The 230,686-nt window shown below is 32.1% G+C and carries 223 protein-coding genes and 3 tRNA genes (1 of these 226 cut by a window edge); 172 read left to right on the top strand and 54 right to left on the bottom strand.

Features of this window, described 5'->3' with window-relative positions; translation table 11 throughout:
* Positions 1–400 precede the first annotated feature (400 nt).
* The 8 genes from ACHRVX_RS16365 (at position 401) to ACHRVX_RS16400 (ending at position 5,778) form a co-directional block, all read left to right on the top strand.
* Complete coding sequence (locus ACHRVX_RS16365) at positions 401–964, top strand: Crp/Fnr family transcriptional regulator (protein WP_395334101.1); 564 nt, start codon at positions 401–403, stop codon at positions 962–964.
* A 63-nt stretch (positions 965–1,027) separates the two neighbouring features.
* Complete coding sequence (lpxA, locus tag ACHRVX_RS16370; protein WP_395334103.1) at positions 1,028–1,801, top strand: acyl-ACP--UDP-N-acetylglucosamine O-acyltransferase; 774 nt, start codon at positions 1,028–1,030, stop codon at positions 1,799–1,801.
* A 103-nt stretch (positions 1,802–1,904) separates the two neighbouring features.
* Positions 1,905–2,708 carry an SDR family oxidoreductase gene (locus tag ACHRVX_RS16375; protein WP_395334105.1) on the top strand — a complete coding sequence of 268 codons (804 nt, stop codon included), beginning with the start codon at positions 1,905–1,907 and terminating at the stop codon, positions 2,706–2,708.
* A 12-nt stretch (positions 2,709–2,720) separates the two neighbouring features.
* Positions 2,721–3,026 carry a hypothetical protein gene (locus ACHRVX_RS16380; RefSeq protein ID WP_395334107.1) on the top strand — a complete coding sequence of 102 codons (306 nt, stop codon included), beginning with the start codon at positions 2,721–2,723 and terminating at the stop codon, positions 3,024–3,026.
* A 34-nt stretch (positions 3,027–3,060) separates the two neighbouring features.
* Positions 3,061–3,975, top strand: a complete 915-nt coding sequence (locus tag ACHRVX_RS16385) for a helix-turn-helix domain-containing protein (protein WP_395334109.1) — start codon at positions 3,061–3,063, stop codon at positions 3,973–3,975.
* Positions 3,976–3,978: 3 nt separating this feature from the next.
* Positions 3,979–4,305: a MazG-like protein gene (locus ACHRVX_RS16390; RefSeq protein WP_395334111.1), complete on the top strand. Its 327-nt coding sequence runs from the start codon at positions 3,979–3,981 to the stop codon at positions 4,303–4,305.
* 88 nt (positions 4,306–4,393) lie between these two features.
* Complete coding sequence (locus ACHRVX_RS16395) at positions 4,394–4,963, top strand: Crp/Fnr family transcriptional regulator (RefSeq protein WP_395334113.1); 570 nt, start codon at positions 4,394–4,396, stop codon at positions 4,961–4,963.
* Between the two features lie 77 nt (positions 4,964–5,040).
* Complete coding sequence (locus ACHRVX_RS16400) at positions 5,041–5,778, top strand: SDR family NAD(P)-dependent oxidoreductase (RefSeq protein ID WP_395334115.1); 738 nt, start codon at positions 5,041–5,043, stop codon at positions 5,776–5,778.
* A 78-nt stretch (positions 5,779–5,856) separates the two neighbouring features.
* Here ACHRVX_RS16400 and ACHRVX_RS16405 read toward each other — a convergent pair whose 3' ends face one another.
* The 3 genes from ACHRVX_RS16405 to ACHRVX_RS16415 form a co-directional block, all read right to left on the bottom strand.
* Positions 5,857–6,267: a helix-turn-helix domain-containing protein gene (locus ACHRVX_RS16405; RefSeq protein WP_395334117.1), complete on the bottom strand. Its 411-nt coding sequence runs from the start codon at positions 6,265–6,267 to the stop codon at positions 5,857–5,859.
* A gap of 160 nt (positions 6,268–6,427) precedes the next feature.
* Positions 6,428–6,505 (bottom strand) — tRNA-Val (locus tag ACHRVX_RS16410).
* 178 nt (positions 6,506–6,683) lie between these two features.
* On the bottom strand, positions 6,684–7,910 hold the full coding sequence (locus tag ACHRVX_RS16415) for a bifunctional folylpolyglutamate synthase/dihydrofolate synthase (RefSeq protein WP_395334119.1): 1,227 nt from the start codon (positions 7,908–7,910) through the stop codon (positions 6,684–6,686).
* Positions 7,911–8,041: 131 nt separating this feature from the next.
* Between ACHRVX_RS16415 and ACHRVX_RS16420 the strand changes: the two genes are divergently transcribed.
* Positions 8,042–8,737 (top strand): MotA/TolQ/ExbB proton channel family protein, encoded by a 696-nt coding sequence (locus ACHRVX_RS16420; RefSeq protein WP_395334121.1) that lies wholly within the window; start codon positions 8,042–8,044, stop codon positions 8,735–8,737.
* A gap of 3 nt (positions 8,738–8,740) precedes the next feature.
* A complete protein-coding gene (locus ACHRVX_RS16425) occupies positions 8,741–9,136 on the top strand; it encodes a biopolymer transporter ExbD (protein ID WP_026983008.1) in 396 nt (131 codons plus the stop codon).
* A 504-nt stretch (positions 9,137–9,640) separates the two neighbouring features.
* On the opposite strand, the gene ACHRVX_RS16430 is transcribed toward ACHRVX_RS16425, so the two are convergent.
* From ACHRVX_RS16430 to ACHRVX_RS16440, 3 genes are all read right to left on the bottom strand, one after another.
* Complete coding sequence (locus tag ACHRVX_RS16430) at positions 9,641–10,543, bottom strand: energy transducer TonB (protein WP_395334123.1); 903 nt, start codon at positions 10,541–10,543, stop codon at positions 9,641–9,643.
* A 404-nt stretch (positions 10,544–10,947) separates the two neighbouring features.
* Complete coding sequence (locus ACHRVX_RS16435) at positions 10,948–12,174, bottom strand: Glu/Leu/Phe/Val dehydrogenase dimerization domain-containing protein (RefSeq protein ID WP_395334125.1); 1,227 nt, start codon at positions 12,172–12,174, stop codon at positions 10,948–10,950.
* A gap of 143 nt (positions 12,175–12,317) precedes the next feature.
* A complete protein-coding gene (locus ACHRVX_RS16440) occupies positions 12,318–12,893 on the bottom strand; it encodes a chalcone isomerase family protein (protein ID WP_395334127.1) in 576 nt (191 codons plus the stop codon).
* A gap of 483 nt (positions 12,894–13,376) precedes the next feature.
* Here ACHRVX_RS16440 and ACHRVX_RS16445 point away from each other — a divergent pair, with 483 nt between their 5' ends.
* The 5 genes from ACHRVX_RS16445 to ACHRVX_RS16465 all read left to right on the top strand — a co-directional run bounded on the left by ACHRVX_RS16445 (position 13,377) and on the right by ACHRVX_RS16465 (position 17,999).
* Positions 13,377–14,519, top strand: a complete 1,143-nt coding sequence (locus ACHRVX_RS16445; RefSeq protein ID WP_395334129.1) for an acyl-CoA dehydrogenase — start codon at positions 13,377–13,379, stop codon at positions 14,517–14,519.
* Between the two features lie 279 nt (positions 14,520–14,798).
* The gene (locus ACHRVX_RS16450; protein ID WP_395334131.1) at positions 14,799–15,275 is read left to right on the top strand and encodes a DinB family protein; all 477 of its coding nucleotides are present in this window, start codon (positions 14,799–14,801) and stop codon (positions 15,273–15,275) included.
* Positions 15,276–15,626: 351 nt separating this feature from the next.
* Entirely contained in the window at positions 15,627–16,601 is a 975-nt protein-coding gene (locus tag ACHRVX_RS16455) for a M20/M25/M40 family metallo-hydrolase (RefSeq protein WP_395334133.1), read from the top strand.
* 35 nt (positions 16,602–16,636) lie between these two features.
* On the top strand, positions 16,637–17,314 hold the full coding sequence (locus ACHRVX_RS16460) for an SDR family NAD(P)-dependent oxidoreductase (RefSeq protein ID WP_395334135.1): 678 nt from the start codon (positions 16,637–16,639) through the stop codon (positions 17,312–17,314).
* 76 nt (positions 17,315–17,390) lie between these two features.
* Positions 17,391–17,999, top strand: a complete 609-nt coding sequence (locus tag ACHRVX_RS16465; protein WP_395334137.1) for a SprT-like domain-containing protein — start codon at positions 17,391–17,393, stop codon at positions 17,997–17,999.
* 115 nt (positions 18,000–18,114) lie between these two features.
* On the opposite strand, the gene ACHRVX_RS16470 is transcribed toward ACHRVX_RS16465, so the two are convergent.
* The 6 genes from ACHRVX_RS16470 to gcvP all read right to left on the bottom strand — a co-directional run bounded on the left by ACHRVX_RS16470 (position 18,115) and on the right by gcvP (position 25,575).
* Complete coding sequence (locus ACHRVX_RS16470) at positions 18,115–18,876, bottom strand: ABC transporter ATP-binding protein (protein WP_395334139.1); 762 nt, start codon at positions 18,874–18,876, stop codon at positions 18,115–18,117.
* Positions 18,876–19,622, bottom strand: coding sequence for an MlaE family ABC transporter permease (locus ACHRVX_RS16475; RefSeq protein ID WP_395334141.1), 747 nt, complete (start codon positions 19,620–19,622; stop codon positions 18,876–18,878). The genes ACHRVX_RS16470 and ACHRVX_RS16475 overlap by 1 nt, the downstream gene beginning before the upstream one ends.
* A gap of 80 nt (positions 19,623–19,702) precedes the next feature.
* Positions 19,703–20,551, bottom strand: a complete 849-nt coding sequence (locus ACHRVX_RS16480; protein ID WP_395334143.1) for a glycosyltransferase — start codon at positions 20,549–20,551, stop codon at positions 19,703–19,705.
* A 127-nt stretch (positions 20,552–20,678) separates the two neighbouring features.
* A complete protein-coding gene (locus ACHRVX_RS16485; RefSeq protein ID WP_395334145.1) occupies positions 20,679–21,206 on the bottom strand; it encodes a methyltransferase in 528 nt (175 codons plus the stop codon).
* Positions 21,207–21,338: 132 nt separating this feature from the next.
* Entirely contained in the window at positions 21,339–22,400 is a 1,062-nt protein-coding gene (locus ACHRVX_RS16490) for a 3-oxoacyl-ACP synthase III family protein (protein ID WP_395334872.1), read from the bottom strand.
* Between the two features lie 325 nt (positions 22,401–22,725).
* Positions 22,726–25,575 (bottom strand): aminomethyl-transferring glycine dehydrogenase, encoded by a 2,850-nt coding sequence (gcvP, locus tag ACHRVX_RS16495; protein WP_395334147.1) that lies wholly within the window; start codon positions 25,573–25,575, stop codon positions 22,726–22,728.
* A gap of 220 nt (positions 25,576–25,795) precedes the next feature.
* Between gcvP and ACHRVX_RS16500 the strand changes: the two genes are divergently transcribed.
* Positions 25,796–26,602 (top strand): hypothetical protein, encoded by an 807-nt coding sequence (locus ACHRVX_RS16500; protein WP_395334149.1) that lies wholly within the window; start codon positions 25,796–25,798, stop codon positions 26,600–26,602.
* 355 nt (positions 26,603–26,957) lie between these two features.
* On the opposite strand, the gene ACHRVX_RS16505 is transcribed toward ACHRVX_RS16500, so the two are convergent.
* The 7 genes from ACHRVX_RS16505 to ACHRVX_RS16535 form a co-directional block, all read right to left on the bottom strand.
* Positions 26,958–27,356, bottom strand: a complete 399-nt coding sequence (locus ACHRVX_RS16505; protein ID WP_395334151.1) for a DUF1090 family protein — start codon at positions 27,354–27,356, stop codon at positions 26,958–26,960.
* Between the two features lie 46 nt (positions 27,357–27,402).
* Positions 27,403–27,864, bottom strand: coding sequence for an SRPBCC family protein (locus tag ACHRVX_RS16510; protein ID WP_395334153.1), 462 nt, complete (start codon positions 27,862–27,864; stop codon positions 27,403–27,405).
* An 11-nt stretch (positions 27,865–27,875) separates the two neighbouring features.
* The gene (locus ACHRVX_RS16515; protein WP_395334155.1) at positions 27,876–28,787 is read right to left on the bottom strand and encodes a TIGR01777 family oxidoreductase; all 912 of its coding nucleotides are present in this window, start codon (positions 28,785–28,787) and stop codon (positions 27,876–27,878) included.
* 67 nt (positions 28,788–28,854) lie between these two features.
* On the bottom strand, positions 28,855–29,673 hold the full coding sequence (locus ACHRVX_RS16520; protein WP_395334157.1) for a hypothetical protein: 819 nt from the start codon (positions 29,671–29,673) through the stop codon (positions 28,855–28,857).
* A gap of 38 nt (positions 29,674–29,711) precedes the next feature.
* Entirely contained in the window at positions 29,712–30,461 is a 750-nt protein-coding gene (locus ACHRVX_RS16525; RefSeq protein WP_395334159.1) for a YqjF family protein, read from the bottom strand.
* Complete coding sequence (locus ACHRVX_RS16530) at positions 30,458–30,796, bottom strand: hypothetical protein (protein WP_395334161.1); 339 nt, start codon at positions 30,794–30,796, stop codon at positions 30,458–30,460. The genes ACHRVX_RS16525 and ACHRVX_RS16530 overlap by 4 nt, the downstream gene beginning before the upstream one ends.
* Positions 30,797–30,850: 54 nt before the next feature.
* Positions 30,851–31,354 (bottom strand): GbsR/MarR family transcriptional regulator, encoded by a 504-nt coding sequence (locus ACHRVX_RS16535; protein WP_395334163.1) that lies wholly within the window; start codon positions 31,352–31,354, stop codon positions 30,851–30,853.
* A gap of 355 nt (positions 31,355–31,709) precedes the next feature.
* Here ACHRVX_RS16535 and ACHRVX_RS16540 point away from each other — a divergent pair, with 355 nt between their 5' ends.
* Together ACHRVX_RS16540 and ACHRVX_RS16545 are read left to right on the top strand one after the other, a co-directional pair.
* Positions 31,710–32,123: a DUF1842 domain-containing protein gene (locus tag ACHRVX_RS16540; protein ID WP_395334165.1), complete on the top strand. Its 414-nt coding sequence runs from the start codon at positions 31,710–31,712 to the stop codon at positions 32,121–32,123.
* Positions 32,124–32,448: 325 nt separating this feature from the next.
* The gene (locus ACHRVX_RS16545) at positions 32,449–33,711 is read left to right on the top strand and encodes a cation:proton antiporter (protein WP_395334167.1); all 1,263 of its coding nucleotides are present in this window, start codon (positions 32,449–32,451) and stop codon (positions 33,709–33,711) included.
* Between the two features lie 158 nt (positions 33,712–33,869).
* Here ACHRVX_RS16545 and ACHRVX_RS16550 read toward each other — a convergent pair whose 3' ends face one another.
* Both ACHRVX_RS16550 and ACHRVX_RS16555 read right to left on the bottom strand, forming a co-directional pair.
* Positions 33,870–34,529, bottom strand: a complete 660-nt coding sequence (locus ACHRVX_RS16550) for a vancomycin high temperature exclusion protein (RefSeq protein WP_395334169.1) — start codon at positions 34,527–34,529, stop codon at positions 33,870–33,872.
* Positions 34,530–34,682: 153 nt separating this feature from the next.
* Positions 34,683–36,710 carry a M3 family metallopeptidase gene (locus tag ACHRVX_RS16555; RefSeq protein ID WP_395334171.1) on the bottom strand — a complete coding sequence of 676 codons (2,028 nt, stop codon included), beginning with the start codon at positions 36,708–36,710 and terminating at the stop codon, positions 34,683–34,685.
* 227 nt (positions 36,711–36,937) lie between these two features.
* On the opposite strand from ACHRVX_RS16555, the gene ACHRVX_RS16560 reads away from it, so the two are divergent.
* Complete coding sequence (locus tag ACHRVX_RS16560; protein WP_395334173.1) at positions 36,938–37,606, top strand: hypothetical protein; 669 nt, start codon at positions 36,938–36,940, stop codon at positions 37,604–37,606.
* A 140-nt stretch (positions 37,607–37,746) separates the two neighbouring features.
* Here ACHRVX_RS16560 and purE read toward each other — a convergent pair whose 3' ends face one another.
* On the bottom strand, positions 37,747–38,232 hold the full coding sequence (purE, locus tag ACHRVX_RS16565; RefSeq protein WP_395334175.1) for a 5-(carboxyamino)imidazole ribonucleotide mutase: 486 nt from the start codon (positions 38,230–38,232) through the stop codon (positions 37,747–37,749).
* A gap of 120 nt (positions 38,233–38,352) precedes the next feature.
* The gene (locus tag ACHRVX_RS16570; protein ID WP_395334177.1) at positions 38,353–39,507 is read right to left on the bottom strand and encodes a 5-(carboxyamino)imidazole ribonucleotide synthase; all 1,155 of its coding nucleotides are present in this window, start codon (positions 39,505–39,507) and stop codon (positions 38,353–38,355) included.
* A 211-nt stretch (positions 39,508–39,718) separates the two neighbouring features.
* Here ACHRVX_RS16570 and ACHRVX_RS16575 point away from each other — a divergent pair, with 211 nt between their 5' ends.
* From ACHRVX_RS16575 to ACHRVX_RS16590, 4 genes are all read left to right on the top strand, one after another.
* Positions 39,719–40,777 carry a helix-turn-helix domain-containing protein gene (locus tag ACHRVX_RS16575; RefSeq protein ID WP_395334179.1) on the top strand — a complete coding sequence of 353 codons (1,059 nt, stop codon included), beginning with the start codon at positions 39,719–39,721 and terminating at the stop codon, positions 40,775–40,777.
* 17 nt (positions 40,778–40,794) lie between these two features.
* Positions 40,795–41,856 carry a helix-turn-helix domain-containing protein gene (locus ACHRVX_RS16580; RefSeq protein ID WP_395334181.1) on the top strand — a complete coding sequence of 354 codons (1,062 nt, stop codon included), beginning with the start codon at positions 40,795–40,797 and terminating at the stop codon, positions 41,854–41,856.
* Between the two features lie 261 nt (positions 41,857–42,117).
* The gene (locus ACHRVX_RS16585; RefSeq protein ID WP_395334183.1) at positions 42,118–45,957 is read left to right on the top strand and encodes an HYR domain-containing protein; all 3,840 of its coding nucleotides are present in this window, start codon (positions 42,118–42,120) and stop codon (positions 45,955–45,957) included.
* A 23-nt stretch (positions 45,958–45,980) separates the two neighbouring features.
* A complete protein-coding gene (locus tag ACHRVX_RS16590) occupies positions 45,981–46,868 on the top strand; it encodes a type IX secretion system membrane protein PorP/SprF (protein ID WP_395334185.1) in 888 nt (295 codons plus the stop codon).
* Positions 46,869–46,978: 110 nt separating this feature from the next.
* Here ACHRVX_RS16590 and ACHRVX_RS16595 read toward each other — a convergent pair whose 3' ends face one another.
* The 3 genes from ACHRVX_RS16595 to ACHRVX_RS16605 all read right to left on the bottom strand — a co-directional run bounded on the left by ACHRVX_RS16595 (position 46,979) and on the right by ACHRVX_RS16605 (position 51,147).
* On the bottom strand, positions 46,979–47,533 hold the full coding sequence (locus ACHRVX_RS16595) for a hypothetical protein (protein WP_395334187.1): 555 nt from the start codon (positions 47,531–47,533) through the stop codon (positions 46,979–46,981).
* Positions 47,534–47,554: 21 nt separating this feature from the next.
* Positions 47,555–49,651: a TonB-dependent receptor gene (locus ACHRVX_RS16600; protein ID WP_395334189.1), complete on the bottom strand. Its 2,097-nt coding sequence runs from the start codon at positions 49,649–49,651 to the stop codon at positions 47,555–47,557.
* Between the two features lie 221 nt (positions 49,652–49,872).
* On the bottom strand, positions 49,873–51,147 hold the full coding sequence (locus ACHRVX_RS16605; protein ID WP_395334191.1) for a PQQ-dependent sugar dehydrogenase: 1,275 nt from the start codon (positions 51,145–51,147) through the stop codon (positions 49,873–49,875).
* Between the two features lie 184 nt (positions 51,148–51,331).
* Between ACHRVX_RS16605 and hpt the strand changes: the two genes are divergently transcribed.
* The 4 genes from hpt to obgE all read left to right on the top strand — a co-directional run bounded on the left by hpt (position 51,332) and on the right by obgE (position 55,060).
* Complete coding sequence (gene hpt, locus ACHRVX_RS16610; RefSeq protein WP_395334193.1) at positions 51,332–51,862, top strand: hypoxanthine phosphoribosyltransferase; 531 nt, start codon at positions 51,332–51,334, stop codon at positions 51,860–51,862.
* A 74-nt stretch (positions 51,863–51,936) separates the two neighbouring features.
* Positions 51,937–52,509, top strand: a complete 573-nt coding sequence (locus ACHRVX_RS16615; protein ID WP_395334195.1) for an adenylate kinase — start codon at positions 51,937–51,939, stop codon at positions 52,507–52,509.
* Positions 52,510–52,604: 95 nt separating this feature from the next.
* Positions 52,605–53,879: a hemolysin family protein gene (locus tag ACHRVX_RS16620; RefSeq protein WP_395334197.1), complete on the top strand. Its 1,275-nt coding sequence runs from the start codon at positions 52,605–52,607 to the stop codon at positions 53,877–53,879.
* 179 nt (positions 53,880–54,058) lie between these two features.
* Positions 54,059–55,060 carry a GTPase ObgE gene (obgE, locus tag ACHRVX_RS16625; RefSeq protein ID WP_395334200.1) on the top strand — a complete coding sequence of 334 codons (1,002 nt, stop codon included), beginning with the start codon at positions 54,059–54,061 and terminating at the stop codon, positions 55,058–55,060.
* Positions 55,061–55,172: 112 nt separating this feature from the next.
* Here obgE and ACHRVX_RS16630 read toward each other — a convergent pair whose 3' ends face one another.
* Entirely contained in the window at positions 55,173–55,703 is a 531-nt protein-coding gene (locus ACHRVX_RS16630) for a porin family protein (protein WP_395334202.1), read from the bottom strand.
* Between the two features lie 311 nt (positions 55,704–56,014).
* Here ACHRVX_RS16630 and ACHRVX_RS16635 point away from each other — a divergent pair, with 311 nt between their 5' ends.
* The 3 genes from ACHRVX_RS16635 (at position 56,015) to murC (ending at position 60,346) form a co-directional block, all read left to right on the top strand.
* Positions 56,015–58,159 (top strand): S46 family peptidase, encoded by a 2,145-nt coding sequence (locus ACHRVX_RS16635; protein WP_395334204.1) that lies wholly within the window; start codon positions 56,015–56,017, stop codon positions 58,157–58,159.
* Between the two features lie 79 nt (positions 58,160–58,238).
* On the top strand, positions 58,239–58,925 hold the full coding sequence (locus ACHRVX_RS16640; RefSeq protein ID WP_395334206.1) for a tetratricopeptide repeat protein: 687 nt from the start codon (positions 58,239–58,241) through the stop codon (positions 58,923–58,925).
* A 65-nt stretch (positions 58,926–58,990) separates the two neighbouring features.
* Positions 58,991–60,346, top strand: coding sequence for a UDP-N-acetylmuramate--L-alanine ligase (gene murC / locus ACHRVX_RS16645; protein WP_395334208.1), 1,356 nt, complete (start codon positions 58,991–58,993; stop codon positions 60,344–60,346).
* Between the two features lie 124 nt (positions 60,347–60,470).
* Here the strand turns inward: murC and ACHRVX_RS16650 are convergent, their stop codons facing one another.
* The gene (locus ACHRVX_RS16650) at positions 60,471–61,097 is read right to left on the bottom strand and encodes a DUF1287 domain-containing protein (protein ID WP_395334210.1); all 627 of its coding nucleotides are present in this window, start codon (positions 61,095–61,097) and stop codon (positions 60,471–60,473) included.
* 123 nt (positions 61,098–61,220) lie between these two features.
* On the opposite strand from ACHRVX_RS16650, the gene ACHRVX_RS16655 reads away from it, so the two are divergent.
* Genes ACHRVX_RS16655 through ACHRVX_RS16670 form a run of 4 tightly spaced genes read left to right on the top strand, consistent with a single transcriptional unit; the run spans position 61,221 to position 63,822 of the window.
* Entirely contained in the window at positions 61,221–61,691 is a 471-nt protein-coding gene (locus tag ACHRVX_RS16655; RefSeq protein ID WP_395334212.1) for a GNAT family N-acetyltransferase, read from the top strand.
* Positions 61,691–62,380, top strand: coding sequence for a DNA repair protein RadC (radC, locus tag ACHRVX_RS16660; RefSeq protein WP_395334214.1), 690 nt, complete (start codon positions 61,691–61,693; stop codon positions 62,378–62,380). Before ACHRVX_RS16655 ends, radC begins: the two co-directional genes overlap by 1 nt.
* A 3-nt stretch (positions 62,381–62,383) precedes the next feature.
* A complete protein-coding gene (locus ACHRVX_RS16665; RefSeq protein WP_395334216.1) occupies positions 62,384–63,070 on the top strand; it encodes a YjjG family noncanonical pyrimidine nucleotidase in 687 nt (228 codons plus the stop codon).
* Positions 63,071–63,072: 2 nt separating this feature from the next.
* A complete protein-coding gene (locus ACHRVX_RS16670; RefSeq protein ID WP_395334218.1) occupies positions 63,073–63,822 on the top strand; it encodes a hypothetical protein in 750 nt (249 codons plus the stop codon).
* Between the two features lie 15 nt (positions 63,823–63,837).
* Here the strand turns inward: ACHRVX_RS16670 and ACHRVX_RS16675 are convergent, their stop codons facing one another.
* Positions 63,838–65,115 carry a replication-associated recombination protein A gene (locus ACHRVX_RS16675; protein ID WP_395334221.1) on the bottom strand — a complete coding sequence of 426 codons (1,278 nt, stop codon included), beginning with the start codon at positions 65,113–65,115 and terminating at the stop codon, positions 63,838–63,840.
* Positions 65,116–65,333: 218 nt separating this feature from the next.
* On the opposite strand from ACHRVX_RS16675, the gene ACHRVX_RS16680 reads away from it, so the two are divergent.
* Positions 65,334–66,098, top strand: a complete 765-nt coding sequence (locus ACHRVX_RS16680; protein WP_395334224.1) for a rhomboid family intramembrane serine protease — start codon at positions 65,334–65,336, stop codon at positions 66,096–66,098.
* Between the two features lie 68 nt (positions 66,099–66,166).
* On the top strand, positions 66,167–66,673 hold the full coding sequence (locus ACHRVX_RS16685) for a hypothetical protein (RefSeq protein WP_395334226.1): 507 nt from the start codon (positions 66,167–66,169) through the stop codon (positions 66,671–66,673).
* Between the two features lie 2 nt (positions 66,674–66,675).
* Here the strand turns inward: ACHRVX_RS16685 and ACHRVX_RS16690 are convergent, their stop codons facing one another.
* From ACHRVX_RS16690 to ACHRVX_RS16720, 7 genes are all read right to left on the bottom strand, one after another.
* Entirely contained in the window at positions 66,676–67,479 is an 804-nt protein-coding gene (locus ACHRVX_RS16690; RefSeq protein WP_395334228.1) for a DUF2490 domain-containing protein, read from the bottom strand.
* 46 nt (positions 67,480–67,525) lie between these two features.
* A complete protein-coding gene (rlmB, locus tag ACHRVX_RS16695; RefSeq protein ID WP_395334230.1) occupies positions 67,526–68,260 on the bottom strand; it encodes a 23S rRNA (guanosine(2251)-2'-O)-methyltransferase RlmB in 735 nt (244 codons plus the stop codon).
* Between the two features lie 85 nt (positions 68,261–68,345).
* Positions 68,346–69,719, bottom strand: coding sequence for a SusD/RagB family nutrient-binding outer membrane lipoprotein (locus tag ACHRVX_RS16700; protein WP_395334232.1), 1,374 nt, complete (start codon positions 69,717–69,719; stop codon positions 68,346–68,348).
* Between the two features lie 4 nt (positions 69,720–69,723).
* Complete coding sequence (locus tag ACHRVX_RS16705; protein WP_395334234.1) at positions 69,724–72,828, bottom strand: SusC/RagA family TonB-linked outer membrane protein; 3,105 nt, start codon at positions 72,826–72,828, stop codon at positions 69,724–69,726.
* 306 nt (positions 72,829–73,134) lie between these two features.
* Positions 73,135–74,637 (bottom strand): SusD/RagB family nutrient-binding outer membrane lipoprotein, encoded by a 1,503-nt coding sequence (locus ACHRVX_RS16710; RefSeq protein WP_395334236.1) that lies wholly within the window; start codon positions 74,635–74,637, stop codon positions 73,135–73,137.
* Positions 74,638–74,647: 10 nt separating this feature from the next.
* Complete coding sequence (locus ACHRVX_RS16715; protein ID WP_395334238.1) at positions 74,648–77,863, bottom strand: SusC/RagA family TonB-linked outer membrane protein; 3,216 nt, start codon at positions 77,861–77,863, stop codon at positions 74,648–74,650.
* Positions 77,864–77,950: 87 nt separating this feature from the next.
* A complete protein-coding gene (locus tag ACHRVX_RS16720; RefSeq protein ID WP_395334240.1) occupies positions 77,951–79,651 on the bottom strand; it encodes a hypothetical protein in 1,701 nt (566 codons plus the stop codon).
* A 182-nt stretch (positions 79,652–79,833) separates the two neighbouring features.
* On the opposite strand from ACHRVX_RS16720, the gene rpsL reads away from it, so the two are divergent.
* From rpsL to ctlX, 37 genes are all read left to right on the top strand, one after another.
* Positions 79,834–80,217, top strand: coding sequence for a 30S ribosomal protein S12 (gene rpsL / locus ACHRVX_RS16725; RefSeq protein WP_007136570.1), 384 nt, complete (start codon positions 79,834–79,836; stop codon positions 80,215–80,217).
* Between the two features lie 118 nt (positions 80,218–80,335).
* A complete protein-coding gene (gene rpsG / locus ACHRVX_RS16730) occupies positions 80,336–80,812 on the top strand; it encodes a 30S ribosomal protein S7 (protein ID WP_007803600.1) in 477 nt (158 codons plus the stop codon).
* Positions 80,813–80,822: 10 nt separating this feature from the next.
* Entirely contained in the window at positions 80,823–82,979 is a 2,157-nt protein-coding gene (gene fusA, locus ACHRVX_RS16735; RefSeq protein WP_395334243.1) for an elongation factor G, read from the top strand.
* Positions 82,980–82,990: 11 nt separating this feature from the next.
* Positions 82,991–83,296 (top strand): 30S ribosomal protein S10, encoded by a 306-nt coding sequence (gene rpsJ / locus ACHRVX_RS16740; protein ID WP_007803605.1) that lies wholly within the window; start codon positions 82,991–82,993, stop codon positions 83,294–83,296.
* Between the two features lie 406 nt (positions 83,297–83,702).
* Complete coding sequence (rplC, locus tag ACHRVX_RS16745; protein ID WP_213300757.1) at positions 83,703–84,320, top strand: 50S ribosomal protein L3; 618 nt, start codon at positions 83,703–83,705, stop codon at positions 84,318–84,320.
* Entirely contained in the window at positions 84,320–84,949 is a 630-nt protein-coding gene (gene rplD, locus ACHRVX_RS16750) for a 50S ribosomal protein L4 (RefSeq protein ID WP_395334246.1), read from the top strand. Before rplC ends, rplD begins: the two co-directional genes overlap by 1 nt.
* Before the next feature lie 7 nt (positions 84,950–84,956).
* Entirely contained in the window at positions 84,957–85,247 is a 291-nt protein-coding gene (gene rplW / locus ACHRVX_RS16755; protein ID WP_007803621.1) for a 50S ribosomal protein L23, read from the top strand.
* A gap of 9 nt (positions 85,248–85,256) precedes the next feature.
* Positions 85,257–86,081, top strand: a complete 825-nt coding sequence (gene rplB / locus ACHRVX_RS16760) for a 50S ribosomal protein L2 (RefSeq protein WP_059114053.1) — start codon at positions 85,257–85,259, stop codon at positions 86,079–86,081.
* Between the two features lie 6 nt (positions 86,082–86,087).
* Positions 86,088–86,366, top strand: coding sequence for a 30S ribosomal protein S19 (gene rpsS, locus ACHRVX_RS16765; RefSeq protein WP_012022488.1), 279 nt, complete (start codon positions 86,088–86,090; stop codon positions 86,364–86,366).
* Between the two features lie 6 nt (positions 86,367–86,372).
* A complete protein-coding gene (gene rplV / locus ACHRVX_RS16770) occupies positions 86,373–86,786 on the top strand; it encodes a 50S ribosomal protein L22 (protein WP_007803631.1) in 414 nt (137 codons plus the stop codon).
* Positions 86,787–86,791: 5 nt separating this feature from the next.
* Positions 86,792–87,553, top strand: a complete 762-nt coding sequence (gene rpsC / locus ACHRVX_RS16775) for a 30S ribosomal protein S3 (RefSeq protein WP_007803635.1) — start codon at positions 86,792–86,794, stop codon at positions 87,551–87,553.
* 19 nt (positions 87,554–87,572) lie between these two features.
* A complete protein-coding gene (rplP, locus tag ACHRVX_RS16780; RefSeq protein ID WP_007803637.1) occupies positions 87,573–87,998 on the top strand; it encodes a 50S ribosomal protein L16 in 426 nt (141 codons plus the stop codon).
* A 13-nt stretch (positions 87,999–88,011) separates the two neighbouring features.
* Complete coding sequence (rpmC, locus tag ACHRVX_RS16785) at positions 88,012–88,203, top strand: 50S ribosomal protein L29 (RefSeq protein ID WP_007803639.1); 192 nt, start codon at positions 88,012–88,014, stop codon at positions 88,201–88,203.
* A gap of 17 nt (positions 88,204–88,220) precedes the next feature.
* Complete coding sequence (gene rpsQ, locus ACHRVX_RS16790; RefSeq protein ID WP_007803646.1) at positions 88,221–88,481, top strand: 30S ribosomal protein S17; 261 nt, start codon at positions 88,221–88,223, stop codon at positions 88,479–88,481.
* 2 nt (positions 88,482–88,483) lie between these two features.
* Entirely contained in the window at positions 88,484–88,852 is a 369-nt protein-coding gene (gene rplN / locus ACHRVX_RS16795) for a 50S ribosomal protein L14 (RefSeq protein ID WP_007803649.1), read from the top strand.
* Between the two features lie 11 nt (positions 88,853–88,863).
* Entirely contained in the window at positions 88,864–89,178 is a 315-nt protein-coding gene (gene rplX, locus ACHRVX_RS16800; RefSeq protein WP_007803650.1) for a 50S ribosomal protein L24, read from the top strand.
* A gap of 2 nt (positions 89,179–89,180) precedes the next feature.
* The gene (rplE, locus tag ACHRVX_RS16805) at positions 89,181–89,732 is read left to right on the top strand and encodes a 50S ribosomal protein L5 (RefSeq protein ID WP_083694052.1); all 552 of its coding nucleotides are present in this window, start codon (positions 89,181–89,183) and stop codon (positions 89,730–89,732) included.
* A gap of 3 nt (positions 89,733–89,735) precedes the next feature.
* Positions 89,736–90,005 (top strand): 30S ribosomal protein S14, encoded by a 270-nt coding sequence (gene rpsN, locus ACHRVX_RS16810; protein ID WP_007803655.1) that lies wholly within the window; start codon positions 89,736–89,738, stop codon positions 90,003–90,005.
* Between the two features lie 104 nt (positions 90,006–90,109).
* Positions 90,110–90,508, top strand: a complete 399-nt coding sequence (gene rpsH / locus ACHRVX_RS16815) for a 30S ribosomal protein S8 (RefSeq protein WP_017495014.1) — start codon at positions 90,110–90,112, stop codon at positions 90,506–90,508.
* An 18-nt stretch (positions 90,509–90,526) separates the two neighbouring features.
* Positions 90,527–91,069: a 50S ribosomal protein L6 gene (rplF, locus tag ACHRVX_RS16820; RefSeq protein WP_042565877.1), complete on the top strand. Its 543-nt coding sequence runs from the start codon at positions 90,527–90,529 to the stop codon at positions 91,067–91,069.
* An 11-nt stretch (positions 91,070–91,080) separates the two neighbouring features.
* Positions 91,081–91,431, top strand: coding sequence for a 50S ribosomal protein L18 (gene rplR, locus ACHRVX_RS16825; RefSeq protein ID WP_213300742.1), 351 nt, complete (start codon positions 91,081–91,083; stop codon positions 91,429–91,431).
* 3 nt (positions 91,432–91,434) lie between these two features.
* Positions 91,435–91,959 carry a 30S ribosomal protein S5 gene (gene rpsE / locus ACHRVX_RS16830; RefSeq protein ID WP_085950926.1) on the top strand — a complete coding sequence of 175 codons (525 nt, stop codon included), beginning with the start codon at positions 91,435–91,437 and terminating at the stop codon, positions 91,957–91,959.
* A gap of 12 nt (positions 91,960–91,971) precedes the next feature.
* Positions 91,972–92,154 (top strand): 50S ribosomal protein L30, encoded by a 183-nt coding sequence (rpmD, locus tag ACHRVX_RS16835; protein WP_017495010.1) that lies wholly within the window; start codon positions 91,972–91,974, stop codon positions 92,152–92,154.
* Positions 92,155–92,165: 11 nt separating this feature from the next.
* Positions 92,166–92,618 carry a 50S ribosomal protein L15 gene (gene rplO / locus ACHRVX_RS16840; protein WP_017495009.1) on the top strand — a complete coding sequence of 151 codons (453 nt, stop codon included), beginning with the start codon at positions 92,166–92,168 and terminating at the stop codon, positions 92,616–92,618.
* A 13-nt stretch (positions 92,619–92,631) separates the two neighbouring features.
* Complete coding sequence (gene secY, locus ACHRVX_RS16845; protein ID WP_065450858.1) at positions 92,632–93,978, top strand: preprotein translocase subunit SecY; 1,347 nt, start codon at positions 92,632–92,634, stop codon at positions 93,976–93,978.
* A gap of 7 nt (positions 93,979–93,985) precedes the next feature.
* Positions 93,986–94,201 (top strand): translation initiation factor IF-1, encoded by a 216-nt coding sequence (gene infA / locus ACHRVX_RS16850; RefSeq protein WP_007136545.1) that lies wholly within the window; start codon positions 93,986–93,988, stop codon positions 94,199–94,201.
* 12 nt (positions 94,202–94,213) lie between these two features.
* Positions 94,214–94,330 (top strand): type B 50S ribosomal protein L36, encoded by a 117-nt coding sequence (ykgO, locus tag ACHRVX_RS16855; protein WP_072945378.1) that lies wholly within the window; start codon positions 94,214–94,216, stop codon positions 94,328–94,330.
* 2 nt (positions 94,331–94,332) lie between these two features.
* Positions 94,333–94,707 (top strand): 30S ribosomal protein S13, encoded by a 375-nt coding sequence (gene rpsM / locus ACHRVX_RS16860; RefSeq protein ID WP_072960635.1) that lies wholly within the window; start codon positions 94,333–94,335, stop codon positions 94,705–94,707.
* Positions 94,708–94,715: 8 nt separating this feature from the next.
* Positions 94,716–95,099 (top strand): 30S ribosomal protein S11, encoded by a 384-nt coding sequence (gene rpsK / locus ACHRVX_RS16865; RefSeq protein ID WP_007803677.1) that lies wholly within the window; start codon positions 94,716–94,718, stop codon positions 95,097–95,099.
* Positions 95,100–95,191: 92 nt separating this feature from the next.
* Positions 95,192–95,797, top strand: coding sequence for a 30S ribosomal protein S4 (gene rpsD, locus ACHRVX_RS16870; protein ID WP_026982953.1), 606 nt, complete (start codon positions 95,192–95,194; stop codon positions 95,795–95,797).
* 21 nt (positions 95,798–95,818) lie between these two features.
* Positions 95,819–96,811 carry a DNA-directed RNA polymerase subunit alpha gene (locus ACHRVX_RS16875; protein WP_026109818.1) on the top strand — a complete coding sequence of 331 codons (993 nt, stop codon included), beginning with the start codon at positions 95,819–95,821 and terminating at the stop codon, positions 96,809–96,811.
* Positions 96,812–96,847: 36 nt separating this feature from the next.
* Positions 96,848–97,336: a 50S ribosomal protein L17 gene (gene rplQ, locus ACHRVX_RS16880; protein ID WP_395334255.1), complete on the top strand. Its 489-nt coding sequence runs from the start codon at positions 96,848–96,850 to the stop codon at positions 97,334–97,336.
* A 249-nt stretch (positions 97,337–97,585) separates the two neighbouring features.
* Positions 97,586–98,704 carry a glutamine-hydrolyzing carbamoyl-phosphate synthase small subunit gene (gene carA, locus ACHRVX_RS16885; protein WP_395334256.1) on the top strand — a complete coding sequence of 373 codons (1,119 nt, stop codon included), beginning with the start codon at positions 97,586–97,588 and terminating at the stop codon, positions 98,702–98,704.
* 102 nt (positions 98,705–98,806) lie between these two features.
* Positions 98,807–100,099, top strand: a complete 1,293-nt coding sequence (gene eno / locus ACHRVX_RS16890; protein WP_395334258.1) for a phosphopyruvate hydratase — start codon at positions 98,807–98,809, stop codon at positions 100,097–100,099.
* A 155-nt stretch (positions 100,100–100,254) separates the two neighbouring features.
* The gene (locus ACHRVX_RS16895; protein ID WP_213300721.1) at positions 100,255–101,532 is read left to right on the top strand and encodes a citrate synthase; all 1,278 of its coding nucleotides are present in this window, start codon (positions 100,255–100,257) and stop codon (positions 101,530–101,532) included.
* 64 nt (positions 101,533–101,596) lie between these two features.
* Positions 101,597–102,511 carry a dimethylarginine dimethylaminohydrolase family protein gene (locus ACHRVX_RS16900; protein WP_395334259.1) on the top strand — a complete coding sequence of 305 codons (915 nt, stop codon included), beginning with the start codon at positions 101,597–101,599 and terminating at the stop codon, positions 102,509–102,511.
* Positions 102,512–102,623: 112 nt separating this feature from the next.
* A complete protein-coding gene (ctlX, locus tag ACHRVX_RS16905; RefSeq protein WP_395334260.1) occupies positions 102,624–103,559 on the top strand; it encodes a citrulline utilization hydrolase CtlX in 936 nt (311 codons plus the stop codon).
* Positions 103,560–103,633: 74 nt separating this feature from the next.
* Here ctlX and ACHRVX_RS16910 read toward each other — a convergent pair whose 3' ends face one another.
* Complete coding sequence (locus ACHRVX_RS16910; RefSeq protein WP_083694060.1) at positions 103,634–104,263, bottom strand: MarC family NAAT transporter; 630 nt, start codon at positions 104,261–104,263, stop codon at positions 103,634–103,636.
* Positions 104,264–104,414: 151 nt separating this feature from the next.
* Here ACHRVX_RS16910 and ACHRVX_RS16915 point away from each other — a divergent pair, with 151 nt between their 5' ends.
* The 72 genes from ACHRVX_RS16915 to ACHRVX_RS17270 all read left to right on the top strand — a co-directional run bounded on the left by ACHRVX_RS16915 (position 104,415) and on the right by ACHRVX_RS17270 (position 181,548).
* Positions 104,415–104,780 (top strand): CoA-binding protein, encoded by a 366-nt coding sequence (locus ACHRVX_RS16915; RefSeq protein ID WP_395334261.1) that lies wholly within the window; start codon positions 104,415–104,417, stop codon positions 104,778–104,780.
* 182 nt (positions 104,781–104,962) lie between these two features.
* A complete protein-coding gene (recR, locus tag ACHRVX_RS16920) occupies positions 104,963–105,583 on the top strand; it encodes a recombination mediator RecR (RefSeq protein WP_395334262.1) in 621 nt (206 codons plus the stop codon).
* Between the two features lie 70 nt (positions 105,584–105,653).
* A complete protein-coding gene (locus tag ACHRVX_RS16925; RefSeq protein WP_395334263.1) occupies positions 105,654–106,442 on the top strand; it encodes a polysaccharide biosynthesis/export family protein in 789 nt (262 codons plus the stop codon).
* Positions 106,443–106,457: 15 nt separating this feature from the next.
* Positions 106,458–108,908 carry a polysaccharide biosynthesis tyrosine autokinase gene (locus tag ACHRVX_RS16930; protein WP_395334264.1) on the top strand — a complete coding sequence of 817 codons (2,451 nt, stop codon included), beginning with the start codon at positions 106,458–106,460 and terminating at the stop codon, positions 108,906–108,908.
* An 8-nt stretch (positions 108,909–108,916) separates the two neighbouring features.
* Positions 108,917–109,900 carry an SDR family oxidoreductase gene (locus ACHRVX_RS16935; protein WP_395334266.1) on the top strand — a complete coding sequence of 328 codons (984 nt, stop codon included), beginning with the start codon at positions 108,917–108,919 and terminating at the stop codon, positions 109,898–109,900.
* Between the two features lie 28 nt (positions 109,901–109,928).
* Entirely contained in the window at positions 109,929–111,320 is a 1,392-nt protein-coding gene (locus ACHRVX_RS16940; RefSeq protein WP_395334267.1) for a UDP-glucose 6-dehydrogenase, read from the top strand.
* An 85-nt stretch (positions 111,321–111,405) separates the two neighbouring features.
* Entirely contained in the window at positions 111,406–111,873 is a 468-nt protein-coding gene (locus ACHRVX_RS16945; RefSeq protein WP_395334268.1) for a UpxY family transcription antiterminator, read from the top strand.
* A gap of 271 nt (positions 111,874–112,144) precedes the next feature.
* Positions 112,145–113,458 (top strand): nucleotide sugar dehydrogenase, encoded by a 1,314-nt coding sequence (locus ACHRVX_RS16950; RefSeq protein WP_395334269.1) that lies wholly within the window; start codon positions 112,145–112,147, stop codon positions 113,456–113,458.
* A 28-nt stretch (positions 113,459–113,486) separates the two neighbouring features.
* Positions 113,487–114,494, top strand: a complete 1,008-nt coding sequence (locus ACHRVX_RS16955) for a mannose-1-phosphate guanylyltransferase (protein WP_395334271.1) — start codon at positions 113,487–113,489, stop codon at positions 114,492–114,494.
* Positions 114,495–114,507: 13 nt separating this feature from the next.
* The gene (gene rfbB / locus ACHRVX_RS16960) at positions 114,508–115,554 is read left to right on the top strand and encodes a dTDP-glucose 4,6-dehydratase (protein WP_395334273.1); all 1,047 of its coding nucleotides are present in this window, start codon (positions 114,508–114,510) and stop codon (positions 115,552–115,554) included.
* A 42-nt stretch (positions 115,555–115,596) separates the two neighbouring features.
* Positions 115,597–118,095 (top strand): SLBB domain-containing protein, encoded by a 2,499-nt coding sequence (locus ACHRVX_RS16965; RefSeq protein WP_395334275.1) that lies wholly within the window; start codon positions 115,597–115,599, stop codon positions 118,093–118,095.
* 7 nt (positions 118,096–118,102) lie between these two features.
* Complete coding sequence (locus ACHRVX_RS16970) at positions 118,103–119,188, top strand: lipopolysaccharide biosynthesis protein (protein ID WP_395334277.1); 1,086 nt, start codon at positions 118,103–118,105, stop codon at positions 119,186–119,188.
* A 13-nt stretch (positions 119,189–119,201) separates the two neighbouring features.
* Positions 119,202–120,209, top strand: a complete 1,008-nt coding sequence (gene pseB / locus ACHRVX_RS16975; protein ID WP_395334279.1) for a UDP-N-acetylglucosamine 4,6-dehydratase (inverting) — start codon at positions 119,202–119,204, stop codon at positions 120,207–120,209.
* 3 nt (positions 120,210–120,212) lie between these two features.
* The gene (gene pseC, locus ACHRVX_RS16980) at positions 120,213–121,412 is read left to right on the top strand and encodes a UDP-4-amino-4,6-dideoxy-N-acetyl-beta-L-altrosamine transaminase (RefSeq protein ID WP_395334281.1); all 1,200 of its coding nucleotides are present in this window, start codon (positions 120,213–120,215) and stop codon (positions 121,410–121,412) included.
* Positions 121,413–121,424: 12 nt separating this feature from the next.
* Positions 121,425–122,294, top strand: a complete 870-nt coding sequence (locus tag ACHRVX_RS16985) for an aldo/keto reductase (RefSeq protein ID WP_395334284.1) — start codon at positions 121,425–121,427, stop codon at positions 122,292–122,294.
* Positions 122,285–123,046 carry a cytidylyltransferase domain-containing protein gene (locus ACHRVX_RS16990; RefSeq protein WP_395334287.1) on the top strand — a complete coding sequence of 254 codons (762 nt, stop codon included), beginning with the start codon at positions 122,285–122,287 and terminating at the stop codon, positions 123,044–123,046. The genes ACHRVX_RS16985 and ACHRVX_RS16990 overlap by 10 nt, the downstream gene beginning before the upstream one ends.
* Before the next feature lies 1 nt (position 123,047).
* Positions 123,048–124,355, top strand: coding sequence for an aminotransferase class III-fold pyridoxal phosphate-dependent enzyme (locus ACHRVX_RS16995; RefSeq protein WP_395334289.1), 1,308 nt, complete (start codon positions 123,048–123,050; stop codon positions 124,353–124,355).
* A gap of 5 nt (positions 124,356–124,360) precedes the next feature.
* Entirely contained in the window at positions 124,361–124,921 is a 561-nt protein-coding gene (locus ACHRVX_RS17000; RefSeq protein ID WP_395334291.1) for a GNAT family N-acetyltransferase, read from the top strand.
* Positions 124,915–125,394 carry a GNAT family N-acetyltransferase gene (locus tag ACHRVX_RS17005; protein ID WP_395334293.1) on the top strand — a complete coding sequence of 160 codons (480 nt, stop codon included), beginning with the start codon at positions 124,915–124,917 and terminating at the stop codon, positions 125,392–125,394. The genes ACHRVX_RS17000 and ACHRVX_RS17005 overlap by 7 nt, the downstream gene beginning before the upstream one ends.
* Entirely contained in the window at positions 125,381–126,418 is a 1,038-nt protein-coding gene (gene pseI, locus ACHRVX_RS17010) for a pseudaminic acid synthase (protein ID WP_395334296.1), read from the top strand. The genes ACHRVX_RS17005 and pseI overlap by 14 nt, the downstream gene beginning before the upstream one ends.
* Positions 126,415–127,689: a hypothetical protein gene (locus ACHRVX_RS17015; protein ID WP_395334298.1), complete on the top strand. Its 1,275-nt coding sequence runs from the start codon at positions 126,415–126,417 to the stop codon at positions 127,687–127,689. Before pseI ends, ACHRVX_RS17015 begins: the two co-directional genes overlap by 4 nt.
* 156 nt (positions 127,690–127,845) lie before the next feature.
* Positions 127,846–129,303: a polysaccharide biosynthesis protein gene (locus ACHRVX_RS17020; protein ID WP_395334301.1), complete on the top strand. Its 1,458-nt coding sequence runs from the start codon at positions 127,846–127,848 to the stop codon at positions 129,301–129,303.
* A 59-nt stretch (positions 129,304–129,362) separates the two neighbouring features.
* Positions 129,363–130,619, top strand: coding sequence for a glycosyltransferase family 4 protein (locus ACHRVX_RS17025; protein WP_395334303.1), 1,257 nt, complete (start codon positions 129,363–129,365; stop codon positions 130,617–130,619).
* A complete protein-coding gene (locus tag ACHRVX_RS17030; RefSeq protein WP_395334306.1) occupies positions 130,609–131,547 on the top strand; it encodes an NAD-dependent epimerase/dehydratase family protein in 939 nt (312 codons plus the stop codon). Before ACHRVX_RS17025 ends, ACHRVX_RS17030 begins: the two co-directional genes overlap by 11 nt.
* A gap of 22 nt (positions 131,548–131,569) precedes the next feature.
* Positions 131,570–132,757, top strand: a complete 1,188-nt coding sequence (locus ACHRVX_RS17035) for a hypothetical protein (RefSeq protein ID WP_395334309.1) — start codon at positions 131,570–131,572, stop codon at positions 132,755–132,757.
* A gap of 46 nt (positions 132,758–132,803) precedes the next feature.
* Positions 132,804–133,592, top strand: a complete 789-nt coding sequence (gene rfbF, locus ACHRVX_RS17040) for a glucose-1-phosphate cytidylyltransferase (protein ID WP_395334311.1) — start codon at positions 132,804–132,806, stop codon at positions 133,590–133,592.
* The gene (gene rfbG / locus ACHRVX_RS17045) at positions 133,586–134,701 is read left to right on the top strand and encodes a CDP-glucose 4,6-dehydratase (RefSeq protein ID WP_395334314.1); all 1,116 of its coding nucleotides are present in this window, start codon (positions 133,586–133,588) and stop codon (positions 134,699–134,701) included. The genes rfbF and rfbG overlap by 7 nt, the downstream gene beginning before the upstream one ends.
* A complete protein-coding gene (locus tag ACHRVX_RS17050) occupies positions 134,689–135,132 on the top strand; it encodes a dTDP-4-dehydrorhamnose 3,5-epimerase (RefSeq protein ID WP_395334317.1) in 444 nt (147 codons plus the stop codon). The genes rfbG and ACHRVX_RS17050 overlap by 13 nt, the downstream gene beginning before the upstream one ends.
* On the top strand, positions 135,126–136,100 hold the full coding sequence (locus ACHRVX_RS17055; protein WP_395334319.1) for an NAD-dependent epimerase/dehydratase family protein: 975 nt from the start codon (positions 135,126–135,128) through the stop codon (positions 136,098–136,100). Before ACHRVX_RS17050 ends, ACHRVX_RS17055 begins: the two co-directional genes overlap by 7 nt.
* Before the next feature lie 23 nt (positions 136,101–136,123).
* Positions 136,124–137,023, top strand: a complete 900-nt coding sequence (locus ACHRVX_RS17060) for a glycosyltransferase family 2 protein (RefSeq protein WP_395334322.1) — start codon at positions 136,124–136,126, stop codon at positions 137,021–137,023.
* A gap of 28 nt (positions 137,024–137,051) precedes the next feature.
* Complete coding sequence (locus tag ACHRVX_RS17065) at positions 137,052–138,107, top strand: glycosyltransferase family 4 protein (protein ID WP_395334324.1); 1,056 nt, start codon at positions 137,052–137,054, stop codon at positions 138,105–138,107.
* Between the two features lie 2 nt (positions 138,108–138,109).
* The gene (locus ACHRVX_RS17070; protein ID WP_395334326.1) at positions 138,110–138,931 is read left to right on the top strand and encodes a glycosyltransferase; all 822 of its coding nucleotides are present in this window, start codon (positions 138,110–138,112) and stop codon (positions 138,929–138,931) included.
* Entirely contained in the window at positions 138,932–139,828 is an 897-nt protein-coding gene (locus ACHRVX_RS17075; RefSeq protein WP_395334328.1) for an NAD-dependent epimerase/dehydratase family protein, read from the top strand.
* Between the two features lie 124 nt (positions 139,829–139,952).
* Complete coding sequence (locus ACHRVX_RS17080; RefSeq protein ID WP_395334331.1) at positions 139,953–141,011, top strand: EpsG family protein; 1,059 nt, start codon at positions 139,953–139,955, stop codon at positions 141,009–141,011.
* 73 nt (positions 141,012–141,084) lie between these two features.
* Positions 141,085–142,050 (top strand): glycosyltransferase family 4 protein, encoded by a 966-nt coding sequence (locus tag ACHRVX_RS17085; protein WP_395334333.1) that lies wholly within the window; start codon positions 141,085–141,087, stop codon positions 142,048–142,050.
* Positions 142,047–142,472: a WxcM-like domain-containing protein gene (locus ACHRVX_RS17090; RefSeq protein ID WP_395334335.1), complete on the top strand. Its 426-nt coding sequence runs from the start codon at positions 142,047–142,049 to the stop codon at positions 142,470–142,472. The genes ACHRVX_RS17085 and ACHRVX_RS17090 overlap by 4 nt, the downstream gene beginning before the upstream one ends.
* Positions 142,465–143,601 (top strand): DegT/DnrJ/EryC1/StrS family aminotransferase, encoded by a 1,137-nt coding sequence (locus ACHRVX_RS17095; RefSeq protein WP_395334337.1) that lies wholly within the window; start codon positions 142,465–142,467, stop codon positions 143,599–143,601. The genes ACHRVX_RS17090 and ACHRVX_RS17095 overlap by 8 nt, the downstream gene beginning before the upstream one ends.
* Before the next feature lie 28 nt (positions 143,602–143,629).
* Positions 143,630–144,178 (top strand): dTDP-4-dehydrorhamnose 3,5-epimerase, encoded by a 549-nt coding sequence (rfbC, locus tag ACHRVX_RS17100; protein ID WP_395334339.1) that lies wholly within the window; start codon positions 143,630–143,632, stop codon positions 144,176–144,178.
* Entirely contained in the window at positions 144,178–145,023 is an 846-nt protein-coding gene (rfbD, locus tag ACHRVX_RS17105) for a dTDP-4-dehydrorhamnose reductase (RefSeq protein ID WP_395334341.1), read from the top strand. The genes rfbC and rfbD overlap by 1 nt, the downstream gene beginning before the upstream one ends.
* A gap of 68 nt (positions 145,024–145,091) precedes the next feature.
* Positions 145,092–145,976 (top strand): glucose-1-phosphate thymidylyltransferase RfbA, encoded by an 885-nt coding sequence (gene rfbA, locus ACHRVX_RS17110; protein WP_395334343.1) that lies wholly within the window; start codon positions 145,092–145,094, stop codon positions 145,974–145,976.
* Between the two features lie 84 nt (positions 145,977–146,060).
* On the top strand, positions 146,061–148,028 hold the full coding sequence (locus tag ACHRVX_RS17115; RefSeq protein ID WP_395334345.1) for a polysaccharide biosynthesis protein: 1,968 nt from the start codon (positions 146,061–146,063) through the stop codon (positions 148,026–148,028).
* A gap of 190 nt (positions 148,029–148,218) precedes the next feature.
* Complete coding sequence (locus ACHRVX_RS17120) at positions 148,219–149,085, top strand: ABC transporter permease (RefSeq protein WP_395334347.1); 867 nt, start codon at positions 148,219–148,221, stop codon at positions 149,083–149,085.
* A gap of 65 nt (positions 149,086–149,150) precedes the next feature.
* Entirely contained in the window at positions 149,151–150,434 is a 1,284-nt protein-coding gene (locus tag ACHRVX_RS17125; protein ID WP_395334349.1) for an ABC transporter ATP-binding protein, read from the top strand.
* Between the two features lie 3 nt (positions 150,435–150,437).
* Entirely contained in the window at positions 150,438–151,421 is a 984-nt protein-coding gene (locus ACHRVX_RS17130) for a glycosyltransferase family 10 domain-containing protein (RefSeq protein WP_395334351.1), read from the top strand.
* A gap of 10 nt (positions 151,422–151,431) precedes the next feature.
* Positions 151,432–152,115, top strand: a complete 684-nt coding sequence (locus tag ACHRVX_RS17135) for an FkbM family methyltransferase (RefSeq protein ID WP_395334353.1) — start codon at positions 151,432–151,434, stop codon at positions 152,113–152,115.
* On the top strand, positions 152,091–153,038 hold the full coding sequence (locus ACHRVX_RS17140) for a GDP-L-fucose synthase family protein (RefSeq protein ID WP_395334355.1): 948 nt from the start codon (positions 152,091–152,093) through the stop codon (positions 153,036–153,038). The genes ACHRVX_RS17135 and ACHRVX_RS17140 overlap by 25 nt, the downstream gene beginning before the upstream one ends.
* Positions 153,038–154,216, top strand: a complete 1,179-nt coding sequence (locus ACHRVX_RS17145; RefSeq protein WP_395334357.1) for a DegT/DnrJ/EryC1/StrS family aminotransferase — start codon at positions 153,038–153,040, stop codon at positions 154,214–154,216. Before ACHRVX_RS17140 ends, ACHRVX_RS17145 begins: the two co-directional genes overlap by 1 nt.
* Positions 154,213–155,031 (top strand): alpha-1,2-fucosyltransferase, encoded by an 819-nt coding sequence (locus ACHRVX_RS17150; protein ID WP_395334359.1) that lies wholly within the window; start codon positions 154,213–154,215, stop codon positions 155,029–155,031. Before ACHRVX_RS17145 ends, ACHRVX_RS17150 begins: the two co-directional genes overlap by 4 nt.
* A gap of 3 nt (positions 155,032–155,034) precedes the next feature.
* Entirely contained in the window at positions 155,035–156,108 is a 1,074-nt protein-coding gene (gene gmd / locus ACHRVX_RS17155; RefSeq protein ID WP_395334361.1) for a GDP-mannose 4,6-dehydratase, read from the top strand.
* Positions 156,108–157,136, top strand: coding sequence for a glycosyltransferase family 2 protein (locus ACHRVX_RS17160; protein ID WP_395334363.1), 1,029 nt, complete (start codon positions 156,108–156,110; stop codon positions 157,134–157,136). The genes gmd and ACHRVX_RS17160 overlap by 1 nt, the downstream gene beginning before the upstream one ends.
* Positions 157,133–157,969 (top strand): glycosyltransferase family 2 protein, encoded by an 837-nt coding sequence (locus ACHRVX_RS17165; protein WP_395334365.1) that lies wholly within the window; start codon positions 157,133–157,135, stop codon positions 157,967–157,969. The genes ACHRVX_RS17160 and ACHRVX_RS17165 overlap by 4 nt, the downstream gene beginning before the upstream one ends.
* Before the next feature lies 1 nt (position 157,970).
* Positions 157,971–158,933: a glycosyltransferase family 2 protein gene (locus ACHRVX_RS17170; protein ID WP_395334367.1), complete on the top strand. Its 963-nt coding sequence runs from the start codon at positions 157,971–157,973 to the stop codon at positions 158,931–158,933.
* Positions 158,930–159,784 carry a glycosyltransferase family 2 protein gene (locus tag ACHRVX_RS17175; RefSeq protein ID WP_395334369.1) on the top strand — a complete coding sequence of 285 codons (855 nt, stop codon included), beginning with the start codon at positions 158,930–158,932 and terminating at the stop codon, positions 159,782–159,784. The genes ACHRVX_RS17170 and ACHRVX_RS17175 overlap by 4 nt, the downstream gene beginning before the upstream one ends.
* An 18-nt stretch (positions 159,785–159,802) precedes the next feature.
* Positions 159,803–160,717 (top strand): glycosyltransferase family 2 protein, encoded by a 915-nt coding sequence (locus ACHRVX_RS17180; RefSeq protein ID WP_395334371.1) that lies wholly within the window; start codon positions 159,803–159,805, stop codon positions 160,715–160,717.
* Between the two features lie 21 nt (positions 160,718–160,738).
* Positions 160,739–161,404 (top strand): cytidylyltransferase domain-containing protein, encoded by a 666-nt coding sequence (locus ACHRVX_RS17185; protein WP_395334373.1) that lies wholly within the window; start codon positions 160,739–160,741, stop codon positions 161,402–161,404.
* Positions 161,401–162,048 carry a hypothetical protein gene (locus ACHRVX_RS17190; RefSeq protein WP_395334375.1) on the top strand — a complete coding sequence of 216 codons (648 nt, stop codon included), beginning with the start codon at positions 161,401–161,403 and terminating at the stop codon, positions 162,046–162,048. Before ACHRVX_RS17185 ends, ACHRVX_RS17190 begins: the two co-directional genes overlap by 4 nt.
* Positions 162,045–163,085, top strand: a complete 1,041-nt coding sequence (locus ACHRVX_RS17195) for an N-acetylneuraminate synthase family protein (RefSeq protein ID WP_395334377.1) — start codon at positions 162,045–162,047, stop codon at positions 163,083–163,085. Before ACHRVX_RS17190 ends, ACHRVX_RS17195 begins: the two co-directional genes overlap by 4 nt.
* A gap of 10 nt (positions 163,086–163,095) precedes the next feature.
* Positions 163,096–164,217 (top strand): UDP-N-acetylglucosamine 2-epimerase, encoded by a 1,122-nt coding sequence (neuC, locus tag ACHRVX_RS17200; protein ID WP_395334379.1) that lies wholly within the window; start codon positions 163,096–163,098, stop codon positions 164,215–164,217.
* Complete coding sequence (locus tag ACHRVX_RS17205; RefSeq protein WP_395334381.1) at positions 164,217–165,611, top strand: UDP-glycosyltransferase; 1,395 nt, start codon at positions 164,217–164,219, stop codon at positions 165,609–165,611. The genes neuC and ACHRVX_RS17205 overlap by 1 nt, the downstream gene beginning before the upstream one ends.
* 48 nt (positions 165,612–165,659) lie before the next feature.
* Positions 165,660–167,093 (top strand): MBOAT family O-acyltransferase, encoded by a 1,434-nt coding sequence (locus ACHRVX_RS17210; protein ID WP_395334383.1) that lies wholly within the window; start codon positions 165,660–165,662, stop codon positions 167,091–167,093.
* Entirely contained in the window at positions 167,094–167,975 is an 882-nt protein-coding gene (locus ACHRVX_RS17215) for a hypothetical protein (protein WP_395334385.1), read from the top strand.
* A gap of 25 nt (positions 167,976–168,000) precedes the next feature.
* On the top strand, positions 168,001–169,326 hold the full coding sequence (locus ACHRVX_RS17220) for an alpha-1,2-fucosyltransferase (RefSeq protein WP_395334387.1): 1,326 nt from the start codon (positions 168,001–168,003) through the stop codon (positions 169,324–169,326).
* Positions 169,316–170,488, top strand: coding sequence for a glycosyltransferase family 4 protein (locus tag ACHRVX_RS17225; protein ID WP_395334389.1), 1,173 nt, complete (start codon positions 169,316–169,318; stop codon positions 170,486–170,488). The genes ACHRVX_RS17220 and ACHRVX_RS17225 overlap by 11 nt, the downstream gene beginning before the upstream one ends.
* A complete protein-coding gene (locus ACHRVX_RS17230; protein ID WP_395334390.1) occupies positions 170,488–172,032 on the top strand; it encodes a glycosyltransferase family 2 protein in 1,545 nt (514 codons plus the stop codon). Before ACHRVX_RS17225 ends, ACHRVX_RS17230 begins: the two co-directional genes overlap by 1 nt.
* A 2-nt stretch (positions 172,033–172,034) precedes the next feature.
* Positions 172,035–173,654 (top strand): hypothetical protein, encoded by a 1,620-nt coding sequence (locus ACHRVX_RS17235; protein ID WP_395334392.1) that lies wholly within the window; start codon positions 172,035–172,037, stop codon positions 173,652–173,654.
* A gap of 6 nt (positions 173,655–173,660) precedes the next feature.
* Positions 173,661–174,530 carry a hypothetical protein gene (locus ACHRVX_RS17240; RefSeq protein WP_395334394.1) on the top strand — a complete coding sequence of 290 codons (870 nt, stop codon included), beginning with the start codon at positions 173,661–173,663 and terminating at the stop codon, positions 174,528–174,530.
* Positions 174,531–174,536: 6 nt separating this feature from the next.
* A complete protein-coding gene (locus tag ACHRVX_RS17245) occupies positions 174,537–175,550 on the top strand; it encodes a glycosyltransferase family 2 protein (protein ID WP_395334396.1) in 1,014 nt (337 codons plus the stop codon).
* Entirely contained in the window at positions 175,547–176,527 is a 981-nt protein-coding gene (locus ACHRVX_RS17250; protein WP_395334398.1) for a hypothetical protein, read from the top strand. The genes ACHRVX_RS17245 and ACHRVX_RS17250 overlap by 4 nt, the downstream gene beginning before the upstream one ends.
* On the top strand, positions 176,528–177,646 hold the full coding sequence (locus tag ACHRVX_RS17255) for a glycosyltransferase (RefSeq protein ID WP_395334400.1): 1,119 nt from the start codon (positions 176,528–176,530) through the stop codon (positions 177,644–177,646). It abuts the gene before it with no gap.
* Positions 177,643–178,731 (top strand): glycosyltransferase, encoded by a 1,089-nt coding sequence (locus tag ACHRVX_RS17260; RefSeq protein ID WP_395334402.1) that lies wholly within the window; start codon positions 177,643–177,645, stop codon positions 178,729–178,731. The genes ACHRVX_RS17255 and ACHRVX_RS17260 overlap by 4 nt, the downstream gene beginning before the upstream one ends.
* Before the next feature lie 15 nt (positions 178,732–178,746).
* Positions 178,747–180,096: an O-antigen ligase family protein gene (locus ACHRVX_RS17265; RefSeq protein WP_395334404.1), complete on the top strand. Its 1,350-nt coding sequence runs from the start codon at positions 178,747–178,749 to the stop codon at positions 180,094–180,096.
* A 57-nt stretch (positions 180,097–180,153) separates the two neighbouring features.
* Entirely contained in the window at positions 180,154–181,548 is a 1,395-nt protein-coding gene (locus ACHRVX_RS17270) for a sugar transferase (RefSeq protein WP_395334406.1), read from the top strand.
* On the opposite strand, the gene ACHRVX_RS17275 is transcribed toward ACHRVX_RS17270, so the two are convergent.
* Positions 181,549–182,685 (bottom strand): DUF4105 domain-containing protein, encoded by a 1,137-nt coding sequence (locus ACHRVX_RS17275; protein WP_395334408.1) that lies wholly within the window; start codon positions 182,683–182,685, stop codon positions 181,549–181,551.
* A 36-nt stretch (positions 182,686–182,721) separates the two neighbouring features.
* Positions 182,722–183,705: a PorV/PorQ family protein gene (locus tag ACHRVX_RS17280; RefSeq protein WP_213300917.1), complete on the bottom strand. Its 984-nt coding sequence runs from the start codon at positions 183,703–183,705 to the stop codon at positions 182,722–182,724.
* A gap of 341 nt (positions 183,706–184,046) precedes the next feature.
* Here ACHRVX_RS17280 and ACHRVX_RS17285 point away from each other — a divergent pair, with 341 nt between their 5' ends.
* Positions 184,047–184,778, top strand: a complete 732-nt coding sequence (locus ACHRVX_RS17285) for a CDP-alcohol phosphatidyltransferase family protein (protein WP_395334411.1) — start codon at positions 184,047–184,049, stop codon at positions 184,776–184,778.
* Between the two features lie 10 nt (positions 184,779–184,788).
* Entirely contained in the window at positions 184,789–185,646 is an 858-nt protein-coding gene (locus ACHRVX_RS17290) for a glycoside hydrolase family 25 protein (protein WP_395334412.1), read from the top strand.
* A 96-nt stretch (positions 185,647–185,742) separates the two neighbouring features.
* Here the strand turns inward: ACHRVX_RS17290 and lptB are convergent, their stop codons facing one another.
* From lptB to ACHRVX_RS17310, 4 genes are all read right to left on the bottom strand, one after another.
* Entirely contained in the window at positions 185,743–186,483 is a 741-nt protein-coding gene (lptB, locus tag ACHRVX_RS17295) for an LPS export ABC transporter ATP-binding protein (RefSeq protein WP_095952286.1), read from the bottom strand.
* A gap of 87 nt (positions 186,484–186,570) precedes the next feature.
* Entirely contained in the window at positions 186,571–186,924 is a 354-nt protein-coding gene (locus tag ACHRVX_RS17300) for a carboxymuconolactone decarboxylase family protein (RefSeq protein WP_394775060.1), read from the bottom strand.
* Positions 186,917–187,738, bottom strand: coding sequence for a twin-arginine translocase subunit TatC (tatC, locus tag ACHRVX_RS17305; RefSeq protein WP_395334415.1), 822 nt, complete (start codon positions 187,736–187,738; stop codon positions 186,917–186,919). Before tatC ends, ACHRVX_RS17300 begins: the two co-directional genes overlap by 8 nt.
* Positions 187,738–188,703: an SIS domain-containing protein gene (locus ACHRVX_RS17310; protein WP_395334417.1), complete on the bottom strand. Its 966-nt coding sequence runs from the start codon at positions 188,701–188,703 to the stop codon at positions 187,738–187,740. The genes tatC and ACHRVX_RS17310 overlap by 1 nt, the downstream gene beginning before the upstream one ends.
* An 86-nt stretch (positions 188,704–188,789) precedes the next feature.
* Here ACHRVX_RS17310 and recQ point away from each other — a divergent pair, with 86 nt between their 5' ends.
* Positions 188,790–190,985 (top strand): DNA helicase RecQ, encoded by a 2,196-nt coding sequence (recQ, locus tag ACHRVX_RS17315; RefSeq protein WP_395334419.1) that lies wholly within the window; start codon positions 188,790–188,792, stop codon positions 190,983–190,985.
* Positions 190,986–191,053: 68 nt separating this feature from the next.
* Here recQ and ACHRVX_RS17320 read toward each other — a convergent pair whose 3' ends face one another.
* Positions 191,054–191,293 carry a hypothetical protein gene (locus ACHRVX_RS17320; protein ID WP_395334421.1) on the bottom strand — a complete coding sequence of 80 codons (240 nt, stop codon included), beginning with the start codon at positions 191,291–191,293 and terminating at the stop codon, positions 191,054–191,056.
* A gap of 429 nt (positions 191,294–191,722) precedes the next feature.
* Between ACHRVX_RS17320 and ACHRVX_RS17325 the strand changes: the two genes are divergently transcribed.
* Positions 191,723–193,282, top strand: coding sequence for an NAD(P)/FAD-dependent oxidoreductase (locus ACHRVX_RS17325; protein ID WP_395334423.1), 1,560 nt, complete (start codon positions 191,723–191,725; stop codon positions 193,280–193,282).
* Positions 193,283–193,289: 7 nt separating this feature from the next.
* Positions 193,290–194,378, top strand: coding sequence for a hypothetical protein (locus ACHRVX_RS17330; RefSeq protein ID WP_395334425.1), 1,089 nt, complete (start codon positions 193,290–193,292; stop codon positions 194,376–194,378).
* Positions 194,379–194,610: 232 nt separating this feature from the next.
* On the opposite strand, the gene ACHRVX_RS17335 is transcribed toward ACHRVX_RS17330, so the two are convergent.
* The 5 genes from ACHRVX_RS17335 to msrB all read right to left on the bottom strand — a co-directional run bounded on the left by ACHRVX_RS17335 (position 194,611) and on the right by msrB (position 199,242).
* Positions 194,611–195,570: a quinone oxidoreductase family protein gene (locus tag ACHRVX_RS17335; RefSeq protein WP_395334427.1), complete on the bottom strand. Its 960-nt coding sequence runs from the start codon at positions 195,568–195,570 to the stop codon at positions 194,611–194,613.
* Between the two features lie 122 nt (positions 195,571–195,692).
* Positions 195,693–196,361 (bottom strand): hypothetical protein, encoded by a 669-nt coding sequence (locus ACHRVX_RS17340; RefSeq protein WP_395334429.1) that lies wholly within the window; start codon positions 196,359–196,361, stop codon positions 195,693–195,695.
* A gap of 58 nt (positions 196,362–196,419) precedes the next feature.
* Complete coding sequence (locus tag ACHRVX_RS17345; RefSeq protein ID WP_395334431.1) at positions 196,420–197,823, bottom strand: aminopeptidase P N-terminal domain-containing protein; 1,404 nt, start codon at positions 197,821–197,823, stop codon at positions 196,420–196,422.
* Between the two features lie 230 nt (positions 197,824–198,053).
* Entirely contained in the window at positions 198,054–198,671 is a 618-nt protein-coding gene (gene msrA, locus ACHRVX_RS17350; protein WP_395334433.1) for a peptide-methionine (S)-S-oxide reductase MsrA, read from the bottom strand.
* 16 nt (positions 198,672–198,687) lie between these two features.
* A complete protein-coding gene (gene msrB / locus ACHRVX_RS17355) occupies positions 198,688–199,242 on the bottom strand; it encodes a peptide-methionine (R)-S-oxide reductase MsrB (protein WP_213300252.1) in 555 nt (184 codons plus the stop codon).
* Between the two features lie 296 nt (positions 199,243–199,538).
* Here msrB and idi point away from each other — a divergent pair, with 296 nt between their 5' ends.
* The 9 genes from idi (at position 199,539) to ACHRVX_RS17400 (ending at position 204,463) form a co-directional block, all read left to right on the top strand.
* Positions 199,539–200,066 (top strand): isopentenyl-diphosphate Delta-isomerase, encoded by a 528-nt coding sequence (idi, locus tag ACHRVX_RS17360; protein ID WP_395334436.1) that lies wholly within the window; start codon positions 199,539–199,541, stop codon positions 200,064–200,066.
* Positions 200,067–200,089: 23 nt separating this feature from the next.
* A complete protein-coding gene (locus tag ACHRVX_RS17365; RefSeq protein ID WP_213300231.1) occupies positions 200,090–200,500 on the top strand; it encodes a 6-carboxytetrahydropterin synthase in 411 nt (136 codons plus the stop codon).
* A 3-nt stretch (positions 200,501–200,503) separates the two neighbouring features.
* Positions 200,504–200,962, top strand: coding sequence for a peroxiredoxin (locus ACHRVX_RS17370; RefSeq protein WP_395334439.1), 459 nt, complete (start codon positions 200,504–200,506; stop codon positions 200,960–200,962).
* Positions 200,963–201,020: 58 nt separating this feature from the next.
* Positions 201,021–201,989, top strand: coding sequence for a type I phosphomannose isomerase catalytic subunit (locus tag ACHRVX_RS17375; protein WP_395334441.1), 969 nt, complete (start codon positions 201,021–201,023; stop codon positions 201,987–201,989).
* A 57-nt stretch (positions 201,990–202,046) separates the two neighbouring features.
* Positions 202,047–202,313 carry a hypothetical protein gene (locus ACHRVX_RS17380; protein ID WP_213300209.1) on the top strand — a complete coding sequence of 89 codons (267 nt, stop codon included), beginning with the start codon at positions 202,047–202,049 and terminating at the stop codon, positions 202,311–202,313.
* Between the two features lie 78 nt (positions 202,314–202,391).
* Positions 202,392–202,465 (top strand) — tRNA-Thr (locus ACHRVX_RS17385).
* Positions 202,466–202,570: 105 nt separating this feature from the next.
* Positions 202,571–202,644: transfer RNA gene (locus ACHRVX_RS17390), tRNA-Thr, on the top strand.
* A 726-nt stretch (positions 202,645–203,370) separates the two neighbouring features.
* Positions 203,371–203,769: a helix-turn-helix domain-containing protein gene (locus ACHRVX_RS17395; protein WP_395334443.1), complete on the top strand. Its 399-nt coding sequence runs from the start codon at positions 203,371–203,373 to the stop codon at positions 203,767–203,769.
* Positions 203,770–204,004: 235 nt separating this feature from the next.
* Complete coding sequence (locus ACHRVX_RS17400; protein WP_395334445.1) at positions 204,005–204,463, top strand: DUF5362 family protein; 459 nt, start codon at positions 204,005–204,007, stop codon at positions 204,461–204,463.
* A gap of 113 nt (positions 204,464–204,576) precedes the next feature.
* On the opposite strand, the gene ACHRVX_RS17405 is transcribed toward ACHRVX_RS17400, so the two are convergent.
* Together ACHRVX_RS17405 and htpG are read right to left on the bottom strand one after the other, a co-directional pair.
* On the bottom strand, positions 204,577–205,293 hold the full coding sequence (locus ACHRVX_RS17405; protein ID WP_395334447.1) for a DUF4369 domain-containing protein: 717 nt from the start codon (positions 205,291–205,293) through the stop codon (positions 204,577–204,579).
* A gap of 245 nt (positions 205,294–205,538) precedes the next feature.
* Complete coding sequence (gene htpG, locus ACHRVX_RS17410; RefSeq protein ID WP_395334449.1) at positions 205,539–207,437, bottom strand: molecular chaperone HtpG; 1,899 nt, start codon at positions 207,435–207,437, stop codon at positions 205,539–205,541.
* Positions 207,438–207,640: 203 nt separating this feature from the next.
* On the opposite strand from htpG, the gene ACHRVX_RS17415 reads away from it, so the two are divergent.
* The 3 genes from ACHRVX_RS17415 (at position 207,641) to ACHRVX_RS17425 (ending at position 209,911) form a co-directional block, all read left to right on the top strand.
* On the top strand, positions 207,641–208,141 hold the full coding sequence (locus ACHRVX_RS17415; protein WP_395334451.1) for a lipocalin family protein: 501 nt from the start codon (positions 207,641–207,643) through the stop codon (positions 208,139–208,141).
* An 18-nt stretch (positions 208,142–208,159) separates the two neighbouring features.
* A complete protein-coding gene (locus ACHRVX_RS17420; protein ID WP_213308126.1) occupies positions 208,160–208,855 on the top strand; it encodes an OmpA family protein in 696 nt (231 codons plus the stop codon).
* Positions 208,856–208,960: 105 nt separating this feature from the next.
* Positions 208,961–209,911 (top strand): ABC transporter ATP-binding protein, encoded by a 951-nt coding sequence (locus tag ACHRVX_RS17425; protein ID WP_395334453.1) that lies wholly within the window; start codon positions 208,961–208,963, stop codon positions 209,909–209,911.
* 104 nt (positions 209,912–210,015) lie between these two features.
* Here ACHRVX_RS17425 and ACHRVX_RS17430 read toward each other — a convergent pair whose 3' ends face one another.
* Positions 210,016–212,427, bottom strand: a complete 2,412-nt coding sequence (locus ACHRVX_RS17430; protein WP_395334455.1) for a prolyl oligopeptidase family serine peptidase — start codon at positions 212,425–212,427, stop codon at positions 210,016–210,018.
* A 263-nt stretch (positions 212,428–212,690) separates the two neighbouring features.
* Here ACHRVX_RS17430 and ACHRVX_RS17435 point away from each other — a divergent pair, with 263 nt between their 5' ends.
* Together ACHRVX_RS17435 and ACHRVX_RS17440 are read left to right on the top strand one after the other, a co-directional pair.
* Positions 212,691–213,698: a 3-oxoacyl-ACP synthase III family protein gene (locus tag ACHRVX_RS17435; protein ID WP_395334457.1), complete on the top strand. Its 1,008-nt coding sequence runs from the start codon at positions 212,691–212,693 to the stop codon at positions 213,696–213,698.
* A 109-nt stretch (positions 213,699–213,807) separates the two neighbouring features.
* A complete protein-coding gene (locus ACHRVX_RS17440) occupies positions 213,808–214,479 on the top strand; it encodes a copper homeostasis protein CutC (RefSeq protein WP_395334459.1) in 672 nt (223 codons plus the stop codon).
* 90 nt (positions 214,480–214,569) lie between these two features.
* On the opposite strand, the gene ACHRVX_RS17445 is transcribed toward ACHRVX_RS17440, so the two are convergent.
* Positions 214,570–216,984: a TonB-dependent receptor domain-containing protein gene (locus tag ACHRVX_RS17445; RefSeq protein ID WP_395334461.1), complete on the bottom strand. Its 2,415-nt coding sequence runs from the start codon at positions 216,982–216,984 to the stop codon at positions 214,570–214,572.
* Between the two features lie 320 nt (positions 216,985–217,304).
* Between ACHRVX_RS17445 and argS the strand changes: the two genes are divergently transcribed.
* Positions 217,305–219,083 (top strand): arginine--tRNA ligase, encoded by a 1,779-nt coding sequence (gene argS / locus ACHRVX_RS17450; protein ID WP_395334463.1) that lies wholly within the window; start codon positions 217,305–217,307, stop codon positions 219,081–219,083.
* Between the two features lie 71 nt (positions 219,084–219,154).
* Here argS and ACHRVX_RS17455 read toward each other — a convergent pair whose 3' ends face one another.
* Entirely contained in the window at positions 219,155–220,057 is a 903-nt protein-coding gene (locus ACHRVX_RS17455; RefSeq protein ID WP_395334465.1) for a DUF6607 family protein, read from the bottom strand.
* 107 nt (positions 220,058–220,164) lie between these two features.
* Between ACHRVX_RS17455 and ACHRVX_RS17460 the strand changes: the two genes are divergently transcribed.
* The 7 genes from ACHRVX_RS17460 to ACHRVX_RS17490 all read left to right on the top strand — a co-directional run.
* Positions 220,165–222,312, top strand: a complete 2,148-nt coding sequence (locus ACHRVX_RS17460) for a TonB-dependent receptor plug domain-containing protein (RefSeq protein WP_395334467.1) — start codon at positions 220,165–220,167, stop codon at positions 222,310–222,312.
* A gap of 12 nt (positions 222,313–222,324) precedes the next feature.
* A complete protein-coding gene (locus ACHRVX_RS17465) occupies positions 222,325–223,737 on the top strand; it encodes an HmuY family protein (protein ID WP_395334469.1) in 1,413 nt (470 codons plus the stop codon).
* 275 nt (positions 223,738–224,012) lie between these two features.
* Positions 224,013–225,494, top strand: a complete 1,482-nt coding sequence (locus tag ACHRVX_RS17470) for an SGNH/GDSL hydrolase family protein (protein WP_395334472.1) — start codon at positions 224,013–224,015, stop codon at positions 225,492–225,494.
* Positions 225,487–226,908 carry a GDSL-type esterase/lipase family protein gene (locus ACHRVX_RS17475; RefSeq protein WP_395334474.1) on the top strand — a complete coding sequence of 474 codons (1,422 nt, stop codon included), beginning with the start codon at positions 225,487–225,489 and terminating at the stop codon, positions 226,906–226,908. Before ACHRVX_RS17470 ends, ACHRVX_RS17475 begins: the two co-directional genes overlap by 8 nt.
* 1 nt (position 226,909) lies before the next feature.
* Positions 226,910–228,595, top strand: a complete 1,686-nt coding sequence (locus tag ACHRVX_RS17480) for an MBOAT family O-acyltransferase (RefSeq protein WP_395334476.1) — start codon at positions 226,910–226,912, stop codon at positions 228,593–228,595.
* Between the two features lie 278 nt (positions 228,596–228,873).
* Positions 228,874–230,226: a signal recognition particle protein gene (ffh, locus tag ACHRVX_RS17485; protein ID WP_395334478.1), complete on the top strand. Its 1,353-nt coding sequence runs from the start codon at positions 228,874–228,876 to the stop codon at positions 230,224–230,226.
* A gap of 136 nt (positions 230,227–230,362) precedes the next feature.
* Positions 230,363–230,686, top strand: partial view of a bifunctional 5,10-methylenetetrahydrofolate dehydrogenase/5,10-methenyltetrahydrofolate cyclohydrolase gene (locus ACHRVX_RS17490; RefSeq protein WP_395334480.1) — the beginning only. 561 nt of this gene lie beyond the right edge of the window; 324 of the gene's 885 nt are visible here — the first part of the coding sequence; the start codon lies at positions 230,363–230,365; its stop codon lies off the right edge, out of view.

Below are 230,686 nucleotides of genomic sequence, written 5' to 3' on the forward strand. Positions count from 1 at the left end.
AAGTGGTCGACTAAAAAATCAGGAAGCATAAATTTTAAAAGCTCTATAGGATCCATCTTAAATTCTTAGAGTACAAATCTCTTATTTTATTTTGACATTTCCTCCCCAAGATTTGTTCTTGATCCAATCAGGATCAACACGAAAACCTGTGGAGCGATAAAATTTAAGCATAAATTGTTAGTTAGTCTAAAAAGGAAAAATTCTACATTCGTTACACCTGTGAATTGCGATCTAAAAGCTTTTATTTTTGCATTAAAAAATTCTGTCGATGCATTTTGAAGTTAAACGGCGTCATTCATATTAAAAGTTTTACTCTGTTTCAAATCTTTACTATTCAAAATTTAACATAGATTCTTTTAGATTATTTATTAATAAATTTGTTTTTCGAACCATTTGAATTATGACTGAGTTAATTAATGTAATAAATAGTTTTCAGGAGCTAGACCTGGAGACAGAGAATGCTATAAAGTATTATTTTGTTGAAGAGAAGTTTAAGAAGGATGAATTGATTATTCAAGAAGGTAAAATATGTAATAAAATATATTTTATCAAATCTGGGACTGTTCGTAGATTCTGTATAGAAAATGGATTAGAAGTTACGAGATGGATTTACACGGATGACCAATTTGTCACATCATTAAGTAGTTTTTTTGAACAAAAACCTTCATTTGAGAATTTTCAAGCATGTGAAGAAACTATTGTTTATTCATTGTCTTATACAGACGAACAGATTCTATTGCAATATCCTTTATTTTCCAAATTTCATATTTTCCAACTTCGTTTTTATTTATCTAAAATTAACGAGTTTCATCATTTGTTTAGAGTTATGAATGCTCAAGAAAAATACAACTATCTACTTAATTCATTTCCAAAAATCATTATTAATTCTAAATTAAAGTATATTGCTTCACTCATTGGTGTTAGCCAGGAAACTTTAAGCCGAATACGTGCATCAATTTCTTGATGTAAGGTCAAGAAATGGCTTGTAATTTTTTCTAATATTTGTGATTCATTAAATATAGAAATATTGAAAAATAGTATAATAGATAAAAAGGCGATAATTGGAAAAAATGTTCATATTGGAAATTTTACAACTATCGAAAATGATGTCGTAATTGGAGATGATACTTGGATTGGTAATAATGTAAATATTTTGAGTGGTACAAGAATTAGTGAAAGATGTAAAATACATGCGGGAGCTATTTTAGGTGGAATTCCACAAGATTTAAAATATAAAGGTGAATATACTTTACTGCAGATTGGTAATAATACTGTCATTAGGGAATTTGTCACTATAAACCTAGGAACTGCTTCAAAAGGTAAAACTATAATTGGGAATGAAAATTTAATTATGGCAAATACTCATATCGGGCATGATTGTTTTATAGGTAATAATTGTGTTATTGGATTTAATGTTGGTATGTCTGGAGAAGTTTGCATTGGTGATTGCGTTACTATTAGTGGTTTAACAGCCATCCATCAATTCTCACATATTGGTGAGAATTCTATGATAAGCGGAATGAGTCGTATTGTAAAAGATGTTCCTCCTTATGTTTTAGCTGCTCGTGAACCGCTATCTTATTGTGGTTTGAATTTGGTTGGTTTAAAGAGAAGGGATTTTGAAAAGGAGAAAATGCTTGAATTAAAAGATATCTATCGAATTGTTTTTCAGGAAAAGCGAAATATTACTCAGGCCTTAAAAATAATTGAACATGATTTTGAGTCTACTGTAGAACGGGATAAAATCATAGCCTTTATTAAAGAATCAACGAGAGGCATTATAAAAGGAAATTTTCAATAGGATCTAAAGCGCGTGTCATTTTGGCTAATATAAACTTCAAAATGGCTACATTCTGTGATTATTATCTGTAGATTTTTGTATTATAATTTTTAAATATAAAAAAATGCACAAGACAATTTTTATCACAGGAGCTTCATCGGGTTTAGGGAAATCAACTGCAAAATTATTTCAGAGTAAAGGCTGGTTAGTAATTGCAAGTATGCGTAATCCTGAAAAAGAAACCGAATTAAATAAACTTAAAAATGTTATTATACTTCCTTTGGATGTAACCGACCCAGAACAAATTATTTCAACTGTCGAAGAAGTTACCAGTTTATATTCTGTTGATGTTGTAATGAATAATGCGGGATATGGTTTAATTGGTGTTTTGGAATCCTTAAATGATGAGCAAATTCATCGTCAGATTATAACTAATTTGCTTAGCGTAATTAGGGTTTCTAAAGCCTTTACACCTCACTTTCGTGAAAAGACGAGCGGTACATTTATAAATATTACTTCTACTTTTGGATTGTTGGGATTTCCGACTTGTTCAATTTACAGTGCTACTAAATTTGCAATTGATGGGTTTTCTGAAAGTATGGCATACGAATTAGCTCAATTTGGAATACAAGTAAAAATTATTGCTCCGGGAGGAATGCAAACTGATTTTGCTGTTCGATCTATGGAATTAGGAAAACACGATGCTTATGAAAAGTTAACCGCAGAAGTAAGTAAAGGTTATAGTGCGGAGAAAATTAGTAATTATTCTAAAGTAGAAGATATTGCTGAAATTGTATATCAAGCGGCTACAGATAATAAAAATCAATTGCGATATATTGCAGGAATTGATGCTAATCAATTGTATAACGAAAGAATGTTAGGAATTGAAACACAAGTTCGGAATATTAAAACGATGTTTACTTTTTAATTTAAATCAAAGATGAAAAATCAAGCTATAGAACTAACTACCTTTAGATTAAATAACAGTACGATTGAACAATTTATTACTGCTAACGCAGATATTGATACATTTTTGAAAAGGCAAAAAGGATTTGTATCCAGAAGCATTTTTGAACTAAAAAAAGATATTGTTTATGATTTATTGGTATGGGAAACGGCTAAAGATGGTACAGCTGCCATGCATAAGCTAATGACCGAGTTAAGTGATTCTGTTGTTCATGATCTAATTGATCAAAGCAGTGTAAGTTGGAATATTGCACCAATAGAGCATTTTATAAAATTTTAAGAAGCGGGTCATTAAATTTAATTAAAGTAATATCATGAAAAATCAGCCTAAAATATTCAATACAATATCTGAGCTTCATTCTGCTATGAATCAAGCTAAGCCAGTTCATCCACTTATAAGTATTATAAATTATGGAGAAGCTATTTTTGACCCTAAAGATTTTGAACAAGGAATTATTTTGGATTTTTATAAAATATCCTTCAAAACTCATTTTACAGGAAAACTTCGATACGGTCAAGGTTTTTATGACTTTGAAGAAGGAGGAATGTCGTTTGTTTCACCTGGACAAATTTTGAAAATGCAGGATGAAGAGGCTGATTATACCGGAATGTCATTGAATATTCATCCTGATTTTATCCGTCCGTATTCTTTAAATAGTAATATAAAAAATTATGGTTTCTTTAATTATTCGGCTGCTGAAGCTTTGTATTTGTCAGAGAAGGAAAAGGAAACTATTTTGAATGTTTTTGCATCTATCCAAAATGAATTGAATGAACGTATAGATAATTTTAGTCAGGATGTAATTATATCGCAAATTGAATTGTTGCTAAATTATAGTAATCGGTTTTATAACCGACAGTTTATTACCCGAAAAGCAGGTAATCACGATGTGCTTGTCAAATTAGAAGCTGAAATAAATGATTATTTTGATACTGAAAAAACATTGTTAAATGGCGTGTTAACTGTTCAGTTTTTAGCAGATCAATTGAATCTTTCCCCAAGATATCTGAGCGATTTATTGCGTAATCTTTGTGGTCAAAACACACAGCAATTTATTCATGATAAATTAATTGAAAAAGCAAAAGAATATATTGCAAACGGAACCTATTCGGTTTCGGAAATTGGATATAAATTAGGATTTGAACATCCGCAATCCTTTAATAAATTATTCAAGAAAAAAACAAACTTAAGTCCTATTGCATTCAAAGAATCCTTTAATAAAAATTAGATTATGTCATCAATAAATTTTGAACAACTAAAAGAACGCTCTTTAGCAATTAGAAAATGTTATCATGAACTGGAACAAATACATCATGGAAGTGTGTGGACTGTGGAAGAAGATGCATTGGCCTTTTTAACAGATGCCGGTTTAGTTGGACGTCACGTAATGTCGCAACAAGGAAGATGGCCAAAAGAAAATACAGAAGAAGAACTTAAACATAAAATAGGTGAATGTATTTGGTGGCTTACTATTTTGGCTGACAGAATGGATATTAATATTGGAGATGCCACAGAATCGTTTTTGACTAGAACCGAAACATTATTTGAAAAAAAGTAAAAATGCTGGTGAAATCGTTTGAAAAATATTGTTTTGTTTTTTGTCAAATGACAAATTTTTCAAAAATAACTTTGACTAACTTGCAACTATGAAAGAGTTTATAGATTATATTTTACAGTTTGGAACTTTAAATCAGCATCAAACTGATTTGATTTTAACCAAAGCCACTGAATTAGAGTTTAAGAAAGATGAATATTTTTCTGAAGCTGGAAAGGTTTCACAACAAGTTGGATTTGTTTTAGACGGTATTGTTCGTGTTTGTTATTACAATAACAAAGGAGAAGAAATTACCAAATATTTCATTGAAGAAAATAATCTTGTGGTAGATCTGGAAAGTTTTGATAACGAAATTCCATCAACAGCTTATGTGCAAGCTACTACAGATTGTAAATTACTGGTTTTTTCCAGAAAGGACTGGAAAGAACTTTTAGATACAATAATTCCCTGGGAAGCAATCGTGCATAAAATTATCTCAAAAGCATTAAGACAAAAAGTAGAACGAAGAAGTCCTTTAGTTGCAGAAGACGCTACAACACGTTATTTAATGTTTTTAGATATCTATCCAAATGTTATCAATCGTGTTCCGCTTTCTTATGTTGCATCTTATCTGGGTATTACACAATCATCATTAAGCCGGATTCGAAAAAATATACGCTAAATCGTTTTTTGCCAAATGGCAAATGATATAGTTTTTAAACAGCTGATCTTTGCTGTATTAATTTAAAAACGTAAAAGATGAAAACAGTATTAATTACAGGAGCAAATAGAAGTATTGGTTTAGAACTGGTAAAAGAATTTTCTAAAAAAGGATTATTTGTTTATTTAGGAACTCGTGATCTTGAAAAAGGACAAGCAGTAGTAAAAGAATTAAGTGAAAATGGATTTCAAAATATCAAAGCAATTCAAATTGATGTAACAAAACCGGATACAATTTTGGCTGCGGCAAATAGTGTAGAAGCTGAACAGGGCAAATTGGACATTCTGATAAACAATGCAGGAATTAGCGGAGCATTGCCTCAAAGTGCTTTTGATACCTCAATTAATGATATTCAAAATGTATTTGATACAAACTTTTTTGGAGTTATTAGTGTTACGCAAGCCTTTTTAGAATTACTTAAAAAGTCTGAAAGTGCCAGAATAAGCAATATTACTTCAGGTCTTGGATCATTGGCATTACATAGTGATCCTAATTGGAAATATTATAATTTTAAAGCAACAAGTTATGTTACGTCAAAGGCAGCGTTGAATGCGTACACAATCGTTTTGGCTTATGAGTTAAGAGATTTACCATTTAAAGTAAATGTAATAGATCCCGGTTATACAGCTACAGATTTTAATCATCATAGCGGACCAGGATCAATAGAAAGTGCAGCTGCTTTTATTATCAAACATACGCTTACAGATGAAAACGGACCTACCGGAAAATTCTTTAGTAATGATATTGAAGATGAATCCGGAATAAGTCCGTGGTAAAATAAAATTTGATTTTCGGAAATCCTAAAAAACAAAAAAGAGACGTACGTCTCTTTTTTTTGTATCTTAAATTTAGATTTATTTTTTAAAAAGTTTTTCTAAATATTCAATTTTATCTTTTTCTGCCTGAAGTAAACGTTCGTATAGTTTTTTATTTTCTTCGTAAGCATCAACTAGCTTATCCAATGGATTAAATGTGCAATAATGATTATGATTTCCGACAGATCCCTGACTGTTATCGTAAAAATTATTAAAATAACTAATTGCAGCTTCGTCTGAGAAATTTTTAAGCGCTTCGATACTTACTCCTAAAGCTTTTGCTACGGCAATCAGTTTGTCATCATCGATAGTTTCACTGTTTTCCAAAGCAGATATCGTTTGCTGACTCATACCCAAAGCTTGTGCCAATGCTTCCTGTTTCATATCTCGAAGTTCACGAATACGGCTAATTTTTCGCCCTATGTGATTTGATTTTGTAATTGTGCTCATAATTCAAAGATATTTAAAATTTCTCAGAAATTTCCCATTTGGTAAAAAACAAGCATTCTTTTGTTTGATACAAATTTCGTGATTATAAAAATCTGATTTTTCAAATTGATCGTGTAAAAAATAGCCATAAAAAAACTCCTTAATTTCTTAAGGAGTTTCTTGGTGGGCGATGAGGGGTTCGAACCCCCGACCCCCTCGGTGTAAACGAGGTGCTCTGAACCAGCTGAGCTAATCGCCCTATTTTACTAGGTTGCTATCGTTTGTGATTGCGAGTGCAAATATAAGCCACTTTTTCAGTTCTGCAAACAAAATACGCTAAAAATTTAAAGTTTTTTTAAAGTTTTTTCTATCTAGTTGTAATTGAATTTATTATAACACAAGTTATTTTAGTCTTTTTCATACAATTTTAAATTCCGTTAGTTTAATGGTAATTCGGCAACAACAAAAGTACTTCCGCCAACATAGATAAAATCGTTTTTTGAGGCATTTTGCTTTGCTTCGGCGAAAGCCAACTCAACAGAATCGTATTTTTTACCACTTAAGTTATATTTCTGAGCAGCTTCTTTTAATATCTCGGTATCTAAACCTCTTGAAGAGTCTGGTCTGCAAAAATAATATTGTGCTTTTTTAGGAAACAATGGCAAAATAGAATCCAGGTCTTTATCATTTACTACTCCTAAAACAATGTGTAAGTTTTCAAAAGTCTCTTTCTGAATCTGATTCATCACAACTGCTAATCCGTGTTTGTTGTGTGCCGTGTCGCAAATAATTTTAGGATTTTCGCCCAATTGCTGCCATCTTCCTTGTAAGCCCGTATTTTTTACCACTTTCGATAAACCAGATTTTAAATTTTCATCAGAAACCTTAAATTCATTTTGAGAGTTTAAAACCGCAATAGTTTGCTGAACCGTTTTCTTATTATGAAATTGATAATCCCCAATTAAATCAGATGGAAAAACTTCTGAAATTAAATCCGAAGCAAAAAATATTCGTGCTTTGTTTTCTTCGGCTTTAGCCAAAAATACAGGCTGGGTTTCATTTGTATATTCTCCAATAATAACAGGAACATTTGGTTTAATAATTCCTGCTTTTTCACCTGCAATTGCTGCCGGAGTGTTTCCTAAAAATTGTGTATGATCTAAATCGATGTTGGTTATAACCGAAATTACAGGTGTAATAATATTCGTAGCGTCCAATCTTCCGCCAAGACCCACTTCGATAATAGCAATATCTGTTTTCTCAGAAGCAAAATAATCAAAAGCTAAACCAACAGACATTTCGAAAAAACTCATATCGTTGGCTTCAAAAAAATCTTTATGTTTTGCCACAAATTCACAAACAAAATCTTCTGAAATTTCTTCACCATTGATTTTAATTCTTTCCCTGAAATCTTTTAAATGTGGCGAAGTATACAATCCAACTTTATATCCCGCTTCTTGCAAAACCGAGGCCAACATGTGCGAAGTTGAACCTTTGCCGTTTGTTCCCGCGACATGAATACACTTTAACTGCTTTTCAGGATGATCAAGATGTGCTGCCAATACTTTAATATTAGTCAAATCTTCCTTATATGCCGAAGCGCCTTGAAGTTGATACATCGGGAGTTGATTAAACATCCAATTTGTAGTTTCCTGATAGTTCATGTATTTTGGATAAAATAGTTGCTGTTTGAAATAATTTTCGATTTTTTTAGTTTTATATTAGAGCGAAAATTATCTTTATTGCAAATTTCAAATATTTTTTAGAATTAATTATTAAAAACAAGAATTAATATATGTTTAGTTTCATTCAATTACAAACAGATACCATTGCAAACGCCGCATCTAACGTAGTTATCGAAAAAATTGCACCAAATACAGAGATCTCAGTTCTAGGGTTTATCCTAAAGGGAGGTTTTTTCCTGATTCCAATCGCCATCTTATTATTCTATACTTTTTATGTCATTATAGAACGTTATTTATATATTAGTAAAGCATCTAAAATTGATGCCAGGTTAATGCAGGATATTGCAGATAAACTGAACGCAGGGAATATTGAATTAGCAAGAACAATTGTTGAAAGAAGTAATACTGCAGCAGGAAATATTTTAAAAGAAGGAGTTTTAGTAATAGGGCGACCAATTGCAGAAATTGAATCGAATATGGACCGTGCTGCCGATATTGAAATTGGTGAAATGGAAAGACATCTGGGACATCTTGGACTTATTGCCGGTATTGCACCAACGCTTGGTTTTATTGGTACAATTTCCGGAGTTATCAAGATTTTTTACAGCATATCAGTTACAGAAAATATTAGTATTGGAAATATTTCCGGAGGATTATATGAAAAAATGATTAGTTCAGGTTCCGGACTTATTGTAGGTATTGTTGCCTATAGTGCTTACCACTTATTGAACGGAAAAATTGATGATTTTGCTTTAAAAATCCAAAAACAAATATTAGAGTTTGTCAATATAATTCAAAGAGCATAAGGTATGTCTATTAAAAGAAAGAGAAGATTTCATGCCGAAGTGGCGACTTCATCATTAAGTGATATTATGTTTTTCCTGCTGTTGTTTTTTCTTATTATTTCAACACTTGCAAATCCTAATGTTATCAAAATGACTTTGCCCAAAGCGAAATCAAATGAAAAAACCAATAAACAATTAATCAGTTTATCAGTTACCGAAGATAAAAAATTCTACATCGACAAAGAACCCGTAGATTTCGAAAATCTGGAAACGAGTTTGATGTCTAAAATTGGAGCAGATAAAGAGCAAACTGTTGTTGTTCGAATTCCGTTTAATTTACAGGTTCAGGATCTAGTAGATGTTTTACAAATAGGGGTAAAGAACAATTTGAAGTTTGTAATTGCAACAAGTCCGAAGTAAAATTACTTGGGCGTGACCACAATAAAAAAATGGGCCAATCAGCATAACGTTGATTCGCCCATTTTTTTATTCCGGTCGGGCTATACGCGCTACTTCGGTAGCCAGCTTCTATCCCTCACGCGGAGAGGATAGAAGAAAGAGTATAGAAGAAAGAGTATAGAAGAAAGAGTATAGAAGAAAGAGTATAGAAGAAAGAGCAAAGAGGAAAGAAGATAGAGTAGATAGAAAAAGTAGCGATAGAATTTGTCAGTGCGAGGAATGATGCAATCTCACTATATCGTACTAGTAGCTTAACAAAGATGTTCGACACAGATTGTGGAATTACTTTTCAGAGTTTCGTTTGGGATTCTTCCTCGGTCAGGATGAAAAAATTGTGGTTACTTTGAGGATTTCTCCTGCGTCGAAATTGAAAAAAAAGCGCATAAAAAAGGCTTTCTGATTATTTCAAAAAGCCTTTTTTATGTTTGTTACAATTTTTGTAAATCAGTACAATTCGTGTTTCTCTTAATCTAAACTAAAATTATAAATAATTTTCCCCACTTGTTTTGCAGGAGCATTATCATCAGCATCCCATTTTGTATTCATGGCAGCAATCTTAGCTTGATCGAGCAAACATCTGGCTGTATTTGTTGTTCCTTTTATTCCGGCAGTTGCGCTTATTGTTTTTCCATTTTGATCAACTGTAACTTCAACTACTACTTTTCCTTCTTCATTACACGTATATTTTGGGGCAGGCTTGGAGAGTGCTTTTCTGTTTCCTAAAGCATACCCAGATCCACCGCCAGAACCTCCGCCACTTCCGGCTCCGTAACCGCTTCCTGTGCCAATTCCGTTTCCTGTGCCATTTCCTCCTCCAGTTCCGCCACCAGAACCTCCAGTTCCATAATATCCTCCGGAACTTAAACTTCCGCCTGCTTTTCCTTTGTTTCCAGCCGCTTTATCATCTCCGTCTCCGCCTTTTTTTGATCCTTTTAAAATACTGGATAAAGCATCGTTCGTAGAATTTGAAACTTTTGGTTTCTCAGGAACAGGTTTTGCTTCCGGTTTTACAATTGGTGTTGGTTTTTTAGGTTTTTCTTTTACAGGAATAATTACGTCTTCTGCCGTAGTTGCTGTATTTTCCTGAGTTATTATAGCTTCATCCGGAGTTGCTTTTGCAGGAGCTTGTTTAGTTTCATTTTTTACATTTAAAACTTCACTCTTGTAATTTTCCCCGGAACCTAAATCACTATCTCCAAAATTTACTGTAACGCCGCCACCGCCACCGCCTGCAGCAAGTGCCGAATTGTTTTCGGGATTGTAAGGAGGCCAAAAGCGAATGAAAAATAAAAGCAATAACAGAACAGCATAAATAGCTGTAGATATTAATAGTGATTTCCTTTTATCTGAAGAATCGGTCGAAGTCATTGTAGATTCTGAATTTTGTAATAGTATTTAATAAAAACGTTTAAAAGTAGTAAAAATTGTTTAGAATCAAAGGGAGAATTTAACTGCAGAGTTCGCAAAGGTTTACGCAAAGTTCACAAAGCTCGTTGAGTTGTTTTTAGCATGCAGATTTGGCATATTGAGCAGATTTTTTCTTTTGAAGAATTAATAAAATAGTATAATTTTAAAAATAGATCTGCTCAATATGCCAAATCTGCGTGAAAATTTTATTGCAAAGTTTTTTTATCTGTTTAAATCCGTGTTAATCTGTGGGCAAAATTTCACCACAAAGGTTTGGAAATCTTTTTAATCCTTTTAATCTGCGGGAAAGAAAACGGACCAAATAAAAGTATTTGATCCGTTTAAATTAAAAGTATAAAAAAGAATTACACTAATTGTTTCAATGCAATTTCAAAAGCAGTTGCACTAATATTTGTTTTTGACGGATTTAAAGCATGAGCTTTTACAATCGCATTTTTTATAATTTCAGAAGTATCATTGAAAATTGCCTCATCTGTCATTTGAACTTTTTTCTCCATGAAATAAGCAAAAACCCTTGCCATTCCGCAATTTGAGATAAAATCAGGAATCAAACTCACTTTATGATCTACTTCTTCCATAATAGAACCGAAGAAAATTTCTTTGTCAGCAAAAGGAACATTCGCTCCACAAGAAATTACTTCTAATCCGTTTGCAATTAAACTATCGATTTGAGTTTGTTGTACCAATCTTGATGCGGCACAAGGCGTGAAAATTTCAGCACCAATAGTCCATATTTTTGAGTTGATTTCTTCAAACGGAATCATATTATCTGCGACTAATTTATTTCCGTCTTTATTTAAAAATAAAGTTTTAATTTCATCAAATGAAAAACCTTCTTCATTAATTAATCCGCCATCGCGATCAATAATTCCAATAACTTTTGCTCCCATTTCTGCAAGGTAAAAAGCAGCTGCAGAGCCTACGTTTCCAAAACCTTGTACAATGGCTTTTTTACCTTTTATGTCTCCGCCGTATGTTGCATAAAAATGACGAACTGCTTCTGCTACGCCATATCCTGTAATCATATCGGCAACAGTATATTTTCTGGTTACATCCGGAGAAAATTTTGGGTTTTCGATTACCTTAATTACACCTTGACGTAATTGACCAATTCTATTAATTTTATCAGCTTCTGTGGGTTTAAAATGTCCGTTAAAAACGCCTTCCTGCGGATGCCAGACACCACATTCTTCCGTCATAGGAATCACTTCGTGAATTTCATCTACATTTAAATCTCCGCCAGTTCCGTAATAACTTTTTAATAAAGGCGAAACTGCTTTGTACCAGCGTTGCAAAACCCCTTTTTTACGAGGATCATTCGGGTCAAAATTAATTCCGGATTTTGCGCCTCCAATTGCAGGTCCGGAAACTGAAAATTTAACCTCCATAGTTTTGGCTAACGACAAAACTTCATTCATATCTAAGCCTTTTCTCATTCTTGTTCCTCCACCAGCAGCTCCTCCGCGAAGTGAATTAATAACAGTCCAACCTTCGGCTTCTGTTTCAGAATCTTTCCAGTTAAAAACAATTTCAGGTGGTTTATTTTCAAATTGTTGTAATAAATCTTTCATTTTGTTGAGATATGTTTAGTTTGCGTAAAAGTATAAAATAGAATAATGCGAATAATGTATTTGACCTCAATTTTTATGAAACAAAAACAGAAAGCCGAAAACATTACGTTTTCGGCTTTCTAAATATTCTTATAATTTAAGAATTATATTCCAAGCAAGTGTTTTTTCAAAGTATCATCAACCGGTTTATCAGAAAGCCAGATTCCAAATAATGCTTTTTTGAAATCAAATCCGGAAACTTTTCCTTTTAAAACCTCATTTTTATAAACATTCACAGTTTGATCAAGTGGATTATAACCTAAAACAAAAACGTCTTTCTCAGTAATAGCATCACTTAGCAGGGTTTTAAATTGTTCTATTCTTGGTCTTAATTCTTCAAGATTGCTTCCGGCAGATTTTTCGAAACCACTATTCATTGCTTTTGTCAGTTTGCCTGACGAAACCATTGAAGATGTAATTTCAATTCTGATCGCCATTTCAGTATCGCTGTCAATTATAAATTTTGGATCCTGACTTAATTGAGATAGATACAATGCCTGCACATAAACTTCAAGCCACATTTTTGATCTTCCGCCAGCGCCATTAAGTTGTAAAGTCTTACCTTGAAATTCAATTTTTCTGGGTACTGTAACTCCGTTTACCTCTAATTGAGTTTGCGCAGAAACGGTCGAAAATTGTATGCTTAATAAGAGTGTAAGTACAAGTAAAATCTTTTTCATATTCATCAATTTTATAATTTTTGGGTAAAAATAATGCTAATTTATCAATTATACGCCGTTTTTTATAAAGTTTTTTTTGTGACGGATTTAATGTTTTTAATCCTATTTGATTAGTAATCAAATTAGTAAGAGTAATTTTACGTAGTTTTACGCATTTTAAGGTTTGTTTAATCTTTAGTAGATTAACTTTTGTAAAATCTGCTGTATTTTAGATGTTTTTGCGGGTATTAAATTCGTAAAATTTAAAGAAAACGTTGCTAACTTAGTACCTGTATTACTAAATTTTATAATTATTACGAAAACGATATCGTAATTTACTGTCGATATATTAAATTTATATGCGTGCATTGTTAATTCAACATTTAAAATTTATCTTTGGGAGCCTTTTTTTTAGGAAATAAAACATTCAAAAAACAAAACTAACCATCAGCTAAACAAAATATTTGAAATTTGGTTTAGATGAAACAATAAAAAAATACAATTATGGATTTCAATCTTACCGAAGAACATTTAATGATTCAACAAGCTGCGAGAGATTTTGCTCAAAACGAATTGTTGGCTGGAGTTATTGAACGTGACGAAAAACAAATTTTTCCGACCGAGCAAGTAAAAAAAATGGGACAATTAGGATTCATGGGAATGATGGTTGATCCTAAATACGGAGGAAGCGGTTTAGATACTATTTCATATGTAATTGCTATGGAAGAAATATCTAAAGTTGATGCATCAGCTTCGGTAGTAATGTCAGTAAACAACTCATTAGTTTGTTGGGGTTTACAAGAATTTGGAACCGAAGAACAAAAACAAAAATATTTACCGGGTTTAGCATCGGGTGAAATTCACGGAGCATTTTGCTTAAGTGAACCGGAAGCAGGAAGTGATGCAACTTCGCAAAAAACGACTGCCGTAGATATGGGAGATCACTACATTGTAAACGGAACTAAAAACTGGATTACAAACGGAAATACAGCATCCGTTTATTTAGTAATTGCTCAAACGCATCCGGAATTAAAACACAAAGGAATTAATGCGTTGATCATGACTAAAGATATGCCGGGATTTTCTATTGGTCCTAAAGAACAAAAAATGGGAATTCGTGGTTCTGATACACATTCTTTAATGTTTAGTGATGTAAAAGTTCCTAAAGAAAACAGAATTGGTGAAGATGGTTTCGGATTCAAATTTGCGATGAAAACTCTTGCCGGCGGACGTATCGGTATTGCATCTCAAGCTTTAGGAATCGCTTCCGGAGCTTATGAGTTGGCTTTAAAATATTCTAAAGAACGTAAAGCCTTTGGAACTGAAATTTGCAATCACCAGGCAATTGCGTTTAAATTAGCAGATATGGCGGTTAATATCGAAGCAGCGCGTCATTTATGTATGAAAGCAGCGTGGGATAAAGACCAGCATAAAAACTATGATGTAAGTGGGGCAATGGCAAAATTATTTGCTTCGCAAGTAGCTATGGATACGGCTGTTGAAGCAGTTCAGATTCACGGAGGAAATGGTTATGTAAAAGAATATCATGTAGAACGTTTTATGCGTGATGCAAAAATTACTCAAATTTATGAAGGAACTTCCGAAATTCAGAAAATAGTGATTTCAAGATCAGTTATCGCAGGATAATTTATTTAAATATAAAGAATCAAACCCTTTCAGACTTAGTGTCTGAAAGGGTTTTTTATTTGGAAAATATTGAAAATGATAAATTAAAATGTATTTCTGATTGTAAGAGTGAATTTAAAATGGTAGTTGACATTTTTTGAAATTCGAGGGAAACTATAAATCAATAATGATCGTATATTATAATAGACGCAAGATTCGGTTTGTAGCCTATTTCGTTTATGTTTTAGATTGCCTTAAATTATAAAAAACAATTGTTTAACTTTCTAAATTTAAATAGCCATGTTATTAAAATCAATACGTTACAGTTTAGATGAATTAATTTATCTGTTAAATCAATTGTCAGATAAAGGATATTCTAAATCTTGTGAATCTTTAGGGAATGAAACAATTGGTGAACACACAAGACACATTATCGAAATGTTTCAATGTCTTGAAAATAGTTATGATTTAGGTATTTTGAATTATGGCAATCGAGAAAGAAATGATCAAATTGAAACAGAAATTGAATTTGCGAAGCAATGCGTTGTTGAAATAAGAACGGGATTAAAAAGTGAAAATAAAATTCTTTATCTTGAGCATGTTATTGGTGGACTTGCAATCAGAATTCAAAGTAGTTATTATCGTGAATTACTTTATAATCTGGAAAATTGTATCCATCATCAGACTTTGATAAAAGTAGCAGTTTTAAAATTTCAGAATATTGCTGTCATTGAAAATTCTGGGATTGCTGATTCTACCAGTGAATATAGAAACTAGTAGTTTCCATTGTCTAAGTTGCTATTGTCGAAAAGACAGCCAGAATATGACTATTATATGTTCAAACAATCGAAAATCTCCGTTAATGATTTAAAGTTTATCATTACTTAAATTTACAATAGATAGAAAGTTAAAATATTATTATATTGCAGGAACTTTGATGTCTGTTTTTAAGAACATTGAGTTTGATTTTACAAATTCTTTTGGTAAAGAATTTGTTTTAAAATTTATAATCCTCGTTTTATTTCGGTACCCATTTTAAGGAATCGTTCAGGCTTACAAAGTGTATAAAAAATATTTTAAATTATCTGCTTTAGAAATTTAATTCTGAAGTCAAAAACATTTCAGTTTATGAAAAAACTATATTTTCTTCTTCCGTTTGTTTTATTAGCATGCAAATCAATTCAGTCAACAAGTGAAAAGACTTCAAAAGAAAATTCAAAACCTATTGAAGTCGCTTATAAAGTTAATGAAGCAGAAGTTTCAGAATTCCTTAAGTATCTTTCTTCAGATGAATTAGAAGGCCGTGAAACCGGAACAAAAGGAATAGAGAAAGCTGCGGTTTTTTTAGAAGATTTCTTTAAAAAAAACAATGTAAAACCATATTTTTCTTCTTATCGCGATACAATTACAAATTTTAAAGCTGCCGCTTTTAATATTGTTGGAGTTTTAGAAGGAACTGATCCGGTTCTCAAAAAAGAGTTTATAGTTCTAAGCGCACATTATGACCATATTGGATTAGAGAAAAAGAAACAAGCTGACATTGTTTTTAATGGAGCTAATGATGATGCATCAGGAGTTACAGCTGTTGCGCAAATGGCGAAATATTTTAGTGAGACAAAATCAAATAAACGAAGTATTCTTTTTGTGTTTTTTACCGGAGAAGAAAAAGGGTTGTTAGGTTCTAAAAGTTTAGTGCAAAAACTTAAAAAGCAAGATTTTAATTTATACACACAATTAAATATCGAAATGATTGGCGTTCCTATGAAACGTGATTATCTGGCGTATGTTACCGGTTTTGACAAATCCAACATGGCGGAAAAAATCAATGAATATACAGGCAAAAAAACAATTGGCTTTTTACCAAAAGAAGCTGAATATGAATTATTTTACAGATCAGACAATTATTCTTTTTATGATGTTTTCAAGAAACCATGTCAATCAATAAGTACTTTTGATTTTGAGAATTTTGATTTTTATCACCATGTCTCAGATGAATTCAAAGTAATGGATATTCCGCATATGACATCTTTTATACAAGAATTTTTGCCAGCTGTAACTATAATTGCAACTTCGCCAACACAAGAAATTACAATGAATAAATAATCGGTCTTTCTATCTGATTTGCTTATTTTTGCTTTATGAAAAATATTATTGTTACCGGAACCAGTCGAGGAATTGGTTACGAATTAGCTTTACAATTTGCTAATGCCGGAAATCAGGTTTTAGCCATTTCCAGAAAAATACCTCAAACGCTTTTAGAACATCAAAATATTACTTGCCTTTCAGTTGATCTGGCAGATGAAACTGCTTTGCAGGAAGTAGAAAATTTTCTTTCATCTACCTGGGAAAAAGTGGATGCAGTAGTTCACAATGCCGGAGCTTTATTATTAAAACCTTTCGCTGAAACCACTCAGGCTGATTTTGAAAGTATTTATAAAGTAAATGTTTTTGCAGTGGCGAATCTTACCAGAATTTGTTTGCCCTATCTTCAAAAAGGAAGTCATGTTGTAACCATCAGTTCTATTGGCGGAGTAAGAGGAAGTCTTAAATTTGCAGGATTAGCTGCTTATAGTTCCAGTAAAGGAGCTGTAATTACATTAAGCGAGTTATTAGCAGAAGAATATAAGGAGCAAGGAATCTCATTTAATGTTTTAGCTCTGGGTTCAGTTCAGACAGAAATGCTTCAGGAGGCTTTTCCAGGTTATCAGGCGCCAATTTCTGCCGAAGGAATGGCAAATTATATTTATGATTTTACTCTTAACGGAAATAAATATTTTAACGGAAAAGTTTTAGAAGTTTCTTCAACAAATCCTTAAATTTTTTAAATTCCAAAAAATAAATTCCAAATTCCAATTTTTAAAACATCTAACGAATAACATTTAACTTAAAACATTGAACGAAACTCTAGCAAGATATATACCCGAACACGCTGTAAAGCCTGTCTTTGATTTGATTGTTAATAATCAGGTTCATCTAAAAATCGTAAATGAACGCCAGACGCGTCATGGAGATTACAGGAGAGGACCAAGTGGTAAACATGAGATTACGGTAAATTCGAGTTTAAATAAATATCGTTTTTTGATTACGCTTATCCATGAGATTTCTCATTTAGTGGCATTTGAAAAATTCGGAAGAAATATAAAACCTCACGGAAATGAATGGAAGCATACTTTTCAGCGTATGATGATTCCTTTTATTCGTCCCGAGATCTTTCCTGGTGGTTTATTGCCGTTATTAGCACGACATTTTAAAAATCCATCTGCAAGTAGCGACACAGATACAACTTTGTCTCTGGCATTAAAACAATACGATGCGGGAAATGATAAAAACTATGTTTTTGAAATTCCGTATGGAAGTGTTTTCAGAATTAAAAACGGAAAAATATTTAAGAAGTTAGCTGTTCGAACCAAACGTTTTGAATGTATAGAAATAAGTTCCGGAAAGACCTATCTTTTTAATCCAAATGCCGAGGTTGAATTAATAAATTCGAATCAAAGTTAAATTCCAAATAAAAGAAAAATTCCAAATTCCAAACTGTAGCAGTTGGAATTTGGAATTTTTTATTAAGTTTTTCCAAGAGAATTGGAATTTTTACTTTTACAATTTAAAAAAGTTTTTAGCCTTTTAAATAAGCTTCTCGAACTTTTTTAAACAGGTTTGAAGAGTAAACAAACTTGACAATATCTTTATTATCAGTTCTAAAAATCTCTTCTTTAGTTCCCTGCCATGCTTTTATTCCTTTTTTTAGAAAGACAATATTTTCTCCAATTTCCATTACTGAGTTCATATCGTGCGTATTGATAACGGTTGTGATATTATATTCTTCGGTAATTTCTTTAATAAGATTATCGATCAAAGTAGATGTATTTGGATCTAAACCTGAGTTAGGCTCATCGCAGAATAAGTATTTTGGATTATTTACAATAGCACGTGCAATTGCCACACGCTTCTGCATTCCTCCTGAAATCTCCGAAGGTAATTTTTGGTGTGCATCGACTAAGTTTACTCTTTCTAAAACAAAATCAACACGCTCTTTGATTTTGGCTTTGTTATCATTGGTAAACATTTTTAAAGGGAAAGCTACATTTTCTGCAACAGTCATCGAATCAAATAAAGCACTTCCTTGAAAAACCATTCCAATTTCAGTTCTTAATTCTCTTTTTTCATCTGGATTTAATTCAGAATAAATGCGTCCGTCAAATTCAATAGTTCCTGAATCAGGTGTATGAATTCCTAATAACGTTTTTAATAAAACTGTTTTTCCGGATCCACTTTGCCCAATAATTAAGTTGGTTTTTCCAGATTCAAAAACTGTTGAAACACCTTTTAAAACTTTACTGTCACCAAATGATTTTTCTATGTTTTTTACTTCTATCATTATCCTAATAATAATTGAGTTAATATATAATTAAAGAGAATAATACAAACCGATGTCCATACAAATGAAACTGTACTTGCTTTACCAACTTCAAGTGCACCACCTTTCATGTAATATCCATGAAAAGAAGGAATTGTCGCTAATAACATTGCAAATATTAAGGTTTTGATAAATGCATATGTAATGTGAAAAGGGATAAATTCCATTTGAGCACCCTGAATAAAATCCTCACTGGTTGAAAATCCACCGTAGGCACAAGCAAGCCATCCGCCAAAAACACCAAGGAACATACTGATTCCAATCACAAAAGGATACATTAGCAGGGCTATTATTTTTGGAAATACAAGATAGTTTAATGAGTTAACACCCATAACCTCTAAAGCATCAATTTGTTCAGTAACACGCATCGTTCCAATACTTGAAGTAATATATGAACCCATTTTACCTGCCATAATAACAGATATAAAAGTAGGAGCAAACTCCAGAATTACAGATTGACGTGTGGCAAAACCAATTAAATATTTTGGAATTAAAGGATTAGTTAAATTCAGCGCAGTTTGAATCGCAACAACTCCTCCAATAAAGAAGGAAATAAAGCAAACGATTCCAAGGGAATCAATAATTAAATCATCGATTTCTTTTAAAATCAAACTTTTCATAACAGGCCATTTGGTCTGTTTATTGAAAATTTCTTTCAGCATTAAAAAATATCTCCCTATCTGGGATAAATAACGAATTAGCATCATAGTTTTACAAATATTGGCTAAGGTAAAAAGAAGTTACGAGTTTTGGGTTATGAGTTAAGGAATTTCGGTTATTTTCCGAGTCAAATTAACTTTTGTTTCATTTTCTTCAAACGGTAATTTCTAATAAATTTAGCTTGTTCGGGAGTAACTAATAAAGGAGTTTTTGCTTTTTTTGCTTTCCAAAACCCTCTGACATAGTCAAAAAATAAAAATGGTTTTTTCTTCATCATCGCCAGTTTTGCTGATGCAATTGCCGTGATTGTAAAACCATATCCTAATGTATAAAAAGCTTCGCCTTGTTTATAACGTGCTGTTTTGTTGTAGTTTGCGCCTGTTGGCTTAAGGTGTTTTACATGTAAAGATTCATCGGTAACTATTTTCCAGTCATAATATTTACACAGTAATTCGTCAACAGTATCCCAACCCATAGAAGGTTTTAAGCCTCCAATTTGCTGATACGTTTCCTTTCTGTACGCTTTCAATGCACCTCGAATATGGTCTTTATCGGTTAGGTTTTCTAAGATCCAGTCTCCATTTTTTTCTATGTAACAAAAACCTCCAGCCATTCCAATTTTTGGATCAGATTGAAAATGTTTAATAATAGTTTCGAAATAGTTAACTGGAAAAATTAAATCGCCGTCTATTTTTACAATAATATCATAATCTGAATCCAACGTTTCAAAACCTTTCTGGAAAGCCTGAATTACTTTGCTCCCCGGCATATGAATTGCATCCGAAGTTTTGTTTACTACAGAAATAAATGGATATTCTTTTGCATATCCCAACACAATTTCTTCTGTTTTATCTGTAGAATTGTCATTTACAACAACAACTTTTGAGGGTAAAACAGTTTGAGAAACTAAAGAATCTAAGGTCAAACCAATAAGGTCTTGCTCGTTGTGCGCGGGAATAACGATATAATACTTCATTTTAAATTCCAATTTTTTAAATTCCAAATTCCAACATTATAAAAATAAATTCCAATTTTCTAAAATTCCAAATTCCAATTTAAAGCTGGTTCAAATTGGAATTTGGAATTTATTTTTTGGAATTTGTTTAAGCTTTTATTTTCTCCGCTACAACAATATAATATCTTGGAGTGAAATATCTTAATAATGGTCTGAAACCAAGCTTTTTTACCGGATGCGTGAATTTTTGTCTGTCGGTAATTTTCCAGCCTGTTTTTTCTAAAAGCCAGTCTAATTGCCAATCTTCAAATTCATGGTAATGTCTGTCCCACATGTCGGTTTTAGAACGATATGCCGGTGAAAACCACAAACGTAACGGAATTGAAATTAGTAATTTATCACATTTCACGTTTTCTAAAATTGTGTATGGATTTAGAAGATGTTCGAAAATTTCAAATGCGGTAAAAACGGTGTAATCTTCAGTTTGTAAAGCAGTCTGATCGTTGTCTAGATCTTCACCTTTTGTGTTTTTTACGGTATAGCCATTTTCTTCCATTATTTTAGAAAATGGATTTGGCACACCAAAATCAAAAATGGTTTCTGATGTTTTAACGTGTTTTTGTAAAAACTCTAAAGTAAGTTTGAATCTTTTATTCGGAAACGTTTTTTCGTACATTTTTTATTTTTTATCGGCAAAGGCGCAAATATACTAAAAAGTCCGCATTTTAAGGTGCGGACTTTTTTTAGTTTTGAGATTCAGTCTCAGTAATCAGTTCAGCAGACTGTGACTGAATACTGCGACTGTAAACTAGTATCGGTAAACAAAAGCATTAACGTTCATTCCTGCTCCAACCGAAGCAAAAATTACAACATCACCTTTGTTGATTTCGTGATTTTCTAATTTCCCCTGAATTAATAAGTCATATAAAGTAGGAACTGTTGCAACGCTTGAGTTTCCTAAATCGTGAATGCTCATTGGCATAATGTTTTCGGGTGCCGTTCTGTCGTATAATTTGTAGAAACGAGCAATAATCGCTTCATCCATTTTTTCATTGGCCTGGTGAATCAGGATTTTCTTTACGTCGTCAATTCCAATTCCGCTTTTGTCAAGACAGCTTTTCATAGCACATGGAACCTGGCTTAAAGCAAATTCGTAAATTTTACGGCCATACATTTTAATATACTTAATATCCGGATCTAAATCTGGATTGTATGATTTCCCAAAGTATAAAAAGTTAGCTTCATCATTTGCGTATGTAGCACTTTCATAGGATAACAAACCAGTTTCTTCATCATCAGAAGCTTCTAAAATTGAAGCACCTGCACCATCAGAATAGATCATTGAATCACGATCATGATCGTCAACAACTCTTGATAACGTTTCTGCACCAATGACCAAAACTCTTTTTGCCATTCCGGATTTGATAAATGCATTTGCCTGTAAAACGCCCTCAATCCATCCCGGACATCCAAAAAGAATATCATAAGCGACACATTTTGGGTTTTTAATATCTAATTTGTTTTTTACACGAGTTGCTAAACTTGGTAAAATATCAGATTGATTTGTTCCTGATTTTACATCTCCAAAATTATGTGCAAATATTATATAGTCTAAAGTTTCACGATCGATTTTAGCATTTTCAATTGCTCTTTCGGCAGCAAAAAAAGCGAGATCAGATGAGGTATGATGATCTTCGGCATAACGGCGATTTTCGATTCCCGTAATACCTTTAAATTTTTTAATTACAACTTCGTTTGGGTAAGCAAAAGGAGTTCCGTCTTCATTCAAAAAAACATGATCACCAAAATCAGTATTGCTCACTTCTTTGTTTGGAATATAACTTCCTATGCCTATTATTTTTATTTTCATTATTCCTGAATTATCCGGTAAATTTATCGCTAAATTATAAATAAATTTATGATAACTATCATAAAAAATACTATGCATGCATATAATTATGAAATAATAATTATTTATCGGATTTATTGTTTATTTTTTAATGATTTTTGAGTTTAACCGAGATTTCAAACGTTTGAGATTTTCGGTATAGTTATTTTTTGTTGCTTCAGGTTTGAGGTTTCAGGGTTACGTCTGGATTTGAAACGTTAAACCTGAAACAAAAATAACTAAAAGAAAACCCGACAAGTTTAAAAATCTGTCGGGCTTAATAATTTATAATAAAGAGAACTATTTCTTAGTTTTCCATATAAGCTTCAATAGGAGCACAGCTACAAATTAAATTTCTATCTCCAAAAGCATCATCTGCTCTTCGAACTGAAGGCCAGAATTTGTTATCGGCAATATATTCTAATGGAAAAGCAGCTTGTTCTCTTGTGTATGGAAATTCCCAGGTTTCAGCAGTTAACATTGCTAAAGTATGAGGGGAATTTTTCAATACATTATTGCTGTCTTCGATTGTAGCCGCTTCAATTTCTTTTCTGATTGAAATCATAGCGTCACAAAAACGATCTAATTCTTCTAAGTTTTCACTTTCAGTTGGTTCGATCATTAAAGTTCCTGCAACCGGAAAAGAAACTGTTGGTGCGTGGAAACCGTAATCCATCAAACGTTTTGCGATATCTGTTACTTCGATTCCTTTTTGTTTGAAAGGACGACATTCTAAGATCATCTCGTGAGCTGCACGACCCATTTCTCCAGAATATAAAGTATCGTAATGTCCGTTTAATTTTTCTTTGATATAGTTGGCATTTAAAATCGCATGTTCAGTAGCACTTTTTAAACCTTCGGCACCAAGCATTGAAATATATCCGTAAGAAATCAAACAAACTAATGCAGATCCCCAAGGAGCAGCAGAAATAGCTGTAATTGCAGTTTCTCCTCCTGTTGGAATTACCGGATTTCCTGGTAAAAAAGGAACTAATTGTGGCGCCACACAAATAGGACCAACACCTGGACCTCCACCACCGTGAGGAATCGCGAATGTTTTGTGTAAGTTCAAGTGACAAACATCAGCACCAATTGTAGCCGGATTTGTTAACCCTACTTGCGCGTTCATATTTGCACCGTCCATATAAACTTGTCCACCATTATCGTGGATTAATTTTGTAATTTCCTGAATTGCACTTTCAAAAACTCCGTGAGTTGATGGATACGTTACCATCAAACAAGAAAGATTGTCTTTATGAAGAATTGCTTTTTCACGTAAATCTTCCACGTCGATATTTCCGTTTTCAAGCGTTTTAGTAACCACAACTTTCATTCCTGCCATAGCAGCCGAAGCAGGGTTTGTACCGTGAGCCGATGAAGGTATCAAAGCAATATTTCTATGATCGTCTCCACGAGATTGGTGGTACGCACGAATAACCATAAGTCCTGCGTATTCTCCTTGTGCACCAGAATTTGGCTGTAAAGTAGTTCCGGCAAAACCTGTAATTACATTTAACTGCTGTTCTAATTTTTTCAACATTTCCTGATATCCCTGAGCTTGGTCAAGCGGAGCAAAAGGGTGAATGTTATTCCAGTTTGGGTTACTTAACGGAAGCATTTCTGCAGCAGCGTTCAATTTCATGGTACAAGAACCTAGCGAAATCATCGAGTGATTCAATGCTAAATCTTTACGCTCTAACATTTTGATGTAACGCATTAGCGCCGTTTCAGAATGGTATTTATTGAAAACATCATGTGTCAGGAAACTAGAAGTTCTGTTTACTGAATCAGGATAATGATTTGTTTCTGTAAAGTCAGAAATTGTAGTGGGTTGTAACGAAAGTGCTTCAGCAAAAATAGTGATGATATCGTTTACGTCAGAAACACTTGTAGTTTCGTTTAACGAAATAGAGATTGTGTTTTCATCAACATAGTAAAAGTTTACTTCTTTTGCTTCTGCAACTGCTTTTACTTTTTTAGCATCAGCTTTTACTAAAATGGTATCAAAGAAAGCTGAGTTCAATTGTTCTACACCTAAAGTTTTCAATTCGTTTGCTAAAGTTGCTGCCGCAGCGTGTACTTTATTAGCGATATATTGTAAACCTTTTGGTCCGTGATACACTGCATACATTCCTGCCATTACAGATAATAAAACCTGAGCCGTACAAATGTTTGAAGTTGCTTTATCACGTTTGATATGTTGTTCACGGGTTTGCAATGCCATACGTAAAGCGCGGTTTCCGTTTGTATCAACAGTAACCCCAATAATACGTCCGGGCATGCTTCGTTTGTATTCATTTTTTGTTGCAAAGTACGCAGCGTGAGGACCACCGTAACCTAACGGAATTCCGAAACGTTGTGTTGTTCCTACCACAACTGCAGCTCCCATTTCTCCCGGAGGTGTTAATTTTGCTAAACTTAAAATATCAGCAGCAACGGCTACTTTAATTTCGCTTGCAGCCGCTTTTTCAATAAAAGCAGTATAATCGTAAACTTGTCCGTATTTTCCAGGATATTGTAAAATAGCTCCGAAAAATTCTGTAGAAAAATCAAAAGTTTCATGGTTGCCAATTACTAATTCAACTCCAATAGGTGTTGCACGAGTTTGCAAAACAGAAAGTGTCTGAGGAAGAATTTCTTCTGAAACGAAAAATTTATTTACGTTGTTTTTCTTTTGATCGCGAGAACGAACGTCCAGCAATAATGCCATAGCTTCGGCAGCAGCAGTTCCTTCATCAAGTAAAGATGCATTTGCAATTTCCATTCCTGTTAATTCAATAACAGTAGTCTGAAAATTTAAAATTGCTTCAAGACGACCTTGTGCAATTTCGGCCTGATACGGAGTATAAGCCGTGTACCATCCCGGGTTTTCAAAAACATTACGTTGAATCACAGCCGGAACAATTGCCTGATTGTAACCTAAACCAATGTACGTTTTAAAGATTTTATTTTTATTACCCAATTGCTGAATATGGTTCGAAAACTCATATTCTGTCATAGCTGGATCTAAGTTTAAAGGTGCTTTTAAACGAATATCATCCGGAAGCGTTTCGTAAACAAGTTGTTCGATCGATTCAACTCCAATGGTTTGTAACATGTGTTGAAGATCTGTTTCTCTTGGGCCAATGTGTCTTAAAGCAAAAGCATCTGTTTTCATTTGTAGCTATCTATTTTTTTAGGGCAATGTAATATTCAATGTGTTGTCTTTGATTTAATCAGGTGTTACACAACGTTTATTACATTTTATAGTAAATGTGTTGTTTTTTTGTCGCGCAAAATTAAGTATTATTAATAATTTAATAGGTATTTTTAACTTCAATTTTTATGAAATTTACAACTAAAGAGTTGATTTGTTAATAATTGATTAGAATTAGGAAATGAAACTATTAAAACACATATTCGATTTTTACCTCAACAGCAGTATTCATGTGGCTTTATCCTGTTATGCTCTGGTCCGAATTACGTTTCATGTGTTTCATATTCAGTATGATGAGCCAATGGGTTTGTTCGTTTTTTTTGGAACAATTGTGGGGTATAATTTTGTTAAATATGATGCATTGGTTCGCGTGAAGAAAAAACCAATAGGAAATCAATTAAAAATTATTGCTGTTTTAAGTTTTATATCCCTGATTTTAGTCGGCTATTATTTTTTTCATTTAAAGCGAATTACTCAAATAGTTTCCTTCGGCATTTTTGCCATAACAGCACTTTATACACTTCCGTTTTTCCCGAATCGCAAAAATGCCAGAAATTGGGCCGGCGTAAAAATTTACATCGTTGCACTTTGTTGGGTAGGTGCTACATTGGTTTTACCTTATATAAATGCAGAAATTCCTTTTGTACCTAATTTTTATATCAAATGCATTCAGCGATTTGTCTTGGTTTTTGTGCTGATTTTGGTTTTCGAAATTTTGGATTTAGCAAATGACGATCCGCATTTAAAAACCGTTCCGCAAACAATAGGAGTGAAGCGTACTAAAATTTTAGGATTTTCATTATTGGTTCCGTTTTGGATCGTTGGTCTATGGACTTTTAGTATTCATGAACTCATAATAAATCTTATTATGGTCATCATGTTAATGTTGTTTATTTTGTTTGCAAACCAAAAGCGATCGAAATATTACACTTCTTTTTGGGTCGAAAGTGTTCCAATTTTCTGGTGGCTTATGATTGTTTTTCTGTAGAATAAATTTAATTCTTTGGGCGTGTTCGCTGAAAAAAGCGAACCGGGCTATCCGCTACAAGTCCTCGCTCTTCCTTCGTCAGGCTGTGGGCTTTCCACTTCTATCCCTCGCGCAAACCGTAAAACGATAAATATTGTTTTCAAAAGAGATATTTTTCTTTTGAATAGACTCCAGCTTTAGCTTAAGGTAAAAATAAATCATCAGTATGGCTTTAGCCGAATAATAAAATTTGGCTAAAGCCAGAAATACTCTATAAAGTTTACCTCTAGCTAAAGCTGGAGGCAAGTCAATTTATTATATTAAAATCTGCCTAATCTGCATCCCGATAGCTATCGGGACTGCGAGAGAAAAAAAACTATTTCGTTTTCTGTTCCGCCAAAGCTTTATTCAAATCAGCTTTTGCTTCATTTAATTTTTTCTTTTTCTTGTCGATTTTTTCTTTGCTTTCGTTGTCTTTGATAGCTTTGTTTAGATCAGCCGTTTTCTCGTTTACTTTTTGCTGTTTCTCTTTAACTTTTTTATCAAGATCATTGTTAACTGTTTTCGTGGTACAATTTTTCTTAGTACTAGAAATAGCATCTTCAACTCCCTTTATTTGGTTTTGATTCCCGGCTTTTTTAGCAGCAACTAATTTGGTGTTTAATTCACATAACTTTCTTTCACAACCTTTAAAAGTTGTACAATTGCTTTGTGCAAATCCAATAATAGAAAACGCAAAAAATGTAATTGATAAAATTTTAGTTTTTAGTGTCATAAGTTTGGTTTTAGATTAGATTACTTTCTTAAAAGTAAGAAAAAAATTATATTAAATTTATTTCTTCACAGACTTTTTTCAGAGTTTTATTTCTTTCTAAAAGAAAATGGGTCAGATGATTTTCTAAAAATAAAACATCAAACCATTTTCCGAAAATCCCAGCGGGAGTTTCATATTGCATTTTATCTTTCATAATTGTAACACCATTTTCTTCTTCAAAAAAATGTTCATGTTTAAAAAATTTGAATTTTCCTTCTTCCATTTCATCAACAAAATAATTGTTGAAATTCATTGCCGTAATTCGGCTTTTATGAGTGAGATAAAATCCAAAATGTTTTCCCCGCCAGGTTACTGTTTCATTTAAATTTATTAATCCTGATGTAACTCCTGCAATTGCCACTTCGTTTGATTTGCTGGCAGATTGTTGGTGAATATCAATATTTCTGGATGCATCAAAAACTATTTTTTGTGATGCTTTTATTTTTGTTGTGAGGTTTATGGTTGTCATTGTTTCTAATTTTAATTGCCTAATAAATTTTCAAAAGACTTATCAATATCTCCAAACTTAAAATTAAAATCATTTTCTAATAGTCGTTTCGGAATCACATTTCTGCTTTTTAAAACCAATTCAGTTTCTGTTCGAATGAAAAAGGATCCAATTTCTAGCAAGAATGCGTTCACTGGAATTCCGAAAGGAAAACCAATTGATTTTCTAAGTTTTTCCATAAAATCTACATTGCGAACTGGTTTAGGAGAAACAATATTAATAACTCCGGTAATTTCTTTTTGAATGATAAAATCAATTGCATTTGCAAAATCCTCTTCGTGAATCCAACTGATAAACTGATTTCCTTTTCCTTGTTTTCCTCCAAATCCTATTTTGGACAAAGTTTTTAACGGAATAAAAGCACCTCCATTTTTTCCTAAAACTATGGAGGTTCGCAAAGCAGTTTTTAATGTATTTGGTGCTTGGGTTTTAAAGAATGCTTTCTCCCATGAAAGTGCCACATTAATCGAAAAATCATTACCTATTTCACCATTGATTTCATCCATTTCTTTATCTAATGAAAAGCGATAGATTGTTGAGGTTGATGAATTCAGCCAGTGTTTTGGTGGATTTTTACAATTTAAAACAGCTTTATTTAAAATCTTCGTACTTTCAATTCGTGATAAAAGAATCTCTTTTTTGTTTTTTTTGGTGTAACGGCAATCAACAGATTTTCCTGCAAGATTAATTAAAACCGTTGCATTTTCTAACTCATTTTCCCAGCCTGAAAAAGTTCGGGCATTCCAGTTTATATATTTGATCCCGTTAATAGTTTGAGATTTTCCTCTGGTCAAAATTACAATTTCTTCAAATTTATTCTTGAAATGATTTACTAATACTTGTCCTAAAAATCCTGTTCCGGCTGCGATAATGAGTTTTTTCATGTTTTGATTTTTTAGCCACATTTAAAAATTTGTGGGAATTTGTGTAATTCGTGGCAAACTTTTTTAATTAGTTTAAAATTAAAAGTAAAGCAAGAATTCGATAGAGAACCCAAGTGTAAGAGAGATAAAAAGGAAGTTTTAAAAGTTTGATTCTTCTAAAATGCTCTTTAAACATTATTAAAACTGTTATGGCAAACCAGCTTAAAACTAATATTTGAGGGATATTTATAAATTGATTTAGAAGTAAAATCGGAATCAAAATTAAAGACCCCATTAAAGATACGGTCATTAAATTGCCCGCATAATTCATAATTGTTTTTTTATCTGCTTTTAAAAGAAATAAACCCTGAAAAACAATTTGCCCAAACGCTAAAATAAGTTCTCTAAAAATAGTTGATTTGGGTAAATTTAAAATTAGATTAGAATATCTAAACAATACGAAACTTGTTATGGTTAAGGCAAATCCAATAAAAAGAAAACGGTATTTATAGCTAAAATCCGGAGTACATTGTAATTTGTTTTCTTCGTTGATAGGTCCCGGAATTATTACTTTTCGATTATAAGAAACAAAAGAATATAACTTTCTTAAAAGGAAATGAATTGGTTTTATTTTTCCTGTTTTTTCAATAAAAGGAAATGAAAATCCAACCACTTTCAATAAGCTATCAATGCCGTAAGTTACCGTTTTTGTATTATTATCAATCAAAGCGATTTCGTTTGGCGCACGTTTTAAGTCTACAAAATTTTGTTCCTCTTCAGATAATTGACAATATGATTTTCGACCATTTTTGTCTAACATTCCGCTTTTTACAAAGCCGGTCGTGTATAAACTGCAAAGTGGACAATCTTCATCATAAAGCAAGGTTTGGTTTTCTAAAGTTTTCATGATTTCTGGTTTTATAGAGTCTTAATTGATGCAAAATTTTAATTGTATTCTTCTTCTTTTTCTTCTAAAACTAATTCTGATTCCAGCTTTCGTTTATTTCTAACACTGATTTTTGAACCTTTGGCCAGGAAAACCGAAGCAGGATTTGCGGTTTGTAAAAACTCAAAATCATTACCATAGGTTTTTTTAAAATCGATGTCTACATTATAATTTATGACTTCATATTGTTCCCATCTCGGGTGTCTGACTTCATATTCATATGTGGTGTTTTGATCAATTTTAGTATATCCGAAATAATGTTCTGTAATAAATTCAGCTTCAGAATCGATCTGGATTTCAACCGGATCTTTTTTAGTTTCTATTTGAATCGTATTCCAGTTTTCTTCTTTTTTCCATTGATAAATAAAAGAGTTTGAGTTTGAATTTTCAATGATTTTATGTTGCATTTTTTGAGTTTCATAATGCTCCTGATACAAATTGTTGGCGATAAAAGTGATGGCTTTTTTAGGAACAATTTCTTTAATAAAAACAACACCGCGTTTCCATTCGCCATTCTCGAAACGCTTTACATAAAATCTGAGATTTATTTCTTCAAAATCAATATGAAAAGGCACTTTAATACCTAGAACTTTCGTGTTTTTAAACATGAAACCAACAAGACTCACATAACATTTGTTGTTCCATATATCTATTTGAGTGCCAGACGGAACATATTTTTCTAGTATTTTAGCATCAACTTCATAATTGAAAAGGGCTAAGTTTTTCCATTCTGCTTTTAAGAAGTTCATAGTTTTGCTTTTTTGTAGATTATTATTGAAAGATAAATGGCCAAAACTGCAGGCATAGTGAGTAATATAATTCTTAAACTTTCACTATAGTAAATTACGATCTGAATGAAACATAACAGAAAAAACATCATTACGCCCCCAATATAAATTTGAATAAATCTATTATGCGGCTCTTCAAATATCAATTTGATTCCTAATAGAACTTGAATAAAGCCTGTTATAACAGTTGAGAGCATGGCATAAAAAAATGCGCCTTCTTTTGCAATTGGATAGGTGAGTAAAATTAAGAGCGGAAGCCCGATAGCAAAAGTATTAAGTTGTAATATTGTTTTCATAGTTATTTTTGTTTTAAACTTTCAGAAAAAAATGAAAGTTTTAATTAAATTTTTTTATTTCATGATTTTCAAGACCAAACGTCCTAACCAGTTATCATTGAATTCCGTCATTTTGTCTAACATATTATCTGCTTTTAAAACAAAATCATACAATTTAGAAGTTTGATCTACAAAGTGTTTTTCTTCAGCTGAACTACTTGCGTCAATTGTCGAAACTTCTTTTAAAATTTTAAGAGCTGGTTTGATTTCTCTTTTACTTCTTTCTCTTGCAATTTTTACTGCTAATTCGTCTAAATCTTTTTCGGCAGTAAAAAATTCTCTTCTTTCTCCGGCTTTGTATTCTTTATAAACAATTCCCCAATCCATTAGAGCTTTTAGATTCATGCTCGTATTGCCTCTGGAAATTTGCAATTCGTCCATAATATCTTCCATTGAAACAGGTTCATTAGAGATCATTAATAAAGCATGTATTTGTGCCATGGTTTTATTAATTCCCCATTGAGAACCTAATGCTCCCCAAGTCTGTACAAACTTATTTTTTGCTTCTTTGAATTCCATGAAGCAAATGTATACAAAAGTTTTTAAACTTTCAAAAATAAATGAAAGTTTATTTTCTACAAGTAACTTTTTTCAGATTTATACAAAATCAGGTGTTTATACGCATCAAATTTTTCTGTGCCATTTATTACCTAAGTTCATGTCTAATTAATTCCATTTTGTAGCATTTTATCAAAAACACCTCATTATATACTATAGTTTTGAATAAAAATAAACCCATAAATGCATTGTTTAAAATGGTTTAACTGTTTAATACAATGTGATTTGCAAATAAAATACGTGGAGCAGAACCCACTAAAAAAAACGAGGCGTCACCGAAAAGCCTTATGAGTAGGAAACCCAAAAACAAAAAGTTATGTCAGATTTATTATTAGGTGCTTATTTAGCAAAAGGCACAATAGGAAATGTAGGAACACCAGGTGCTCCAATCGCTTCATTTAGTTTAGTAGTTGTACCATCACAAAATTCTGTATCTGGTACAGTTGTAATTACACAGGCAATACCAGGTCCTGATAGTCATATTGTTGTTCAGGTAAAAGGAAAAATACATGCAACAGGATTTGGAGAATTTACTAAAGTAGTGAGTCTTCAAGGTCAATATGTTCATTCTTTCCCTCCTCCTGCAATTGGTGCTTTTTTAGCTGATTTTGATGCTCATTTGTCGATCAATGATGCCTGGAACGGAACTGGAGGTTTTTCATACTATAAACATCAAGTTGAAAAAGTACCAGTAGCTTCAGCGAAAAACTTAAAAGAAGAATTGGTTTAGATTTAAATTTCTCCAAAAAAGTAATATAATAGTGAAATTTCCTGATTCTATCCGGAGTTGTGATTTAAAGATCGCCTTGTGAGGCGGTCTTTTTTTATATCATATTTTTTATATTAATTAATAAACCTGACAAATGAAAAAAAATATAGTTATAAGTGTGTTCATTATTTTAGCAGCAATTGGAGTTTGGTTATTTCTTTTTAATAAAGTTTTAAGCGTTGAATAATGACTAAAAGCTGTTTTTAATAATTATAAAGTTATGTTAATTCAGGACATGAAATTTTGTATTAGATAATGGAAGGATATTTTTGTAAAAATCAAATTTATGGAATTATACTACACCTTTTCAATACTAATTGTATTGGCTTCTTTCTTCGCCTATTTAAACCTAAGATTTTTAAAACTTCCCGGAACTATTGGAATCATGATTATTGCCATGTTAGTTTCAGTAGGAATTCGTTTGTTGGGCGATTCTTATTTTCCCACTACTGCAAAGCATTTTTTTGCATTGATAAAAGATTTTGACTTCAATGAAATTTTGATGGGAGCAATGTTAAACTTTCTGCTTTTTGCAGGGGCACTTCATGTAAATATGTCTGATCTTAAAGAGCAAAAAGTTCCTATTATAATTTATTCTACGGTTAGTGTCGTATTATCTGCACTAATTATTTCTTTGCTGCTTTTTTATACTGCACCAATTTTAGGAATAAAAATTCCTTATATATTTTGTTTGGTTTTTGGAACATTGATTTCGCCAACGGATCCAATTGTTGTGCTCGGTGTTTTAAAACAAGCAAAAGTTCCCAAAAGAATAGAAACCAAAATTGTTGGTGAATCTTTGTTTAATGACGGAGTAGCGGTTGTTATGTTTGCAGTAGTTTTAAAAATGGCAACTGACCCAACATTTGATATGAGCTTTAGTTCTATTGCCTGGTTATTTGCAAAAGAAGGTATAGGCGGACTTTTACTGGGAGCTGTTTTAGGATATACGGCCTCAAGGGTAATGAAGAAAATTGATGACTATAAAGTTTCCGTTTTAATAACTCTTTCTATCGTAATGGGTGGATTTTTGATTGCCCAAAGTTTACACGTTTCCAGTCCATTAGCAATGGTAGTTGCCGGATTAATAATTGGTAATTATGGTAAGAAAGTTGCAATGAGCGAAGAAACAAAAGATTATTTAGGTAAATTCTGGGAACTTATTGATGAGATTCTAAATGCTATTTTATTTTTATTTATTGGCTTTGAATTATTATTGCTTCCCAATTTAAATAAACAATTGGCAATAGGTTTTGCAGCTATTTTTATAGTGCTGTTTTCCAGAATTGCATCGATAGTTTTACCGTGGAAATTCTTTGATATATTTAAGTTTTTCGGCATTAAATCTGCCTATAATAAAGGATCATTGATGGTGCTGGTTTGGGGAGGGATTCGAGGAGGAGTTTCTATTGCATTAGTGCTTTCTATGCCGGAAGGTGAATACAAAAACCTATTGTTAGAAGTAACTTATATTGTAGTTTTATTTTCAATTGTTGTACAAGGTTTAACGGTAGGGAAACTGGCAAATAGAGTTTTGGAAAAAGAGTAAGAAAAATATAATAAAGAAATAGAACAAAGAAAATAGAACAAAGAGAATATAATCAAGATGATTGAATAAAAATAATTAAATAAAACATAAAAATTTTTTATCTTTAAATTATTTGAATGCGAAAAAAAAGCCTGCAAAAATATTTTTGCAGGCTTTTTTTATCGTTTGTCTTCTTTTGAATAGTTTGAAGGACCATTTGTGTCAATTTGATCTCCTAAAAATTTGGATTCTCTATTTCTCAAAACGTCAAAAAATGATTTGAAAATAGAAAGATATTCCCTCATGGTAACATAAGTATATCCCGGATATTCGCCTTTGTTCGCTGAATACCCAACTGACTTTATACCAAGTTTTTGTCCAATATAAAGTGCTCGGTTTAAGTGATATTCCTGAGTGATTAAAGTTGCTTTTTTGATTTTAAAGATATGTTTAGCGCGATACATCGTTGAATAAGTATCGAAACCTGCATAATCAATAAATATCTTGTTAGTATCGACTCCGTTTCTATAACAGTAATTTTTCATTACCGTTAATTCATCATAATTATTACTGCCATTATCTCCCGAAAGTAATATTTTATTAATTCGGTTTGATTTGTATAATAAGATTCCGGCATCAAGTCGGTCTTTTAAAAATTTACCTGGCTGATCTCCAGTAATTCCGGCACCAAAAATAATTCCGATATCATTTTTCGGAAACTTCTTCATGGAATAATAAATATGTTTTTTGGTTGTAGATTTTACATACGTATGTACAGATACAATTGCAATTAATCCAATAATTGCGAGGTAAAGGAAAATTTTGAAATATTTTTTCACTATATTTTTTTGTAAGATTAATATTTAAAAATTGCTAAGATAATTAAATTTATTATTAGATAAAATCCAAATTAAAAAACCGAAATATTTCTACTTCGGTTTTAAAATATATAATAATCTAATCCAGAAATTTAGGGTTAATAATCTGGATATCTATAAAAGTCCCGCTCTTTTCAATAAAGCTTCCGGTTTTGGTTCCTGGCCTCTAAAACGTTTGTATAAAATCATAGGATGTTCTGTTCCTCCTTTTGAAAGTACGTTTTCTTTAAATTTTGTAGCTACTTCATGATCGAAAATTCCTTTCTCCTGAAAATATTCAAAAGCATCTGCATCCAGAACCTCAGCCCATTTATAGCTGTAATATCCGGAAGAATATCCACCTTGAAAAATATGAGAAAAAGCAGTACTCATGGCATTTTCTTTTACATCAGGATATAGTTGTGTATTGGCAAATTGTTCTGTTTCGAAAGTTTTTAAATCGTGAATATTGGTTGGATCTTGTCCATGCCACGCCATATCTAATAATCCAAAACTCAACTGACGTAAAGTCGCCAAACCTTCCTGAAAACTCGCACTTTCTTTGATTTTATTAACATATTCGATCGGAATAATTTCTCCGGTTTCATAATGATTAGCGAACAAAGCCAAAGCTTCCGGCTCGTAACACCAGTTCTCCATAATCTGACTTGGTAATTCTACGAAATCCCAAAATACAGAAGTTCCGGATAAACTTGGGTAAACTGTATTTGCCAACATACCGTGTAAACCGTGACCAAATTCATGGAATAAAGTTGTTACTTCATTAAAAGTCAATAATGAAGGTTTTGTTTCTGTAGGTTTTGTAAAATTGCAAACGTTCGAAATATGTGGTCTTTCGTTAACGCCGTCTTTTTTATATTGATGTTTATACGAAGTCATCCAGGCACCGTTTCGTTTTCCTTTTCGTGGAAAAAAATCAGCGTAGAAAATTGCAACTAGATTATTCTCATTATCTGTTACTTCAAAAGTAGTAACTTCTTCATGGTATTTATCAATATCAAAAACTTCGGTAAAAGTTAAGCCGTATAATTTTTTAGCAACAGTAAAAGCGCCGTTTAATACTTTTTCTAATTGAAAATAAGGTTTCAGTTTTTCGTCATCTAAATTAAAAAGCTGTTGTTTTAATTTTTCAGAATAATAAGCACCATCCCATTTTTCAAGTTGTTCAATTCCGTCCAGTTCTTTTGCGAAAGCAGTTAATTCTGCAAATTCTTTTTGAGCTGCAGGTTTTGCTTTTGCTAATAAATCATTCAAAAAAGAGAAAACTTTTTCAGGATTTTGAGCCATTCTTTCTTCCAGAACAAAATGAGCGTGCGTTTTGTAACCTAATAAATTAGCTCTTTCAAAACGTAATTTTGCAATTTTCAGAACATTTTCCTGATTGTCAAATTCATTATTCTGAAAAGATCTTGCTCCAAAAGCAATCGCCATTTTTTTACGCAATTCACGATTGTCTGCATAAGTCAAAAACGGAAGATAACTTGGATGATCTAAAGTAAAAATCCAGCCTTCTTTTTCCTGTTTTTTTGCTAATAACCTTGCTGCTTCAATAGTTCCTTCGGGTAAACCTGCTAAATCATTGTAATCAGTCAAATGCAATTCGAAAGCATTGGTTTCTGCCAACACATTTTCTTCAAATTGTAATTTAAGTTTTGACAATTCCTTATCTATTTCGCGTAATTTGTCTTTTTTGTCTTCTGCTAAATTTGCTCCGTTTCTGGAAAAACTTTTATATTTTTTGTCTAAAAGGGTCGTTTGTTCCGGATTTAGATTCAAGTTTTCTTTTTGATTGTAAACCGTTTTTATTTTAGCAAATAAAGCAGCATTCAAAGTGATGTCGTTCCCAAATTCAGATAATAAAGGCGAAACTTCCTGAGCAATTTTCTGCATTTCTTCATTCGTTTCTGCCGAATTCAAATTGAAGAAAACACTTGAAAGACGATCTAAAATATCACCCGAAAAATCCATAGCCACCACAGTGTTTTCAAATGTTGGATCTTCAGGATTGTTTACGATCGCATCAATTTCGGCTTTAGCCAAAGCAATTCCTTCCTGAAAAGCAGGGAAATAATCTTCGGTTTTTATTTGTGAAAAAGGAGCAGTATTATGTTTTGTAGTAAATTTTGAAAGTAAAATATTCATTATTATATAATTATTTTATGAGTTGAAGTCGACATTATGAATTCCAAAGATAACGATTTATAAAAATCTATTCACCTAAACTAAACGGATTCTCGGTATAAAAAGCTCAAGCAATTATGTTATTAATATGTTATTTATTGCTGGAGCAGATTTAAAAATCTTAAATTGTAAAAAACAGGATTAGGATTATAAAATGCTAACGAGAAATAATTGTAAATAAAAATAAGATGAATTATCAAATTGTAATAAAGAATATAGATACGGTTAATGAAGTAGAAGGATACTGGACTAATGAAGATTTTGTTCAGTTATTAGAAAAATTCAATTATCCTGATGGAGCAACAGCAGACAAGTCGAGTTTACCGGAATTGTTAGAAATGGCTATTTCTGATTATGAACCCAACGAAGCAGCTGAAATCGTCTTGAAATATAAATTTGATGACGAGTTGAATGACGGGCAAATTGAGCAAATATCACACAATATGCTGATTGATAAAGTATGTGAAGAATATCCGGAAATACACATGCAGGGAACTTTGTTTCATGTCAATCAATTACTTTTTAAAGCATACAACGGGAAATTCCCTAATGCAAAAGCATCTGTTGTTCATTTTTCTATGACACCAACAAATGGTGAAGCACAAAAATTGACAGCCGAAAATGTGTTGAAATTATTGAACAGTGGTTTGTCTGATAGAAACCTTATTAAAAGATTGTTCGAAACTCAAATTTCCGGAAATACTCCGTTTCCTGAAGCTGAAGGTATTGTTTGGGAATTGACAACAGAAGATGATGTAAATTATAATTTAGTTACTTCAGAGAATTGGATAAATAAAGAAGATATAACAGATTCTGAATTTGAAGCTGTTCTTGAGGACATTGAAGAGGAAGCGTAATTTGAGATTATAAAAAAGTTTTTGTTTCACAAATACTCGCGAAGAAAAGACGCAGAGATTCACAAAGTTTTCTTCACTAAAATGTGAAAAAGCTCGGTGAATCTCTGCGTCTTTTCTTTGTGCATCTCTGCGGAATAATCTTATTCTTTCAATCCTTCAGCGGCTTTGTTAACCGCTGCTTTCAATTCTTCTTTGTAAGCAATAATAGTATCAAGTACTTTTTTATCGTGACTTCCTATTATCTGTGCTGCTAAAATTCCCGCATTTTTTGCTCCGTTTAGCGCTACAGTTGCTACTGGAACTCCGCCCGGCATTTGCAAAATAGATAAAACCGAATCCCAACCATCAATAGAATTACTTGATTTTACAGGAACTCCAATTACAGGAAGCGGCGACATTGAAGCAACCATTCCAGGTAAATGTGCAGCTCCTCCCGCTCCGGCAATAATTACCGAAATTCCGCGGATATGTGCGTTTTTACTAAAGTCAAATAATTTTTCCGGCGTTCTGTGTGCCGAAACGATATCTACTTCAGTTTCAATATTAAATTGTTTTAGTATGTCAATGGCATCCTGCATGACCGGCATGTCTGAGATGCTTCCCATTATAATGGCTACTTTGCTCATAGGTTTTTTGTTTGAAAAACTGTTTGTTTTGTTTCAAGTTTCAGGTTGTTAACTGGGACTGAAAATTGAGACTGTATAATAATTTATTTATTGTTTTTGTTCGTATGCCAAGACTGAAAACTATTCACTAATTACCTTGATCGTATTCTTCACTTGCTCAGCAATTTTTCTTGCTTCGCCCATGTCTTCGTTTACGATGGTAACGTGACCCATTTTTCTAAAAGGGCGAGTTTGTTTTTTACCGTAAATATGTGGTGTAACGCCATTCCACCCTAAAATGGTTTCGATATTTTCGTAAACTACATCTCCGGAAAATCCTTCGGCACCTACTAAATTCACCATTACTCCGGCAACTTTACTATCCGTATTTCCTAACGGAAGATCTAAAATAGCACGTAAATGGTTTTCGAATTGGGATGTATAACTCGCTTCTATAGAATAATGACCTGAATTGTGTGGGCGAGGAGCGACTTCGTTTACCAGGATTTCATCTTCATTGGTTTGGAACATTTCAACGGCCAGAAGACCAACATGATTGAATTTTTCAGAAACATTCAAAGCAATTGCTCTGGCTTTTTCGGCAATTTTTTCATCTATTCTCGCAGGGCAAATTACATATTCTACCTGATTTGCTTCGGGATGAAACTCCATTTCAACAACAGGATAGGTTTTGATTTCGCCTGACGGATTTCTGCACACGATAACTGCCAATTCATTTTTGAACGGAACCATAGTTTCTGCAATACATTCAACATTTGGTAAATCATCAAGGTCAGAAATCTGACGAATCACTTTTACGCCATTTCCGTCGTAACCAAACTCGGTACATTTCCAGACAAAGGGAATTGTAATTTCACTATTTCCAACCGATTTTTGCAAATGATCATGACTGTCAAATCTTAAATAAGCAGCTGTAGGGATATTATTTTTAATGTAAAAATCTTTTTGAATTCCTTTATTCTGAATTCCTTTTAAGGTTTTTGGAGAGGGATATACTTTTAGACCTTCGTTTTCAAGTTGAGTTAAAGCTTCAAGATTGACCAATTCGATTTCGAAAGTCAATACATCAACTTGTTTTCCAAAATTATAAACCGTTTCATAATCCATCAAATCGCCTTTGAAGAATTTATTGCAGGCAATTTTACTCGGTGCTTCGTCGCTTGGATCTAAAACATAAGTTTGTATGTCAAATTTTCGAGTGTCAAACAGTAACATTTTGCCTAATTGTCCGCCACCTAATATTCCTAATTTAAAATCAGAAGAAAAATAATTCATTGTAGTTGTGTTTCTGCAAAGATAATTGATAAAATAGAAATGCCAATTTATTGTACGTTGAATTGCTATTTTTTCCTATTAATTGTATTAAAAAAAATGATCATTGAAAATGTTAATTTTTTTTAGAATATCTGGTTTCAAAATTTTGTTTTGTGGATATGAATTCCGTAGGTTTGACCTGATTTTAAACCGCCATAGATTACTAAATTACATGACCACAAACGATTGGGCAAAGCATATTCATAAATATCTTTTTCTTTTAAAAGATGACTTTTTCGAATTACCATACTTGTCAAATTCTCCTCAGGTGATGTTAGACAGTTTTATAAAACTGCCCATAATTAAGCATAATCCTTTAAAACAAATAATCACTACAAATAATGCTTTTTGCAAAGGGGAAATACGTTATCAAAAGATCGAGGAGGGGTTTTGGATTTTAGAAAATAATATCACACTTAAAGAAAATATACTTGCGAAAGCCATATATACAAAGGATCATCTAAAAGATTATTATATTTTATCGTTTTCAGTTTTCGAATATAAATTTCCTTTTAAAGATGCTGAAGATATAATATTATTGAGTACCTGTTGGACTTTTTATAAACCGGAAACTGAAATTGCGACTTATTTTTATAAAGGAACCGAAGGCAAATTTTTTAATATTGCCATGAAGAAACAATGGGTTGATCAGCATATTAAATCCGGTAAATTTTGCGAAAAAGGTGTTTTGGAAAGTTTTTTTAATACTCAAAAAGGCTTTTACACCTGGTTAGATATTGCTCCAAAAGCGCACATTTTGTCTAAAAAAATATCGAAAATATTAGATGCCGAAGACAAAATAAATTTAAACACACAGGAATTGCGTAAGTCTTGTATGAAGTTGATTACAGAGTTTTTTAAAAATTCTTTTGAAGATAGTCGTATTGCAGATAATATTTCGCTCAGCAATTTAGATTACTATAATGTGGCTAAAGCCGAGAAAATGATTTTGCACAATTTGCAATCTAATTTTTTAGGAATTGATAAAATAGCATCCGAGGTAAATACATCTCCAACGAAATTAAAGGCTGATTTTAAAATTGTATTTGGATTCTCAATGCTTCAATATCATAAAGAAAAAAATATGCTTCTTGCAAAACAGCTGCTTCAAAACTCTACAGTCGAAATTCAAATGATTTCTGCGATTACAGGTTATGAAAGTGCCAGTAAATTTACATCAGCATTCAAGAAAAGATTTGGGATATTACCATCAGTTTTTAGAGAAAATTAAAATTTGAGCATTAGTATATGAACGTAGGAAAGTGGGTTAAATTTATAAAAGACAATATCAACTTTTATAGAGACGGTTTTTTTGAATTGCCCTATTTATCAAATTCCCCTCAGGTCATTGTACAAAGTATTGTCAATTCTCCATCGGTTAGACATGATCTGGAAGAACAAGCTGTGTACAGAAACAATCCTTTCTCTCATGGAGTAATGCGTTATCGTGAAATCGAAGAAGGTTTCTGGATCATTGTGACAAGCATTACTTTTAAGAAAAACGTGATGCTTAAAGCGATTTATGATGAAGAATTTCCCATCGATTATTATACGCTTACATTTTCGGTTTTTGAAAGCGAAGTAAAACTCCAAAACACATTTGCAGATAAAACTCCTTTTTCGAGCAAATATTGGGGTTTTAAAAAACCCGGAACTCCCGTTGGCGCTTATTTTTATAAAGGTTCTGAATGTGAATTTTATTTGTATGCTTTTAATAAGGAATGGGCAGAACGTAATTTTGGTTTTGCAACACTTCCAGAAGACAATCATATTAAAAAATTTCTTAATTCAGATAACGGTTTTATTACCTATCAAAATATTGTTCCGAATGCAGCAGAATTATCAAAGGAAATTTTGACCAATTTAGAAAACAACAAACGTGATTTATTTAGTAAATCAATTTTAAAAACACAGGCGTTTCAGCTCGTTTCCACTTTTTTTAAAAATGCATTTTTAGATCAGCGGGAAGGCAATTATTTACCAATTGATACTCCGGATTATCGAAAAATTGCTAAAGCCGAAAAACTAATTCTGGACACTGTTACAAATCCCTTTTTAGGAGTAGAATATATTGCTCAAAAAGTAGGCTTGTCGCCAACAAAACTCAAATTAACATTCAAATCTGTTCACGGAGTTTCGATGATGCAATATCATAAAGATAAGAAATTACTTCTAGCCATGCAGATGATTCAGAATACTGATATGCAGATCAAAAATATTGCTTTGGCAACGGGATATAAAAGTTCCAGCAAGTTTACGGCAAACTTCAAAAAACGTTTTGGAAAAATGCCTTCTGAAATTCGGTTTTAATCGATGTAAAATTCTTTCTTTTCTCCATTTTTACCTTTCTCATTAATAATTTTTTATGATTTTGTTAACATTGAAAAATTAAATTTAAAATTCCATTTAGCTGTTTTTCAATCTGTTGAAATTGTAATAATAAGTATTTATTTACACTTGTTTTTTTAGTAAAAAGTGTTGGTCGTTTCGGGCTATTGATGTGTCCGAATGGGCTATTCGGCGATTTTATTTCAATATATTTTTGCTCATAAATAATCTAAACAAACCAGTATGAAAATAAAATTACTCTTTTTAGTGAGTATCATATTTCTTTTTTGCAATATGATACATGCTCAAAATCCCCCTACTGCTTTAGCAAAAAACATTACCGTAAAGCTTGATGCTAACGGAAATGTAACTGTGAATGCAGCAGATCTGGATAATGGATCTGCAGATAATGTAGGAATAGCCAGTTATATGTTAACAACTGCTGCTGTAGGTACTTCTTGCGCAACAGTAAATGAAAATCAAACATTAACTCTTACCGCTCCGGCGGGTGCTGTATTTTCTGCAATAAATTTTGCGAGTTTTGGTACACCAAACGGAAGCTGTGGTAATTTTACTTTAGGGTGTCATTCACCAAACAGTAAAAATGTAGTGTCAAATAATTTACTGAATCAAAACTCGGGAAGTATTTTGGCAGACAACGGCGTTTTTATTTCTGATCCATGTCCTAATACTCCAAAACGACTTTATGTTGAAGCATTTTATCAGCCTTCAGCCGCTGTAATTCAACCTTCAATGAGTTTTAGCTGTACGGAAATTGGAGATCATATTGTCAATTTAATTGTAACCGATACAGAAGGAAATAAAAGATCTGCAACGGCAACTATTACGGTTGTAGATGATCTTGCTCCCGTAATGGTATGTAGTACTAATATTGAAGTCAATAATGACCCGGGAATTTGTGGCGCGGTAGTAACTTTTACAGCGCCTGCAGTTACTGATAACTGTACTAGTAGTGTTCCAGTTGTTGCAACATTTACAAATGCGGGTGCAATAGGAAGATTTGGACCAACACAAGCTCAAGTTGATGCTGCTTATGGAGCTGGAGTTGTTACTATAAATACTCAGGGAATTCAGGAATGGAAAGTTCCTAAAACAGGAAAATATAGTATTCAGGCTTTGGGAGCTTCTGGTGGAAATGCACCTGCTTCTAATTTTATAGGGGGAAATGGAGCCAATATAAGTGGCGAAGTTGATCTTACTGCAGGAGAAATTATTAAAATTGTTGTAGGACAACAAGGTCAGGCCACAAGTGATAATTACGGTGCTGGTGGTGGCGGTGGATCATTTGTTACTACTTTCACGAATACTGCTATTGTAGTTGCAGGCGGTGGTGGTGGTGCAGGTCTGGAGGATGACGCTTCTAAGGAAGCTTCTATAACTACGACAGCTAATAATGGGGAAAATGGAGGAAATGGTGGAACAGCCTTAAATGGAGGAAATGTAGGATCTGGAAACTATATTGCCGGTGCCGGTGGTGGTGGTTTTAATACTAACGGTTCAGATGGACTTGAGCGACCATCTAAAGGAGGTATTTCGTTTTTGAACGGTGCTGTCGGTGGTTTAAATCAAGACGGTTCTAATGGAGGTGGTTTCGGCGGCGGCGGCGGCGGCGCTGATAATTGTGGTTACGGCGGCGGCGGCGGTGGTTATTCCGGTGGTGGACCTGCTGGATATGACGGTGGTTGCGGTGGAAATGGTGGTGGAGCAGGATCTTTTAATTCTGGTGCAAACCAAAATAATACTGGAGGTTCAAATTCAGGAATGGGTAAAGTAGTTATTACTTTATTATCTGCTCCAATTGTGCCATCACAAACGGATGTTACAGGTTTAACATCAGGTTCAGTTTTTCCGGTAGGAACAACCACTTTAAAATATACTGCAACAGATAAAAGTGGTAATTCAAGCTCTTGCTCATTTGATATTACAGTAAAAGATATTGAGAAACCAGTAATTACATGTGCAGCAAATCAAACACAAACTGCAGATGCAGGAGTTTGTTCAGCAGTTGTTACGGTTACGGCTCCAACTGCGACAGATAATTGTGCAGTTGTATCTTTAGCAAATGATTTTAATGGTACACCAGATGCTTCCGGAACTTATCCTGTAGGTACTACAACTGTAAAGTGGACTGCAACTGATGCAGCAGGAAACTTTTCTGAATGTACACAACAAATTATTGTTAATGACACTGAATTGCCAATCGTTATAACAAAAAACTTCACAGCTCAACTTGATGCTTTAGGAAATGCAACAATTCAGGTTGCTGATATTGATGATAATTCAACAGATAATTGTGGAATCGCTACAATAGAATTAGATGTAACTTCATTTACTTGTGCAAATGTTGGGGTAAATACAGTTCAGTTAAAAGTTACAGATATTCATACTAATTATTCTATAGCTACGGCTACGGTAACTGTCGAAGATAAAATTGTACCAATTGTTGTAGTAAAAAATATTACTGTTCAACTTGATGCTACAGGAAATGCAACAATTGTTGCTGCTGATATTGATGATAACTCTACAGATAATTGCGGAATAGCTAAAAGTGAATTGAATATAACTTCATTTACTTGTGCGAATATCGGACCAAATACGGTTCAGTTAAAAGTTACGGACAACAGTGGTAATTTTGATATGAAAGATGCAATTGTAACTGTTGAAGATAAAATTGCTCCAACTATTTTAACAAAAAATATCATAGTTCAACTTGATGCTTCGGGTGTTGTAACCATTCAGGCTGCAGATCTAGATAACGGATCAAGTGATATTTGCGGAACTCCAACTTTGACTGTTTCTCAGGATACATTTACATGTGCTAATATTGGTAACAATACAGTTACACTTACTGCTACAGATGCAAGCGGAAATACTTCTTCTCAAACTGCAACAGTAAAAGTTGAAAACAATATTGTACCAAATGTATTGACTAAAAATATTACAGTTCAGCTTAATGCAACAGGAAATGTTTCTATAGTTGCTGCAGATATTGATAACGGGTCAACTTATGCCTGCGGAAATCCAACGTTGACAGTTTCTCCTAACACCTTTACATGTGCTAATGTAGGAGCGAATCTTGTGACGCTGACTGCAACAGATGCTTACGGAAATGTTTCCAGCAAAACTGCAACAGTAACAATCCAGGATAAAATTTCTGCAACTGCTTTAGCTAAAGATGTAACAATTCAGCTTGATGCAACTGGAAATGCTACTATTACAGCAGCTCAAATTGACAACGGAAGTACGGACCTATGCGGAATAGCTTCGGTTACTGTAACTCCAAATACTTTTAGCTGTAATAATGTTGGACCAAATTTAGTAACTCTGACAGTGACGGATGTAAACGGAAATAAATCTTCGGCTACAGCCACTGTAACGGTTCAGGATATTATTCTTCCAATTGCAAAAACTAAAGATTTAACTGTAGAACTTGACGATGCAGGAAATGTATCCATTACAGCAAATCAAATCAATAATGCAAGTTCAGATAATTGTAGCATTGCTACAGTAACGGTTGATAAGCTTACTTTTAATTGTACAAATGTTGGTGTTAATACGGTTGTTTTAACTGTAAAAGACAAAGCGGGAAATACTGCTACAGCTACAGCAAAAGTGACAGTTGTGAATAAAGCAGGTGATAATGATAATGACGGAATTCCTGATAATTGTGATAATGATGATGACAATGACGGAGTTTCAGACACATCTGATAATTGCCCAATTACTGCAAATCCACATCAGGAAGATCGCAACAATAATGGTATTGGCGATGCTTGCGATAAAGATCAACTGAATATTTCCCAGGCTTTTACTCCTAACGGAGATGGTATAAATGATACATGGGTAATTTCGAATATTGAAAATCATCCTAACTCAGTTGTACGTGTTTTTAATCGTTGGGGAACAGAAGTATTTACTTCAAGAAATTACCAAAATGATTGGGATGGACATTACAAAGGAAATTCCAGCTCTTTACCGGAATCAAGTTCTTATTACTATCAAATTGATTTAGATGGTGATGGTTCTATTGACAAAGAAGGTTGGATCTACATTAACAGGTAATTGTAAAAAATAAAATTTTAGAAATGAAAATAATTAAAAATATAATGGCGGGAGCATTACTACTTTTTAGTAGTATGCTTTTTGCCCAACAAGAAAGTCTTTTCACTACATATCGTTATCATATGAATGTTGTGAATCCGGCTTATGCAGGTGTTGACGGAGAAACTGTTTTGATGAGTACAATTCGCCAGCAATGGACAGGAATTAAAGATGCTCCGCAAACACAAGCTGTTTCCTTTGGTACATCTGTTGGGAGTAATCTTGGATTAGGTGTTTCTATGGTTTATGATAAAACATTTATCGAAAAACAAACCCAACTGGGAATTGATTTCTCTTATAAACTTCAGGTAGGAGCTCTTACAGATTTATATTTAGGAATAAAAGCCGGAGGTAATTTCTATAATGTAAATACCTCAGGACTTGAAACCTATTCACCACAATCAGATCCTGCTTTGGCTAGCATAAATCAGTTTAACCCAAACGTTGGTATCGGAGCCTTATTAAAGAATGACAAATTTTTCGTATCCCTTTCTGTTCCAAGAATCTTAAATACGGAACGTGCAAAAAATAAAGATGGTTATACGGCTGTTGCTACAGACAGACCTCATGTTTATTTAAGCGGTGGTTATGATTATGATTTTGAAACAGCTACGGCTTTAGTTTTAAAACCTTCATTTATGATGCGTTATGTTAATGGTTCGCCACTTTCTGTAGATATTAATGTGATGCTTCAAATCGAGAAGTTTCTGGAAATTGGCGGAAGCTACAGAGTTGATAAAGCTTATGCAGCAATTGCAGGTTTAAATATTAGTGATCACATGACATTAGGTTATGCATACGAAACCAATACTGGTAATATTGTGGCAAGTGCCAAAAACTCAAATGAATTTTTTCTTCGCTTTAAATTTTAATAATCCCCAATTATATAAAATTTAAGCAAAGTTGGTTTTATTTTTGACTAGTGAAAAAGAGGATATCTGTACAGATATCCTCTTTGGATTTTATAGGGTTTGGTAATCACCTAAAGGCTTATCTTTTTTAAAACTTCTTTCGCAACAGCTTTATAAGCAGCAGAATGATTTGCGTAATCTTTATTCAGGATAATTTGCAATTCAGAATGAATCCAGTCGTAATGATTTCCTAAAATGTATAAAGTTCGTATCGAATACGCTTTTGTTGCCACTTTTACATCATTAATCAGCCAGTCAAAAGAAACTTCTATACAATCCTGGAGATTTTCTTCAGAAAGTAATATGCAATTTTCGTTTTTCTTGTAATGTGATTTAATTAAAAGCTGAACCACTTTTGCAATGGGTCGAATGGAACTTTCATCTTTTAAAACCTTTAAATTGGAACAGAAAAAATCAAGATGAGGTTGTAACCAAATTAATTCTTCATAAGATACAAATTCTAAAATCCAACACGCTTTATGATTGTTTTTATCCGATGGAGAAAAGCAAATCGAAATCAATTCATCAAATAAAAACTGATTTTCCAGAACATCTTGCGCCGCCATCAGTCGGTTTTCTCTGTAGGCATTTACGTAATCAAGTTTTGTTTGTAAATCAGACACCATTTTTTTCGGTTTAAGACAGATTTAAAATAAATAATTTAATGAAACTGTTCCGTAATAATTCACAGGAAGTCCGGGATAATAATACCGTGGAGATGAAGTTCCAACTGGCAACGCATTAGGCAAAATCAACGAAGCATATTTTTCATCCGTAACATTATTTATACCAAACGCAAAATTGGTGTTTAAATTTTGAAGAATCTCAAAACGATAACCTGTTTTTAAATTGATTATTTTATAAGAATCCGAATAAGCAGAATTGGCATCGTTCAACGGAATTTTATCTGTAAACTGAAAATCGGCAGAAAAATAAAGACCTAAACTTGTATTTAAAATTATTCCTGCGTTTACTTTATTAGCCGCCACACCGGTTAATTTATTTCCAGAATAATCGGTTCCATTATCTACGAAATCTTTAAACTCATATTTTCCTAAAGAAGCGCCAATAAATGAATTCAAAGTAAAAAAAGGATTAATCATCCAATTGTGTTTTGCTAAAATTTCAATTCCTTCATGAAACGTTTTACCTGCATTAACACCTTCATATTGATCGTCGCCAATTCGTTTTGCAACCAATAAATCTTTTATTTCCATTCGGTAAACCGCAAATTCCGTATACAGGTTTTTATTGAAGAAATAGAATTTCCCTCCAGCTTCAAAATTATATCCGCTTTCTGGTTTTATATCCGGATTGATATTTCCAGTACTCGTAAGTGTTTCTTCTGTTGCCGGTAAGGAAAATCCCCGACTTGCCGAAAAGTATAAAGTACGTTCCTCATTCGGTTTAAACAAAAAAGATAATTGGGGCGAAAATATTCCGTCATAACTATATTTTTCCGTTGAGGTTTTATTCGGAAGAAAATTAGTGAGTTCAAAATGAGTTTCATTATAATTTAATCCCGCCTGAATTTCGAATTGATCAGAAAGTAACGATCTGATTTGCGCAAAAATATTATAAAAATGCCTTTTCTGATCTGTTTCAGTAAGTTGATTTCCTTGTAAACTTCCTTGTCCGTTATTGTTTTTGTATAAATTTTCAAAAGTATTTCCGTTATAATTGTCGGTAAAATATTCAATTCCGGCAATAAATTGGTTTTCAGTTTTTGCAATTTTAAAGTTTCCTGAAAACTGAGTTCTTCCTCCGGTTCCAAAAGTATATTGGCGTAAAACATCAAAAGGGCGAGGTTCATTACTATCCTTGTAATTAACAAAAATTGAAGTCGAATTATTCAGATGATCATTAATTTTAAAATCATAAGCCAATCCCGCCAAAGTCGATTTGTATTCCTTAAATCCTTTTGACGCCACCCAGGTTGGAGCGCCTAATGTGGGATTACTATCAAAAACTTCTTTACTGATCGAACTCGGAATAAAAGCTTTTAAATGAGTATAATTGGAAAAATAAGTAAGTTTATTGTTTTTTTTCCTGAACAATTCTCCGGCAAGTGTAATTCCTTCCCGATTGTATGCGCTATTTTCTCGCCATCCATCGGTTTTGAGATTGTGATAGCTAATATTCAGACTTGAACTTTTTTTATTTAAAGAATAATTCAGACTGTTTTTTAGTAATCCAAACGAACCAAAAACACTGCTTATACTCGCATTTTGTCCATTTGTTTTAGAAAGTTGAGGTGAAATTAAAATCGCACCGCCCAAACCTGCACCATAAATACTTGAAAGCGGTCCTTTGATAACTTCGATCTGACCAATGTTTTCCAGATCAATATCGTCAATCACCGTTTCACTATTTCCGGATGTCAACGGAATACTGCCATAAAAAGCCCTGATTTTATTAGTTCCATAAGGCGTTCTTGCGCCAATACCACGAATCGAAATTCGGGTTGTAGTAAAATTTGAAGATTGCATAAATACTCCCGGAATCGTATTAATTACCGTTGTAATATCTGTAGCATTATTTTGAAGAAGGTCTTTTTTAGATAAAATCCCTATAGAAGCCGGCGTGTTTTGCAATCTATTGTTAATATGAAACGGACTAATAACAACTTCGTCTAGTTTTTGGGTTTTTACAGAATCAATGGTTTTGCTTTCTTTTTCTTGTGCTTTACTATTATGAAAAATGAAAAACACAAAAAGTAGAAAACAATATTTTTTTAAAATCATAAAAGAGTTTTGATCAGTTTTTGCGCATAATTTTAAACACATAGAAACATAGATTTTGATGACGTAAAAAAGGCGTTTCACTTAGCATTAATTCACATAGCTATGTGAAAGAAATGTGTTTCTTTTCAATGACCTTTCGCAAAATAAAACCTATGTTTCTATGTGTTTAAAATTATTCGCGTAAAGTTTGGAATTTGGAATTTAAAAAATTGGAATTTAAATTATTTATTAACAGTAACCTTCCAAATCGTATTTCCACTATCATCATTCACCAAAAGTGATCCGTCTTTCATAACAGTTACTGCAACCGGACGTCCGTAAACTTCGGCTTTTTCAGCATTAGAAATAAAACCGGTTAAAAAATCCTCAGGTTTTCCAGAAGGTTTTCCGTTTGCAAAAGGAACAAATACTACTTTATAACCCGATATTTTAGCACGATTCCAAGATCCGTGTTGTCCCACGAAAGCACCGTTTTGATATTTTGAAGGAAAAGCAGTTTTATTATAAAAAGCCAATCCTAAAGATGCCGTGTGAGCACCAACCGGAACATCAGGAATAATAGATTTGGCAGCAAGATCTTTGCGTTCGCCTTTCATTCTTGGGTCAGGGTTATTTCCATAATAAGAATAAGGCCAGCCATAAAAGCCATCTCTTTTTACACTTGTAATATAATCAGGAACTAAATCATCACCTAATTCATCACGCTCGTTAACAGCAGTCCAGAGTTCCTTGTTCACAGGATTCCAATCCATTCCAACAGGATTTCTAAGTCCCGCAGCATAAATTTTTTCTCCCGTTCCGTCAGGATTAATTTCTAAAATATCCGCACGGCGTACTTCCTTGTCCATTCCGTTTTCTCCAACATTACTTCCGGAACCTACAGAAACATATATTTTAGATCCGTCCTGATTCGCAATTATATTTCTCGTCCAGTGATTGTTATATCCGCCAGCCGGAAGTTCAAGAATTTTAGTTCCTTGTGTCTCTAATTTTAGCGGATTATTTTTATAAGGATATCGGTATAAACCATCTGTATTTGCCACATAAAAGAAGTCTTTTAGAACTAGCATTCCAAAAGGTTTATTAAGGTCTTTTAGAAAAACTTCACGAGTTTCAAATTTCCCGTCCTTGTCCTTATCACGAAAAACTGTAATTTGGTTTTTACTCGTTCTTGTTCCGCTTTCAACAACAAAAATATCATTGTTTGGAGCAATATAAGTCCAGCGTGGATTTTCAAGGCCATCTGCAAATTTTGTAACTGTAAATCCTTCAGGCGCTGTAGGCATTTTTCCTTCTGGCCATTTAATAACTTTACTATTATTGGTTTTAGATTCTGATGCATAAGGAGGAGGTAAAGTCAGATCGCCAATAGCCGTTTTTACAGTAACATTGGGTTGTTTTGCCAGAGCTTCTTTGTCTTCTTTCTTCACCTGTCCGTTACAGGCGGTCATGATAGCTAATAAGGATAGTGAAAATATTTGCGCGGTAGTTTTCATTTATATTTTATGTTAAATATTTATAGAACAACAATTTAGTAAATTATAAAAACTTTTTTGGAAAAAATTTGTAAATATTAAGTGATATTTAACATTCTTAAAAAAATACGTGTCATGGCTATTTTCATACTTACAGTTTGGTTGTAATTCTGTATCTTTGCCCATTATTTTAAACATAAAAATAATGATACAACTTCACGATAAACAATTTGTTCCGTTTATTTCGGCTAAAGAAATTGATTTCGCTTTAACTAAAATGGTTGCACAAGTAGAGGATGATTTTGGAGATGATACTCCAATTTTTATTGGCGTTTTGAATGGGGCGTTTATGGTAGTTGCTGATTTTTTGAAAAAATATAAAAATCCTTGTGAGGTTTCATTTATCAAAATGGCATCTTACGAAGGAACTGAGTCAACAAATACCGTAAAAGAATTAATAGGTATTAATCAGGATTTGTCTGGTAGAACCGTAATTATAATTGAAGATATTATTGATACCGGAAATACACTTGAAGAATTAAAACATATGTTTAAAGAACAAAATGTAAAACATTTCAAAGTAGCTACTTTGTTTTTTAAACCGGATGCTTATAAAAAAGATATTAAAATAGATTACATCGGAATCAGGATTCCAAATAAATTCATCGTTGGTTACGGATTAGACTACGATGGTTTAGGAAGAAATTTGCCCGAAGTTTATAAATTAGCAGAATAATACAAACACACACAACTATATATTCATTTAAAAACTTCTTATAAAAAACAGAAGTAACAACACTCACTCATATTATGATTAATATTGTTTTATTTGGAAAGCCGGGAGCAGGAAAAGGAACTCAGGCAGAATTTTTAAAAGAAAAATACAAATTAACTCATCTTTCAACAGGAGATATTTTTCGTTTTAATTTAAAAAATGATACAGATTTAGGTAAAAAAGCAAGAGTTTTTATGGACAATGGAGAGTTGGTTCCTTGCGAAGTTACAACAGCAATGTTAATAGACGAGGTAAACAAACATCCTGATACAGATGGTTTTTTGTTTGACGGATATCCAAGAACTTTAGATCAGGCAGAAGCTCTGGATAAATTTTTACCAACAATTGGGTCAAGTGTTACAGCAACAATCGCATTAGAAGCTGATGATGAAATTTTAGTAGCGCGTTTGTTAGAAAGAGGAAAAACAAGTGGAAGAGTAGATGATCAGGACGAAGAAAAAATTCGTGTGAGATATCAGGAATACAATGAAAAAACGGCTCCATTAATTGGATATTATAAAGAACAAAATAAGTTTCATGCCGTAAATGGTATCGGAACAATAGAAGAAATTACAGAGCGATTAACGTCAGTTATTGATAATTTGTAATAAATCTGTTTGAAGTTAAAAGTTAAATGTGAGATGGAAATTTGATATAAATTGTCCAAACATTTAACTTTTAACATTTAACTTTTAACTTAAAAATGGAAATACTAATAATATTTTTTCTAATACTTTTAAATGGAGTTTTCTCCATGTCTGAAATTGCCCTTATTTCAGCAAGAAAAAACAGACTTGAAACTGCTGCAAAAAAAGGAAATAAAAGTGCAAAAATTGCGCTGGACCTAGCTAATTCACCAAACAAGTTTTTATCAACAGTACAAATCGGAATTACCTTAATTGGAATTTTGACAGGTATTTATAGTGGTGATAAAATTACGGTAGATGTAGAAATATTTGTTAGCGGATTTGCAGTTTTAAAACCTTATGCACATTCAGTTGCAGTTGGGATTGTAGTTGTAATTCTAACATTCTTTTCCTTAGTTTTAGGAGAATTATTGCCTAAACGAATTGGTTTAAATTATCCGGAAGCCATTGCAAAAGCGGTTGCTTTACCAATGAAAGTTGTTTCGATTATCACCGCGCCATTTATTTGGCTGCTTACAACATCAACAGATTTTTTATTGAATGTTTTGCAAATAAAACCTTCTGCTGATGGTAAAGTTACCGAAGAAGAAATTAAAGCAATCATTAAAGAAGGAACCGAAGGCGGAGAAGTTCAGGAAATTGAACAGGATATCGTGGAGCGTGTTTTTCATATTGGTGATAGAAAAGTTAATTCATTAATGACTCACCGTAAATCTGTAGACATGTTGCCTTTTAATGCTGATAAAGCTAAAATAAAGGAACTTGTTTTAATGGATTTGCATACCGTTTATCCGGTTTACAGAGACAATTACGATGATATAGTTGGAATCGTAACCCTGAAAAATATATTTGCAAACATCGAAAGTGATCATTTTGATCTGGGCGCAATAATGATAGAAGCTCCTTATTTAATGGAGCAGACAACAGCTTACAAAGCACTTGAAAATTTCAAGAAAACAGGCATTCATTATGCATTAGTATCTGATGAATATGGGGTTTTTCAAGGAATTATTACCTTAAATGATATTCTCGAAGCATTAGTTGGTGATGCATCTGATTTTTATAAAGATGAATTTAAATTAGTAGAGAGAGAAGATGGTACGTGGCTTGTTGACGGACATTATTCATTACACGATTTCCTAACTTATTTTGAGTTAGATGAACTGACAAATGATTATGAAGTGAATACAGTAAGCGGAATGATTATGACTGAACTTTCTCATATCCCGAAAGAAGGTGAAAAATTAATCTGGCAAAAATTTGTGTTAGAAGTCATCGATATGGATGGCGTAAAGATTGATAAAGTGCTTGTAAAAGCGCTCAAAGAGTAAAAATAAATAGTTTTTAGTCTCAGTTTTTTAGTCGCATTTTGTGCTGAAAACTAAGACTGCGACTGAGAATAAAAATTTGTTTCAGGTTTTATTATGTTTCAGGTTTCAGGTTAAGTGCGTTGCGCGAACTTTGAAACCTGAAACTTTAAACTTTAAACTATACATAAACAAAAAAGAAAATGACAGAAGGAAATTTTGTAGATTATGTTAAGATATATGTTTCTTCCGGAAAGGGAGGAAAAGGATCTACACATTTACATAGAGAGAAATTTATTGAAAAAGGAGGCCCGGACGGAGGTGATGGTGGTCGAGGTGGACACGTATATTTAGTTGGAAATAAAGGACTTTGGACACTGTTTCATTTAAAGTTTGCACGACATATTAAAGCAGGTCACGGTGGTGACGGAGGTGGAGATCGTAGTACAGGAGCTGATGGAGATGATAAATTTATCGAAGTGCCTTTAGGAACTGTTGTAAAAGACAAAGAGACCGGAGAAACCTTATTCGAAATTACCGAAGATGGTGAAAAACAAATTCTTTCAAGAGGAGGAAAAGGCGGATTAGGAAACTGGCATTTTAGAAGTTCAACCAATCAAACACCAAGATACGCACAACCAGGTTTGCCAGGAGTAGAAATGGATGTTATTTTGGAATTGAAAGTTTTGGCAGATGTTGGTTTAGTAGGTTTTCCTAATGCTGGGAAATCAACTTTGCTTTCCGTATTGACTTCGGCAAAACCAAAAATTGCTGATTATCCTTTTACAACCTTAAAACCCAACTTAGGAATTGTTGCTTACAGAGATTTCCAATCATTTGTAATTGCAGATATTCCGGGGATAATTGAAGGTGCCGCAGAAGGAAAAGGTCTTGGACATTATTTCCTGCGTCATATTGAACGTAACTCCACATTATTGTTTTTAGTTCCTGTTGATACTCCGGACATTAAAGGAGAATATGATATTTTAGTTAACGAGTTAACAAAATACAATCCTGAAATGCTGGATAAAGAACGTTTATTAGTCATCTCTAAATGTGATATGCTTGATGATGAACTTAAAGCTGAATTAAAAGTAGAACTTGATGTTGCCTTCAAGGATATTCCATATATGTTTATTTCATCAGTTGCCCAACAAGGATTAACTGATCTGAAAGATAAACTTTGGAAAATGTTGAACGATTAAGAAAACAATATTTCATGATAGAAAACCCGACAATTTTTAAATTGTCGGGTTTTTGTTTTTATACGAAAAAAAAACAAATTATTCCAGATTTAATTTTAGTTAGAACTAAAGATTATAGTCCGAAATTTTTAGAAACTCCAATGTTGAATGTTTTTCCAAAATCAAAGCCAATACGTTCTTGTCTCGGATCATTTTTTCCATCAAGATTATCGTAGTTGATTCCGCCAATAGAAAAGTTTAGACCAAATCCTCGTTTCATATTAATGAATAGTGCCGGAGTAAGATTTACATACATTCCTTTTGCATTGTTTAGAGAAGTGTTTTGATAACCCGCTCCTAAATCTGTGTAAAAGGCAAATGTTTCAGAAAGTGGCGTTGAATAACGTACAAAACCTCCAATTTTATAATTTTCAGTTTTTTCAAATCCCTTTACATCTATTGTACCAATAGCTCCTTCAACTCCAGCTGTCCAGTTGTCTGAGAATTGGTAACCTACTTTTGGAGAAAATTCAAAACTAGTCGATTTCGAATCTCCAATTTTTTCTGAAGCAAATCCCACATTTCCACCTAATAATATCGACCCTTTTTGAGCATTTGTAATAGTTGCTACCAGCAATATTACACCTAGTAATAATTTTTTCATTTCTTTAAATTAAATAGTTAGGACAAACATATATAATTTATTTTGTAAGAAATGATTTATTTTAAAAATTAATTCATGAAAGTTTATTTTTACAATTTAACCACTTTATTAGTAAGAATATTTAGTTTTATTTTTAATTTTAAGAGTTTTATAAAGTAAGAAATTGCGCAGATACTTACTATCTGTTCTATTAGAAATTATGAATTTCGTAAAATTGTATTAAAATTAGTTATGTATCTTTTGGTTTTGATGATTTGAGTTGTTTGTTGTTGCGAAAATGAATTATATTCGCGTCACTTAAACAAAATAACATGAAAAAAGTAGTTTTATTCTTGACCATGTGCCTGATGGCTTTTCCTGTAAAAGCTGATGAAGGAATGTGGTTCTTGATGTTTATCGAAAGATTAAACCATAGAGATATGGAAAAAATGGGCTTGCAATTAACAGCCGAAGAAATTTACAGTATTAACCATCATAGTTTAAAAGATGCAATTGTACAATTTAACGGAGGTTGTACTGCTGAAATCGTTTCAAAAGACGGATTGGTTTTAACGAATCACCACTGTGGATACAATGCAATTGCAGAACTTTCTACAGCCGAAAAAAATTATTTAAAAGATGGTTTTTGGGCAAAAGAAAGAACTGCCGAAATGAAACCAAAATCATTATATGTACGTTTCTTTGTTCGTATGGACGATGTTTCTAAAAGAATTTTATCAAAAGTAAATGATACAATGACTGAAACAGAAAGAAATGCAGTTATTCAGCAAGAAATCAATTTGATTGAAAAAGAAAATAACGAAGGTGGAAAATACACCGTTTCTGTTCGTCCTTTCTTTCAGGGAAATGAATATTATTATTTCGTTTATCAGGATTATACAGACGTTCGTTTAGTAGGAACGCCACCAGAAAGTGTTGGTAAATTTGGTGGAGATACAGATAACTGGGAGTGGCCTCGTCAAACAGGAGATTTTTCTATGTTTAGAGTTTACGCAGATAAAGCAGGAAATCCTGCAACATATTCTAAAGATAATGTGCCTTTACAGCCTAAACATTACTTGCCTGTAAGTATTAAAGGAGTAAAAGAAAATGATTTTGCGATGATTTTAGGATATCCTGGAAGAACAAACCGTTGGATGCCGGCTGGAGGAATTGAGCAAAACATAAAATATGCTTATCCTGCGTGGGTTGAAGGTGCTAAAACCGGAATGGATGTAATGAAAAAGTATATGGATAAAGATGCAACAGTTCGTTTGCAATATGCATCTAAATATGCTTCGACAGCAAATTACTGGAAAAACCGTCAGGGAATGATTGATGCTTTAACAAAAGCAGGAACGGTTGATGTTAAAGCAGAACAGGAAGACAAATTCTATGAATGGGCAAATAAACCGGCTAATAAAGAGAAGTATGAAAATGTAATTCCTACTATTAATGATTATTACAGATCGACGAATTTAAAAGCAACTCACGATAATTACTTAAGCCAGCTTTTGCGTACTTCGGCATATGCGTCAGGAACAGCAAATTTAGGAAATGCATTAATTGCTTACTACAAAGAAAATGATGCTAAAAAAGCAGAAATGTTACCTAAGATCAATGCATTAATTGATAATATTTACGGTGAATTTTATGCGCCGCTTGAAAAAGATGTTCTTACAGCACAATTGAATTTATACGCTGCAAAAGGAGCTGAATATGGTTTAGCTACACAAATTGCTAAAATGAAATCAGCAAATAATGGTGATTTTACTGCGGATGTTACAAAAGCAACTGAAACAAGTTATTTTACGACAAAAGAAAAAGTGTTAGCATTTATGGCTGACCCAAAACCATTGGCAATTGTTCATGATCCTTTGTATATTATCTCAAATGATTTAACGACAAAATATCGTTTTAAAACAGATGATCAATTGAAATCTGATGATGGTTTTGCAACTGCTTACCGTGAATTAGTAGAAGGTTTAAGAGAGTCAAAATTAAATACGATCAAATATCCGGATGCAAACTCAACGTTGAGACTTTCTTACGGAAAAGTTCGCGCTTTGCCTGCTGATACACGTAACGATGCTAAAATAAACAACTATACAACCATGGAAAGTATGGTGAAAAAATATAAAGCAGGAGATCAGGAATTTGATTTACCAGCTCGTTTATTAGAGTTAAACAAAGCTAAGGATTATGGTCAGTATGCAGATAAGGACGGTTATATGCCAATAAATTTCTTAACTGATAATGATATTACAGGAGGGAATTCAGGTTCACCGGTTCTTAACGGAAAAGGAGAATTAATAGGTATTGCTTTTGATGGAAATATCGAAGCTATGGCGGGAGATGTTATTTTTGATCCTAAATTACAAAGAACAATTAACGTGGATATTCGTTACGTACTTTGGATTATTGACAAATATGCAGGAGCTAAAAATATCATTGATGAATTGACTATTGTAAAATAATTCAATTTGTACTTATAGTTTAACCCGACAGGTTTTAAAATCTGTCGGGTTTCTTGTTTTTAATTCTTATTTTTGAGATATGAAAAAACTGCTGTTTCTGTTTTTATTTGTTCCAATTTGTATTTGGGCACAATCGAATTTTGAAAAAGGCGAAAAATTATTTCATGCAAAAAAGTATGATGAAGCTAAAGTTGTTTTTGAAAATGTTTTAAAAACAAAACCTTCGGACATAAAAACAATTGAATATTTAGGAGAAATTGCTGCCATTCATAAATCGTGGGTAAAAGGAGCTGAATATTTTAAAAAGCTAAAAGAATTAAAACCTACCGAAGCTGAATATTTTTATAAATATGGCGGTTGTTTGGGAATGAGGGCGATGGAAGTAAATAAGTTTAAAGCTTTTGGAATGGTTGATGATATGAAACAAGCATTTGAAAAAGCAATTGCTTTAAATCCAAAACACATCCAGGCAAGATGGGCATTGATAGAATTATATTTGTTATTGCCTGGGATTTTAGGCGGAAGTGAGTCGAAAGCACTTTCATATTCAAATGAATTAGCACAATTTTCACCCGTTGATGGTTATTTGTCAAAAGGGAGAATTGACGAATATTTTAAAAGATATGCATTGGCAGAAAAAAATTATATGAAAGCAAACGAAATTGGTAAATCAAAAATTACATTTCAAAAATTATATAATTTATATTTGAACAAATTAAAAGAAGCTAAAAAGGCACAAGAATTGAAAAGAAAGTTTGAAGCTTAATAAAGGGCTTCAAAATTGAATTCCGACAAAAATTGGAATTTGGAACTTAAAAATTGGAATTTTAAATGAAAACACATTTCATCGCCATAGGCGGAAGTGCAATGCACAACTTAGCATTAGCATTACATAATAAAGGATATCAGGTAACAGGTAGTGATGATGCTATTTTTGAGCCATCAAAATCAAGATTAGAAAAAAAGGGAATTTTACCGGCTGAATTAGGTTGGTTTCCTGAAAAAATTACCGCTGATATTGATGCCATAATTCTGGGAATGCATGCAAAAGCAGATAATCCTGAATTGCTGAAAGCGCAGGAATTGGGTTTGACCATTTATTCATATCCGGAATTTTTATACGAGCAATCTAAAAACAAAACACGTGTTGTAATTGGAGGTTCTCATGGAAAAACAACCATTACTTCGATGATTTTGCACGTTATGCATTATCATAATATTGAAGTTGATTATATGGTTGGCGCACAATTAGAAGGTTTTGATACAATGGTGCACCTTACTGAAGATAATGATTTTATGGTTCTTGAAGGTGATGAATATTTATCTTCACCGATAGACAGACGTCCTAAATTTCATTTATATCAGCCTAATATTGCGTTAATTTCAGGTATTGCGTGGGATCATATCAATGTGTTTCCAACTTATGAAAATTACGTGGAGCAATTTGAGATTTTCATTGCTAAAATTACAAATGGCGGAATCTTAGTTTACAACGAAGATGATGCAGAAGTAAAACGTGTTGCGGAAGCTGCGACAAACCCAATTCGTAAACTGGCATATTCTACTCCTAAATATAGCGTAAGCGATGGCATAACTTTATTAGAAACTCCGGAAGGCGATATGCCAATTGAAGTTTTTGGGGCGCATAATTTAAATAATTTAGCCGGCGCAAAATGGATTTGCCAAAACATGGGCGTTGACGAAGCCGATTTTTACGAAGCAATTGCCAGTTTTAAAGGCGCATCTAAACGATTAGAGAAAATTGCTGAAGGAAAAGGAAAAGTGGCCTACAAAGATTTTGCACATTCCCCAAGTAAAGTGGCTGCAACTACAAAAGCGGTGAAAGAACAATATCCAAACAGAACTTTAGTAGCTTGCTTAGAATTACACACTTATAGCAGTTTAAATGCTGAATTCCTGAAAGAATATGAAGGAGCGCTTGAATATGCAGATGTTGCCGTTGTGTTTTATTCGCCGGATGCTGTAAAAATTAAACAATTAGAGGAAGTTACTTACGAGCAAATTGCTACGGCTTTTAATCGTAAAGATTTAATAATTTACACCAATCCAACTGAATTTAAGGAATATTTATTCAATTTGAACCTTGACAATTCTGCATTACTATTAATGAGTTCAGGAAATTACGGAGGATTAAACTTTGATGAAGTAAAAGGTTTAATTAATTAGTACATAAGATAATTTAAGAATCAAGATAATGTGCCAATTGCAGTTTTGTAATTGGCATTTTTTTAATTTTATCTTAAAGTTTCAATTGGAATTTGGGTTTTTAAAATTTGGAATTTATTTAATTTTATTCCCAATATCTATAATGTCCCGTAATTTTATAATCGAATAAACAATCTTGCAAAACTTGTCCGTTACCAACATTGTGTACGATTAGATTTCGTTTTCCATCTGATGATTTTTTGTGAGTTACAATTCCAATATGCGGGAGTTTATCGTTAATCATCCAGGTTACAATTTCTCCAGTTTTGTAATCGTTTGGGTTTTTAGTTATTTTTAGTTTTTCTCCTTTTCTTTCAAAAAAAATTTCAAGATTTGGTACTCTTCTGTGATCGATATTTGTATCGGTTTTTGTCATTCCCCATTTTTCAAAATTATGATATTCTGAAAAATGTTTAAGCATATCTTCATGAACTTCTTTTTGTAAATCGATACCTAATTTTCGATAAGATCGAATAATTACATCTGTGCAAACGCCTTTAGTTTTTGGTACATCACCGTTTGGATATTCGATAGAAAAATAAGCCGGATCATAATCTATCGAGGGATCAATTATAGAAATAGCAGCATTTGAAAGCTTTTCTGCAAAAGTGTTTGTTTTTAAAGCAGTGCTTTCGGTAAAAAACTTCTCTTTATCTTTTTGGTTACAAGAAATAAGTAAAAAGAAGATTGCTATTTTATGTATAGATTTCATTTAGATAAAGATATAAGATTGGTTGATAGTCTTTTCGCTTTTTAAAATTAATTATAAAATAATAAGAACTAAATGAGTGATTTTTCTTATTTTTAAATATATTAGCCTTTTAGATATAGCAAAATGAATTTAAAAATAAAAGTTGTAAAAACAACAAGCGAAAATCCTGATTTTGTATCGTTAATAAAGATATTCGATACTTTTTTATGGGAACGTTATCCGGAGCTTAAAACAGAATATTGGGGAAATAATTTAATTGAATTTAACCCAAATGTAATTCTGATATATTTAAACGAAAAACCAGTTGCAAGTGGATGTTTTAAAAAATATAATGAAAGTACGGTCGAATTAAAACGCATGTTTGTTTTGCCGGAAGCAAGAGGTTTGGGATTGGCTCAACTTATAATAAAAGAACTTGAAATAGAGGCACAAAATCATGGTTTTCAATCTATGATTTTAGAAACATTGTACAAACAAATTGAAGCCATAAGTCTATATCAAAAAGTGGGATTCGAAATTATTGATAATTATGAACCTTATGTAGGTTTGACGAATAGTATTTGCATGAGCAAAACAATTAATGCTGTACAATAATGGATACTCCTTATTATCCAATTTCTAAATGGTCAGAAGAAGACCGTCCTCGCGAAAAATTAATGCAAAAAGGCAAGGAGTCCTTGACTAATGCTGAACTGATTGCTATTTTAATTGGTTCCGGAAGCCGAAATGAGACATCAGTAGCTCTTAGTAACAGAATTTTGATCCATGCAAAAAACTTGAATGCTTTAGGGAAAATGTCTATTGTACAATTAACTAAATTTAAAGGAATAGGAGAGGCAAAGGCTGTTGCAATTGTTGCGGCTTTAGAATTAGGGCGTAGGAGAAGGTCAGAAGACGCTGCTAAAATGGAAATGATTACCTCTAGCAAAATAGTTTTTGATATTATGCAGCCGATTATTGGGGAATTGTTGCATGAAGAATTTTGGGTGCTTTTTCTGAATAATTCTAACAAAGTAATTTCGAAATCTCAATTAAGCAAAGGGGGAATTACGGGCACGATTGTCGATGTGCGTCTTGTTTTTAAATTAGCATTCGAATGTAGTGCTACAAGCTTGATTTTGTGTCACAATCATCCGTCAGGTAATTTGAAACCAAGTGATGCAGACAAACAAATTACAAAAAAAATAAAAACTGCAGGAGATAGTTTAGATGTTAAAGTTTTAGATCATTTGATTATAACTGAAACAAAATATTATAGTTTTGTAGATGAAGGAATTTTTTAACTTATGAATACCACAATTACCGATGTTTTTTTTGATTTAGATCACACGCTTTGGGATTTTGATAAAAACTCAGAAATGGCTTTTGACAGAATTTTTAAAAGCAGATTTCCTGAAATCAAAATACAGGATTTTATAACCCATTATGTTCCAATAAATCAGGAATGCTGGAAGTTGTATCAACACGACAAAATTACTCACGTCGAGTTACGCTACAACAGATTAAAGTTTTCATTTGATGCGTTAAATTTTGCAATTTCAGATGAAAATATAAATGAAATTGCAAACGATTATATCGAGTTTTTAACCGAGAATAATCACCTTTTTGATGGTGCAATTGAAGTTTTAGAATATTTAAAACCAAAATATAAATTGCATATCATCACAAATGGTTTTGCAAACGTTCAGGACAAGAAAATTAATAATGCCCTGTTATCCGGTTATTTTAGTACCATAACAAATTCTGAACTCGCTGGCGTAAAAAAGCCAAATAGTATTATCTTTGATTATGCCGTAAATGTTGCCAAAGCTCAAAAAAACACTTGCATTATGATTGGTGATTGCCTTGATGCAGATGTCAACGGCGCTTTGAATGCCGGATTGGATGCTATTTTTTTTAATGATAAAAAAATTCAAGCTCCGGAAAATATAAAACAGGTAAACCATTTATTAGAACTTAAAAAATATTTATAATTATGAGAATTAAATTTTTGTTGATTGCGCTTCTTATTTCAGTTGTTGGATTTTCGCAAACAGTTAATGATTACAAAGGTGTAATTGTACCGTTAAAATACGATTTTCTGAAATCAGAAAACCAATACAGAATGTCTACAATGACAAAAGCGAATTTAAACAAAGCCGGATTTCAGGCTTTTTATGGTAATGAAGAACTTCCTGCAGGTTTTGGAGATCGTTGTGATCTTTTATATGTTGACGTAAAAAAAGACAATGGTTTTTTAATCACTAAACTTTTTATAGAATTTAAAGATTGCTATGGTAAAGTAATCTATACTTCGGACATAGGAAAAAGCAAAGAAAAAGATTATGAAACTGCTTATAGAGAAAGTCTTGATTTAGCATTTGTTTCCGTAAATGCATTGCATTATAAATACAATGGTAAAGCTTTAGGCACTGCAAAATCATCAACTGTTGCAGCTCCATTAACTCCTCAGGCTCAGGTTGTAACAACAACAGCAGTTGCTGCTCCGGTTGCAGATATGAAAGATCCTAATTTATTGTATGCTCAGCCTACAGAAAACGGATATCAGTTAATTGACAAAACGCCTAAAGTGGTAATGAAGTTGCTAAAAACATCACGTCCGGATTCATTTATTGCAATAAAAGATGGTGTTCAGGGATCGCTAAATGCAAAAGACAATCAATGGTTTTTTGAATATTATAAAAATGATCAATTAGTTTCGGAAAAAGTTTCAGTAAAATTCTAAAAATAAAATAAGGTTTTAATAACCATATTTATCTTTCCAACGGTTCTTTAAAAATTCGCGGTTGCTGTTCTCTCTTGAATTGCTTCCCGGATTATAAAGAACCGTTTCTTTTATGGCATCAGGTAAAAATTCCTGCTCTGCAAAATTATTGGCGTAGTCGTGTGAATATTTATACTCGTCGCCATAACCCAATTCCTTCATTAGTTTTGTTGGAGCGTTTCTTAAATGAATAGGAACAGGCAAATCGCCAGTTTGTTTTACCAATTGTTGCGCGTTTCCAATTGCCATATACGATGCATTACTTTTTGGCGAAGTTGCCAGATAAATGGCGCATTGGCTTAATATGATTCTGCTTTCAGGATAACCAATAGTTGTCACTGCCTGAAATGTATTATTAGCCATTATAAATGCCGTAGGGTTTGCATTTCCTATGTCTTCACTGGATAAAATAAGCATTCTTCTAGCGATAAATTTAACATCTTCACCACCTTCAATCATTCTTGCCAGCCAATAAACTGCACCATTAGGATCACTGCCGCGAATTGATTTTATAAATGCCGAAACAATATCATAATGCTGTTCACCACTTTTGTCATACAAAACAGTATTTTGTTGTACCAATTCGAAAACGCGATCATTTGTAATTATTATTTCATCCCCGGAAGAAGCGTTTACAACGAGTTCAAAAATGTTCAACAGTTTTCTTCCATCTCCGCCTGAAAGTCTCAGTAAAGCTTCCGTTTCCTTTAATACGATGTTTTTTGATGCTAAAAAGCTGTCTTTTATCATTGCACGATGTAGCAAAGCTTCAAGATCTGCTTTTGTAAAAGCATTTAAAATATAAACTTGGCAACGTGACAATAATGCAGGAATAACTTCAAAGCTTGGATTCTCTGTTGTGGCGCCAATAAGTGTAATCCAGCCTTTTTCAACAGCAGCAAGAAGTGAATCCTGTTGCGATTTACTAAACCTGTGAATCTCATCAATAAATAAAATAGGATTTTTGGCCGTAAACAATCCGCCGCTTTGTTTGGCTTTTTCAATTACGTCACGAATGTCCTTAACTCCTGAATTAATGGCGCTTAATATATAAAACGGACGTTTAGATTCCTGGGCAATAATCTGGGCTAAAGTTGTTTTTCCGGTTCCCGGAGGTCCCCAAAATATTAGAGAAGGAATGAGTCCTTTCGAAATTTGTTGTGTTAATGAACCGTTTGGTCCAACCAAATGACTTTGACTAATGTAGTCTTCTAATTGCTGTGGGCGAATACGCTCGGCTAAAGGTGCTTCCATTCTGTAAAATTACTATTTTTCAATTTATATCTCTATTATTAGGAGCTATTTCCTGCTATCCGCTATATCTTTTTCTGTCTGAAAAAGCCAGAAAAAGGATACCGCTTCTATCAGGGCTAAAATCGTGTTCATGAATATTCTCGTTAGCTGACAAATTATCAGTAAATTGTAATTGGATAGTTTTTTGATATTGTCTTTATAACTTTATTCCAAAAACAATGAATGATAACCACTTTAAATTTTCGAATGCCGTTATTGGTCTTCCAGTTTTTTTTGTTCTCTTTTTGTGGATTATCTATTGGGTTCAAATTCGATTTGACTTTGATTTTTATCAAAACGGTATTTATCCTCGTGATATTTCCGGTTTACAAGGTGTTTTATTTAGTCCTTTTATTCATGAAAACTTAGACCATCTATATAATAACTCCATTCCGCTTTTAGTATTATTAGCGGCCATGCAATTTTTTTATCCAAAACAAACTTTTGCTGTAATCGGTTTTGGTATTTTGTTTTCAGGATTAATAACGTGGATTATTGGACGTGAAAATTATCATATTGGTGCCAGCGGATTAATTTATGTTTTAGTGAGTTTTATCTTTTTTAAAGGAATTCAAACCAGATATTATCGTTTGGTAGCGCTCTCATTATCTGTAATTTTATTATATGGTGGAATGATTTGGTATGTTTTTCCTGATGTGGATAAAACAATTTCATGGGAAGGACATTTGGCTGGTTTTATTACAGGATTTGGAATGTCCTTATTTTACAAAACGCCCGAATATGCAAAGCCAATTGTTTACGAATGGCAGAAACCGGATTTCAATCCCGATCAGGATGCATTTATGAAACATTTTGACGAAAGTGGAAACTTTGTAAATACAGAAGTCCCCGAAGAGGAACTGGAAGTTTTATCGAATTATTATAATTCAAATTTCTCCGTTAATTATACTGTAACTAAAAGAGAATCAGATGATGAAATATAACTCAGTAATATTGGATTGATTTAAAAAACACTACTTTTGTTTGTATTCTAAATTTCAATCAATGTGTTATGAGGAAAATAAATTTACTTATTGTTGTTTTATCATTCGCTTTCATTTCAAAAATAGAAGCTCAATGCGAAGTTAAAAATGGGGTACAGGCAGATGGTACAATGATGTATTATTTTGAACCGGCTGATTTTTATATCACAAAATCGAAATCATTAAAAATTAATATTGTAACAGACAAAGAGCATTATTTTGTGGCTTTGCAACCTTCACCATTTCCTTCTAAAAAAGAAGGTAAAAAAATCAACGATGATTTAATTATTCACTTATCGAATAAACAAGAATATAAGCTGACACATTATGACACGCAATACAGAAATAATGATTCGATAATGCAGGTACTGTATTTAATGGATCAAAAAGATATTGATGCTTTTTCTAAGTTTGAAGCGGTAGTTGCCGAAATTAATATGAAAGGAACAGAATTTGTTCGCGATTATAATTTCAAATTACATAAGGATGCTATAATGGAACAGCTGAAATGTTTTCTAAAAAAGGAAGAAAACTAATTTTAATCTTCAGCTTGTGGATTATCATGAAGATGTGATAATTTTTTTTTGATGTTCTTAAATAAATTATTGAATGTGATAGTTAGTGATGCAGCATTTACAATTTGATTTTGTTCGTCTCTGGGTAAATATTCATTTGCATAAGTTAACTCGACCTGAATATCATCTGTAAATAAATAACCGGCACCAACATTCAATCTATTCCGATCAAAAAAACTCAGACCGGTTACTTTTGTTCCGGACTTAAAAAATAATTCATCTGATGCAATAGCATAAAAAACTCCTTCGCGGAGAATTTTACTGTTGATAGGCTTTAGGTATTTTATTTGTTGGCGATAACGAAGAACGTTTTCATAATCGTCTTTCTCATTTCGCATATGTCTTAATTCCATTCTCATTCGGGTGCTTAAAGTATATCCCGTTTTATGAAAATAGTATATTCCCTGTATTGCAAATCTCCATTCCGGAGATTTAAACTGACCAATTTCCGGCACATCTTTATTGTCGTAGTAAGCAACAAAAGTCGAAAGTTTCCATCGGGGAGACAAATAATAATGTCCCCAGCCTCTAAACGATTTTTGGATGTTTGACTGAAAGATATTCGAAGAAGTTGCCGTACTGCTGTAGGATGAGCCGAGATCTAATTCAGCAGACCATTTCTCATTTAATGTTCTGCTAAATTGAATTTCATTCCAGGATTGTCCGTAAGTAGTAGTTTGCCCATGGCTTGAATTTGCAATTAATATAATTACAATGAAGCAAAGGGCTTTATATAAGAATATGTTATGAGTTAGCTTTGAAGACATTCATGATAGATTTATTTGTCATGCTTAATCTTATTCTCAATACAATTTAACTTCTTTGGCGAACAGCTTCATATAAAAAAGCGCCACAAGCTACTGAAACGTTTAAAGATCCAATGGATCCAAACATTGGTAATTTTGCTTTTTCATCAACAATTTTAAGTACCGAAGGGTTGATTCCTCTTTCCTCAGATCCCATGATAATAGCTATAGGTTCGTTTAGTGCTATGTCATAAATATTTTGGTCGGTTTTTTCAGTTGCTGCAACCGTTTTAATTCCTGATCCCTGAAGATAGAAAATAGCATCCTTAATATGTTCAACTTTACAAATTGGCACATTAAATACTGCTCCTGCAGATGTTTTAACTGTATCACCATTTACTGGCGCCGATCCTGATTTTTGAACAATGATTCCGTTTACGCCTGTACATTCTGCTGTTCTTATAATCGCTCCAAAATTTCGCGCATCAGAAATCTGATCTAATATTAAAAATAATGGTTTTGTACCAGAAGCAAGAGTTGATTCAACTAAATGTTCTAATTCTATAAAACCAATAGGAGAGATGGTTGCAACCGCACCCTGGTGATTATTTGGTGTTAATCTATTTAATTTTTCAACTGGCACATAAGAGAAATTAATGTTAGCGCGTTTCATCACTTTCATTAAGTCTTTCATTAATTCTCCAGAAATTTCTTTTTGTATAAATACTTTGTCAACTTCTTTACCTGCTTGAATTGCTTCTATAATGGCTCTAATTCCAAAAATTTGATGTTCTTTTTCCATGGGACAAATATAGGTATAATGTTATATAAAAAAAAACCACTCTGAATGAACAGAGTGGTTATGGTCTTATTATTTTTTACTATTATTAATTAGGAGAAGCCCACCAAACTGGTGCATATACATCCGAAACAACAGTTGCGTTACTATTTAATGTTCTTTCTGACTTAGGAGTCAGTAATCTTGCAGGAATTTTTTTCGATTCACTGATTTGATTTGGAGTTAAAACAGGAAACCCTGTTCGTCTAAAATCATTGTAAGGCTCGAAAGTAGTGAACAATGCAATGTATTTTTGTGTAATGATATTTTGTAGGGTAACTGTAGCTGATGCAGTTGTTGCATAAGCAGGGTTACTTGTGCCAGTAACGTCTACTAATGATGCATTTACTGCTGCTTGTAAAGCTGTTTGAGCTGCAGCAATGTTACCTAATCTAAATTGTGCTTCTGCCTCAATAAATTTTATTTCAGCTAAAGTAACAATATTTAAAGAAGTGTTTGGTGTTCCTGCAAAATAATCTCCAAATTGAGATGTTACACCAGAACCATCTGGTGACTCAGGTGCAGCTCCCTTATATGTTCCATCTGTGGCTTTTGAAGCATAATATGGTAAACGAGGATCTGAGTTGGCTTTCAATAAATCTACAAAAAATTTACCCATTCCAATATATCCTGATCTTTGATTATTAAAAGCATACCATGAGTTTTGGTTGTTTCCTCCGTCAAAAGTTGCTACTAAATTATCATTTTTTGTTGTAAATGAGTTTTGTAAATAAGTAAGAGCTTTTTGTGCAGCTACAGTACTTCCTTCCTTTGTTGTCAATCTCAAAGCGTATCTTGCTTTAATTGCATAAGCAAGTTTAGTCCACTTTTCAGTATCTCCGCCATAAAAGATATCGTCAGTTCCTGGTAAAGCAAGGTTAGCACTTTCAGGCTTAGCTAAATTTAAAATTGCTGTATCAAGATAAGACTGAATTTTTTCAATTACTTCTTTTTGTGTGTCATACTTTGGTGTAACATTTCCATTAACACCATCAAACGCTTCAGAAAAAGGAATATCACCCCAAACGTCTGTTGCATAACCCATATTTAGTGCTACAATTATTCTTGCAATACCACCATAGTAAGGACTTGTTTCTTCATAATCTTTGATAATTGTGTTAGCGTTAACACCAGCTTGATAGATATTACCCCAATCACCTTCATTATCTAGCTCCGTTATGATGTAGCTCCCTGCTTCAGCAGATTGAAGCTGGTTTCCATTAGTGTGCTGCGTAAATATTGTAAAGGTTCTTGATAAATTACCAGTTGAGTTATTTATTGTTCCTACTTCAGCACCTGTAAGTAGCGTCGCCGCTGAGGCCGTCGTTGGTCCATTAGGATTTTCGTTGAATGTATCTAATTCGGTTTGGCATGAATTTAGAGTTAACGCTCCTAATATTATAGATAAATATATTCTTTTCATAATATTAAAAATTAAGTTTTAATGTTAAAGCGTAGCTTTTTGAACCAGGACTATTAAAATAATCAAATCCATTAGTGTTAGAGCCTGATCCTGCAAGAGAGTTTTCCGGATCTACTCCGTTGTAATTTGTAATTATAAATAAGTTTCTTGCTGATAATGTCAATGAGGCATCTCTAATAAATGGAGCGCTTTTTGTAATAAGTTTCCCGAAGTTATATCCTAAACTGATATCTCTTAGTCTTAACCAGTTAACATCTTCTATTGCTTGCTCATTAGCAGCTCCAGTGTCTCCTAGGTAATTATTGTAATATAATTTATTTGATACTGCAACTGTATTTTCAGCACCTGAAGCAGTAACTCCAGGAATAATATAAGTAGCATTTCTGTCTTGAGCAGATTCTTCTGAAACTCCAAGTCTATTTAGTCTTGCATGTGTACCATTCCAGATGTCTCCACCTTTTCTTGCATCAAGAAGGAAGCTTAAAGATATATTTTTGTAGTTAAAATTATTTCTAATACCTGCCAACCAGTCTGGATTTGGGTTACCAATGATTTGACTTTCGCTTTGAACTAATGGTATTCCATTTGATCCAATAATTAACTGACCGGCGTCATTTCTTTGCCATGCTGTCCCTACCATAATTCCAAGAGGCTGACCTCTTACAATTGATGGTGTTACATTGCCTGAAAAGAAATCACTACCAATAGCTGAGTAATTTAGGTTTTCTGCAACTTCAGTAACTTTATTTACGTTTTTACTCCAGTTGATGTTAATGTCCCATTGGAAATCAGTTCCCTTAACAATGTCGTACCCCAATTCTACTTCTAATCCTCTGTTTTGTACAGTTGGACCATTAGTGTATGAGTTAGAAAATCCTGAAGATGGAGCAACTGGTGCTTCAACTAATAAGTCGTAATTAGTAGATTGATAGGCACTTACATTTAAGCGCAATCTTCTAAACATTTCTAATTCTAAACCGACTTCATATTCTTTGTTATGTTCTGGTTTTAAATTAGGATCTTTAAGTGTTGTTGTGTATCCAAAAGCTCCAACACCTCCATAAGGGGCGTACAATTGCGGTCCAAATGTGTCAAAATAATAAGGAGTTGTGTACGTAGTTTGAACGTTGTAAGGAGTCGGCGAAGCATAAGTCTCAGCAAATGCACCTCTTAATTTACCTAAAGTAATCCATTCAGGAAGATTAAGTGTTTTGTTAAATAACCATGAAGCACTTACAGCTGGATAAAAATAAGAATTATTTTTAGTTGGTAAAGTACTGCTCCAGTCATTTCTTCCTGTAAGAGTCAAATAAAATTGATCTAATGCAGCAAATTCAACTTGTCCATAAAGACCTCTTTTTATTTGCGACATGTCATAATTCTGAGGAGTAAAGTTGGTAAAGTTACTTAAGTTGTACTGGTTTGGTAATAACATTACTGATCCTACAGTATACATGTCATTTGAGAATTTTGAATTGATAGATCCTCCTGCATTATAGCTTAAAGATAGTTTGTCTTCAATAAGGGTAATATCGCCATTAAAAATCAAATCGATATTGTATAAACTAGCATTGTAAGTATCTAATATTACTTGACCAGTTCCATCTGCATTTGAGTTACCATTACTACTGTAAGAATAATTTTGTTGTGCGTGCGTAGTATAAGTATCAACACCTGCTCTTAATAAAACATTAAATTCTTTGCTTTGATTGTATGTAATATGTCCATTAAATATACTACGATTAGTCTCATCAGTATATGGGTTATTGTATACAGTGTAGTATGGGTTGTCATAAGCGAAATAATAATTTTTATTAGTTCCTTGTGCCGTTTGATAATCTCTTAAATCATAACTTGCAGGTGTTCTGTAAAGAGAAAGCATGATTCCTGCTACGTTACTTCCTTTTTGAGCTCTTACTCCTCCTGTATTAGAGTATTTGAAGTCAGCTCCAGCTTTTAATTTGTCTGTTATGTTATATTGTGCATTCAAACTAACATTAGATCTTTTTAAAGATGTATTTGGAACCATTCCTGTTTGATCAGTGTGACCAAAACCAAGTCTAAATGTAGCCGTTTCATTACCGCCAGAAAGAGCAATATTTTGAGTCGTAGTAATTCCATTTTGGAAAAAATTCTTTGGATTGTCGTATGCTTTAAGTCCAGGAACACTTGAAATTTCTGGTCCCCAGCTTTGGATAGTTCCTTGGCTTGTTGGGAATCCATCTCCACCATATTCAGCAGGTGGAATGTAAGTTGCTCCGTCAGTACCTGCTGCATATTTAAGTTGGATATTTGGAAGCATGCTTACCTGGTCAACTGAGACTGAACTAGAAAATTCAACACCAATTCCTTTTCTTTTTTTTCCTTTTTTACTAGTATAAAGTATTACACCATTTCGTGCATTTTCCCCATAAAGTGCTGCTGCAGCTCCCCCTTTTAGTATAGATACGCTTTCGATATCATCAGGGTTGATGTCAACAGCTCTGTTAGAGTCATCTACACCAGCAATATTTGTACCTGAACCTGCATTATTGTTTATTGAGTTGTCAATGATCTGTCCGTCTAAAACTATTAGCGGCTGACTTGAAAGAGTTACAGATTTTTGACCTCTAATAAGGATTTTACTTGAAGCACCAGGAGTTCCTGATGATCCGGTAACTTGAATTCCAGCTGCTTTTCCAGCAAGACCTTCAATCACGTTAGGTTCGTGAGATCTTTGTAGGTCATCACCTTTAACTTGTGAAGTGGCATATCCTAATGCTTTCTTCTCTTTTTTAATTCCCAAAGCGGTTACAACAACGCTTTCAAGTTCTACTGAATCATCAGATAGTTTTACGTTAATTGAAGTTGAACTTGCAGCTACTTCCTGAGTTTTCATTCCGATGTAGCTAAATACCAAAACTTGGCTTGAAGATGCTTTGATAGAAAATTTACCATCAAAGTCTGTTTGCGTTCCTGTTTTAGTTCCTTTAACTAATACACCAACACCCGGTAAAGGCATTCCTGTATTGTCAGAAACTGTTCCGGTAACAGCTCTTTCTTGCGCGAAAGTAAGTTGCGCAACTAGTACTAATAAAAGTACTAAGAATCCATTGAACTTTAGTTTCATTTTTAAATATTTTGAATTAGTTCGACAAAATTCTTAATAATTTGTTAATCTACCTAATATAAAAAGCTTTTTTTTTAGTTAAATTATGATTTTACGGTTATTAATTGTTCTTTTATCGTTAAAAAACAGATTTAAATAATATATTCTTATTTTTTTAATTCAAATTTGATAATAATGAAAATATTATAATTTTTAGAATTGTTAAATTTTGCTTATTAGCGATCGTTTTTTAGTTTTTTTTAACTTTAAACAAAAAAACCACTCTTTAAAAGGAGTGGTTTTGTGTTAAATTATGTTAGAGGATTGTTATTTATCCCAAAATATTTTAGTGCTTAATTTGTCTCCTCCAATTGAGGTTGCAGCAGCATTATAATTTGTGGCATTTAATGTTTGTTCTCTAATAGGGTAAGCCATTCTTGATGGAACTTGACCTCCTGCAGCTGCATCAGCATTAGTCGGCGGTGTAAGAACTGGGAAGTTTAATCTTCTTGTAGATGTCCATCCTTCAAAACCTCTGTTGAATAAGGCATACCATGCTTGTTCTCCAACTTTTTGTTGCCAGGTTCCTGTTGCAGTTGCATAAGCTACTGTAGGTTGAAGTAAATAAGCGTCAGCTTCTGCTTCTGCAATTCCCCAATCCTCCATAGATGCTCTAATTGCTGCTTCATAATGTGTAGCGATATCTCCGCTTACAGTGACTCCTCTTCCTGCAGCTTCGGCACGTAAAAATTCTACTTCGGCATAGTCTAATAAAGTACCGCTAAAGTCTGGAGCTTTTATTTTGTCGCTTGCATGTGTAAATCTTGATTGGCTGTTTTTAGATCCAACTATTCCTCCTTTGTAACCTGTAATTGTAACTAAATCGCCATCTGCATTAGTGTCCTTGTAAGTTGGTCTGAAATAGGCAGTTTTTCTTGGGTCATTTAGTGTAACTAAAGCGTCAACAAATGGTTTTGCAACAACAAAATCATTTCTTCCTGAGAATACCATATCTACATAAAGCGGATTAGTATTAGGAAGATTTATCATGTATGGTAATTTAGCATTGTCTGCATTAGATGTAAATGCACCTGCCGAACCAGAAATGATTGCTGCATCTGCAATTGCAGATTCTAAACCGGAAGCTTTAAGGTTTACTCCTAATTTTAATTTGATGCTATTGGCAAATTTAACCCACGCGTCTAAATCATCTTGGTAAATTACATCGGCATCTCCAAATGCAGGCTGTGAAGTATCTATATTAGCTATGCTGGCATTTAAACGTACAAGAAGATCTTTGTAAATATCAACTGCTTTGTCATATTTAGGAAGATAATTTCCTGATCCTTTCAAGGCTTCTGAATATGGTACATCACCATAAGTATCAACTAATATTTGATAAGTGTAAACCGATAAAATATCAATAAGTATTAATTGGTTTTTTTTGATAATGGTTTTTTGCGCAAACTCAGGATCTGTCGAAATGATTACCTCGTTATTTATGAAATCTTTTGCTTGAGCAAGTTCGGCTAAGCTTCCAGCATACAGTCTGTCCCAGTGATTGTCAGAAATTTTACGAGTTACCCAGTTATAGGTAGATTCATCTAGATAAGTAGTCTCTGTCCATTGTTGGTTGACTAATCTAAAGATATTCTTGTTTACATTGGTATTAACAAGTTGTTCTGTTAATCCTTTTTCTGCATTAGTGAATAATGTGCTTGCTGGTACTACAGAAGGGTTTTTTACATCTACATTTAAGTCTGTTAGGCTATTATCATCACATGAAATTGTGAGGATCATAATTCCTAAAGCATATATTAATTTTTTCATTTTTTCTGTATTAAAATTTGAATGTTAAGTTAAATCCAATATCTCTGGTTGTTGGCAATGATCCAACTGAATAACCTCTAGAGCTATTTCCTGAAGATAATCCGCTTTCTGGATCTGCATAAGGTAGATTTTTACTGATTATCCATAGATTTGATCCTACAAGACTGGCTGAAGCAGAGCTTAAGAATGTATTTTCAAACATGTTTTTAGGAAAGTTATAAGTAATAGATACTTCTCTTAATTTTACAAAAGAGGCATCATAAATAAACGTTTTGTTTGGTGCAGCTTGATAACCTAAGCTATTTGCGATTGATCCTCCCTTTGTTTTCACGGTGTTAGGAGTTCCGTCTGGCGCCACTCCAGCGTTTAATGTTCCATTTTCTCTAATGTCGCCTACTGCAGTTTCTTTGTATAGTCCTGATGCAAGACCATAGTACATATCTAAAGAATAAATATCCCCGCCTTTTTGAGTGTCAATTAAAAATCCAAATGTTAAATTTTTATAGCTAAATTTATTTCTAACACCACCAATCCAATCCGGAGTTATGTTTCCTATAGTGTTGCTTGAGCTTGTTGATATTAAATACTTTCCTGTAGTCTGATCGATAGTTGGCTGACCATTTGTATATATATAGTCTGTTCCTTTCAATGCTCCATAAGCTTCGCCTGGGGCAGCATTAACGGTAACACCACCTTGGAAAGCTCCTAATTGTAGATTGTCGAGTCCATTTGGTAAAGAAAGAACTTTACTTCTGTTATTAGACCAGTTTACGATAATTTCCCAGCTAAAATCTTTTGTTTTAATTGGAGTTCCGCTTAGTTGTAGTTCTAAACCAGTGTTTTCAATATTTCCACCGTTAACTACTCCGGCAGTGTAACCAGATGCAGATGAAACAGCTGCTGAAACGATTTGATCAACTGAATTTGTTTTGTAGTAAGTAATGTCAAATCCTAATCTTCTGTCAAGTAAACTTGTTTCTAAACCAACTTCGAATGATTTTGTTCTTTCTGGCTTAAGGTTTGGATCTTTGTTAATACTACGAAATGGAAGTAATAATGAGTTTGTATAAAGAGGTTGTCCTTGAAAGTTTGAAACTCTTGTGTAGGTGTTATTCAATTGTAAAGCATCTGCGTCATTTCCAACTTCAGCATAATTTACTCTGAATTTCCCAAGGTTCAACCAGTTTGCTTTTACAAGATTTGAGAATAAGAAAGATCCTGAAACTGCAGGGTAAACATATGAATTGTTGTTGTCTGGTAATGTAGAAGAAACGTCTCTTCTTACAGATGCGTCTACGAAGTAAGTATCTAAGAATCCGATAGAACCTTGAGCATATATACCGTTAACACCTGAAGATATTTTTGCTTCTTTTGGAAATGGTAAATCTAAACGGGAATTTGATAGAGCATATATTCCAGGTACTACTAATCCACCAACAGTTGATGCTAGTACACTTTCTCTGTCATTTCTTCTTATGTTCGTTCCAATAACTCCATTTACGCTTATGTTATCGCCAAATTTTTTGTTGAAATTCAACATGAAATCATAATTGATCTCTTGAAAGTTGATGTCATTTCTTTGGTAACCTGATGATTCATCAACAGGAGATAAACCAAATCCTGAAGCAATAGAACCAATTGCTCTTCTTTCTTCTTGAAGTTGTTTGTAAGTATCTAATGATACTCTTCCTAATGCACTTAACCAAGGAGTGATGTCATAGTTAAGAGATGCATAACTAAATAAACGTGTTCTGTCATCTGAAGAATAATTTTGATAACGAGTAAAATAAGGATTGTCCCAATATGCAGGTACCAAACCTGATGGGTCAGTTGGGTCAGCCCAGTTCCAAGTTACGTTTTGTCCGCCTGATGCAAAGTAAACATCTTTTAAAGCTCGAACGTCAGTATTTGTTTGCCACCATTGTCTGAAGTTACTCATGATATTGTCATTGTATCCAGTTGAGTTTCTACCCACTGTGCTTTGCAATGTAACCGAAGCATAAGCATTAGCAGTAAGTTTGTCAGTAACCTTTTGGCTAAATCTTGCGCTTATTTGGTTTTTCTTCAATTCACTATTTGGCAGAATACCAGTTTGATTGGTGTTAACATATGACATAGATAAGCTTGATCTGTCAGTTGATTTTTCAAGTGATATGCTATTAACAAATGTGTGCGCATCATTGAAGAATTTTGATGGACCATTTTTAGCAGCTGCCCATGGAGTAGCTTTTCCATAATTTGGTGAAAATGGAGTAAAAGCGTCCCATTGATAAACTGGTTGATTGTCGAATGCGTCTCCATCAGATGCGTCATTTGATGTGTCTACAGTATCAGGTGTTCCAGTACCTAAAAATGATGATCCAAAACCGTAACCTGAACCATATTTGTTTTGATACTCAGGGAATGTCTTTTTGTCAATACTTCCATTTGTAAACCCGCTTGAAAATGAAAAACCAATTTTGTTGTCATTTGATTTTCCTTTTTTTGTAGTTACCATTACAACACCATTTGCAGCTCTTGATCCGTAAAGTGCTGTTGCAGCAGCTCCTTTAAGAATGTTGATGCTTTCAATGTCTTCCTGGTTGATATCTGATGCATTGTTTCCGTAATCATAACCTCCACTACCAACTTGTTGAGATGATGCATTTGAATTTGAGTTGTCAATTGGCACACCATCAATTACCCAAAGAGCCTGATTGTTTCCTGTAAGTGACTTATTTCCTCTAATTACAACATTTGTAGATCCTCCAAAGTTATTATTTCTTTGAACTTCTACCCCTGCAGCTTTACCGGATAAAAGGTTGGCAACGTTAGCATTTCCTGCTCCTCCATTAATATCTTTTCCTGCAATTTGTTGAGAAGCGTATCCTAATGATTTTTTTTCTCTTTTAATCCCCATCGCTGTAGTTACTACAACCCCTTCAAGTTGTTGTGCATCTCCGGATAATTTAGTGTTAATTTGAGATGAGCTCGCTGTTACTTCTTGCGATTTCATTCCGATGTAACTAAAAACTAAAACTTGGCTTGTAGTTGCTTTGATGGAATATTTACCATCAAAATCTGTTTGTGTTCCGGTTTTTGTTCCCTTGATTAATACACTTACGCCAGGTAATGGCATTCCTGCATCGTCGGTAACGGTACCCGAGACAGCTCTTTCTTGCGCAAAGGTTAATTGCGCGAATAGCACTAATAAAAGCACTAAAAATCCATTGAACTTTGGTTTCATTTTCTCAATTATTTTGAATTAGTGATGCAATATTCATAATAATTTGTTAATAATCCTAACGTTACATTAACGAATTTTTAATAGGGGTTAAAATTTAACATTATAACATATGTTAACGATAGTGTTAAATAATTGAATTTCCTGAAGCCTTGCCCCGCCATTGGTGAGATTAATTCTTAATAAGCCGTTCGCAGTTTGTATGGTTGTCCCGATTCCAATTCCTGTCAAATTTTTTATTTTATGTGTGTTTTCTACGTTTGTCAGGTCCTGATATATTCCATAATCTATAATTGAATTTATGTAAAGATTCTTAGAAACTATAAATCTATATTCGGTAAGAATCATTGTTGTGAAGTTAGCCTGAAGACTATTTTCTGAGAATCCCCTTATTGAATTTACACCACCAAATCTATATAGTTCGTTCGTTATATAATTTTTGCTTTTTAAGTAAAAACTTTGTGAATTTAGATAGATGTAATTTTTTGGGTTTAATTCAACATTATACGAAATATTAGTATTTATATAAATTTGTGGACTTGCGGCTACTGTTTCTGAATCGTTGTTTGTGTTTCTTTTACCATAGCCGGCGACTAAATTTATAAATGCTTTTTTGGGTAACAAAGTATTATTGTAATCTGTTTTTTTATAATCAAACGATGAAGTGAAGTAAGCATTTTTATAATCACTAATGATTGAGTTGTTTGTATTTTGAATGTCGCTGGATTCTGTTGATTGATAACCTAGGTATATTTTTGAATTATAATTTAAATAGTATCCAAGATCAATTGATGTCTTAGTGTTTTGAAATGTGCTGTCTTGTTTAAAAATGTTTAGTTGTGCTTTCAATCCCAGTGATGATTGAAATATATATGGAATTTCAATTTTTGAGTTAAAAGTTTTCTGTTGGTTTCCATCGCTTTTCCAATATAGCGAAAATTGCTCACCAGCATGAAGTGTGTTTAGTAGATTTATGTCGAGATATCCGTTTAATGTTGTTTTTTTGTTTTCATCATTTGAAAATCCAATATAACCATCAAATGTATTGGCTTTCCTTTTTTCTATGTAAGTGTAAATTTTTGTTGAATCACTTGTGAATAATATTTGCGGATATTTTGTTTGCGTAACAAATTCAAAGCTGTTAATGTCGTTATAAAGTTCTTGTACTATTTCTTGATTAAAGGTTTTATTTAAATATTTTTTGTTGAGTTGTTTTAGGTGTCCTTTAGGGAAGTAATTTTTATTGTTATGATTTTCCTGGCTGAGAATAATGGAATTTACGTTGCGTTTTTTTTCGGATTTAAAAGTTAAGTCAGCATAAATTATTAAATTCTTTCTTCGGATGTTTTCAAGTTTAATTTTACTAAGGGCAAAGCCAAGTTTTTGGGCATCAATTATCTTTTGATTGAGATAGTTTTCAATTGCGTTGTATTGCAAAATTAAAGTATCGTTTTTTGTTTTAGCAGGAGTAAAAAAAGCATTATTTCTACCTATATATATATGTATCGTTTTTATTTGTTTTTGTAGTTCAATTATACTGATGTAAGTACTGTCGTTAATTTTATTTGTGGCTATTATTTTATTGTCTAAAAAACCTTTTTTAGAGAGGTTGTCTGTTGTTTTTTTTATCTCTGCAAATAATGATTTTATGTTTAAATGTTTTGTAGAGTAATTTACGGAGTCAATTATGTGGTTATCAGCATCGCTGGAGCTATTTATTTTTAGATAAAAATTTTGACCATAGACAGAGATTCCGAAAAATAAAAAATAGATGTAGATAAGGTTTTTCAAAACTAATTTTTTGGTTTCTAAAAGTATTGCAAATATCAATTGTTTGTTTGTAAAAACATAAGTTTAAATAATGTTATTGAAAATTAATAGATTAACGTTTGCAAACTGAAAAATATTTTATACATTTGCAACCCCGTAAAAAGCGGGAATTTAATATACATAATAAATTTTTAGTATTAATTATGCCAACAATTCAACAATTAGTAAGAACAGGAAGAACTCAGATAACTAAGAAGAGTAAATCGGTTGCTTTAGATTCTTGTCCTCAAAGAAGAGGGGTTTGTACGCGTGTTTACACTACTACACCAAAAAAACCAAACTCTGCAATGCGTAAAGTAGCGCGTGTACGTTTGACAAATGGTAATGAAGTGAATGCTTACATCCCTGGAGAAGGACACAATTTACAAGAGCACTCGATAGTATTAGTTAGAGGCGGAAGGGTAAAAGATTTACCAGGTGTTAGATATCATATCGTTCGTGGAGCGCTTGACACGTCAGGAGTTGCAGGAAGAACGCAAAGAAGATCTAAGTACGGTGCTAAACGCCCAAAAGAAGCAAAAAAGTAATTTAAAACGTTAAGAGTTGGAGGTTAGGAGTTGAGGGTTTGAAGTTTTGATGCATAAGCTGAAAAAAGATAACACAACATTTAACGGATAACCTATAACTTTTTATTAAAAAAAAGACATGAGAAAAAGAGCGGCAAAGAAAAGACCACTTTTACCAGATCCAAGGTTTAACGACCAATTGGTAACACGTTTTGTGAACAACTTAATGTGGGATGGTAAGAAATCTACAGCTTTCAAAGTATTTTATGATGCAATTGACATCATTGAGTCTAAAAAGCAAGATTCAGAAAAATCTTCATTAGAAATTTGGAAAGATGCTTTAACAAACGTTATGCCTCACGTAGAAGTACGTAGTCGTAGAGTAGGTGGAGCTACATTTCAAATTCCAATGCAAATTAGACCAGACAGAAAAATTTCTATGGCAATGAAGTGGTTGATACTTTATTCTAGAAGAAGAAATGAAAAATCTATGGCACAACGTTTGGCATCAGAATGTTTAGCTGCTGCTAAAGAAGAAGGTGCTGCGGTTAAGAAAAGAATGGATACTCACAAGATGGCAGAAGCGAATAAAGCTTTCTCTCACTTTAGATTTTAATTCGTAAGAAATGGCTAGAGATTTAAAATATACAAGAAATATTGGAATTGCTGCTCACATTGATGCTGGTAAAACAACAACAACAGAGCGTATTCTTTTTTATACTGGAAAGTCACATAAAATTGGTGAAGTGCACGATGGTGCTGCAACAATGGACTGGATGGCTCAAGAACAAGAAAGAGGTATTACAATTACTTCAGCTGCAACAACTTGTGAGTGGAATTTTCCAACTGAGCAAGGTAAAATTTTGCCTGAATCTTTGCCGTACCACTTTAATATTATTGATACTCCTGGACACGTTGATTTTACTGTAGAGGTAAATCGTTCTTTACGTGTGCTTGATGGTTTAGTTTTCTTGTTTAGTGCTGTTGATGGTGTTGAGCCGCAATCAGAAACTAACTGGAGACTTGCAGATCAATATAGAGTTCCACGTATGGGATTCGTAAATAAAATGGACCGTCAAGGATCTAACTTTTTGGCAGTTTGTCAACAAGTTCGTGATATGTTAAAATCAAATGCTGTTGCGATCACTTTGCCAATTGGTGAAGAAAATGATTTCAGAGGTGTTGTCGATTTAGTAAAAAATCAAGCTATCATCTGGCATGATGCTACTCAAGGGGCGACTTTTGATATTGTGCCTATTCCTGAGGATATGTTAGCTGAAGTAAAAGAATATAGATCAATTCTTATTGAGGCAGTAGCTGATTATGATGAAAATCTATTGGAAAAATTCATGGAAGATGAAAGCTCAATTACTGAGGAAGAAATCAATGTAGCTCTTAGAGCTGCTACTATGGATATGGCTATCATTCCAATGATTGCTGGTTCTTCTTTTAAAAATAAAGGGGTTCAATTCATGTTAGATGCAGTGTGTAAATACTTGCCGTCTCCTATGGATAAAGAAGGTATCTGGGGAATTGATCCTGATGATGCTGAATTATTGGAAGAAGATCAAACTAAAATCTTGCGTAAACCAGATGTGAAAGAGCCGTTCGCTGCTTTAGCATTTAAAATTGCTACTGACCCATTCGTAGGTCGTTTAGCTTTCTTCCGTGCTTACTCTGGTCGTCTAGATGCTGGTTCTTATGTTTTGAACACTCGTTCAGGAAATAAAGAAAGAATTTCTCGTATTTACCAAATGCATGCTAACAAACAAAATCCAATCGATTATATTGAAGCTGGAGATATTGGAGCTGCTGTTGGATTTAAAGATATTAAAACTGGAGATACATTGTGTGATGAAAAACACCCAATCATTCTTGAGTCTATGAAATTCCCTGCGCCGGTAATTGGTATTGCAATTGAGCCTAAAACTAAAGCTGACGTTGATAAAATGGGTATGGCTTTGGCTAAATTAGCTGAAGAGGATCCAACATTTACTGTTAGAACAGATGAAGCTTCAGGGCAAACTATTATCTCAGGTATGGGTGAGCTTCACTTGGATATCTTAGTTGATCGTATGAAACGTGAATTTAAAGTTGAAGTTAACCAAGGTGAACCTCAAGTTGAATATAAAGAAGCGTTTACAAAAACTGCAACACATAGAGAAACTTACAAGAAACAATCTGGAGGTCGTGGTAAATTCGGTGATATCGTATTTACACTTGAGCCTGCTGATGAAGTTGATGGTAAAGTTCCAAAAGGATTACAGTTTATTAATGCAGTAAAAGGTGGTAACGTTCCTAAGGAATATATCCCTTCTGTAGAAAAAGGTTTCCGTGAAGCTATGAAAACTGGTCCTTTGGCTGGTTATCAAGTGGATAGTTTGAAAGTAACTTTGACAGATGGATCTTTCCACCCTGTCGATTCTGATGCTCTTTCTTTTGAGTTAGCAGCTAGAATGGGTTATAGAGAAGTAGCGAAAGCTGCTGGAGCAATTGTTCTTGAGCCAATCATGAAAATGGAGGTTATTACTCCTGAAGAAAACATGGGAGATATCGTAGGTGATATCAACCGTCGTAGAGGTCAGGTTAATGACATGGGTGATAGAAACGGTGCTAAAACTATTAAAGCTGATGTGCCTTTATCAGAAATGTTTGGATATGTAACAACATTAAGAACATTGTCTTCTGGTAGAGCTACTTCAACAATGGAGTTTTCTCACTATGCAGAAACACCTTCTAATATTTCAGAAGCTGTAATTAAAAAAGCAAAAGGTAACGCTTAATTCTTAAGAAAATGAGTCAAAAAATCAGAATAAAACTAAAATCTTACGATCACATGTTGGTAGATAAGTCTGCTGAAAAGATCGTAAAAACAGTAAAAACTACTGGAGCAGTTGTAACAGGTCCAATTCCGTTACCAACTCACAAAAAACTTTTCACTGTATTACGTTCTCCGCACGTTAACAAAAAAGCGAGAGAGCAATTTGAAGTAATGTCATACAAGAGATTGATTGATATTTATTCATCTTCATCTAAAACTATTGATGCTTTAATGAAGCTTGAATTGCCAAGTGGAGTTGAAGTAGAAATAAAAGTATAATTTTTTATTATATTTTATATATAAAAAGCGAGACAGAAATGTCTCGCTTTTTTTTGTGGTTAAAAGTTTCGATGAGTGATTTTTTTTGAGATGTTTGTTGTGGTTAATTTTTTTTTATTTTTAGTGAAATCTCTTTTGTTTAAGGGGTTGCGGAAGTTTTTTTCTTTTTGAGATTAAGTAAATGTTAAGGTAGTTGTTGGTGTGAGTTAAAATGTTTGAAAATATTTTTTTGAGGAATTATCATATTGGTAATGGTAAGATGTATTCTTTGATTTTGATTATGAGCTATTTAATTTTTCTAACTGTTTGGTATATTCAATTTTAATGTATACTTTTGCACTCCCTGTTTGGAAATTTATGTTATTTTCAAATTGAAGGGAATTTTAGTAATTAATAATTAATATTTATGTCTGGGTTAATTGGTAAAAAAATCGGCATGACTAGTATTTTCGATGAAAACGGGAAAAACATTCCTTGTACAGTAATTGAGGCTGGGCCGTGTGTTGTTACCCAAGTCAGAACCAAAGGTGTTGACGGGTACGAAGCGTTGCAACTTGGTTTCGATGACAAAAACGAGAAACATTCCACTAAAGCGGCTTTAGGTCACTTTCAAAAAGCTGGAACTGTTGCTAAGAAAAAAGTCGTTGAATTTCAAGATTTTGCAACTGAACAAAAATTAGGAGATCTTATTGATGTTTCTATTTTTGCTGAAGGAGAATTTGTGGATGTACAAGGTGTGTCTAAAGGTAAAGGTTTTCAAGGGGTTGTTAAGCGTCACGGATTTGGTGGTGTTGGACAGGCGACTCACGGTCAACACAACCGTTTAAGAGCGCCAGGTTCTGTAGGAGCTTCTTCGTATCCATCTAGAGTATTCAAAGGAATGCGTATGGCTGGAAGAATGGGAGGAGACAATGTAAAAGTTCAAAACCTTAGAGTTTTAAAAGTAGTTGCTGAAAAGAACCTGCTTGTTATTAAAGGATGTATTCCTGGACATAAAAACTCTTATGTAATCATTCAGAAGTAATGGAAGTAAAAGTATTAGATTTCAACGGAAAAGATACTGGAAGAAAAGTTCAACTTTCTGATTCAGTATTCGCAATTGAACCAAATAATCACGCTGTATACCTTGATGTTAAGCAATATCTTGCTAATCAAAGACAAGGAACTCATAAAGCTAAAGAAAGAGCTGAAGTGACAGGAAGTACACGTAAGATTAAAAAACAAAAAGGAACAGGTACTGCTCGTGCGGGAAGTATCAAAAATCCATTGTTTAAAGGTGGTGGAACAATTTTTGGGCCAAGACCAAGAAGTTATTCATTTAAATTGAATAAAAGCTTGAAAAGATTGGCGAGAAAATCAGCTTTCTCAATCAAAGCAAAAGAGTCAAATATTATCGTTCTTGAAGACTTTAAATTTGAAACTCCAAACACTAAAAATTTCATTAACGTTTTGAAAGCTTTAGGGTTAGAAAATAAAAAATCTCTATTTGTGTTGGGAGAGTCAAATAAAAATGTATATTTGTCGTCACGCAATTTAAAGGCCTCTAGCGTTGTAAGTAGCTCTGAATTAAGTACTTATGCTATTTTAAACACTAATAATTTAGTGCTTTTAGAAGGTTCTTTGGAGTTAATCGAAGAAAATTTAAGCAAATAATAGGAATATGAGTATCATAATTAGACCTATAGTAACAGAAAAAGTAACCAAAGAAAGTGAAGTTTTAAACCGCTTCGGATTCGTTGTTGACAAAAAAGCAAACAAAGTTCAAATTAAGAAAGCTATTGAAGCTGCTTATGGAGTAACTATTGTTTCGGTTAACACGATGAACGTAAGACCGGATAGAACTACTAAATACACTAAAAGTGGTTTGATCAGTGGAAAGACAAATGCAATTAAGAAAGCGATTGTTCAAGTACAAGAAGGAGAAACAATTGATTTTTACAACAATATCTAAGATAGAAAAATGTCAGTAAGAAAATTAAAACCTATTACCCCAGGTCAGCGATTTAGAGTTGTGAATGGTTATGACGCCATTACAACTGATAAGCCGGAACGCTCTTTGATAGCGCCGATAAAAAACTCTGGAGGTAGAAATAGTCAAGGAAAGATGACCATGCGTTATACGGGTGGTGGTCACAAGCAGAGATATCGTATTATTGATTTCAAACGTACAAAAGAAGGAATTCCAGCTACAGTGAAATCAATCGAATATGATCCAAATCGTACTGCATTTATCGCTTTATTAGCTTATGCTGATGGAGAGAAAACATATGTTATTGCTCAAAACGGATTGAAAGTTGGTCAGAAATTAGTTTCTGGTCCTGAATCTCAACCTGAAATTGGTAATACATTGCCTTTAAGCAGAATTCCTTTAGGAACTGTAATCTCTTGTATTGAGTTGCGTCCAGGTCAAGGGGCGGTAATCGCTCGTTCGGCTGGTACATTTGCTCAGTTAATGGCAAGAGATGGAAAATATGCTACAATTAAAATGCCATCTGGTGAAACAAGGTTGATCTTGTTAACTTGTTCGGCTACAATTGGAGCTGTTTCTAATTCAGATCACCAATTAGTTGTATCAGGAAAAGCTGGTAGAACAAGATGGTTAGGAAGAAGACCTAGAACAAGACCTGTTGCAATGAACCCTGTTGATCACCCAATGGGTGGTGGAGAAGGACGTTCTTCTGGTGGACATCCACGTTCAAGAAATGGAATACCAGCAAAAGGTTATAGAACTCGTTCTAAGAAAAACCCGAGTAACAAGTATATCGTAGAACGTAGAAAGAAATAATAAGATATGGCACGTTCATTAAAAAAAGGACCTTTCGTTCATTATAAGTTAGACAAGAAAGTTCAGGAAAACGTAGAAAGTGGTAAAAATAGTGTAGTGAAGACTTGGTCTAGAGCTTCTATGATTACTCCGGATTTCGTTGGACAAACTATCGCAGTTCATAACGGTCGTCAATTTGTACCAGTTTACGTAACAGAAAACATGGTAGGTCACAAATTAGGAGAATTTTCACCAACTAGATCTTTTAGAGGTCATGCTGGAGCAAAAAATAAAGGTAAAAAATAAGAAGTAATGGGAGTTCGTAAAAGAGAAACAGCAGATGCGAGAAAAGAGGCTAATAAGTCTATTGCTTTCGCAAAATTGAATAACTGCCCTACTTCACCTAGAAAAATGCGCTTAGTAGCGGACTTGGTAAGAGGTCAGAAGGTAGAAAGAGCACTTAACATCTTAAGATTTAGTTCTAAAGAAGCTTCAAGAAAATTAGAGAAACTATTATTATCTGCAATCAACAACTGGGAGCAAAAAAATAGTGAAGGTAATTTAGAAGAAGCTGGGTTATTTGTTAAAGAGATCAGAGTAGATGGTGGAATGATGTTGAAAAGGCTTCGTCCAGCTCCACAAGGTCGTGCACACAGAATAAGAAAACGTTCTAATCACGTAACAATCGTGCTTGGAGCTATCAATAACACACAAAGCAATTCTTAAGCAGCATGGGACAAAAGACAAATCCAATTGGAAATAGACTTGGTATCATCAGAGGGTGGGACTCAAACTGGTATGGTGGAAATGATTACGGTGATAAACTTGCCGAAGATCACAAAATCAGAAAGTATATCCACGCTCGTTTATCAAAAGCTAGTGTATCTAAAGTAATCATCGAGAGAACTTTGAAACTTGTAACCGTTACTATCACTACTGCTAGACCTGGTATTATTATCGGAAAAGGTGGGCAAGAGGTAGACAAGTTGAAAGAAGAACTTAAGAAGGTTACTGACAAAGAGGTTCAAATCAACATCTTTGAAATCAAAAGACCTGAATTAGATGCTTATCTTGTGGCGACAAGCATCGCTCGTCAAATCGAAAGCCGTATTTCTTACAGACGTGCAATCAAAATGGCTATTGCTGCTTCTATGCGTATGAACGCTGAAGGTATCAAAGTTTTGATTTCTGGTCGTTTGAATGGTGCTGAGATGGCACGTTCAGAAGGTTTCAAAGAAGGTAGAATTCCTCTATCAACTTTCAGAGCTGATATTGATTATGCTTTGGCTGAAGCTCACACTACTTATGGTAGAATGGGTATCAAAGTATGGATCATGAAAGGTGAAGTTTATGGAAAGAGAGATCTTTCTCCACTTGCAGGAATGGATAAAAAACAATCTGGAACTGGTGGTGGTAAAGGTGGCGATTCTCCTAGAGGAGATAGAAAGCCTTTTAATAAAGGTGGAAAACCAGACGCTCGTAAAAGAAAGTAAATTTTTAAACTAAAGAAAAATGTTACAGCCTAAAAGAACAAAATACCGTAAGGTACAAAAGGGTAAAATGAAAGGTAACTCTCAAAGAGGGCATGAACTTTCTAATGGAATGTTTGGTATTAAATCTGTACATGAAGATGGAATGTTCTTAACTTCTCGTCAAATCGAAGCTGCGCGTATTGCTGCAACTCGTTTTATGAAGAGAGAAGGACAATTATGGATCAAAATATTTCCAGACAAACCAATTACTAAGAAACCTCTTGAGGTACGTATGGGTAAAGGTAAAGGTGCCGTTGAATATTGGGCTGCCGTTGTTAAACCCGGAAGAATTATGTTTGAAGTTGGAGGAGTTCCTTTATCAGTTGCAAAAGAGGCTTTACGTCTTGCAGCTCAAAAGCTTCCAGTGAAAACTAAATTCGTCGTTGCTAGAGATTTCGAAGCATAATTAAATTTATATTATGAAACAATCAGAAATAAAAGATCTTTCTGCAGCGGAGTTGCAAGAAAAACTTAGTCAAACTAAGAAAATATATGCTGACCTAAAAATGGCTCACGCTATTTCTCCAATTGAGAACCCACTTCAAATTAGAAGTGTAAGAAGAACAGTTGCAAGATTGGCTACAGAGTTAACTAAAAGAGAGTTACAATAATTGTATTCTGCTGAAAGATGGAAGAAAAAAGAAATTTAAGAAAAGAAAGAATAGGTGTCGTTACTTCAAATAAAATGGATAAATCTATTGTTATTGCTGAAGTAAGAAAAGTAAAACACCCATTATACGGTAAGTTCGTGTTGAAAACAAAGAAATACGTTGCACACGACGAAACAAACGACTGTAACATTGGAGATACTGTAAGAATTAGCGAAACGCGTCCTTTAAGTAAAACAAAATGTTGGAGATTAGTTGAAATCTTAGAAAGAGCTAAATAATTATGGTACAACAGGAATCAAGACTAAAAGTAGCAGATAATACGGGAGCAAAAGAAGTTTTAACTATCCGTGTTTTAGGAGGTACCAAAAGAAGGTATGCCTCTGTTGGTGACAAGATTGTAGTATCTATTAAAGATGCAACTCCTAACGGTAACGTTAAAAAAGGAGCTGTTTCAACTGCAGTTGTTGTACGTACCAAAAAAGAAGTGAGAAGAGCTGATGGTTCTTATATCCGTTTCGATGATAATGCATGTGTTCTTTTGAACGCTGCAGGGGAAATGAGAGGAACACGTGTTTTTGGTCCGGTAGCAAGAGAACTTCGTGAAAAACAATTCATGAAAATTGTATCATTAGCACCAGAAGTGCTTTAATTCGTTTTAAGATGATAAAGCTAAAAATAAAATCAGGAGATATCGTAAGAGTTATTGCTGGAGACCATAAAGGTGCTGAAGGTAAAGTTTTACGTGTTTACCGTGAGAAAAATAAAGCGATAGTTGAAGGTGTAAACATGGTTTCGAAACATACAAAACCAAGTGCTAAAAACCCTCAAGGTGGTATCGTTAAGAAAGAAGCTTCTATACAAATATCTAACATTTCACTAATTGATCCTAAAACTAAGGAAACAACTAGAGTTGGTATTAGAGTAGAAGGAGATAAGAAAGTAAGATTTTCAAAAAAATCTAATCAAGTACTATAGTAATGGCATATACACCTAGACTAAAAGAAGAATATAAGAGTAGAGTAATCTCTGCTCTTAAAGAGGAATTCGGATATACAAACGTGATGCAAGTTCCAAAACTTGAAAAAATCGTTTTGAGCCGTGGAGTTGGTGCAGCTGTATCTGATAAAAAACTTATTGACTATGCAGTTGATGAGTTAACAAAGATCACTGGACAAAAAGCAGTATCTACAATTTCAAAGAAAGACGTTGCGTCATTTAAATTGAGAAAAGGGATGCCAATTGGAGCAAAAGTTACTTTACGTGGTGAAAGAATGTATGAGTTTTTAGATAGACTTATTACTTCTGCTTTACCACGCGTTAGAGATTTTAGTGGTATTAAAGCTACTGGTTTCGACGGAAGAGGTAATTACAACCTTGGAGTTTTAGAGCAAATCATTTTCCCTGAAATTGATATTGATAAAGTAAACAAAATTTCAGGAATGGATATTACATTTGTTACTACTGCTCAAACAGACAAGGAAGCAAAGTCATTATTGACTGAATTAGGATTACCTTTTAAAAAGAATTAAGACATGGCTAAAGAATCAATGAAAGCCCGTGAGGTAAAAAGAGAGAAAACGGTAGCTAAGTATGCTGAAAAAAGAAAAGCTTTGAAAGAAGCTGGAGATTTTGAAGGTTTACAAAAATTACCTAAAAATGCTTCACCAGTTCGTTTGCACAATCGTTGTAAATTAACAGGTAGACCAAGAGGTTATATTCGTCAATTTGGTATTTCACGTGTAACTTTCCGTGAGATGGCTAATAATGGATTAATTCCTGGAGTTAAAAAAGCGTCTTGGTAATCTCGCAATAAGTTACTACTTTTGCAAACCAAAAAATAATTTTAATTGATTAAAGGTTCGGGAGGCGAGTGCCTCCCGAAAACCATAGTCGCAATCAAATACATATGTATACAGATCCTATTGCAGATTATTTGACTAGAGTTCGTAACGCTGTGGCTGCAAACCACAAAGTTGTTGAAATTCCAGCTTCTAATCTAAAAAAAGAAATAACTAAGATCTTATTTGATCAAGGTTATATCTTGAGTTACAAATTTGAAGACAACTCTGTTCAGGGTTCAATCAAAATTGCTTTAAAGTATGATAAAGATACTAAAGAGCCTGTAATTAAAGATATCCAAAGAATTAGTAAACCTGGTTTACGTAAATATGCAGGTGCTGCCAAATTACCAAGAATCCTTAATGGATTAGGAATTGCAATTGTTTCAACTTCAAAAGGTCTTATGACTGGAAAGCAAGCAAAACAATTAAATGTAGGTGGTGAAGTAATTTGTTACGTATACTAATTTTAAAGACTAAATAAGATGTCAAGAATAGGTAAAAGCCCAATTGTAATCGCTGCTGGAGTAACTGTAGAAGTTAAAGATGGTATCGTTACAGTAAAAGGAAAAAAAGGTCAACTAACTCAGGAGTTTTCGGACATTACTGTAAAAGTTGAAGGCGATCAGGTTTTATTAGAGAGATCGTCTGATCATAAAGACCAAAGAGCAAAACACGGATTGTACAGATCATTAATCAATAACATGATTATTGGTGTGTCTGAAGGTTTTACTAAAGAACTTGAATTAGTTGGAGTTGGTTATAGAGCTTCAAACCAAGGTCAAAAGCTAGATTTAGCTCTTGGATATTCTCACAATATTGTTTTGGAAATTGCTCCAGAAGTGGCTTTAGAAACAATATCTGAAAAAGGTAAAAACCCTATCGTAAAATTAACATCATTTGACAAACAACTTTTAGGACAGGTCGCTGCGAAAATCAGAGGTTTCCGTAAGCCTGAGCCGTACAAAGGAAAAGGTGTTAAATTTGTGGGTGAAGTATTAAGAAGAAAAGCAGGTAAATCAGCTTAAAAAATAAGATTATGTCATTAACAAAATCTGATAGAAGACAGAGAATTAGATTCAGAATTAGAAAATCGATTAGTGGTACTACTGCTAACCCAAGACTATCTGTATTTAGAAGTAACAAAGAAATTTATGCTCAACTTATTGATGACGTAAACGGAGTTACTATTTTAGCTGCATCTTCAAGAGAAAAAGAAATAGGAAAAGGTACTAACGTTGAAGTCGCTGCTGCTGTTGGAAAATTAGTTGCAGAGAAAGCGTTAAAAGCTGGGATTGATACCATCACTTTTGACAGAGGTGGATATTTGTATCACGGTCGTATTAAATCATTAGCAGAAGGCGCAAGAGCGGCTGGACTTAAATTCTAATATATTATGTCTAAATACAAAAATGTAGAATTGGTAAAACCAAGTGGTCTTGAACTTAAAGATCGTCTGGTAAGTGTTAATCGTGTTACTAAGGTTACAAAAGGTGGTAGAGCTTTCGGTTTTTCTGCTATTGTAGTTGTAGGTGATGAAAACGGAGTAGTTGGTCATGGATTAGGAAAATCTAAAGACGTTTCTGAGGCAATTGCGAAAGCAGTAGAAGATGCTAAGAAAAATCTAGTTAAGATTCCTTTGAATGGACAATCTGTTCCTCACGAACAAAAAGGTAAATTTGGTGGTGCACGTGTATTCTTAATTCCTGCTTCCCATGGTACAGGAGTTATTGCTGGTGGAGCTGTTCGTTCAGTTCTTGAGTCAGTAGGTATTCACGATGTATTATCTAAATCTCAAGGATCATCAAATCCTCATAACGTAGTAAAAGCAACTTTTGATGCTTTGTTACAAATGAGAAGCGCTCATACTGTTGCAAAACAAAGAGGTGTTTCTTTAGAAAAAGTTTTTAAAGGTTAATTCAAGGAAATTATGGCTAAATTATTAGTAAAACAAGTAAGAAGCAAAATCAACTGTCCTCTTTCTCAAAAGAGAGGTTTGGAAGCTTTAGGTCTACGTAAAATGGGACAAGTTGTAGAGCATGATTCAAATCCTGCTATCCTTGGGATGATAAACAAAGTTAAACACTTAGTTTCTGTCGAAGAAGCTAAATAACAAATACTGTTATGAATTTAAGTAACTTACAACCAGCTGAAGGGTCAACACACAATCAAAATAAAAGATTAGGTAGAGGAGAAGGTTCAGGAAAAGGTGGTACTTCTGCAAGAGGACACAAAGGAGCAAAATCTCGTTCTGGTTATTCTAAAAAGATTGGTTTTGAGGGAGGGCAAATGCCACTTCAAAGACGTGTACCTAAGTTTGGTTTCACAAACATCAATCGTAAAGAATACGAAGGTGTTAATTTAGATACGCTTCAATTATTAGTAGACAATGGTGTGATTACTGATTCTGTTTCTATGACAGATTTCGTAGCAAATCGTCTTGCTACCAAAAATGAAATCGTTAAGATTTTAGGTAGAGGAGAATTGAAAGCAAAATTAAAAGTAACTGCCCACAAATTTACTGCTACTGCAAAAGCTGCTATTGAAGCTGCTGGTGGAGAAGCTGTAACTATATAACTTATCTACTAAGATGAAGAAATTTATTGAATCAATAAGTAATGTTTGGAAAATCGAAGAACTGAAAAACAGAATCTTAATTACATTAGGATTGCTTTTAGTATATCGTTTTGGTGCACACGTAACGCTACCTGGAATTGACGCAACTCAATTAACAGGCTTAGCGGGACAAACTAAAAATGGTTTAGGGTCAATCCTAGACATGTTTACAGGAGGTGCTTTCTCTAAAGCTTCAGTTTTTGCTTTAGGTATTATGCCTTATATTTCTGCATCTATTGTTGTTCAGTTAATGGGAATTGCTATTCCTTATTTACAAAAACTTCAAAACGATGGAGAGAGTGGTAGAAAAAAGATTAATCAAATCACTCGTTGGTTGACTATAGCTATTACACTGGTTCAAGGTCCAACTTATATCTATAATTTATACAGAACGTTACCTGGAAGTGCATTCTTACTAGGCTTTAATTCACCTGAATTTTTGTTTTCGTCTGTTATTATCTTAGTTACTGGTACTATTTTTGCTATGTGGCTTGGGGAAAAAATTACAGATAAAGGTATTGGAAATGGAATTTCATTATTGATTATGGTTGGTATTTTGGCGCGTTTACCGCAAGCTTTTATTCAAGAGTTTACAACCAGAGTAACCAATAACAATGGTGGTCCAATGTTGTTAGTTATTGAAATTATTGTTTGGTTATTAGTAATCATTTCTTGTGTATTGCTTACAATGGCAGTACGTAGAATTCCTGTTCAATACGCGCGTCGTACAACAAGTGGGGATTACGAACAAGATTTGGCAGGTGGTAATAGACAATGGATTCCTCTTAAGCTGAATGCTTCTGGGGTTATGCCAATCATCTTTGCTCAGGCAATTATGTTTATACCTGCAGCTGTAGCTGGATTGTCTAAATCAGACACATCACAATCTATTGTTGGCGCGTTTAGTAATATGTTCGGATTTTGGTATAACTTTGTATTTGCAACTTTAATTATTGTATTTACTTTCTTTTATACTGCGATTACAGTTCCTACTAACAAGATGGCTGATGATTTGAAAAGAAGTGGTGGTTTTATTCCTGGCGTTCGTCCGGGAGCTGAAACTTCAGAATTTCTTGATAAAGTGATGTCTTTAATAACTTTCCCAGGATCTTTATTCCTTGCTTTGATTGCTGTGTTCCCAGCTATTGTTGTAAGTATTATGGATGTACAACAATCTTGGGCAATGTTTTTTGGAGGTACCTCGTTAATAATTATGGTTGGGGTTGCAATAGATACTATTCAACAAATCAACTCATACTTGTTAAACAAACATTATGATGGTTTAATGAAGACTGGTAAAAATAGAAAAGCAGTAGCTTAATTTTTATATGGCAAAACAATCAGCAATAGAACAAGACGGATCAATCATTGAAGCATTATCAAATGCGATGTTCCGTGTAGAGTTAGAAAATGGACATATCGTAATTGCTCATATTTCTGGAAAAATGCGTATGCATTACATCAAGTTATTACCTGGTGATAAAGTGAAACTAGAAATGAGTCCTTATGATTTGTCAAAAGCAAGAATTACTTATCGATATTAAAGGATATTCACTATGAAAGTTAGAGCATCAGTAAAAAAGAGAAGTCCCGAGTGCATCATTGTGCGTAGAAAAGGGAGATTGTACGTAATAAACAAAAAGAATCCTAGATTTAAACAAAGACAAGGATAATTATGGCAAGAATAGCAGGGGTAGATATCCCAAAAAATAAAAGAGGTGTTATAGCACTTACCTATATCTTTGGATTAGGAAGAAGTAGAGCTATTGAGATTTTAGAAAAAGCTCAAGTTAGCCAAGACAAAAAAGTTCAAGAGTGGAATGATGATGAGATCGGAGCGATTCGTGATGCTGTTTCATTTTACAAAATTGAAGGAGAATTACGTTCGGAAGTTTCTTTAAACATCAAACGTTTAATGGATATTGGTTGTTACAGAGGTATCCGTCATAGATCTGGTCTTCCGTTAAGAGGACAAAGAACTAAAAACAACTCTAGAACAAGAAAAGGTAAAAGAAAAACTGTTGCTAACAAGAAAAAAGCAACTAAATAATAAGTAATATGGCTAAAGCAACTGCAAAAAAACGTAAAGTTATCGTTGAATCAACGGGAGAAGCTCATATTTCTGCTACCTTCAATAACATCATTATTTCTTTGACAAACAAAAAAGGTGAAGTTATTTCTTGGTCTTCAGCTGGTAAAATGGGTTTTAGAGGTTCTAAAAAGAATACTCCATACGCAGCCCAAATGGCAGCAGAAGATTGTAGTAAAGTAGCTCTTGAAGCTGGACTTAAAAAAGTAAAAGTTTATGTAAAAGGACCAGGAAACGGACGTGAGTCTGCTATCCGTTCTATTCATAACGGTGGAATTGAAGTTACAGAGATTATCGATGTTACTCCAATGCCTCACAACGGATGTCGTCCTCCAAAAAGACGTAGAGTTTAATTTATTTAATATAGTATAACAAGGTAGAATATAGATTATCGAAGGATTTGACCTGAATTCATAATCTCTACCTTAAATTTAATTTTTTAGAAATGGCAAGATATACTGGTCCAAAAACTAGAATTGCTCGTAAATTTGGCGAAGCAATTTTCGGAGATGATAAATCTTTCGAAAAAAGAAATTACCCACCTGGACAACACGGGATGGCTAAAAAAAGAGGAAAAAAATCTGAGTACGCTGTTCAGTTAATGGAAAAGCAAAAAGCTAAATATTCTTATGGAATTTTAGAAAAACAATTCAGAAATTTATTCAAAAAAGCATCAGCTACTAAAGGTGTTACTGGTGAAGTTCTTTTACAATTATGTGAAGCAAGATTAGATAACGTTGTTTTTAGAATGGGTATTGCTCCTTCTAGAAGAGGTGCTAGACAATTAGTTTCTCACAGACACGTTACTGTAAATGGTGAAGTTGTAAATATCGCTTCTTACCACCTTAAACCTGGTGATAAAGTAGCAGTTCGTGAAAAATCTAAATCTTTAGAAGCTATTGAACGTTCTTTATCAAATTCAAGTCATGTTTACGAATGGATTACTTGGAACAATGATCTTAAAGAAGGAACTTTTGTTTCTGTACCTGCAAGACTTCAAATTCCAGAAAACATTAAAGAACAATTAATCGTAGAGTTGTACAACAAATAATAATTGACTTAGTCGAAATTTATGGCAATATTTAATTTTCAAAAGCCCGATAAAGTTATCATGATCGATTCAACCGATTTTGAAGGTAAATTCGAATTTAGACCTTTAGAACCTGGTTATGGATTGACAGTTGGTAATGCACTTAGAAGAGTTTTGCTTTCAGCATTAGAAGGTTATGCAATTACATCTGTTCGTATCGAAGGTGTAGATCATGAGTTTTCTACTATTTCAGGTGTTGTTGAAGATGTTACCGAAATTATCCTTAATCTAAAACAAGTACGTTTCAAACGTCAAATTGAAGATATCGATAATGAAGCAGTTACAATTTCTGTTTCTGGTAAAGATCAATTAACAGCAGGTGATTTTCAAAAATTTATTTCAGGTTTTCAAGTTTTGAATCCAGACCTTGTTATCTGTAATTTAGATTCTAAAATCAAATTGAACTTCGATTTAACAATCGAAAAAGGTAGAGGATATGTTCCTGCTGAGGAGAACAAAAAACAGAATGCTGCGATTGGTACCATTTTTACAGACTCTATTTTTACTCCGGTAAAAAATGTAAAATATGCAATTGAAAACTTCCGTGTTGAGCAAAAAACAGATTACGAAAAATTAGTTTTTGAAATTAAAACTGATGGATCAATTAATCCAAAAGATGCTCTTACTGAAGCTGCAAAAGTTTTAATTCACCACTTCATGTTATTTTCTGACGAAAGAATTACACTCGAGGCTGACGAAATTGCACAAACAGAATCGTATGATGAAGAGTCATTGCATATGAGACAATTGCTTAAAACTAAGCTTGTTGATATGGATTTATCTGTGAGAGCATTAAATTGCTTGAAAGCGGCTGAAGTTGATACACTTGGTGATTTAGTATCGTTCAATAAAAATGACCTAATGAAATTCCGTAATTTTGGTAAAAAATCTTTAACTGAGCTAGATGAACTTGTAGCTGTTAAAAATTTGACTTTCGGAATGGACTTAGCTAAATACAAATTAGATAAAGAATAATTCAATCCGCTGCGGCGGATTAAATTTAAAATAGCAATGAGACACGGAAAAAAATTCAATCACTTAAGCAGACAGACTGGACATAGAAAAGCTATGTTAGCTAATATGGCTTGTTCTCTTATTGAGCACAAACGTATTAACACTACTGTTGCTAAGGCTAAAGCGCTTAAACAATTCGTTGAGCCTTTAATCACAAAATCAAAAGAAGATACGACTCACAATCGTCGTATTGTTTTTGCTTACTTACGTAGTAAATATGCGGTAACTGACTTGTTCAGAGACGTAGCTGCTAAAGTTGGAGACCGTCCAGGTGGATACACTCGTATCATTAAAGTTGGAAATCGTTTGGGAGATAATGCTGATATGGCAATGATCGAACTTGTAGATTTCAATGAACTTTACAATGGTGGTAAAAAGGAAGTTAAAAAAGCTAAAAGCCGTCGTGGTGGTAAAGCAAAAAAAGCTGATGAGACTACTGAGGCTCCAGCTGCTGAATCAGAAACGACTACTGAAGCTTCTGAATAATTATGAAAGTAATGATTCTATAGAAATCAAGGATAAGCTAATTTTTAGTTTATCCTTTTTTTTTGGATTTTTTTTAAGGATTAAAATTTAACTTATTTAACTGTTAAGGTTTTATTTTTATGGATGAAATTTTTAAAAAATCTTGGAAGCACTCTTTTAAAGAAGTAAATTTGCAAAATATCTAATTACAAATGCAAATTAGCATCGCGAGTTTCATGAACAATTAAAAAAAACAATACAAATTATATAATGAAATACACTACACGACAAAGCGCCATTTTATTACTAAGTGATGGAACTATTTTTCACGGAAAATCGATCGGAATTAGCGGTAAAACTTTTGGTGAAGTTTGTTTTAATACAGGGATGACCGGATATCAGGAGATTTTTACTGATCCTTCTTATTTTGGTCAAATTATGGTTGCTACTAATCCTCACATTGGGAATTATGGTGTTAATGATTTAGAAGTTGAATCTGATAGTATCAAAATTGCTGGATTAGTTTGTAAAAACTTTAGTTTTAATTATTCTAGAGAGGATTCTTCCGGAAGTTTGGAAGATTACTTTATTAAGCAAAATTTGATATGTATTTCTGATGTTGATACTAGAGCATTAGTAAGCTATATTCGTGATAACGGGGCTATGAACGCAGTTATTTGCACGGATGGTACTTCAGTTGAAGATTTGAAAAAAGAATTGGCAAATGTGCCAAACATGGAAGGTTTAGAGTTGGCGTCAAAAGTTTCAACTACTGAACCTTATTTTTTTGGTGATGAAAATGCTACATATAAAATCTCTGCTTTGGATTTAGGAATCAAAAAAAATATCTTAAGAAACCTTGCGAAAAGAGATTGTTATATAAAAGTTTTTCCATACAATTCAACTTATAAAGACTTAGCTGCATTTAATCCTGATGGATATTTCTTGTCAAATGGTCCTGGGGATCCAGATCCGCTTTTTGGGGCAATTGAAGTTGCGAAAGGAATTATTGCAGATGATAAACCTTTATTTGGAATTTGCTTAGGGCATCAAATAATTGCTTTGGCAAATGGAGTTAAAACATATAAAATGTTTGGTGGACACAGGGGAATTAATCATCCTGTAAAAAACCTTCTGACAGGTAAAGGTGAAATTACTTCTCAAAATCATGGTTTTGCAGTAAAAAGGGAAGCTTTAAATGGTCATCCTGAGTTAGAACTCACTCACATACATTTAAATGATGACACTGTGGCTGGAATGCGTATGAAAAATAAAAATTGTTTTTCAGTTCAATATCATCCGGAAGCAAGTCCCGGACCACATGATTCGTCTTATTTATTCGATCAGTTTGTTGAGAATATAAAAGGCGCTTCTGCTAAAACGATGTAGTTAATAAAATAAAGGTATTTAATTGTTAAATGTGGTATTTAATATTAAATATTTTTATAATTTCGAAAAATATTTATAATTTATTAATAAAAAACAAAAATAATGAGTATTATAATAAAAGTTCACGCAAGACAAATTTTTGATTCCAGAGGTAATCCTACTATTGAAGTTGATGTAATTACTGAAAATGGAGTTTTAGGTAGAGCTGCTGTTCCATCTGGAGCATCAACCGGAGAACATGAAGCTGTTGAATTACGTGACGGAGGAAAAGCTTTTTTAGGAAAAGGAGTTTTGAATGCAGTGAACAATGTAAATACTGTTATTGCTGAAGAATTAGTTGGAACTTCTGTTTTTGAACAAAATACTATTGATCAGTTAATGATCGATTTAGACGGAACTCCAAATAAATCTAAATTAGGAGCTAATGCTATTTTAGGAGTTTCTTTAGCTGCTGCAAAAGCTGCTGCAAATGAACTAGGATTGCCTTTATACAGATATGTTGGTGGAGTTTCTGCTAATACATTACCTGTACCAATGATGAATATTATTAATGGAGGTTCTCACTCTGATGCTCCTATTGCATTTCAAGAGTTTATGATTTTCCCTGTAAAAGCAACTTCTTTCTCTCATGCTATGCAAATGGGAACTGAAATTTTCCACAGTTTGAAAAAAGTATTGCACGACAGAGGTTTAAGTACTGCTGTTGGTGACGAAGGTGGATTTGCTCCAAACCTGGCTGGTGGAACTGAAGATGCTTTAGATACAATTAAATTAGCTGTTGAAAAAGCTGGATATACTTTTGGTGACGAAATTATGATTGCTTTAGATTGTGCTGCTTCTGAATTTTATGTTAATGGTAAATACGATTATACTAAATTTGAAGGTGAAACTGGAAAAATCAGAACTTCTGAAGAACAAGCGGATTATTTAGCTGAACTTGCTGCTAAATATCCAATTATTTCTATTGAAGATGGTATGTACGAAGATGATTGGGATGGATGGAAATATTTAACTGAAAAAATTGGACATAAGGTACAATTAGTAGGTGATGATTTATTTGTTACTAATGTTGAACGTTTATCAACTGGAATTGAAAGAGGAATTGCTAACTCAATTTTAGTGAAAGTAAACCAAATTGGTACTTTAACTGAAACAATTGCGGCGGTTAATATGGCAAAAAATGCAGGTTATACTTCAGTAATGTCTCATCGTTCAGGAGAAACAGAGGATAACACTATTGCTGATTTAGCTGTAGCTTTAAATTGTGGTCAAATTAAAACAGGTTCTGCTTCTCGTTCTGATCGTATGGCAAAATACAATCAATTATTAAGAATTGAAGAAGAGCTGGGAAGTACTGCTTATTTCCCTGGATTAAACGCTTTCAAGATCAAATAATTGTAAGAGTTATATATTAAATTTAAACCATTCGTTTCTGCGAATGGTTTTTTTTTGGAGTTTTAACAAATTCATAGCAGGATTCTTTTTTTAATTAGTCTTAAATTCCTTAGATTTGATAAATTATTATTTTAAAGATTTATTTCCGATATATTATGTCAAAAATAGCTACATTAGAAGTAGATGGTCAAAAAATTGAACTTCCGGTAATAACAGGGAGCGAAAATGAGTCAGCTATCGATATTAACAAATTACGTGATTTAACTGGTATTATTACTATTGATCCTGGATATAAGAATTCTGGATCATGTAAAAGTGAAATCACCTTTTTAGACGGAGAATTAGGAATTTTACGTTACAGAGGATATTCAATCGAAGATTTAGCTGAAAAAGCGAACTTCTTAGAAGTATCTTATCTTTTGATTTTTGGTGAATTGCCAACCGCAGAAGAATTAGAGCAGTTCGAAAATGGTATTAAAAAACATACTTTGGTAAACGAAGAAATGAAAAATATCATTGACGGATTCCCGAAAACGGCTCATCCAATGGGAGTTTTGTCAGCTTTGACGAGTGCTCTAACTGCTTTTAATCCTAAAGCTGTAAACGTTGAAAATGAAAAAGAAATGTACGAAGCCATTTGTAAAACAATGGGTAAATTTCTTGTAATTGCAACTTGGACGTATAGAAAATCTATGGGTTATCCGTTAAATTATTACGATAACACAACAGGTTATGTAGATAACTTTATGCAATTAATGTTTAAATTGCCTACAGGACCTTATTCAGCAAATCCAGTTATTGTTGATGCATTAGATAAATTGTTTATTCTTCATGCAGATCATGAGCAAAATTGTTCTACATCTACTGTAAGAATGGTTGGTTCATCTCATGCTGGTTTATTTGCTTCAATTTCTGCAGGAGTTTCTGCTCTTTGGGGACCACTTCACGGAGGTGCAAATCAAGCTGTACTTGAAATGCTGGAAGAAATTAATAAAGACGGTGGTGATACAGATAAATTTTTGGCTAAAGCCAAAGATAAAAATGATCCTTTCCGTTTAATGGGATTTGGTCATAGAGTTTATAAAAACTTTGATCCGAGAGCAAGAATAATTAAAAAAGCAGCTAAAGAAGTATTAGAGACTTTAGGAGTTGAAGATCCTATTTTAGAAATTGCTAAAAAATTAGAAACGGCAGCTTTGGAAGATGATTATTTCAAATCAAGAAACTTATATCCAAACGTAGATTTTTATTCTGGAATCATCTACAGAGCATTAGGGATTCCGACAGATATGTTTACAGTAATGTTTGCTATTGGAAGATTACCAGGCTGGATTGCGCAATGGAAAGAAATGCGTGAGAATAAAGAACCAATTGGTCGACCAAGACAAATTTATACTGGGCATCCGCTGAGAGAATTTAAGTCAAACAAATAAAATATTTTAAAGCTTCACATAACTGTGAAGCTTTTTTTATCTTTGGCCAAAATATAATAAAGTTATGTTGCAATTAAATATAAAGAACGAAACGTCAAGATTGCATGCAGTGGTTTTGGGTTCTGCGGTTCATAATGGTCCAACTCCGTCTTTAGATGAAGCTTATGATCCTAAATCATTGGAACATATTAAAGCGGGAACATATCCAATCGAAAAAGATATGGTTGCTGAAATGGATGCTTTTAATGCTGTTTTTCAAAAATATGATGTTAAAGTATATCGTCCTGAAATGATTGAGAATTATAATCAGATTTTTGCGAGAGATATTGGATTTGTAATTGACGATACTTTTGTGAAGTCAAATATTCTTCCTGACAGAGAACGTGAATTGGATGCAATTCAATATATAATCGATCAAATTAATCCTTTAAAAGTAGTCCGTCCGCCAGAAGAAGTTCATATTGAAGGCGGAGATGTTATGCTTTGGAATGATTATATTTTCATTGGAACTTATAAAGGAAGTGATTATAAAGATTACATTACAGCAAGAACAAATATGCATGGTGTAAATTATATTAAAGAGTTATTTCCGAATAAAATTGTCAAAGAATTTGATTTGGTAAAATCAAAATTAGAAGCTCGTGACAATGCTTTGCACTTAGACTGTTGTTTTCAGCCTGTAGGGAAAGATAAAGGGATTATTTATAAAAGAGGTTTTCGCGAGGAGGCTGATTATTTGTATTTAGTCAATCTTTTTGGAAAAGAAAATTTATTCCATATTGAAAGAAATGAAATGTATAATATGTTTTCTAATGTGTTTTCTATTGATGAAAATGTAGTAGTTTCAGAGAAAAACTTTACAAGACTTAACAATTGGCTTCGTGCAAACGAATTTATAGTGGAAGAAATCCCTTATGGAGAAATTGCAAAGCAAGAAGGTTTATTGAGATGTTCGACTTTACCATTAATTAGAGACTAAAAAATAAAGTTTCAAGTTTCAGGTTTCAAGTTCTTTGCGAAACTTGAAACCTGACCCGAGAGCTTTGCTCGAACAGGCGAAGCAAACTTGCAACAAAAAAAATATAAAGAAAATGAAACAAACGACAAATGCAATTGTAATGATTCGACCGGTTGCTTTTAGAATGAATGAGCAAACGGCTGTAAATAATTATTATCAAAAAGTATTAGATGGTCTTTTGCCAAGTACGGTAAATGCAAAAGCACAGCAAGAATTTGATGTTTTTGTAGAGAAATTAAGAGCAGTTGGGGTCGATGTTACGGTTATCGATGATACTTTAGAAACAGATACTCCGGATAGTATTTTTCCCAACAATTGGGTTTCATTTCATGAAAATGGGGACGTAGCTCTCTATCCTATGTTTGCAGAAAATCGTCGTCAGGAGCGTCGCGAAGATATTTTAGACACTCTCGAAGACAAAGGTTTCGAAATTTCTAATATAATGGATTATACATCGGCAGAAGAAGATGGTTTTTTCCTTGAAGGAACGGGAAGTTTGCTTTTAGATCGTGCGAATGCAAAAGCATACTGCGCATTGTCGCCAAGAGCTGATGAAGAATTATTTATTGAATTCTGCGAAGATTTTGATTATGCTCCTGTCATTTTTGAAGCATTTCAAACTGTTGACGGAGAACGAAAATTAATCTACCACACCAATGTAATGATGTGTTTGGGTGAGACATTTGCTGTTATCTGTGTAGATTGCATAGATGATAAAAAAGAACGCAAAATGGTTTTAGATCACTTAAAAGCTGATAAAAAAGAGATTATTTTAATTACAGAAGCTCAGGTAAATAATTTTGCCGGAAATATGCTTGAAGTTCGTGGTGCTGATGATAAGAAATATCTAGTGATGAGTGCATCAGCACATCAGAGTTTAACTCCTAAACAAATTACTCAATTAGAAAATCATGCTGAAATTCTAAGTTCAAGTCTTGATACTATCGAAGCTTGCGGAGGTGGAAGTGCAAGATGTATGATGGCAGAAGTGTTTTTGCCAAGAAAATAACATTCATTTTAAAATATAAAAAGCGATAAAACTTTAAGTTTTATCGCTTTTTTACTTATAGATCTCAAATCAATCTACATCAAATTTCCTTTTACAATATTTATAATTGAGCTTACAATATATTGTATTCCGATAGAAATAACAATAAAACCAACAATTCTGGAGATTGCTACAATTCCTGATGCACCTAATATTCGCGCTAAATAATGTGCGCTTTTTAGAATGGCAAAAATTGCAACCGCAATAGCTAAAATAGCCAAAGAGGAAATAATTATTTCTTCCATTCCGTGGTGTTCCTGATAAAAAGCAATCAATAAAGAAATTGATCCCGGACCTGCTAACATAGGTATTGCTAATGGTGTTAAAGCGATATCGTTACGTTGTTGCGCATCAGTTTCAACCTTTTTGTTGATTCCGCGTTTTTTATTTATTTTTCCAGAAAGTAAAGAGAATCCGGAATTTACAATTACAATTCCTCCTGCAATCCTTAGAGCATCAATGCTAATGCCAAAAAAAGACAAAACATATTGACCAATAAAAAAGGATACAATCAAAATTATAAAAACGTTTATGGCAGTCCAAAGAGAAATTCTGGAACGTTCTTCTTGAGAGTCATGTTGTGTTAATCCAACAAAAATCGGAACTGTTCCGATTGGGTTTAATACGGAAAAAAGTGCCGCAAATAAATAAATGAATAAATCCATGCTGTTTTAGTTAATGTAGTAAAAATAGTTAATTTTTGATATTTCAAAGCAAATTCAGGTTAGTATATTATTTTTAATGTTATTATTTCTAAATCAATAACCTAAACTAACCTCATTCTTTTTGATTACTTTTGTAATATATTTGAAAATAATGAAAAATAAGAAAACTTTAGTTCTGGGTGCTACCACAAAACCAGATCGTTACGCTTTTAGAGCCATAAACATGTTAGTTGATAAAGGACATACTGTTTTAGCAATTGGTCAAAATACAGGAGAAGTTGCAGGTGTAAAAATCCATACCAAAGCCATTCCGGTTAAAAATATAGATACAGTAACTTTGTATTTAAATCCTACTCGTCAACGCGATTATTATAATTATATCATCGAGGCCCAGCCTAAGAGAGTAGTTTTTAATCCTGGTACAGAAAATCCTGAATTGTATCAATTGTTAGAATTGAATAATATCAAAGCAGAAGTTGCTTGTACTTTGGTTTTATTGGCCACTAATCAATATTAATTTTTTCAGGAGCTTTTTCCAGCTATCCACTATATCTTTTTCCTGGCTAAAGAAGCCAGAAAAAGGATGTCGTTTCTATCTGGGCTAGAAAGAACTTTTGTAGTTAGAATTAGTATCTCCATAAAACTGAATTTAGCTGCCCCAAAGCCTACTAAACCATTAAAAGTATTACTTTTGTCGTCATGGAATTTTCATCAAAATTAATAGAAAAAGCTGTCAACGAAATGTCGCAATTGCCTGGAATTGGTAAGCGTACCGCATTGCGATTGGTGTTGCATTTATTAAAACAGCCAAAAGAGCAAACCGGATTTTTATCTCAGGCATTATTGAATATGCGTGCAGATATAAAATTTTGCGAAAGTTGCCATAATATTTCAGATACTAAAGTTTGTGAAATCTGTGCAAATTTGGCAAGAAATCATCAGACTATTTGTGTTGTTGAAGACATTCGGGACGTTATGGCGATTGAAAATACTGGACAATATAAAGGAATTTATCATGTATTGGGGGGTAAAATTTCCCCAATAGAAGGAGTTGGTCCAAGTCAGTTGAATATTTCAACTTTGGTTGAAAAAGTAAAATCAGGAAAAGTAATTGAGATTATTTTTGCGTTAAGTTCTACAATGGAAGGGGATACAACAAATTTTTATATTTATAAACAAATTGCCGAATCTGAAATTGTAATTTCTACAATTGCCAGAGGTATTGCTGTTGGAGACGAATTAGAATATGCAGATGAAATCACACTTGGAAGAAGTATTTTGCATCGTGTTCCTTTCGAAAAAACTTTCAAAAATAATTAAATAGACCCTAAATAAACTTAGATTTTCTGAAGATTAAAGGAAAAGCTATATTTGCGATAAAATTTTAATAATGACAAAGAACGGCTTCTATATATTACTACTAATTAGTGCTTTATTTACATCGTGTATTCCTGTAAAAGATTTGGTGTATTTGCAGGATAAAAATAATTCTGGCGAACAAAATAATATTGCTGCAGTAGAATCAAAACCATACAGGTTGCAGGTAAATGATGTATTGAGTGTTGATATAAAAGCAATTGATCCTAAATTGGTTTCAATTTTTAATACAACTCAAAATGCTTCAACTGGTAAATCTGAGTCAGAGTTATATTTTAATGGTTTTACAGTTGATGATCACGGAAATATTAGAATGCCAATATTGGGCGAGATAAATGTTATAGGATATACTGTCGAAGAAGTTCGAGTTATAATTGAAAAAAAATTACTTGAAGAATATTTTAAAAGTGAGGCTAATATTTTTATTACTGTAAAACTAGCTGGTTTTAAATACACAATAAATGGTGAAGTAGGAAGTACCGGTACAAAGACGCTATTTCAGGAACATGTTAATATTATGGAAGCTGTTGCAAATGCCGGCGATATAACAATTACCGGAAATAGAAAAGCTGTAACTGTAGTTCGTCAATCACCAACAGGAATGCAAATGCATGACTTAGATTTAACCGATGTTAATGTAATGAAATCCCCCTATTATTACTTACAGCCAAACGATTATATCTATGTAAAGCCTCTTAAACAAAAAACATGGGGAACTGGTAAAACGGGGATAGAATCTATTAGTACGATTGTTACCATTCTGTCATTAGCTACAACCGTATTTTTGTTGCTTAAAAATTAAAACCAAATTCAAAATATGTTAGATATAAAAGATTTTTCCATTTTTGAAAATCATTCGAATTTTGATTTTAAGGGATTTCTGTTAAAAATTTTAAGTTACTGGAAATGGTTTCTGGCTAGTTTGATAATTGCATTTACAATTGCTTATCAGGTCAATATTCGTAAAGAAAAAATTTACGGAATGCAGACTATGATTTCTATTAAAGAGGAAAGTAATCCTTTTTTTACATCAAATACCAGTTTGGTTTTTAATTGGGGCGGAATATCTGATCAGGTTAATGGAATTTCTACAATATTACAATCCCGATCTCACAATGAATTAGTTGTGAGTAAATTGCAGTTTTATATTGATTATTTCGTACAAGGAAAATACAATTTAATTGATGCATATGGTGCTGTACCTTTTTATGTGAATATTGATAAATCAAAAGGACAGCTGGCAAACACATTAATAGGGATTAAATTCGTGAGCGAAAATGAATATCAAATTCGAATTCCTTTCGAAAATAATTCGGTTTCTTTGATAACATATTCTACTAATTCATATAGTACTACTGCAGTTCAGCCGACAGACTTATTTGTTAAGAAATTTAAAGTTGGCGAGCAGGTTGCTTTGCCATTTTTAAACTGGAAATTACAAATAAATGACAATCCGGGTTTGTACAAAGGGAACGAATATTTTGTAAAATTTAATGATTTTGACGGCACAGTTGCAGGTTATAGAGGTATAACTGTGGGATCTGATGATAAAGGAGGTTCGATATTAACATTAGGAATGCAGGGAACAAATAAAGCCAGAATGGTTGATTATTTGAATTCTACTGTAAAAATGTTAATTAAAATTCAGCTTGACGGAAAAAATCAATTTGCAACCAATACTATTAGGTTTATTGACAGCACTCTTGTAGCAATGGAGTCGCAATTAAAACAAACTGGGGGTGAATTAAAATCTTTTAGAAAGGATAAAAACATTTATGAAATTGAAGGTGGAGGATCTGTGGTTTCTGGAAAATTGATGGATTTTGATGTTAAGAAAGATGAAGTTACAAGAAAAATCGCCTATTACAATTCTTTAAAGTCTTACTTAAACAGTAGTGTAGATTATTCAAGATTGCCTGCGCCATCTGTTGCCGGAATTGAAGATCCAAACATTGTTGTTAATGTATCAAAACTTATAGCACTTTCTACACAAAGATCAGAAATGGCTTATGCAGTTAAGAGCGATAAGATTTTTAAAGATTTCGACAATCAAATGAGAGCCATCAAAGACGTTTTGCTGGAAAATATTGTCACTGCAAAATCATCTTTAATGTATGATTTGTCAATGGTAAATGCTAAAATAGGTGAGGCAGAAAGTACAGTAAAAAGACTTCCGGAAGAACAACAGGAATTGTTGAAAATCCAAAGGAAATACGATTTAAGTGATAATATTTATACTGAATTTCTTAAAAAGAGAAATGAAGCAGAAATTGTAAAAGCATCTAATTTATCTGATATTCATTTTATAGATTCTGCAAAAGATATTGGTGGAGGATTAATAGGCCCAAAAACTTCTGTAAATTATATATTAGCTTTATTCTTAGGAATGCTGGTTCCATTGTTGTTTATTTTTGGAATTTTCTTTATCAATAATTCGATTCAAAGTGCCGATGATATTAGTAAATTAACTCAAATACCATTAATAGGTGTGATTGGAGTTAATAAAAATTCATTGAATTTAGCAGTATTTGATAAGCCAAAATCTGCACTTTCTGAGGCTTTTAGAGCGATTCGCTCTTCATTGCAGTTTTTGTATAAAAAACAGCAATTAAGTGGGTCAAAGACTTTGATGATTACTTCGTCAATAAGTGGTGAGGGAAAAACGTTTTGTTCTATCAATATTGCTACGGTTTTCGCTTTAAGCGAAAAGAAAACTGTTATCATAGGGTTAGATTTGAGAAAACCAAGATTGGCTGATGAGTTCAATTTGAAAAATCAAATAGGAGTTGTAAATTATCTAATTAAACAAAATACTTTAGCAGAAATTACAAACTCGACAGAAATTCCTAATCTCGACGTTATTCTTTCCGGACCAATACCGCCAAATCCATCAGAGTTAATTTTGAGCGATGCAATGAATGAATTAATTATCGAGCTGAAAGGCAAATACGATTACATTATTCTGGATACTCCGCCAGTAGGATTAGTGTCAGATGCATTAGAACTCGCTCAATATGCTGATGTTACTCTTTATATAGTTAGACAAAATTATACCAAAAAGGATATGATTACAGTGCTAAATACAAGGGTAAAAAGAGGAGAATTATCGAATGCAAGTATTGTTTTAAATGGCTATGAGAATAAGGCAAAATACGGCACAGCTTATGGTTATGGATACGGTTACGGAGCTTATTCAAATGGATATCATGAAGAAGAGGAGAAATTTAGTTGGTGGAAAGGGATTTTGAATAAATTCAAAAAAAAATAATTTAGATAATGGAAGGATCAAATCAAAATACAATTTTAATCACTGGTGGAGCAGGTTTTATTGGTTCGAACTTATCTGATTTTTTTTTAGGTTTAGGACACAAAGTAATTTGTTTGGATAATTTTTCAACAGGGCATCATCATAATTTGAAAAATTTTCGGGATAATCCTAATTTTAAATTAATTGAAGGAGATATTCGAAATATTGAAGATTGTGTTTTAGCAGTTGAAGGTGTTGATTATGTTTTACATCAGGCTGCTTTAGGTTCTGTTCCAAGATCTATCAATGATCCAATTACAACAAATGATGTAAATGTTTCTGGTTTTTTGAATATGCTGGTAGCTTCTCGCGATGCAAAAATAAAGCGTTTTGTTTATGCTGCAAGTTCTTCTACATATGGAGATTCTGAAGGATTACCAAAAGTAGAGGACGTAATTGGTAAACCATTATCACCATATGCGATTACAAAATATGTAAATGAATTATATGCTGAAATTTTCAGTAGAACATATGGGTTAGAAACAATAGGGCTGCGTTATTTTAATGTCTTTGGAAGAAAGCAAGATCCTAATGGAGCTTATGCTGCTGTGATTCCAAAATTTGTTATGCAGTTAATGAAGTATGAAAGTCCTGTGATCAATGGTGATGGGAATTATTCCAGGGATTTTACATACATAGACAATGTGATTCAGATGAATGAGCTGGCAATGACAAGTCAAAATCCTGAAGCAATAAATACAGTTTATAATACCGCATTTGGTGATCGAAATACGTTAAACGATTTGGTCCGATATCTAAAAGAATATTTAGCGGAATTTGACTCGAAAATTGCTGATGTAGAAATTGTATATGGAGCAAACAGAGCTGGTGATATCCCTCATTCATTAGCAAGTATTGATAAAGCTAAAACAATATTAGGATATAATCCAAAATATTCTTTGCAAGAAGGATTAAAAGAAGCTGTAAATTGGTATTGGAATAATTTGAAATAAAATAAGGATCAAGATAATAGTAAATTAAATGAAAATTACAAAAATTTGTTGCATTGGTGCAGGTTATGTTGGAGGTCCAACTATGGCGGTAATTGCTCAAAAATGTCCACATATTCAAGTGACTGTTGTCGATTTGAACGAACAAAGAATTAAAGATTGGAATGATCCCAATACAGATAATATTCCTATTTATGAACCAGGACTTTCTGAAATAGTAGCTGAGGCGAGAGGAAGAAATCTTTTCTTTTCAACAGAAGTAGAAAAAGCAATTGATGAAGCTCAGGTAATTTTTATATCAGTAAATACGCCAACTAAAACCTATGGAAAAGGAAAAGGGATGGCTGCCGATTTAAAATATATTGAACTTTGTGCACGTCAAATAGCAAAAGTTGCCAAACAAAATAAAATTGTAGTTGAAAAATCAACTTTGCCGGTAAGAACAGCTGAAGCAATAAAAAGTATTCTTGATAATACAGGAAATGGAGTTCAGTTTCAAATCTTGTCAAATCCTGAATTTCTGGCGGAAGGAACTGCGGTTACAGATTTATTAAACCCTGATAGAATTTTGATAGGTGGAGATACAACACCAGAAGGACAAGAAGCAATTAAAGCTCTGGTTGATGTTTATGCAAATTGGGTAAGTGAAGATAAAATACTGACAACAAATGTTTGGTCGTCAGAACTTTCAAAACTAACAGCTAACGCATTTTTAGCACAGCGTATTTCATCAATAAATGCAATGTCTGAATTATGCGAAAAAACAGGTGCTGATGTAAACGAAGTAGCAAAAGCTATTGGAATGGATAGTAGGATTGGTCCGAAATTTTTAAAAGCATCGGTTGGTTTCGGAGGTTCTTGTTTCCAAAAAGATATTCTGAATTTAGTTTATATAGCAAAATCATATGGATTAAACGAAGTTGCAGATTATTGGGAGCAAGTAATTATAATGAACGATCATCAAAAAAGAAGATTTTCTAATAAAATTGTACAGACATTATATAATACAGTTGCTGATAAAAAAATCACATTTTTAGGGTGGGCTTTCAAAAAAGATACAAATGACACTCGTGAATCTGCTGCAATATATGTAGCTGATGATTTGATTAATGAACAGGCTAAAATTTCTGTTTATGATCCAAAGGTTTCAAGAAATAAAATGCTAAGCGATTTAGATTATTTACAAACCAGAACTGCTGAACAAAATAACAAAGCATTAGCTATATTTGATAATCCTTATGAGGCATGTAAAGGGTCGCATGCAATTGCAATTCTAACGGAGTGGGATGAATTTACAACTTATGATTGGAAAAAGATTTACGATTCAATGCACAAGCCTGCATTTCTTTTTGATGGAAGAAATATATTAGATGCAAGAGAATTGGAATCAATCGGATTTATTTATAAAGGAATAGGTTCGTAGTTGCAAAAAAAGATATTGAGGTAAAATTTAATATGAAAATGAATAGAATGAGATTGGTTAAGTGTCTATTTCAATATAAAGAAAAATGAAGAATTGGTATGTAGTGTATACAAAACCCAAATGGGAAAAAAAAGTTGCTGAAAAACTTACTGAAATAGGCATAAAGTGCTATTGTCCATTAATAACTCAAATTAAAGAATGGTCAGATAGAAAAAAGAAAGTTGAAGTTCCGCTTTTTAATTCGTATGTTTTTGTACAGTTAGAAGATATCAATCGAAATTCTGTTTTTCAAATATCGGGTGTAATTAGATATTTATTCTGGTTAGGAAAACCTGCTATTGTAAAAGATAGTGAAATTGATATTATAAAAACTAGTCTTAAAGCTCCAAATATAAGTGATATTTCAGTGACTTCAATTCAGGTTGGAGATCGCATAAAGTTAGAAGCTGGTGCATTTACCAATCAAGATGCAATTGTTCAGGAGATATCTAATACACATTATATTTTAGTACTTGAATCTTTAGGCTGTGTACTTAAAATAAAATACAAATAATTTAGTTTATTATCTTACTATTGTTGTTAAGGCGGAAGTGAAATTTCTCTAATTCGGGATTTTTAGCTTCTGTTTTTTATATAATGTCATTTTTTTACATACTGATTAATAATACGTTGGTATGTATTATTATTGTTTAATGGATTGTTTTCGCACTATTACGGGAAACCGTATTGAATAGATTGACTTAAAATGTTATATTTGCTGAAAATGATTTTAGAGTATCTGTGTCCAATCTTTGTGACTCAGAGTGGCGAAGCCGTGATTTTTTATGAGTGATATAGATAAAAAAGAGTATAAGTTGATTGAAAATATAAAAATAGCTATCATAGGATTAGGGTATGTTGGTTTGCCATTGGCCCGACTATTTGCTACCAAATATTCAGTTGTTGGTTTCGATATAAATGAAGAGCGAATAGCATCTTTAAAATCAGGTACAGATACCACATTAGAAGTCGATGATATTACTTTACAGAAAGTTTTAGTAAATGATCCTAATTCTAAAGTTGGTTTATATTGCTCAACTTCTTTAAACGATATAGCAGATTGTAATTATTTCATAATAACAGTTCCTACTCCGGTTGATAAAAATAATCGACCAGATTTAACTCCTTTATATAAATCGAGTGAATCAGTGGGGAAAATATTAAAAAAAGGAGATATCGTAATTTACGAATCGACTGTTTATCCTGGAGCTACAGAAGAGCAGTGTGTTCCGGTTTTAGAAAAAATTTCAGGTTTAAAATTTAATGAAGATTTTTACGCAGGTTATTCTCCTGAAAGAATAAATCCGGGAGATAAAGAGCATACAGTTGAAAAGATTTTAAAAGTAACTTCCGGTTCAACTCCAGAGATTGGGATAAAAGTTGATAATCTTTACAAGTCTGTTATTACTGCCGGAACTCATTTAGCGCCATCCATAAAAGTAGCAGAAGCGGCAAAGGTTATAGAAAATTCACAACGAGATATAAATATAGCTTTTGTAAATGAATTAGCGAAAATATTCAATTTAATGAATATCGATACTCAGGAAGTATTAGCGGCTGCTTCTACAAAATGGAATTTTTTGCCATTTAAACCAGGATTAGTTGGAGGGCATTGCATAGGTGTTGATCCCTATTATTTAGCGCAAAGGGCCCAAGAGTTTGGATACCATCCTGAGATAATACTAGCAGGACGACGTTTGAATGATAGCATGGGGGAATATGTAGCTTCGCAAATAGTAAAATTGATGATTAAAAAAGGAATTTCGGTTAATGGAGCAAATCTTTTAATGCTTGGAATTACCTTTAAAGAAAATTGTCCTGATGTTCGTAATACAAAAATTGTTGATGTTGTAAAAGCATTAAAGGAGTATGGAATTGAAGTAACAATATTTGATCCGATAGCTAATGCAGATGATGTAAAAAAAGAATATAATTTAGTAACATTAGACAGTCTTCCAAATAATAGATTTGATGCAATTGTTCTAGGAGTCTCTCATTCTGGATTTCTAGAATTAAATTTTGATCAAATCAAAAAAGATAATAGTTTAATATACGACGTAAAAGGAGTTTTAGGTGCTATAGCTGATAACAGACTATAGAAATAAACCCTTTTTTATTTAAAGAAATATGGAAAAAAACGACTCAATAATACATGTGATTTTGACTGGTGGAGTAGGAAGCAGACTATGGCCACTATCCAGAAAAAGTCAACCTAAACAATATCTTGAGATATTTGAAAATAAATCTTTATTCGAAATGACAGTTGATCGGAACAGTCATTTAGCAAATAAGGTAATGGTAGTTGGTAACGTAGATAATCATCACTTAAGTGGTAAAGTTATGGATAAAACCAAAACTTCCTATGTGAATATAGTCGAGGCAACGCCAAGAAATACTGCCGCAGCAATTGCATTTGCTGCATTTGCTTCGGATCCAAATGACATATTAATTGTTACTCCATCAGATCATATTATTGATAAAATGGAAGATTATAATAAAGCTATAAATGAAGCTGTTTTAAAAGCACAGGATGGGTTTATAGTTACTTTTGGGATTATTCCAACAAAACCGGAAACAGGTTATGGTTACATAGAATCAAAAGGAGATAAAGTAATTTCATTTAGAGAAAAACCAAACGAAACTACAGCAAAAGAGTTTATTGCAAAAGGAAATTTTTTATGGAATAGTGGAATGTTTTGTTTTAAGGCGAATGTTTTTCTAGATGAATTAAAACAATTTCAGCCAGATGTTTACGAAAAATCTAAAGCAGTTTGGGAGGCAAGTAAAAATGGATTTTTAGATTTAGATTTATCATTAGAAATACCATCTATTAGTATTGATTATGCTGTTATGGAACGTAGTAAGAAAATAAAAGTTGTTCCTGCTGCTTTTTCATGGTCAGATTTAGGATCATTTGAATCTGTTTATGATTATTTAATTTCAAAAAATCATCCTATTGATAAAAATGGTAATATGGTAATCGGATCGGGTAAACATACGACCTTTCTAGGCTTAAAAAACACTATTTTTGTTTATACTGATACTGCTAATTTAATTTTGCAAAAAGAACACTCACAAGATGTAAAAGATATTTATAGTGAGTTGGAAAAAATAAATTCAGATTTATTAAATTAATTAAAATTTAGAAATGAAAAAAATTCTTATAACTGGTGGTGCTGGTTTTATTGGATCTCATGTTGTGAGACGTTTTGTAAATAAATATCCCGAATATCAAATATTCAATTTAGATGCTTTGACTTATGCGGGCAATTTAGAGAATATTAAAGATATTGAAAATCAATCAAATTATACTTTTATAAAAGGTGACATTGTTGACGAGGGATTTATAAATGAACTTTTTTCATTGCATAATTTTGAGGGAGTTTTACATTTAGCTGCAGAGTCTCATGTTGACCGCTCGATAGAAGATCCATTAGCATTTGTTAAAACAAATGTAATAGGGACGATGAATTTATTAAATGCAGCAAAAAACCAGTGGAAAAATAATTTTGAAGGAAAACGTTTCTATCATATAAGCACTGATGAAGTTTATGGTTCTCTTGGAGCAGAAGGACTTTTTACTGAGACTACATCTTATGATCCAAATTCTCCTTACTCAGCTTCTAAAGCTAGTTCAGATCATTTTGTGAGAGCTTACGGAGAAACTTATGGTTTACCGTATGTTTTAACAAATTGCTCAAATAATTATGGTTCATACCATTTTCCTGAAAAATTAATTCCTCTCTTTATTAACAACATAATTAATAACAACCCATTACCAGTCTATGGAGATGGAAATTATACTCGGGATTGGCTTTTTGTAGAAGATCATGCTATTGCAATAGATTTAGTTTTTCATGAGGGAAAAAATCATGAAACCTATAATATCGGTGGTTTTAATGAGTGGAAAAATATTGATTTAGTTAAATTGCTATGTCAAATCATGGATCAAAAATTAGGAAGGGACAAAGGTGTTTCTGAAAAATTGATAACTTATGTGAAAGATAGACCAGGTCACGATTTACGTTATGCAATTGATGCTTCAAAAATCAATAAAGAACTCGGATGGAAGCCTTCTGTTACGTTTGAAGAGGGATTAGAAAAAACAATTAATTGGTATTTGGATAATGAAGAATGGTTGCAAAATGTAACTTCAGGTTCTTACAAAGATTATTACCAAAAACAATATTCATAAATAAAGAAGTTTTTTAAAACTAACGTTAAGGTTTAACTCCATATGAAAAAAATAATATACGTACTTTCTTTATTTTTTATTTTACTGATGTCTTTTAATGCAAACGCTCAGGATATAATAAAATCTAAAGATTTAAGTACTGTAAAGGTTGATTATTTGTCAGATGACGAAATTGCTAAAATTATTTCTCAATTAAAAAGTAATAATGCCACAATTAATGATGTCGAATCTATGGCGTTGTCGAAAGGAATGAGTCAAGCTGAGTTCGATAAATTAAGAACTAGAATTACAGAATATGAAAAAAAGAATTCTAAAGATAAAGACAAAAAAAACAAGGACAGAGATAAAAACAAAGATGACAAATTAAAGGAGACAGATAAAGACTCTGAGTTTGGAAGAAAACAAGAAAAAATTAAGAATGAAAAAATAAAAGATTCACTAAATGCTCTAATTTTTGGATCTGAGCTATTTGACAACCCGACATTGAATTTCGAACCTGATTTAAAAATGGCGACGCCAATAAATTACGTTCTTGGTCCAGGTGATAAATTGGAAGTGAGTGTTTACGGTGTTCAGCAATTTGATGATACTGTTCCGGTAAATTTTGAAGGTAAAATTACGATTGAGAATGTTGGACAAATTACTGTAGCGGGAATGTCAATTGAGGCAGCTTCGCAAAAAATAAAAGCTGCAATTGCAAGAGTTTACAGTACAGTTAGATCTGGACAATCTCAGGTTAGCGTGAGTTTAAGTGATATAAGAACAATTAAAGTAACAATTGTTGGGGGAAAACAGCCTGGTAATTATTCTATTTCATCGCTAGCTTCAGTTTATAATGCATTGCATTTAGCTGGTGGTCCCGGCAAAAATGGCAGTTACAGGAATATAGAATTAATCCGAAACAATAAGGTTTATAAAAACGTTGATATTTATAAGTTTTTAGTTAAAGGTGATCAGTCAGATAACGTGAATTTAAGAGATAATGATGTTATAAGAATTCCAGCATATAGTCAAAGAGTAGTTGTTGAAGGGGAAGTAAAACGTCCTGGTATTTTTGAAATGAAAAAGGGAGAAACGTTTTCAGATTTATTATCTTTTGCTTCAGGATTTAATGAATTTGCATATACTGCATCTGTAAATGTAATGCAAAAAACAGGAAAAGAATTTAAAGTTCATGATATAAATGAAAGTGAATATAATTCTTATTTACCGCAATCAGGAGATGTTTTCAGAGTGACTAAAATTTTGAATCGTTTTGAAAATCGTATCAAAGTTGAAGGGGCAGTTTTCAGACCGGATTATTATTCTTATAACGAAGGAATGAGAATTTCAGATCTAATAACAAGAGCTGAAGGACTTAAAGAAGATGCCTATACAAAAAGAGCAAGGATTATTCGTCTGAAAACAGATTTAACAACAGAAATTGTTAACGTTGATTTAAGCGCCGCTTTATCTGGAGATTTAAATTCAGATATAGAGTTAAAAAGAGAAGATATTATTACTGTGTATTCTATTCTGGATTTTAGAGAAGAATATAAAGTAACAATTGATGGAGAAGTTAAAAACCCAGGGGAATATGAATATTTCGAAAATTTAACTTTAAATGACTTGGTCGTTCAAGTTGGAGGTTTGACAGGCTCAGCATCTAAGAGAGTTGAAATTGCGAGAATGGTAAAGTCTGATCTAATAGATGATACTGATCCAAAACGCATTGAATTAGTAGAACTTGAAATTACTGCAGACAATAACGAACAAGTTAAAAATTTTATATTAAAGCCATTTGATGTTATCAATATTCGTAAAATGGCAGTATATGAAAAGCCAGAAATGGTTAAGGTTAGTGGTGCAGTTAGTTATCCTGGAAAATATGTTTTGGCCAATAAAAAAGAGACAGTTTACAATGTTGTTATGAGAGCAGGTGGATTGACTTCTATTGCTAATCTTGATGGAATGAAAATAAAGCGACCAATTAAAGAAGAGCAAATTGAACAATTAGAAAGTATAAACCTTAATCTTGATAAAAAACTAACAACAGAAGAAGAAGGGTTGAAATTGAAAGAAAAGGATACACTTAGTTCTAAGTTATCTAAAAAGCTTAGAGACGAACTTAAATATGCAACAATACCCGTTAATTGGGAAAAAATCGTCAAAGATAAAAATCACTATTCTAACGTAACTTTATTTCCCGGAGATGAAATTGAAGTAGCAGTTTATAATGAGGGTGTAAAAGTAACTGGAAATGTATTGCTTACATCTGAAATTCCGTATAGAAGTGGTAAAGGATTTAAATATTATATTAATGCTGTTGGAGGTGTCGATTATAAAGGATGGAAGAAAAAAGCCTATATTATTTATCCAAATGGAAAAGCTTCGGTAACAGGTTCATTTTTATTTTTTAGATCTTATCCAAAAGTAACTCCTGACTCTCAAATAGTAGTGCCGGAAAAACCTGAAATGAAAAGAATGAGTGCTGGAGAATGGGCCGGTATAGGAAGTGTTCTTGCAAGTTTGGCATTATTAATTGTTACTGCTTTTAAATAAAATTATAATGGATAATAACTCTATTAACAATGATGAAATATCGTTAAGCGAATTAATAGTTAAAATAAAAGAATGGCGTAATTATCTTTTATCGCAATGGAAGATTATTGGTTTAGCAGTAATTATAGGATCTGCTTTAGGTATAGTATATTCTTTCAGTAAAAAGCCTATATATACTGCAACTTTATCTTTTGCTCTTGAAGATGGTGGGGGATCTGGAGGAGGCTTAGGCAGTGCGTTAGGTTTAGCAGGCTCTTTAGGATTAGATTTAGGAGGTGGTGGAGGGAGTATTTTTACGGGATCTAATCTAACTGAGTTGTTCAAATCCCGTAATATGGTTGAACAAACATTATTAACGCCTGTAATGGTAAACGGTAAAGTTATCTCATTAGCAGAGATGTATATTCAGAATTATAATTGGCGGCAAAACTGGAATAATAATCCGAAGCTCAAGAATATAAATTTTTTGCCTAATTCTCAAAGGAAAAACTATACTCGTGTTCAGGATAGTATTATGGGCGTAATGTATGAAGGTCTTTTAAAAGGAGGTTTTGATGTAGGTCAGAAAGATAAGAAAATTGCAATTATTAGTATTGATGTTTCATCTACAAATGAATTGTTTTCTAAATATTTTTGTGAAGCTCTTGCCAGGAAAGTATCTGATTTTTATGTTGAAACTAAAAGTAAAAAAGCTAGGAACAATATGAATATTTTGCAAAGACAAACCGATTCTATTCGCAATGAATTAAATGGAGCTATTACCGGTGTAGCAGTAGCAAATGATAATACTTTCAATTTAAATCCTGCTCTTAATGTACGTCGTGCTCCTTCTGTGAGAAGACAAGTTGATGTTCAGGCAAATACTGCTATATTGACTGAATTAGTAAAACAAAGCGAACTTGCAAAAGTAACTTTACGTAAAGAAACACCCTTAATTCAAATAATTGATAAGCCCATTTTACCATTAAAGAAAGAAAAATTTGGCAAAACTAAAGGGATAATTCTTGGTGGTTTTTTGGCTGGTTTTTTAATTGTGATACTTTTAATTATCAGACGAATTTCTTCTAATACTTCTAAAAATATAATAGAATAAAATAATTTAGCATATGGCTTTAGATAATAAAACAATTTTAATTACCGGAGGTACAGGTTCTTTAGGAAAAGCACTTACATCACATATTTTTAAAGAGTATCCGAATATAAAAAAATTAATAATCCTTTCAAGAGATGAGCAAAAACAATTTCAGATGGCTCAGGAGTATCCGGAAAAAGACTATCCACAAATTAGATTTTTTTTAGGAGATGTTCGTGATCAGGAAAGGCTTATAAGAGCTTTTCAAGGTGTTGATGTTGTAATTCATGCAGCAGCGATGAAACATGTTCATTTAGCTGAATATAATCCTGATGAATGCATAAAAACAAATATTGGTGGAGCGCAAAATGTTATTCACGCTGCGTTACAAACTAGTGTTCAAAATGTAGTAGCATTATCTACAGATAAGGCTTGCGCGCCAATTAATTTATACGGAGCAACAAAGTTAACTTCTGATAAATTGTTTGTAGCAGCAAATAATATTAAAGGGACAAATCCAATTAAGTTCTCAGTCGTACGTTACGGAAACGTAATGGGATCTAATGGTTCAGTAATACCATTTTTTATAAAGAAAAAAAGTGAAGGTAAATTGCCGATTACAGATCCAACTATGACTCGTTTTAACATTTCTTTACAAGGAGGAGTTGATATGGTTATTCATGCTATCGAAGAGGCTTGGGGTGGCGAAATTTTTATTCCTAAGATTCCATCTTACAAGATTACCGACGTTGCTGAGGCAATAGCTCCAGAATGTAGTTTAGATATTATAGGAATAAGACCGGGAGAAAAAATTCATGAAGAAATGATTACTTCATCGGATTCATATAACACATATGATTTGGGGAAATATTTTACGATATTACCTTCAGTTCCTAATTTTAGTCTTGATGATTTTATTTCTTCTTTTAATGCTGTTAAAGTATCAGAAGGATTTAATTATAATTCGGGGACAAATACAGAATGGGAAACCGTTGAAGGATTAAGAGAATTGATTAAAGAACATGTAGATTCAAACTTTTAATAAATGATTGATAAAGCAATACCCTACGGTCGTCAAAATATAACTCAGCAAGATATTGATGTAGTAATAGCATCATTACAATCTGATTATTTGACTCAAGGACCTAAGATTTTAGAATTCGAAAAAGAATTTGCTAAATATGTTGGAAGTAAGTTTGCTGTTGCAGTTTCAAACGGAACGGCAGCCTTGCATTTATGTGCATTGGCATTAGATGTAAAAGCTGGTGATAAAGTTATCACTACTCCAATTACTTTTGCCGCCTCAGCAAATTGTGTGAGATATTGTGGTGGAGAAGTTATTTTTTCAGATATTGATCCTAGTACATATCTTTTAGATATTGTAAAAGTTAAAGAGTTACTAGAATCTTCGCCAAAGGGGACATATAAAGGAATTATTCCCGTAGATTTTGCGGGAAGAGCTGTAGATTTAGAAGCGTATAGAAAATTAGCAAATCAATATGATTTGTGGATTATTGAGGATGCTTGCCATGCTCCGGGTGGATTTTTTAATGACACAAAAGGAGACAGTCAAAATTGTGGTAATAGTAATTTTGCTGATTTTGCTATTTTTTCTTTTCATCCTGTTAAGCATATTGCTTGCGGTGAAGGTGGAATGATTACAACAAACGACGAGATACTTTATAAAAAACTTTTAGCCTTACGTACTCATGGTATTACAAAAAACGAATTAGAGTATCAGAATTCAGTAAGTTTTGCAAATGGAACTGATAATGATATAATTAATACTTATCCAGGCTGGTACATGGAAATGCAGACTTTAGGATTTAATTATAGGTTAACGGATTTTCAGGCAGCATTAGGAATTAGTCAATTAAAAAGGGCAGAGGATGGGTTAATAAAAAGGAGAGAGATTGCAGCACTATATAATGAAGTGTTTAAAACAAAATCTTTCGTTAAAGGGCAATCCGGGGTCGTTGAAGGACATGCTTATCATCTTTATGTTATTGAAGTAGAAGATCGTCTTGGGTTATATAATTATTTAAGAGAGAATAAAATTTTTGCTCAAATACATTATATTCCTTGTCATCTAATGCCATATTATAAACAATTTGGCTGGAAAGAAAAAGATATGCCAAATGCCGAAGAGTATTATAAGAACTGTATAAGTTTACCAATGTATCCCACGTTGACAAATGATGAACAAAAATTTGTCATCGAAAAAATTATTTCTTACTATTCTTAAAAATAGAATAAATTGAAAAATAAAGTAATATTAGGTACTGTTCAAATGGGATTGGATTATGGAATTAACAATAATTCTGGAAAGATATCTTTTGAAAATTGTTGCGAAATTCTCCAAAAAGCGCATGAATTAGGAGTGGATACTTTAGATACAGCAGAAGCATATGGTAATGCACATGAGGTAATTGGTGATTTCCACAAGCTAAATCCAAAAATAAAGTTTAATGTCATTACTAAAATTCCACATCACAGCATACTAAAAAATATAGAGCAAACTGTAGCTAAATATATTTATGATTTACATGTTGATTCGATCGAGACATTAATGTTTCATTCTTTTGAGTCGTATATAGATAATAAACAAATCTTGGTAATTTTAAAAGATTTGAAAAGTAAAGGTTTGATTAAACATATTGGTGTTTCTGTTTATACTAATAAACAAATTGAGGACTTATTGTTAGATGATATCATAACTGTTGTTCAAATGCCTTTTAATTTATTAGATAATGAGTCAGTGCGAGGAGATCTAATGGAGAAGTTGAAAAATAAGTCTAAGGTTATTCATACAAGATCGGCTTTTTTACAAGGTATGTTTTTTAAAGAGAATCTCGAAGATAACTACGTTGCTCAAAAATTATCTAATGAATTAACGATGATAAAAAAAATTGCTATTGAAGGGAACGTAAGTATTTCAAATTTAGCATTAAGTTATTGCTTATCTCAAAAAAACATTGATCAAGTGTTAATTGGAGTAGATTCGGTTAATCAGTTGGTTGATAATTTGAAATCAGTTAATTATAAAATTAGTAAGGAGACGATATTGGCAATAAATAGATTGAAGGTTAATGATTTTGATTTATTAAACCCATCATTATGGATATAAAAACGGTGTTAATTACTCAAGCTAGAACTGGTAGTAGTAGATTACCAGGCAAGGTATTAAAAGAGATTGGGGGAAAATCATTGCTTCAAATCCATCTGGAACGCTTAAAGAAATGTTCTAAAGTATCAGAAATAATTGTTGCAACAACTAGTAATAATGAAGATTCAATAATTTATGAGAGAGCAATTGCATGGGGTGTTAGTGCTTCAAAAGGTTCTGAGTCAGATGTATTGGATCGTTTTTATCAAGCAGTAAAAGATAAAAAAGCAGATTGGATTGTAAGAGTGACATCTGATTGTCCACTGATTGATTCTGAGTTAGTTGATAAAATTATAGTTTTTGCCCAAGAGAATGATAAAGATTATTGTTCAAACGGATTTGTTGAAGATTATCCTGACGGACAAGATGTTGAAGTTTTTAAATTTTCAGCATTAGAGCTTGCATGGAAAAATGCACGTTTATTGTCGGAAAGAGAGCATGTTACACCATATATAAGAAATTATTCAGATTTTAATGGCGGAAATTTGTTTGAAGCAGTTAATTATCCATGTCATTTCAATTTCTCTAAAATAAGAATGACCGTTGATGAAAGCAGAGATTTTGAATTAATGGAAATTTTAATAAATAAATTGGGTACAGAAAAGTCTTGGATAGAATATACAAACTATATTATCCAAAACAACTTAATGAAATTAAATGATCAAATTGTTAGAAATGAAGGATTGTTGAATTCTTTAAAAAACGATAAATAAAATGGGAACCGGACAAGAGTTATATAAAAAAGCTAAAAACCTAATTCCAGGTGGAACAATGTTACTGTCAAAACGACCAGAAATGTTTTTACCCGATCAATGGCCTTCTTATTTTTCAAAGGCTAAAGGTTGTAAAATATGGGATCTTGATGGAAAAGAATTATTAGATATGTCTATAATGGGCATCGGTACAAATACACTTGGATATGGTAATGATGAAGTTGATAGTGCCGTTATGGAAACTGTGAAAAATGGAAATATGACTACTCTAAATTGCCCAGAAGAGGTTTATTTAGCAGAAAAGTTAATTGAATTGAATCCTTGGGCAGATATGGTGCGTCTTGCCAGGAGTGGAGGTGAAGCTAATTCAATTGCAATTCGTATTGCTCGTGCAGCATCTGGAAAAGATAAAGTAGCAATATGCGGTTATCATGGATGGCATGATTGGTATTTGTCAGCAAATCATAATGGAAGCGATGATTTATCAGGGCATTTAATCCCAGGGTTAAGTCCAAAAGGAGTGCCTAAAAATTTGAAAGATACTGTCTTTCCTTTCAATTATAATAATTATGAGGAGTTATTATCAATCGTTGAAGAGAATGATATTGGGGTAATCAAAATGGAAGTAGTAAGAAATTTTGGTCCTGAAGATAATTTTTTACATAAAGTGAGAGCTTTAGCTACTGAAAAAAATATTGTACTTATTTTTGATGAATGTACCTCTGGTTTTAGAGAAACTTTTGGTGGCATTTATAAAAAATATGGAGTAGAGCCAGATATGGCAATGTATGGAAAAACTATTGGTAATGGATATGCTTTAACAGCGGTTGTGGGAAAAAAATCTGTTATGGAGGCTGCCCAAAGCACCTTTATAAGTAGTACTTTTTGGACTGAAAGAATAGGTCCTACAGCAGCAGTTGCTACTCTAAAAGTAATGGAACGTGTGAAATCGTGGGAAACGATTACAAAAATAGGAACTAAAATGCGTGATGGGTGGCAAAAACTTGCAGATGCTCATGGTTTAAGTATCACAATTTCAGGTATACCAGCTTTAAGTACTTATGGATTTAATAGTTCAGATGCAATGGCTTACAAAACATTAATTGCACAAGAAATGCTTGATAAAGGGTTTCTTGCCAGTACCAATTTTTATGCATCAACCGCGCATAATGACGAAAATTTAGAGTTATATTTTACTGCTTTGGACGAAGTTTATCATCAAATAGCTAATTGTGAAAATGGTAATTTGCAAATTGAAAACCTTTTAAAAGGACCAATTTGTCATGGTGGTTTTAAGAGACTGAATTAATAAAAATGAGAAGTTACAAATGTTTATCAAATTTAATATTTCAAGAAGAGTTACTTTCGTTAGTTCCAATTAGAGACGAGGATAAATATGATATATTAAAAATAAGAAATGAGCAAATTTATCATTTAAGGCAAAAAAGCTTATTAACTAAAGCTCAGCAGGATTATTATTTCAGTGAAATTGTTGCTAAATTATTTGAAGAAGAGAAACCTAATCAAATTTTATTTTCGTTATTAAAAGACAACGAATTCATAGGATATGGAGGATTAGTTCATATAAATTGGATTGATAAAAATGCTGAAATTTCGTTTATTATGAAAACTGAATTAGAGGAAGAAAATTTTTCTGCTATCTGGATCAATTATTTAAAACTAATCGAAAAAGTAGCGTTCTATGATTTAAAAATGCATAAAATTTTCACTTATGCTTTTGATTTAAGGCCTCATTTATATAGTGTACTTGAAAATTCTAATTTTGTTGAAGAAGCTAGATTGAAAGAACATTGTTTTTTTGATGATAAATATATTGATGTAGTAATTCATTCAAAAACAAATAGAATATGTTAAGTTTTAAAAAAGCAAGTTTGGCTGATATGAGACTGTATTTTGAATGGGCAAATGATTCAATTGTTAGAGAGCAATCATACAATTCTGGTACAATTGATCTAGAAAATCATGAAAGTTGGTTCAAGTCCAAATTAAGTGATACTTCATGTATGATGTTGATTTTTGAGAATGAAGAGAATTTAAAGGTTGGACAAATAAGAATTCAAAAAGAAAATGACTCTGATGCTTTAATTGGTATATCTATTGCCTTGGAGCATAGAGGGAAAAGCTATGGAAAAGAAATGCTCGAAATGGCAACGGATTTTTTTTTACAATTAAATCCTAACTTTACGATAAATGCGTTTATAAAAGAAACAAATTTAAGCTCTAAATATGTTTTCGAAAAAGCAGGGTTTAAATTTAATTTGATGATGAAGTATGAGAATTTTAATAGTTTTCATTACATAAAAATAAAACAGTATGAAAATAGATAATTTCAAAATAGATGAAGAAAGTAGGGTTTTCATTATTGCAGAGCTTTCAGCTAACCATAATGGTAGTATAGATACTGCTATTGAAACTATTCGTGCCGCAAAACGAGCAGGGGCAGATTGCATAAAATTTCAGACCTATACAGCTGATACTATAACAATTGATTCCAATAACGAAGATTTTTTAATTAAAGGAACAATTTGGGAGGGCAAAAATCTTTATAAATTATACCAAGAAGCTTATACCCCATGGGAATGGCATGAAGAGTTGTTTAGAGTAGCAAAAGAAGAAGGTTTAGCTTGCTTTTCTTCCCCATTCGACAAAACTGCTGTTGATTTTTTAGAGACTTTGAATGTGCCTGCTTATAAAATTGCTTCTTTTGAAATTACGGATATTCCTTTAATTGAATATGTAGCATCAAAAAGGAAACCAGTAATTATATCTACAGGAATAGCTGAATTAGAAGATATTGAATTAGCTTTAGATGCTTGCCATAGAATGGGCAATAAAGATGTCGCATTATTGAAATGCACGTCTAGTTATCCTGCTCCAATTGAAGAAGCTAATATGTGTATGGTAAAAGATTTATCTGAAAGATACAATGTAATTAGTGGTCTTTCGGATCATACAATGGGAGCAACTGTCCCGATCGTTGCAACCGTATTTGGAGCTAAAATTATTGAAAAGCATTTTATATTAGATCGTTCAATAGGTGGTCCAGATGCTTCTTTCTCGATGAATGAAGAAGAGTTTGCATCAATGGTAAAAGCAGTTCGTGAAGCTGAAAGTGCAATTGGTATAATAGATTACACATTGACTGAAAAACAAGCAAAAGGGAAAGATTTTTCAAGATCTCTTTATGTAGTTGAAGACATGAAGGAAGGGGATATTGTAACGGAAGAAAATGTTCGTTCTATTCGACCAGGTTTTGGCCTTCACCCGAAATATTATAACGAAATCTTAGGAAGACCGATTAATAGTAATGTTAAGAAAGGGGAAAGATTTCAGCTAAAATGGTTAAAATGAGTAAACAGAACAAAAACTATTATTATAATAGCATTTCTGCTGATATTGATATTGAAAAATATGATTTTTTGTTAACTAATATCAATGGAATTTTATTTGATTATAGTGATCATCATCTTTCTAATAAACCTGATTTAAAAAAATCACTAAAAATTTTAATTAGAACCAAGTTTTTCTGGTTACTATACTTACGAAATAAATTATCGAAATGGAATAAAGGAGAAAATATTATTCTAAGTAATGCATATGTAAATATTTATCAAGAAAAATATACAACTATGCTACCGCCTTGGATTTTTTCTCCGAGTAAGAATACTTTTTGTTCTCTAAAGTTAATTAAAATTATCAAAAAGATAAATGATAATTTTAAAAAGAAAAGCATTAAAATATTATTATCTTCTGAATTTGAATCTCTTATTAATGCTTTCAAAGTAGAACTTTCATTATTATTTGAAGAATATAAAGTGAATGCACTTATAGTGCCAAATGATTTAGCCTTTTTTGAAAACTTAGCCATAAAAATTGCTAAAGAAGCAAAAATTCCGACTTTCGTCTATCTTCATGGAATGCCTGGAAGATATAATAATGTGGATGATAACAGGGCAGATTATTTGATTGTTTGGGGTAAAGGCTTAAAGGAACTTTATGTAAAGAATGGTATTGATGAAAAGAAGATATTAACTTTGAAGCACCCTATTTATTCTTCTTTTAAGGAATCAAATCTTGAGTCTAATCTTACAGATATTTTGGTACTTACAAAAGCAACTTGCGGCACCCCAAGTACATCTACTGAGCTAATATTGACAACTGATAGATCGGTAGTTTTATATTATACAGAATTAGTTAAACAGAATTTAAAGAAACTAGGCGTAAAAAAGGCAACTTTACGACTTCATCCCTCAGAAGACCCTGATTTTTATGTCAAAAATTTACCCGATAATTTTTTTACTATCGATAATTGTTCAAAGGAAGAATCTTTGGCAAAAGCTTCATTAGTAATTGGCCCGACGTCAACAATGTTACTTGACGCTTTAAAATGTAATAAGAATTATATTTTATTTGATCCTGTTTTTGATGGAGTTACACTTGAAGGAATGCCACTAGTTCCACCCTTTACAGGTGAATCGTTTATCAAGTTATCTAATAATTATGATGATATAAGTTATAATATTAAGAATCCAAGTAGTAATATTAATTTTAAAAAATTAAACGATTTTTTAGAAATTGATATTAACGATGAGGAAAAATTCTTAAATATTTTAAATTCTTAAAACCATTTAATTCTGGTAGATTTTTAATTCCCCATAACTTTTTTTTAATATACTTATTTATATTTTTATAATACTACAGTGCAAAAATCTTATACTAAAAATTATCTTAAAATTTACCTTTGGCAAGTTATCTCTTTGGTTCTAAATTTTCTTTCAATGTTTGTTGTAGTTCCATATCTTACTTCAGATCCTATTACATATGGAATTTATTCAATATGTATTTCCTTTTCTATTTTTTTGGCTTATGCAGATTTTGGGTTTATTGGGGCTGGACAAAAATATGCAGCGGAGTATTTTGCAAGAGGTGAAATAAAAGAAGAAATTAAGGTTATAGGTTTTACAAATTTTATTTTACTTCTTTTTTTATTAGTATTTTCCCTTGGCTTTTTTACGTTGAGTTTTCAGCCTGAATTGTTAGTTAAAGGACTTACAAATTTTAAACAGGAAAGTATTGCATCTTCTTTATTGTTGATTTTAGCTTTTTTTACTCCAATCACTTTTTTGCAAAGATTATTACAAATGGTTTTTGGGATAAGAATGGAAGATTTTGTTATTCAAAGAACGAATATTGTAGCAAGTATTCTGAAGCTGGTTTCAGTATTATGGTTTTTTAGAATGGGACAATATGATATTGTAGGTTATTTTTTATTTACTCAAATTATTAATCTTTTTGCGGCTTTATTTACTCTTTTTATTGCTAAAAGAAGGTATAATTATGATTTTATGAGTTTGATTAAATCGATACGTTTTAATAGAGATGTTTATTATAAAACAAAAGGACTTGCCTTCACGAGTTTATATCTTACAGTTTCTTGGATTCTATATTATGAACTAGATACAGTTTCAGTAGGAAAACTCTTGGGAGCAAATCAAGTTGCAGTTTATGCAGTTGGTTTAACTATACTAACTTTTTTTCGAAGTATATTAGGTATTATATTTAGTCCATTTAACATCCGTTTCAATCATTTTATTGGAACTAATGAAGAAGGAAATCTTAAATTGTTTGTTTTACAAGTTGTTTCTATACTGGCTCCAATTATTGTTTTACCAATAATTACAATAGCTATGTTAGCTTATCCTTTTGTACTTTCTTGGGTTGGTCCTAATTATATAAAATCTGTAGAAATTATTCGCTTTCTTATTTTTTGTAATTTTTTTGCTTTCATAGCTTATCCTATTAGTACACTATTAATGGCTAAGGAACGTCAGAATGAAATGTATTTAATTGCTACTTTACTTCCATTGTTATTTTGGGGAGGGATTTTATTAACTTATAATAATTTGGGAGTCATTTCATTTGCAATTTTCAAACTCTTAGCGTTTACCCTTGCAGCGTTTGTATATTATAATTTGATGCTTAAATTTTTAGAAATAAGTTTTATACAATCAGTTAAAAAAATTTTTATGCCTATGTTCTTTCCTATTCTGTTTATACTTTTTTCTACATATTTAGTGAAGGATTATTTACCTACAGATAAAGAAAAACTAAATTTATTAATTGTTTCGGTTTGTGCAGGATGTTTGCTGATTATTGCTTTTGTAATACAGTATTTATTTTCTGAAAATTGGAGAAACCTTGTGGGAAGATTAATAAAAAGTTATAGAAAAGAATAGTGTTTTTATGAATGAATATATTTGTAGCTTCAATTTAAAATTTCACCTAAAATTAAGATATGGTAGAAAATAAGAGATTACTTGTTTTTAGTGATTGTTATATTTATGGTGGTAGCGAGAAATTAATGGCTTTTTTGTTGAAGAATCAAATTTTAAATAATAATTATGAACTTTTTTTTGCTTATAGGAAACATAAAGATTACGAAGCAGGGCTTTTAAATGAAGGTTTATTAGGTGGTGAAAACAACTATCCTTTGTTACTACTTGCTAATGAAACTCTTTTTTATAGAATAAATGGCTTGGCAATACCTAGCTTTATTAAAACAGGTATTAAAATTCCATTTTTCATAATTGAAAAGATAAAATTATATACAGTATGGAATTTTTTGATTTTCTTTTTTTTTCTTCTTAAGACTAAACCATATATTATACACGTTAATAATGGAGGTTATCCAGGAGCTAAAAGCTGTAATGTTTTAGTTGTTGCTAATAGTATAACAGCAAAGGCTAAAATAGTTTATCAAGTCAATAATCAGGCAAGGAAGAATAAGAATTATTTTGATTTTTGTTTTGATATGTTTATACAGAAAAAAGTTTCTTTTTTTATAAATGCATCTAATAAGGCAAAAGAACAGCTTATTCTACAACGAAAGTTTAAAGAAGAAAAAATACTTGTTGTTGATAATTGTGTACCACTTGTTGTAACAAAACGGAACAGAAAACAAATTTGTAGTGATTTGAGCATTGCAGAAAATAGTTTTATACTGACACAGGTTGGGTTTCTATCAGATAGGAAAGGACAACAATATCTTATTAAAGCAGTAAGGTTATTATTCGAGAGACATCCGTTTTTGGAAGATAAATTATTTTTGTTATTAGTCGGTAATGGTGAAAATGAAAATCTCTTAAAACAAATGTTAATTGACTTAAAATTATCTAAGAATGTTTTTTTGCTAGGGTATAGAAATGATAGTGAGGATTTTATCGCAGCATCAGATGTGTTTTTGCTACCATCAATTAGTGATGAAGATATGCCGCTTGTACTTCTTAGTGCACTTGGAGAGGGAAAACCCATTATTGCTACAGATTTTGCTGGTATTTCGCAAGTTATAACTTCTGGTATTAATGGAATACTTGTAAGTAATAATAAAGAAAGACTTATAAAAGAATTAGTAGAACAGATATATAATTTATACATAAATGAGGATTTAAGGTCTAAATTTTCATTTAATGCAAAGTTATCATATAAAAAATATACACCAGAGAATTACGGGTTAAGATTGAATGAAATATATAAAAGTATAAATGCAAGTTAAAGAAAATATTCTCCTCTTGGGAGGTACAGGTTTTATTGGTAAAAACATAATTGAGTATTTTATTAGCCATACTGATTCTTTAAATTATCAATTAATAGTATTATCGAGATATAATCAAATTTCAGAACATAAAGATGTTGTTTATGAATTAGGAGATTATGGTGATAAAGAAGTCTTAAAAAAACTTTTTAGTCGATGGGATTTTAAAAAAGTATTCCATTTAGCCTCATCCTCGATTCCAGTTTCTTCTAATCAAAATATTCACAATGATATAAATGGAAATTTAATTTCTACAATTGGTCTTCTTGAGGTGATGAAAGAGTATCGTTGTAATTTTATTTTGTATCTCTCTTCTGGCGGAGCAGTTTATGGAGAGAAAAGAGTTCCTGTTATTTCAGAAGATACAAGCTGTACACCAATAAGTTCCTATGGAATTATTAAACTAGCTATTGAGAACTACCTTAAATTATATCAAAGACATTATGGTATAAATTATCTTATTTTGAGAATCTCTAATCCTTTTGGACCTTATCATAATTCAGAAGAACAAGGTGTGATTAATGTTGCTGTCAGACGTGCGGTTAATGGTAAATCTTTAGAAGTTTGGGGTGATGGAAGTCAGTCTAAAGATTATATTTTTATCTATGATTTGGTTAAAATCGTTTTCCAGTTTATAAGAAATGAAATTGTTAATAAAGTTGTGAATGTTGGTTCAGGAGAAACGCATCAACTGAATAGCATATTAGATAGAATAAAAGTATATATACCAAATTTTGAAATAAAATATGTTGAATCAAAACCAACTGATATTAAAGATTTTTGTCTGGATATTTCGTTGTTGAAGTCTTTAATTGATTTTGAATTTACAGATTTTGACTTAGCGATTGAAAAAACAATTGAATGGGAGGAACAAAAGATCACGATCTAAATATTTAAAACAATGAGTTTGAATGAAATTTAATTATACGGCTTTGGTTCTTGCCTTTTTAATTGGTGTACTTATCTTTATTTCACCACCTTTTGTTATGTCTTTGGATATAAGTGCGTTTATAAGAATTCCAATGTTGTGTATGATTACATTGTTCTTTTTGCTTCATGTTGTTAAGAAAAAGAAGTTTGTTTATTTTTATTTACCATTTATTTCTTTTTTTGTAATAGAGGTTTTTTATTGGAAAATGACTGGAAATAGTCTTGAAGGGGCTTCTTATTTCTTAACTTATGTAATTTTAATTATAAGCGTACTGCTTAGTATACATAGGATTAAAAATTGTAAAATATTGATTGTAAATTTTTATTTCTGGTTAATATTAATTACTTCTGTACTTTGTATTATTTCTTTTCTAGCATTTAATTTAAATTTACTCCCTTATTCTTATAGACCTATTGGTGGAGATGAAGGATATAAGTATTTTTATTTTCCAATATTAGGTTATATTAATGCTAAAAATTTTGATTCGACTGTTATTGGAAGAGCATGTGGATACCTTTTTGAACCAAGTTACATGGGCTGGTTTCTAACGGCAAATTTTTTTTTAATATCTAAATTTTTAAAAAATAAAAAAAAGATATTCTTTGTTCAATTGATTGTATTCATGGGAGCATTGAGTACCATGTCAACAATGATGTGGTTAGTTTTTTTTATAGTTTTCGGAATCGCAACATTATATCTGATTTTAAGATGGGCCGGGATGCAGGAGAAGATGATTTGCATGATATTGTTTGTCATATTTTTTTTAGGTTTTATGCTGATACCCAAGGATAAGATTATAGAAAGTTTAGGGCCTTCTTCGTCAGATGATAGAGAAGAAAGAGTAGGTGTATCCTTTTTATTGATTGCAAGCGCATCGCCTTTAGACCTATTGCTTGGTAGATCACCAGGGTATTTAGAGAAAAAATTTGACAAAGGTGAATCAAACCAGATAATTAAATTATTAGTTGAAAACGGAATAATTAGTACGGTTTTAGTTTTGATTTTTGTAATATATTTTACTTATAAATCAAAATGGTTTATGATTGCAAATCTTTTGTTTTTAAATAGTGTTGTAATTCTATTTACACCTTTGTTTATGTTTAATATATTGATTTGTAAATGGTTGAATGAGATTGAGGAAGGCTCAAATGAGGTTAGTATGAAATAAAGTAGTAAAAATTGTAAAGTAAAAATAAAAAATAAATTAAGATACTATGAAAACAGTAATATTATGTGGAGGATATGGAACAAGAATCCGTGATGTCGCTGATGATATACCAAAACCTATGATTCCTATAGGAGGAAAGCCAATTATATGGCATATTATGAAAACTTATGCTAGTTATGGATATAATGATTTTGTATTATGTATGGGATATAAAAGTGAAGTAATAAAAGATTTTTTTATTAATTATGAACTTCGAAGTTCCGATGTTACTATTAAATTAGGGAAAAAGTCTGAACAAATAGTCTCTGAAGCCAGACATGATGAAGATGGTTGGGAAATTACCCTTGCAGAAACGGGTATTAAAACTATGACTGGAGCACGTGTTAAGCGTATAAAAAAATATATAGGAGATGATTCTTGCTTTATGTTAACTTATGGTGATGGTGTAGGGGATATTGATGTAGAAAAATTAGTTGCCTTTCATAAATCCCACGGTAAGATGGTAACATTGACGGGTGTACGTCCTCCTGGTCGTTTCGGTGAACTTGGCATAGCTGAGGATGGGTCAACAATTACAGGATTTAATGAAAAACCACAAGCTAGCGGAGGTCGTATCAATGGCGGTTTTTTTGTTTGTAATAATGCGTTTTTAGATATCCTTAGCGATGATGATGATTTAGTATTAGAGCAAGAACCAATGAAAAAATTAGTTTCAATGGGAGAATTAAAAGTATTCGAACATGACGGCTTTTGGCAGCCAATGGATACATCACGTGAATATAGTCTTTTGAATGAATTGTACAATGATAATAAAGCACCTTGGGTAAAATGGTAAATAAAAAGTTATTTGGAGATGTCTACAGAGGAAAAAAAGTATTAGTTACTGGAAACACGGGTTTTAAAGGAAGTTGGCTTTGCATCTGGCTCATTTCGTTAGGAGCCGATGTATATGGCGTGTCCAAAGACGTGCCTACTAAACCTTCAATGTTTGAAGAGTTAGATTTGGCTAATAAAATGACTCACTTTATGGCAGATATTCGAGATTTTGCACGAATGAATGAAATAGTAAATAAAATTGAGCCAGATTTTTTATTCCACCTCGCAGCACAACCCATCGTGTCTTTCTCATATATTGAACCTTTAGACACTATTTCTAGTAATGTAATGGGGACGGCGAATATCTTAGAAGTTTTGCGAAATTATAATAAGCCTTGTACAGCAGTTATTATCACTAGTGATAAATGTTATGATAATGTCGAATGGATTTATGGTTATAAAGAAACTGATGCCGTTGGAGGAAAAGATATTTATAGTGGAAGTAAAGGAGCAGCTGAAGTAATTTTCAAATCTTATTATCATTCTTTTTTCAAGAAACAAGGAATGCCGGTGCAGATTGTTACAGCCCGCGCTGGGAATGTAATAGGTGGGGGTGATTGGGCATTGGACAGAATTATTCCTGATTGTATGCGTTCTTGGAGTGAAGGAAAATATGTAGAAATCAGGAGTCCAAAAGCTACAAGACCATGGCAGCATGTTCTAGAGCCTTTAAGTGGTTATCTACAGTTAGGGGAGGAGCTATATAAGAATCATTCTTTAACAGGGGAAAGTTTTAATTTTGGGCCACAGGCAGAATATGATCATACGGTACAGGAAATTCTTGAAGATATGAGTGTGCGTTGGCATTTTGAAGACTCAAAACTCGCTTATCGAATTACTGGGGATATTAAATTTCATGAAGCAGGACTTTTAAAACTCAATTGTGATAAAGCATTATTTCATTTTCGATGGAAACCTACGCTTAATTATCAAACTTTACTAGAGTATACAAGTGATTGGTATTATGAGTTTTATAATAATAAACCAGATATGTTTGCTTATACAAAAACACAGATTGAGGGGTATGAAGATTTAGCGATCAACAAGAAACTGGCATGGACGAAATAAAAATTGCAGGGGTATTACTTACTCCATTAAAGCAGATACATCATCCAAAAGGTGATGTGTTTCATGCTATGAAAAAAAGTGATGATGGTTTTTTAGGTTTTGGAGAAGCTTATTTTTCGACTATTAATTATAACGATATTAAACCATGGAAAAAGCATTTAAAAATGACACTCAATTTTATAGTACCTGTTGGTAGTATAAGATTTGTAATTTATGATGATAGAAAAAATAGTACTACTTATAATTCTTTTTTTGAAGTGACATTAGGAGTGAATAATTATCAGAGAATTACAATTCCATGTGGTGTATGGGTAGCTTTTTCAGGAGTAGGAGAAGATTACAATTTACTTCTTAATCTAGCTAATCTTGAGCATGACCCTTCAGAAGTTGAACGCAAAGCGGAACTAAAAGATATCGAATATCGATGGTAAAGAAAAAAGTCCTTATAACGGGAGCTAGTGGTTATATCGGCTCTCGATTATGTCAATACCTTGCTGACCTTGATTATAATGTTACGGCTTTATGTCATTCAAATGTACCATCTGATATCGCATGGAAGGATAAGATGGAGGAAGTAATTATAGGTGATTTAAGGAATAATGAATTTGTAAATAAGTTGGCTTTTAAACAATTTCAAATAGTAATCCATCTTGTTTCATTAGACCATCATCAATCAAATAATGGTATTCCTTCAGATGTCAGCGCAGTAAACATAACACCTGTTTGGAGCTTACTTAATGTTTTCGCAAAAAACAACTTGGAAAAATTTATTTATTTTTCCACTACACAGGTTTATGATTTATTTTCTGGGGGAGACATAAGTGAAAGTAATGTAGTTTGTACACAAAGCCCATATGGTTTAACCCACCATATTGGAGAAATAATATGCGATTATTATAATCGTAATTCTACGGTTCAGTGTAGTGTAGTTCGTTTATCTAATAGTTATGGTGCTCCTATTTTTAGAGAAAATAATTGCTGGTGGCTTGTAATTAATGATCTTTGTCGTATGGCATTTTTTAAAAAAGAGATAGTTCTTCAGTCTGATGGTTCTCCGTTGAGGGATTTTATTCATGGTTGGGATGTTTGTCAGGCTGTTGAAGTCATAATAAAAACCAACGCAAAACATAATGTCTATAATCTAAGTTCAGGAAAGACAATTTCTATAATGGATATTGCTTTAGAAATTCAGAAGATTTATCTTAAGAAGTATGGTAGTGAACTACCGTTAATATCAAAACCTCTTTGTTCTGAAAATAATCATGTAGATTATGTTGTTGACAATGGATTGATTGTTAGTTTAGGGTTCAGTCTTAAATGGAGTCTTGAAAGAGGAATTAATGACTTGTTTGACTATCTGGAGAAAGAAAATGATACTGTTTTTTTAGATAAAACTTAAAGCAGTTTAATAAAAAGTATTTGATGAATAATTATAAATTTCTTTTTTCTATTATAATTCCAACTTATAATAGAGAGACAGATTTAGATCGTTGCCTGAAGTCATTGGTAGAACAGACCTATAAAGATTTTGAAGTTATTGTTTGTGATAATGGATCTTCAGATAATACTAAGGCTGTAGCTATGGATTATGTAAATAAACTTAACTTAAGCTACATTTTTATTGAGGAAAATTCAGGGGGACCAGCTGCTCCAAGAAATTTAGGAATAGAAAAAGCTTTAGGCCAGTGGGTATGTTTTTTAGATTCTGATGATTGGTATACTTCAGATAGACTTGAATATATAAGTAATCTTGATTTAAATATTGTTGATTTTTTATATCATAATTTGGAAATTGTAAAAAAAGGTAAAAGATATAAAACTATGACATGTAGAAAATTGTCTTCAACTAACACATACTATAGTCTTTTATGTAATATTAACTCTATTCCTACATCATCTACATGTATTAGAAATGAAATGCTAAAAAAAACGGATGGTTTTAATGAATCCAAAAACATAAGCGGTTTGGAAGACTTTGAGCTGTGGCTGAAATTAGCAAAAGTGAATGTGAAGTTTACATATGTACCGGTAGTTTTAGGTTATTATGCTGTTGGGGATGATAATTTTACATATCATGATGAAAGGCAGGTTAATAGATATAAAGCATTATACAATCCAATTATAGAACATGAAAATAATAGAAAAATTAGGCAACAGATAAAAGCTGTATTGAACTATCATATTGCATGTATTAATATAAAAAGCAAACAATATTTTAAAGCAAACAAATTACTTATTTCTTGCTTTATAAATGGGACTTATCAGTTAAGAAAAAAGATTCTTTTTAGATTTTTAATTGGTCTCGTTTCTTTTTTTAAATAAAAGGGGTTAATCTCAATAAATCCAGATTATGAAAATAGCCTTTATTTTGCCAAAACTAGTTAATCAAGCACCAGTGCTAGTAGTTAAGGATTTGATTGACCAAATTCAAGACAAGGTAAGTCTGATTGAAATTTATTATTTTGAAGGTAAAAATGAAATTGGATTTGAATGTGCATGTCATAAAATATCTTTTTTTGATAAAATAGATTTTGATAAGTATGATATTATTCATTCTCATATGTTAAGACCTGATTTATATATATGGCGTAATAAAAAATATATTAAGAATGCAAAATGTGTTTCTACTCTGCATAATGATATATATAAAGTATTAAAAGATACACATAATATGTTTGTTTCTTTTTTTGTTAATAAAATTTGGTTATTTGCTTTACGTTATCAGGATGCGGTAGTTATGTTATCTCAAAATATGAAGAAGCAATATTCAAGAACTTTAAAAATAAACAAACTTCATGTTATTTATAATGGCAGAAGTTTAAATGATGTAAGATTGAATGCTGAAATAGATGCTGAAGATATTGAAAGGATTAAAAAGCTTAAGAGTAATTATAAGATTATAGGTGTTTCTGCAAGGTTAATGAAGATCAAAGGGTTTTCGCAACTTGTACAAGTACTTCCAGATTTAAAAGATTATGCATTAGTTTTTGTTGGAGATGGTCAAGAAAAAGAAAAACTAATAGATTTGTCTCTGAAACTTGGAGTATATGAAAGATGCTTGTTTCTTGGCTACAGGAAGGATGGTTATCGATACCTGTTTTTTTTTGATTTTTATGCAATGACTTCTTATTCAGAAGGTTTTCCTTTAGGATTGCTTGAAGCTGCACAATTTAAACTACCAGTTGTATGTTCTAGTTTACCAATATTTAAGGAGATTTTTGATGAAACTGAAGTTTCTTATTTTGAACTGGATGATATGAAATCGCTAAAAGAGGCAATTCTATATTTAGAAAAAAATAAACACTCTTTTTTACAAAATTTTTCTAGAAAAGTCGCAGAAAAGTATACTGTTGAAATGATGAGTAAAAATTACTTAATGTTGTATAATAAAATGATTAACTTCTAAACATGGAAAAATTAATTTCAGCTAGTATTGTCCTATATCAAACTAATACGGCAGAACTTAAGAAAACTATTCAAAGTCTTTTTCGCACAGAGCAGAAATTAGAACTTTACTTAATAGACAATTCGCCAACAAATGAGCTAAAAGTCTTTCAAGATTTTGATTCGAGAATAATTTATATACACAATCCTTTTAATCCTGGTTTTGGAGCAGCTCATAATATTGCTATTCAAAAATCGCTACAAAATTGTAGGAGATATCATTTCATTGTTAATCCGGATATATTTTTCGATTCAGATGTTATCTCATCAATGGTAGAATATATGAATAATGATTCTACAGTTGGAATGATGATGCCGCAGATTCTAAATTTAGACAGTACCATTCAAAGTCTACCTAAATTATTGCCTAATCCGCTGAGTATTTTATGGAGGAAGTTAAAAAGACCAGCTATATTTTACCAAAAATTTATTAATCGTTATGAATTACGGCAAGTTCCTCAAAATACCATTTATAATGCTCCTGTACTCTCAGGTTGCTTCACGTTGTTGAATTTGGAAGCAATAAAAAAAGTTGGGGTATATGATGATAATTTCTTTATGTATTTTGAAGATTGGGATTTATCAAGAAGAATGCATCAGCACTATAAAACGATATATTTTCCATTAGTTTCGGTTTATCATGGGTATGAATCTGGCGCTAACAAAAGTAGTAACTTATTTAAAATATTTATAAATTCTGCAATAACATATTTTAATAAATGGGGTTGGTTTTTTGATAGTGAAAGAAAGAAAATAAATAAGAAAACATTATCTCAATTTAAATAGATGAAAATAATTCTAACAGGTTTATCAGGATTTGTAGGTCAAAATCTGTCAACTTATCTATCAAGTTTTTCTTTTTTGATAGAAGGAATTTCATTGAGAAATTCAGACTGGAAAAATATTTTTGATGGTGACGTGATTATACATTTAGCAGGAAAAGCACATGATACAAAAAATACCAGCAATGCATCTGAATATTTTAAAGTAAATACGGATTTAACGAAAAGATTATTTGATGTTTTTTTGCAAAGTGAAATTCAAGATTTTATTTATTTTAGTAGTGTAAAAGCTGTTGCAGATGATGTTTTGGAGATTTTATATGAAGATATTGAACCTAACCCAAAAACTCCGTATGGACAATCAAAATTGCAGGCAGAAGAATATATTATGTCAAAACAAATCCCACAAGGTAAAAGAGTTTTTATTATTAGGCCATGTATGATTCATGGTCCTGGAAATAAAGGGAATTTGAATCTTCTTTATAATGTGGTCAAGAAAAAAATACCTTATCCTTTGGCAGCATTTGAGAATCAAAGATCATTTTTAGGGATAGATAATCTAAACTTTATGATTAGAGAAATTCTTGTAAACAAAGAAATTCCATCCGGAGTTTATAATTTTGCAGATGATGAGGTTTTATCAACAAATGAATTAGTTCAAATCATATCTTCTGTTTCAAACAAAAAAAATTTGTCCATTGTAATTCCTAAAGTAATTATAAATGGAATGGCAAAATTTGGCGATTTGATGAACTTTCCTTTAAATTCTGAAGTTGTTCAAAAGTTGACTGAAAATTATGCAGTATCTAATAAAAAAATTAAGGGAGCTTTAGGAATAGAAAAACTACCATATACAGTTAAAGAAGGATTAGAAAAAACAATAAAAAGCTTTATAAAATAAAATAATGAATAATTATTATTTGGTTTCTTGTTTATAATAATAGTATTATAAGTAGACTAAATTCAATCTATTGTGTTTTAAGCCAAGAATTATAATAGAAAAGATGTGAAAAATAAATAATATTATGGGATTTTATACTTTGTTATTGTTAATATTACTATCTCTATTATTTATTAGTCATAAGTATCCAAGTAGAGAAAAGAGTGTTAGTTTAACGATTTTGTTTATTTTGATTTTAATCGGAGGATTTAGAGATAGAATAGGTTTGGATTATGGTAATTATATTGGTTGGTATAATAATGGAACTAGGGATGATGGTTTTGAATTTGGTTTTTTAGCTATTATGAAAGTCTTTAGATTTTTGAATCTAGATTATAAATTTCTTTTTTTCTTTTTTTCTTTTTTTACTTACTTGTTCACTTATTTAGCAATTAGAAAATATACTGAAAAAAGTAGCATCTCTTTGGCACTTTATTTTTTGATTCCAGTTTTATTTTTGTGTTCATTTATGTATATAAGGCAATGTTTGTCTGTTGCAGTTGCTTTTTATGCTTTTGCTTTTTTGTTAGATAAAAAATATATTATTTATTTTCTATGGATGGTTGTAGGGGTTTCATTTCATTATAGTTGTTTAATACCATTCGTAGCTTTTTTTGTGATTCACAGATGGGGACATTCGATAAAAAATTACCATTTGTATATGTTGATAGGAATCTCATTTATCATGTCCAGAATTGGGATTATCGATTTGATAAGTTTGTTTCTTAAAGATTCTCATTATCTATATTATGTCTCTAGTAAAGCGATTCCAGTTCCTTTGTTAAAGTTGTTGGTTATTAATGTAATGGGGCTTCTTATAATAAATTATTTTAGCAAAAAAGGCTTTCAATATAATTATCAAAGATATTTGTTATTACTCTATGTGTGTTCTATTCTTTTTTTAAATATATTTTCGGAATCTAGAGACTTAACAAGAATCTATATTTATTTCAGAATATTTGAAGTGATTCTTGTTGCTGATATCATACGTTATGGTTTGGATAACAGGAAACTTATCCTTATTGGTTTTATGTGTTGCTTTTATATTCTTCCTTATTACAGAGCTCTAGAAATTGATAGTGAGAGTTCACTAAAAGATGAATTTAAATTTATACCATATAAATCTTTATTATTAAAAGAGTAGAAATAATGACAGCTTTACTATACATGTAGCTATAATTTAAATTGATAATTTCTGAAATAAAAAAAATAAAATAATGCAATACACAATACTTGGAATTCTTTTAATGATTATGATGTTACTTTATTTTAAAGTAGCAGATCGCTTTAACATTGTCGATAAGCCTAACGAAAGAAGTTCCCACAGTGAAGTTACGTTAAGAGGTGGAGGTATCATTTTTTGGTTTGCAGCTTTATTATATTTTGTGCAACACATTGAGAGTAATTATTTTTTCTTTACCGGAATTACATTAGTTAGTTTGGTTAGTTTTTGGGATGATATTCAAAGTTTATCCAATAAAATCCGAATTTCAATTCACTTTTTATCTATTTCTTTGATTTTTTATGATTTAGGAGTTTTTGATTTCATGCCGCTATACGGAGTTATTATCACTTATATCCTGGCAATAGGGTTAATTAATGCTTATAACTTCATGGATGGTATTAACGGAATAACTGGCTTATACACTCTTGTAGTAATGGGTTCACTACTATTTGTTAATAAAAATATTCAATTTTTTATTGATGCTGTTTTAATAAAATATGCAATGATTGCCAGTTTGGTTTTCTTGTTTTTTAATTATAGAAAAAGAGCAAAATGTTTTGCTGGAGATATAGGTAGTATTGCGATTGCTTTTTGGGTTATTTATTTGGTTTTAAAGCTTATTTTGCTAACAAATTCACTTGTATGGCTTTTATTTTTAGCTGTATATGGAGTTGATGCAATTTGCACTATTATACATCGTCTGTATCTAAAACAAAATATTTTTCAGGCACATCGTCTGCATTTATATCAGGTTCTGAGTAACGAATATAAAATTCAGCATAGATTAGTGTCCTTATATTATGCTATAGCTCAGATATTAGTTTCAGCTTTAGTTGTATTTTTATATCACAAAGTTCAAGATGTATTATTGTTTGTAATTGTAATAACACCTTTACTTTTGATATATTCTTTTAAGTTTTATTTGTTAAACAAAAACAATTTAAAATTAAATTCATGATTCCTAAAATAATCAATGGAGGAAGTTTTTCAGATCATCGCGGAACTATTTCGTTTGTAAATGATTTTAGTTTTAAGGATATAGAAAGATTTTATATTATAAGTAATTCTGATGAAAACCCAATTCGTGCCTGGCAGGGTCATAAATTAGATGCTAAGAATTTTTATTGTTTAAATGGATCATTCAAAATTCATTTTGTTCAAATTGATAATTGGGATAGCCCATCTAAAAATTTAATTATAAAGACGGTAATTATTTCTGCAAACGATAGTAAAATTCTTCATATTCCGGCAGGATATGCGAATGCAGTTGAATCTTTGGAAAGCAACTCAAAATTAATTTCATTTTCTACTTTGCCGTTATCAAGTATTGAAGATGATGATGTACGTTATGCATCAGATTATTGGAAAATAAATGCCTAAACCAATTTATTTGTCACTTTCGCAACAAAGCGGTTTTGAACAAGAATATGTTCAAAAAGCCTTGGAAACAAATTGGATAACTTCTGGAGGACCAAATGTAGATGATTTTGAAAATGTTTTAGAAAATTATCTTAAAGAGCAATCATTTGTTACAGCTTTAAATTCAGGTACATCGGCAATTCATTTAGCTCTAATTTTATTAGGAGTTGAAACAGGGGATGAAGTTATTTGTCAAAGTTTGACTTTTTCAGCATCAGCAAATCCTATTTTATATCAACGAGCAATTCCTGTTTTTGTAGATAGTGAACCAGATACTTGGAATATATGTCCGGAGCAATTAGAAATTGCTATTAAAGATCGAATTGAAAAAGGTAAAAATCCTAAAGCAATCATTACGGTTCATTTATACGGGAATCCGTATAAAGTTGATGAAATACACGCAATTGCAAATAAATATAATATTCCAATTATAGAAGACAGTGCCGAAGCTCTTGGGAGTTCATATAAAGGGAAAAAATGCGGGACATTTGGAATATTTGGAATTCTTTCGTTTAATGGAAATAAAATAATCACCACTTCCAGCGGAGGTGCATTAATTACGAATTCATATGATTTAAAAGAAAAAGCTATTTTTTATGCTACGCAGTCAAAAGACGAGGCGGTGCATTACCAACACAGCGAAATTGGCTACAATTATAGAATGAGTAATATTTGCGCAGGAGTAGGTCTGGGACAGATTAAGGTTTTAGAGAAAAATGTACTTGCCCGTAGAGACAATCATTTTTTTTATAAAGAAGTGTTTAAAGACATACGAAATGTAAAACTTTTTGAAGTTTTGAATGAAGATTATTATTCGAATTATTGGTTAAATACTATTTTAATTGAACCAAATAAAGATAAAGAGATTGGTCGCGAAAGTTTAAGATTAGCATTTAAAAACCAAAATATTGAAACACGTCCACTTTGGAAACCGATGCATCTGCAGCCAATTTTTGAAAAATATCCTTATTATGGAAATCAAATAGCCCAAGATTTATTTGAAAAAGGATTATGTTTACCGTCAGGTTCCAATTTAACAATTGAGGATAAAAATAGAATTAGGGAAGTAATTAAAATCTTCTTTAACTAAGATAAAATAAATAAGAGTTGTATTTAATATGAAAATTGAAGAAACATTTATAAAAGATTTAGTAGTTGTAGAACCTACAGTTTTTGGAGATGAAAGAGGTTATTTTTTTGAATCATACAGCAAAACTAAATTTGAAGATTTAGGAATCGATATAGATTTCGTTCAAGATAATCAATCTTTTTCTAAAAAAGGGACATTGAGAGGTTTACATTATCAAAACCCTCCTTTTGCCCAAACAAAATTAGTTCGTGTTTTAGAAGGTGAGATTATTGATGTTGCAGTAGATTTAAGAAAAGATTCACCTACTTACGGGAAATCATTTAGTGTTTTATTATCAGCAGACAATAAAAAACAATTATTAGTTCCACAAGGTTTTGCTCATGGATTTTCAGTTATTAGCGAAACAGCCTCTGTAATGTATAAATGTGACCAGTTTTACAATAAAGCTTCAGAGGGCGGAATTAAATTTGATGATCCATCTCTTAATATCGATTGGGGAATGGATATAAAGGAAGCAATTGTTTCTGAAAAAGACCAAATACTTCCCTTTATTGACAATTGTAACAGTTTATTTTAATGGAAAGAATTCTTGTAACAGGAGCAAATGGTCAATTAGGATCTGAACTTGCGGTTTTATCATCAAATTATCCGCAATATGATTGGATATTTGCTGATAGAAATAAAATCACTTTAGATGATTTAGAGGTGCTTAAAATTCAATTAGAAGATATTCAACCAAATATAATTTTTAATTGTGGTGCGTATACAGCAGTTGATAAGGCTGAAGCAGAAAAAGAATTGGCTTTTACTGTAAATCACCTGGCAGTAGAATTAATTGCAAACTATAGTGCAGAAAACAATGTAAAATTAATTCATATATCTACAGACTACGTTTTTGACGGATCATCTTCAACTGCTTTAAATGAAGATGAAGAAACAAATCCTATAAATGTCTATGGAGCTAGTAAAAGAGCGGGTGAAATTGCCTGTTTGAGCGAAAATCCAAATTCAATTATAATAAGAACTTCTTGGGTATATAGTAAATTTGGAAACAATTTTGTCAAAACCATGCAACGATTGATGCAGGATAAAGACAGTATAAATGTTGTAAATGATCAAATTGGTTCACCAACATATGCAGCTGATTTAGCACAGGCAATGATTACCATTTTAGAATCATCAAGTTGGATTCCTGGGATTTACAATTATTCAAATGAAGGAGAAATAAGTTGGTATGAATTTGCGTTGAGTATAAAGGAAATTGGAGAATATAATTGTAATGTTGGCGGAATACCATCAGCATCATACCCAACTCCTGCAAAGCGTCCGGAATTTTCGTTATTAGATAAGAAGAAAATAAAGACTATCTATGATTTGGATATTCCAAATTATAAAGAGAGTTTAAAAAAAATGTTTATATAAGTAAAGATGATTTAATTTAGTATTTCGCATAGATGAAATCTAAAATTTAATATCTAAAATAAAAATTTATGAAAGGAATTATTTTAGCTGGAGGTTCTGGTACTCGTTTACATCCATTAACACTTGCTATGAGTAAGCAAATGATGCCGGTTTATGATAAGCCAATGATTTATTATCCATTATCAACGTTGATGATGTCGGGTATAAATGAAATATTAATTATCTCAACTCCTCATGACTTGCCTAATTTTAAAAAATTATTAGGAGATGGTTCTACTTTAGGTTGTAAATTCAGCTATGCAGAACAAGCGATTCCTAACGGACTGGCACAAGCATTTGTTATTGGAGAAGAATTTATTGGTAATGATGATGTAGCGTTAATATTAGGAGACAATATATTCTTTGGATCTAATATGCAAGAGCTTTTAAAATCAAATACTAACCCAGTTGGCGGAGTTGTCTTTGCTTATCATGTTTCTGATCCTGAACGATATGGTGTGGTTGAATTTGATAAAAATTACAAAGCAATTTCTATTGAAGAAAAACCAACTGAACCTAAATCAAGTTATGCAGTTCCAGGATTGTATTTTTACGATAATTCGGTTGTTGAAATTGCTAAAAATATTAAACCAAGCGCTCGTGGTGAATATGAAATTACAGATGTAAATAAAGTCTATCTGGAAAGAGAGGCATTAAAAGTTGGTATTTTAAGCAGAGGTACAGCCTGGCTTGACACCGGAACTTTTAATAGTTTAATGCAAGCAGGACAATTTGTACAGGTTCTTGAAGAAAGACAAGGATTAAAAGTAGGTTGTATTGAAGAAATTGCCTGGAGACAAGGATTTATAAATGACTCTCAACTTGAGGAACTTGCCCTGCCTTTGGTAAAATCAGGATACGGCAGCTATTTGATTGAATTTTTAAAACAGAAGAAAAAAGGGATTAAAATCTAAATTGTATCAAGAAATAATTTTTTAAAACCTTTAATTTGTACTTTTGTAAGTCATGTAAGGTTTACAAAATCAAATAATACCAAATTGGATACAGATAAACAAACTAAAATAGTCTCTTTGTTGCATAATTTTTTCTCTCCAAGGAATCTAAGAAGCAGCATTAATAATCTTAGCTATTTGCCGAGATGGATCATTATTGCAATAGATGTAATGGTTCTGATTTTCTCATTCACATTTACTTATATGTTGTTTGAAGGAACAGCATTAGGATATATCATCACTTCACATCAGTTTTATTTTGTCACAAGTTTAATTGTTATAAATGTATTTTTCTTCTGGCTCTTTAGGACTTATTCAGGAATTATTCGTCACTCATCCTATATTGATGCTATAAAACTGTTGTTTTCCCAAATGTCGGTTTTAGTATTTTTTCTATTTTTCAATTTAGTTTTTGAATTATATACCGGACATAAAGCATTTTTAAATACGGCACTTTTTATTAATTTAGTTTTATCGTTTTGTGGTTTGTTTTTGTACCGCGTTGTAGTAAAACAAACTTTTGAATTATATTTTTCAGAAAAAACGAATTCTAAGTTAATCAGAACCGTAATTTATGGAACAGATGCTAATGCTATTTCGGTTGCAAATGCGTTAAAGTTTGAAACTCCTTCCCGATTTAAAATAGTTGGTTTTGTAGATAAAAATAATCAGAATGCATCTAAACGAATGTTAGACTTGCCAATTTTGATTTTAAGAAAAAAATTACCTGCTCTAATGCGTTCTGTAGCTGCAGAAGGAGTCATTATAGCAGATAAAAGCTTATCTAAAGAAGAACAATTAATTATTGTCGATCAATGTTTAGAATTCAATTACAGAGTATATACGGTTCCTTTAATTTCGGATTGGGAAAATCAAAAAGAAATTTCTCAAAAAGTAAAAAATATTCAAATTGAAGATTTATTAGAAAGAAAACCTATTGTTCTTGATAGTAAATCAATTTCAAAACAATTAAAAGATAAAACGATTCTTATTACAGGCGCTGCCGGATCAATAGGAAGCGAAATAGTAAGACAGGTTTTAGGATTTAATCCTAAAATGGTCATTATACTGGACCATGCCGAAACACCACTTCATAATTTGTGTTTAGAAACTTTAACGTTAAATTCTGAATCAAAAATTGTTGCAGTAATTGCAGATGTAAGAAGTAAAAAAGCATTAGAAAAAGTTTTTAAAAATTACAGTCCACATGTTGTTTTTCATGCCGCCGCTTATAAACATGTCCCTTTGATGGAAGAAAATCCGTCACAAGCAATTCAGACAAATATTAAAGGCACTAAAAATTTAGCTGATTTATCCTGTAAATACCATGTCAAGAAATTTGTTATGGTGTCGACCGATAAAGCGGTTAATCCTAGTAATGTAATGGGAGCCAGTAAACGAATTGCAGAGAAATATGTGCAATCTTTATTCTTGAAGAATCAGAGAGCAAATATTGAAGGCGCTACAAAATTTATTACAACACGTTTTGGAAATGTTTTAGGATCTAACGGTTCAGTTGTTCCTTTGTTTACGAAACAAATTGCCGAAGGAGGACCAGTCACTATTACTCATCAGGATATTATTCGCTACTTTATGACTATTCCTGAAGCTTGTCAATTAGTTCTTGAAGCTGGGGCAATGGGTAATGGAGGTGAGATTTATATTTTTGATATGGGTAAACCAGTCAAAATAATTGACCTTGCTAAAAAAATGATTAAGTTGGCAGGTTTTATTCCGGATAAGGAAATAAAAATAAAAATTGTTGGACTACGACCTGGTGAGAAATTATATGAAGAATTATTAAATGATACTTCTAAAACTTTACCAACGCATCATAATAAAATCATGATCGCTCAGGAAATCCAGGACGAATATGAGAATTTGCACATTGAGATCGATGAGCTTATTGGTATCGCTGATTTCTATGAAAATGATGATATAGTAACTAAAATGAAAAAAATTGTTCCGGAATTTAAAAGTATGAATTCTACTTTTGAAATTTTAGATAAGTAGTTTCTTATGATAAATTGAACTTTGATTTCAAAATATATTAAAAAGGTGTTTTTTTATAAAACGCCTTTTTGCTTTTTAAATATTTTTTAAACGATTAAAAATCTTGTTAATAAAAACAAGAAGCTATGTAATAAATGGCAAAATCTAATTTTAAAAATAAATCATTACAATTTGATTGTAATTATATAAAATGAACGACAACAATAGCCCCAATGATTGGTTGTTTGAAATAACACCTAAAAATAAATTTTTCACATTAAACTTAAAAGAAGTTTGGCAATATAGAGATTTGCTATTTCTTTTTGTAAAACGAGATGTTATTACAGTTTATAAACAAACTGTTTTAGGGCCGCTTTGGTATCTAATTCAGCCTTTATTTACTTCTGTTACATTTACAATAATATTCAATAACGTTGCAGGAATTGATACAGGAACAGTTCCTCCATTTTTATTTAATCTGGCAGGAATCACAGTCTGGAATTACTTCACAGCCTGTTTAACCGGAACATCAGATACGTTCAAGGCGAATGCCGCAATTTTTGGAAAAGTTTACTTTCCCAGAATTATTACGCCACTATCAGTAGTAATATCTAATCTCGTAAAATTCGGAATTCAATTTTTAATTTTTATTGGATTCTATATCTTCTATTACTTTCAGGATGCTGATTTAAGTTTAAACAGCTTAATTTTATTTTTCCCTATTTTGATTGTAATAATGGGAATATTAGGACTGGGATTAGGAATGCTTATTTCAGCAACAGTAACAAAATATCGTGATTTTAGTCATTTAATTAGTTTTGGTATACAATTGTTAATGTATTTGTCTGCGGTAATGTATCCTATGGAATTAATCAAAGATAAATTACCAAGTTACGGATGGCTTGTTGAATATAATCCATTAGCCTACATTATAGAAACAGCTCGTTACATGCTTTTAAATGTTGGAGAAGTTTCGTTTTTAGGACTAACTTATACTTTTATCGTAACTATTATAGTATTTTTTATTGGACTTCTATTTTTTAATAAAACAGAAAAAAGTTTTATAGATACGGTATAAAAATTATTTAATAAAAGTAATTTCAAGTTTCGATAACCTACTATTCATAATTTATTAATCTACCATTGAAAAAGGATATAATATTAAAAGCAGAAAACATTTCTAAACAATATCGTTTAGGGCAAGTAGGTACAGGTACTTTAAGTCATGACATCAATCGTTGGTGGCATAAAATTAGAGGTAAAGAAAATCCATATTTAAAAATTGGAGATACAAATGATCGTTCAACTAAAGGAATATCAGATTATGTTTGGGCTTTGCAGGATATAAATTTTGAAGTGGAACGTGGAGAAGTTTTAGGAATTATAGGTAAAAATGGAGCAGGAAAATCTACTTTATTAAAAATACTTTCAAAAGTAACCGCTCCAACTACAGGAAGTATAAAATCCCGTGGACGTATTGCTTCGCTTTTAGAAGTTGGTACAGGATTTAATGGAGAAATGACCGGAAGAGAGAATGTTTTCCTAAACGGTGCAATTCTTGGAATGACAAAGAAAGAGATCACATCAAAACTTAATGAGATCATTGAATTTTCTGGTTGTGAACGTTATATAGATACACCGGTTAAAAGATATAGTTCAGGAATGACCGTTCGTTTAGCTTTTGCAGTAGCGGCCTTTTTAGAACCTGAAATTTTGGTCATCGATGAGGTTCTTGCTGTAGGTGATGCAGAGTTTCAGAAAAAAGCAATTGGTAAAATGCAGGATATATCACGTGAAGGAGGCAGAACAGTATTGTTTGTTAGTCACAATATGGCAGCTGTAAAAAGTTTATGTACCAGGGGAATTGTACTTGAAAATGGAACTATTAAATTTAATGGCGATATTGAAGAAGCTTTAGATGTTTATTTAAGTAATGATAATTATACGGAGCATTCAATTATTTTTGATGAAAACACAAAAAGAGATGGCTCTGGAAATATGGAGTTTCTATCACTTGAAATCAGAAATCAGAATAATAAATTAAGTAATGAATTTTCGATTGGAGATGATTTGAGTATTAGGTTTAAATTGAAAAATAATTCGAGCGAAACCAGATCCGAAGTAGGAATTCAAATAAAATCTTCAGATGAAATGCCTATATTTCATATTATGGGAAGAGATTCAAATTTTGTATTAAACCATAATTCTGTAATAGAAGAATTTGAAATAAACATAAAAGATATTAGACTTTTTCCTGGTGTATATACAATTAGCTTAACTAGTAATAATACTACAGGACATCAAATGTTTGACAGTATAGAAAATGCACTGTCTTTTCAAATTATGGACGGAGGTAAATACACAATAAGAAATTTGCCAAGAGCGGCAGGTCTTTTCTTTTTAAATCCAGAATGGAAAAAATTGTAAGCAATGAAAATCGTTAAACTAACATTTAATTACGATTGGCCAATTTTTAGGCAAACTCCAAATTTCTCACAGATTTGGGGAGATTATAAGTTTATTATTGACGATAATTTAAAAGAATGTGATTTTTGGATTGTATATACGGATTATAAAATACTAACAGAAACTGTAAAATGTAATCCTGAAAATGTGATTTTTATTCCAGGCGAATGTTACAATACAAGCCCTAAATTTGCTCAAAATTTTTTAAATCAATTTGGTGCTATTATCACTGTACAAAGAGAAATAAGACATAAAAATATTATTTATTCTCATAATGCAAATCCATGGTTTATTGGTAAATCATTTGATGAACTAAATTCTTTGATTACTCCGGTAAAAACTAAATTAATTTCGGTTGTTTCATCTAATAAGGCATTTACAGAAGGTCATAGAAAAAGAATTGATTTTGTAAAAAAACTAAAAGAATATTTTGGAGATCAATTAGATGTTTATGGAAGAGGTATAGTTGATTTTGAAGATAAATGGGATGTTTTGGCTGATTATAAATATTCTATAGCAATAGAAAATGATTATTGTGAAGATTGGGTTACAGAAAAATTTTTTGATTGTTTATATACTCATACTTTGCCATTTTATTATGGTTGCCCCAATTTAGAAAGTATAGTTAATAAAGAGTCTTTTATACGAATTGATATAAACGATTTTGAATCAAGTGTGAAAATAATTGAGGATGCTATCAAACAAAATCAGTTTGATAAAAGATTAGAACTACTTAAAAAAGAATCAATAGAAAGCCTTAATCGAGATAATTTCTTTCCATTTTTAGTGACTATATTAGATAAAATACACACTGCTAAAGAGAGAAAAATAAATTTTAGATTAAAAAAAAATGAAGAATATTTTTTAAAATTAAAATTAAAAAAAATAATGGAAAAAATCATTAATAAATTAATAAAGGGGACTATTTTAAAGAAAAAATATAATTAAAAAAAACTAAATGATCTCAAGAATAAAAAAAGCAATAAAAATTCTCATAAATTATGATAATAAAAAGGCTGTAATTCATCCTAATGATTTGTTACAACATAATAGAGTTAAACCTTGGTTTGCTGTAAAAGGAGATCAAACACTTAGACTAGATTACGATTTAAATTCTGATTCTGTAGTTTTTGATGTTGGAGGCTATAAAGGAGAATTTGCGGCAGATATTTTATGTAAATATGATTCAAATATTTTTATTTTTGAACCGATCAAAGATTTTTTCGGAATTATAAAAAATAAATTTATAAAGAATAAAAAGGTCCATGCCTTCAATTTTGGATTGGCTGGTGCAGATGCTGATTTACAAATAAGCCTTTCAGATAATTCATCATCTATTTATTTAAAAACGGAAAGCAATGAAAGAATCCAATTAAAATCAATAGTTGAATTTTTGAAGGCGAACAATATTCAGGAAGTTGATTTAATCAAAATTAATATTGAAGGTGGTGAGTATGAGCTTTTAGAATCACTTATAGCTAATGATTGTATTAGTATCTTTAAAAATATTCAGGTTCAATTTCATGATTTTTTATTTGAAAATGCAAAAGATAGAATGAATCAAATTCAAAATAATCTTTTCAAGACTCACAAGTTAACATATCAATACGAATTTGTATGGGAGAATTGGGAAAGGGTATAAATAAAAACGCCAAAATATATATTACAGGTCATACAGGAATGTTAGGCAGTATAACTTTGAATTTTTTTAAAGAAAATGGTTATTCTAATATTATAACTACAACTCACAAAACTTTAGATTTAATTAATCAACAAGAAGTTGATGATTTTTTTGATAGAGAAAAACCAGAATATGTAATTCATATTGCAGCTAAAGTGGGCGGTATTAAGGCAAACATTGATAATCCCGCAATTTTCTTGTATGATAATCTGATGATGCAATCTAATATCATAAATTCTTCTTATAAACATGGTGTAAAAAAGTTTGTATTTATTGCAAGTTCATGCATATATCCGGCAGCTTCCCCACAGCCTATGAAAGAAGAATATCTTTTAGATGGAAAACCGGAGCCAACAAATGAAGGATATGCAGTTGCTAAAATTGCAGGAATTAAATTATTAGAAAGCTATAATAAACAATATGGTTTTAATGGAATTAGTTTAATTCCGAGTAATTTATACGGCCCTAACGATACATTTGACCTAAATCACGCTCATGTTTTGTCATCATTAGTTAAAAGATTTACAGATGCTAAAAATGAGAATGCGGCATCCCTCACTTTATGGGGAACCGGAATTGCACGAAGAGAATTTTTGCATGTAGAGGATTTTTCGAAAGCAATTTTATATTTTTTTGAAAATTATAATTCTCCCGATTTTATAAATGTAGGTCCAGGAACAGATATTAGTATAAAAGAATTAGCCGAGTTGATTTCGTCTAAAGTAGGATATTCGGGCGAAATTTTGTGGGACGAAACTAAGCCAAATGGTATGCTCAAAAAATGCATGGACGTATCGAAGATGCTAAATGAAGGATTTATACCAAATAAAGCATTAGAAACAGGAATTGAAGAGGTAATAAAAAGTTATAAAAATAAGCAGTAATGAAAATACCCTTAATGCGAAAAGCATTTCTTAAAGAAGAAGAAACAAAAAAAGCCTTGGCTGATTTTATTCTTAACGCAGATAGATTAAGCATGGACATTGAGTGTAAAAAATTTGAAAACAAATTTGCTCAGTATCAAAAGTGTAAACATGCTGTGTTATTTAATAGCGGAGGCAGCGCAAATTTGGCAATGCTACAGGCATTAAAAAATTTAGGAAAATTAAAAGATGGCGATAAAGTAGCATTTTCAGCATTAACATGGTCGACTAACACAATGCCTATTATTCAGTTAGGCATGGTTCCCGTAGCACTTGATTGTGAGCCGGACACATTAAACACTATGTCTTACCATCTTATTGAAAGATTAAAAACCACAGATTTACAGGCGCTTTTTATAACAAATATTTTAGGTTTTACAGGAGATATTGATGTTATAAAACAAATTTGTAATGAAAAAAATATTATTCTAATTGAAGACAATTGTGAATCATTAGGAACTGAATTACCTGATGGAGTTACAGGAAATTTTGGAGTAGGAGGAAGTTTTTCTTTTTTTGTTGCACATCATATGTCAACAATCGAAGGAGGAATGGTTTGCACCAGCGATGATGATTTTGCCGAAATGCTTAGAATTGTAAGAGCAAATGGGTGGGATAGAAATCTGGATACGGAACAACAGCAAAAATGGAGATCAAAATTTGGTATTGAATCTGAATTTCAGGCAAAATATACCTTCTATGATTTAGGTTACAATTTTAGACCTACAGAAATTACTGGTTTTCTGGGGCAATATCAAATGCAATTTTTAGAAGAAAATATCAGTAAACGAGAACAAAATTATTTAAGAATAGAAAATGTTTTAAAAGATAATCCGGATTTTATACATCTTAAACACGATCATATTAACAGATTGTCAACGTTTGCTTTTCCATTTGTATGCAAAACTCCGGAATTAAGAAAACATTACTTAGAGAACTTTACTAAGGCAGGAGTAGAAATTAGACCTATGATAGCAGGAAATATGCAGGAACAGCCTTTTTATAAAAAGTATGTAACAGAATTATATGAAATGCCTGGTGCAGATATGATGCATGCAAATGGGTTTTATTGCGGAAATTATCCTGAACTTCTTGAAGAAGATTTACTAATTATCGAGAATTTACTAAAAAATAGATGATTGTAGTTCAGTTAATTGGAGGTTTAGGGAATCAGTTATTTCAATATGCTGTAGCGAAATCATTAGCTATAGAAACAAAACAGCAACTATTTATTGATGTATCGCAATTTGAAACTTATAAGCTGCATAATTATGCATTGAATCATTTTAATATTGTTGCTGCAGTTTACAAGCAGGAAAATAAATATCTAAGAAAAATAAAGAGTTTTTATAAAAAAAATAATTTCTATAAAGAAGTTGATTTTGGCTATAATCCAAATATAACCACATTAAAAGGAAATATATTTTTAGAAGGATATTTTCAATCCGAAAAATATTTTTTAAAGTATCAGGAAGAAGTCCGAAATGATTTTGAATTGGTTACACCATTAAAAAAAATAACTCAGGATACTATTAAAAAAATTGAATCAGTAAATTCTGTTTCAATTCATATTCGAAGAGGAGATTATTTAAACAATCCTTTACACAATACAAGCAAAGAAGAATATTATAAAAAGGCCCTAGAAATTATCGAAAGTAAAGTCAAAGACCCCGTTTTTTTTATTTTTTCTGATGACATTGATTGGGTAAAATTAAATTTTTCGACGAATAAAGAAACAATTTATATTGATTTTAATGATGCTTTAACGAATTTTGAGGACTTAAAGTTAATGGCTTCCTGTAAACATAATATTATTGCAAATAGCAGCTTTAGCTGGTGGGGCGCATGGCTTAATAAAAATCCTGATAAAATTGTTGTTGCGCCAAAACTTTGGTTTAATGACGATTCCATAAATACTACTGATATAATCCCGACAAATTGGGTTAAAATATAAAAAATGAAAAAGGCATTAATAACTGGAGTGACTGGACAAGATGGTGCTTATTTAGCCGAATTCTTATTAGAGAAAGGTTACGAAGTACACGGTGTAAAAAGAAGAGCATCATCATTTAATACACAACGTATTGATCATTTATTTAGAGATCTTCATGAAGATAATGTGAGATTCATTCTTCATTACGGAGATTTGTCAGATGCAACAAATTTAATAAGGATTATACAGGAAGTACAGCCGGACGAGATATATAACCTAGGGGCAATGTCTCATGTCAAAGTAAGTTTTGATACTCCTGAATATGTTGCCAATGTTGATGGATTAGGGGCAATGAGATTATTAGAAGCCGTGAGAATTTTGGGTCTTGCAGAAAAAACCAGAATTTACCAGGCATCAACTTCAGAGCTTTATGGCTTAGTGCAGGAAGTACCGCAAAACGAAAAAACTCCATTTTATCCCCGTTCACCATATGGCGTAGCAAAAATTTATGCCTATTGGATTACAGTAAATTACAGAGAGGCATATAATATGTTTGCCTGTAACGGAATTTTATTTAATCATGAGTCACCTTTAAGAGGTGAAACATTTGTTACCCGAAAAATTACAATGGCTGTGGCCAAAATAGCGTTAGGTTTACAAGATGTTTTATACATAGGCAATTTAAATTCTCAAAGAGATTGGGGACATGCAAAAGATTATATTGAGGCAATGTGGTTAATCCTGCAACAGGATAAACCTGATGATTTTGTAATTTCTACCGGTAAAACAACTCATGTTAGAGAATTTGTTCGAATGGCATTTTTAGAATGTGGTATTGAATTAGATTTTGTGGGAGAAAATGAAAATGAAATTGGAAAAATTAAATCTTGTTCTAATCCTCAATATCAAATTGAAATAGGAACAGAAGTTGTAAAAGTTGATCCAACCTATTACAGACCAACAGAGGTCGATTTATTAATAGGAGATTCTACTAAAGCAAGAACTGTTTTAGGATGGGAACCCAAATTTGATTTAGCTGATATCGTAAAACAAATGGTTGCGGCAGACGTAGAATTATTTGAAAAGGAAAAAAAATAATGTCTTCCATTCCTAAAATAACAGTTTTAATGCCTGTCTATAATTGCGAACTTTATATAAAAGAAGCAGTAGACAGTATTTTAAATCAAACGTTCCCGGATTTTGAGTTTATAATTATTGACGATGCATCTTCAGATGCAACAGTATCAATTATAAAAGCTTATGACGATCCAAGAATTAAATTAATACAAAAACCAAAAAATTCTGGTTACACCAATAGTTTAAATCACGGGCTTACTATTGCTAAAGGAGAATATATTGCCAGAATGGATGGTGATGATATAAGTTTACCGGAACGCTTTGCAAAACAAGTAGATTTTTTAGATGCAAATAATGACATTGCTTTATGTGGAACATTATATCAAATAATTGGAACAGAAAAAATTTGTAATCATCCAGTAATACATGACGAAATTAAAGTAAAGTTAATTTTAGGTTGCTATATTGCGCACCCAACTGTAATGTTTGTGAAATCTAAATTTGATCAATATAAGCTTGAGTATGATTCTAATATGGAACCAGCAGAAGATTATGAATTATGGTCACGGCTGGTTTTTTTAGAAAAAATCGCAAATATTAATGAAGTCTTGCTTTTGTATAGAGTCCATCCTCAACAAGCTTCTATAGTTCGAAACGAAAAACAAAATAGAGTTGCTCAAGAAATTAGAATAAACATGTTACGAAAGGTAATTCCTTCGCTTGATAAAGAACTTTATTTTTTTGATTTAAAAAGACAAGATTCAAATTTGAAATCTATTTTGGAAAAATTAAATGAAAAAGTAAATTTATTAAATTCTTTAATAGTCGTAAATAAACAAAAAAAAATTTATGAAAATAATATGTTTCTTCAAGTTATAAATGAGGAAAAGAAAAGTTTTTATAGTTCTTTTCAAAATAGGTCATTTATATATTCTATTGGTGATTTTATTAATATTTTGATTAAACATCCAGATTTCTTTAAAAATATTGGATTTATCAGAACAGCTAAATTTATTGTTAAATCCGTATTTTATAAAAAGAATAAATGAAAAGATACATAATAATAATCTTTGATTTACTAGGAATAAAATTAACTGTAAGAGAGTATTATAGATGGGCTAAATTTGAATATAATCAATTAATTAATCTTTTCAATATAACTGTAATTAAGCAAAAAATTGATTACAAATCAATTCCAATTATTATTATTAGTTTTAACCAACTATTTTATTTAAAAAAGCTGATAGATTTTTTAAAGTCACGCAATTATAAAAATATTATAATAATCGATAATAATTCTACGTATCAACCTCTGATACAGTACTTTAATGAAATTGATACAAGTTTAACCATTCATAGATTAAAAGTTAATTATGGTCATTTGGTCTTTTGGCAAGTTAAAGAATTATTTGAGAAATATTCTAAGGGCTATTATGTTATAACAGATGCTGACATTAATCCATTAGAAGAATGTCCTGAAGATTTTTTATTGTATTTTAAAAAAATCCTCGATCAAAATCGTAAAATAACTAAAGTAGGTTTTAGCTTGAAAATTGATGATATTCCCGAAACTAATATTAATAGAGAAAAAATAATAAAATGGGAAAGTAAGTTTTGGAAGGATAAAGATAATGATGGTAATTTTATAGCTGACCTTGATACTACATTTGCTTTATATAGACCTAAATATGATCTTCAAGAGCATGGTTTTTATACTGCCCGAAGAACAAAAAATCCGTATGTGGCAAAACATGGAGGATGGTACATTAATAATAGAAATTTAACAGAAGAGCAAAAATTTTATTTCCAACATTGTAATGAATCAAGTTCTTGGAGAATAGATGAGAATGGAAATGTTAATAAGAAAATCTATCTTAAATAAAATGATTGCGATCGTAATACCTTATTACAAGTTGGAGTTTTTTGAATCTGCTTTACAATCATTAAAAAACCAAACAGATAAAAGATTTACTGTATATATTGGAGATGATGCAAGTCCTGAAAATCCAATGTTTTTATTAGATAAATTTAAAGCAGATTTTCAATTTCACTATCATCGTTTTGATAAAAATGCTGGAGGAAATTCATTAGTAAAACAATGGGAACGCTGTATTGATCTTACTAAAAATGAAGAATGGATTATGATTTTAGGTGATGATGACGTTATTAGTGATAATGTTATTGAAGAATTTTATTATACTCAGGAAGAAATCACAAAGCATAATGTAGATGTAGTTAGATTCTCTACAAAAGTAATAGATGAAAATGGCGACTCTATATCTGATAAATTCGAACATCCGGTTTTAGAAACAGCGCAAGAATTCCTGGCAAGGAAATTTTCTAAAAAAACAAGAAGTTCCTTAAGTGAATATTTATTCAAAAAAGAAAAGGTTAAGCAAGAAAAATTTAAAGATTTACCTCTTGCCTGGCATTCTGATGATTTGGCTGTTTTAGAGTTTTCCACACCTAATTTTATTTATTCCATAAACAACGCTCATCTTTCAATTAGAGTTTCAAGTTTAAGTATAACTGGAGATTCCAGCACTAACGATCGGAAAAATTGGGCTACTTTTGAATTTTGTAAAATACTCTTTTCAAAATATAATGCCTTGTTTACAAAACTTCAAAAGAAGATGATTTTAGGAAAACTAGAAGTTGCATTTTTAAATATCCCAACTTTTAAAAATTACAAAACAGTAATTGCATATCATTTTAAACAAATAAGTTTATGGTCTGCACTAAATTTTCAGTTGCGTTTAATAAAATATCGTTTAATTTTGCTCTTAAAAAAACTCAATATTTTCCAGGCTGTTTACTCAGCGTATGCTAAAATATTCACTAAATGAAAAACTTTTTTTTAGTTATTCCAACAAGAGACAGATTAGAATGTCTTTCTGATTTATTATTAGATTTAAATGCTTTCGAGAAAAATATTTCGCAAGTAATTATAGTCGATCAAAGTCAGCTTGACATACAAGCAGATATTGAGAAATTACCATTGAATTACAATTTTACCTTTGTTAAAAATGGAAGAGAAAATTCAGTAAATCATTCTAGAAATCAAGCGTTAAAATATTATAAAGAAGAGGAATGGCTATTTTTTCTGGATGATGACTTAAGAATTCCTAATATTGCATTTGAGCAAATTATAGAAGTTTTAAAACCCAATATTATCGATGTTTTAATTCCCGGAATTCAATTTGAAGGTATGGAAACAGCAGAGTTTAAGTATCAAACCATTTTAGATACTATTGCAAAACCAGGTAATTTTTCAAAATCAAGGTTTCGATTACAAGTATGTTCTGGTTTAAATATTGTAAAAAAAGATGTTTTTAAAGAAGCAGGTTTTTTGTTTGATGAAAATTTTACAATTTGGGGCGATGACTGGGATTACGGAATGCGTTTGCTACAAGCCGGAGCAAATATTTACTTTCAGCCTAAAATTTTAGTCGAACATTTGCAGGTTTCAATTGGCGGGCAAAGAGACAAAGCAAAAACATTAAATCTCGAATTAGAAAAAGAAAAGCTTTATTTTTATTTCCTTAAAAAGCATTTTTCTAAAACAGTAGTAAAGCAGCAATATTATATAAAGATTTTTCAATCAATTAAAATGTTTTTTTCTGATGGTAGAATTTCAAATTTATTGATTTCATATAAAGGTTATAAAAGAATGCTTAAAATGAAGTCCAATGATTAATCAGGTCAAAATGTTTTTATGGATAAAAATCAAATAACTTTTTCAATTTTAATAGCTACAAAAAATCGCAAGGAGGATTTGGTTGTTACATTGAACAAAATAAATTATTTATTACAAGCCAAAGATGTAGAATGTGTGATTATCGACGATGGATCTACTGATGGTACTTTTGAAAGAATAAAAAAAGATTTTCCAAGAGTTAAAATTTATCGTAATGAACTATCGAAAGGATATCTTTATTGTCGAAATAAAATGCTTAATGAAACCCAGGCAAAATTTGCTGTTTCATTAGATGATGATGCACATTTTATTACTCAGAATCCATTACAGCTTATTCACAATCATTTTGATACAAACGAAGAATGTGGTTTGATAGGACTTCGTATTTTTTGGGGATTAGAAGAACCAGCCGAATTTACATCTAAAGAAAAATCACAAAGAGTAAAAGGATTTGTGGGTTGTGGACATGTATGGAGAATGAGTGCATGGAAAGATATTCCTAATTATCCGGAATGGTTTGAGTTTTATGGCGAAGAAGATTTTGCTTCAATGCAATTGTTCAAAAAAAACTGGGAAGTTCATTATTTTCCGGAAGTTTTAGTGAATCACAGAGTGAATGTTAGAGCAAGGAAAAAAAATGCCGATTATGCCATTAGATTACAAAGGTCACTAAGAGCGGGCTGGTATTTGTATTTTTTGTTTTTACCAGTAAAATTAATTCCAAGAAAAATGACCTATTCTATTTGGATGCAGTTAAAAGTAAAAGTGTTTAAAGGAGATTTTAAAGCATTAAAAGCATTGGTTCTTGCAGGTTTTGACTTAATTTTCTCCATTCCTAAAATTATAAAAAATAAAAACAGATTTGATAATCAGGAGTTTTCTGAATTTCAAAAGCTTAATGATACTAGGATATATTGGCAACCAGAAAAATAATAATATTATAATTGCTTTCAAATGAAGACAATCGCTATCATTCCGGCAAGAGGAGGTTCTAAACGACTGCCTCATAAAAATGTAAAGATACTTGACGGAATTCCATTATTGGCGCATAGTATTATATATGCTCAGGCAAATAGCAAAATAATAGACGAAGTTTATGTTTCAACTGATGATTATGCAATTAAAAAAGTTGCGATATCATTTGGAGCAAAAATTATAGATAGGCCAAAATCATTATCCGGAGATTTACAACCCACAGTATCGGCATTAAAACATGTGATAGAAGAATTAGGAGAAACCGTTGAAAATGTAATTTTATTACAGCCAACAAATCCTTTAAGACCTGAAAATCTCCTAAAGGATGCTTTTGAAATATATGAAAAGGAGGATTACGACAGCTTGTTTACAGTGACCAGAAATCATCAGAAATTTGGTAAAATGGAACACAAGAAATTTATTCCTTTCAATTACAAAATTGGACAGCGTAGTCAGGATTTAGAACCACTTTTTTATGAAAATGGATTACTTTACATCACAAAGGCCGCATTAATTCTGGAAAATATAATTATTTCTGAAGTTGCATTGCCTTTCGAAATAGATCATATTTTTGCTAAGATTGATATTGATACACAGGAAGATTTTGATTACGCAGAATGGATAATAACAAAAAATAAAAAATGAAAATAAAAAAACTTGCTATTGACAATTACAAATATTTTTGTTCTTTAGAAGGGAGTGATTATATCGCAAGCGAATTTGCATTAGAAACAATCTTAAAACTTATAAAAAAGTTTAATGTGTCAAATATTATGGAAATTGGACTTGGCATTGGGTCTGTTTCTGATACAATTCTGAAATTTTCTAAAATTGAAAATCTGCAAATTAACTACGTTGGAACAGAAAAAAATCAATTTTGCCTGAATGCATTACCACAAAACGTGCAAAACTTTAATGAAATTCAGCTTTTTTCTGAATTAATTGAAGTCCCTAATAATAAGTTTGATTTAATTATTATTGATGGCTTAGATCTTTCGTTAGTAGAAATTAAAAAATATTGCGCTCCAAACGCGATACTTTTTATTGAAGGAGGAAGAGAAGAACAAACAAAATCGATACTGGATATCTTCCCCAATTATTTGTTTGTTAATGTAATAACCCTAAAGAAAAATCCTCCGTATGCACATGAAAGCAGGAGCGTAAAAAGTTACATTGGCGGTGGACAATTAATTTTTACCAATCCTACTTTTAAAATGAGATTATTTTGGGCAAAACAAAAACTCTTAACTTTTATAAAAATAAAAATTAGAAAAAACTTTAAAAAATGAATCCATTTATAGAAATAGCAGGAAGAAAAATTGGACAGGATTTTCCGCCTTTAGTAATAGCCGAAATAGGAATTAATCACGAAGGCTCTTTACATGTAGCAAAAGAAATGGTGGACGCAGCGTATGGTGCCGGCGTTGAAGTTGTAAAACATCAAACTCATATTGTAGAAGATGAAATGAGTGGAGCTGCTAAAAAAGTAATTCCGGGGAATGCTGATGTTTCTATTTATGAAATAATGGAACGCTGTTCTCTAAATGAAGCCGATGAATTAGAACTTAAAAACTATGTCGAAAGTAAAGGCATGATTTTTATTTCAACCCCATTTTCAAGAGCTGCGGCAGAACGTTTAAAGAAATTTGATATTTCCGCATACAAAATTGGTTCCGGTGAATGTAATAATTACCCGTTATTAGAACATATTGCTTCTTTTGGCAAACCTGTTATTTTAAGCACTGGTATGAATACTATAGAAAGCGTACAAAAAGCAGTGGCTATTTTTGACAAACATAATATTCCTGTAGCACTTTTGCATACTACTAATTTATATCCTACGCCCATTCATTTAGTGCGTTTTGGAGCAATGGTTGAATTGCATAAAGCATTTCCTGATAAAGTTTTTGGTTTAAGTGACCATACTTTAAATAATAATGCTTGTTTAGGTGCCGTTGCATTAGGTGCCAGTATATTAGAAAGACATTTTACAGATCATATGCAGCGAACAGGTCCGGATATTGTTTGCAGCATGGATGAAAAAGCATGTCAGGAATTAATCGTTTCTTCGGCAGAGATAGCTTTAATGCGAGGCGGAACTAAAAAACCGGCTTTAGAAGAACAAGTAACAATTGATTTCGCATTTGCTACAGTTTGCGCTGTAGCTTCAATAAAAAAAGGAGAAGTTTTATCTAAAGAAAATATCTGGGTAAAACGTCCCGGAACAGGAAAAATTTTAGCTGAACATTTTAATGATTTAATCGGGAAAGTGGCAACAAGAAACATTGAAAATGATGAACAATTAGATTTTTCTGATTTTGAGTAAATCAATGTAAATGAAAAAAATCCTATTTCTTACCGGTACACGTGCTGATTTTGGCAAAATAAAATCATTAATCCAAACGCTGGAAAAACAAGATAATTTTGAAGTCTTTGTTTTTGTAACCGGTATGCATTTACAAGAAGTTTATGGTTATACATTAATAGAAATTGAGCGATGTCATTTTAAAAATGTTTTTACATTCGAAAATCACACGCACGAAACCACAATGGATTTGACATTGGCAAAAACCATCGAAGGATTGTCAAATTATTGTAAAACGATTAATCCGGATATGATAGTGGTACACGGAGATCGTGTAGAAACTCTTGCGGGCGCTATTGTTGGATCACTAAATAATATTTTGGTATCACATATCGAAGGAGGAGAAATTTCAGGAACAGTAGATGAATTAATTCGCCATAGCGTGAGTAAATTAAGTCATATTCATTTTGTTTCAAATAAGCAGGCAGCAAAACGATTGATTCAAATGGGAGAAATCGAAGAATCTGTTTTTACAATAGGTTCACCGGATATTGACATCATGTTTTCAGACCAATTACCGGATTTACAAACTGCCAGAGAATACTATAAAATTCCATTTGATGATTTCGCAATCGTAATGTTTCATCCGGTTACGACCGAATTTTCAAATATGAAAGAATACGCAGAAACATTTGTAGATTCATTATTAAACGACTCCCATAACTACATTGTAATTTTTCCGAATAATGATTTAGGAAGTCAGTTTATTCTCGATGCATACGAAAAGCTAAAAGAAAATTCAAGATTCAGAATTTTTCCATCCCTTAGATTTGAATATTTTCTGATGTTATTAAAAAATAGCCAATTCATAATAGGCAATAGCAGCGCAGGAATAAGAGAAGCTCCCTATTACGGAATCCCAATTATAAACATTGGAACAAGACAACAGAACAGAGCAGTTCATGCAGATATCATCAACACAGATTATTCATTAGTTGGGATAAAAGAAGCATTGTCTATAATTGATACACATCAGGTTCAGGGATCAATCGCCGATTTTGGTGAAGGAAATAGTAACGAATTATTTCTTCAGTCTCTTCAAAAATCGGATATTTGGCACCTCAATCATCAAAAACAATTTAGAGACAGTTAATGCAAAATAAAAAAATATTCATTTTACTTCCCGATGGAGTGGGACTTAGAAATTTTGCTTTTTCTAATTTTTTCCAATTCGGATTAAAGCAAAATTTTCAAATAACATATTGGAATAATACTCCTTTTGATTTGACCACTTTAGGTTTTGATGCAATAAATATCAAGAATGCAAAAACAAATCTTTTAACGGATAGTTACAAAAACGCCCGAAAACATATTGAACTTAATTTAAGTATTCAGGCGGAGAAAGATTTGGTTTATGATACCTATCGTTTTCCTTTTTCATATAAAAAAATAAAACCAGCCGTAAAAAATTTAATTTCTCAGTTTTTAATTGCAACACATTCTTCAAATAAAGGTTTACAAAAGATTTGTCAAAAAATTAAAAGATTAGAACAAAGCGGCGATTATTACAAACATTGTTTAGCAACCTTGAAAACAGAAAAACCTGATATGGTTTTTTGTACAAATCAGCGTCCGGTTTTGGCAATTGCGCCATTATTAGCAGCGCAGAAACTTGGGATTCCAACAGCGACTTTTATTTTTTCCTGGGATAATTTGCCAAAAGCAACAATGGTAGTAGAGACTGATTTTTATTTTGTCTGGAGCAAACACATGAAAAATGAATTACTGCATTATTATCCAAATATAAAAGAAACTCAGATTTTTATCACTGGAACACCACAATTCGAAAGTCATTTTGATACCACCAAAATAGTTTCAAAGGATGAATTTTTTGAAAAACATCAGCTTGATCCAAACAAAAAATATATTTGTTATTCCGGCGATGATTTTACAACTTGCCCGGATGATCCACAATATTTATCTGACGTTGCAGATGCAGTTAGAGAATTAAATAGTGAAGGAAATTCGTTAGGGATTATTTTTAGACGTTGTCCCGTCGATTTCTCTAACAGATACGATGAGGTTCTTGATAAAAATAAAGATATAATAAAACCAATTGCACCTTTATGGCAAAAAGTGGGAGAAGACTGGGATACTATTTTACCAACAAAAGAAGATCTTGAATTACAAATAAACACCATCAAACATACTGAAATGGTACTGAATTTAGGATCATCAATGGTATTTGATTATGTTGCACATCAAAAAGCTTGTGCTTTTATAAATTATGATGTTCAAAATAAAGTAGATAAAAACTGGTCAGTTTCAAAAATTTACCAATATGTTCATTTTCGTTCCATGCCCAATAAAAATGCTGTTTTGTGGTTGAATTCTCCTCAGGATATAAAAGAAAAAATCAAACTTGGTTTAGTACAACAATCTGAAACCATTGCAAATGCCCAAAAATGGTTTGAGGTAATCAATCAGCATCCACCGCAAAATGTGTCAGAAAGAATTTGGAAAGCAATAGCAACCATACTTAACTAATTTCAAGTTTTATTTTAAATAAATTGTTTACCAAATTTTCAAAATAATATGTTTTTTAACTCCTTAGCATTTGCTGTCTTTTTACCAATCGTTTTTTTTCTGTATTGGTTTGTTTTTAATAAAACAAAAAGCACCCAAAATGCTTTATTAATTATTGCCAGTTATTATTTCTATTCCTGCTGGGATTGGAGATTCTTATTTTTATTGGTTTTCTCCACTTTTCTGGATTATTACACCGGAATTCAAATTGAAAAAGGAAAATCAGAAGGAAGTAGAAAATTTTGGTTTTGGCTTAGTATTATAGTCAATTTAGGGTTTTTAGGAATATTCAAATACTATAACTTCTTTGCCTCATCATTCGCAGATTTATTAGGTTCAGTAGGAGTAAAGGCAAGTCCAATTTTATTAAATGTAATCCTTCCGGTTGGTATTTCATTTTATACTTTTCATGGATTGTCTTACGTAATTGATATTTATTATAAACGAATAAAAGCCGAATATAACTTTGTAGATTATTCTTTATTTGTGAGTTATTTTCCTCTTTTGGTTGCAGGTCCAATAGAGAGAGCCACACACTTATTGCCACAGGTAAAAGTTAAGCGTGAGTTTGATTTTGAAAAAGCCAAAGAAGGTATTTGCCAGATAGTTTGGGGTTTAGTCAAAAAAGTAGTGATCGCAGATACGTGTGCAACTTATGCAAATGCTATTTTTGACCACTATACTGCAATGAATTCTTTTTCATTAATTCTGGGAGCAATTTATTTCGCATTTCAAATTTATGGAGACTTCTCCGGATATTCAGATATTGCATTAGGAGTGTCAAAATTATTTGGATTAGACTTATTACGAAACTTCAATTATCCCTATTTCTCAAGAGATATAGCCGAGTTTTGGCGTCGTTGGCATATTTCACTTTCATCATGGTTTCGCGATTATTTATACATTCCGTTAGGCGGAAGCAAAGGCGGAATCTGGATGAAAATCAGGAACACATTCATCATTTTTGTAGTAAGCGGATTTTGGCATGGTGCAAACTGGACATACATCGTTTGGGGATTTATAAACGCAGTTTACTTTCTGCCATTATTATTATCAGACAGTAACAGGAAAAATATGGACGCCATTGTATTAAAGTGGAATTTTGATTCAGTAAAAGTACTATTGAGCATTTTATATACATTTTTATTGACATGTGTAGCCTGGGTATTTTTTAGATCCAAAAGCATAACAGATGCAATTTTGTATTTAAAGCGAATGGTTACAAACTGGAATTTCGATTTTCAATATCTGGAAAATGAACGCTATAATTATGAATTGTTACTATTAACAGGACTTTTTGTTCTGGTAGAATGGAATAATCGTAACAAAGTCGAGCCTATTTCAGGTAAAAGAAGCTGGTTGAGATTAACCATGGCTATTGGTGCTATTCTGGCATTCGGAATTTTTTCAGATTATAAAGAATTTATATATTTTCAGTTTTAGATGAAGCAATTTTTAATTTTTATATGCAAAATTGTTCTGGGAACAGTTTTAGTGGCAGTTCTATTAGACGGATTATACACTGTCATTTTTCTACAGTGTAAAAACAGAGGAAAGATAGATAATATTTATAATTCAGAAGGAGAAAAATATGATGTAATAATTTTGGGGTCATCAAGAGCAAATAATCATTTCGTACCCAAAATGTTTGAAGAAAAGGGATTAAAAGCCTTTAATTATGGTATGAGTGGCTCACATTTGTTTGAAACATCCCTGATGTTAAAACTGATGATTGAAAGAAAATATCAAATTAAAAATGTTATTCTTGAGGCAGATTTAAATCTTGCAGGCAAGAAACGATCTGAAGGAATTTCTTGTGCTTTTTTGCCTTATATTCATAATTCAGAAGTGGTAAAAAGTCATTTTAAGACACAAAAAGATTTTAATGAATTATATTATATTCCGTTTTACAGATATATTAAATACGAAAATAAAATAGGATTCAGAGAAATGTTTTTTAATGCTGTTCATAAAAGAACAGCGAATTTAGACAATGATGGTTATTATCCGTTAATAGGCGTTGAAAACGGCAATATGAAAAATAATATCGTTAATTTAAATCCGCTGCCGCACAATAGATATTACGAAGAAATTAAAAGTATTTGCAAAGCCAATCATATAAATCTAATAACGGTAATGACGCCAATGTGCGAAAATGTTACTGGAATGGATTATTTCGATAAGGTAAAAAAAGCATATCCCGAAATCCATAACTATGAAAACGTTGTTGTAGATAATAAATATTTTTCATCTTGCGGACACATGAATGACACTGGTGCCAAAATGTTTACAGCCAGAATATTAAAAGATTTTTTTAATAAATAATTCTGTTTCAGAGCTAAAGTAATACATGATCACGTACAGTAAAATAGGGAAGAAAGGAAATTTAGGAAATCAGCTGTTTCAAATAGCTTCAACTATTGGATTGGGTGTGAAAAACAATCTCGAATTTTCTTTTTTAGATTGGAAATATCAGTATTGCTTCAAAAACAAATTACCTCGATTAGATCTTGATTTTTCTAATTTTGAACCTATTGATGAAAAAGAGTATAACTATCATGACTGGAATTTAAAAGATAAAGATTATGACATTTCCGGGTGGCTTCAATCAGAGAAATATTTTGATAAGGCACTGACAAAATTTTACTTCGAATTTTCTGAAAGTTTAATTGATAGCCTAAAAACGAAATATCAGGAAGCTTTTAAAAAACGAACTCTTCTTATTTCAATAAGAAGAGGAGATTTTGTAAACCATCCGGATTATTTTCAGTTATCAATAAAATATTATTTAAATAGTTTAGTTCGCTTTTTTCCTGATTGGGAATCCTGTAATCTTATAATATTAAGTGATGATATTAGATATTGTAAGTTTCATTTTTCATTTTTGGAAAATGCATTTTTTGGCGATGGATTAAACGAAGTGGAACAACTTTGTTTAGGAACATTATGTGATGATTTTATTTTAAGTAATTCAACTTTTTCATGGTGGTCAGGTTGGCTGGGAGAAAAAGAAGATTCTAAAGTAATCAGACCATTCAAAAATTTAGACGGATTAAAAAGTGTTGAATTAAATGATAAAGATTACTTTCCGGAAAGATGGATGCAGTATAATCATATGAATGATAGACTTGCCTTAGAAAATGTGATTTTTCAGATAAAGTCAGCTCAAAATAATGCAATAATTAAAAATTATATTTTAAATTATTTCGAAGTAAAAGTAGTTTTTGAAAAGGCAGAAGCCGGAATTTTGGATAAAATTTATTATCTGAATAATCATTACTTTTTACCTCCAATCCTTATTTATGTAAGTTATCTGAAACTGAATAAATCTAAATTGGTTATTAATAATTTAATTGAAATATTTAAACTTTCTCAGCAATTAAATCAGAAGGAGCTTTTAGAGCAAAATGATTTTGGGTTATTTTCATCTGTATTTTCATTTGAAAATTTCAAAATACAATTTAAGATTGACGAACCTGAAATATATTTAAAAAACAACACGTTATCAGTTGATAATTTGAATTTACAGAATGAAATTACAATAAATTTTTCAGGCGGAAAATTTGCTGTAATTGGAGGTTACCAATACAGTTTTAAGAGATTGATTAAAAACAGCACGAACGCAGCTAAAAGAAGTATTAAAAAAATGCTTTTAATAAAAAAATATGGTAAATAATTTACATGTTGCTTATATCGTTTCTCATTATGCACATCAACTTTTTGGGCATGACGGAGGATTAGGAACAAGCGTTTACAATTTAGTTGAAAAACTTAAAACAATTAATATTAAAACATCTGTTTTTGTATATGGACAAAAAGAAGATTTTACTTTTGAAGAAAATAATGCAACAATTTATAGTTTAAAAGATTGTGAAGAGAGTTTTTTGAAATTTTATTTCAATCGAAAGAAAATAGAAAAGTTCATAAATGATAAAATAATTGAAAATAATATTCATATAATCGAAGCTCCTGACTGGACAGGAATTACTGCTTTTATGAATTTTAAGATTCCTGTGGTAATTCGTTTTCATGGAAGCGATGCCTATTTTTGTCATCTGGAAAACAGAAAACAAAAACTTAAAAATTACTGGTCTGAAAAATTAGCTTTAAAAAATGCAAGCGGTTTTATTTCACCAACAACTTTTGCCGGCGAACTTTCAGGAAAAATTTTTAATTTAAAGAATAAAGAAATAAAGACCATTTATCACGGACTGGAATTGCAAAATTTTACAAACAGCAATCAAATGCTTTACGAAAAAGGATTGATTTTGTATGTTGGAACATTAATTCGTAAAAAAGGAGTTTTAGAATTGCCTGAAATATTCCATAAAGTTCGAAAGATTCATCCTGATGCAAAATTAATTTTAATTGGAAGTGACGCTCCTGATATTCAGACAAAGTCAAAATCGACCTGGCAAATGATGCAATCCCAGTTTGATGCAGATGATTTGAAAAATGTTACTTACTTAGGAAAAATGCCCTATAGTGAAGTACAGGAATATATTAAAAAAGCAAATGTTTGTGTTTTTCCAACTTTTGCCGAAACCTTAGGAATGGTTACAATTGAATCTATGGCCTTGCAAAAAGCTGTTGTAAATAGTAACATTGGCTGGTCTAAGGAACTTATTATGGATAAGGAAAGCGGTTTTTTAGTGCATCCTTCGGATCATAAATTATATGCTCAAAGAATTGTTGCATTACTACAAGACGAATCACTTTGTTTAAAAATAGGCAAACAAGCAAGAGAAAGGATAGAAGCAAAATTTGACCTAAATAAATTAGCAGAAGAAAATATAGAATTCTATCAAAAAATAATCAGCCAATACCAAAACAGATAATGATTGTTGTTTATCATCACAATAATAAAGTTGTAGAAGTTGTTCTGGAAAAACAAAATGTTAATTTTGCTACTAACAATATTTCAAATGTTTTAGTAGAAATTGCTATTTCAGATCCTGATGAAATTTTAATTTGGTGTTCATTAGATTTAAAACCAAACCTTAATTTATCAGAGATGGCTGCTGTTTTTCATCATAAAAAAATAATGGCTTCTTACAATCCTTTTACAACATCATTATTATCTAAAGCAATTGGTTATGTAGAAGAATCTCCCTTTATAAATATCAATAAACAAGTTACCTATCCCACCTGGCAAATGAGTAGTTGTGTAGGAGGAATTCACGCAGGTGTACTATTACAATTGAAAAATTCGATTTCAACAGGGAACAATTTTGAGTATTTTTTACATTCAATAGCAAAATTAGCTATGAATAATGGTCTTTTATGTTATTCAGAACCACTTTTATTGAAAAATCACATTAATCGAATTTCTGATAAAAAAGAGAGTTCGTTTGTTTTATTCGAGTTTGTAAAACAACACTATAAAACACGTTGGGTATTTTTATTGTTTTTTAATTTATTTCTATACGAAAGAAAAATATCTCTTTTTCCGCTCATTTTTAGTTTGTTCTATTCTAAAAGAAAACTGGATAAAAAAGTATTAAACACCTTAGAAATAAAATCTTCAAAAAAAATAATTGATACAGAAGAAGTAGATATTATTATTCCGACGATTGGCAGAAAAGATTTTTTATACGATATTTTAAAAGATTTTTCGGTACAGACAAATTTGCCTAAAAAGATTATCATTGTCGAGCAAAATACAAATTTAGAAAGTATTTCAGAGCTTGATTATCTTCAAAACGAAAGTTGGCCTTTTAATATAAAACACATTTTCACACATCAGGCGGGCGCATGTAATGCGAGAAATCTGGCTTTGGATGAAATCGAAAGTGAGTGGGTTTTTATGGCAGATGATGATATTAGAATTAAAGATTCATTTTTAAAAGAAGCATTTGTTCAAATTCATAAATTTGGACTTAATGAAATTACATTTGGGTGTTATGATAGTGGCTATGACTTTAACAAAAAATACCGGAACCATATGCAATGGGAAACATTTGGTTCCGGTTGCAGTATTGTAAAACGTAAATCTCTGGAAACACTTAAGTATCGAAAAAGTTTTGAATTTGGTTACGGAGAAGATGCAGATTTTGGTATGCAGCTCCGCAATAAAGGGCTTGATATTATATACTTTCCAGAACCTGAAATTTTACATTTAAAAGCACCCGTAGGAGGATTTAGAACAAAACCGGTTTTAGAATGGCAAAAAGACATCATTCAGCCTAAACCATCGCCAACAGTTATGCTGTATAAGATTTTACATTTGAGTAAAGAACAAATTAATGGTTATAAAACGATTTTATTTTTTAAATTTTATAAATTGCAATCAATAAAAAATCCAATTCGATATTTTTTTTATTTTAAAAAACAGTGGAATCAAAGTGAATATTGGGCAAATCAATTAAAAAATAAAATATAATTTTGATACAATCTATAATTATTATCACTCCTTCAGGAAGTCAAAAAATTGATGCTGAGGTAAATAATTTTCAAAAAAAAGTCATAGATGTATCTTTATTCAATCTTTTAGACTACAATTCATTCGATATAAAAATTACATTTACTGAAGCTATTGCTGAATTTCGTGATCACGATTTTACATGGAAAAAATGTAAGGAATACTACGTAGCAAATGAGTTTAGTCCTAAAATAATACGATTTTCAAATAATCAAATAGTTCAGTCTAACATAACTTCAGGAATTTGGGAAATTGATCCTAAAAACGCAACAATTTTACTTTGGCGTTTTAATCCTGATTGTTCAGCGCCAATTGCAAATTATTTGGGAAATGAAAATAAGAAAACAATATCTTCAGCAAATCAAAAATTTAGCTTCATTGAAACGCCAACATTGTTATTTCCTAAAAATGACGCAATTGAGTTAAGTCGTTCAAAAATTCCATTTACTCCGGTAGCTTGTTTTACAGATCATTGTGATTTTGATACTGCTGAAAATCTGGTTTTACAAAGAAAATTTTTCAAGGAACATCATATAGAAGTAACTAAAGGATTTTTCCTGAATCATTTCTCAAAACGAGAAGATAATGCATCATTTCAAAATCAAAAAGAAGAACTTTTAAAATGGAATAATGATGGACACGAATTGTGTTATCACTCACTTTCACAATCTATAAAAACAGATGAACAAAGTTTTGCAGATTTTGAGCAATTTGCTCCTCCGCTAAACAATATCAAAGTTTGGATCGATCATGGATTTCAGCCTTACAATTTTTCTCTTTTAAAGAACGGGAAATTTAGCGAGAATCGATTTGAAGCAATTTTACAGGAAAAGCAAATTAATACGCTTTGGAATTATATCGATTCAGGAACTGCAACTAATGGAGTTATAAATCAATTTAATACCCAACATTTTACATTATCAAGTTTTTTAAATGGTAATAAAGATTTAGGCTTGATAAAGAAATTGCAGTTAATAATCAAAAATATTATTTTTCACTATTATAATGAAGAGGATTTAATTTTAAGATATAAATACACTGCATCGCGTTTTAAAAAAGTATTTTTTCAAAGAGATATAAAGTCATTTTTACCTTTCATAAAAGATTTAATTAAGCTTAGTGTTTCTATTTTTGCAGTTTTAATATCCTGGAATAGTAAGAAAAAGAAACCTTATAAATTAGCAAAATATTCTCCTGTGGTATTCAAACATACTATTGTTGATAAAGATTTTTATATTTTTCAAACTTTAGAAATGCTTGATTTCAAAAAATCATTATCGCAGGAAAATATAAATACACTAATAAATGAAAAAGGTGTTTTTATTGCACATACATATTTTTCTGTGCCAATGAAATACCATGACGGGAAACTACTTTCAACGCCAACGACAATAGACGAAAAAGTAGCTGAAAATTTTAAATATCTAGGTTCTAAGATTGTAAATAATGAAATCTGGAATCCAACTCTTACCGAATTAATTGAATACTGGGCTGATTTTGAAAAAGTAGTTTTTGATATTGATTCAGAAGGTACTATTTTTGAAAAAAGCAACACAAGTCTACAAATGCGACAGGCAATTTAATTACATATGAATCATAAATTAAAAACTATATTGTTCAAATCACTTTCTTTATTACCCAATAAAGTAGATGATTATTGTTACCATAAAATTCAAAGTTTTTTTGATAAGTCAACTCTGGAAGATCGCTTAAAAAGTGTTGAGCCAACTTATTTGAGACTTTCAAGAGTTTTAAACGATCTCAATATTGACTTAAAAGACAAAGTGATTTTTGAATTTGGTTCAGGCTGGTTTCCCAGTATGCCTTATTTTTTTAAATATAAATTCGGAGCAAAAAAAGTACTTACTTTTGATATTAATGAACACTTTAAAAAAGATACTGTATTAGAACTAAATAAACTTTTTTCTAAAAGATACAATTTTGAAATAATATCAAATCAGGATAATAAATACAAACTTCCGGATGGAGTGGAATATTTTCCAAATTATGATATTGTAAAAAAAGACATTCCTGATGTTGACTTGGCTTTTTCTCGTTATGTACTCTCGCACATGAATGAAAATGATGTTGATGCATTGCATAAAAAAATGAAAGCAACCTTAAAAAAAGGCTCATATGTTATTCATTTTATTTCGCCAAGCGATCTAAGGCAGCATAATGACAGCTCATTATCGCTTCAGGATTTTTTACAATACAGCAAGGAAGAGTGGAATAAAATTCACACTAAATATGATTATCATAATAGGCTAAGATTACCTCAGTTTTTAGAAATATTTAAAAAATACGATTATGAAATCGTTCATCTGGATTATGAGAGTTTAACCAAAGAAACCAAAAGATATGATTTGTTTAAAAAAGTGCAGCTCCATGAAGATTATAGAAAATATTCTGATGAAGAATTAACTGCCGGAAATATCTGTATTGTTTTAAAAGTATAAAAATTAATGAATTTACCCTTGCGCTTTTCTCTAATTGTTTGTACCTATATGCGTCCGGAACCTTTGCTGGCGTTATTGCAATCAGTTCAAAGGCAAACCCTGTATCCTGATGAAATTATAATAATTGACGGATCGACTAACGACGAAACTAAAATTATTTTAACAGAAAATAAATTTAATAATTTAAAATATTTTTTGATTTCAAAAGAAGACAGAGGTTTAACAAAACAAAGAAATTTTGGAATATCTAAAATAAATCATGATATAGAAATAGTATGTTTTCTGGATGATGATACAATATTAGAACCAGACTATTTTGTTGAGATTGTAAAAACATTTCAAAACAATCCAGACATTTCCGGAGTGGGAGGAATAGCAATTAATGAATATAAATGGAAATTACAAAATCCGAATCTTTTTTATAATAAGAAAAAGTATTATTTATTTGAAGGTTATTTTTATAAAGAAGGGACACGAAATGTAGCAAGAAACTATTTAGGACTTGCATCTAATTTAGGTTCAGGAAAAATGCCCAACTTCTCACACGGAAGAACCTCCGGATTTCCTATGACTGGAAAAATATATGAGGTTGACTTACTTATTGGTATGTCAATGGCATTTAGAAAAGTTGTTGTTGACAATATTAAATTTTCTAAATTTTTTGAAGGTTATGGTTTATACGAAGATGCAGATTTTAGTTTAAGAGCTCTTCGTTTTGGTAAAAATGCAATCAATACAAATGCACATTTATCTCATTTTCATGCTGCATCAGGACGTCCTAATCAATATAAGTATGGAAAAATGGTAGTGCGCAACGGATATTATATCTGGCGTATTAAAAATCCTGATCCAGCTTTAAAAGATCGTTTTAAATGGAATGCAATAACAATTTTATTAACAGTAATTAGATTTACTAATGCAATTACTTCAAACAATAAAAAAGCATCCTTTACTGAAGCAATTGGTCGTACAATTGCTTTGTTGAGCTTGATATATAGTAAACCAAAAGAAAAAAAATGAAAGTGAAAGTTTATATTTATGGGCTTTGTGACGTTTTTTATGATAGTTATTACATTCAGGGAATAAAGGAAATTTATAAAAATGTTGAGTTCAATGTTTCTAAATTTCCAAAATTCAATGAAGAAGCATTTGCTTTTATTATTGAAGGTCATAATTACTCCAGAAAAATAATTATTGATTCAAAAGATACTAGTCAGATTGATTTAAATGAATTAGAATGGTGTGATGTGTATGGAAAAGTAAACTATAATATTGACAGTTTACCTGTTAAAGACAGTGAAAAAATTATTGCTATCGGGCCAAGTTTTGGAATTAAAATCTGGAATTTATTTGAAACCTTACATCATTTGCTCTTTAATTACATAAGATTCAAAAGTTCAATTATAAACAAAAGAATTTTTGTCGCTAACTATTTGCGACAATATAAAAGATTAAACCTGAAAAAATATAATAGGACCCAATCTTCATTAAACGAAGTGTTTTTCTTGAATAGTATATGGAAAAAGGAAAATGAAACGAATAAAAATAGAGCTTTGTTTATAGAAACCTGTAAAAGTAATCACGAGGTTAATTTTGAGGGAGGTTTTGTAGCAAGAAGTAACGGAGATAATTTAGGTTTTGATCATTTAGTTTATTCAGGAAAAATTCCTTTGAAAACGTATTTGAAAAAAATTAAAAACTCAGCTTTTGTTTTTAATACGCCTGCCGTTCTCTCCTGTCATGGTTGGAAATTGGCCGAGTTTTTAGCTCTGGGAAAAGCAATTATTACAACATCTCATTACAATCAATTACCGGCAGATTTATTAAATGAAAAACATTTATTGTATGCTGAAAATCATGATGAAATCAATAAGGCAATAGAAAAATTAACGACAGATATCAGTTTTAAAAGAAAATTAGAATTTGAAAGCAGAAATTATTTTGACAATTATCTGGCCCCTCAGAAAGTTATTAAAAGATTATTAGAAAAACAATAAATGAGATTTTTAATAATTAGTCATGTTTCGCATATTCACCAAAATAATCAATATTTTGCTTATGCACCTTATGTTCGCGAAATGAATATTTGGTTTAAATATGTCGATGAGGTAATTGTTGTGGCGCCATTAAAGATGGGAGAAGCTTCACCAATAGATATTCCTTATCAACATAGTAAAATTGATTTTAGAAAAGTCCCGGATTTTAATTTTACAAGTTTTGGTAATAGTCTTATTTCATTTTTTAAGTTGCCCATTATTTTTTGGAAGATCTTTTTGGCTATGAAAAATGCAGATCATATACATTTGCGTTGTCCCGGAAATATGGGATTGATAGGTTCTCTTGTTCAGATTTTATTTCCGCGCAAAACTAAAACAGCAAAATATGCTGGTAATTGGGCTCCAAAAAGTAATCAGCCCTATACATATAAAATACAAAAATGGATTTTAAGTAATACTTTTTTAACTCATAACATGAAAGTTTTGGTTTATGGCGATTGGGAAAATCAGACAAAAAATATAAAACCTTTTTTCACCGCTACTTATTCAGAATCTGAAAAAGAAATCATTCAGAAAACAGATTTATCCAATGCAATAAATTTCATTTTTGTTGGAAGTTTAGTTTCAGGTAAAAACCCAATGTATGCAGTAAAACTAATACATGAATTGAGAACGAAAGGATATAACGCATGTTTAAGCTTATACGGCGAAGGTTCTCAAAGAAGTAACTTAGATGATTATATAAAAATAAATAATATTAAAGATTTTATTGTATTGCACGGAAATCAAAATAGTGAAGCATTAAATAAAGCCTATCAAAAAAGTCATTTTGTTATATTGCCTTCAAAAAGTGAAGGATGGCCTAAAGCAATTGCAGAAGGAATGTTTTGGGGTTGTGTTCCTATTGCCACTAAAGTTTCTTGTGTTCCTTTTATGTTAGATTATGGAAATAGAGGCGTTTTATTGCATCCGGATTTAGAGAGTGATGTAAATCAGATAAAAGAGATAATAGAAAATGAAAATATCTTTTTATCAAAAAGTACACTATCTCGTGAATGGTCACAAAATTATACTACAAATGTTTTTGAAGACGCGATTAAAAAGCTGATAACAATATGAAAATTGTACAAATAATAGATTCTTTAGAAGCTGGCGGAGCAGAACGTATGGCAGTTAATTATGCTAATGCATTATCAAAAAAAATAGAATTTTCAGGTTTAATAGTCTCTCGAAAAGAAGGATTACTGGAAAATCAAATTGATAAAAATGTCGCATATTTATTTTTAGAAAAAACCAAAACAATTGATATTAAAGCAGTTTTTAGATTACGTAAATATTTAAAAACTAATGCTGTTGACGTAATTCACGCTCATAGTTCCTCCTTTTTTATTGCAGTTTTAGTCAAGCTGACTTTATTTAAAATAAAAATCATTTGGCACGATCACTATGGCGTTTCACAAGATTTACGTTTAAGGAAAAGTTTAGGCTTAAAAATTGGATCACTATTCTTTACAGGTATTATTTCAGTAAATTCAGCATTAAAAAAATGGGCAAAGTCTTATCTTTTGTGTTCAGAGATTGTTTACTTTCCTAATTTTATAATTGAATCATCTGTTTCAAATGAACAAATACTACTAAAAGGATCAGAAGGAAAAAGAATTATTTGCGTAGCCAATTTACGACCGCAAAAAAATCATGAATTATTGATTAATGCGGCCAATTTAATTAAGGGAAAATTTCCTGATTGGACTTTTCATTTGTTCGGAAAAGATTTTGAAGATTCATATTCCGCAAAATTGAAAAGAAAAATACAAGATCAAAAACTTGAGGAAGTTGTATTCTTTTATGGAACAAGCAATAATGTCAGTTCAGCATTAGAACAATGTCAAATTGCTGTTTTACCATCACTTTCAGAAGGTCTTCCATTGGCTATTTTAGAATACGGTCTGAATAAATTACCTGTAGTTGCAACAAACGTAGGCGAAATTTCCAAAATAATTACAACTGCTGAAGAAGGTATAATTGTAGAATCAAATAATCTTAATTTATTTGTTGATGCAATTGAAAAACTTATAGTAACAGAAAAGTGCAGAGAAAAAACAGGTTTTAATTTATACAATAGAGTTCAGGAAAATTTTAGTGAGACAACAATTATCAAAGATTATATTTTATGGTTGAAATCTTTGAGTATTTTTACCAACTAAATTAGTAGTCAAAAAATGAAAAACATAAAATTGTCTTATAGTGTCCTGCTATTAATTCATGCAGTAATTGCTTTAGTCGTTTTTGTAGCTCCTTTTTTGTCTAAGATATATGCGCTTTTAATTCCTGTTGTTGGATTTTATATTGTGTATAGAACTAAAAATAAAAATAATGAGGTTCTTTTAATTGCTGCTTATTTAGTTGGAGTAGAGGTTTTTTTAAGAATGACCGGAGGTAATTTTAATAATGAATATGTAAAGTTTGGAGTGATTTTTTTCATGCTTTTGGGGATGATGTATAGTAATTTTTCTACAAATGCATTTATATATTGGTTTTTTCTAATTTTGTTAATTCCCGGTATTTTAATTACAGCTACAGTTTTTAATCCGTCTGTTGATATAAAAAAGTCTTTGGTCTTTAATTTATCAGGTCCGGTATGTCTGGCAATTTCTTCTATCTATATGTTTAGGAGAAAAATATTATTTTCGGATTTACAAAATATATTAGTTGCAATGGCGTTGCCAATATTAAGCACAGCAATATATTTATTTTTATATAATCCCAGCGTTAGAGATGTCGTAACTGGAACCCAATCGAATTTTGAAACTTCTGGAGGATTTGGCCCAAATCAGGTATCGACTATTTTAGGATTAGGGATATTTGTTTTCTTTACTCAATTACTTCTATTTTCTAAGTCAAAAAAAATAATGATTTTAAATGGAATGTTAGTGATTTTTATCACCTATAGAGGAATTGTAACTTTTTCAAGAGGAGGAGTTATAACAGCTGTAGTGATGATTGTTTGTTTATTGTCGTTATTATATCTTTTTTCAAATGCCAAAGGTAAAAGTAAGTTTGTATGGGTTTTTATTCTAACAGGTTTAATGGGAATTGGTGTTTGGACGTATTCCTCGTTACAAACTAACGGTCTTATAGAAAAACGATATGCAAATCAGGATGCTTCAGGAAGAACAAAAAAAGATCGTTTAGGCGGTCGGGAAGAAATAATGGGCGAAGAGCTTTCTATTTTTATGGATAACCCTATTATGGGAATCGGAGCCGGAATGGGAAAAGAAATCCGAAAAGAAAAATTTGGTGATAGTTCAGCTTCACATAATGAAATTACGCGTATGTTAAGTGAACATGGCTTATTTGGGATTTTTGGTTTGGTATTACTTTTTATAACTCCTATTATTATTTATGTCAATAATAGGCAACATTTGTATTTTTTTTCCTTTTTTGTCTTTTGGATGTTGACTATAAATCATGCCGCTATGCGTATTGCAGCCCCAGCTTTTGTGTACGGCTTATCTCTTCTTTTAGTACAGGTGAAAATTCCTGAAAAAGTAGAAAATTCTGTAGACTAAGTCTCATTTTTTATAATACATTTGCCTCAAGTTTAAGCCCCTAAACCAATTGAATAAATGTTTTCTAACAACAAAATGCACTTCGAAATTTCGGAAAGAAGAATATTACTTCTTGTTTTTGATGCCATTTTTATTTTATCAGCCTTATATATATTAAGTTTAATATTTAATTATAATTACTTTGTTTTTGACTCAGGTAATTTTTTTAGCATTGTTTTACTTCTTAGTTATGTATATATTTTTGGAGTTATATTTGAAATGTATAATTTGCAGGTTGCAAGTAATCAGCTTCAGATTCTTCAAAGTGTCATATTTACTACTACGGCTACCAGTTTAGCTTATTTGTTTACTCCAATTTTGTCTCCTGAATTACCTAAACAACGACTCATTATATTTATATTCTATTTTTCTATATTGGGTACATTATTGATTTGGCGTTTATTTTATGTTTACTTTCTGGCATCACATCGTTTTTCTCAAAATGTTGTTTTGATATGCGACCAAAATCAAGTTGAAGAATTAGTTTTAGGATTAGAAAGTGTAGATCCTCATTATAAAATCATTGGTTTTGTCAATTCAGATTCAGTTTCTAAAGAAGATTTGGATTTTCATTATGTAAAAGAAATTAAAAAGAATGATTTTGAAGATTTTGTAATCAAAAATCAGGTTTCTGAAATTGTAATCGCTTCTCAAAAAACAGACGGAATTACGGCTGATTTATACCAGCAATTACTTCATTTGCTAGAATCAGGAAATGTCATTCGTGAATATACGCAGGTTTATGAAAGTAAAACCCAGCGTATTCCTGTACAATATATTGCAAGAGATTTTTATCGCTTTTTCCCCTTTAGCCGAAGTAATAGCAATAGACTTTACCTGTTTTTAGTGCGGTCTATGGAGTTTTTCTTTTCGGTTACAGGTTTATTAATTTGCGCTGTTTTTATTCCATTAATTTTTATTGCAAACTTTTTTGCAAACAAAGGACCATTGTTTTACACTCAGGAACGTGTGGGCAAAAACGGAATCATTTTCAAAATATATAAGTTTAGAACAATGGTCGAAAACTCAGAAGCAAACGGTGCTGTTTTTGCGACTTCAAATGATAGACGAATAACTCCTTTTGGGAAAATGATGCGTAAGTCAAGAATAGACGAATTACCTCAGTTTTTTAATGTTTTAATAGGAGATATGGCAGTTATTGGGCCAAGACCCGAAAGACCATTTTTTGTTGAGGAAATAGCCCGTGTAATGCCTTTTTATGAAACTAGGCATGTTATTCGACCAGGACTTACCGGTTGGGCGCAGGTAAATTATTCTTATGGAGAATCTATTGAAGAGAGTTTGATAAAATTGCAATACGATTTATATTACATCAAACACCGAAGCATATTTCTGGATTTGAGTATTACTTTCAAAACCATTACTACCGTATTATTTTACCGCGGGCAATAATTAGATAATAATCGGGATACGTTTTTTATTTCGAATTGCTACTCTTACTAAAACAAATCCGCTTGTTATCATCATAGGCAGCACAATAAAAAAGTGCGCTTTGTTGATCATGAAAATGGCGTAAACGATCAGGAAAAGCAAATGTAAAACGGCAAATCGATACGTCCATCTTTTGTTTTTTATTATAGATAGAAAAATCAAAATCAATAATAACGGACTAAATAAAAGTACATTATAATTCATCGCCAGTTCTTGGTGAAACGAATAAAATCCCATCAAAACAAAAAATAAACCTATTAAAGACAATATCAAAAGATAGATTTTGTCCACTATTTTGTTGTGTGCTAAAACAACAAATCCAAGAATAAATAGATAAGTGTAAATATTATTCCACCATGAACCGGGTGTTTCTTTTTCAAAGTTAAGCAGCGTTTTAGTTTTATCAACTAAAGGATGATTTTGGTAAGAGGTTTTTTCTAAACTGTTTTTTAATTCAAAAGGCAGGAAAATTTTAGTTCCTGACTGATCTACTTTTGTTCCAAAAATGATACTTGTTCCCAGTTGATCATAAAAATGTCCATCAAAATAAGGGAATAAAATAGAGCGGTAGGTTTTATCTGTTTCTCCTTTTTTTACAATTACGTTTTCTCCTAAACTCAAATTGATGACATTTACCACCATTGAAGTACAGTTTTTATCAATAAATTTATAAGTATAAGATCGGTTTTCCGGAAGTAAGGAACTATTTAAATTATCAAAAAGCTTCTGTTTTGAATCTTGAGGAATAATTAATTCCTGCTCAAGAACACTTCTTTTTTCGTAGTTATAATCGTTTAGAAAATCAGAATAAGAGCTTACAACTGCAAAATAATCTAAATCTCCTTTCGCAAATTTGGCAACAAAGTTTGGAGTCCTAAAATCAAAATTTCCATAATTATATACGACATCAATATTATTTGCAGGATCAGCGACCCTAATTGCAGTATGCCCAAAATAAGAATAGGTTTCATTTCCTAATCCGCAGGTAATCACGCTGATTTTTGCGTCTTTCGATAAAGGCAAACTTTGGCTAAAGCCCATGAAACTTAGTAATAATAGTAAACTAAAAAGTGTTTTTTTGAAAATGACATTTTTCATAATTTAAAATTTTAAAAAGTTTATGGTGTTGTAATTTTATCTAAAGATACCTAAATCTACTTTCAAAGAGAATATATTGGAATACAAGGCAGTACTTTGATTTCCTAAATCAGTTAAAGCGTAGTCAACCTGAACGCCTTTGTATTTAAATCCTAAACCTATATTAGGCTGGAAATTAACTTTTTCAGTATTATCTAATTGCGTTACATTCTGGAAATTTCCTGCTCCTGCTCTTAAAAATACAAGATCAGTATATCCAAATTCAAATCCTACGGCAGGATCAATACTAACTGCTTTCGTAGAAATAATATCGTTAGTTTGTTCAAAACGCATATTCAGGTTAGTAGCTACTAAAAGGCTGTAATCATTATGGAATTCAAATTTTCTCGATACTCCTAGTTGGGCTTTTGGTAACGTTATTTCGGTACTTTCAGGTAATTCATTATTTTCTCCCGGAATAGCATTCGCAATTTTTGCATATTCTTCTTCATCAATATTCCAGACATTATAAGTAGTTGTAATATCGCGAAGCATTAAGCCGAACTTCCAGTTGTTTCGTTCAAATTGAAGTCCAACATCAAAACCAAATCCCCACGAATTCGCAAATTTTCCAATAATTCTTCTGATTATTTTTGCGTTTACCCCATATTGAAGTCCTTCAACAGGTAATTTTCTGGCGTACGAAAAAGTAAAACCATAATCAGCCGTCGAAAATAAACTGATTCTGTTGTAATCAATATTTCCCTGATTGTCGATTAATTGTGTCGTATCAAGAATATCATCAACACCAAAACGGATCATCGAAATTCCCCACGCACTTCTATCATCAATGGGACTTGCATATCCGATATAATCATATTGCGCAATATTTGCAAAATAATTCGCATGCATCAGTGATATCTGATGGTCTTCAAGATTGGTCAAACCAGCCGGATTCCAGTAAACAGAATTGACATCATTTGTAGAAGCAACAACGGCACTCGACATTCCTAATGCGGCAGCGTCAACACCAATATTCATAAACTCATTCGAATATTTCCGAACGGCTTGCGCGTATTGTAGCGTAAAACTCCATAATAATAAAAGCACAAAGATTTTCTTCAACGGATATTTTTTAGCAAACCGAAGTCTGTTTTAATTTTTACCAAAAATATAATATTTTACTCAGCAAATTTATTCCTTTTCATAAATAATGCAAAAGTCAGAATTTTAAATGCAAAACTCTTCAAAACACATTTCAGGTTTTGATTTTTATATTGGCAGCATTTTTTTATATTAAATAGTATAAGTTTTTTATACTATTGGTATAAATTGTCAGTTATTATGCGAAATTTGTCGTTGCAAAAATAAAACTATAAAACATGAATATTAAAAAGCACATCCCTAACTTAATTACATTAATCAATTTATTTTGTGGTTGTATCGCCGTTGTTTTTATTTCTAAAGCTTTAGAAACTGGTGATTCATCTAATTACGAATGGGCTTTTTACTTTGTTTGTTTAGGTATCTTTTTTGATTTTTTTGATGGTTTTTTTGCGCGATTATTTAAAGTTTCAAGTCCGCTTGGTTTACAGTTAGATTCTTTGGCAGATATGGTAACCAGTGGTGTTGCTCCAGGTTTTGTTATGTATAGTTTGTTTCTAAATAGTGCACATGAATTAGGAACAAATCCTGCTATTCCGTTTTTAGGATTTATAGTAACTTTGGGTTCTTGTTATCGATTGGCAAATTTTAATATTGATACACGCCAAACCGACTCGTTTATTGGTTTACCAACGCCGGCAAATGCACTTTTTATTTTAAGTTTACCTTTAGTATTGAAATTTTCGGATTCCTTATTGATGCTCGAAATTTTAACGAATCAATGGGTTTTACTACTAATTACATTATGCAGCGCTTATATTTTAAATGCCGAAATTCCATTATTTGCCTTAAAAATCAAGAAATTCACCGTAAAGGATAATGTCCTTCAAATAGTTTTTTTATTAGTTTCGTTACTTTTGGTAATCACGCTTCAATATTTAGCGATTCCGTTAATCATAATATTTTATGTGTTATTATCGGTTGTCAATAATATGTTTTTGAAAAAGTAGTTTTATCCGAATGGCAAAAAAAACGACGCGGCGAACTTCTTATTCCCGCAAATCTCAACCAGGCCGATCTGTTTTCAGTAAGATGATTCGGTTTATTGTATTCTCTTTTTTGTTATTGATTTTATTCGCAGCAGTTTATCATTATCGTGATGGACTGGCGTATTATCTTGGCTTTAAATCAAGTAAAGTTTTAGATGAAGATGCGGTTGATAAGCACCTTTCTGATGTTCGAAATATTCAGGTTCTCAAAAATCATAAAGGAAAAGTAATAGGAATTGATGTATCTGAATTTCAGGGAAAAGTAGAATGGGATGAAGTGGAGATTTTAGAAGAAAAATATCCCGTTCAATTTGTTTTTGTTCGCGCAACAGCTGGAAATGATCGAGTTGACAGACAATTTAAAAAAAATTGGGAAGGCGCAAAAGAACATAAAATTATACGTGGAGCGTATCATTATTATCGTCCAAATGAAAATTCTATTGAGCAGGCAAATCTTTTTATAAAAACAGTTAAATTGCAAAAAGGAGATTTACCACCCGTTTTAGATATCGAAAAATTGCCTAAGAACCAATCTCTGGATAGTTTGAAAAAAGGATTAAAACGATGGCTGACTAAAGTCGAAGCACATTATCAGGTTCGTCCAATAATTTATTCCGGCGAACGGTATTATGCTGATTTTTTGAAAGAAGAGTTTGGAGAATATTTATTCTGGATTGCCAACTATAATTTCTACCGAGAAAGAATTGAAGATGATTGGCTTTTTTGGCAATTTACAGAAAAAGCATCTTTGCCCGGAATCAAAAACAGAGTTGATGTCAATATTTACAACGGAGATATAGAACAATTGCAGTTTATAACTGTCGAGTGATTTTTAGTTTTCAGTCACGGTCTCAGTTTTCAGTCACAGTCGCAGTTTTCAGTCGAATTGAAAAGCTGAAAACTGCGACTGCGAGTGAGAACTTTTTTAAAATTCAAGTTTCTTTTTACGAAGTTCAAAGTTTTGACCCAGGTAAACTCTACGAACCATTTCGTCTTCAACTAATTCTTCAGGAACTCCGGCTTTCAGGATTCCTCCTTCAAACATTAAGTATGTTTTATCAGTAATTGCTAAAGTTTCCTGAACGTTGTGATCCGTAATCAAAATCCCAATATTTTTATTTTTCAACTGAGCAACAATTCTCTGGATATCCTCAACCGCAACAGGGTCAACTCCCGCAAAAGGCTCATCTAATAAAATGAATTTTGGATCTGTTGCTAATGCACGTGCAATTTCGGTACGACGACGTTCTCCTCCGGAAAGTAAATCTCCGCGGTTCGTGCGAATATGTTCTAAGCTGAATTCTTCAATTAAACTTTCCATTTTTGCAACTTGTTCTTCTTTTGAAAGTTTAGTCAATTGCAAAACACTTAAGATATTATCTTCAATACTTAATTTTCTAAAAACAGAAGCTTCTTGTGCTAAATAACCAATTCCTTGTTGAGCACGTTTATACATTGGATAATCTGTAATATTCAAATCATCCAGATAAATATTTCCCTGATTTGGTTTTACCAATCCTACAATCATATAAAATGAAGTTGTTTTTCCGGCACCATTTGGTCCCAAAAGCCCAACAATTTCCCCTTGATTTACCTCAACAGAAATTCCTTTTACAACACTGCGACCTTTATAGGTTTTGATTAAATTATCGGCTCTTAATTTCATTTTTTAGATTTAATCGTTTAAACGTTAGAATCGTTTATTCGGTACAAATTAACGAATAAACGATTCCACAAATAAACGTATTAACAATTATTTAGTTTCAGCTTCTTCAAGAGCTTCCCAGAATTCATAAGCTCTTCTTAAATGCGGTACGACAATTGTTCCTCCAACCAGAGTTGCGATTCCCATTGCTTCCATCATTTCTTCTTTCGTAACACCTTCTTTATGGCTGGTTTCTAAGTGGTATTTTACACAGTCATCACAACGCAAAACTGCTGAAGCAACTAATCCTAAAAGTTCTTTTGTTTTTACATCAAGAGCTCCGGCTGCATATGCATTCGTGTCAAGATTAAAAATTCGCTTTACAATTTTGTTATTGTCGGCTAGTAATTTTTCGTTCATTTTAGAACGATAGTCATTAAATTCTTGTATGATATCAGACATTTACACTTTCTTTTAATTTATTTTTATAAACAATCCTCGAAATCAGGATACTTATTTCGTAGATAATCAACATTGGTATGGCAACAATAGTTTGGCTCACAACGTCTGGAGGAGTTACGATTGCTGCAATAATTAAAATAATTACGACGGCATATTTCCAGTATTTTCTTAAAAAAACAGGAGTTACAAGTCCTAGTTTAGTTAAGAAATAAATAATAATAGGCAATTCAAAAAATAATCCACTAGCGAGAATACTTGTTTTTACCATTCCCATATAAGATTCTATTGTAAATTGATTTACTACCATTTCACTAATAGAGAAAGTGGCCACGAAATTTACCGACATTGGAATTACAATATAATAGCCAAAAATAACGCCACAGAAGAAAAGTAGAGAAGAAGTGAATATGAATAATTTAGCATTTTTTCTTTCTTTTTCATACAACGCCGGACTAATAAATTTCCAAAGTTCATATAAAATATAAGGAAAACTCAGAATAAAACCAGCCAGAATACACATCCATACAAAGATATTTACCTGACCTTCCATTTCAGTGTTCTGAATAATGAAATTTAATTTAGTGATACAAATACTATCAGCAAAACCTAGCTGATGTGATAAATCACAAAACCATACATAGGTAAAAAAACTGGGTCTTGTTGGTCCCAGAATAATTTCATCAAATAAATAATCACTTATAAAATAAGTAACAAATGCCATTATCATAATTGCAATTGTACTTCTCACTAATAACCATCTTAATTCTTCAAGATGGTCTAAAAATGACATCTCGCCAAGGTTTTTCTTTGCCATTATACGATTCCTTCTTTTAAAATGTCATGTAAATGTAATACTCCTTTGTACTCGCCGTTGTCTGCCACAATCAGTTGTGTTATCGAAAAATCTTCTAAAATATTTAAGGCGTCCACCGCCATAGTGTCCGAAGATACTAATTTTGGATTTCTTGACATAATATCTCTTGCAGTTAAGTCAGCAATAGTATCTACGTCATTTAGCATTCTTCGGATGTCTCCATCAGTAATAATTCCGATAATTTTATCATTTTCGATAACGGCTGTTACGCCTAATCTTTTCTCTGAGATTTCAAAAATCACCTTTTTAACCGAAGTTTCCGGAGTAACCTGAGGTTTTAACGAATGCTCGATCATATCCCTTACACGAAGTAATAACTTTTTTCCCAAAGCTCCGCCTGGATGATATACGGCAAAATCTTCAGGCTTAAAATCGCGCATTTCCATTAAACAAACTGCAAGAGCATCACCCATAACAAGTTGTGCCGTTGTACTATTTGTTGGTGCTAAATTTATCGGACAAGCTTCCATTTCAACAGTTGTGTTCAGGACATAGTCAGAACCTTTTGCTAAAGATGAAGTTATATTTCCGGTAATGGCAATTAAAATGTTTCCGAAGCGTTTTAATAATGGTACCAAAACTTTTATTTCTGGACTGTTTCCGCTTTTCGAAATGCAAATGATGATATCCTCTTTTTGGATCATTCCCAAGTCGCCATGAATGGCTTCTGAAGCATGAAGGAACATAGAAGGCGTTCCGGTAGAGTTAAAAGTGGCAACCATTTTTTGAGCGATAATCGCGCTTTTTCCGATGCCCGTAACGATCAAACGACCTTTGGTTTCGTAAATGCGTTGTGTTGCTTCGTAAAAATTTTCGTCTAAAAAATCAATTAGCTTTGTAATTGCTTCACTTTCAGAGAGTATTGTTTTTTTGGCGATCGCCAATATATTTTCTTTTGTGATCAAAACAGAATATTTAAAATTTGTATGTATAAAAGAAAGTTGTATCTTTATGTGTTGCAAATTTATACAAAATACCATTAATATAAAGAATGAATTCAAACGAAATTGAAATACACAAGGAATTAAAGAAGTATTTCGGCTTTAGCCAATTTAAGGGTTTGCAGGAGCAGGTTATTACGAGCATTTTAGGTAAAACTAATACATTCGTAATCATGCCAACTGGAGGTGGAAAGTCCCTTTGTTATCAATTACCCGCTTTAATTCAGGACGGAACAGCTATCGTTGTTTCCCCTTTGATTGCTCTAATGAAAAATCAGGTTGATGCGATCAGGAGCCTTTCTTCAGAAAACGGAATTGCACATGTATTAAATTCCTCTCTTACCAAAACAGAAATTGCACAAGTTAAAAAAGACATTACTTCCGGATTGACTAAACTTTTATACGTGGCACCGGAATCTTTAACAAAAGAAGAATATGTGGCATTTTTGCAAAGTGTTACAATCTCATTTGTCGCAATTGATGAAGCGCATTGTATTTCAGAATGGGGTCATGATTTTAGGCCGGAATATAGAAATCTAAAAAATATAATCAAACAATTAGGTCAGGTGCCTATTATTGGTCTTACCGCAACTGCAACTCCAAAAGTTCAGGAAGACATTCTTAAAAATCTGGACATGTCTGATGCCAATACTTTTAAAGCATCATTCAATAGACCTAACTTATACTACGAAGTTCGTACAAAAACTAAAAATATAGAATCGGATATTATTCGATTTATCAAACAACACAAAGGCAAATCAGGAATTATTTACTGCTTAAGCCGTAAAAAAGTTGAATCGATTGCCGAAGTTTTACAAGTAAACGGAATCAGCGCTGTTCCTTATCATGCAGGTTTAGATGCAAAAACACGCGCCAAACATCAGGATATGTTTTTGATGGAAGATGTAGATGTGGTTGTTGCAACAATTGCCTTTGGGATGGGAATTGATAAGCCAGACGTTCGATTTGTAATTCATCATGATATTCCCAAATCACTCGAAAGTTATTATCAGGAAACTGGTCGTGCCGGACGTGATGGAGGCGAAGGGCATTGTTTAGCTTATTACTCCTATAAAGATGTAGAAAAGCTGGAGAAATTTATGTCCGGAAAACCAGTTGCAGAACAGGAAATTGGTTTTGCACTTTTGCAGGAAGTTGTGGCTTACGCCGAAACCTCAATGTCACGCCGAAAATTTTTACTGCATTATTTTGGTGAAGAATTTGACAGTGAAACCGGAGAAGGGGCAGATATGGATGACAATGTTCGTAATCCTAAAAGTAAAGTTGAAGCCAAAGATCAGGCGGTTAAATTGCTTGAAATTGTTCGCGATACCAAACATATTTATAAGTCAAAAGAAATTGTATTTACTTTAATTGGTCGTATCAATGCTGTAATTAAAGCCCATAAAACAGATATACAATCGTTTTTTGGATCAGGCTCCAGCCATGACGAAAAATATTGGATGGCATTATTGCGACAAGTTTTAGTGGCGGGCTATTTATCAAAAGATATTGAAACCTATGGTGTGGTGAAAATCACCAAAGAAGGTTTGGACTTTATTGAGAATCCGGTTTCTTTTATGATGTCTGAAGATCATGAATACAATGAATCCGAAGATGAAGCAATAGTAACCGCTGCAAAATCATCAGGAACTGCAGATGAAGTTTTAATGGGAATGTTGCGAGAACTGCGTAAAAAAGTAGCTAAAAAACTTGGCGTTCCACCGTTTGTGGTTTTTCAGGATCCTTCTCTTGAAGATATGGCTTTAAAATACCCAATCACTTTAACTGAATTATTCAATATTCATGGAGTTGGTGAAGGAAAAGCTAAAAAATACGGTGGGGAATTTGTTACCTTAATTAATCGTTACGTTGAAGATAATGATATCGTTCGACCAGACGATTTAGTAGTGAAATCTACTGGAGTAAATTCTGCGAATAAATTATATATCATTCAAAATATAGATCGAAAATTATCCCTTAAAGATATTGCTTCTGCAAAAGGCCTTTCTATGGATAATTTAATCAAAGAAATGGAAATGATTGTATATGCCGGTACAAAACTAAACATCAAATATTGGGTTGATGATATGCTTGATGAAGATCAGCAAGAAGAAATTCACGATTACTTCATGGAATCAGAATCAGATAAAATCGAAGACGCTCTTAAAGAATTTGATGGCGATTATGATATCGACGAATTACGCTTGATGCGAATCAAGTTTATTAGCGAAGTTGCGAATTAAAGAAAGTGTACAGTCTCAGTTTACAGTCTCAGTCAGAACTGTAAACTGTGACAGAAAACTGCGACTGATTACTCTTCAAAGATTTCTCCACGATGCGGCTTCAAAGCATCTCTTACGGGAATCATATTTTCATCGGTGACAACCATAAAAGCGGTCGCATGCATTTCGTTTATGATTTTAAATCCCGTAATATTTATTGGAAGTTTTTCAATAGCAATATATTCTTTTAGATGAATTTCATGATGTTCAGCTGTTTTTTCAGAAGCCGGACCACGGAAATCCCAAATAAGTTTTATTTTTCTAGACATTTTTTTTGAGGTACAAAGGTTGAGAGGTACAAAGGTACAAAGTCTATTTTAAAAAAAAGGTTATGAGTTCCTGAGATGCTAAGATTCTGAGTTTTTTTGTATAGAGGCACACTGAAGTGCGTGTAACGGGTTTTAAATGATTTTTATAATCTAAGTAATCTGTGGCTAAATATAGATTTTATTGAGAAGATAAAAAATGCTATTAATTAAACGCAAAGTACGCTAAAATATAATTTTACTTTACACATAGAAAACCCAAAGTTCGCAAAGCTGGATCAACACAAAGCTTTGCGAACTTTGGGTTTTTGTAAAACCATACCTTTAAAAATCTTAGCGTACTTTGCGGTTAATTATATAAAGTCAGTTCAAAATGTTATTTTTGCATCTTCTTTTCATAAATAGAAAAGCTAATTGAATAAATAAAACAAAATGCCAAGAGAACTTTTACTTCAGGTAACTCCAGAAATAGCAGCAAACGAATTGTTGTTAAAAGACTATTTGTCTAAACAAATAAAGGTTTCTCCTAAGGAAATTCAACATATTACTATTTTAAAACGATCCATTGATGCGCGCCAAAAAGCGATAAAAATCAATTTGAAAGTAATTATCTATTTACAGGGCGAGCCATTTCAGGAAACTAAAATCGAGCTACCTATATATAAGAACGTTTCTTCGGCTCAGGAAGTCATTGTGGTTGGAGCAGGTCCGGCAGGACTTTTTGCGGCTTTGCAATTAATAGAATTGGGCTTAAAGCCAATTGTAGTAGAACGCGGAAAAGATGTTCGCGGTCGCCGTCGTGACTTAAAAGCAATAAACGTAGATCATTTAGTAAACGAAGATTCTAATTATTGTTTTGGAGAAGGCGGAGCAGGAACGTATTCTGACGGAAAATTATACACGCGTTCTAAAAAACGCGGCGATGTAACCAGAATTTTGGAACTTTTAGTCGCTTTTGGTGCTTCCGAAGATATTTTGGTAGAAGCGCATCCACATATCGGGACAAATAAACTGCCCAAAATTATAGAAGATATTCGAAATAAAATCATCGAGTTTGGTGGACAGGTTTTATTTGATACACGAGTAACAGATATTCTGGTAAAGAATAATGAAGTAGAAGGAATCGTTACTCAGAATGGGGATAAAATTTTGTCGAGTAAATTGATTTTAGCTACGGGACATTCGGCGCGTGATATTTTTGAATTACTGGATAAAAAGAAAATATTTATCGAAGCGAAACCTTTTGCTTTGGGAGTTCGTGCAGAACATTCACAGGAATTAATAGATAGTATTCAATACAGTTGTGATTATCGCGCTGAATATTTACCGCCGGCGCCATATTCTATAGTAAAACAAGTTAACGGCCGCGGAATGTACTCGTTCTGTATGTGTCCCGGAGGTGTAATTGCGCCTTGTGCGACAAGTCCTGGCGAAGTAGTTACAAACGGCTGGTCGCCATCAAAAAGAGATCAGGTTACAGCAAATTCCGGAATTGTAATCGAATTAAAATTGGAAGATTTTAAACCTTTTGCAAAATTTGGCGCTCTTGCCGGAATGGAATTCCAAAAAAGTATTGAACAAAAAGCATGGCATTTGGCAGGAGAAACTCAAAAAGTTCCGGCGCAAAGAATGATCGATTTTACTCAAGATAAAGTTTCAGCAGATATCCCTAAAACCTCGTATGTTCCCGGAACAACTTCGGTTGAAATGGGACAGGTTTTTCCAGGATTTTTATCGCAGATTTTACGCGAAGGTTTTACAGAATTTGGAAAATCAATGCGTGGTTATTTGACTAATGAAGCCATTTTACATGCACCGGAAAGCAGAACTTCATCTCCAGTCAGAATCCCGAGAGATCCAATTAGTTACGAACATTTACAAATAAAAGGATTATATCCTTGCGGAGAAGGAGCAGGTTATGCCGGAGGAATTATATCAGCAGCGATTGATGGTGAAAAATGTGCCTTGATGATTGCAGAAACTTTAAAATAAAATATTTATGAAAGACTTCTTTTCTAATTTATTTGGCAGAAATAATGATCCAAAATCTATAGTGTCTTTTGATGTTATGGATGCTATATACACAAAATTATACAATGAAATAAACAATTTTGAATTTAAAATTCAGGGAATTCATGATACAGTTTTAGTGAATTTGTATTCATTTCCAGGTTCATTTGATTATAAAGAAGCGCAAGATGAAATTAAGAATTCAGGTTTAAAAAATGCTTACGGAGTTTTAAATGAATTGTATAAAAAAATAGATATTGGACCGGTTACGGAAGAACAAATGCTTCAGGAATTAGAATTCGATTATATTCATATTCAGTTTTACACAGAGCCAACTCCGGAAGTAAAAAAATACCTGAAACATGTTTTGCATAATTTCGTTATCTTTTTTTGTTGCACGAATAGCTTGGAAACAAATGATTTCAAAATATTATATAGTGGCGGTCATTTTATAAATTATACCAAAGGAATATTAGAAACGCAATCTGTTGATATAAAAGATCCAAAAACTGATATTCAGAAAATAGGATTTAAAGAGTTTGAAAAGGTTTTGCAGGGAATTTGCCAATACTTAAATATCGAAATTCCCGAAGGAGTTGAACTTCCATTTCATGAAAATTTATTGCTTGACGAAGAAGTTACGGTCGAGACTTTTGAAGAATTTATTAAGTTGGTTTCAAGAGGAGATATTGATGAGAAATTCGCTAAAAAAGAGTCCAAAAAATTGTTAAAGAATTTTAAAAAAGGACCAGAAAATTATCATGAATCGGTTGAGGCGCATTGGGCATTTTTTGAAAGTATAGATTGCTGGAACAGCGACTGGAAATTTGATCCCGAAGATGCAGAATATTTCATTTCAGAAATGATTGGCGAAGATCTTAATTTCAACTATCCGGAAGAAACCTATAGTCATGATTTATTTCCATATATTCAAACTGCTTTAGGAAAACGTGATCTTGAATTAATGACGTACGACACGCAAGGAGATAATTATTTGTTTTTTGTGGCAAAAAAAGAGGATGTCGGCAGGATTTTACAATTGTCTGAATTGACAAAGATTGAAATAAATCAGTTGTAGAATCTGGATTGAATTTTACCGCAAGAGGGATTGTGGAGAAGTACGCGGATAAAACGGATTCGCTAAAGCGAAAATGCGGATAAAAATCTGCAAAATCTGCGAAAGATAAAAAAACACCATATCAAAAATATTTGTTTTCTCACGGAAAACAGATTGACAAGTTTGCGGGAAAACTGCGACTGAAACCTGCGACTGGAAACTGCGACTAAAATTTTTAAGCCCAGATTATTCTCTACGGAATCAAAATAATTTTCCCCGTACTTTTTCGGCTTTCAAGATAATCATGCGCTAATTTACCTTCAGATAATTTGAAGGAAGTTGGTTGTGAAAGTGTAATTTTTCCATCAATAATCCAGTTGAATAATTGATTTGCTCTTTTGATTCTTTCTTCTTTAGAATTTAAATAGCTCCATAAATCACCACCGGTTAAAGTTTTGGATGTATCCATTAGCATTCTCGGATCTACAGGTTCAGGATCTCCACCTGCCATTCCGAAGAAAACGACTTGCCCACATTCTTTGGTGACTTCAAAACTATCCGCTAAAGTGCTTCCGATACTGTCATAAACGACATCAACGCCATTTGGGATTATCTTAAATAGATCTGATTTCCAATCTTCGTGATATAGAAATACGTGATCTGCACCTTGTTCAATGGCAACTTTTGCTTTGTCTGACGATGAGGTTAAACCAATAACATTCGCTCCTAAAAGTTTGCTGATTTGGGTCAGAAATTGTCCAACTCCGCCGGCAACAGCATGAATTAAAACCGTTTCGCCTTTTCTTGTTTTATGACTATCTGTTGCAAGATAATGTGCTGTTAAGCCTTGTAATAATATCGAAGCTGCAGTTTCAAAAGAAATGGCTTCAGGTAAAGGGAGAACATGTTTTATATTAACGGCAACCAATTCTGCGTTTGCAAAAGGAACATCGGCGAAAGCCACACGATCACCAACTTTATATTCCGGATGATTGTTTGTGTCGACTATAATTCCGGCACCTTCATAACCCGCAATAAAAGGCGGATTTCCTTTTAAATGATAGTTTCCTTTTCGTCTGTAAACATCAGCAAAATTTAGTCCGATGGCTTTCATTTCGACTAAAATCTCATCGATTTTTAATACAGGATTCGGAATTTCGATATATTCTAAAACATTTGAATCTCCGAAAGTTGAGAAGGTAAGTGCTTTCATTTTTAAATTGAATTAAGGATGCAAAGTACGATAAAATTAAAGATTATGTTTTGGCAGCTGGTACTGAATTAGGTTTTAAGATGCAATCTTATTTTTGATCTCAGTTAGGGTTAAGATTTATTTTAACATAAAAGCCACCACAAAGTAAAATAATTCAATTTTCCATCTTTAAAATAAAATAGAAAAGCATCGTCATTTAATTCTTTTAAATAAAACCTAAATCTTACCTCGTTTGGATTTTCTGTAGTTTCCATTTTTGAATTCGGGAATTTACTTCTAAATTCATTTAATGTGGTATTTTTGTTCAATATTATATTGTGTGAAATAATTTTAAAAGAATTATTATCAGCAAAGCCGGTATCAAATAATACGATATGGTTATTGGTGGCAAACTCAATATTTTTACTATATATTGTTGTTATTTCTCCATTAAATTTGCTAAATACCCCTGTTTCTCGATTTTCCTCTCCGTAAGTTTTAGTCATCCATTCTCTGTCTATCCAATCAAACGGACTTCCACATTCCCAAATTCGTGTTTTTGTAGAATCAATGTGAGTATAAATCGATTCAAATTCTACTTTAGACAATATTACTCTATGATCATTGATTAAGACGTTTTTGATCGTAATAAATTTTAAATCATAAATAGACTTATTGCCAAATTTTGTTTTTGCTATTGATGGGCTGACGCTCTCTTTATTAATTGATTTTTTAAACTCTTTTTCTTCTTTATTATGGTTATTACAAGCTGTTAATATTGTGAAAAGGAATAAAAATAAATATTTTTTCATTTGTTTAATGATTTTTTTTTGGCTTTTGAACATAGAGGTTCGCCGGACAATATCTACATTATATTTTAGGGAATTTCATTTCGTTGAAAGTACTTTTTTGAGTCGCTAATTTCTCGACATCCTGCCATTTTCTTGGAGATTCTACAGATAGATTTTCATAGGAATCTTTTGTTATAGCAATGTCATCTTCGATACGAACACCAATATTCCACCATTTTTTATCACATTTACTGTTTGCAGGAATATATATCCCCGGTTCTACAGTTAAAATCATGTTTTCTTTTAGATTGCCCATATAATTTCCTTTGTCATGAACATCTAAACCCAGAAAATGCGAACAGCCATGCGGATAATAAATTCTAACATCTTTAGGATCTGTAATAATACCGAGTTTGATTAAACCCGCGGCAACAACTTCTTTTGATTTTTGGGTCAAATTCTGGATTGGAGTTCCGGGTTTGCAAATTTTAAAAACCTCTTCCTGCGCTTCATAAACTAATTGATAAATGGCTTTTTGTTCTTCGGTAAATTTTCCGTTAGCAGGAATTGTTCGCGTAACATCAGCCGAATAACCGTGATATTCAGATCCTACATCCATTAGTAATAACTGATTATCAATTTTTGTGGAGTTGTTTTCTCCGTAATGCAAAATGCAGCCATTTGCTCCGCCACCTACAATTGGCGGATAACCTTCACCTTCGGCACCATAATGCCTGTGAATGTAAGCGTGAATCCCGTCAGCTTCGTTTTCGCTCATCTCTGGCCCAACTGCTTTCATGACTTCGTTATGGGCAATGCAGGAAAGCTGAATAGTTTTACGCATTAAAACCATTTCTTCGGGTGTTTTTATTTCTCGAAGTGAGTTTGTAATGTTTGTGAATAAATCTATCGAAGCTTTATCTTCAATTGTAATTCCGGCTTTAGTTTTAAAGGAGTCTAATAATCCGTAAAGATCAAATCCGCTTTTATCATTACCAATATCGGTTGGGATTTTGTCATAAATTACCTTGTCGAATTTCTTTAAATCAATTACAAAATCTTTAAAGTCTTTTCCGTTATAAACAGTGTTAATTCCTAATTTAGATTTTACGCCTTCAATTCCCAAACGTCTTCCTGTCCACATTTCGCGAGAAGCATTTTTTTCCCGGACAAAAAGAATTTCGTTGTATTTTTCAGTTGCCTGAGTTTCTTTAAAAATAAATAAAACGGCATCCGGTTCTTTATAACCTGATAAATAATACATATCAGGATTTTGGTGAAAATTATAATTGATATCTTTTGAAAAAACTCTTTCAGGATAAGAAAAAATTACGGCAACAGAATTTGCCGGCATTAAATTTCTAAAAGCTTCTCTGCGCCCTTTATGAAATTCTTTTGAGAGATAATCTGTTGGTAAATTTTCCTGAGATCGAATTTGTGAAGTGGTAATTAATAAGGCAAAGAATAATAATAATTGCTTCATTTGATGGTTTTTGGTGATTGATTTTGATTTTTTAATTAATGCAAATTACAAAAAATATGAATTGCTAGTGTAGAAAAAAGTTTGCCACGAATTTCACGAAAATCCACTAATTTTTTTATTTATAATGTTTAATTCTAATTCGTGATAATTCGTAAAATTCGTGGCAAAATAACAAAAAAAAACCGTTCATTTTCATGAACGGCAACTACTATTAACCAATGTAAAGTCTGCTATTTCTTTTTTAGTTTGTCTTTAAAGACTTTTTCGAATTTTTCGATTTTCGGCTGGATTACCATTTTGCAATACGGCTGGCTTTTATTGTTTGCATAATAATTCTGATGATAATCTTCGGCTTTATAAAAAGTTTTAAAAGGTTCTACTTTTGTCACAATAGGACTGCTGTAGACTTTTGCTTTGTTTAATTCGGCAATGATGCTTGTGGCAGCATTTTTTTGTTCGGCATTTTTATAGAAAATCACAGAGCGATATTGTGTTCCCACATCCGCACCTTGTCGGTTTAAAGTTGTAGGATCATGAACGGTAAAGAAAACTTTGAATATTTCATTAATATCCGTTTTTGTTTTGTCATAAGTAATTTGAACTACTTCGGCGTGACCGGTTGTTCCGGTGCAAACTTCTTCATATGTTGGGTTTGCCACTTTTCCTCCGGCAAAACCGGAAACTACAGATTTTACTCCGTCAAGATTTTCATAAACAGCTTCAACACACCAATAACAACCTCCGCCCAGCGTAATGGTTTCAAAGTTTGAAGTGTTTTTTGCTGTAGCACTTTGTGCAAATCCGTTCAGGGATAATGCCAAAACGCAAATCAAAAATATATTTTTCATTTTCTTATAGTCTTAATTATTTAGTATCAGGAACAAAGTCAAGTGCAATCGAATTCATGCAATAACGTTTTCCGGTTGGTTCAGGGCCATCATCAAATAAATGTCCTAAATGTCCACCGCAACGTCCGCAAAGCGCTTCGATTCTCTCCATTCCCAGTGTGTTATCATTTTTATATACTACGCTTTTTTTGTTGTCTTGTTCAAAAAAGCTTGGCCATCCGCAACTGCTTGCAAATTTGGCACCGGATCTAAAAAGTTTATTACCACATGAAGCGCAATAATAAGTTCCTTTTTCGTCTGTATTCCAGTATTTTCCTGTAAAAGGTCTTTCGGTATCTGCATTACGCATTACGTCATAAACATCTTCCGGTAATACTTTTTTCCATTCGGCATCAGTTACGTTTAGTTTCGTTGTATCAGTATTCGAATAATAAGGATTCCCGGGTTTAGTGATTTTGTTTTCCATGACAACTGTTTTGGTATTTTGTTTTTTTGCATTTTGCCCGCATGCCTGCAATATAAAAAGCGGAATTAAAAAGCAAAGGCTGAAGATTTGGGTTTTTGTTTTCATTTGTTTTTGAGTGCTTTAATTCTGTGATTCAAAGATACGACTAGAATTCGCGTTGAAATGTCGTGTAATTTACAATTGAGATATTTTTAAGTATGTTTTAACTTTTCTTTATTTACGTAAAATAGAAGGTTGTAGTTTTTAAGGCTTAATTTTTAAGGTTTTTTGAATCTCTTTATTTTGTATTTTGCTGCTAATCAAAATTTTGTAAAATGCAACGCTCGTTAAACTTTTCACAATCTCGCCTAGGATTTTCAAGCCATTACTTTTTTCGTATTTTTGTTTGATCAATAATACCTATGATAGAAGAAAACGTAATATTAGTAAACCAAAACGATGAGCAAATTGGCTTAATGCCAAAATTAGAAGCACATGAAAAAGCAGTTTTACATCGCGCTTTTTCGGTTTTTATTTTAAATGATAAAAACGAAATTATGCTACAGCAGCGTGCTCATCATAAATATCACTCGCCTTTACTCTGGACTAATACCTGTTGCAGCCATCAGCGTGAAGGAGAAACGAACGTTGACGCAGGAAGCAGAAGATTGTTTGAAGAAATGGGTTTTAAAGCTGAACTGAAAGAACTTTTTCACTTTATTTACAAAGCACCTTTTGATAACGGTTTAACAGAGCATGAATTAGACCATGTTATGATTGGGTATTACAATGATAATCCTGCCATAAATCCTGAAGAAGTTGAGGATTGGAAATGGATGACAATTGAAGATGTAAAAGCAGATATTGAAAAACAACCCGAAATTTATACCGTTTGGTTTAAAATAATTTTTGATCAATTTGATCATTATTTAGAAGACCATAAAATTTAAACCCAGACTAACCAACCATCAAAATGAAAGTAACCATATCAAGAAAAGCGCATTTTAATGCTGCACATCGATTGCACAGAAAAGATTGGACATCTGAAAAAAACAATGCTGTTTTTGGAAAATGTAATAATCCCAATTTTCATGGTCATAATTATGGTTTAACAGTAAGTGTTACAGGAAAAGTTGACCCTGAAACTGGTTTTGTTCTCGATGTGAAAGTATTAGCGGATATTATACTGGAAGAAGTAGAGATACCGTTTGATCACAAAAACCTGAATCTGGATGTTCCGGAATTTCAGGATTTGAATCCAACTGCTGAAAATATTGCAGTTGTGATATGGAATAAAATTAGAAAAAGAATTCAACCCGATTTCGACCTTGAAATCGTTTTGAATGAAACGGACCGCAATTTTGTAACTTATAAAGGAGAATAATAAATGTCATTAAAAATAGGAGATATAGTTCCGAATTTTACTGCGAAAGATAGTCATGGAGAAGTTTTTGAAAGCCAAAGTGTTTTGGGGCGAAAACCGCTAGTGATTTATTTTTATCCAAAAGATAATACACCAGGATGTACCACTGAAGCTTGTAGTTTTAGAGATCAATACGAAGATTTTAAAGATTTAGGAGCAGAGGTTATTGGTATTAGCAGTGATAGCGTGAAATCGCATCATAAATTTGCTGATAAACATCAATTGCCTTTTATACTTTTATCTGATCAGGATAAAAAGTTGCGACATCTTTTTGGGGTGCGCGATAGTTTATTTGGTCTTTTACCGGGAAGAGTAACCTATGTGATTGACAGAAATGGTGTTGTTATTTTGATTTTTGATAGTATGAATGCGGGAAAGCACATCCCGAAAGCTCTTGCAACTGTCAAAGAATTAGTATTGTAGAAATAAAAAATAGTATCAGTTTGATATTAAATTAATAAAGATATTAGCACTAAAAAACATGAATCCAAAATCATATCCTTTACAATTTGAACCTATCTTAAAAGATAGAATCTGGGGCGGAGAAAAACTAAAAACGCTCCTTAATAAACCAATTTCATCTAAGATAACCGGCGAAAGCTGGGAATTGTCTACTGTAGAAGGTGATATAAGTGTTGTTGCTAATGGAGTTTTGAAGGGAAAATCATTGATGGAACTTATTGATGAAACGCCAAACGAAATTCTGGGAACCAAAGTTTATAGTCGATTTGGAAAACAATTCCCCTTGCTTTTTAAATATCTGGACGCAAGAGAAGATCTTTCGATACAAGTTCACCCAAATGATAAACTGGCAAAGGAACGTCATAACTCTTTTGGTAAAACCGAAATGTGGTATGTAATGCAGGCAGATCAGGATGCAAGAATCATTGTGGGTTTTAAGGAAAGTTCAAGTAAGGAAGAATATCTGAAACATTTAAATGATAAAACATTAGTTTCGATTTTAGATGATGTAAAAGCAAAAGCCGGAGATGTTTTCTTTCTGGAAACCGGAACAGTTCATGCTATTGGTGCAGGATTAGTGGTAGCCGAAATTCAGCAAACATCTGATATTACCTATCGTTTATATGATTTTGACCGCAAAGACGCTCAGGGAAATACCAGAGAACTTCATGTTGATTTAGCGCTTGATGCAATTAATTATAATAGAGTAGAAACTCAGAAAAAATATGAGACAAAAGCAAATACTTCAAACGAAGTAGTAGATTGTCCTTATTTTACCACCAATTTTATTCCGCTTGACGGAAGAATTGAAACCAGTAAAAACGGAGAAACTTTTACGGTTTATATGTGTGTCGAAGGAAGTTTTGAAATTGAATATGACGGTTTCAAACAATCCTATATAAAAGGCGATACGATTTTAATTCCGGCTGAGATAAATGCATTTATTTTAAGCGGAAAAGCTTCTATTTTAGAAATTTACATTTCATAGCGCTTAATAAAAAGATTATATGTACTTTTGCAGTCGCAAATTAAAATTAAAAAGAAAATGGCAAACGTTAAGAATTTAAAGAAAGACATCAACTTCGTATTAGGAGATATTATAGAGGCAATTTACTTATTTGAAATGTCTACAACAGGAAATCCTACTCCGGAAACGAATACTTTGATCGATGAAGCTATCGCTGCTTTTGATACTTTGATCACAAAAGTGAATGCTAAAAACGTTGAAAACAAAAAAGCACACTTCAAACAAATCAATGTTGAATTGGAAGAAACTGCTAATCAATTGATTGCTAAAATCAACGAATTGTAAGCAAAAAAAAGTATAAAAAAGTGCAAATATATTTTGGTAAAACGAAAAACCGCTTTATATTTGCACCCGTAATGAGTCGCCAGCGTAGCTCAGTTGGCTAGAGCAGCTGATTTGTAATCAGCAGGTCGTGGGTTCGAGTCCCTCCGCCGGCTCAACATAAAACCATCACTTTTAGTGGTGGTTTTTTAATGAAATTAAACGCAAATTTATTTTGGAAATTCAAAAAAACCACTTTATATTTGCACCCGTAATGAGTCGCCAGCGTAGCTCAGTTGGCTAGAGCAGCTGATTTGTAATCAGCAGGTCGTGGGTTCGAGTCCCTCCGCCGGCTCAACGTAAAACCATCACTTTTTAGTGGTGGTTTTTTTTTGGAATAAAGTCAAAAATAAGTTCCAATTTTTCTAATTCCAAATCCCAATCTTGATGTAAAAGAGATTTTGTTAAGTATAAGTTGTCATTTCGACGCAAGGAGAAATCAAACAAGTAGCTCGATAAAGATTAAGGACATTTGCTGCAGAGTTATTAGCCATCAACACGAAAACCTGTGGAGAGAGAAAAAAATACCACAGAGCACCCAAAGATTTTTTACCAAGCAAGACGGATATAAACACAAAGACCACAAAGCTATGTCAACACAAAGCTTTGTGAACTAACTCACTCGACGATAAAAACTTGCGTGCTTTGCGGTAAAAATCATCCAGTAAATAAATGTAATCTCTCCGGGATATTTTTTTACTCCGTTAGGAGTTTAATATTGGTAGGATAAAAATCAACCCGAAAAATATCCCGTAGGGATTAAACTTTCTAAAGTCAATTTATTTATTGAATTATTAAACGAGCAACTTCAATTAACTACTAATCTCTTTTATGTTTCCACAACATTTAGTCTTGATCCGTTATTAGTGTGATTTTTCCTTGCGTCGAAATGACAGGATTATGATTTAAAATAAATCAAAATAGACTTGTCCGAAAAATTGTATTTTTTTTCAGTATCTTACATTGTTAAATATGTTTTTTACATATTGCTCGTATTACACTTAATCATTATCTTTGAATTATGAGCACACTTACAAAACCAAATCATATAGGGCGAAAAATTAGCCGTATTCGTGAACTTCGAGATATGAAGCAAGAAGCATTGGCGCAAGCTTTAGGAACAAACCAGCAAGCGGTTTCGGCTATTGAAAATAGTGAAACAATTGACGAAGATAAACTTGTAGAAATTGCAAAAGTTCTTGGTGTAACTGTGGATGCAATCAAAAATTTCTCGGAAGAAGCAATTTTCAATATTATTGGTAATACAATTAATAATCATGATAATGCTTCAATGAATTCAAATGTTCAATATCAGCCAACTTTTAATCCGCTTGATAAAGTTGTAGAGCTTTATGAACGTTTAGTTCAGGTTGAAAAAGATAAAATTGAGTATTTAGAAAAATTACATAATTTGAAATAATATTTTAAATGAAATTATAATAAATGAGAGACTCTGTTAGAGTCTCTTTTTTTGTACTTGTCATTTCGACCGTAGGGAGAAATCACATCCAGAGAGCAACGAACTGGTAAATCCGTAATGTGATTTCTCCCTACGGTCGAAATGACAAATTAATAACTAAATCTGAGTAGTAATTTAAAATAATTGTAACAATATTTTTCTTATGTTTGTTTCTTAACCAAAACAACTAATAGAAATGGAAGAAAATTCAGTTTTTGAAAAATTTGAGTTGCAGCTCAATGAATCTGCAAAAGGCTTTTTAAAAGAAACCGCAAAATGGGCTTATTTTTTATCCATTGTTGGCTTCATCGGGATTGGGCTTTTGATGATAGGGGCAATTTTTGCAGGAGCATTTTTGGCTACAATGGGATCAGTAATTCCCGGGGCAAATGCTATGGGAAGTTCTTTTGGAGCAATAATTGGTGTTCTTTATTTTATTCTTGCAGCAATTTATTTTTTTCCGGTTTATTACTTATTCAAATTTTCATCTAATGCAAAAAAAGCTTTTAGAGATAATGATTCTGAATCATTAACAAATTCATTGGAATACTTGAAATCTCATTATAAATTTATTGGTATTTTTATGATTGCCATTTTAGTATTGTACGGACTAATTTTTGTGTTTGCAATATTAGGATCTTTGGTAGGGAGATAAATAAAATTACAATCTTTTTAAAATCCAGATTCCAATTTTCAAAATGGAATGTATACATACAAAAAACGTCCTGAAATATTCAGGACGTTTTCGTTTATTATGTAATCTTAAAGCTATTTTTTTTCTTCCTTTTTAATGTCAGCAACATATTTGGTTAGTTTTTTTCCATAAAGAGATTGTGCAACTTTAGGTGTCATAGATTTTTGAATCGTATCAAGAAATTTAACATTGATATCATAAATCTCAGCTAACGCAATATAAGGTGCTATTTCGTGATCTTTATTGTTAAGCGCAAAATTTGTAGCGTACAAGTATTTTCTTTTAGTATTAGATTCTTGTTTTGCTGTAATGCTGTCAATCGCTTTTTGATCTTGACTTTTTATTGCATTAAATCTTGATTCAACCATAGAAAGGCTTTCGTCATTAAAACGAGAGTTGATCTTTTTGTATTCTTCGTATAATTCCTGATTTTTAGATCCTGTAATTTTAGCACCAAAAATAAAATTATCTAAGTTCGTGTCGATATTAATATTTCCCGGTTCAGCAAAAAACATAACATTATTATCTAATGAATTAGTTACACCGCGATCCAGGAATAAATAAAGCATTTCTGGAGATTCAAGTTTTATATCACTTTCAAACGACGAATTTCCATCTATTTTGATACTGTCAATAGCAACTAGGGCGGTATCTACTACTCTTTGAATATATAGAGTTCCGTTTTTTAGTCCTTTTATATTTCCTGTAAGGTGCAAACTGTCGGTTGATTCTTTTTTGCTGCAAGATGCTAATAGCGCAATTGTAACAAAAGCAATAATTGATTTTTTCATTGGTTTTTTAGATTTTGCTGCAAAATAAAGAAAATAGTTTGAATGTAGTATGTTGTGTTTCAATTTTAGTGAAAAAATAAATCCTGATCTATTTCTTAATTAAGATTGTTGATGTTTTTTCATATTCATGTATAAAAAGTGCATTTTAATCATGTCAAATTAAGGTTACAATTTTCAATCGAATAAAAAAAGCCCCGCAAATAATTTACGGGGCTTAGTGTGAAAATAACTTATGTAGTTATTTCTTATTTGATCATTTCAAAACTTCTTTTTACAAAAGCAGTCAAAGCTTCTCCTTTTAATAGGTTTTGCGATAATTTAGCTAAATCTAAAGCTTGTTTTACTAAATGTTCCTGATGTGTTTTGTCTTCAGTATTTAAAATACTATTTGCTAAATCAGAATTTGTGTTCACAATAAGATTATACATTTCAGGCATATTTCCCATCCCGAACATTCCACCGCCACCAGACTGACTCATTTCTTTCATTCTGCGCATAAATTCAGGTTGCGTGATAATGAACGGAGCTGCCTGACTGTCCATAGCTTCAAGTTGTACACTATATGCCTTAGGGATATAAGCTTCTAATGAAGTTTTAAGGCTTTCTTTTTCTTCGTCAGATAACTTAGAAATCGTGTTTTCGTCTTTTTTGATTAAATTATCAATATGGTCAGAATCTACACGAACAAAAGTTACATCTTTATTATCACCTTCAATTTTTTGAATCAAGTGAGAGATAATCGGAGAATCTAAAAGTAATACTTCGTATCCTTTTTCTTTTGCTGTTTCAATATAAGAGTGTTGTGCATCTTTGTTTCCGGCATACAGAATAACAAGTTTTCCATCTTTATCTGTTTGGTTGTCTTTCAGTTTCTCTTTTAATTCTTCAAGAGTAAAGTAAGTATCATCAACTGTAGGATATAAAAAGAAAGCACCTGCTTTTTCATAGAATTTATCTTCAGAAAGCATTCCGTACTCTAAAACGATTTTAATATCGTTCCATTTAGCTTCAAAATCAGCACGGTTTTCATTGAATAATGCTTTTAGTTTATCGGCTACTTTACGAGTAATGTAGTTAGAGATTTTCTTAACTGCACCATCTGCCTGTAAACCGGAACGGGAAACGTTCAACGGAATATCCGGTGAATCGATAACTCCTTTAAGCATTGTCAAAAATTCAGGTACAATTCCTTCTACGTTATCTGTAACGTAAACCTGGTTTTGGTACAATTGAATTTTATCTTTCTGGATTTGCATGTCTGAACCTAATTTTGGAAAGTATAAAATTCCAGTCAGGTTAAACGGATAATCTACATTTAAATGTATGTTGAATAACGGATCTTCAAATTGCATTGGATACAATTCTCTGTAAAAGCTTTTATAGTCTTCATCAGATAATTCCGTTGGCTGTTTTGTCCACGCCGGATTTGGATTATTGATGATGTTGTCTACTTCAACTTCAGTAAAAATATTATCAACATCTTCAGGAGCTACTTGTTCTCCCTTTTTTTGTTCTATTTTTTCTTTTCTTGTTCCAAATTTAATTGGAATAGGCATAAACTTGTTATACTTATTTAATAAACCGCTGATTTTTGAATCTTCTAAGAAATCAAGAGAATCTTCGGCAACATGCAAGATGATTTCCGTACCACGTGAAGTTTTGTCAGCCGGCTCTAAAGTAAATTCCGGGCTTCCGTCACATGTCCAGTGCGCAGCTGGCTCATCTTTATATGATTTAGTAATGATTTCTACTTTTTCTGCAACCATAAATGCAGAATAGAATCCAAGTCCAAAATGACCAATAATTCCAGAATCTTTAGCAGAATCTTTGTACTTGTCAAGGAACTCTTCGGCTCCTGAAAAAGCAACCTGGTTAATGTATTTCTCCACTTCGTCAGCTGTCATACCTAAACCCTGATCGATAATGTGGATTTTTTTACCCTCTTTGTCAATTTTGATCTCTATTACAGGATTTCCCAATTCTACTTTAGCTTCGCCAATGCTAATTAAGTGTTTTAATTTTAAAGTAGCATCTGTACCGTTGGAAATCAATTCACGCAAGAAAATTTCGTGATCGCTGTATAAAAACTTTTTGATTAAGGGAAAGATGTTTTCTACCGAAACATTAATTTTACCTGTTGTCATAGTTATTTAATTTATTAGTTTAAAGTGATGATTTTCATTTATTCAAATAGAATACCAATTGTTTTTTGAGTGACAAAATGGCGTAAGTGTTAATTTTGAAAGAAAATAATTAGATTCTAAAACAAAGTTTGGTGTTTGAATTGTATCTTTGTTAAAATAATAATTGTTAAATAAGTAAGTAATAACTTAAAAAAATGAACAAAATGAAGAAGATTCTTTTCATTTGCATGATCGCCACGATGTTATTCGCGTGTAAATCAGCTTCGACTACGGCTTCCCCGGAAGCAACTCCACTATCGACTAAACTTGACAGACCTACTCAAGTAGCTATTAAAGGAAATTGGGTATTAACCAATGTATCTTATGCAGGTTCTGACTACATAAAGGTAACATCTTTTGATCTTGCCGATTCTAAATGTTTTATTGGAAGTACCTGGAATTTTATTTCTAATAATAATAAAGGGACAATGAATTTAACTGCGCCAAGTTGTACGGCATTTACTTCACCAATTGTTTGGAGTATTAACAATCAGGGACTTTTTGTTCTTAAAATTGTTAATCCTGGAACAAAATCAAAAAATGTAAGAGATGGTTACTTATTAAAAGTTGCCGGTTTAACTGATACATCATTTCAGTTAATCGATAATATTAATGTAGGTGGACAAGTTAAGGATGTAACTTACCAATTTCAAAGAGCAAATTAAAAAATAAAAATATACAATATGAAAAAGATAACAGTTTTAGGTTTGAGTAGTTTACTTGTTTTAGTAAGTTTCTTTGCAAGTTGCGATTCAGTAAAAAACGCTAATAATACACAAAAAGGAGCCGGAATTGGAGTAGTTGCCGGTGGTTTAATTGGTGGTATTTTAGGAAATAATTTAGGAAAAGGTGGAAACACTGCTTTAGGAGCTGCAATTGGAGCTGCTGTAGGTGGTGGAACTGGTGCCCTTATTGGAAACAAAATGGACAAACAAGCCCGTCAAATTGATCAGGCTTTACCAGGTGCATCTGTAGAAAGAGTTGGAGAAGGAATTCACTTAACTTTAAATGAAAACTCTGTTCGTTTTGATACTAACAAATCAACATTGACGCCTCAGGCAAAAACAAATTTAGATAAATTAGTTTCTGTATTTAATGAATATGGAGATACTGATATTCAAATTTTTGGTTATACTGATAATACAGGAAAACCAGAATATAACTTAACGCTTTCAGGACAAAGAGCTGCATCTGTGCAAGCTTATTTAGTTGCAAAAGGATTAAAATCAAGCCGTTTCAAAACTTCAGGTTTAGGAATCGCTGAACCTATTGCTACAAATGATACTCCGGAAGGAAGAGCGCAAAACCGTCGTGTAGAGTTTTCAATCACTGCAAATGACAAAATGGTAAATGATGCTAAATCTGAAGCTGGAAAATAAGTTTCAAACGCAATAAAATTTCTTAAAAGCTGTTTCATAATTGAAGCAGCTTTTTTTTGACTTTAGAAATTAAACATTGTAAATTTGACCTTTCAAATACAACCCATGCTCGACATTCAAAATATATCTTTTACGTATACCGACAGCCCAGTTATAAAAAACGTTTCCTTTACCATAAATAAAGGTGAAAATATTGCTATTATTGGCGAAAGTGGCTGCGGAAAAAGCACGCTTCTTAAATTAATGTACGGCTTATATGACTTAAACGAAGGCAAGATTTTTTATAATGAAAAGCCTGTTTATGGTCCTAAATACAATTTGATTCCCGGAATGCCTTTTATGAAATACCTGGCTCAGGATTTTGATTTGTCTCCTTTTGAAACCGTAGCCGAAAATGTTGGAAAATTTCTCTCCAATGGTTTTGCGAATATGAAAAAACTTCGTGTTCAGGAATTACTGGAAATGGTAGAAATGGAGAACTTTTCAAACGTAAAAGCAAAGTTTTTAAGTGGAGGACAACAACAAAGAGTTGCCTTAGTAAGAGTTCTGGCTTTAGAACCGGAAGTGATTTTATTAGATGAGCCTTTTAGTCAGATTGATGCTTTTAGAAAAAATGCTTTGCGCCGAAATTTATTTAAATATCTAAAACAAAAAGGAATCACCTGCATTATTGCGACCCACGACAGTACCGATGCTTTATCTTTTGCAGATCAGGCAATCGTAATGCGTGGTGGAGAACTTATTGTAAAAGATGATCCGATAAAAATTTATGAAGATCCTCAAACTAAATATGTGGCATCACTTTTTGGAGAAGTAAATGAATTACCAACTCATTTACTACTTTCTTATGAAGATGAAACCCATAAAACTTTAGTTTATCCGCATCAATTTAAAATGGTTGCCGAATCTAATTTGCCGGTAAAAATTAGAAAAACGTATTTTAGAGGAAATCATTATCTAATTGAAACTGTATATAAAAGACAATTAGTATTTTTTGAAAGTGAAATTGATCTGCCTCTGGATCAGGAAATATTCTTAGCATTAAATTATCTTTAATTATCTAATTTGACATTAGATAATTAGATATTTTTTCTTAAAAACAAACAAACCCGACAGATTTTAAATCTGTCGGGTTTTGTCTTTATAAATAATAAGGAAATCTAGTTTTTTAAATATTTTTCTAAAAACTGATCTTGTTCCCAAAGCAGGTGTAAAATGTTTTCTTTGGCAACATAACTGTGTGCTTCTTTAGGTAAAATCACCATTCTTGCTGTTGCTCCCAAACCTTTTAAAGCCTGATAATAACGTTCTGTTTGCAAAGTAAAAGTTCCCGGATTATTATCTGCTTCACCATGAACTAATAAAAGAGGTGTTTTCATTTTATCGGCATTCATAAAAGGAGACATTGCAGTATAAACTTCTGGCACTTCCCAGTAATTGCGTTGCTCTGTCTGGAAACCAAACGGAGTCAAAGTTCTGTTGTACGCACCACTTCTGGCAATTCCGCAAGCAAATAAGTTAGAATGTGTAAGTAAATTAGCTGTCATGAAAGCTCCGTATGAATGTCCTCCAACAGCCACTTTTTTGCGATTAATATATCCTAAAGCATCAACAGCATCAATTGCAGCAGCTGCATTATCTACTAACTGAGTAATAAAGTTATCATTAGGTTCTGTAGTTCCTTCACCAATAATTGGGAAAGCAGCATCATCTAAAACGGCATATCCTTTTGTTACCCAATATACAAACGATCCATAATAAGGAACAGTAAATTCGTTTGAGTTTTGAGTCGATTGTCCTGCACTATTTTTGTCTTTGTATTCAGCAGGATAAGCCCAGATTAATAAAGGCAGTTTCTCTTTTTTTGCTTTGTCATAACCGGCAGGCAAATATAAAGTTCCTGAAAGTTCAACGCCATCTTTACGTTTGTATTTGATTACTTCTTTACTAACATCTTTTATACTTTCAAATGGATTTGCAAAGTAAGTAATTGGTGTCAGGCTATTTTGTTTTTTGATATTTCTAAAATAGTAATTTGGATATTCACTTTTAGACTGAATCTGAACTAAAACTTTACCGGTTTTAAAATCTTCGATTCCTAATAAATCTTCTTTTTTATCTTTATAAGCCGACGTGTAAATACGTTTTGCTTTTAATGTCTTTAAATTAAATTCATCAATAAAAGGAAATTGTCCTTCTTTAGTATAACCTTCACCAATACGAAATGCATTGTCTTTTTCGATCGCTAAAACGTATTTATTGTATTCATTTTTTTTGGTTTCAAAAGCTCCCGGATCTGAATAAACATCTTGTTGGTTTCTGTCTGTAATTACCTTTGGCTGCTGAGACGGATTTGACGGATTGATTAAATACGTTTTCGTATTACGGGTGTCATACCATTCGTCACTTAAAAAAGCAATATTATCATTACCCCAAATAATATCGTTATAACGCTGAGGTACTTTTGTTAATGAAGTTGCATTGTTTATAAAAGGAGCATCCCAAAGATAAACTTCGTCTCTGAAATCTACTTTATTTGCAGGATCTCCTTCGTCTAAAGCTACAACATAAGCTAAAGTTGCAGGTTTGTCATTTCTCCAGATCATTTCTCTTTTTCCTTTGCGAACTGCCATAAAACCTTTCGGTATTACTTCGTTTAACGGAACTTCGTTTACAGTTTTAACTTCGTTTCCTTTTGCATTATAAACAATAGTTTTAGAAGGAAATCTGTTTAAAGGAACTACATATGAAAACGGTTTCTGGATCGTCGTCAACATAATATAATTTCCGTCTGGCGAAATTCTTTCTCCCGCATACATTGCAGCATCTTTGAATAAAGTCGCGGTTCCGTTAAGGTTGACTTTATAGAGTTCAGAAGTCATGATGTTTTCAAAATTGATTTCATCATTCTGATTTTTCAACATGTCAGGATAGGTTCTGTTTTGGGATTTTACTCCGGCAGTATTAGAAATAATAGGTCCGGTTGGTAAATCTTTTTTAGAATCTAATAATGGTTTTCTGTTTTTAGGTAACATTTTGACTAAAATAGTTTCATTGTCTAAAAACCAGCTAAACGGATTTCCAAGATTTGCATTTACCGTTGCATCAGTAAGTTTGGCCGCTTTTGCAGTTGCAACATCTAAAAACCAAAGTTCAACCCCTGATTTTGTAGTATGCGAGAACAAAATTTTCTTGTCATTTGGTGACCAGACGATGTTGCTTATTTTTGGATTTGTTGGCAAACCGGTAACTTGTATTTCATCTTTACCGCTAATTTTTCTTAATTTAAGATTAGTCGTGTATGTTGCAGTGCTTGAAATATTTGTTGTTGGATTAATTCTTAAACCTGCTAAACGAAGTTCATCCTGATTAAGATCGTCTAATGTTTTATAAGTGTTTCTGTACATTAGTAACAGATTCTCTTTTTTAGTATCCATAGATACAAGTGGCGCTTTTTCGTAATCAGCTAAATCTAAAATAGATTTTGATGGTTTTTGATAGGTTAAATTTTCCTGAGCAAAGGCAAAAAAGCCAATGTTTAGAAATAAGAAGAGTGTAACCTTTAATTTCATAATTTGAATTTTTGGAGTTTAATAAATGGTATTTGTATTGTTTGACTAAAGTACTTCAAACTTGTTACATTTTATTTGTTATTTTTCACAGTTTTCATTGTTTTTAGATAAAAACTGATTTTTCAAAATGTAAATAGTATTTATTCGATATATAATTAAATTATAATAAATTGTCAATTACGAAAAAAACACTAATTTGTACGCTAATGTTTTAAACAATACTTAGATTTGCATTCCAAATTTTTAACAAATAATAAAAGAATATGTATCATTCAAAAATAGCGGGCTTAGGATATTATGTTCCTTCAAATGTTGTGACCAACGATGATTTGTCGAAGATTATTGATACCAATGATGAGTGGATTCAGGAGCGCACGGGAATTCAGGAGCGTCGCCACATTATTCGTGGGGAAGATACCACAACCACAATGGGAGTAAAAGCAGCTAAAATTGCTATTGAACGTTCTGGCGTTGCCAAAGAAGATATTGATTTTGTAGTTTTTGCTACATTAAGTCCGGATTACTATTTTCCAGGTCCCGGAGTTTTAGTACAACGCGATTTAGGATTAAGAACAGTTGGAGCATTAGATGTCAGAAATCAATGTTCTGGTTTTGTTTATGCTATTTCTGTGGCAGATCAATATATTAAAACCGGAATGTATAAAAATGTTTTGGTAATTGGTTCTGAGGTTCATTCAACAGGTTTGGATATGACAACTCGCGGGCGTGGAGTTTCGGTAATTTTTGGAGATGGAGCAGGAGCGGCTGTTTTAAGCCGTGAGGAAGATTTGACAAAAGGAATTTTATCTACGCATTTACATTCAGAAGGACAACATGCCGAAGAATTATCTTTGAAAGCACCAGGAATGGGAGCGCGTTGGGTAACGGATATATTGGCTGATAATGACCCAAATGACGAAAGTTATTATCCTTACATGAACGGACAATTTGTATTTAAAAATGCAGTAGTTCGTTTTGCTGAAGTAATTAATGAAGGTTTAGAAGCAAACGGTTTACAAGTTTCAGATATTGATATGTTAATTCCGCATCAGGCGAATTTGAGAATTTCACAATACATTCAAAACAAATTCAAACTGAGCGACGATCAGGTTCATAATAATATCCAGAAATACGGAAATACAACTGCAGCATCTATTCCAATTGCTTTAACAGAAGCTTGGGAACAAGGAAAAATCAAATCAGGAGATACAGTTGTTTTAGCTGCTTTTGGTAGTGGTTTCACTTGGGCAAGCGCAATCATTAAATGGTAAATTAATTCATCTTGCATTATATTTTTAAAACCTGCTCTTTTTTAGATCAGGTTTTTTTATATTTTAGTGTTTTGTTACACCAATAATTAAATCATCTCTTCAAATAACAATGAAAAAAAATCAACTTGAAATAGCCTGCTTCAATTACGAATCATCTATTATTGCGCAGGAAAGTGGTGCGGACAGAATTGAATTGTGTGATAATATGCAACTTGGCGGAACGACACCTAATGCGGTTTTAGCCGTAAGAGTTCGTGAAAAACTTTCAATTAAAATGCACGTTATCATCAGACCTCGTGGTGGAGATTTTGTTTATAGCGATGAAGAATTTGTGGAAATGAAACAAGATATAAAACAGCTAAAAAAACTAGGTGTTGATGGTTTTGTTTTTGGAATTTTAAATCCTGACGGGAGTGTCAATAAAAAGCAAAATCGGGAATTAGTCAATTTAGCCAGTCCGTTATCCTGTACTTTTCACCGTGCTTTTGATGTGGTTAATTCTTTTGAAAGAGGTATCGAGGATGTAATAGATTGTGGATTTAAAACTATTCTGACTTCCGGCAGAGGAAAAAACGTTGAAGAAGGATTTGACGATTTAATAAAGATTCAGCAACTTGCCAAAGACAGAATTGAAATTATGCCCGGGGGAGGTTTACGATCTTCAAATATTAAATTATTGCAGGAAAAACTGGAACCTACTTTTTACCATTCATCAGCTATTACAGATAATACAGAAACGGCAAATCCCGAAGAAATAAAAGAATTGAAAAATTTTCTATAGGTAATAAATAAAATAAGAAAAGCCTGGAGTTGGCAAACTCCAGGCTTTTCTTTTCTACAAAACTATTAAAATCTACTAATAGAAGTGGGATTAAAACATTCCGCCGCCACCTTTACTAGTGTTGTCTTCTCTTTGTTTGCGTTCTAAATTTTTGATTTTTGCACCACCAAAATTATATGTTAAACCTAAATAAACCGTTTGACTTTCCCATTTAAATTGTCCCTCATGCGCATATGGATACATAGCATCAAAAGAATATTTCATTGTATTGAAGACGTCATTAAAACGTAAACTGATGTTCATCTTACTGTCTAATAATGTATAACGTGAACCTATGTCCATTTTGTACATTTCGTGGCTATTATTTTGAAGTCCGTCAACTCCACCTCTGTAAAAACCAAATAATAAAAAGCTTAAACGTTTGTTTGCTTTAAAGTTTGAGTTCATTCGCCCATTAAATGCTGCAACAGTAACTTTTCTGTCAATTGGACTACTTGTTTGTGTTACAGGATCGTATGAAAATACAACTCCTTGTTGATCAATGCTTGAAAAATCAATAGATGGTGAAATATCCCACCATTTTGTTATTTTGTAATTAAATGAAACTTCAAAACCATAAGATGTGTTATGATCATAATTTGTATAAGTCAGGATTTGCTTATTACCAGTTGCATCAGTATCATCCGGATATAAAATTCTGCTTATTTGATCATTTATGCTTCTATAAAAAACACCTGTAGTAAAACTTCCTTTTTCAAAAGTTTTAGTATAATTTATTTCTACCGAATTAGTAAACTGTGGTCTTAATTCAGGATTTCCTACTGAAGTTACTAACGGAGTTGAAAATTCACGAATAGGTTTTGTCTGCTCTAAACTTGGGCGGTCAACACGACGGCTGTAGCTAAATTGCAAAGTATTTTTCTCGTTTAGGTTGTATGTAAAATACGCTGATGGATATAATGTAATATAATCATCATTAAATTTTTCAAGTCCGCTATTTAGATTAGCTTCTACTTTGTAGCTTTCAAAACGAGCACCTACTTGATAGCTGAATTTTTTAAATTTCTGACCAAATGTTACATAAGCTGAATAAATATCAGTATCATAAGTATAATTAGTAACCGGGATTGCTGCAAGTTGATTTCCTGTAATATAATCATTGTCAGTTTTAGTAAGTCTTGCTTCGGCACCAGCCTCAAGAGTCGTTTTCTCATTTAAAGGATTTACGTAATCAACATTCAGAGTAGTTAATTTGCGTGTTCCTTTTATATAATCATCATAAATAACATTGTTTTGAGTATTGTCAGTATTTATTGTCTGAGTATCAAAAGATGAATATTGAGTTTCCTTGTTATCACTATAATTTCCTTCAAAATCTAAAGTATGACCTTCTTTTTTAAAGATATGTTTGTAGGCTAAATTATAAGTACCAACCTCGTCTGGTCCTGAATATTTAGATTTTTGAAAGATATTGGCAACATCAGAATCGGCTACATTATTATAATCAATCGCAGTATCTACAAATCCTTTTCCGTTTGATTTATTTTGGTTAGTGTAGATAGATAACGTGTTATGATCGTCAATTAAATAATCCATACCAATTTTATATAAATAGGAGTCATTATCATTTAAAACATCAATTTTTTGAAGAACTTCAGGATCTAATCTTTTGATGAAACCATTGTTTTGATACGTTCCGAAGTTTTGTCCCACATTTCCAAAGAAATTTACTTTTCCGGTTTTGTAATTCAAGTTTAAAGATTGGTTGTATTTAGCCGTTTCTCCAAAAGTGATTCCCCCACTATAACTTCCGTTAAAACCAGTATTGGCATTTTTGTGTAAAACAATATTGATAATTCCGGACATTCCTTCAGGATTGTATTTTGCACTTGGATTGGTAATCAACTCGATTTTTTTGATAGAAGTCGATGGAATTTGTTTTAATAATTGAGCAGGATCAATATTAGATGGTCTTCCGTCAATTAATACACGAACATTGTCGTTTCCGCGAAGCGAAAGTTTTCCGTCCTGATCAACATTTACTGATGGAATGTTGTTCATAATATCAGAGGCAGAAGCTCCTGCAGTTGTCAAATCTTTCCCGACAGTAATTATTTTTCGGTCAATTTTTTGTTCTATAGTCGAGCGGTCACTTACGATATTGACACCTTTTAGTTGTGTTGCTTCCTCTTCAAGAGAAACATTGATTGTTGCTGTTTTTTTATTGTCACTTAAAATAATCGATCCTGTATATTTTTTAAATCCAATGTATTGAATTTCGATTGTATAACTTTTTAGGGCTAAGTTTTTGATGGCAAAAGCCCCATTATCGTCCGTATTAACTCCTGAAATCTGTTTTCCGTTGTCTTTGATTGTTACGGTTGCATAAGAAATAGGTGCGTTATTTGATTTTTCGGTAATTTTTCCGGAAACTGTTCCTGAGTTTTGGGCTTGTGCTGTTGCAATTACACCCAGTAATGCGAACAGAAAGAATTTTAATTTCATAATGTGGTATTGATTATTTTTGATTTGATTGATGATGATGATTGTTTTTTTGTTTTTTGTTTTTTCTTCAAAACGAATTCAAAGTTCTTATTAAGACTCTTTTGTCACAAATATGTTACAGGAAAAACTAAAAAAAATTATGTTTTTTTTAAGAAGCCCTGTTTTTTAATAGATTAGCATTTTAATTTTTTGATAATTTTAACAATCAGAATAAAATAATTTTTACGAAATTAGAAGTGTTTTGTTGTATTTTATATCTTTTTCATTTTCTGTAATTGGTGAATAAGCAGTATATTTGCTCACTTTAAAAATAAGTTTACATGTCATTATCACAAATTCTTACACCTTCTATACAAAAAGCAATACAAGCATTATTTGATGTTACTGTTGATAAAATTGAATTTCAAACCACTAGAAAAGAGTTTGAAGGCGATATTACAATGGTGATTTTTCCTTTGCTAAAAGTGATTAAAAGCAATCCTGTAGAATTAGGAAATAAAATTGGAAATTATCTGGTTGAAAATCTATCCGAAGTAATACGTTTTAATGTTGTTTCGGGATTCCTGAATATTGTAATTTCAGATAGTTATTATTTGAAATTCTTTAATGAAATAAAAGACAATCAAAAATTTGGATATGTAACGCCAAATTCTGATGATAAGGCAATTATGGTCGAATATTCTTCGCCAAATACCAATAAACCATTACATTTAGGACACGTTCGTAACAATTTGTTAGGATATTCTGTAGCTGAAATTATTAAAGCTTCGGGTAAAAAAGTCTACAAAACACAAATTATAAACGATCGTGGAATTCATATTTGTAAATCTATGCTCGCTTGGCAGAAATTTGGAAATGGTGAAACTCCTCAAAGTTCAAATTTGAAAGGAGATAAGTTAGTTGGTAAATATTATGTTGAATTTGATAAAGCCTATAAAGCTGAGATTTCTCAATTAATTGAAACTGGTAAAACCGAAGAAGAAGCAAAAAAACAAGCACCTGTAATTATTGAAGCACAAGAAATGCTTAAAAAATGGGAAGCCGGCGATGAAGAAGTAATTTCTCTTTGGAAAATGATGAACGAATGGGTTTATGAAGGTTTTGCTACCACTTACAGTAATTTAGGAGTTAATTTTGATAAATATTATTATGAAAGTAATACCTATTTATTAGGAAAAGATGTTGTTCAGGTTGGTCTTGATAAAGGTGTTTTTGAAAAAGATCCTGATGGTTCGGTCTGGATTGATTTGACAGATGAAGGTCTTGATCGTAAAATAGTTTTACGTTCTGACGGAACTGCTGTTTATATGACACAAGATATAGGAACTGCAATTCAGCGTGTAAAAGATATGCCGGATGTTGGCGGAATGGTTTATACAGTGGGTAATGAACAAGATTATCACTTTAAAGTATTGTTCCTGATCCTGAAAAAATTAGGTTTTGACTGGGCTTCAAGTTTGTATCATTTATCATACGGAATGGTTGATTTACCTTCGGGGAAAATGAAAAGCCGTGAAGGAACCGTTGTAGATGCAGATGATTTGATGCAGGATATGACCGATACAGCACAGCAAATCTCAGAAGATCTTGGAAAATTAGACAGTTATTCTGATGAAGAAAAGGCAAAACTGTATAAAACAATTGGTCTTGGAGCATTGAAATATTACATTTTAAAAGTAGATCCTAAAAAACGTATTTTGTTTAATCCTGAAGAATCTGTTGATTTTGCAGGAAATACAGGTCCGTTTATTCAATATACTTATGCCAGAATTCAATCAATCATACGTAAAGCCGATTTCGATTTTTCAGCAGAAACAAATACAGAAGAATTACACGAAAAAGAAAAAGAACTGGTAAAACAAATCGAACTTTTCCCGGAAGTAATTCAAAACGCAGCTCAAAATCACAGTCCGGCATTAATTGCAAATTATACATATGATCTGGTAAAAGAATACAATTCATTTTATCAGTCAGTACATATTTTAGGCGAAGTAGATTTGACAAAAAAAATATTCAGAGTGCAGCTTTCGCAAAAAGTTGCCGAAGTTATAAAAGCTGCTTTTACATTATTAGGAATTGAGGTTCCGGAGAGAATGTAAACTTAATTTATTACAACAAAAAAAGCCGATAGTCCTAAAACTATCGGCTTTTTCATAACTAACACAAATATTTATTTTACAAACTTGTTGATGATTGCATCCGTTTCAGCTTTTGTAGCAGTTGGTTTCAAATCAAACAAAAGAGAATAAAGTGCTTTTCTGTCTACTTTTGCTTCTAAGTTTAAGTCTTGATGTCTGTCAAAAAGAGTTTGCCATTTATCACGAACATTTTTCCAAAGAGCATTATTTTCCTTCCACCATTTTTGACCTGCAATACATTTAATGTCTGCCACTTTAGTGTAAACATCCATACCTTTTTCCTGCGCTAATAACACATCTTTTCCGCTGTCATCGCGAATAAGTTTGTCATTATCCTGCTCGTGATTCCATCCTGTAGCAGTAATTTCGTGAATGTTTCTTCTTTTTAAAACATTATAGTCGTTACGTTTTGTTTGCTCTCTTCTAGGTAAAGGAGCGTCAGCAACATTCGCCCAATAATCCTGTCCGTCAACATGAACCCAGGTTGAAGATCCTTCATATCTTGGACTATCATCTACCTGATATACTTTTTGAGTCCATTGACCTTTAACCGCTTTTTTGTCTAATTTTTTATATTTCCATGAACTTCCTTTGTCAAATGAGTATAAATCAGTGTTTTCATACAGCCAGTCTTGTCTCCAGTGTTTGATAATCATATCGTCACTTACTATTAATAAGTGTTGCATTACAATTTTGTTAGGAGTGTCTTCTAATAACTCTACCCATTCTAAAGCAGATTCATGTTTGGTTTCTGAAGGTTTATAAGTAGCAGAATCTTTAGGATATTGAAAAGTTTCTGTAAAATTAAATTTCACTTCGTAGCAACCACACATGGATTTGATTGATTTAATGTCTTGCTGTTTTTTGTCCTGACTGAAACCAAGACTACAAGTTAAAGCCATAACGGCTGAAAAATAGAGGCTTTTTGAAATCATAACTTATTATTTTGTTTTTAATATTTTTTTGCAAATATATATTTTTTATTTAGAACAAATAAAAATAGTTTCTATATTTGCCCCATTATTAAGAATCAATAAAAATAATGAAAATAAATTTTACCCTTTTTACAGTTGTTCTTTTTTGTCAAATATCTTTTGCACAACAAAAGGATACTACAGCTGTAAATAAACTTTCTGAAGTGGTTGTTACCGGACAATTATCTCCACAATCAATTAAAAAATCAGTTTTTAATGTTCGTGTCATTTCTCAGGAGACGATTAAGCAATTAGCAGCAAATAACCTATCTGATGTTTTAAATCAGTATTTGAATATTACCGTTAAAACAAGTGGAGAAGATGGACGTTCAACTGTTTCTATGTTTGGACTGGATTCGCAATATTTTAAAATTTTAGTTGATAATATTCCATTAGTAAGTGATACCGGAATGGGAACAAATGTTGATTTAACGCAGGTTAATCTTGATGATGTCGATCATATTGAGATCATCGAAGGGTCAATGGGAGTGACACATGGAGCTAGTGCAGTAAGTGGTGTTTTAAATATTATTACAAAAAAAGGCGGGGGATATAAATGGCAAATAGGCGCAACGATTCAGGAAGAAACAGTAGGAAACGAATATGGTCTTTTTGATAAAGGACGCCATATTCAATCAGTAAAAATAGCTCATAATTTTAATGAAAACTGGTTTGTGAATATTGGAGGAAATCGAAACGATTTTGCTGGATATTATGATAATAGAAAAGGAAAAGATTATGATGCAAATGATGGTTTAAGAGGATATACGCAGTTGCCAAAAGAACAACTTGTGGGTAATGCCATGTTAGGATATCATAAAAATGATTTTAATATTTTTTACAAATTCGATTACTATGGAGAAAATGTTGATTATTATAACCCAACTTTAATTCCACAAGATAATTACCCTTTTCCTGAAACTTATTTTTCTAATGATAGACGTTATATAACAAATCGTTATTATCATCATTTAAATTCTAATGGAAAGCTTTTTTCTAAATTGAATTATAATGTTTCTGTTTCAGAGCAAAAGCAAAAGCGCGATGTGGAGAAGTTTAATTATCAACTGGAAACAGGAGATGAATTTGATAATAAGCGAGAAACATATCAGTCTAAAGAAGTATTATATTCTACAGGAACCTTAAGTAATTTCTTTGATAGTAAAAAAGTTGATTTTCAATTGGGTTATGAAATAACAAATGAGAATGGTTTTTATGATGCAACTGCGGGAACGTTTAAAAATGAGAATCAACAATTAACAGATATTCGAAAAAGAATAGAAAACTACGATATTTTTACTGTAGCCGAAATTAATCTGACAGACAGATTTTCTATCCGTCCGGGAATTCGTTATTCTTTTCAGTCTTATTTTGAAAATCAATATGCAAGTTCTCTGGGACTAAGATATCTTTTCAAAAAAGGTTTAGAGATTAGAGCTTCTGTTGGAAAAGCATATAGAACTCCAAACTTCGATGAGCTCTATACTTATTTTGTAGACTCAAATCACAATCTTCAGGGAAATCCTGATTTGGTTCCTGAACAAAGCACTTCTTATGAATTAAGTTTTAAGCGTTCCTGTTTATTTGATTCCGGAGCTCAAATTGCTAATAATTTGGCTGTGACTTATATGGATGTTGATGATAGAATCGACATGGTTTTGACGCAGGTAATCCCAACTCAAAATTACAGATATGTAAATATCAATAAATACAAAATGTGGAATATTTCGACTACGGAGCAATACACGTACAAAAATTGGAATGTACAAGCTGGTGCGGCAGTAGTAGGTATTTCCCGAAAGTTAGATTTAGCCGCTTTGAATGTCACTTCAGATGATAAATTCCTTTATTCTCTACGTTTAAATTCTAGTATTTCATACAATATTCCTAAATGGAATACTTTGGTTGCTTTGTATTATAAATATAACGGACAACAGCAACAATATGTTGCAGGCACAGATACTGATGGCAGTACTAAATTCTTTTTAAGTGAAATAAATCCATATAGCTGGATGGATGCATCCATTCGCAAGACTTTCTTTAAGAACCAATTTGAAGTAACTGTCGGAGCGAGAAATTTATTTGATATAACAAATGTACAAACCATTCAAGGCGTTACAGCGGGAGGAGCTCATGCCTCAGGAAGTACGGATTTACTTTTGGGGTATGGACGATCTTATTTTCTTAAACTTACGTATAATCTAAATTTTAATTAATAAATAAATACCATGAAAAAAAACTTTATCTTAATGCTTTCCTTCGTATTACTGGCATTTACAGCTTGTAATAGCGATGATAATGATGGGCAGTCTATAGCTGTTGCATTTGCTGAATCTTCATATAACCTGACAAGTGCTGCAACACCTGTTCAAATAAAATTTTCTGCTCCTGCGGCTTCAGCTGGAACTATAACCCTTACATATACAGCAACAGCCGCTGCTTATACTACAGACTTTACTACAGTTCCTGCAATAGTCGAAAATAAAATAACATTACCTTTTGCGCAAAATGCAACTTCAGTTGAATTTACTTTTAATAAAATCAAAAATGCAATAGGAGCAGAAGTCAAAAATGTAATTTTTACTATTTCCGGTTCTTCTTTTAATGCTGATATAGTGGGTAACAAAACAATTCAGTTAAATTTTAATGAAACAGCTTCATTAGGTACAGCTTTAGCTCCTGAAGTTGGTGGTCCAATGCAGCCAAATCAGGTTTATATTGATTTAAGCAGCGGAAAAATGACAACAGCTGTAAGAACCTCTTGGGATTTAGGTTTTTATGGAGGAGCAGAATTTAGAATTGTATTGAACAGTTCATTAAAAATGGCTGCAAAACAATTAGCGTCTATTAATATTGATGAGGTTCAGGTTGCTGACGAAACTATGATTATTTCTCAGGGTCAAGGAAATGCAACACAAATTGATGATCCTACTGGATTATTCTCAAAAACAAATGGAATTGCAGAAGTTTCTTCTACAGATGCTGAAAACAAAGTATATCTAATAAATATGGGTAGTAATCCTGCTACTGTAAAGCCTGCTACAGGATCCGAAGGATCTGCTGGAGGAACATCAAGAGGATGGAAAAAAATCAGAGTTTTGAAAAGTGGAAGTGATTACAAAGTACAATATGCTGATATTGCAGCTACAACCCACGAAGAGATTATAATCTCAAAAAATAGCGCTTACAATTTTACATTTTTAAGCTTATTGGATAAAAAAGTAGTAAGTGTTGAACCACAAAAAAATCAATGGGATCTTAATTTTACAACTTTTACAAATATTATTCCAGGAGCAACTCCTACACCATATTTCTATCCGGATTTTGTGGTTAATAACTTAAAAGGAGGAGCAAAAACATATCAGGTTCTTACAAGTGCTTTTACATATGATGCATTTACATTAGCAAATGTTGATAATGCTAAATTTACTGAAGATCAAAGAAATATTGGTTCTAACTGGAGAAGTACTAGTGCTGCAGGCCCGGATGGAAATCCAGTTTCTCAATTTGTTCTTAAAACAGATCGTTTCTTTGTAGTTAAAGATCCTGCTGGAAATGTATATAAATTGAAATTTACAGGTGGTGCAAATGAAGCTGGAGAAAGAGGTTTCCCTAAATTTCAATATGCTATCTTAAAATAATACATAGTGAAATTAAAAACTATAAAGATTATTTTATACTAATTTATAAATGCGAGAGCATCTAAATCCAGTTAATCATTAGCTTTGTTTTTTTTATTTTTTTTTGATAAAGAGGTTAGATTCGTCTAACCTCTTTTTTTTGTTTTATTTTAATGTTAAAAACAATTCATAAATTAATGTTTAATTCTATCTTTGCGCATACTTTTTTATAGGGATTAACAGGAATTTTGATAAAAAAATTTAAAAGAATCCTTTCTTCAAATTTATAACTACTAGTGAATACAAAATCTTATTTTTTTCAGTCTTTTGCAATTGTAGCATTAGCTTTCGTAGCTTTCATTGGATTTAAACAAATCTTACCCGATAAAATTTTTCCGGATAGTAAAGTCGATTCTAAAAACGTGCTTATTGATAGTTTGCTGTTAGAATCAGTGGCAAACGATTCTCTGGCACTAAAGGGAGACAGCATTTCCGAAAGTGAAAAGAAAGAAGCGGGAGAGAAAATTAATTTTGATGCTGCCGAAGGAATCGAATTTCCATCTGAAACTTTCGATAATTATAAAGGATATCAGTATTTGATTTCTTTTTATGAAAAATTATACCAGCTTGAAAAGAATCCGCAAGCCAAAGTTAGGATTGCCTATTACGGAGATTCTATGACAGATGGTGATTTGATCGTACAAGATGTTCGATCTAATTATCAGGAACGTTTTGGAGGAAATGGTGTTGGTTTTGTTTCCATAACTTCAGAATCTGCTGCGTCACGAGCCTCTGTAAAATCATTGTATTCCAAAAACTGGAAAATGCAATCGTATTTAAATGTCAAAAAGCCAATAAGTCCATTTGGAGTAAATGGTCATGTTTTCTTTGCAAATGATAAAGTGAATTCAACTTGGGTTCAATACGAAGCCGGGACGAATAAATACGCCACAACTTTAGATAATCCCACATTATTTTACGGAAGATCATCTAAAAAAGGAAATGTGAATTTCATTATCGGGAAAGATACTTTACGAAAAAGCCTTGTTCCGAATAATTTGATCAATACTTTAAAAGTAACTTCGGGAAGTATAAAAGCATTCAAAGCAAATTTTGTCCATGCCGATTCAATTCCAATTTATGGATTCAATTTTGATAACGGAAGTGGAGTTCATGTTGATAATTTCTCGCAAAGAGGAAATTCAGGATTGCCAATTTCTATGTTCAACGCAAATGTAATGCAGGGATTTAATAATGTTTTAAAATACGACCTGGTTATTTTGCATTACGGAACTAACGTTTTAAACTACGGAACCAAGAATTATTCATGGTATCAAAGAGGAATGACAAAAACAGTAAATAAAATTAAGGAATCTTTTCCGGGAGTTTCTATTTTGATTATTTCAACAGCTGATAAATCGACTAAATATGATCTGGAAATGAAAACAGATTCTGCTGTAGTTCCATTAATGAAAGCACAAAAACGATATGCTCTTGAAACCGAATCAGGATTTGTAAATTTATACACTTTAATGGGCGGCGACGGATCAATGGTAAAATGGGTTGATGAATCTCCTGCAAAAGCCAATAAAGATTATACGCACTTCAACCAACGCGGGGCAAAAGCAATAGGTAAATTATTATACGATCAATTAAATAAAGGATACGAACAATACAAGGGACTTAGGGAAAACAGAGAAACTGTGACCAAACGGAAAACAGTCAGAAAAACAAATACAGATTCCGTTTCTGTAATAAAAGATAGCGTAAATGAATAGACTTATTATTTTCTTTTGTTGTCTTTTTTTCTCAACAAACGATAAAGCAAAAGATACAGATTCACCTCCAATAACAAAAAACATGGTTCATAAAGTCGATACAGCAGCCGTTGATTCTTTTTCGCAGGATAGGATCTATAATGCAGAAGCTTTAGAAAGAGTTTTTGAGAAATTGAAGGATAATGAAAGCCATAACAATAAGAAAATAAATATCGTACATATTGGAGATTCTCATATTCAGGGAGATTTGATGACAAACGATATTAGAAAAAATCTGCAAAGAAAATTCGGGAATGCGGGACGTGGTTTAGTTTTTCCTTATCAGTTGGCAAAAACAAACGGTTCTTATAATGAACGTTTTTATTCGAACAGAACGTGGGAAAGTTATAGAAACATTCATCCTTTTAAAAGTGTGCCAATTGGTTTAAGCGGAATTGCACTCTGGAGAGATACTAATGGTTTTGCTGTAGAATTGCATATTAAAGACGCTGATTATAAGTTTAATTCAATTCAGATTATAACGCCTCAGAATCAGGATATGTTTGATTTGGCAATATCATCTCAAACAAAAACAATTCAGTCAACAGAACGTAAAATTATAACGCATAAAATAAAAAAAGGCGAAGCAATTTCAACAATTGCTGATAAATACAATATTTCGATTGCCGAAATAAGACGGGAAAATCATTTAAAGTCAAATAATATTCGTGCCGGAAGAACGTTAAAAATCCTGACAAATGAAACAAAACCTAAAAACATAACAAGCTCAGAATTTGTTTCTTTAGATCTTCAGTCTGATTCTAATTCACATTATTATCATTCAGATAAAGCATTAGATAAAATTTTTCTGATTCCGAACAAAGAAGCTTCAAAATATGAACTAAACGGACTTGTTTTAGAAAAAGATAATTCAGGTTTAATTTATAGCAGTATTGGTGTAAACGGTGCTAAATTTTCAGACTATAATAAATATCCCTTATTCTTTGAACAGCTAAAAGCTTTACATCCTGATTTATTGGTTTTTTCGTTAGGAACAAATGAAAGTTATGATCACATGGAAGCTTCGGCTTATATTAAAGAATTGCGATTGTTCATTAAAAATATAAAAGATCAAAATAGTAATGTTGCCATAATTGTAATGACGCCGCCGCCTTCGTTACTCAAAGCAAGAAAACCGAATATTTACATTCGGGATTATGCAAAAAGTATTATTGAAATTGCAAAAACAGATGGATTTGCAGTTTGGGATTTGTACGACGAATTTGGAGGTATGGACGGAATCCGAAATCTAAAAGCAGCGGGATTAATAGGTCCGGATTGGGTTCATTACTCTAAAAAAGGATACGAAAAACAAGGGAATTTGTTTTCAGAAGCATTTATAAAAGCATACGATAATTTTAAATTAAAAAATTAAGTTGATTACAACAGATAGCATAAATAATTGGTTTGTTCAAAATTTTGGTACAGTTACTATAGAACAAGCTAAAAGTTGGTTTATATACAATCCTGAAGAAAAACTATTATTTAATACCGGTTTATTCTTAGGGTTGTTTCTTGTGTTTTATTTTGTGTATGCTTTTTTACGCAAAACATTTTATTTGAGATTAACATACGTTATTCTCTTCTCACTTTTCTTTTATTATAAGTCAAGCGGAATTTACTTTTTACTGTTATTGCTTTCCTCAGTTGTAGATTATGGCTTAAGCCAAATAATTTACAGAGAAGCAAAAGACAGCCGAAAAAAAATCTACCTCGTTATAAGTGTAATCCTGAATTTAGGATTATTGGGGTATTTTAAATACATGAATTTCATGATTGTGACTTACAATGATATGTTTCAGGGTAATTTCCAGCTTCATGATATTTTTCTTCCTGTAGGGATTTCGTTTTATACATTTCAGTCGATGAGTTATATCATTGAGATTTATCGCGAAGAAATTAAGCCAACAAAAAACTACATTGAATATTTGTTTTTCGTTTCATTTTTCCCGCAATTAGTTGCCGGACCAATTGTTAGGGCAAAAGATTTCCTGCCACAGATTTATCAAAAACTAAACCTGACCAAACAAGATGTCAACAATGCGTTGTTTTTAATCATTGGCGGATTAATAAAAAAAACAGTAATTTCAAATTACATCTCAATAAACTTTGTGGATCGTGTTTTTGATACGCCAATGAATTATACGGCATTCGAAAATTTAATGGCATCTTATGGATATGCTATTCAAATTTATTGTGACTTTTCAGGATATTCAGATATGGCAATTGGAATCGCTTTGTTATTAGGATTCAAATTACCAGCCAACTTTAGAACGCCTTATAAATCAACTTCGATAACTGATTTCTGGAGAAGATGGCATATTTCGTTATCAACCTGGTTAAAAGATTTCTTGTATATTTCTATAGGAGGTAACAGAGAAGGAACATTCGCAGGCTTTTTATTCCCAAGTTTATTCTTCTTCGGATTATTACTTTGGGGAATTTCAAACATCAATGAAAGTTTTATTCCGTTAGCAATAGCAATTGCATCCATAGCGCTGTTTTGTTTGACATTCTTACTTTCGAAAAAGAAAAACCAAACACTGGTAACAAATTTCAATCTCTTTACCACAATGCTTTTAGGAGGATTATGGCATGGAGCCGGCGCGCAATTTATTGTTTGGGGAGCCTTACACGGATTAGCATTAGCAGTTCATAAAATGTTCATGGAATTTTTTCCTTCCAAAAAAGAGGGCAAAGGTTCCAATTTCTTATGGACAATTTTCTCAATCCTAATTACATTTCATTTCGTAGTTTTCTGTTGGATCTTTTTCCGAGCCAGAGATTTCGAGACAGCCTTACAGGTCATTAACAATATTGGTCAGTTAACTTTCGAACCGGAACAATGGAAAGTAATAGTTTTAGGATATAAAAATGTGTTTTTATTGATGCTTTTCGGTTACGTTTGGCACTTTTTACCTGAAGTATTCACATCAAAAATGAAATTTGTTTTCGATAAAACACCTTTAATAGGAAAAGCAATTATCCTTGGTTTCGTTTACTGGATAGTTTACGCAACAGCCGTTGCTGGTTCACAACCTTTTATTTATTTTCAGTTTTAGAAAAAAAGGTTCAAAGGGACAAAGTTACAAAGGCGCAAAGGTTTTATTCTTTGCGCTTTTTTTGTTTCACGCCGAGTTAGCAGATCTATATGATTTTTTTCATACTTAAAATAAAAAATAATCTGCCTAATATGCTAAAACTGCGTCAAACAAACTTTGCGCCTCCGTAGCAAAAAAAACTTCGTGCCTTAGTGCCTTAGTAGCAAAAATGCACTTAAATAAAAATTGCCTGAAATACCTAATTAGATTATCTTTGCACTTCAAATAAAGAAAAAATTATGTTTGATAATTTAAGTGATAAGTTAGATAAAGCGTTCCATATATTAAAAGGACACGGTAAAATTACAGAAGTAAACGTTGCCGATACCTTAAAAGAAGTTCGTCGTGCCTTATTAGACGCCGATGTTAACTTTAAAATTGCCAAAGATTTTACAACCAAAGTAAAAGAAAAAGCAATTGGTCAGGACGTTTTAACCACACTTCAGCCTGGACAATTATTGGTGAAGTTAGTAAAAGACGAGTTGACAGAATTAATGGGTGGTGATGTTGCAGGAATCAATCTTTCCGGAACACCAAGCGTTATTTTAATGTCAGGACTTCAGGGGTCTGGTAAAACAACTTTCTCCGGTAAGCTTGCCAACTTTTTAAAAACAAAGAAAAATAAAAAACCACTTCTTGTAGCGTGTGATATCTACCGTCCTGCGGCGATCAATCAGTTGCATGTTGTTGGGGATCAAATAGGTGTTGAGGTGTACTCAGAACCGGATAATAAAAATCCTGTTGAAATTGCTCAAAACGCGATCAAACATGCAAAAGCAAACGGTTTCAACGTTGTTATTGTCGATACGGCCGGTCGTTTAGCAGTAGACAAAGAAATGATGGATGAAATTGCGCGTGTTCATAAAGCAATTCAGCCACAGGAAACTTTGTTTGTTGTGGATGCAATGACAGGACAAGATGCAGTAAATACAGCAAAAGCGTTCAACGATATCCTTAATTTTGATGGAGTTATTTTAACGAAATTAGATGGAGATACACGTGGTGGAGCCGCAATTTCGATTAAAACTGTTGTAAACAAACCAATCAAATTTGTGGGTACAGGCGAGAAGATGGAAGCAATTGATGTTTTCTATCCGGATCGTATGGCGGAGCGTATCTTAGGTATGGGTGACGTTGTGTCGCTTGTAGAAAGAGCGCAGGAACAATTTGACGAAGAAGAAGCCAGAAAACTTCAAAAGAAAATCGCTAAAAACGAATTTGGTTTTGATGATTTCCTGACTCAAATTCAGCAGGTAAAGAAAATGGGTAATATGAAAGACCTGGTTGGAATGATACCGGGAGCTTCAAAAGCCATGAAAGATGTAGAAATAGAAGATGATGCTTTTAAACATATCGAAGCAATCATTCACTCAATGACACCAATCGAAAGAAGCAAACCTGCCATAATCGACGTAAAAAGGAAAGCCAGAATAGCTAAAGGTTCCGGAACCAAAGTCGAGCAAGTAAATCAGTTAATGAAGCAATTCGACCAAATGAGCAAAATGATGAAAATGATGCAAGGTCCTGGCGGAAAAAACCTGATGAAAATGATGGGAGGCATGAAAGGAATGCCAGGCGGAATGCCGAAATAAAGAAAAACAAGAAAAAAGTTTCAAGTTTCAGGTTTCAAGTTTTGAGACTGAAATTTGAAACTTTTTTCAATAAATATAGTTTCGTTTTAACCTGAAACTTGAAACAAAATAAACTTTAAACCTGAAACAAAAAATAATGCAACTACTAGACGGTAAAAAAACAGCTGAAGACATTAAAAACGAAATTGCAGCCGAAGTTCAATCGATAAAAGATGCCGGAGGAAAAGTACCTCATTTGGCAGCCGTAATCGTTGGTACAAACGGGGCAAGTTTAACTTACGTAGGAAGTAAAGTAAAATCTTGCCAGCAAATAGGCTTCGATTCCACTTTAGTAAGTTTACCCGAAGATATTACCGAAGAGGAGTTATTGGCAAAAATCAAAGAACTAAACGAAGATGATAATCTTGACGGTTATATCGTTCAGTTACCTTTGCCAAAACACATCGACGAGCAAAAAATC

Origin of the sequence: Flavobacterium sp. FlaQc-47 (assembly GCF_044006475.1) — a bacterium.
Classification (GTDB): domain Bacteria; phylum Bacteroidota; class Bacteroidia; order Flavobacteriales; family Flavobacteriaceae; genus Flavobacterium.

What these genes read in the sequence shown, in the direction of transcription:
- ACHRVX_RS16375 (WP_395334105.1), top strand. Translation starts at nt 1,905, where the DNA reads ATGCACAAGACAATTTTTATCACAGGAGCTTCATCGGGTTTAGGGAAA.
- ACHRVX_RS17260 (WP_395334402.1), top strand. Translation starts at nt 177,643, where the DNA reads ATGAAAATTGTACAAATAATAGATTCTTTAGAAGCTGGCGGAGCAGAA.
- argS (WP_395334463.1), top strand. Translation starts at nt 217,305, where the DNA reads ATGTCATTATCACAAATTCTTACACCTTCTATACAAAAAGCAATACAA.
- rplN (WP_007803649.1), top strand. Translation starts at nt 88,484, where the DNA reads ATGGTACAACAGGAATCAAGACTAAAAGTAGCAGATAATACGGGAGCA.
- ACHRVX_RS17230 (WP_395334390.1), top strand. Translation starts at nt 170,488, where the DNA reads ATGATTGTTGTTTATCATCACAATAATAAAGTTGTAGAAGTTGTTCTG.
- ctlX (WP_395334260.1), top strand. Translation starts at nt 102,624, where the DNA reads ATGAAACAAACGACAAATGCAATTGTAATGATTCGACCGGTTGCTTTT.
- ACHRVX_RS16615 (WP_395334195.1), top strand. Translation starts at nt 51,937, where the DNA reads ATGATTAATATTGTTTTATTTGGAAAGCCGGGAGCAGGAAAAGGAACT.
- ACHRVX_RS16710 (WP_395334236.1), bottom strand. Translation starts at nt 74,637, where the DNA reads ATGAAAAAATTAATATATGCTTTAGGAATTATGATCCTCACAATTTCA.
- rfbC (WP_395334339.1), top strand. Translation starts at nt 143,630, where the DNA reads ATGAAAATTGAAGAAACATTTATAAAAGATTTAGTAGTTGTAGAACCT.
- ACHRVX_RS17195 (WP_395334377.1), top strand. Translation starts at nt 162,045, where the DNA reads ATGAATCCATTTATAGAAATAGCAGGAAGAAAAATTGGACAGGATTTT.
- ACHRVX_RS17185 (WP_395334373.1), top strand. Translation starts at nt 160,739, where the DNA reads ATGAAGACAATCGCTATCATTCCGGCAAGAGGAGGTTCTAAACGACTG.
- ACHRVX_RS16585 (WP_395334183.1), top strand. Translation starts at nt 42,118, where the DNA reads ATGAAAATAAAATTACTCTTTTTAGTGAGTATCATATTTCTTTTTTGC.
- rpsK (WP_007803677.1), top strand. Translation starts at nt 94,716, where the DNA reads ATGGCTAAAGCAACTGCAAAAAAACGTAAAGTTATCGTTGAATCAACG.
- ACHRVX_RS16395 (WP_395334113.1), top strand. Translation starts at nt 4,394, where the DNA reads ATGAAAGAGTTTATAGATTATATTTTACAGTTTGGAACTTTAAATCAG.
- ACHRVX_RS17325 (WP_395334423.1), top strand. Translation starts at nt 191,723, where the DNA reads ATGCCAAGAGAACTTTTACTTCAGGTAACTCCAGAAATAGCAGCAAAC.
- ACHRVX_RS17435 (WP_395334457.1), top strand. Translation starts at nt 212,691, where the DNA reads ATGTATCATTCAAAAATAGCGGGCTTAGGATATTATGTTCCTTCAAAT.
- ACHRVX_RS17460 (WP_395334467.1), top strand. Translation starts at nt 220,165, where the DNA reads ATGAAAATAAATTTTACCCTTTTTACAGTTGTTCTTTTTTGTCAAATA.
- ACHRVX_RS16595 (WP_395334187.1), bottom strand. Translation starts at nt 47,533, where the DNA reads ATGGTGTCTGATTTACAAACAAAACTTGATTACGTAAATGCCTACAGA.
- gcvP (WP_395334147.1), bottom strand. Translation starts at nt 25,575, where the DNA reads ATGAAAACAGATGCTTTTGCTTTAAGACACATTGGCCCAAGAGAAACA.
- ACHRVX_RS17380 (WP_213300209.1), top strand. Translation starts at nt 202,047, where the DNA reads ATGGCAAACGTTAAGAATTTAAAGAAAGACATCAACTTCGTATTAGGA.
- ACHRVX_RS17420 (WP_213308126.1), top strand. Translation starts at nt 208,160, where the DNA reads ATGAAAAAGATAACAGTTTTAGGTTTGAGTAGTTTACTTGTTTTAGTA.
- carA (WP_395334256.1), top strand. Translation starts at nt 97,586, where the DNA reads ATGAAATACACTACACGACAAAGCGCCATTTTATTACTAAGTGATGGA.
- ACHRVX_RS16560 (WP_395334173.1), top strand. Translation starts at nt 36,938, where the DNA reads ATGAATTATCAAATTGTAATAAAGAATATAGATACGGTTAATGAAGTA.
- ACHRVX_RS17005 (WP_395334293.1), top strand. Translation starts at nt 124,915, where the DNA reads ATGTTAAGTTTTAAAAAAGCAAGTTTGGCTGATATGAGACTGTATTTT.
- ACHRVX_RS17370 (WP_395334439.1), top strand. Translation starts at nt 200,504, where the DNA reads ATGTCATTAAAAATAGGAGATATAGTTCCGAATTTTACTGCGAAAGAT.
- ACHRVX_RS16635 (WP_395334204.1), top strand. Translation starts at nt 56,015, where the DNA reads ATGAAAAAAGTAGTTTTATTCTTGACCATGTGCCTGATGGCTTTTCCT.
- rplO (WP_017495009.1), top strand. Translation starts at nt 92,166, where the DNA reads ATGAATTTAAGTAACTTACAACCAGCTGAAGGGTCAACACACAATCAA.
- ACHRVX_RS16665 (WP_395334216.1), top strand. Translation starts at nt 62,384, where the DNA reads ATGAATACCACAATTACCGATGTTTTTTTTGATTTAGATCACACGCTT.
- rpsM (WP_072960635.1), top strand. Translation starts at nt 94,333, where the DNA reads ATGGCAAGAATAGCAGGGGTAGATATCCCAAAAAATAAAAGAGGTGTT.
- ACHRVX_RS17400 (WP_395334445.1), top strand. Translation starts at nt 204,005, where the DNA reads ATGGAAGAAAATTCAGTTTTTGAAAAATTTGAGTTGCAGCTCAATGAA.
- ACHRVX_RS16650 (WP_395334210.1), bottom strand. Translation starts at nt 61,097, where the DNA reads ATGAAATCTATACATAAAATAGCAATCTTCTTTTTACTTATTTCTTGT.
- ACHRVX_RS17035 (WP_395334309.1), top strand. Translation starts at nt 131,570, where the DNA reads ATGAAATTTAATTATACGGCTTTGGTTCTTGCCTTTTTAATTGGTGTA.
- ACHRVX_RS16965 (WP_395334275.1), top strand. Translation starts at nt 115,597, where the DNA reads ATGAAAAAAATAATATACGTACTTTCTTTATTTTTTATTTTACTGATG.
- ACHRVX_RS17160 (WP_395334363.1), top strand. Translation starts at nt 156,108, where the DNA reads ATGTCTTCCATTCCTAAAATAACAGTTTTAATGCCTGTCTATAATTGC.
- ACHRVX_RS17225 (WP_395334389.1), top strand. Translation starts at nt 169,316, where the DNA reads ATGGTAAATAATTTACATGTTGCTTATATCGTTTCTCATTATGCACAT.
- ACHRVX_RS17065 (WP_395334324.1), top strand. Translation starts at nt 137,052, where the DNA reads ATGAAAATAGCCTTTATTTTGCCAAAACTAGTTAATCAAGCACCAGTG.
- ACHRVX_RS17270 (WP_395334406.1), top strand. Translation starts at nt 180,154, where the DNA reads ATGTTTTCTAACAACAAAATGCACTTCGAAATTTCGGAAAGAAGAATA.
- rpmC (WP_007803639.1), top strand. Translation starts at nt 88,012, where the DNA reads ATGAAACAATCAGAAATAAAAGATCTTTCTGCAGCGGAGTTGCAAGAA.
- rfbB (WP_395334273.1), top strand. Translation starts at nt 114,508, where the DNA reads ATGAAAAAAATTCTTATAACTGGTGGTGCTGGTTTTATTGGATCTCAT.
- recQ (WP_395334419.1), top strand. Translation starts at nt 188,790, where the DNA reads ATGAATTCAAACGAAATTGAAATACACAAGGAATTAAAGAAGTATTTC.
- rfbD (WP_395334341.1), top strand. Translation starts at nt 144,178, where the DNA reads ATGGAAAGAATTCTTGTAACAGGAGCAAATGGTCAATTAGGATCTGAA.
- ACHRVX_RS17375 (WP_395334441.1), top strand. Translation starts at nt 201,021, where the DNA reads ATGAATCCAAAATCATATCCTTTACAATTTGAACCTATCTTAAAAGAT.
- ACHRVX_RS17340 (WP_395334429.1), bottom strand. Translation starts at nt 196,361, where the DNA reads ATGAAAAAATATTTATTTTTATTCCTTTTCACAATATTAACAGCTTGT.
- ACHRVX_RS16940 (WP_395334267.1), top strand. Translation starts at nt 109,929, where the DNA reads ATGAAAATTACAAAAATTTGTTGCATTGGTGCAGGTTATGTTGGAGGT.
- ykgO (WP_072945378.1), top strand. Translation starts at nt 94,214, where the DNA reads ATGAAAGTTAGAGCATCAGTAAAAAAGAGAAGTCCCGAGTGCATCATT.
- ACHRVX_RS17240 (WP_395334394.1), top strand. Translation starts at nt 173,661, where the DNA reads ATGAATCATAAATTAAAAACTATATTGTTCAAATCACTTTCTTTATTA.
- rplV (WP_007803631.1), top strand. Translation starts at nt 86,373, where the DNA reads ATGGGAGTTCGTAAAAGAGAAACAGCAGATGCGAGAAAAGAGGCTAAT.
- rplW (WP_007803621.1), top strand. Translation starts at nt 84,957, where the DNA reads ATGAGTATCATAATTAGACCTATAGTAACAGAAAAAGTAACCAAAGAA.
- pseB (WP_395334279.1), top strand. Translation starts at nt 119,202, where the DNA reads ATGGCTTTAGATAATAAAACAATTTTAATTACCGGAGGTACAGGTTCT.
- radC (WP_395334214.1), top strand. Translation starts at nt 61,691, where the DNA reads ATGGATACTCCTTATTATCCAATTTCTAAATGGTCAGAAGAAGACCGT.
- rfbG (WP_395334314.1), top strand. Translation starts at nt 133,586, where the DNA reads ATGGTAAATAAAAAGTTATTTGGAGATGTCTACAGAGGAAAAAAAGTA.
- ACHRVX_RS16915 (WP_395334261.1), top strand. Translation starts at nt 104,415, where the DNA reads ATGAAAAATAAGAAAACTTTAGTTCTGGGTGCTACCACAAAACCAGAT.
- ACHRVX_RS16525 (WP_395334159.1), bottom strand. Translation starts at nt 30,461, where the DNA reads ATGAACTTCTTAAAAGCAGAATGGAAAAACTTAGCCCTTTTCAATTAT.
- fusA (WP_395334243.1), top strand. Translation starts at nt 80,823, where the DNA reads ATGGCTAGAGATTTAAAATATACAAGAAATATTGGAATTGCTGCTCAC.
- recR (WP_395334262.1), top strand. Translation starts at nt 104,963, where the DNA reads ATGGAATTTTCATCAAAATTAATAGAAAAAGCTGTCAACGAAATGTCG.
- ACHRVX_RS17095 (WP_395334337.1), top strand. Translation starts at nt 142,465, where the DNA reads ATGCCTAAACCAATTTATTTGTCACTTTCGCAACAAAGCGGTTTTGAA.
- ACHRVX_RS16540 (WP_395334165.1), top strand. Translation starts at nt 31,710, where the DNA reads ATGTCAGATTTATTATTAGGTGCTTATTTAGCAAAAGGCACAATAGGA.
- ACHRVX_RS16935 (WP_395334266.1), top strand. Translation starts at nt 108,917, where the DNA reads ATGGAAGGATCAAATCAAAATACAATTTTAATCACTGGTGGAGCAGGT.
- ACHRVX_RS16510 (WP_395334153.1), bottom strand. Translation starts at nt 27,864, where the DNA reads ATGACAACCATAAACCTCACAACAAAAATAAAAGCATCACAAAAAATA.
- ACHRVX_RS16950 (WP_395334269.1), top strand. Translation starts at nt 112,145, where the DNA reads ATGAGTGATATAGATAAAAAAGAGTATAAGTTGATTGAAAATATAAAA.
- ACHRVX_RS17070 (WP_395334326.1), top strand. Translation starts at nt 138,110, where the DNA reads ATGGAAAAATTAATTTCAGCTAGTATTGTCCTATATCAAACTAATACG.
- ACHRVX_RS17245 (WP_395334396.1), top strand. Translation starts at nt 174,537, where the DNA reads ATGAATTTACCCTTGCGCTTTTCTCTAATTGTTTGTACCTATATGCGT.
- ACHRVX_RS17080 (WP_395334331.1), top strand. Translation starts at nt 139,953, where the DNA reads ATGGGATTTTATACTTTGTTATTGTTAATATTACTATCTCTATTATTT.
- ACHRVX_RS16925 (WP_395334263.1), top strand. Translation starts at nt 105,654, where the DNA reads ATGACAAAGAACGGCTTCTATATATTACTACTAATTAGTGCTTTATTT.
- ACHRVX_RS17255 (WP_395334400.1), top strand. Translation starts at nt 176,528, where the DNA reads ATGAGATTTTTAATAATTAGTCATGTTTCGCATATTCACCAAAATAAT.
- pseI (WP_395334296.1), top strand. Translation starts at nt 125,381, where the DNA reads ATGAAAATAGATAATTTCAAAATAGATGAAGAAAGTAGGGTTTTCATT.
- murC (WP_395334208.1), top strand. Translation starts at nt 58,991, where the DNA reads ATGAAAACACATTTCATCGCCATAGGCGGAAGTGCAATGCACAACTTA.
- ACHRVX_RS17440 (WP_395334459.1), top strand. Translation starts at nt 213,808, where the DNA reads ATGAAAAAAAATCAACTTGAAATAGCCTGCTTCAATTACGAATCATCT.
- rplE (WP_083694052.1), top strand. Translation starts at nt 89,181, where the DNA reads ATGGCATATACACCTAGACTAAAAGAAGAATATAAGAGTAGAGTAATC.
- ACHRVX_RS16580 (WP_395334181.1), top strand. Translation starts at nt 40,795, where the DNA reads ATGAACGTAGGAAAGTGGGTTAAATTTATAAAAGACAATATCAACTTT.
- ACHRVX_RS17475 (WP_395334474.1), top strand. Translation starts at nt 225,487, where the DNA reads ATGAATAGACTTATTATTTTCTTTTGTTGTCTTTTTTTCTCAACAAAC.
- rplC (WP_213300757.1), top strand. Translation starts at nt 83,703, where the DNA reads ATGTCTGGGTTAATTGGTAAAAAAATCGGCATGACTAGTATTTTCGAT.
- ACHRVX_RS16910 (WP_083694060.1), bottom strand. Translation starts at nt 104,263, where the DNA reads ATGGATTTATTCATTTATTTATTTGCGGCACTTTTTTCCGTATTAAAC.
- msrB (WP_213300252.1), bottom strand. Translation starts at nt 199,242, where the DNA reads ATGAAAACAAAAACCCAAATCTTCAGCCTTTGCTTTTTAATTCCGCTT.
- ACHRVX_RS16500 (WP_395334149.1), top strand. Translation starts at nt 25,796, where the DNA reads ATGAAACTATTAAAACACATATTCGATTTTTACCTCAACAGCAGTATT.
- rpsQ (WP_007803646.1), top strand. Translation starts at nt 88,221, where the DNA reads ATGGAAGAAAAAAGAAATTTAAGAAAAGAAAGAATAGGTGTCGTTACT.
- ACHRVX_RS16620 (WP_395334197.1), top strand. Translation starts at nt 52,605, where the DNA reads ATGGAAATACTAATAATATTTTTTCTAATACTTTTAAATGGAGTTTTC.
- ACHRVX_RS16365 (WP_395334101.1), top strand. Translation starts at nt 401, where the DNA reads ATGACTGAGTTAATTAATGTAATAAATAGTTTTCAGGAGCTAGACCTG.
- ACHRVX_RS17085 (WP_395334333.1), top strand. Translation starts at nt 141,085, where the DNA reads ATGCAATACACAATACTTGGAATTCTTTTAATGATTATGATGTTACTT.
- ACHRVX_RS17250 (WP_395334398.1), top strand. Translation starts at nt 175,547, where the DNA reads ATGAAAGTGAAAGTTTATATTTATGGGCTTTGTGACGTTTTTTATGAT.
- rfbF (WP_395334311.1), top strand. Translation starts at nt 132,804, where the DNA reads ATGAAAACAGTAATATTATGTGGAGGATATGGAACAAGAATCCGTGAT.
- ACHRVX_RS17430 (WP_395334455.1), bottom strand. Translation starts at nt 212,427, where the DNA reads ATGAAATTAAAGGTTACACTCTTCTTATTTCTAAACATTGGCTTTTTT.
- ACHRVX_RS17275 (WP_395334408.1), bottom strand. Translation starts at nt 182,685, where the DNA reads ATGAAAAATGTCATTTTCAAAAAAACACTTTTTAGTTTACTATTATTA.
- ACHRVX_RS17030 (WP_395334306.1), top strand. Translation starts at nt 130,609, where the DNA reads ATGCAAGTTAAAGAAAATATTCTCCTCTTGGGAGGTACAGGTTTTATT.
- ACHRVX_RS16530 (WP_395334161.1), bottom strand. Translation starts at nt 30,796, where the DNA reads ATGAAAACAATATTACAACTTAATACTTTTGCTATCGGGCTTCCGCTC.
- ACHRVX_RS17180 (WP_395334371.1), top strand. Translation starts at nt 159,803, where the DNA reads ATGGATAAAAATCAAATAACTTTTTCAATTTTAATAGCTACAAAAAAT.
- ACHRVX_RS17265 (WP_395334404.1), top strand. Translation starts at nt 178,747, where the DNA reads ATGAAAAACATAAAATTGTCTTATAGTGTCCTGCTATTAATTCATGCA.
- rplF (WP_042565877.1), top strand. Translation starts at nt 90,527, where the DNA reads ATGTCAAGAATAGGTAAAAGCCCAATTGTAATCGCTGCTGGAGTAACT.
- rpsN (WP_007803655.1), top strand. Translation starts at nt 89,736, where the DNA reads ATGGCTAAAGAATCAATGAAAGCCCGTGAGGTAAAAAGAGAGAAAACG.
- rplR (WP_213300742.1), top strand. Translation starts at nt 91,081, where the DNA reads ATGTCATTAACAAAATCTGATAGAAGACAGAGAATTAGATTCAGAATT.
- ACHRVX_RS17405 (WP_395334447.1), bottom strand. Translation starts at nt 205,293, where the DNA reads ATGAAAAAATCAATTATTGCTTTTGTTACAATTGCGCTATTAGCATCT.
- neuC (WP_395334379.1), top strand. Translation starts at nt 163,096, where the DNA reads ATGAAAAAAATCCTATTTCTTACCGGTACACGTGCTGATTTTGGCAAA.
- rpsD (WP_026982953.1), top strand. Translation starts at nt 95,192, where the DNA reads ATGGCAAGATATACTGGTCCAAAAACTAGAATTGCTCGTAAATTTGGC.
- idi (WP_395334436.1), top strand. Translation starts at nt 199,539, where the DNA reads ATGATAGAAGAAAACGTAATATTAGTAAACCAAAACGATGAGCAAATT.
- infA (WP_007136545.1), top strand. Translation starts at nt 93,986, where the DNA reads ATGGCAAAACAATCAGCAATAGAACAAGACGGATCAATCATTGAAGCA.
- ACHRVX_RS17300 (WP_394775060.1), bottom strand. Translation starts at nt 186,924, where the DNA reads ATGTCTGATATCATACAAGAATTTAATGACTATCGTTCTAAAATGAAC.
- ACHRVX_RS17445 (WP_395334461.1), bottom strand. Translation starts at nt 216,984, where the DNA reads ATGAAATTAAAATTCTTTCTGTTCGCATTACTGGGTGTAATTGCAACA.
- ACHRVX_RS16680 (WP_395334224.1), top strand. Translation starts at nt 65,334, where the DNA reads ATGAATGATAACCACTTTAAATTTTCGAATGCCGTTATTGGTCTTCCA.
- ACHRVX_RS16970 (WP_395334277.1), top strand. Translation starts at nt 118,103, where the DNA reads ATGGATAATAACTCTATTAACAATGATGAAATATCGTTAAGCGAATTA.
- eno (WP_395334258.1), top strand. Translation starts at nt 98,807, where the DNA reads ATGAGTATTATAATAAAAGTTCACGCAAGACAAATTTTTGATTCCAGA.
- ACHRVX_RS17335 (WP_395334427.1), bottom strand. Translation starts at nt 195,570, where the DNA reads ATGAAAGCACTTACCTTCTCAACTTTCGGAGATTCAAATGTTTTAGAA.
- ACHRVX_RS17330 (WP_395334425.1), top strand. Translation starts at nt 193,290, where the DNA reads ATGAAAGACTTCTTTTCTAATTTATTTGGCAGAAATAATGATCCAAAA.
- ACHRVX_RS16435 (WP_395334125.1), bottom strand. Translation starts at nt 12,174, where the DNA reads ATGAAAGATTTATTACAACAATTTGAAAATAAACCACCTGAAATTGTT.
- ACHRVX_RS17060 (WP_395334322.1), top strand. Translation starts at nt 136,124, where the DNA reads ATGAATAATTATAAATTTCTTTTTTCTATTATAATTCCAACTTATAAT.
- ACHRVX_RS17280 (WP_213300917.1), bottom strand. Translation starts at nt 183,705, where the DNA reads ATGAATATTGGTGTTGACGCTGCCGCATTAGGAATGTCGAGTGCCGTT.
- ACHRVX_RS16575 (WP_395334179.1), top strand. Translation starts at nt 39,719, where the DNA reads ATGACCACAAACGATTGGGCAAAGCATATTCATAAATATCTTTTTCTT.
- ACHRVX_RS16640 (WP_395334206.1), top strand. Translation starts at nt 58,239, where the DNA reads ATGAAAAAACTGCTGTTTCTGTTTTTATTTGTTCCAATTTGTATTTGG.
- ACHRVX_RS16715 (WP_395334238.1), bottom strand. Translation starts at nt 77,863, where the DNA reads ATGAAACCAAAGTTCAATGGATTTTTAGTGCTTTTATTAGTGCTATTC.
- ACHRVX_RS16475 (WP_395334141.1), bottom strand. Translation starts at nt 19,622, where the DNA reads ATGATGCTAATTCGTTATTTATCCCAGATAGGGAGATATTTTTTAATG.
- ACHRVX_RS16460 (WP_395334135.1), top strand. Translation starts at nt 16,637, where the DNA reads ATGAAAAATATTATTGTTACCGGAACCAGTCGAGGAATTGGTTACGAA.
- ACHRVX_RS16690 (WP_395334228.1), bottom strand. Translation starts at nt 67,479, where the DNA reads ATGTCTTCAAAGCTAACTCATAACATATTCTTATATAAAGCCCTTTGC.
- rpmD (WP_017495010.1), top strand. Translation starts at nt 91,972, where the DNA reads ATGGCTAAATTATTAGTAAAACAAGTAAGAAGCAAAATCAACTGTCCT.
- rpsH (WP_017495014.1), top strand. Translation starts at nt 90,110, where the DNA reads ATGTATACAGATCCTATTGCAGATTATTTGACTAGAGTTCGTAACGCT.
- ACHRVX_RS16390 (WP_395334111.1), top strand. Translation starts at nt 3,979, where the DNA reads ATGTCATCAATAAATTTTGAACAACTAAAAGAACGCTCTTTAGCAATT.
- ACHRVX_RS16655 (WP_395334212.1), top strand. Translation starts at nt 61,221, where the DNA reads ATGAATTTAAAAATAAAAGTTGTAAAAACAACAAGCGAAAATCCTGAT.
- ACHRVX_RS16700 (WP_395334232.1), bottom strand. Translation starts at nt 69,719, where the DNA reads ATGAAAAGAATATATTTATCTATAATATTAGGAGCGTTAACTCTAAAT.
- ACHRVX_RS16470 (WP_395334139.1), bottom strand. Translation starts at nt 18,876, where the DNA reads ATGATAGAAGTAAAAAACATAGAAAAATCATTTGGTGACAGTAAAGTT.
- rplX (WP_007803650.1), top strand. Translation starts at nt 88,864, where the DNA reads ATGATAAAGCTAAAAATAAAATCAGGAGATATCGTAAGAGTTATTGCT.
- ACHRVX_RS17205 (WP_395334381.1), top strand. Translation starts at nt 164,217, where the DNA reads ATGCAAAATAAAAAAATATTCATTTTACTTCCCGATGGAGTGGGACTT.
- ACHRVX_RS16705 (WP_395334234.1), bottom strand. Translation starts at nt 72,828, where the DNA reads ATGAAACTAAAGTTCAATGGATTCTTAGTACTTTTATTAGTACTAGTT.
- rplP (WP_007803637.1), top strand. Translation starts at nt 87,573, where the DNA reads ATGTTACAGCCTAAAAGAACAAAATACCGTAAGGTACAAAAGGGTAAA.
- rpsJ (WP_007803605.1), top strand. Translation starts at nt 82,991, where the DNA reads ATGAGTCAAAAAATCAGAATAAAACTAAAATCTTACGATCACATGTTG.
- ACHRVX_RS16400 (WP_395334115.1), top strand. Translation starts at nt 5,041, where the DNA reads ATGAAAACAGTATTAATTACAGGAGCAAATAGAAGTATTGGTTTAGAA.
- ACHRVX_RS16455 (WP_395334133.1), top strand. Translation starts at nt 15,627, where the DNA reads ATGAAAAAACTATATTTTCTTCTTCCGTTTGTTTTATTAGCATGCAAA.
- ACHRVX_RS17020 (WP_395334301.1), top strand. Translation starts at nt 127,846, where the DNA reads ATGTTTGTTGTAGTTCCATATCTTACTTCAGATCCTATTACATATGGA.
- ACHRVX_RS17455 (WP_395334465.1), bottom strand. Translation starts at nt 220,057, where the DNA reads ATGATTTCAAAAAGCCTCTATTTTTCAGCCGTTATGGCTTTAACTTGT.
- gmd (WP_395334361.1), top strand. Translation starts at nt 155,035, where the DNA reads ATGAAAAAGGCATTAATAACTGGAGTGACTGGACAAGATGGTGCTTAT.
- obgE (WP_395334200.1), top strand. Translation starts at nt 54,059, where the DNA reads ATGACAGAAGGAAATTTTGTAGATTATGTTAAGATATATGTTTCTTCC.
- ACHRVX_RS17120 (WP_395334347.1), top strand. Translation starts at nt 148,219, where the DNA reads ATGAACGACAACAATAGCCCCAATGATTGGTTGTTTGAAATAACACCT.
- ACHRVX_RS16520 (WP_395334157.1), bottom strand. Translation starts at nt 29,673, where the DNA reads ATGAAAACTTTAGAAAACCAAACCTTGCTTTATGATGAAGATTGTCCA.
- ACHRVX_RS16955 (WP_395334271.1), top strand. Translation starts at nt 113,487, where the DNA reads ATGGAAAAAAACGACTCAATAATACATGTGATTTTGACTGGTGGAGTA.
- rplD (WP_395334246.1), top strand. Translation starts at nt 84,320, where the DNA reads ATGGAAGTAAAAGTATTAGATTTCAACGGAAAAGATACTGGAAGAAAA.
- ACHRVX_RS17140 (WP_395334355.1), top strand. Translation starts at nt 152,091, where the DNA reads ATGGGAGAATTGGGAAAGGGTATAAATAAAAACGCCAAAATATATATT.
- ACHRVX_RS17050 (WP_395334317.1), top strand. Translation starts at nt 134,689, where the DNA reads ATGGACGAAATAAAAATTGCAGGGGTATTACTTACTCCATTAAAGCAG.
- ACHRVX_RS16600 (WP_395334189.1), bottom strand. Translation starts at nt 49,651, where the DNA reads ATGATTTTAAAAAAATATTGTTTTCTACTTTTTGTGTTTTTCATTTTT.
- rfbA (WP_395334343.1), top strand. Translation starts at nt 145,092, where the DNA reads ATGAAAGGAATTATTTTAGCTGGAGGTTCTGGTACTCGTTTACATCCA.
- ACHRVX_RS16515 (WP_395334155.1), bottom strand. Translation starts at nt 28,787, where the DNA reads ATGAAAAAACTCATTATCGCAGCCGGAACAGGATTTTTAGGACAAGTA.
- ACHRVX_RS16675 (WP_395334221.1), bottom strand. Translation starts at nt 65,115, where the DNA reads ATGGAAGCACCTTTAGCCGAGCGTATTCGCCCACAGCAATTAGAAGAC.
- ACHRVX_RS17170 (WP_395334367.1), top strand. Translation starts at nt 157,971, where the DNA reads ATGATTGCGATCGTAATACCTTATTACAAGTTGGAGTTTTTTGAATCT.
- purE (WP_395334175.1), bottom strand. Translation starts at nt 38,232, where the DNA reads ATGAGCAAAGTAGCCATTATAATGGGAAGCATCTCAGACATGCCGGTC.
- ACHRVX_RS17190 (WP_395334375.1), top strand. Translation starts at nt 161,401, where the DNA reads ATGAAAATAAAAAAACTTGCTATTGACAATTACAAATATTTTTGTTCT.
- ACHRVX_RS16590 (WP_395334185.1), top strand. Translation starts at nt 45,981, where the DNA reads ATGAAAATAATTAAAAATATAATGGCGGGAGCATTACTACTTTTTAGT.
- ACHRVX_RS17320 (WP_395334421.1), bottom strand. Translation starts at nt 191,293, where the DNA reads ATGTCTAGAAAAATAAAACTTATTTGGGATTTCCGTGGTCCGGCTTCT.
- ACHRVX_RS17210 (WP_395334383.1), top strand. Translation starts at nt 165,660, where the DNA reads ATGTTTTTTAACTCCTTAGCATTTGCTGTCTTTTTACCAATCGTTTTT.
- rplB (WP_059114053.1), top strand. Translation starts at nt 85,257, where the DNA reads ATGTCAGTAAGAAAATTAAAACCTATTACCCCAGGTCAGCGATTTAGA.
- rlmB (WP_395334230.1), bottom strand. Translation starts at nt 68,260, where the DNA reads ATGGAAAAAGAACATCAAATTTTTGGAATTAGAGCCATTATAGAAGCA.
- ACHRVX_RS17425 (WP_395334453.1), top strand. Translation starts at nt 208,961, where the DNA reads ATGCTCGACATTCAAAATATATCTTTTACGTATACCGACAGCCCAGTT.
- lptB (WP_095952286.1), bottom strand. Translation starts at nt 186,483, where the DNA reads ATGAAATTAAGAGCCGATAATTTAATCAAAACCTATAAAGGTCGCAGT.
- ACHRVX_RS16685 (WP_395334226.1), top strand. Translation starts at nt 66,167, where the DNA reads ATGAGGAAAATAAATTTACTTATTGTTGTTTTATCATTCGCTTTCATT.
- ffh (WP_395334478.1), top strand. Translation starts at nt 228,874, where the DNA reads ATGTTTGATAATTTAAGTGATAAGTTAGATAAAGCGTTCCATATATTA.
- rpsL (WP_007136570.1), top strand. Translation starts at nt 79,834, where the DNA reads ATGCCAACAATTCAACAATTAGTAAGAACAGGAAGAACTCAGATAACT.
- ACHRVX_RS16875 (WP_026109818.1), top strand. Translation starts at nt 95,819, where the DNA reads ATGGCAATATTTAATTTTCAAAAGCCCGATAAAGTTATCATGATCGAT.
- msrA (WP_395334433.1), bottom strand. Translation starts at nt 198,671, where the DNA reads ATGAAAAATATATTTTTGATTTGCGTTTTGGCATTATCCCTGAACGGA.
- ACHRVX_RS17220 (WP_395334387.1), top strand. Translation starts at nt 168,001, where the DNA reads ATGATCACGTACAGTAAAATAGGGAAGAAAGGAAATTTAGGAAATCAG.
- ACHRVX_RS16445 (WP_395334129.1), top strand. Translation starts at nt 13,377, where the DNA reads ATGGATTTCAATCTTACCGAAGAACATTTAATGATTCAACAAGCTGCG.
- ACHRVX_RS16605 (WP_395334191.1), bottom strand. Translation starts at nt 51,147, where the DNA reads ATGAAAACTACCGCGCAAATATTTTCACTATCCTTATTAGCTATCATG.
- pseC (WP_395334281.1), top strand. Translation starts at nt 120,213, where the DNA reads ATGATTGATAAAGCAATACCCTACGGTCGTCAAAATATAACTCAGCAA.
- ACHRVX_RS16570 (WP_395334177.1), bottom strand. Translation starts at nt 39,507, where the DNA reads ATGAATTATTTTTCTTCTGATTTTAAATTAGGAATATTAGGTGGCGGA.
- ACHRVX_RS16450 (WP_395334131.1), top strand. Translation starts at nt 14,799, where the DNA reads ATGTTATTAAAATCAATACGTTACAGTTTAGATGAATTAATTTATCTG.
- ACHRVX_RS16420 (WP_395334121.1), top strand. Translation starts at nt 8,042, where the DNA reads ATGTTTAGTTTCATTCAATTACAAACAGATACCATTGCAAACGCCGCA.
- ACHRVX_RS16480 (WP_395334143.1), bottom strand. Translation starts at nt 20,551, where the DNA reads ATGAAGTATTATATCGTTATTCCCGCGCACAACGAGCAAGACCTTATT.
- ACHRVX_RS16425 (WP_026983008.1), top strand. Translation starts at nt 8,741, where the DNA reads ATGTCTATTAAAAGAAAGAGAAGATTTCATGCCGAAGTGGCGACTTCA.
- ACHRVX_RS16440 (WP_395334127.1), bottom strand. Translation starts at nt 12,893, where the DNA reads ATGAAAAAGATTTTACTTGTACTTACACTCTTATTAAGCATACAATTT.
- ACHRVX_RS17285 (WP_395334411.1), top strand. Translation starts at nt 184,047, where the DNA reads ATGAATATTAAAAAGCACATCCCTAACTTAATTACATTAATCAATTTA.
- ACHRVX_RS16630 (WP_395334202.1), bottom strand. Translation starts at nt 55,703, where the DNA reads ATGAAAAAATTATTACTAGGTGTAATATTGCTGGTAGCAACTATTACA.
- ACHRVX_RS16430 (WP_395334123.1), bottom strand. Translation starts at nt 10,543, where the DNA reads ATGACTTCGACCGATTCTTCAGATAAAAGGAAATCACTATTAATATCT.
- ACHRVX_RS16535 (WP_395334163.1), bottom strand. Translation starts at nt 31,354, where the DNA reads ATGGAATTCAAAGAAGCAAAAAATAAGTTTGTACAGACTTGGGGAGCA.
- ACHRVX_RS17175 (WP_395334369.1), top strand. Translation starts at nt 158,930, where the DNA reads ATGAAAAACTTTTTTTTAGTTATTCCAACAAGAGACAGATTAGAATGT.
- ACHRVX_RS16670 (WP_395334218.1), top strand. Translation starts at nt 63,073, where the DNA reads ATGAGAATTAAATTTTTGTTGATTGCGCTTCTTATTTCAGTTGTTGGA.
- rpsS (WP_012022488.1), top strand. Translation starts at nt 86,088, where the DNA reads ATGGCACGTTCATTAAAAAAAGGACCTTTCGTTCATTATAAGTTAGAC.
- secY (WP_065450858.1), top strand. Translation starts at nt 92,632, where the DNA reads ATGAAGAAATTTATTGAATCAATAAGTAATGTTTGGAAAATCGAAGAA.
- ACHRVX_RS17165 (WP_395334365.1), top strand. Translation starts at nt 157,133, where the DNA reads ATGAAAAGATACATAATAATAATCTTTGATTTACTAGGAATAAAATTA.
- rpsC (WP_007803635.1), top strand. Translation starts at nt 86,792, where the DNA reads ATGGGACAAAAGACAAATCCAATTGGAAATAGACTTGGTATCATCAGA.
- ACHRVX_RS17145 (WP_395334357.1), top strand. Translation starts at nt 153,038, where the DNA reads ATGAAAATACCCTTAATGCGAAAAGCATTTCTTAAAGAAGAAGAAACA.
- hpt (WP_395334193.1), top strand. Translation starts at nt 51,332, where the DNA reads ATGATACAACTTCACGATAAACAATTTGTTCCGTTTATTTCGGCTAAA.
- ACHRVX_RS16555 (WP_395334171.1), bottom strand. Translation starts at nt 36,710, where the DNA reads ATGAATATTTTACTTTCAAAATTTACTACAAAACATAATACTGCTCCT.
- ACHRVX_RS17025 (WP_395334303.1), top strand. Translation starts at nt 129,363, where the DNA reads ATGGTAGAAAATAAGAGATTACTTGTTTTTAGTGATTGTTATATTTAT.
- ACHRVX_RS16945 (WP_395334268.1), top strand. Translation starts at nt 111,406, where the DNA reads ATGAAGAATTGGTATGTAGTGTATACAAAACCCAAATGGGAAAAAAAA.
- ACHRVX_RS17000 (WP_395334291.1), top strand. Translation starts at nt 124,361, where the DNA reads ATGAGAAGTTACAAATGTTTATCAAATTTAATATTTCAAGAAGAGTTA.
- ACHRVX_RS17365 (WP_213300231.1), top strand. Translation starts at nt 200,090, where the DNA reads ATGAAAGTAACCATATCAAGAAAAGCGCATTTTAATGCTGCACATCGA.
- ACHRVX_RS17465 (WP_395334469.1), top strand. Translation starts at nt 222,325, where the DNA reads ATGAAAAAAAACTTTATCTTAATGCTTTCCTTCGTATTACTGGCATTT.
- ACHRVX_RS16485 (WP_395334145.1), bottom strand. Translation starts at nt 21,206, where the DNA reads ATGTACGAAAAAACGTTTCCGAATAAAAGATTCAAACTTACTTTAGAG.
- ACHRVX_RS16385 (WP_395334109.1), top strand. Translation starts at nt 3,061, where the DNA reads ATGAAAAATCAGCCTAAAATATTCAATACAATATCTGAGCTTCATTCT.
- ACHRVX_RS17415 (WP_395334451.1), top strand. Translation starts at nt 207,641, where the DNA reads ATGAAGAAGATTCTTTTCATTTGCATGATCGCCACGATGTTATTCGCG.
- ACHRVX_RS17150 (WP_395334359.1), top strand. Translation starts at nt 154,213, where the DNA reads ATGATTGTAGTTCAGTTAATTGGAGGTTTAGGGAATCAGTTATTTCAA.
- ACHRVX_RS17090 (WP_395334335.1), top strand. Translation starts at nt 142,047, where the DNA reads ATGATTCCTAAAATAATCAATGGAGGAAGTTTTTCAGATCATCGCGGA.
- ACHRVX_RS16490 (WP_395334872.1), bottom strand. Translation starts at nt 22,400, where the DNA reads ATGAAAATAAAAATAATAGGCATAGGAAGTTATATTCCAAACAAAGAA.
- ACHRVX_RS17130 (WP_395334351.1), top strand. Translation starts at nt 150,438, where the DNA reads ATGAAAATCGTTAAACTAACATTTAATTACGATTGGCCAATTTTTAGG.
- ACHRVX_RS16505 (WP_395334151.1), bottom strand. Translation starts at nt 27,356, where the DNA reads ATGACACTAAAAACTAAAATTTTATCAATTACATTTTTTGCGTTTTCT.
- ACHRVX_RS16405 (WP_395334117.1), bottom strand. Translation starts at nt 6,267, where the DNA reads ATGAGCACAATTACAAAATCAAATCACATAGGGCGAAAAATTAGCCGT.
- ACHRVX_RS16380 (WP_395334107.1), top strand. Translation starts at nt 2,721, where the DNA reads ATGAAAAATCAAGCTATAGAACTAACTACCTTTAGATTAAATAACAGT.
- ACHRVX_RS16545 (WP_395334167.1), top strand. Translation starts at nt 32,449, where the DNA reads ATGGAATTATACTACACCTTTTCAATACTAATTGTATTGGCTTCTTTC.
- ACHRVX_RS16990 (WP_395334287.1), top strand. Translation starts at nt 122,285, where the DNA reads ATGGATATAAAAACGGTGTTAATTACTCAAGCTAGAACTGGTAGTAGT.
- ACHRVX_RS17395 (WP_395334443.1), top strand. Translation starts at nt 203,371, where the DNA reads ATGAGCACACTTACAAAACCAAATCATATAGGGCGAAAAATTAGCCGT.
- ACHRVX_RS16895 (WP_213300721.1), top strand. Translation starts at nt 100,255, where the DNA reads ATGTCAAAAATAGCTACATTAGAAGTAGATGGTCAAAAAATTGAACTT.
- ACHRVX_RS16900 (WP_395334259.1), top strand. Translation starts at nt 101,597, where the DNA reads ATGTTGCAATTAAATATAAAGAACGAAACGTCAAGATTGCATGCAGTG.
- ACHRVX_RS17215 (WP_395334385.1), top strand. Translation starts at nt 167,094, where the DNA reads ATGAAGCAATTTTTAATTTTTATATGCAAAATTGTTCTGGGAACAGTT.
- ACHRVX_RS17135 (WP_395334353.1), top strand. Translation starts at nt 151,432, where the DNA reads ATGATCTCAAGAATAAAAAAAGCAATAAAAATTCTCATAAATTATGAT.
- ACHRVX_RS16930 (WP_395334264.1), top strand. Translation starts at nt 106,458, where the DNA reads ATGTTAGATATAAAAGATTTTTCCATTTTTGAAAATCATTCGAATTTT.
- ACHRVX_RS16995 (WP_395334289.1), top strand. Translation starts at nt 123,048, where the DNA reads ATGGGAACCGGACAAGAGTTATATAAAAAAGCTAAAAACCTAATTCCA.
- tatC (WP_395334415.1), bottom strand. Translation starts at nt 187,738, where the DNA reads ATGGCAAAGAAAAACCTTGGCGAGATGTCATTTTTAGACCATCTTGAA.
- ACHRVX_RS17345 (WP_395334431.1), bottom strand. Translation starts at nt 197,823, where the DNA reads ATGAAGCAATTATTATTATTCTTTGCCTTATTAATTACCACTTCACAA.
- rplQ (WP_395334255.1), top strand. Translation starts at nt 96,848, where the DNA reads ATGAGACACGGAAAAAAATTCAATCACTTAAGCAGACAGACTGGACAT.
- ACHRVX_RS17015 (WP_395334298.1), top strand. Translation starts at nt 126,415, where the DNA reads ATGAGTAAACAGAACAAAAACTATTATTATAATAGCATTTCTGCTGAT.
- ACHRVX_RS17075 (WP_395334328.1), top strand. Translation starts at nt 138,932, where the DNA reads ATGAAAATAATTCTAACAGGTTTATCAGGATTTGTAGGTCAAAATCTG.
- ACHRVX_RS17055 (WP_395334319.1), top strand. Translation starts at nt 135,126, where the DNA reads ATGGTAAAGAAAAAAGTCCTTATAACGGGAGCTAGTGGTTATATCGGC.
- htpG (WP_395334449.1), bottom strand. Translation starts at nt 207,437, where the DNA reads ATGACAACAGGTAAAATTAATGTTTCGGTAGAAAACATCTTTCCCTTA.
- ACHRVX_RS17290 (WP_395334412.1), top strand. Translation starts at nt 184,789, where the DNA reads ATGGCAAAAAAAACGACGCGGCGAACTTCTTATTCCCGCAAATCTCAA.
- ACHRVX_RS16415 (WP_395334119.1), bottom strand. Translation starts at nt 7,910, where the DNA reads ATGAACTATCAGGAAACTACAAATTGGATGTTTAATCAACTCCCGATG.
- rpsG (WP_007803600.1), top strand. Translation starts at nt 80,336, where the DNA reads ATGAGAAAAAGAGCGGCAAAGAAAAGACCACTTTTACCAGATCCAAGG.